At 71.4% G+C, this 202,865-nt stretch carries 194 protein-coding genes and 2 pseudogenes; 67 read left to right on the forward strand and 129 right to left on the reverse strand.

The window, feature by feature from the left end:
* From IFY26_RS09905 to IFY26_RS09915, 3 genes are all read right to left on the reverse strand, one after another.
* Positions 1–383, reverse strand: a 383-nt coding sequence (locus IFY26_RS09905; RefSeq protein ID WP_416046571.1) for a carbohydrate ABC transporter permease, incomplete at its 3' end; no start/stop codon positions are given.
* A gap of 71 nt (positions 384–454) precedes the next feature.
* Entirely contained in the window at positions 455–1,744 is a 1,290-nt protein-coding gene (locus tag IFY26_RS09910) for an ABC transporter substrate-binding protein (protein WP_232548848.1), read from the reverse strand.
* An 18-nt stretch (positions 1,745–1,762) separates the two neighbouring features.
* Positions 1,763–2,953, reverse strand: a complete 1,191-nt coding sequence (locus IFY26_RS09915) for a DUF4185 domain-containing protein (RefSeq protein ID WP_232548849.1) — start codon at positions 2,951–2,953, stop codon at positions 1,763–1,765.
* Between the two features lie 120 nt (positions 2,954–3,073).
* On the opposite strand from IFY26_RS09915, the gene IFY26_RS09920 reads away from it, so the two are divergent.
* From IFY26_RS09920 to IFY26_RS09935, 4 genes are all read left to right on the forward strand, one after another.
* Positions 3,074–4,123 (forward strand): LacI family DNA-binding transcriptional regulator, encoded by a 1,050-nt coding sequence (locus tag IFY26_RS09920; protein ID WP_232548850.1) that lies wholly within the window; start codon positions 3,074–3,076, stop codon positions 4,121–4,123.
* Positions 4,124–4,187: 64 nt separating this feature from the next.
* Entirely contained in the window at positions 4,188–5,987 is a 1,800-nt protein-coding gene (locus tag IFY26_RS09925) for a class I mannose-6-phosphate isomerase (protein ID WP_232548851.1), read from the forward strand.
* On the forward strand, positions 5,987–6,868 hold the full coding sequence (locus tag IFY26_RS09930; protein WP_232548852.1) for an ROK family protein: 882 nt from the start codon (positions 5,987–5,989) through the stop codon (positions 6,866–6,868). Before IFY26_RS09925 ends, IFY26_RS09930 begins: the two co-directional genes overlap by 1 nt.
* A gap of 47 nt (positions 6,869–6,915) precedes the next feature.
* Complete coding sequence (locus tag IFY26_RS09935; protein ID WP_232548853.1) at positions 6,916–7,599, forward strand: class I SAM-dependent methyltransferase; 684 nt, start codon at positions 6,916–6,918, stop codon at positions 7,597–7,599.
* A gap of 19 nt (positions 7,600–7,618) precedes the next feature.
* On the opposite strand, the gene IFY26_RS09940 is transcribed toward IFY26_RS09935, so the two are convergent.
* The 7 genes from IFY26_RS09940 to IFY26_RS09970 form a co-directional block, all read right to left on the reverse strand.
* Positions 7,619–8,014 (reverse strand): cytidine deaminase, encoded by a 396-nt coding sequence (locus IFY26_RS09940; protein WP_269779367.1) that lies wholly within the window; start codon positions 8,012–8,014, stop codon positions 7,619–7,621.
* A gap of 4 nt (positions 8,015–8,018) precedes the next feature.
* Entirely contained in the window at positions 8,019–9,311 is a 1,293-nt protein-coding gene (locus IFY26_RS09945) for an ABC transporter permease (RefSeq protein WP_332836179.1), read from the reverse strand.
* Positions 9,308–10,483, reverse strand: a complete 1,176-nt coding sequence (locus IFY26_RS09950; RefSeq protein WP_232548854.1) for an ABC transporter permease — start codon at positions 10,481–10,483, stop codon at positions 9,308–9,310. The genes IFY26_RS09945 and IFY26_RS09950 overlap by 4 nt, the downstream gene beginning before the upstream one ends.
* Entirely contained in the window at positions 10,476–12,029 is a 1,554-nt protein-coding gene (locus tag IFY26_RS09955; protein WP_232548855.1) for an ABC transporter ATP-binding protein, read from the reverse strand. Before IFY26_RS09955 ends, IFY26_RS09950 begins: the two co-directional genes overlap by 8 nt.
* A gap of 93 nt (positions 12,030–12,122) precedes the next feature.
* Positions 12,123–13,208: a BMP family lipoprotein gene (locus IFY26_RS09960; RefSeq protein ID WP_232548856.1), complete on the reverse strand. Its 1,086-nt coding sequence runs from the start codon at positions 13,206–13,208 to the stop codon at positions 12,123–12,125.
* A 167-nt stretch (positions 13,209–13,375) separates the two neighbouring features.
* The gene (locus IFY26_RS09965; protein WP_232548857.1) at positions 13,376–14,587 is read right to left on the reverse strand and encodes an aminoglycoside phosphotransferase family protein; all 1,212 of its coding nucleotides are present in this window, start codon (positions 14,585–14,587) and stop codon (positions 13,376–13,378) included.
* A gap of 38 nt (positions 14,588–14,625) precedes the next feature.
* The gene (locus IFY26_RS09970; RefSeq protein WP_332836180.1) at positions 14,626–15,957 is read right to left on the reverse strand and encodes a hemolysin family protein; all 1,332 of its coding nucleotides are present in this window, start codon (positions 15,955–15,957) and stop codon (positions 14,626–14,628) included.
* Between the two features lie 51 nt (positions 15,958–16,008).
* Between IFY26_RS09970 and IFY26_RS09975 the strand changes: the two genes are divergently transcribed.
* A complete protein-coding gene (locus IFY26_RS09975; protein WP_232548858.1) occupies positions 16,009–16,968 on the forward strand; it encodes a glycosyltransferase in 960 nt (319 codons plus the stop codon).
* Positions 16,961–17,809, forward strand: coding sequence for a glycosyltransferase (locus tag IFY26_RS09980; protein WP_232548859.1), 849 nt, complete (start codon positions 16,961–16,963; stop codon positions 17,807–17,809). The genes IFY26_RS09975 and IFY26_RS09980 overlap by 8 nt, the downstream gene beginning before the upstream one ends.
* A 58-nt stretch (positions 17,810–17,867) precedes the next feature.
* Here the strand turns inward: IFY26_RS09980 and IFY26_RS09985 are convergent, their stop codons facing one another.
* Genes IFY26_RS09985 through glf form a run of 4 tightly spaced genes read right to left on the reverse strand, consistent with a single transcriptional unit; the run spans position 17,868 to position 22,691 of the window.
* Complete coding sequence (locus IFY26_RS09985) at positions 17,868–18,644, reverse strand: ABC transporter ATP-binding protein (RefSeq protein ID WP_232548860.1); 777 nt, start codon at positions 18,642–18,644, stop codon at positions 17,868–17,870.
* Positions 18,644–19,501 carry an ABC transporter permease gene (locus IFY26_RS09990; protein WP_232548861.1) on the reverse strand — a complete coding sequence of 286 codons (858 nt, stop codon included), beginning with the start codon at positions 19,499–19,501 and terminating at the stop codon, positions 18,644–18,646. The genes IFY26_RS09985 and IFY26_RS09990 overlap by 1 nt, the downstream gene beginning before the upstream one ends.
* Complete coding sequence (locus IFY26_RS09995; protein WP_232548862.1) at positions 19,501–21,507, reverse strand: glycosyltransferase; 2,007 nt, start codon at positions 21,505–21,507, stop codon at positions 19,501–19,503. The genes IFY26_RS09990 and IFY26_RS09995 overlap by 1 nt, the downstream gene beginning before the upstream one ends.
* Positions 21,504–22,691 (reverse strand): UDP-galactopyranose mutase, encoded by a 1,188-nt coding sequence (glf, locus tag IFY26_RS10000; RefSeq protein WP_232548863.1) that lies wholly within the window; start codon positions 22,689–22,691, stop codon positions 21,504–21,506. Before glf ends, IFY26_RS09995 begins: the two co-directional genes overlap by 4 nt.
* A gap of 158 nt (positions 22,692–22,849) precedes the next feature.
* Between glf and IFY26_RS10005 the strand changes: the two genes are divergently transcribed.
* From IFY26_RS10005 to purU, 3 genes are read left to right on the forward strand one after another with little or no spacing between them, the layout of a single operon-like run.
* Positions 22,850–23,830, forward strand: coding sequence for a patatin-like phospholipase family protein (locus IFY26_RS10005; protein ID WP_232548864.1), 981 nt, complete (start codon positions 22,850–22,852; stop codon positions 23,828–23,830).
* 38 nt (positions 23,831–23,868) lie between these two features.
* On the forward strand, positions 23,869–24,822 hold the full coding sequence (locus IFY26_RS10010) for a glycosyltransferase family 2 protein (RefSeq protein WP_232548865.1): 954 nt from the start codon (positions 23,869–23,871) through the stop codon (positions 24,820–24,822).
* Between the two features lie 2 nt (positions 24,823–24,824).
* Positions 24,825–25,676: a formyltetrahydrofolate deformylase gene (purU, locus tag IFY26_RS10015; RefSeq protein WP_232548866.1), complete on the forward strand. Its 852-nt coding sequence runs from the start codon at positions 24,825–24,827 to the stop codon at positions 25,674–25,676.
* Positions 25,677–25,773: 97 nt separating this feature from the next.
* Here purU and IFY26_RS10020 read toward each other — a convergent pair whose 3' ends face one another.
* Positions 25,774–26,454 (reverse strand): histidine phosphatase family protein, encoded by a 681-nt coding sequence (locus IFY26_RS10020; RefSeq protein ID WP_232548867.1) that lies wholly within the window; start codon positions 26,452–26,454, stop codon positions 25,774–25,776.
* Positions 26,455–26,534: 80 nt separating this feature from the next.
* Here IFY26_RS10020 and IFY26_RS10025 point away from each other — a divergent pair, with 80 nt between their 5' ends.
* From IFY26_RS10025 to IFY26_RS10035, 3 genes are all read left to right on the forward strand, one after another.
* The gene (locus IFY26_RS10025) at positions 26,535–27,095 is read left to right on the forward strand and encodes a DUF421 domain-containing protein (protein WP_232548868.1); all 561 of its coding nucleotides are present in this window, start codon (positions 26,535–26,537) and stop codon (positions 27,093–27,095) included.
* Between the two features lie 127 nt (positions 27,096–27,222).
* Entirely contained in the window at positions 27,223–28,212 is a 990-nt protein-coding gene (locus tag IFY26_RS10030) for a malate dehydrogenase (RefSeq protein ID WP_232548869.1), read from the forward strand.
* 265 nt (positions 28,213–28,477) lie between these two features.
* Positions 28,478–29,524: a CE1 family esterase gene (locus tag IFY26_RS10035; protein ID WP_232548870.1), complete on the forward strand. Its 1,047-nt coding sequence runs from the start codon at positions 28,478–28,480 to the stop codon at positions 29,522–29,524.
* Positions 29,525–29,531: 7 nt separating this feature from the next.
* Here IFY26_RS10035 and dhaM read toward each other — a convergent pair whose 3' ends face one another.
* The 3 genes from dhaM to dhaK are packed head-to-tail and all read right to left on the reverse strand — an operon-like array spanning position 29,532 to position 31,874.
* Positions 29,532–30,254 carry a dihydroxyacetone kinase phosphoryl donor subunit DhaM gene (gene dhaM / locus IFY26_RS18200; RefSeq protein ID WP_232548871.1) on the reverse strand — a complete coding sequence of 241 codons (723 nt, stop codon included), beginning with the start codon at positions 30,252–30,254 and terminating at the stop codon, positions 29,532–29,534.
* 7 nt (positions 30,255–30,261) lie between these two features.
* On the reverse strand, positions 30,262–30,879 hold the full coding sequence (gene dhaL / locus IFY26_RS10045) for a dihydroxyacetone kinase subunit DhaL (protein WP_232548872.1): 618 nt from the start codon (positions 30,877–30,879) through the stop codon (positions 30,262–30,264).
* Positions 30,876–31,874 (reverse strand): dihydroxyacetone kinase subunit DhaK, encoded by a 999-nt coding sequence (dhaK, locus tag IFY26_RS10050; protein WP_232548873.1) that lies wholly within the window; start codon positions 31,872–31,874, stop codon positions 30,876–30,878. The genes dhaL and dhaK overlap by 4 nt, the downstream gene beginning before the upstream one ends.
* 97 nt (positions 31,875–31,971) lie before the next feature.
* Between dhaK and IFY26_RS10055 the strand changes: the two genes are divergently transcribed.
* Positions 31,972–33,693, forward strand: coding sequence for an AMP-binding protein (locus tag IFY26_RS10055; RefSeq protein WP_232548874.1), 1,722 nt, complete (start codon positions 31,972–31,974; stop codon positions 33,691–33,693).
* Between the two features lie 16 nt (positions 33,694–33,709).
* Here IFY26_RS10055 and IFY26_RS18205 read toward each other — a convergent pair whose 3' ends face one another.
* The 5 genes from IFY26_RS18205 to IFY26_RS10080 are packed head-to-tail and all read right to left on the reverse strand — an operon-like array spanning position 33,710 to position 38,554.
* Positions 33,710–34,114, reverse strand: a complete 405-nt coding sequence (locus IFY26_RS18205; RefSeq protein ID WP_232548875.1) for a DUF3017 domain-containing protein — start codon at positions 34,112–34,114, stop codon at positions 33,710–33,712.
* Positions 34,111–34,965 (reverse strand): bifunctional methylenetetrahydrofolate dehydrogenase/methenyltetrahydrofolate cyclohydrolase, encoded by an 855-nt coding sequence (locus tag IFY26_RS10065; protein ID WP_232548876.1) that lies wholly within the window; start codon positions 34,963–34,965, stop codon positions 34,111–34,113. Before IFY26_RS10065 ends, IFY26_RS18205 begins: the two co-directional genes overlap by 4 nt.
* A 47-nt stretch (positions 34,966–35,012) precedes the next feature.
* Positions 35,013–36,569 (reverse strand): bifunctional phosphoribosylaminoimidazolecarboxamide formyltransferase/IMP cyclohydrolase, encoded by a 1,557-nt coding sequence (purH, locus tag IFY26_RS10070; protein ID WP_232548877.1) that lies wholly within the window; start codon positions 36,567–36,569, stop codon positions 35,013–35,015.
* Positions 36,566–37,150, reverse strand: a complete 585-nt coding sequence (gene purN / locus IFY26_RS10075) for a phosphoribosylglycinamide formyltransferase (RefSeq protein WP_232548878.1) — start codon at positions 37,148–37,150, stop codon at positions 36,566–36,568. Before purN ends, purH begins: the two co-directional genes overlap by 4 nt.
* 21 nt (positions 37,151–37,171) lie before the next feature.
* On the reverse strand, positions 37,172–38,554 hold the full coding sequence (locus IFY26_RS10080) for a cell division protein PerM (protein ID WP_232548879.1): 1,383 nt from the start codon (positions 38,552–38,554) through the stop codon (positions 37,172–37,174).
* Between the two features lie 93 nt (positions 38,555–38,647).
* Between IFY26_RS10080 and IFY26_RS10085 the strand changes: the two genes are divergently transcribed.
* Positions 38,648–40,426: a hypothetical protein gene (locus IFY26_RS10085; RefSeq protein ID WP_232548880.1), complete on the forward strand. Its 1,779-nt coding sequence runs from the start codon at positions 38,648–38,650 to the stop codon at positions 40,424–40,426.
* A gap of 15 nt (positions 40,427–40,441) precedes the next feature.
* On the opposite strand, the gene sucD is transcribed toward IFY26_RS10085, so the two are convergent.
* Positions 40,442–41,323, reverse strand: coding sequence for a succinate--CoA ligase subunit alpha (sucD, locus tag IFY26_RS10090; RefSeq protein ID WP_232548881.1), 882 nt, complete (start codon positions 41,321–41,323; stop codon positions 40,442–40,444).
* Positions 41,324–41,325: 2 nt separating this feature from the next.
* The gene (gene sucC / locus IFY26_RS10095; protein ID WP_232548882.1) at positions 41,326–42,528 is read right to left on the reverse strand and encodes an ADP-forming succinate--CoA ligase subunit beta; all 1,203 of its coding nucleotides are present in this window, start codon (positions 42,526–42,528) and stop codon (positions 41,326–41,328) included.
* Positions 42,529–42,777: 249 nt separating this feature from the next.
* On the opposite strand from sucC, the gene IFY26_RS18210 reads away from it, so the two are divergent.
* Entirely contained in the window at positions 42,778–43,662 is an 885-nt protein-coding gene (locus IFY26_RS18210; protein WP_232548883.1) for a M23 family metallopeptidase, read from the forward strand.
* Positions 43,663–43,977: 315 nt separating this feature from the next.
* Positions 43,978–44,787, forward strand: a complete 810-nt coding sequence (locus IFY26_RS10105; RefSeq protein WP_232548884.1) for a hypothetical protein — start codon at positions 43,978–43,980, stop codon at positions 44,785–44,787.
* Positions 44,788–44,995: 208 nt separating this feature from the next.
* Here the strand turns inward: IFY26_RS10105 and IFY26_RS10110 are convergent, their stop codons facing one another.
* On the reverse strand, positions 44,996–47,506 hold the full coding sequence (locus IFY26_RS10110; protein ID WP_232548885.1) for a UvrD-helicase domain-containing protein: 2,511 nt from the start codon (positions 47,504–47,506) through the stop codon (positions 44,996–44,998).
* A 99-nt stretch (positions 47,507–47,605) separates the two neighbouring features.
* Here IFY26_RS10110 and IFY26_RS10115 point away from each other — a divergent pair, with 99 nt between their 5' ends.
* Entirely contained in the window at positions 47,606–48,838 is a 1,233-nt protein-coding gene (locus IFY26_RS10115) for a phospholipase D-like domain-containing protein (RefSeq protein WP_232548886.1), read from the forward strand.
* A gap of 143 nt (positions 48,839–48,981) precedes the next feature.
* Positions 48,982–49,248, forward strand: a complete 267-nt coding sequence (locus IFY26_RS10120) for a GlsB/YeaQ/YmgE family stress response membrane protein (RefSeq protein WP_232548887.1) — start codon at positions 48,982–48,984, stop codon at positions 49,246–49,248.
* Between the two features lie 124 nt (positions 49,249–49,372).
* Here IFY26_RS10120 and IFY26_RS10125 read toward each other — a convergent pair whose 3' ends face one another.
* Both IFY26_RS10125 and IFY26_RS10130 read right to left on the reverse strand, forming a co-directional pair.
* The gene (locus IFY26_RS10125) at positions 49,373–50,053 is read right to left on the reverse strand and encodes a LuxR C-terminal-related transcriptional regulator (RefSeq protein ID WP_232548888.1); all 681 of its coding nucleotides are present in this window, start codon (positions 50,051–50,053) and stop codon (positions 49,373–49,375) included.
* Positions 50,050–51,309, reverse strand: coding sequence for an ATP-binding protein (locus IFY26_RS10130; RefSeq protein ID WP_232548889.1), 1,260 nt, complete (start codon positions 51,307–51,309; stop codon positions 50,050–50,052). The genes IFY26_RS10125 and IFY26_RS10130 overlap by 4 nt, the downstream gene beginning before the upstream one ends.
* 106 nt (positions 51,310–51,415) lie before the next feature.
* Between IFY26_RS10130 and IFY26_RS10135 the strand changes: the two genes are divergently transcribed.
* Genes IFY26_RS10135 through IFY26_RS10145 form a run of 3 tightly spaced genes read left to right on the forward strand, consistent with a single transcriptional unit; the run spans position 51,416 to position 53,053 of the window.
* Complete coding sequence (locus IFY26_RS10135) at positions 51,416–52,576, forward strand: PspC domain-containing protein (RefSeq protein ID WP_232548890.1); 1,161 nt, start codon at positions 51,416–51,418, stop codon at positions 52,574–52,576.
* Complete coding sequence (locus IFY26_RS10140; protein WP_232548891.1) at positions 52,573–52,746, forward strand: hypothetical protein; 174 nt, start codon at positions 52,573–52,575, stop codon at positions 52,744–52,746. Before IFY26_RS10135 ends, IFY26_RS10140 begins: the two co-directional genes overlap by 4 nt.
* Positions 52,747–52,801: 55 nt before the next feature.
* Positions 52,802–53,053, forward strand: coding sequence for a PspC domain-containing protein (locus IFY26_RS10145; RefSeq protein WP_232548892.1), 252 nt, complete (start codon positions 52,802–52,804; stop codon positions 53,051–53,053).
* Between the two features lie 67 nt (positions 53,054–53,120).
* On the opposite strand, the gene IFY26_RS10150 is transcribed toward IFY26_RS10145, so the two are convergent.
* Together IFY26_RS10150 and guaA are read right to left on the reverse strand one after the other, a co-directional pair.
* On the reverse strand, positions 53,121–54,026 hold the full coding sequence (locus IFY26_RS10150; RefSeq protein ID WP_232548893.1) for an oxygenase MpaB family protein: 906 nt from the start codon (positions 54,024–54,026) through the stop codon (positions 53,121–53,123).
* Positions 54,023–55,582 (reverse strand): glutamine-hydrolyzing GMP synthase, encoded by a 1,560-nt coding sequence (guaA, locus tag IFY26_RS10155; RefSeq protein WP_232548894.1) that lies wholly within the window; start codon positions 55,580–55,582, stop codon positions 54,023–54,025. Before guaA ends, IFY26_RS10150 begins: the two co-directional genes overlap by 4 nt.
* Before the next feature lie 137 nt (positions 55,583–55,719).
* On the opposite strand from guaA, the gene IFY26_RS10160 reads away from it, so the two are divergent.
* On the forward strand, positions 55,720–56,310 hold the full coding sequence (locus IFY26_RS10160) for a hypothetical protein (RefSeq protein WP_232548895.1): 591 nt from the start codon (positions 55,720–55,722) through the stop codon (positions 56,308–56,310).
* Positions 56,307–56,726 carry a hypothetical protein gene (locus tag IFY26_RS10165; protein WP_232548896.1) on the forward strand — a complete coding sequence of 140 codons (420 nt, stop codon included), beginning with the start codon at positions 56,307–56,309 and terminating at the stop codon, positions 56,724–56,726. The genes IFY26_RS10160 and IFY26_RS10165 overlap by 4 nt, the downstream gene beginning before the upstream one ends.
* A gap of 149 nt (positions 56,727–56,875) precedes the next feature.
* Here IFY26_RS10165 and IFY26_RS10170 read toward each other — a convergent pair whose 3' ends face one another.
* Together IFY26_RS10170 and IFY26_RS18385 are read right to left on the reverse strand one after the other, a co-directional pair.
* Complete coding sequence (locus IFY26_RS10170; protein ID WP_232548897.1) at positions 56,876–57,589, reverse strand: hypothetical protein; 714 nt, start codon at positions 57,587–57,589, stop codon at positions 56,876–56,878.
* An 88-nt stretch (positions 57,590–57,677) separates the two neighbouring features.
* Positions 57,678–57,785, reverse strand: a pseudogene (locus tag IFY26_RS18385) (type IV toxin-antitoxin system AbiEi family antitoxin domain-containing protein); the annotation flags it as partial.
* Between the two features lie 932 nt (positions 57,786–58,717).
* On the opposite strand from IFY26_RS18385, the gene cysK reads away from it, so the two are divergent.
* Genes cysK through IFY26_RS10185 form a run of 3 tightly spaced genes read left to right on the forward strand, consistent with a single transcriptional unit; the run spans position 58,718 to position 61,559 of the window.
* Complete coding sequence (gene cysK / locus IFY26_RS10175; RefSeq protein WP_232548898.1) at positions 58,718–59,647, forward strand: cysteine synthase A; 930 nt, start codon at positions 58,718–58,720, stop codon at positions 59,645–59,647.
* Positions 59,648–59,700: 53 nt separating this feature from the next.
* Entirely contained in the window at positions 59,701–60,834 is a 1,134-nt protein-coding gene (locus IFY26_RS10180; protein WP_232548899.1) for a carboxylate-amine ligase, read from the forward strand.
* Positions 60,831–61,559 (forward strand): glutamine amidotransferase, encoded by a 729-nt coding sequence (locus IFY26_RS10185; RefSeq protein ID WP_232548900.1) that lies wholly within the window; start codon positions 60,831–60,833, stop codon positions 61,557–61,559. Before IFY26_RS10180 ends, IFY26_RS10185 begins: the two co-directional genes overlap by 4 nt.
* A 3-nt stretch (positions 61,560–61,562) precedes the next feature.
* Here the strand turns inward: IFY26_RS10185 and IFY26_RS10190 are convergent, their stop codons facing one another.
* Complete coding sequence (locus IFY26_RS10190; protein WP_232548901.1) at positions 61,563–61,859, reverse strand: chorismate mutase; 297 nt, start codon at positions 61,857–61,859, stop codon at positions 61,563–61,565.
* A gap of 59 nt (positions 61,860–61,918) precedes the next feature.
* On the opposite strand from IFY26_RS10190, the gene IFY26_RS18215 reads away from it, so the two are divergent.
* The 9 genes from IFY26_RS18215 (at position 61,919) to IFY26_RS10235 (ending at position 70,051) form a co-directional block, all read left to right on the forward strand.
* Positions 61,919–62,884, forward strand: coding sequence for a diacylglycerol/lipid kinase family protein (locus IFY26_RS18215; RefSeq protein ID WP_232548902.1), 966 nt, complete (start codon positions 61,919–61,921; stop codon positions 62,882–62,884).
* 34 nt (positions 62,885–62,918) lie between these two features.
* Entirely contained in the window at positions 62,919–63,683 is a 765-nt protein-coding gene (locus tag IFY26_RS10200) for a DUF1345 domain-containing protein (RefSeq protein WP_232548903.1), read from the forward strand.
* Between the two features lie 1,079 nt (positions 63,684–64,762).
* Positions 64,763–65,203 (forward strand): helix-turn-helix domain-containing protein, encoded by a 441-nt coding sequence (locus IFY26_RS10205; RefSeq protein WP_232548904.1) that lies wholly within the window; start codon positions 64,763–64,765, stop codon positions 65,201–65,203.
* The gene (locus tag IFY26_RS10210; protein ID WP_232548905.1) at positions 65,203–65,769 is read left to right on the forward strand and encodes a PIN domain-containing protein; all 567 of its coding nucleotides are present in this window, start codon (positions 65,203–65,205) and stop codon (positions 65,767–65,769) included. Before IFY26_RS10205 ends, IFY26_RS10210 begins: the two co-directional genes overlap by 1 nt.
* 62 nt (positions 65,770–65,831) lie before the next feature.
* Entirely contained in the window at positions 65,832–66,368 is a 537-nt protein-coding gene (locus tag IFY26_RS10215; RefSeq protein WP_232548906.1) for a hypothetical protein, read from the forward strand.
* Complete coding sequence (locus tag IFY26_RS10220; RefSeq protein WP_232548907.1) at positions 66,365–67,282, forward strand: DUF2268 domain-containing putative Zn-dependent protease; 918 nt, start codon at positions 66,365–66,367, stop codon at positions 67,280–67,282. Before IFY26_RS10215 ends, IFY26_RS10220 begins: the two co-directional genes overlap by 4 nt.
* Positions 67,283–67,338: 56 nt before the next feature.
* Entirely contained in the window at positions 67,339–68,097 is a 759-nt protein-coding gene (locus tag IFY26_RS10225; protein ID WP_232548908.1) for a MerR family transcriptional regulator, read from the forward strand.
* A 308-nt stretch (positions 68,098–68,405) separates the two neighbouring features.
* Complete coding sequence (locus IFY26_RS10230) at positions 68,406–68,810, forward strand: hypothetical protein (RefSeq protein WP_232548909.1); 405 nt, start codon at positions 68,406–68,408, stop codon at positions 68,808–68,810.
* An 83-nt stretch (positions 68,811–68,893) separates the two neighbouring features.
* A complete protein-coding gene (locus tag IFY26_RS10235; protein ID WP_232548910.1) occupies positions 68,894–70,051 on the forward strand; it encodes a phosphatase domain-containing protein in 1,158 nt (385 codons plus the stop codon).
* Positions 70,052–70,093: 42 nt separating this feature from the next.
* Here the strand turns inward: IFY26_RS10235 and IFY26_RS10240 are convergent, their stop codons facing one another.
* Genes IFY26_RS10240 through mptB form a run of 4 tightly spaced genes read right to left on the reverse strand, consistent with a single transcriptional unit; the run spans position 70,094 to position 76,169 of the window.
* Positions 70,094–72,046, reverse strand: coding sequence for a penicillin-binding transpeptidase domain-containing protein (locus tag IFY26_RS10240; RefSeq protein WP_232548911.1), 1,953 nt, complete (start codon positions 72,044–72,046; stop codon positions 70,094–70,096).
* Entirely contained in the window at positions 72,046–73,152 is a 1,107-nt protein-coding gene (locus IFY26_RS10245) for a GuaB3 family IMP dehydrogenase-related protein (protein WP_232548912.1), read from the reverse strand. The genes IFY26_RS10240 and IFY26_RS10245 overlap by 1 nt, the downstream gene beginning before the upstream one ends.
* A 30-nt stretch (positions 73,153–73,182) precedes the next feature.
* Entirely contained in the window at positions 73,183–74,703 is a 1,521-nt protein-coding gene (guaB, locus tag IFY26_RS10250) for an IMP dehydrogenase (protein WP_232548913.1), read from the reverse strand.
* Positions 74,704–74,759: 56 nt separating this feature from the next.
* Entirely contained in the window at positions 74,760–76,169 is a 1,410-nt protein-coding gene (gene mptB / locus IFY26_RS10255) for a polyprenol phosphomannose-dependent alpha 1,6 mannosyltransferase MptB (protein WP_232548914.1), read from the reverse strand.
* Between the two features lie 152 nt (positions 76,170–76,321).
* Between mptB and IFY26_RS10260 the strand changes: the two genes are divergently transcribed.
* Entirely contained in the window at positions 76,322–77,728 is a 1,407-nt protein-coding gene (locus IFY26_RS10260) for a DUF418 domain-containing protein (protein ID WP_232548915.1), read from the forward strand.
* On the opposite strand, the gene IFY26_RS10265 is transcribed toward IFY26_RS10260, so the two are convergent.
* From IFY26_RS10265 to IFY26_RS10315, 11 genes are all read right to left on the reverse strand, one after another.
* Complete coding sequence (locus IFY26_RS10265) at positions 77,613–78,149, reverse strand: Lrp/AsnC family transcriptional regulator (RefSeq protein ID WP_232548916.1); 537 nt, start codon at positions 78,147–78,149, stop codon at positions 77,613–77,615. The genes IFY26_RS10260 and IFY26_RS10265 overlap by 116 nt on opposite strands.
* Positions 78,150–78,489: 340 nt before the next feature.
* Positions 78,490–80,088, reverse strand: coding sequence for a chaperonin GroEL (gene groL, locus IFY26_RS10270; protein ID WP_232548917.1), 1,599 nt, complete (start codon positions 80,086–80,088; stop codon positions 78,490–78,492).
* A 41-nt stretch (positions 80,089–80,129) separates the two neighbouring features.
* Positions 80,130–80,426 carry a co-chaperone GroES gene (gene groES, locus IFY26_RS10275; protein ID WP_232548918.1) on the reverse strand — a complete coding sequence of 99 codons (297 nt, stop codon included), beginning with the start codon at positions 80,424–80,426 and terminating at the stop codon, positions 80,130–80,132.
* A 187-nt stretch (positions 80,427–80,613) separates the two neighbouring features.
* Positions 80,614–81,771 carry a class I SAM-dependent methyltransferase gene (locus IFY26_RS10280; RefSeq protein ID WP_232548919.1) on the reverse strand — a complete coding sequence of 386 codons (1,158 nt, stop codon included), beginning with the start codon at positions 81,769–81,771 and terminating at the stop codon, positions 80,614–80,616.
* A 4-nt stretch (positions 81,772–81,775) separates the two neighbouring features.
* Positions 81,776–83,152 carry a right-handed parallel beta-helix repeat-containing protein gene (locus IFY26_RS10285; RefSeq protein ID WP_232548920.1) on the reverse strand — a complete coding sequence of 459 codons (1,377 nt, stop codon included), beginning with the start codon at positions 83,150–83,152 and terminating at the stop codon, positions 81,776–81,778.
* Positions 83,149–84,282 (reverse strand): O-antigen ligase family protein, encoded by a 1,134-nt coding sequence (locus IFY26_RS10290; protein WP_232548921.1) that lies wholly within the window; start codon positions 84,280–84,282, stop codon positions 83,149–83,151. The genes IFY26_RS10285 and IFY26_RS10290 overlap by 4 nt, the downstream gene beginning before the upstream one ends.
* Positions 84,283–84,437: 155 nt before the next feature.
* Positions 84,438–85,628, reverse strand: a complete 1,191-nt coding sequence (locus IFY26_RS10295) for a lipopolysaccharide biosynthesis protein (protein ID WP_232548922.1) — start codon at positions 85,626–85,628, stop codon at positions 84,438–84,440.
* An 80-nt stretch (positions 85,629–85,708) separates the two neighbouring features.
* Positions 85,709–86,599 carry a glycosyltransferase gene (locus IFY26_RS10300; protein WP_232548923.1) on the reverse strand — a complete coding sequence of 297 codons (891 nt, stop codon included), beginning with the start codon at positions 86,597–86,599 and terminating at the stop codon, positions 85,709–85,711.
* The gene (locus IFY26_RS10305) at positions 86,596–87,636 is read right to left on the reverse strand and encodes a glycosyltransferase family protein (protein WP_232548924.1); all 1,041 of its coding nucleotides are present in this window, start codon (positions 87,634–87,636) and stop codon (positions 86,596–86,598) included. The genes IFY26_RS10300 and IFY26_RS10305 overlap by 4 nt, the downstream gene beginning before the upstream one ends.
* Positions 87,633–88,916 (reverse strand): nucleotide sugar dehydrogenase, encoded by a 1,284-nt coding sequence (locus IFY26_RS10310; protein WP_232548925.1) that lies wholly within the window; start codon positions 88,914–88,916, stop codon positions 87,633–87,635. The genes IFY26_RS10305 and IFY26_RS10310 overlap by 4 nt, the downstream gene beginning before the upstream one ends.
* Positions 88,913–89,860, reverse strand: coding sequence for an NAD-dependent epimerase/dehydratase family protein (locus IFY26_RS10315; protein WP_232548926.1), 948 nt, complete (start codon positions 89,858–89,860; stop codon positions 88,913–88,915). The genes IFY26_RS10310 and IFY26_RS10315 overlap by 4 nt, the downstream gene beginning before the upstream one ends.
* A gap of 283 nt (positions 89,861–90,143) precedes the next feature.
* On the opposite strand from IFY26_RS10315, the gene IFY26_RS10320 reads away from it, so the two are divergent.
* The 3 genes from IFY26_RS10320 to IFY26_RS10330 are packed head-to-tail and all read left to right on the forward strand — an operon-like array spanning position 90,144 to position 93,091.
* Positions 90,144–90,953, forward strand: a complete 810-nt coding sequence (locus IFY26_RS10320) for an MraY family glycosyltransferase (protein WP_232548927.1) — start codon at positions 90,144–90,146, stop codon at positions 90,951–90,953.
* A 54-nt stretch (positions 90,954–91,007) separates the two neighbouring features.
* Positions 91,008–92,192 (forward strand): glycosyltransferase family 4 protein, encoded by a 1,185-nt coding sequence (locus IFY26_RS10325; RefSeq protein ID WP_232548928.1) that lies wholly within the window; start codon positions 91,008–91,010, stop codon positions 92,190–92,192.
* Positions 92,189–93,091, forward strand: coding sequence for an NAD-dependent epimerase/dehydratase family protein (locus tag IFY26_RS10330; RefSeq protein ID WP_232548929.1), 903 nt, complete (start codon positions 92,189–92,191; stop codon positions 93,089–93,091). The genes IFY26_RS10325 and IFY26_RS10330 overlap by 4 nt, the downstream gene beginning before the upstream one ends.
* A gap of 31 nt (positions 93,092–93,122) precedes the next feature.
* Here the strand turns inward: IFY26_RS10330 and IFY26_RS10335 are convergent, their stop codons facing one another.
* The 4 genes from IFY26_RS10335 to IFY26_RS10350 all read right to left on the reverse strand — a co-directional run bounded on the left by IFY26_RS10335 (position 93,123) and on the right by IFY26_RS10350 (position 96,594).
* Complete coding sequence (locus tag IFY26_RS10335; protein WP_232548930.1) at positions 93,123–94,883, reverse strand: polysaccharide biosynthesis protein; 1,761 nt, start codon at positions 94,881–94,883, stop codon at positions 93,123–93,125.
* Positions 94,884–95,056: 173 nt separating this feature from the next.
* Positions 95,057–95,446 (reverse strand): PNPOx family protein, encoded by a 390-nt coding sequence (locus IFY26_RS10340; protein WP_232548931.1) that lies wholly within the window; start codon positions 95,444–95,446, stop codon positions 95,057–95,059.
* Positions 95,443–95,832, reverse strand: a complete 390-nt coding sequence (locus tag IFY26_RS10345; protein ID WP_232548932.1) for a hypothetical protein — start codon at positions 95,830–95,832, stop codon at positions 95,443–95,445. Before IFY26_RS10345 ends, IFY26_RS10340 begins: the two co-directional genes overlap by 4 nt.
* 48 nt (positions 95,833–95,880) lie before the next feature.
* Entirely contained in the window at positions 95,881–96,594 is a 714-nt protein-coding gene (locus IFY26_RS10350) for a type 1 glutamine amidotransferase (RefSeq protein ID WP_232548933.1), read from the reverse strand.
* Positions 96,595–96,689: 95 nt separating this feature from the next.
* On the opposite strand from IFY26_RS10350, the gene galE reads away from it, so the two are divergent.
* The gene (gene galE / locus IFY26_RS10355; RefSeq protein WP_232548934.1) at positions 96,690–97,703 is read left to right on the forward strand and encodes a UDP-glucose 4-epimerase GalE; all 1,014 of its coding nucleotides are present in this window, start codon (positions 96,690–96,692) and stop codon (positions 97,701–97,703) included.
* A 4-nt stretch (positions 97,704–97,707) separates the two neighbouring features.
* Here galE and IFY26_RS10360 read toward each other — a convergent pair whose 3' ends face one another.
* Positions 97,708–99,429 (reverse strand): NAD-dependent malic enzyme, encoded by a 1,722-nt coding sequence (locus tag IFY26_RS10360; protein WP_232548935.1) that lies wholly within the window; start codon positions 99,427–99,429, stop codon positions 97,708–97,710.
* Between the two features lie 40 nt (positions 99,430–99,469).
* Between IFY26_RS10360 and IFY26_RS10365 the strand changes: the two genes are divergently transcribed.
* The 3 genes from IFY26_RS10365 to IFY26_RS10375 are packed head-to-tail and all read left to right on the forward strand — an operon-like array spanning position 99,470 to position 101,499.
* Positions 99,470–99,832, forward strand: a complete 363-nt coding sequence (locus IFY26_RS10365; RefSeq protein WP_232548936.1) for a DUF2200 domain-containing protein — start codon at positions 99,470–99,472, stop codon at positions 99,830–99,832.
* 7 nt (positions 99,833–99,839) lie between these two features.
* A complete protein-coding gene (locus IFY26_RS18220) occupies positions 99,840–100,424 on the forward strand; it encodes an acyltransferase (protein ID WP_232548937.1) in 585 nt (194 codons plus the stop codon).
* A 1-nt stretch (position 100,425) separates the two neighbouring features.
* Complete coding sequence (locus tag IFY26_RS10375; protein ID WP_232548938.1) at positions 100,426–101,499, forward strand: polysaccharide pyruvyl transferase family protein; 1,074 nt, start codon at positions 100,426–100,428, stop codon at positions 101,497–101,499.
* A 121-nt stretch (positions 101,500–101,620) separates the two neighbouring features.
* On the opposite strand, the gene IFY26_RS10380 is transcribed toward IFY26_RS10375, so the two are convergent.
* The 6 genes from IFY26_RS10380 to tsaE are packed head-to-tail and all read right to left on the reverse strand — an operon-like array spanning position 101,621 to position 106,254.
* Positions 101,621–102,118, reverse strand: coding sequence for an NUDIX hydrolase (locus IFY26_RS10380; protein WP_232548939.1), 498 nt, complete (start codon positions 102,116–102,118; stop codon positions 101,621–101,623).
* Entirely contained in the window at positions 102,118–103,071 is a 954-nt protein-coding gene (locus IFY26_RS10385) for a DMT family transporter (RefSeq protein WP_232548940.1), read from the reverse strand. The genes IFY26_RS10380 and IFY26_RS10385 overlap by 1 nt, the downstream gene beginning before the upstream one ends.
* Before the next feature lie 46 nt (positions 103,072–103,117).
* The gene (gene tsaD, locus IFY26_RS10390; RefSeq protein WP_232548941.1) at positions 103,118–104,161 is read right to left on the reverse strand and encodes a tRNA (adenosine(37)-N6)-threonylcarbamoyltransferase complex transferase subunit TsaD; all 1,044 of its coding nucleotides are present in this window, start codon (positions 104,159–104,161) and stop codon (positions 103,118–103,120) included.
* Entirely contained in the window at positions 104,154–104,639 is a 486-nt protein-coding gene (locus IFY26_RS10395) for a GNAT family N-acetyltransferase (protein WP_232548942.1), read from the reverse strand. The genes tsaD and IFY26_RS10395 overlap by 8 nt, the downstream gene beginning before the upstream one ends.
* Positions 104,636–105,283, reverse strand: coding sequence for a tRNA (adenosine(37)-N6)-threonylcarbamoyltransferase complex dimerization subunit type 1 TsaB (gene tsaB, locus IFY26_RS10400; protein ID WP_232548943.1), 648 nt, complete (start codon positions 105,281–105,283; stop codon positions 104,636–104,638). The genes IFY26_RS10395 and tsaB overlap by 4 nt, the downstream gene beginning before the upstream one ends.
* The gene (tsaE, locus tag IFY26_RS18225; protein ID WP_332836181.1) at positions 105,280–106,254 is read right to left on the reverse strand and encodes a tRNA (adenosine(37)-N6)-threonylcarbamoyltransferase complex ATPase subunit type 1 TsaE; all 975 of its coding nucleotides are present in this window, start codon (positions 106,252–106,254) and stop codon (positions 105,280–105,282) included. The genes tsaB and tsaE overlap by 4 nt, the downstream gene beginning before the upstream one ends.
* Positions 106,255–106,487: 233 nt before the next feature.
* Between tsaE and IFY26_RS10415 the strand changes: the two genes are divergently transcribed.
* Together IFY26_RS10415 and IFY26_RS10420 are read left to right on the forward strand one after the other, a co-directional pair.
* Positions 106,488–107,762 carry a cytochrome P450 gene (locus tag IFY26_RS10415; protein ID WP_232548944.1) on the forward strand — a complete coding sequence of 425 codons (1,275 nt, stop codon included), beginning with the start codon at positions 106,488–106,490 and terminating at the stop codon, positions 107,760–107,762.
* Positions 107,763–107,868: 106 nt separating this feature from the next.
* On the forward strand, positions 107,869–109,023 hold the full coding sequence (locus IFY26_RS10420) for a glycosyltransferase family 4 protein (protein ID WP_232548945.1): 1,155 nt from the start codon (positions 107,869–107,871) through the stop codon (positions 109,021–109,023).
* A gap of 19 nt (positions 109,024–109,042) precedes the next feature.
* On the opposite strand, the gene IFY26_RS10425 is transcribed toward IFY26_RS10420, so the two are convergent.
* Positions 109,043–109,390, reverse strand: a complete 348-nt coding sequence (locus IFY26_RS10425) for a holo-ACP synthase (RefSeq protein ID WP_232548946.1) — start codon at positions 109,388–109,390, stop codon at positions 109,043–109,045.
* Between the two features lie 10 nt (positions 109,391–109,400).
* Positions 109,401–111,245 carry a glutamine--fructose-6-phosphate transaminase (isomerizing) gene (gene glmS / locus IFY26_RS10430; protein ID WP_232548947.1) on the reverse strand — a complete coding sequence of 615 codons (1,845 nt, stop codon included), beginning with the start codon at positions 111,243–111,245 and terminating at the stop codon, positions 109,401–109,403.
* Positions 111,246–111,282: 37 nt separating this feature from the next.
* Between glmS and coaA the strand changes: the two genes are divergently transcribed.
* The gene (gene coaA, locus IFY26_RS10435) at positions 111,283–112,242 is read left to right on the forward strand and encodes a type I pantothenate kinase (RefSeq protein ID WP_232549031.1); all 960 of its coding nucleotides are present in this window, start codon (positions 111,283–111,285) and stop codon (positions 112,240–112,242) included.
* A gap of 12 nt (positions 112,243–112,254) precedes the next feature.
* On the opposite strand, the gene IFY26_RS10440 is transcribed toward coaA, so the two are convergent.
* The 7 genes from IFY26_RS10440 to rplM all read right to left on the reverse strand — a co-directional run bounded on the left by IFY26_RS10440 (position 112,255) and on the right by rplM (position 120,583).
* Positions 112,255–113,583, reverse strand: coding sequence for an alpha/beta hydrolase (locus tag IFY26_RS10440; RefSeq protein WP_232548948.1), 1,329 nt, complete (start codon positions 113,581–113,583; stop codon positions 112,255–112,257).
* On the reverse strand, positions 113,576–116,020 hold the full coding sequence (locus IFY26_RS10445; protein WP_232548949.1) for a bifunctional lysylphosphatidylglycerol flippase/synthetase MprF: 2,445 nt from the start codon (positions 116,018–116,020) through the stop codon (positions 113,576–113,578). Before IFY26_RS10445 ends, IFY26_RS10440 begins: the two co-directional genes overlap by 8 nt.
* Before the next feature lie 458 nt (positions 116,021–116,478).
* Positions 116,479–117,204 (reverse strand): hypothetical protein, encoded by a 726-nt coding sequence (locus IFY26_RS10450; RefSeq protein WP_232548950.1) that lies wholly within the window; start codon positions 117,202–117,204, stop codon positions 116,479–116,481.
* A 282-nt stretch (positions 117,205–117,486) separates the two neighbouring features.
* Positions 117,487–118,230, reverse strand: a complete 744-nt coding sequence (locus IFY26_RS10455; RefSeq protein ID WP_232548951.1) for a hypothetical protein — start codon at positions 118,228–118,230, stop codon at positions 117,487–117,489.
* A gap of 27 nt (positions 118,231–118,257) precedes the next feature.
* Entirely contained in the window at positions 118,258–119,610 is a 1,353-nt protein-coding gene (glmM, locus tag IFY26_RS10460; protein ID WP_232548952.1) for a phosphoglucosamine mutase, read from the reverse strand.
* Positions 119,611–119,612: 2 nt separating this feature from the next.
* The gene (gene rpsI / locus IFY26_RS10465) at positions 119,613–120,125 is read right to left on the reverse strand and encodes a 30S ribosomal protein S9 (protein ID WP_232548953.1); all 513 of its coding nucleotides are present in this window, start codon (positions 120,123–120,125) and stop codon (positions 119,613–119,615) included.
* 14 nt (positions 120,126–120,139) lie between these two features.
* On the reverse strand, positions 120,140–120,583 hold the full coding sequence (gene rplM, locus IFY26_RS10470) for a 50S ribosomal protein L13 (RefSeq protein WP_232548954.1): 444 nt from the start codon (positions 120,581–120,583) through the stop codon (positions 120,140–120,142).
* A gap of 278 nt (positions 120,584–120,861) precedes the next feature.
* Here rplM and IFY26_RS10475 point away from each other — a divergent pair, with 278 nt between their 5' ends.
* A complete protein-coding gene (locus tag IFY26_RS10475) occupies positions 120,862–122,958 on the forward strand; it encodes an elongation factor G (RefSeq protein ID WP_232548955.1) in 2,097 nt (698 codons plus the stop codon).
* A gap of 86 nt (positions 122,959–123,044) precedes the next feature.
* Here IFY26_RS10475 and IFY26_RS10480 read toward each other — a convergent pair whose 3' ends face one another.
* Together IFY26_RS10480 and IFY26_RS10485 are read right to left on the reverse strand one after the other, a co-directional pair.
* On the reverse strand, positions 123,045–123,602 hold the full coding sequence (locus tag IFY26_RS10480) for a GtrA family protein (protein WP_232548956.1): 558 nt from the start codon (positions 123,600–123,602) through the stop codon (positions 123,045–123,047).
* Between the two features lie 128 nt (positions 123,603–123,730).
* Positions 123,731–124,141 carry a YccF domain-containing protein gene (locus IFY26_RS10485; RefSeq protein ID WP_232548957.1) on the reverse strand — a complete coding sequence of 137 codons (411 nt, stop codon included), beginning with the start codon at positions 124,139–124,141 and terminating at the stop codon, positions 123,731–123,733.
* A gap of 74 nt (positions 124,142–124,215) precedes the next feature.
* Here IFY26_RS10485 and trmB point away from each other — a divergent pair, with 74 nt between their 5' ends.
* From trmB to IFY26_RS17905, 6 genes are all read left to right on the forward strand, one after another.
* A complete protein-coding gene (gene trmB / locus IFY26_RS10490; RefSeq protein ID WP_232548958.1) occupies positions 124,216–125,094 on the forward strand; it encodes a tRNA (guanosine(46)-N7)-methyltransferase TrmB in 879 nt (292 codons plus the stop codon).
* Positions 125,091–125,966 carry a tRNA pseudouridine(38-40) synthase TruA gene (gene truA / locus IFY26_RS10495; protein WP_232548959.1) on the forward strand — a complete coding sequence of 292 codons (876 nt, stop codon included), beginning with the start codon at positions 125,091–125,093 and terminating at the stop codon, positions 125,964–125,966. The genes trmB and truA overlap by 4 nt, the downstream gene beginning before the upstream one ends.
* The gene (locus IFY26_RS10500; protein WP_232548960.1) at positions 125,963–126,571 is read left to right on the forward strand and encodes a class I SAM-dependent methyltransferase; all 609 of its coding nucleotides are present in this window, start codon (positions 125,963–125,965) and stop codon (positions 126,569–126,571) included. The genes truA and IFY26_RS10500 overlap by 4 nt, the downstream gene beginning before the upstream one ends.
* A 46-nt stretch (positions 126,572–126,617) precedes the next feature.
* On the forward strand, positions 126,618–126,833 hold the full coding sequence (locus IFY26_RS10505) for a CsbD family protein (RefSeq protein ID WP_232548961.1): 216 nt from the start codon (positions 126,618–126,620) through the stop codon (positions 126,831–126,833).
* A gap of 178 nt (positions 126,834–127,011) precedes the next feature.
* Positions 127,012–127,623, forward strand: coding sequence for a superoxide dismutase (locus IFY26_RS10510; RefSeq protein ID WP_232548962.1), 612 nt, complete (start codon positions 127,012–127,014; stop codon positions 127,621–127,623).
* Between the two features lie 187 nt (positions 127,624–127,810).
* On the forward strand, positions 127,811–128,761 hold the full coding sequence (locus IFY26_RS17905; protein WP_332836182.1) for a resuscitation-promoting factor: 951 nt from the start codon (positions 127,811–127,813) through the stop codon (positions 128,759–128,761).
* A gap of 788 nt (positions 128,762–129,549) precedes the next feature.
* Here IFY26_RS17905 and rplQ read toward each other — a convergent pair.
* From rplQ to IFY26_RS10720, 39 genes and pseudogenes are all read right to left on the reverse strand, one after another.
* On the reverse strand, positions 129,550–130,218 hold the full coding sequence (gene rplQ, locus IFY26_RS10530) for a 50S ribosomal protein L17 (RefSeq protein WP_232548963.1): 669 nt from the start codon (positions 130,216–130,218) through the stop codon (positions 129,550–129,552).
* 23 nt (positions 130,219–130,241) lie between these two features.
* Positions 130,242–131,258 carry a DNA-directed RNA polymerase subunit alpha gene (locus IFY26_RS10535; protein WP_232548964.1) on the reverse strand — a complete coding sequence of 339 codons (1,017 nt, stop codon included), beginning with the start codon at positions 131,256–131,258 and terminating at the stop codon, positions 130,242–130,244.
* A gap of 136 nt (positions 131,259–131,394) precedes the next feature.
* Entirely contained in the window at positions 131,395–132,000 is a 606-nt protein-coding gene (gene rpsD / locus IFY26_RS10540; RefSeq protein ID WP_232548965.1) for a 30S ribosomal protein S4, read from the reverse strand.
* 24 nt (positions 132,001–132,024) lie between these two features.
* The gene (gene rpsK, locus IFY26_RS10545; RefSeq protein ID WP_232548966.1) at positions 132,025–132,447 is read right to left on the reverse strand and encodes a 30S ribosomal protein S11; all 423 of its coding nucleotides are present in this window, start codon (positions 132,445–132,447) and stop codon (positions 132,025–132,027) included.
* Positions 132,448–132,479: 32 nt separating this feature from the next.
* The gene (gene rpsM / locus IFY26_RS10550; protein ID WP_232548967.1) at positions 132,480–132,854 is read right to left on the reverse strand and encodes a 30S ribosomal protein S13; all 375 of its coding nucleotides are present in this window, start codon (positions 132,852–132,854) and stop codon (positions 132,480–132,482) included.
* A 236-nt stretch (positions 132,855–133,090) separates the two neighbouring features.
* Positions 133,091–133,204, reverse strand: coding sequence for a 50S ribosomal protein L36 (gene rpmJ, locus IFY26_RS10555; RefSeq protein ID WP_002514836.1), 114 nt, complete (start codon positions 133,202–133,204; stop codon positions 133,091–133,093).
* 84 nt (positions 133,205–133,288) lie between these two features.
* Entirely contained in the window at positions 133,289–133,510 is a 222-nt protein-coding gene (infA, locus tag IFY26_RS10560; RefSeq protein WP_232548968.1) for a translation initiation factor IF-1, read from the reverse strand.
* A 188-nt stretch (positions 133,511–133,698) separates the two neighbouring features.
* A complete protein-coding gene (locus tag IFY26_RS10565) occupies positions 133,699–134,070 on the reverse strand; it encodes a DUF1707 SHOCT-like domain-containing protein (RefSeq protein ID WP_232548969.1) in 372 nt (123 codons plus the stop codon).
* Positions 134,071–134,108: 38 nt separating this feature from the next.
* Complete coding sequence (locus IFY26_RS10570; protein WP_232548970.1) at positions 134,109–135,794, reverse strand: formate--tetrahydrofolate ligase; 1,686 nt, start codon at positions 135,792–135,794, stop codon at positions 134,109–134,111.
* Positions 135,795–135,880: 86 nt separating this feature from the next.
* The gene (gene map, locus IFY26_RS10575; protein WP_232548971.1) at positions 135,881–136,723 is read right to left on the reverse strand and encodes a type I methionyl aminopeptidase; all 843 of its coding nucleotides are present in this window, start codon (positions 136,721–136,723) and stop codon (positions 135,881–135,883) included.
* Complete coding sequence (locus IFY26_RS10580; RefSeq protein ID WP_232548972.1) at positions 136,720–137,295, reverse strand: adenylate kinase; 576 nt, start codon at positions 137,293–137,295, stop codon at positions 136,720–136,722. Before IFY26_RS10580 ends, map begins: the two co-directional genes overlap by 4 nt.
* Positions 137,292–138,632 carry a preprotein translocase subunit SecY gene (gene secY, locus IFY26_RS10585; RefSeq protein WP_232549032.1) on the reverse strand — a complete coding sequence of 447 codons (1,341 nt, stop codon included), beginning with the start codon at positions 138,630–138,632 and terminating at the stop codon, positions 137,292–137,294. The genes IFY26_RS10580 and secY overlap by 4 nt, the downstream gene beginning before the upstream one ends.
* A 122-nt stretch (positions 138,633–138,754) precedes the next feature.
* Positions 138,755–139,471 (reverse strand): SOS response-associated peptidase, encoded by a 717-nt coding sequence (locus IFY26_RS10590; protein WP_232548973.1) that lies wholly within the window; start codon positions 139,469–139,471, stop codon positions 138,755–138,757.
* 20 nt (positions 139,472–139,491) lie between these two features.
* Positions 139,492–140,358, reverse strand: coding sequence for an ATP-binding cassette domain-containing protein (locus tag IFY26_RS10595; protein ID WP_232548974.1), 867 nt, complete (start codon positions 140,356–140,358; stop codon positions 139,492–139,494).
* The gene (locus IFY26_RS10600; protein ID WP_232548975.1) at positions 140,355–142,154 is read right to left on the reverse strand and encodes a dipeptide/oligopeptide/nickel ABC transporter permease/ATP-binding protein; all 1,800 of its coding nucleotides are present in this window, start codon (positions 142,152–142,154) and stop codon (positions 140,355–140,357) included. Before IFY26_RS10600 ends, IFY26_RS10595 begins: the two co-directional genes overlap by 4 nt.
* Positions 142,151–143,092, reverse strand: coding sequence for an ABC transporter permease (locus IFY26_RS10605; RefSeq protein WP_232548976.1), 942 nt, complete (start codon positions 143,090–143,092; stop codon positions 142,151–142,153). Before IFY26_RS10605 ends, IFY26_RS10600 begins: the two co-directional genes overlap by 4 nt.
* Positions 143,093–143,111: 19 nt before the next feature.
* Positions 143,112–144,665 carry an ABC transporter substrate-binding protein gene (locus tag IFY26_RS10610; RefSeq protein ID WP_232548977.1) on the reverse strand — a complete coding sequence of 518 codons (1,554 nt, stop codon included), beginning with the start codon at positions 144,663–144,665 and terminating at the stop codon, positions 143,112–143,114.
* Positions 144,666–144,999: 334 nt separating this feature from the next.
* Positions 145,000–145,440: a 50S ribosomal protein L15 gene (rplO, locus tag IFY26_RS10615; RefSeq protein ID WP_232548978.1), complete on the reverse strand. Its 441-nt coding sequence runs from the start codon at positions 145,438–145,440 to the stop codon at positions 145,000–145,002.
* Between the two features lies 1 nt (position 145,441).
* Positions 145,442–145,624 (reverse strand): 50S ribosomal protein L30, encoded by a 183-nt coding sequence (rpmD, locus tag IFY26_RS10620; RefSeq protein ID WP_232548979.1) that lies wholly within the window; start codon positions 145,622–145,624, stop codon positions 145,442–145,444.
* The gene (gene rpsE, locus IFY26_RS10625) at positions 145,624–146,247 is read right to left on the reverse strand and encodes a 30S ribosomal protein S5 (RefSeq protein WP_232548980.1); all 624 of its coding nucleotides are present in this window, start codon (positions 146,245–146,247) and stop codon (positions 145,624–145,626) included. Before rpsE ends, rpmD begins: the two co-directional genes overlap by 1 nt.
* 20 nt (positions 146,248–146,267) lie before the next feature.
* Positions 146,268–146,651 carry a 50S ribosomal protein L18 gene (gene rplR / locus IFY26_RS10630; protein ID WP_232548981.1) on the reverse strand — a complete coding sequence of 128 codons (384 nt, stop codon included), beginning with the start codon at positions 146,649–146,651 and terminating at the stop codon, positions 146,268–146,270.
* Between the two features lie 2 nt (positions 146,652–146,653).
* Positions 146,654–147,196, reverse strand: a complete 543-nt coding sequence (rplF, locus tag IFY26_RS10635) for a 50S ribosomal protein L6 (protein WP_232548982.1) — start codon at positions 147,194–147,196, stop codon at positions 146,654–146,656.
* An 18-nt stretch (positions 147,197–147,214) separates the two neighbouring features.
* Entirely contained in the window at positions 147,215–147,622 is a 408-nt protein-coding gene (rpsH, locus tag IFY26_RS10640; protein WP_232548983.1) for a 30S ribosomal protein S8, read from the reverse strand.
* Positions 147,623–147,821: 199 nt separating this feature from the next.
* Positions 147,822–148,007 (reverse strand): type Z 30S ribosomal protein S14, encoded by a 186-nt coding sequence (locus IFY26_RS10645; protein ID WP_232548984.1) that lies wholly within the window; start codon positions 148,005–148,007, stop codon positions 147,822–147,824.
* An 8-nt stretch (positions 148,008–148,015) separates the two neighbouring features.
* The gene (rplE, locus tag IFY26_RS10650; RefSeq protein WP_232548985.1) at positions 148,016–148,678 is read right to left on the reverse strand and encodes a 50S ribosomal protein L5; all 663 of its coding nucleotides are present in this window, start codon (positions 148,676–148,678) and stop codon (positions 148,016–148,018) included.
* 1 nt (position 148,679) lies between these two features.
* Positions 148,680–149,048, reverse strand: coding sequence for a 50S ribosomal protein L24 (gene rplX / locus IFY26_RS10655; RefSeq protein WP_232548986.1), 369 nt, complete (start codon positions 149,046–149,048; stop codon positions 148,680–148,682).
* 1 nt (position 149,049) lies between these two features.
* Complete coding sequence (gene rplN, locus IFY26_RS10660) at positions 149,050–149,418, reverse strand: 50S ribosomal protein L14 (RefSeq protein ID WP_232548987.1); 369 nt, start codon at positions 149,416–149,418, stop codon at positions 149,050–149,052.
* A 218-nt stretch (positions 149,419–149,636) separates the two neighbouring features.
* Positions 149,637–149,906: a 30S ribosomal protein S17 gene (gene rpsQ, locus IFY26_RS10665; protein ID WP_232548988.1), complete on the reverse strand. Its 270-nt coding sequence runs from the start codon at positions 149,904–149,906 to the stop codon at positions 149,637–149,639.
* A gap of 14 nt (positions 149,907–149,920) precedes the next feature.
* Entirely contained in the window at positions 149,921–150,148 is a 228-nt protein-coding gene (rpmC, locus tag IFY26_RS10670) for a 50S ribosomal protein L29 (RefSeq protein WP_232548989.1), read from the reverse strand.
* Positions 150,148–150,567 carry a 50S ribosomal protein L16 gene (gene rplP / locus IFY26_RS10675; RefSeq protein WP_232548990.1) on the reverse strand — a complete coding sequence of 140 codons (420 nt, stop codon included), beginning with the start codon at positions 150,565–150,567 and terminating at the stop codon, positions 150,148–150,150. The genes rpmC and rplP overlap by 1 nt, the downstream gene beginning before the upstream one ends.
* A 2-nt stretch (positions 150,568–150,569) precedes the next feature.
* Positions 150,570–151,388 carry a 30S ribosomal protein S3 gene (rpsC, locus tag IFY26_RS10680; RefSeq protein ID WP_232548991.1) on the reverse strand — a complete coding sequence of 273 codons (819 nt, stop codon included), beginning with the start codon at positions 151,386–151,388 and terminating at the stop codon, positions 150,570–150,572.
* Between the two features lie 2 nt (positions 151,389–151,390).
* Positions 151,391–151,792 carry a 50S ribosomal protein L22 gene (rplV, locus tag IFY26_RS10685; protein WP_232548992.1) on the reverse strand — a complete coding sequence of 134 codons (402 nt, stop codon included), beginning with the start codon at positions 151,790–151,792 and terminating at the stop codon, positions 151,391–151,393.
* A 25-nt stretch (positions 151,793–151,817) separates the two neighbouring features.
* A complete protein-coding gene (rpsS, locus tag IFY26_RS10690; protein WP_232548993.1) occupies positions 151,818–152,099 on the reverse strand; it encodes a 30S ribosomal protein S19 in 282 nt (93 codons plus the stop codon).
* A gap of 17 nt (positions 152,100–152,116) precedes the next feature.
* Complete coding sequence (gene rplB / locus IFY26_RS10695) at positions 152,117–152,953, reverse strand: 50S ribosomal protein L2 (protein WP_232548994.1); 837 nt, start codon at positions 152,951–152,953, stop codon at positions 152,117–152,119.
* A gap of 28 nt (positions 152,954–152,981) precedes the next feature.
* The gene (rplW, locus tag IFY26_RS10700; protein ID WP_232548995.1) at positions 152,982–153,287 is read right to left on the reverse strand and encodes a 50S ribosomal protein L23; all 306 of its coding nucleotides are present in this window, start codon (positions 153,285–153,287) and stop codon (positions 152,982–152,984) included.
* 8 nt (positions 153,288–153,295) lie between these two features.
* Positions 153,296–153,958 (reverse strand): annotated as a pseudogene (gene rplD, locus IFY26_RS10705) (50S ribosomal protein L4); the annotation flags it as partial.
* Positions 153,955–154,608 (reverse strand): 50S ribosomal protein L3, encoded by a 654-nt coding sequence (gene rplC, locus IFY26_RS10710; protein WP_232548997.1) that lies wholly within the window; start codon positions 154,606–154,608, stop codon positions 153,955–153,957. The gene rplC and the pseudogene rplD, both read right to left, overlap by 4 nt.
* A gap of 11 nt (positions 154,609–154,619) precedes the next feature.
* Positions 154,620–154,931: a 30S ribosomal protein S10 gene (rpsJ, locus tag IFY26_RS10715; protein ID WP_232548998.1), complete on the reverse strand. Its 312-nt coding sequence runs from the start codon at positions 154,929–154,931 to the stop codon at positions 154,620–154,622.
* Between the two features lie 344 nt (positions 154,932–155,275).
* Positions 155,276–156,673, reverse strand: coding sequence for a hypothetical protein (locus IFY26_RS10720; RefSeq protein WP_232548999.1), 1,398 nt, complete (start codon positions 156,671–156,673; stop codon positions 155,276–155,278).
* 357 nt (positions 156,674–157,030) lie between these two features.
* On the opposite strand from IFY26_RS10720, the gene IFY26_RS10725 reads away from it, so the two are divergent.
* From IFY26_RS10725 to serC, 8 genes are all read left to right on the forward strand, one after another.
* The gene (locus IFY26_RS10725) at positions 157,031–157,960 is read left to right on the forward strand and encodes a GumC domain-containing protein (protein ID WP_232549000.1); all 930 of its coding nucleotides are present in this window, start codon (positions 157,031–157,033) and stop codon (positions 157,958–157,960) included.
* Positions 157,953–159,281: an O-antigen ligase family protein gene (locus tag IFY26_RS18230; RefSeq protein ID WP_232549001.1), complete on the forward strand. Its 1,329-nt coding sequence runs from the start codon at positions 157,953–157,955 to the stop codon at positions 159,279–159,281. Before IFY26_RS10725 ends, IFY26_RS18230 begins: the two co-directional genes overlap by 8 nt.
* A gap of 27 nt (positions 159,282–159,308) precedes the next feature.
* Complete coding sequence (locus IFY26_RS10735; protein WP_232549002.1) at positions 159,309–159,926, forward strand: acyltransferase; 618 nt, start codon at positions 159,309–159,311, stop codon at positions 159,924–159,926.
* Between the two features lie 66 nt (positions 159,927–159,992).
* Positions 159,993–161,921, forward strand: coding sequence for a glycosyltransferase family 2 protein (locus IFY26_RS10740; RefSeq protein WP_232549003.1), 1,929 nt, complete (start codon positions 159,993–159,995; stop codon positions 161,919–161,921).
* Positions 161,918–163,570, forward strand: coding sequence for a WecB/TagA/CpsF family glycosyltransferase (locus tag IFY26_RS10745; protein ID WP_232549004.1), 1,653 nt, complete (start codon positions 161,918–161,920; stop codon positions 163,568–163,570). Before IFY26_RS10740 ends, IFY26_RS10745 begins: the two co-directional genes overlap by 4 nt.
* The gene (locus IFY26_RS10750; RefSeq protein WP_232549005.1) at positions 163,567–164,829 is read left to right on the forward strand and encodes a glycosyltransferase; all 1,263 of its coding nucleotides are present in this window, start codon (positions 163,567–163,569) and stop codon (positions 164,827–164,829) included. The genes IFY26_RS10745 and IFY26_RS10750 overlap by 4 nt, the downstream gene beginning before the upstream one ends.
* Entirely contained in the window at positions 164,826–166,412 is a 1,587-nt protein-coding gene (locus tag IFY26_RS10755) for a lipopolysaccharide biosynthesis protein (protein WP_232549006.1), read from the forward strand. The genes IFY26_RS10750 and IFY26_RS10755 overlap by 4 nt, the downstream gene beginning before the upstream one ends.
* Positions 166,413–166,479: 67 nt before the next feature.
* Positions 166,480–167,559, forward strand: a complete 1,080-nt coding sequence (gene serC / locus IFY26_RS10760) for a 3-phosphoserine/phosphohydroxythreonine transaminase (RefSeq protein ID WP_232549007.1) — start codon at positions 166,480–166,482, stop codon at positions 167,557–167,559.
* Between the two features lie 10 nt (positions 167,560–167,569).
* On the opposite strand, the gene IFY26_RS10765 is transcribed toward serC, so the two are convergent.
* A complete protein-coding gene (locus tag IFY26_RS10765) occupies positions 167,570–168,331 on the reverse strand; it encodes an HAD-IIB family hydrolase (RefSeq protein ID WP_232549033.1) in 762 nt (253 codons plus the stop codon).
* 212 nt (positions 168,332–168,543) lie between these two features.
* Here IFY26_RS10765 and mutA point away from each other — a divergent pair, with 212 nt between their 5' ends.
* From mutA to meaB, 3 genes are read left to right on the forward strand one after another with little or no spacing between them, the layout of a single operon-like run.
* Positions 168,544–170,421, forward strand: coding sequence for a methylmalonyl-CoA mutase small subunit (mutA, locus tag IFY26_RS10770; protein WP_232549008.1), 1,878 nt, complete (start codon positions 168,544–168,546; stop codon positions 170,419–170,421).
* The gene (gene scpA, locus IFY26_RS10775) at positions 170,418–172,610 is read left to right on the forward strand and encodes a methylmalonyl-CoA mutase (protein ID WP_232549009.1); all 2,193 of its coding nucleotides are present in this window, start codon (positions 170,418–170,420) and stop codon (positions 172,608–172,610) included. The genes mutA and scpA overlap by 4 nt, the downstream gene beginning before the upstream one ends.
* On the forward strand, positions 172,607–173,599 hold the full coding sequence (gene meaB, locus IFY26_RS10780) for a methylmalonyl Co-A mutase-associated GTPase MeaB (RefSeq protein ID WP_232549010.1): 993 nt from the start codon (positions 172,607–172,609) through the stop codon (positions 173,597–173,599). The genes scpA and meaB overlap by 4 nt, the downstream gene beginning before the upstream one ends.
* Positions 173,600–173,628: 29 nt before the next feature.
* On the opposite strand, the gene IFY26_RS10785 is transcribed toward meaB, so the two are convergent.
* The 4 genes from IFY26_RS10785 to gltX form a co-directional block, all read right to left on the reverse strand.
* On the reverse strand, positions 173,629–174,900 hold the full coding sequence (locus IFY26_RS10785) for an AI-2E family transporter (RefSeq protein WP_232549011.1): 1,272 nt from the start codon (positions 174,898–174,900) through the stop codon (positions 173,629–173,631).
* A gap of 86 nt (positions 174,901–174,986) precedes the next feature.
* Positions 174,987–175,895, reverse strand: a complete 909-nt coding sequence (locus tag IFY26_RS10790) for a sucrase ferredoxin (RefSeq protein WP_232549012.1) — start codon at positions 175,893–175,895, stop codon at positions 174,987–174,989.
* Positions 175,892–176,632, reverse strand: coding sequence for an SDR family NAD(P)-dependent oxidoreductase (locus tag IFY26_RS10795; RefSeq protein ID WP_232549013.1), 741 nt, complete (start codon positions 176,630–176,632; stop codon positions 175,892–175,894). The genes IFY26_RS10790 and IFY26_RS10795 overlap by 4 nt, the downstream gene beginning before the upstream one ends.
* On the reverse strand, positions 176,629–178,101 hold the full coding sequence (gene gltX / locus IFY26_RS10800) for a glutamate--tRNA ligase (RefSeq protein ID WP_269779371.1): 1,473 nt from the start codon (positions 178,099–178,101) through the stop codon (positions 176,629–176,631). Before gltX ends, IFY26_RS10795 begins: the two co-directional genes overlap by 4 nt.
* Before the next feature lie 63 nt (positions 178,102–178,164).
* On the opposite strand from gltX, the gene IFY26_RS17915 reads away from it, so the two are divergent.
* Entirely contained in the window at positions 178,165–179,505 is a 1,341-nt protein-coding gene (locus IFY26_RS17915; RefSeq protein ID WP_332836183.1) for an enolase C-terminal domain-like protein, read from the forward strand.
* 48 nt (positions 179,506–179,553) lie between these two features.
* On the opposite strand, the gene IFY26_RS10810 is transcribed toward IFY26_RS17915, so the two are convergent.
* The 13 genes from IFY26_RS10810 to IFY26_RS10870 all read right to left on the reverse strand — a co-directional run bounded on the left by IFY26_RS10810 (position 179,554) and on the right by IFY26_RS10870 (position 198,105).
* The gene (locus IFY26_RS10810; protein ID WP_232549014.1) at positions 179,554–180,327 is read right to left on the reverse strand and encodes an NAD-dependent epimerase/dehydratase family protein; all 774 of its coding nucleotides are present in this window, start codon (positions 180,325–180,327) and stop codon (positions 179,554–179,556) included.
* 12 nt (positions 180,328–180,339) lie between these two features.
* Positions 180,340–181,620 carry an ABC transporter substrate-binding protein gene (locus IFY26_RS10815; protein ID WP_232549015.1) on the reverse strand — a complete coding sequence of 427 codons (1,281 nt, stop codon included), beginning with the start codon at positions 181,618–181,620 and terminating at the stop codon, positions 180,340–180,342.
* A gap of 168 nt (positions 181,621–181,788) precedes the next feature.
* Complete coding sequence (locus tag IFY26_RS10820) at positions 181,789–182,334, reverse strand: flavin reductase (protein WP_232549016.1); 546 nt, start codon at positions 182,332–182,334, stop codon at positions 181,789–181,791.
* 128 nt (positions 182,335–182,462) lie between these two features.
* Positions 182,463–182,999 carry a hypothetical protein gene (locus IFY26_RS10825; RefSeq protein ID WP_232549017.1) on the reverse strand — a complete coding sequence of 179 codons (537 nt, stop codon included), beginning with the start codon at positions 182,997–182,999 and terminating at the stop codon, positions 182,463–182,465.
* A gap of 603 nt (positions 183,000–183,602) precedes the next feature.
* On the reverse strand, positions 183,603–184,796 hold the full coding sequence (gene tuf, locus IFY26_RS10830; RefSeq protein WP_232549018.1) for an elongation factor Tu: 1,194 nt from the start codon (positions 184,794–184,796) through the stop codon (positions 183,603–183,605).
* A 197-nt stretch (positions 184,797–184,993) separates the two neighbouring features.
* The gene (gene fusA, locus IFY26_RS10835; RefSeq protein ID WP_332836184.1) at positions 184,994–187,111 is read right to left on the reverse strand and encodes an elongation factor G; all 2,118 of its coding nucleotides are present in this window, start codon (positions 187,109–187,111) and stop codon (positions 184,994–184,996) included.
* Positions 187,112–187,230: 119 nt separating this feature from the next.
* Positions 187,231–187,701, reverse strand: a complete 471-nt coding sequence (gene rpsG, locus IFY26_RS10840; RefSeq protein WP_232549019.1) for a 30S ribosomal protein S7 — start codon at positions 187,699–187,701, stop codon at positions 187,231–187,233.
* Complete coding sequence (gene rpsL, locus IFY26_RS10845; protein ID WP_040157907.1) at positions 187,701–188,072, reverse strand: 30S ribosomal protein S12; 372 nt, start codon at positions 188,070–188,072, stop codon at positions 187,701–187,703. Before rpsL ends, rpsG begins: the two co-directional genes overlap by 1 nt.
* Positions 188,073–188,399: 327 nt before the next feature.
* Positions 188,400–188,657 carry a hypothetical protein gene (locus IFY26_RS10850; protein ID WP_232549020.1) on the reverse strand — a complete coding sequence of 86 codons (258 nt, stop codon included), beginning with the start codon at positions 188,655–188,657 and terminating at the stop codon, positions 188,400–188,402.
* Between the two features lie 180 nt (positions 188,658–188,837).
* Positions 188,838–192,713, reverse strand: coding sequence for a DNA-directed RNA polymerase subunit beta' (locus IFY26_RS10855; RefSeq protein ID WP_232549021.1), 3,876 nt, complete (start codon positions 192,711–192,713; stop codon positions 188,838–188,840).
* Positions 192,714–192,973: 260 nt separating this feature from the next.
* On the reverse strand, positions 192,974–196,447 hold the full coding sequence (rpoB, locus tag IFY26_RS10860) for a DNA-directed RNA polymerase subunit beta (RefSeq protein ID WP_232549022.1): 3,474 nt from the start codon (positions 196,445–196,447) through the stop codon (positions 192,974–192,976).
* Between the two features lie 249 nt (positions 196,448–196,696).
* On the reverse strand, positions 196,697–197,506 hold the full coding sequence (locus tag IFY26_RS10865) for a polyphosphate polymerase domain-containing protein (RefSeq protein ID WP_232549023.1): 810 nt from the start codon (positions 197,504–197,506) through the stop codon (positions 196,697–196,699).
* The gene (locus IFY26_RS10870) at positions 197,503–198,105 is read right to left on the reverse strand and encodes a DUF4956 domain-containing protein (protein WP_232549024.1); all 603 of its coding nucleotides are present in this window, start codon (positions 198,103–198,105) and stop codon (positions 197,503–197,505) included. Before IFY26_RS10870 ends, IFY26_RS10865 begins: the two co-directional genes overlap by 4 nt.
* Before the next feature lie 192 nt (positions 198,106–198,297).
* Between IFY26_RS10870 and IFY26_RS10875 the strand changes: the two genes are divergently transcribed.
* Positions 198,298–199,281 carry a phosphodiester glycosidase family protein gene (locus tag IFY26_RS10875; protein ID WP_232549025.1) on the forward strand — a complete coding sequence of 328 codons (984 nt, stop codon included), beginning with the start codon at positions 198,298–198,300 and terminating at the stop codon, positions 199,279–199,281.
* A gap of 3 nt (positions 199,282–199,284) precedes the next feature.
* Positions 199,285–200,346, forward strand: a complete 1,062-nt coding sequence (locus IFY26_RS18235) for a GtrA family protein (RefSeq protein WP_232549026.1) — start codon at positions 199,285–199,287, stop codon at positions 200,344–200,346.
* A 116-nt stretch (positions 200,347–200,462) separates the two neighbouring features.
* On the opposite strand, the gene rplL is transcribed toward IFY26_RS18235, so the two are convergent.
* Complete coding sequence (gene rplL, locus IFY26_RS10885) at positions 200,463–200,864, reverse strand: 50S ribosomal protein L7/L12 (protein WP_232549027.1); 402 nt, start codon at positions 200,862–200,864, stop codon at positions 200,463–200,465.
* Positions 200,865–200,880: 16 nt separating this feature from the next.
* Complete coding sequence (gene rplJ / locus IFY26_RS10890; protein WP_232549028.1) at positions 200,881–201,534, reverse strand: 50S ribosomal protein L10; 654 nt, start codon at positions 201,532–201,534, stop codon at positions 200,881–200,883.
* Positions 201,535–202,865 lie beyond the last annotated feature (1,331 nt).

The following is a 202,865-nucleotide window of genomic DNA, read 5'->3' on the forward strand; positions in this document are numbered from 1 at the left end:
TTCAGACCCCAGCTACACCGTGGATTGTGATGAGCCGCCAACACCGCGATCAGCAATCCCAGGCCCACGGGCAGCACCAGCGTGCCCACCACCCAGATCACGGTGTTGAGCATCGACTGCACAATGTTGGGATCATCGAACAGCTCCGCGTATTTCGCGACCCCGACGAGCTCCGGATCCCCCAGGCCGTTGAACTCTGTGAGGGACAGGTACGCCGTGTAGAGGAACGGTGCGTACAGCAGCACGCCACACAGGATCAGCGCCGGGGCGAGGAAGCCCGCGGCGGTCACCTGTTCCTGTCGCGCTCGGGCACCGGGCCCGCCCTTTCTGGCGGGCGCCGGGCCCGCAGTCGTCGCCTCGGGTGTGTCGGTGGCGGTACTCATGGCGCCTCCCTTCGCTTCCGTGGGGCAGAGAGCGGTGCGGCCGGCCGGTCGACCGGCCGCACCGCCCATCCTCAGCCCTGCTCCGCCCAGTAGGTCTCGGCCTCGGCCTGCAGGGCCTCCTGCATGCCCCGCGGATCATCGGCGTTGGTGACGAAGGCCCCGAACAGCTCGGTCGAGAGCTGGTAGACCGGCTGCGGGCTGCCCTCGAGATACCGGGGCAGGATCAGCGTGTCCGCCGCGTTGTCGCCGGTGACGGAGGCGACGAGCGCCTTGAGTTCGGGGTCGGCGAGTTCGACGTTGGGGTTGAAGCTCACGTCACCGCGGCTCTGCGACCACGCGGTCTGGGCCTCGGTGGTGAGCCACCACGCCGAGTACGCGAGGGCGGCGTCCTCGTTCTCGGAACCGGCGCCCACACACAGGGGCCCGGTCTCCAGGACCATGGGTTGGACGTCGGTGGCCGGGTTGAGGTTCGGGAACAGGAAGATTCCGTAATCCTCACCAGAGACCGCGTCGATGGCGTCGAGCTGGCCGGTGAAGAAGGTGCCGAAGTAGGCCATGGCCACCTCCCCGTTCATCAGCATCGCCTGGGGGTCACCCGTGACACCGGGATCGATGAAGTCACCGCGCTGGATCATCTCCTGCCACTTGTCGACGGCGACGTTCACGTCCTCGTCGGTGTAGCTGGCCGAGCCGTCGAGCAGGCCCTGGTAGGTCTCCGGGTTCTGGCCGGCAAGCAGCGCCTGGAAGTAGACGAACTCGAAGATGATGTTCATCTGGTGCAACGGTGCGACGCCGGCGTCGCGCAGCGTCTGCATGACGGTCTCCATCTCGGCCCACGTGGTCGGGGGCTGCAGGCCGTGCTCGGCGAAGACGGCCTTGTTGTAGTACACCGCCCAGTAGGCGACGTTCAGCGGCACGCAGTACTGCTTGCCGTCAAAGGTGTACTGGTCCTTCAGCCCCTCGGGCACCAGGCCGTCGGCCTCGGCCTCCGCCCAGATGTCGGAGGTCTCGGCCACCAGGCCCTGTTCCACCAGCTCACCGAGACTGCCGCCGGTGTGCCAGGTGAACAGGTCGGGCCGGTCGTTGGTGCGGAACGCCTGGCGGATGTAGGTGTCGTAGGCCACCGGATCGGAGTAGCCCGTGAACTCCAACTGGATGTCCCCGCTCGCGGCGTTCATCTCGTCGAACGACGGCTCCCAGGCCGCCTTGTCGGTGAAGAAGTTGACCGTGCCCGACGCCGCCGGGGCGTCCGCCCCGCCGTCGGTGGGATCGGTGGAGGGCTGGCTGCCCCCACCCCCACACGCGGCCAGGATCAGGGCGCTCGAGAGCGCGAGTGCGGTGAGTGCCTTCTTGATTGACATCGTTGTTCCTCTCCAGGGTCAGCCGTTGCGGCGGCCGTCAGGGTCGTCCACCGTGACGGTCCAGAATCGGGGGCGGTAGATCGTGACGTCGTCGAAGATGTGGTTGTTGTCGAACGTGTTGACGTTGTAGCTGATCAGCAACCTGCCGTCGTCGCTGAACTGCGGATGCACGTGGGAGTTGTAGGTCCAGATGTTCGGATCCCCGTAGGAGCCCCACGGCCCGGTCTCGGGGGTCTGGAGCAGGGGGGTCCTGTTCACGAACGGCCCGGTGGGGCTGCACGCGGTGTACGCCACCACCTGGTTGGAGAACACCACCTCGGTGTCGTGCGTGACGAGGAGGTAACCGTCCCGGAACGGGGTCACCGAGTACTCGTTGGCGACGTGGTCGAGGATCGGCGCGGACTGGGAGGAGTCCTTGGTCCACGTCGATCCGTTCCAGAACTCCCACCTGTCGACCCTCGAGAGGTCCTGGCCGCGCACCCGGGCGACATGCGCCTGTTTGAGCGCCCCTTGGTCGTCGACTCCGTAGAGATAGGTGACGCCGTGGTCGCGTTGGTACCAGGACGTCCACTGCACGTCGTTGTCGACGTCGAGGTCGGTCACCTTCTCGACCTGCCAGGTGCGGGTGTTGAGCGTTCCGATCGCCGAGTGGTCCCACGCCCAGTCCCACAGACCCGGGCCGGAGCGGTTGTAGCGGTTGAGACCGATGTACAGGTTCCTGCCGCTGGGCTCGACGTAGCCGGCACCCAGCCAGAACCACGAGTCGGCAGCGGGCGGCCCGAAGATCGCCTCACGCTCCTGCTCCGTCCCGCCGGTGACGGTGTCGTGGAGCTGGCCCCCCTTCTCCAGGACGATGGAGTTGTTGATGATGCCCATCGTGGCCATGTCGACCGTGCCGTCGACCACGGTGCCGAGCACCGTGTCGGAGAAGAGCCACGCGGTGGTGCCTCTCTTCAACTCGACCGAGTAGGTGGAGTCGGCACCGATCCATGCGCCCGAGGTGTCGCCGTACGCGGCGAACTGCTCGGTGCGGGCGTCCGGCTGCGCCCCCGTGACGATGAGCGGCTGCGTGGCGAGCGAGCACGTGCCCGCCCCCGCTCCCGGCTGTGCGGCCGCCGGGGTCGCAACGGTCAGCGAGCCCACGCCGACCAGGGCCAACACGCCGAGGCCGGCCGCTGCCCTGACAGTGGGTGTTCGTCGGTTCTTCATGGTTGCATCACCTCAGTGTGATCACGGGCCACCGCGGCACCGGCTTGGTAACGATACCATGTACGACGGCCGCCGGGCCGAGCGAGTCCGAATTGTTATCCAAGCCGTAGGATGTGCGCCATGGAGCAGGGGGCGGACATCGCCCGGGCCAGGAAGCCCACCCTCAAAGACGTCGCCAACATGGCCGGGGTCTCGCCGATGACCGCCTCGCGGGTGATCGGCGACAAGGGGGGCGTCTCCGCCGAGATGACCCGCAAGGTGCACGCAGCAGCCAAGAAGTTGGGCTATGCGCGCAACGAGGCCGCCCGGTTGATGCGGCCGGGCCAGCGCTCCGGCCTGCTCGGGGTGATCGTGACCAACATCGACAATCCCTACTACGCCCAAGTGCTCCTCGGGGTCGAGGCGGCGGCGAAGGATGCCGGTCGGCAGATCATCACCGGCTTTTCCCACAACGACCCCCGCCTCGAGGCGGAGCTGGTGCGCGACCTCTCGGCCCGCCAGATCGAGGGGCTGATCGTCGTCCCCGCCAGGGCAGACGCCCCACACCTGGCTGCGGCAGCCAAGGCGGGGATGCCCATCGCGCTCGCCTCGCGGTCGATCAACCATGGACGCGTCGACACAGTCCTGGTTGACGACATCGGCGCGGTGCGCACCGAGGTGGGCAAGCTGCTTGACGAAGGCAGGCACCCCATCGCATTCCTCGGCGGCGAGCCCACGATCACCACCGCGGCCCGGCGTTACGCCGGTTTCGTCCAGGCCCACACCGACGCAGGGGTCGAGGTCGACCAGCGCTACGTCAGGCAGATGCCGAGCGAGCCCGCCGCGGTGGTCCGGGTCACCCGGGAGCTGCTGGCGATGGACGAGCCCCCCGCGGCCTTCTTCACGGCCAACAATCGCTTCAGCATCAACGTCCTGCGCGTGCTCCTCGACCCGCACGCGCGGTGGACGCCGCACAGCACCGCCCCCCGACTGGTGGGCTTCGACACGTTCGAGTTGGCCGATCTCGTGCCTTACCCGCTGACGCTCATCGAGCACGATGCCCAGGCGCTCGGCCGCCTCGCCGCCGAATTGACGCTCCGCCGGATCAACAGCGCCGAGCGCACTCCACCCATCACGATGACGATGCCGTCCGTGGGCGTGGTGCACGGCCTGCAACCCAATTCATCCTGACCCTCGCCACGTAGCGCTGAAGTTGGTATCGTTACCAGACGCAGGAGCAACAAAGGAGTTCCCGGTGCGCAGCGATCAGCCCAACTACGACGTCGATCCCACGATTCTCCAACCCCCCGGCACCCCCGTGTGGGTGGCCGACGAGGCGTGGCGGGAGCTGGCCCGCGCCGCAGCTCGGCTGGATCGCGCCGTCGTCGTCGTGGACTGTTACCCCGGCGTCGACGAGCAGGCGGTGAAGGCCAGCCTCGAGCGCGACTTCGACGTCGTGGTGAGTGTGCCCGACGAGGCGGCCAGGCCGACCGAGGAGATCGATGCCCTGGTGGCCGCCAACCTTGGCGACGACCGCGTCTTCGGCTACATCACCCAGTTCAATGTCGCCGATCTCTACGACGAGGCGCGCCTGGCCGAGCTGCGCCGCCGGGTGCACGAGCGCACGGGCCCGATCGTCCTCATGGGCTGGGGGGCTCGCCTGGCCGCACCGGACGCCGACGTGCTCGTGCTCGCCGACATGCCCCGCTGGGAGCACCAGCTCCGGATGCGCGCCGGCATGCCGAATTGGCGATGCAAGAACGGCGACGAGGACATCCTGCGCAAGTACAAGCGCTCCTTCTTCGTCGAATGGCGCATGGCGGACCGTCACAAGCAACCCCTCCTCGATGCGCTCGACTATCTGCTCGACACCACCATCTCCGCCGACGAGGCCCGGCTGATCACCGGGGACACCTTTCGCTCCGCGCTGGACGCCGCCATCACCCGGCCCTTCCGCGTCGTCCCCTACTTCGACCCCGGAGTCTGGGGCGGCCACTGGATGCAGGAGGTGCTGGGGCTGCCGGGCGATGTGCCCAACTACGCGTGGGGATTCGACTGCGTGCCGGAGGAGAACTCACTCGCGCTCGACATCGACGGCGTCCGGGTCGAGATGCCGTCACAGAACCTGGTGCTGCGCAAACCCATCGAGCTCATGGGCCCCGGGACGTTCGCCCGGTTCGGGGCCGACTTCCCCATCCGCTTCGACTTCCTCGACACGTTCGGGGGTGGCAACCTGTCGCTCCAGGTGCACCCGCTCACCGGGTACATCCAGGAGAAGTTCGGCATGAAGTACACCCAGGACGAGAGCTACTACCTGCTCGACGTGGGTGACGACGGCGGGGTGTACCTCGGGCGGAAACCCGGCGCCGATTTCGACGAGATGTTCGACGAACTCGAGAAGGCGCAGCGCGGCGAGGGCTCCTTCCCCGACGAGCGCTTCATCAACCGGTTCAACGCACGCAAGCACGACCACGTGCTCATCCCCGCCGGCACGGTCCACTGCTCCACCCGCAACACCATGGTGCTGGAGATCTCGGCCACCAGCTACATCTTCACCTTCAAGATGTGGGACTGGGACCGCGTCGGTCTCGACGGCAAGCCTCGGCCCGTTCACCTCGACCACGCCCGCGCCAACGTGCAATGGGATCGGGACACCGACTGGGTGACCAGCAACCTCATCAACCGGATCGATGTGCTGGAGCAGGGCGACGGTTACCGCATCGAGCGCACCGGCCTGCACGAACTGGAGTACATCGAGACGGTGCGGCACTGGTTCTCCGTGCCCACCCTGCGCGACACGCAGTCGACGGTTCACGTTCTCAACCTCGTCGAGGGCCGGGCCGCCGTCGTCGAGAGCCCCACCGGGGCGTTCGAACCGTACGAGGTGCACTACGCCGAGACGTTCATCGTGCCCGCCCACGTGGGCGAGTACACCATCCGTCCGGCCGACGGCGCCGGGGAGTGCGCGACGCTGACCGCCCACGTCCGGGGCACGGAGTTCCCACGATCGGTGAGCGGTGAGGACCTGCGGTTCTCGGGGCGGAGCGCCTCCTGATGCAGCGCGTCCTGGAGGTGGGCGGCACGCACGTGACCTCAGCGTTGGTCGACCCCGAACGAAGCCGGGTGGTGCGCTCGCAGCGGTCCGACCTGGACAGCTCGGCCGACCGCGCGACGCTGCTGACCGGCCTGGTCGCCGCGGCGCGTGGGTTGGGCGGGGACGCGGACGGACTGCCGCTCACCGTCGCCATCCCCGGGCCGTTCGACTACGCGCGTGGTGTCGGCAACTTCGAGGGCGTCGAGAAATTCGGGGCGCTGAAGGATGTGGCGGTGGGCGACCACCTGTCGGCCGAGCTCGGGGTGCCGGTGACGTTCCTGAACGACGTCACCGCCTACGCGATCGGCGAGAACGAGCTGCACGGCCGACCACGGCGGTTCGTGGCGCTGACCCTGGGCACCGGCGTCGGCTCATGCTTCCTCGACAACGGCGAGCCGGTGGACAGCGGCGCCGACGTGCCGCCGCACGGGTGGGTGTACCTGTTGGGGTGGGAGGGTCGGCCGCTGGAGGACACCTTCTCCCGCCGCGCCATCGCTCGCGCCCACGCGGCCGCCACGGGCGAGCACCACGACGTCCGCGCGATCGCCGAGCTCGCCCGTGACGGTGATGACCTGGCCACCGGGGTGCTGACCAGGGCGTACGGGGCCCTGGCCGAGACCATCTCCCCCTGGCTCGTGCGCTTCGGGGCCGACGTGGTGGTGGTGGGCGGTTCGATCGCACAGTCGTGGGACCTGACCACGCGGTGGCTCACCCCGCGGGTCGAGGAGATCGTCCGAGAGGCCGGCGCCGAACCCCCTTACATCGAGCCCGGCTCCGACGGCGAGACCGCCGCCCTCATCGGCGCCGCGCAGTACGGCGAGGGCCACGGCGCGGCCGGGTAGTCCGCGGTGCTCGACGCGCAGCGGCACGACCGTGTCAGCATGGGGGCATGGACGTGCGTGGTGGCCAACACTTGCCGGTCGTGCGGACTGCGCTGGCCGGGCTGGCCCGCCTGAACGCGCGGCACCCGTGGAGCCACAACGATCACTTCCACCCTTGGCTGCTGCGGCGGCTGCCCGAGCCCTGCCGGCTCGCCGTCGATGTCGGCTGCGGCCAGGGTCTGCTCGTCGCGCGACTCGCCGCCCGGGCGGAACGGGTGGTGGGGATCGACGTCGACCCCCACATGCGCGAGGAAGCCTCGCTGCGCTCTCGCGACCTGACCAACGTGACGATCACCGACGCGTGTCTTCCGAACGTGGCCGCCGAGCACGGGGCGGTGGACGCGGTCACGATGGTGGCCGTCCTGCACCATCTCGAGGCCGCGGAGGCGCTCACCCAGGTGCGGGAGGCTTTGGCTCCGGGCGGCAGGTTCCTCGCCGTTGGGTTGGCACCCCCGGTCACGGCGCGCGACGCGGTATGGGAACTCGCCTCAGCGGTGACCAACCCGCTGATCGGGATGGTCAAGCACCCCCGCCCGTCACGCGCGGCTCCCGCGCCGGACGCGTTTCCGGTGGCGGACCCGACCAGGTCCTTCGGCGAGATCAGAACCCCGCTCGACGCGGTGATGCCCGGCGCCAGACTGCAGCACCGGCTCGGCTTCCGGCACACGATCGCGTGGACGAAACCGCGCTGACCCGTCGGGCCGGGGGCGCTCAGCGCTGCCCGAGGTCGTCCGCCCCGAAGGCCTGCGGCAGCACCTCGGCCATGCCCACCATGCCGCGCGGTGTCTCCACGACCAGGTCGGCTCCCCCGTGCTCCCACAACAACTGTCGACACCGGCCGCACGGCATGATGACCTCACCGGCGCCGTTGCAGCACGTGAACGCCATGAGGCGTCCGCCGCCGCCGTTCACCAGGTCCGACACCAGCCCGCACTCGGCGCACAGCGTGACGCCGTAGCCGGCGTTCTCCACGTTGCAGCCCGAGACGATCCGCCCGTCGGACGCCAGCGCCGCGGCCCCCACCCGGTACCCCGAGTAGGGCGCATAGGCCCGCGCGGCGGCCGACCGCGCGGCCGCGCGGAGGACGTCCCAGTCGATGCCGCTCAACCCATCATCCCGTGTAGGGCACGCCGTCGGCCTTCGGCGCCCGCGAGCGCCCGATGAGGCCGGCCACGGCGATGATCGTCGCGAGGTAGGGCAGCATCAGCAGGAACTGGCTGGGCATGGGCGTCTGCAGCGTCTGGAGCTGGGAGGCCAGCTGGGTGACGAAACCGAAGAACACCGCCATGAGCGCCGCCCGCACGGGGTGCCAACGGCCCATGATCAGCGCGGCGAGCGCGATGAAGCCGTTGCCGACCGTGATGTCCTTGATGAAGCTGACGCTCGACCCGATGGTGAAGAACGAGCCACCGAGCCCGGCGAAGACACCCCCCGCGAGCACCGCCTGCCAGCGCACGGCCCGCACGTTGATGCCGACGGTGTCGGCGGCCTCGGGGTGCTCGCCGACCGAGCGCACCCGCAGGCCCCAGCGGGTCCGGTAGAGCAGGAACCAGACCACCGGCACGCTCACGAACGCGAGGTACACCAGGATCGTCTGGTTGAACAGCACCGGCCCGATGAGCGGGATGTCGCTCAGCAGCGGGATCTCCAGCCGCGAGATGGGCGGCACCCGGTTCAGCTCGGTGGAGTTGGGCTGCACGAGCTGGTCGAACACGAAGCCGGTGAGGCCGGACGCGAAGAGGTTCAGCACGACGCCGAGCACCACCTGGTCCACCAAGTACTTGATCGAGAACAGCGCCAGCATCGCCCCCATGAGCACGCCGGCGATGACGCCGGCCACCAGCGCGGCGGTGATCGAGCGGGTCACCGACCCCACCGTCGCCGCCGTGAACGCGGCGGTGAGGAACTGGCCCTCGATCGCCACGTTGACCACGCCGGCGTTCTCGCACAGCACGCCGCACAGGGCGCCGAGGACGAGCGGTGTCGCCAGCGCGATGGTGCCGGCGAGCTGGTTCTGCACCGGGAACGAGAACGGACGCCCCGCGGCGGCCCAGGTGACGAAGCCGAGCACGATCGCCGCGGCGGCGATGGTGGCGGCGGACGCCTTCGCCCGCCCCCACAACCGGCCTGAGACGAAGCCCGCCCCGGCCAGCAGGGTCAGGAGGGCGCAGACGAGCACCACGGGCAGCCCGGGCAGCGCCACGGTGGGGAGCTGCACGGCGGCGAAGGCGTCCGACAGGGCGTAGCTCGCATCGCCGCTTGTGCCGAAGCCGAGCCAGGCCATGAGCGCGCCGAGCACGAGCATGAGCGCCCCGGTCGAGAGCCGGGCACGCCGCGCTGCGGCGGACTCGGTGCGGTCGAGCTCGAGGGGGACGTCGAGCGTTGTGGGATGCGTGGTGGTCATGCCTCACCTCCGACGAGGGCGGGGCGCCGGGGGGCACGCACCTTCGGGATCAGGGCGCTCACGATGGCCGGCGCCGCCACGAACAACACGATCAGCGCCTGGAGCACGGTGGACAGGGTGAGCGGGGTCTGCGCGAGGCTCTGCATGGCGAGGCCACCGGAGTGGAGGCCGCCGAACAGCAGCCCGGCCAGGACGGTGCCCACCGGTCGGCTGCGCCCCAGCAGGGCGACGGTGAGGGCGTCGAATCCGACCGACCCCACCAGCCCGAGGGAGAGGGGGGTGGCCACCGCGTTCGCCCCCGGCCCCAGCGCGTACATGACGCCGGCCAGCCCGGCCAGGGCCCCCGAGATGGCCATGGTGACCATCGTCGTGCCGGCCACGTTCATGCCCGCGGTGGCGGCGGCGCTCGCGTTCGAGCCCACCGCACGGATGGCGAAGCCGATCGTCGAGCGCTCCATGAGCCACCACACGATCGCCGCAGCGACCAGCGCCACGAGGAAGCCGACGTGGAGCTGGCCGTAGATGACCGGGAACGCCGCGCTCGGCTGGATCGGCGGGGCCAGCGGGTCGATGCGGCCGGGCCGCAGGAACGCCGGGGTGAGCAGCAGCCAGGCCAGCGAGCTGGCGGCGATGAAGTTCATCATGATGGTGACGATGACCTCGTGGGCGCCCGTCTTGGCCTTGATCAGGCCGACGATGCCGCCCCACACCGCGCCGAAGAGCACACCGGCGACCACGGCCACCAGCAGGTGCACCACCGGCGGCAGCGACCACGCGAAGCCGACGTAGGCCGCCGCGATCGAGCCCCAGATCGCCTGGCCCTGCGCACCGATGTTGAACAGGCCGGCGCGGAACGCGATGCCGACGCCCAGGCCGGCCGCGATCAGCGGGGCCGCCTGCCAGGCCGTGGCGGCGAGCGCCGCGGGCGACCCGACGGCCCCCGCGAGCAGCGCGGAGTAGGCCCCGGCGACCTTCGTCCAGGACGCCCCGAGCGCGAGCTGCGGAGCGGTGAACAGGTAGGCGTACTGGCTGATCACGTCCGGGTCGGACACGATCATCAGCACCGCCCCCACGAGCAGCGCCAGCAGGATCGAGCCGGCCGTGGTCGCCCACCGCCGGCCACGGTCGCGCAGGGCGGCGCGGCGGGCGTCGTCAGCTGGCTCCTCAGCCATGGTTCTCCTCCTTGCCCGGGCGGGGCGCGCCCTGGGCGTCCTCGAGCGGCACGCCCGCCATCATCAGGCCCAGCACCTCGCGGGGCGTGTCGGGGCTCACGATGCCCACGACGCGCCCGCGGTACATGACGAGCACCCGGTCGGCCAGCGCCTCCACCTCGTCGAGCTCGGTGGAGACCAGCAGGACCGCCGTACCCTTGTCCCGCTCGGAGACGATGCGGCGGTGCAGGAACTCGATGGCGCCGACGTCCACGCCCCGCGTCGGCTGGCTCGCGATGAGGACGCTCAGCGGCCGGCTCAGCTCTCGGGCCAGCACCACCTTCTGCTTGTTGCCGCCCGAGAGCGAGCTGATCGGGTCGTGCACCGACTGGGCGCGGATGTCGAACTCCTCCCGCAGCGCCACGGCGTTGCGGTCGATCTCCGCGAGGTCGAGCGCCAGACCGTGCGCGAACGGCGCCTGGTTGGACCGATTGAGCACGAGGTTCTCCGCGATGGTGAAGGGGGCGACGAACCCGTCCGCCTCCCGATCCTCCGGCACGAAGCCCATGCCGGCGTCGATCGTCTGTCGGGGTGTGGCGCGCGTGATGTCGGTGCCGTCGAGCGTGACCGTGCCCTCCAGCGGCGTCACGTTGCCGAGCAGGGCGTCCACGAGTTCGGACTGGCCGTTGCCCTGGACGCCGGCGATGCAGAGGGTCTCACCGGCACGCACGTCGAAGTCGACCCCGTCGACGACGATGCCACCGGCCGTGTTCGCCACCTTGAGGCCGGTCACGACCAGCCGCGGCTCGCCGGGGGCGGCGGCCTCCTTCGCCACCCGCAGGTCGATCGCGCGGCCGACCATCATCTCGGCCAGCTCCGCCTCGGACGCCGTCGGCGCGGCTTGGCCCACGATGCGGCCGCGTCGCATCACGGTGATCCGGTCCGCGACGGCGCGGACCTCGCGGAGCTTGTGGGTGATGAACACGATCGCGCGGCCCTCCGACCGCAGCCGGTCCATCACCGCCATGAGGTCGTCGATCTCCTGCGGTGTCAGCACGGCCGTCGGCTCGTCAAACACGAGGTACTGGGCGTCATTGGCCAACGCCTTGAGGATCTCGACGCGCTGCTGGACGCCGACCGGCAGATCCTCGATGACGGCGTCGGGGTCGACCGGCATCGTGTACCGCTCCCCCAGTTCGCGGACGCGCTGGCGGGCGGCGTCCTTGGCGAGGACGAAGCCGCCCTCGCGCCCCAGCATGAGGTTCTCGGCCACGGTGAACGGGTCGACCAGCATGAAGTGCTGGTGCACCATGCCGATGCCGGCCGCCATGGCCTGGCGCGGGTTGGTGAAGTTCTGGGGCGAGCCGTCGATGACGATCTGGCCCTCGTCGGGTTTGAGCAGCCCGTAGAGGACGTTCATGAGCGTGGACTTGCCCGCCCCGTTCTCACCCAACAGGCAGTGGATCTCCCCTGGGCGCACCTCCAGGTCGACGGAGTCGACGGCGGTGAACGACCCAAAGCGTTTCGTGATGCCGGCCAACTGCAGGCCGCCGGACGTGTGGTTCACACGCGGATCCTTCCATGAACCCACCCGCCGGGGCGAGACACGCGCGGGGAGGCGGCCGTGTCGGCCCGCCTCCCCGCGGTGGAACGCCTCCGATCAGGAGTTGACGGTGATCGTGCCGTCGATGATGTCCTGCTTCAGCTGCTCGATCTCGGCCTTGGTCTCGTCGGAGATCTGATCCTCGAAATCGTGGTACGGCGCCAGGTAGACGCCCTCGTTGTCGAGCGTGCCGACGAACACCTCGTTGTCGAACGAGTCCTCGAACGAGGCGCGGATCGCGTCGGTCACGGCCACGTCCATCGCCTTGCCGACCGACGTCGGGATCACCGAGGCGTACTGCTCCATGGAGAGGTAGCCGTCGGAGTCCACCCACATCGACACGACGTTGCCGCCGGACTCCTGCGCCACCTGGAGACCACCCTCGGACGCCGGCCCGGCCACGGGCAGGATCACGTCGGCACCCTGGGAGACCAGGTTCGTCGCGAGCTGCTTGGCGCCGGCCACGTCGGAGAAGTTGTTGCCGGGGATGAACGCCCCGTCCTGGGTGTCGGAGTTCCAGCCGACCACCTGCACGTCGGTGCCCTTGACCTCGTTGTAGTGCGCGACGCCCTGGGCGTAGCCGTCCATGAAGATCGTGACGGTCGGGTACGGCGCTCCGCCGTAGGTGCCGACCGTGCCGGTCTTGCTCATCGAGGCCGCGAGGTAGCCGGCCAGGAAGGCCGGCTCGGCGGTGTTGAAGGTCAGTCCCTTGACGTTGTCCAGCGGCGCGTCGTAGGCGAAGTCGACGATCGCGTAGTCGATGTCGGGGTTGGCCTCGGCGGATGCCTGGGTCGCGTCACCCAGCGCGAAACCGACGGTGACGATGACGTCGCAGTCGGCGTCCACCATCGACTGCACGTTGCCGGCGTAGCTGGCCGTCGTGTCGGACTGGATCTCGCGGGTCTGGATGCCCAGCTCGGACTTCGCGTCCATCATGCCCTTGTAGGAGGTCTCGTTGAACGACTTGTCGTCGAAGCCGCCCTCGTCGGAGACCATGCAGGCCAAGAAGTCGGACGCCCCGGCGGCCGCGGTGCCGGTGCTCGTCCCGGCCGTCGTGTCGGGCGTGGCGGTGGGCGGCGGGCTGGCGCAGCCGCCCAGCACGAGCGCGGCGGCGAGGCCGGTGCCAATCAGGGTCTTCTTCACAGGTGCCTCCTCGGCAGAACAGGTGGTCGTACACGTGCGTGCGCGGCGGTCACGCGCGTCGTGCGGCGATCGTAGCCCCGGACGCCGGCGCGCCACGCGGCGGGGCGGCCACGCCGCCGCACTTGATACACCTTTGTGACCTGAGCCCGGTCCAGGTCACGACGGGGTCACAGCACCTGCCGCACCAGGGCCTCCGCGGCGTCCACCATGGCGGTGGTCTCCCGCTGCCAGTCCGGCTCCTGGCCGCGGTACGGCCCCGTGGCCAGCGAGATGATGACGGCGGCCGCGCGCAGCCGCAGCTCGACGGGGTCGACCCGGGCGTCGAACACCGGAACCCAGGCCTGCAGGAGTGTGCGGACGCGGGCGGCCTGGGCGGAGCTCATGCGCTGGATGGTCGACAGGTGCGCGATGAGGCAGGCCAGGTCGTCGGCGCGGCGTCCGGGCCCGATGGTGTCGACGTCCAGGATGCCGGCCACCCGCCCCCGGTCCACGTGGATCTGCCCTTCGTGGAAATCCCCGTGGGTGGGTTCGTCCCCCGGCGGCAACGGCGCCAGGCCGGTGCGGATGGCGTCGGCCAGGGCATGCAGCCGGTCGTGCTGCGCGGGCAGCGCCGCGGCCACCATGGCCGTGTAATGATCGACCGCATCCGACCACGGCGGACGCCGCCCGAGCCCCGCCACGGTCGGCGGCATCGCGTCCAGCACCCCGATGAGGTCTTCGGCGGTGCACGGCGCGGCCTCGTCGAACACGGCGCGCGCCAACGGCGTGCCGGGCAGGGCACCGAGCACCAGCAGATGGTCCGGGGTCGTCGCGACGACCGGTGGGGCCGGGACGCCGGCGTCCGCCAGCAGCGCGTGACGCTCCGAGACGTCGGCGAACAACCGCTCGCGCAGCACCTTGACGTAGAACGTGGGGCCGTCGGCCACCCGCGCGCGCAATACGGCGCGTCGGCGCGGACGATAGGCGATCATCTCCAGCTCGAGGGACTCGGGCGGGAGCGGCCCCGCGACCGCGCCGGACCCGGATAGCACCGCCGCCAGCGAGGAGGGGTAGGCGGCGCGCGCCAGACCGGGCAGGTCGGGGTCGTTCGGATAGAGCCAGACGGCCACCTCGCGTTCGCCGTCGGCGAAGATCTCCGCGCGGCTGTCGGCGGCCGTCGGCCCCTGGGCGCGGGCGCTGACGCCCAGCAGCTCGCTGCGCCGGCCCCAGGGCCACGCCACAACGGCCGAGTAGGTGGCGGTTGTCGACTGCCGGGGGTTGGCGTCGATGTGGTCCAGCGCCCAGCTCTCCAAGGTGCCGCCGGCGTGCTCCACCGCGGCGCCCAGCAGCCCGGCCACGGCGTCGGAGGACAACAGCTCGGCGCCGTCGTCGTCAGCCATGCGCCCTCCCCCCGCCCCGGCCGGTTGCCCCCGCGAGGCTACTCCTGGGCGAGCCCCAGGGCCGGCACGCCGTGCCGCGTGAGGCGAAGGCGGGAGGCGCGGCGTCCGTCCAGCTCCGTGACGGTCAGCTCGACGTCCTGCGGCACCGACTCCTCGGTGCCGACGGAGCTGACGACGCCGCGGACGGAGTCACCCGCCTCGGGCAGGCGCCCCAGCGTGGCCATCAGGTACCCCGCCACCGTGTCGTACGGACCGTCGGGCAGCGTCAGCCCATAACGCTCCGCGAACTGCTCCAAGGTGGTGAGGCCATCCAGCTCGTCGGGCACCTCGGCGTCGTCGGGCACCTCCAGGTCGAACTCGTCGGTGATGTCGCCGATGAGTTCCTCCACCAGGTCCTCGATCGTGACGATGCCGGCGGTGCCGCCGTACTCGTCGCGGACGACGACGAGATGGTCGTTGGCCGCCTGCATGATCGAGAGGGCGCGGAGAATCCGCACCGTCTGCGGCAGCGCCGCCACGGGGCGCACCAGCTGGCTGATCGGGGCATTGCGGGCGCTCGGGTCGAGATCGAACAGGTCGCGCACGTGGAGGAAGCCGAGCACGTCGTCGACGTCGCGGCCGATCACCGGGTAGCGGCTGTGGGAGCCGTCGGCCACCTGGCGGGCGGCCTTGTGGGCCGGCATGTCGCCGTCCAGGAAGTCGACCTCCGTCCGCGGCACCATGGCCTCCCGCAAGCTCACCTGACCGGCCGCGAACACCTCGTCCACGATCTGGCGCTCCTCGTCGCCCAACGTGACCGAGCTGCTGACCATCGCGCGCAGCTCCTCGTCCGTGACCTCCTCGCGGGACGCCTTCGGGTCACCACCCAGCAGCCGCACCACGACGTTCGTCGACACGCCGAGGAACCAGATGACCGGTCGGGTGATCGTCGCGATCACGTTCACCAACGGCGCCAGCGCCATGGCGAACGCCTCGGCACGCTGCATCGCCAACCGCTTGGCGCTGAGCTCGCCCACGACGATCGAGACGTACGAGATCGCGATGGTGATGAGCACCAGGGCCACGGCGGACGCGGCAGCCTCGGGCACGCCCCATCCGACGAGGACGGGGGCGAGCTCGCCCGCCAGGGTCGCGCCACCGAACGCGGCCGACAGGAAGCCCGACAGGGTCACGCCGATCTGCACGGCCGAGAGGAAGAGGTTGGGGTCGCCGGCCAGGCTGCCCACCGTCTTGCCGCGCTTGCCGCGCGTGCTCAGGGCACGGACCTGGCTCTCCCGCAAGGACACCAGGGCCATCTCCGCGGCCGCGAACACCCCGCCGATGAGGATGAAGAGCAGGATCAGCACGATGTTGGAGACCGTCGGGTTCACCCCGCCAGCGTATCGGGCTCCTCCGACGCTCCCCACGCTAGGGTGACCCCCATGGTTCCCCCTGCCGCGGTGCGCGTCGTCGCGGTGGTCGTGGCCTGGAACCGGCGCGACCTGTTGGCCCGGACGTTGGACGGCCTCGCGGCCCAGGAGCGCCCCGTCGACGCGGTCGTCGTGATCGACAACGCCTCCACCGACGACTCCGCGGCGCTCGCATCGTCACACCCGGTGGTGAGCGAGGTGCTCACGCTGCCGCGCAACACCGGTGGCGCCGGCGGATTCGCCGCCGGGGTCGCCGTGGCCCTGCAGCGGCACGCCGCCGACCGGGTGTGGCTCATGGACGACGACACCGTGCCGTTGCCCGGCGCGCTCGCGGCGTTGCTGGACGCCTGGGCCGCCCACCCCGGCCCCGTGACGCTCGCCGCCTCGCGCGCCGACTGGCACGACGGCCGGGAGCACCCGATGAACACCCCGCGGGAGCGCTTCGGCCTGACCCGGTCGGCGCGCGCGGCCGCCACGGCGGTGGGCGCGCGGGCCGTGCGGTCGGCGTCGTTCGTGAGCGTGCTGGTGGACGCCGCCGCCGTGCGCACCCACGGTCTGCCCGAGGCGGCCTACTTCCTGTGGAACGACGACTTCGAGTTCACCGCCCGGCTGTTGCGCCGCGGCGTGGGGCTGTACGTGCCGGCGAGCCGCGTCCAGCACCTGACGAAGGTGTTCGGCATGTCGGACGCCGACCCCGGCCCCCGGTTCCGCAACGAAGTGCGCAACAAGGTGTGGCTGTTCACCCGCTCCCCCGCCCTCGGGGTGCGGGACCGGCTGCTCTACGCCGGGTCGACCCTGCGGCGCTGGGCACGCATGCTGGCGCGCTCGGCCGACCGAATCGCCCTCGTGCGCCACGGCTGGGCCGGGCTGCGCGAGGGGGTCGGACGCCCCCCGTCGACGACGGCGGTGCTCGCCGACACGCCGGTGGCCGCCGACGTCGCCGCGATCGAGCGGGGGGCCGGCCGTGCCTGAACCGCCCCTGCCCCCGTTCAGCGTCCTGCTGCCGGTCTACGCCGGCGACGTCGCCGCGCACGTGAACCGGGCCATCGCGTCGGTGTCGGCCGAGCAGACGCTCCGGCCCGCCGAGGTCGTCCTCGTGCGGGACGGCCCGGTGGCCGCCGACATCGCCGCCGTGCTCGCGCGGGCGGCGTCCGGCGAGCTGACCGGCGGGGTGGGCGTCCGCCTGGTCGAACTGCCGACCAACGTGGGCCTGGCCCGCGCCCTGGAGGCGGGCCTGGCGGCCTGCGCCCACGCGATCGTGGCCCGCGCGGACGCCGACGACATCTCGCTGCCGGAACGGTTCGCCACGCAGGTGCCGCTCGTGGCCGGCGGGCTCGACCTCGTCTCGGCGGCGATCGTGGAGTTCACGACCGACGAGCACGAGCGCGGGCTGGTGCGGGCCTGGCCCACCGACCCCGCCGCCATCGCGGCGCTCGCCCGCTTCCAGGACCCGTTCAACCACCCGGCCGTGGTGTACCGACGCGCGGCCGTGGCCGCCGCGGGAGGGTATGAGCACCTCGACAAGCTGGAGGACTACTGGTTGTTCGCGCGCATGATCGCGGCCGGCGCCCGGGTCGGCAACGTCGCCGAGCCGCTGGTGCTCTACCGGATCGGCGCCGGCGCCTACGCCCGCCGCGGCGGCTGGACGCTGCTGCGCTCCGAGCTGGGGTTGCAGGCCCGGATGCTGCGCACCGGGTTCACCACACCGTTCCAGTGCGCGCGCAACGTGGTGGTGCGGGGCGTGTGGCGCTTCGTCCCCACGCAGGTGCGGCGCCCCATCTACGCCGTCGTCACCCGGCTCCGGGGGCGCTGAGCCGCGCCCAGGAGCCTGCCGCTGCGCCTGCCCCTGCGCGGGCGTCCGGGCCGGGGCCTCAGCGGTTGCGCTCGCGCAGGAACGTCACGGCCTCGCGACACGGACCGTCGAAGACGACCCGGCCGGATTCCATGACGATGCCACGCTCGCAGATCTGCTGCACCAGATCGAGGTCGTGGCTCACCACCACCAACGTCTTGCCGCGCGCCACGAGCTCCTTGATGCGGCCGATGCACTTGCGCTGGAACGGCTCGTCGCCGACGGCGAGGATCTCGTCCACCAGGAACACGTCGGGATCGGTGTGCACGGCCACGGCGAAGGCCAGCCGCAGGTACATGCCGGAGGAGTAGAACTTCACCTCGGTGTCGATGAACTCCCCGATCTCGCTGAACGCGAGGATGTCATCGAACCGCGCGTCGATCTCCTCGTGCGTCATGCCGAGGATCGCCCCGTTGAGGTACACGTTGTCGCGCCCCGGCAGGTCGGGGTGGAACCCGGCCCCCACCTCGATCAGGCCGGCGATGCGGCCGCGGACGCCGACGCTGCCCCGGTCCGGTCGCATGACACCCGAGATCAGCTTCAGCGTCGTCGACTTGCCTGAGCCGTTGAGCCCCATGAGGGCGACGGTCTCGCCGTGGTGAATGTCGAAGGTCACGTCGTCGAGCGCGTGGAAGTGGTTCGCCAGGTCGCCCTTGCGCCCCCGCACCAGCCAGACGAGCGCCTCCTTGAGGCTACGGGTGTGCCGCAGGACGAAGTCCTTGCCCACCCCGGACACCCGGACGACCACCTCGCCCGCCGTGCCCTGCGCCCCCCGCGGAGCGTGTTCGTGCACCATCACAGCTCCTGGGCGAAGTTGCCCTCGAAGCGGCGGAACACCACGTCGCCGAGCACGAGGAAGGCGACCGAGATCACCAGCGCCGCCGGCGTCCACACCGAGAACAGGTGCGGCGGGATCTCCCACGTGCCGCCGGAGGTCACGGTCGGGTGCCAGAACCCGTAGTGGAACAGCTCGACGGCCACGGTGAGGGGGTTGAGGAAGTACAGGTTGACGAGCCACGGCGCGGCCTCCCGCACCATCGTCCAGACGTACAGCACCGGGGACGCCCAGGTCGCGACCATGACGAGCAGGTCGACGATGTTCTCCGCGTCGCGGAAGAAGACGTTCGCGGTCGCGAACACCACGCCCAGCCCGAGGGCGAAGATGCCGATGATGAGGAAGCCCGCGAGCACCGCTCCGAGCTCCCACAGGTTCGGCACCCACCCGGTGAAGACGCACGCGACCAGCAGGACGATCACCTGGGGCACGAAGTGGATGAACGCCACCCACAGCGACGATGCCGGGAACAGCTCGCGCGGCAGGTAGATCTTCTTGATCAGGTTGCCGTTGCCCACGATGGAGCGCGCCGCGTTGCCGAACGCCTCGTTGAAGAAGTTCATCGCGATGATGCCGCTGAACAGGTACACCGCGTAGTTCTCCATGCCCTTGTTGAGCCCGAGGAACACGCCCATCGCGACGTAGAACACGCCGAACTGCACGGCCGGCTTGATGTAGCTCCACAGGATGCCGAGCACCGAGCCGCGGTAGCGGACCTGCACCTCCTTGCGCACGATGAGCCGCAGCAGGTACCGGTTCGCGAGAACGTCGAGCAGCCCCCGGCCCTGCCCGGGGGCCGTCAGTTCGGTCGCGGCCACTAGCGGGGGGACGCCGGGGCCGGGTTGCGCGCGAACGTCTCCGCCCAGCTCTCCGGCGACGTGATGCGCGGCAGGGCGTCGCGGTACTCCTTGGCCAGGGCCTCCCACCGGCGCGCGAGCTCGGCGTGCAGCCGCACGCTCTCCCAGGTGAGCGCCCGCACCTGGGCGGGGTCCCGCTGGTGCAGCGAGGCGCCCGTGCCGTCGGCGTTCGTGACGAGTGCGGAGTCGAAGCGCGGCATCCAGTACCACTTACTGTCGGCGTGCCGGATCGCGGCCTCGGGGTAGGTGCGCGACAGCTCCCGGGGCGGCAGGGCGACCTGCCGCACGATGGTGGAGAGCGTCCACGGGATCAGCGCGGGCGTCGACGGCGGTTTTGCCTCCTGCCGCTTGCGCGGTTTGGCTGTGCGGACGGCGGGCAGCGCGCCGATGTCCTGCGACACCTGGGCCTCGACGTACTCCTTCTTCAGGCCGCGCGCCCGGGCCGCGGCCGTCGCGATCTGGTCGTGGAGCCGGTCGGGCCCGGCGAGCACGTCCCGGAGCCCGTCGAGCACGAGGCGTCCGGCGTAGTACTGCATCGAGATCGTGTGCTTGGTCTCCACCATGAGCGACTCGCGCAGCATGCGGCCACCCTTGAGGAAGCCGGAGTGCAGCAGGGCCGCGATCAGCCGGTTGCGCTCATGGAAGTAGGCCTGCCAGTCGACGGCGTCGTCCTTGTCGAACCACGACACGTGCCACACCGCCGAGCCGGGCAGCGTCACCGTCGGGTAGCCGTGCTCGCGGGCCCGCAGGGAGTACTCGGAGTCGTCCCACTTGATGAAGACGGGAAGGGCCAGACCGACCTCCTCCAGCACGACGCGCGGGATCAGGCACATCCACCACCCGTTGTAGTCGGCGTCCCAACGGCGGTGCAGCAGCCGGCGCGAGCGCAGGCCACGCTCGGAGAGATCGAGCTGGCCGAGCCCGTCCGGCGGGCCCCAGCGGAAGGCGTAGGGGTCGATGACCTCGGCGAACGCGTTGAGCAGCGTCCGGTTGTGCAGGTCGAACATGTGGGAGCCCACGATCGACGGCACGCGGCAGAAGTCGGCGAACGTGACCGCGCGCAGGATCGACTCGGGCTCCACCTTGATGTCGTCGTCCAGGGTCATGAAGTAGTCGGCCTTCACGCCGTCCGCGTCGGCCTGGAGCGTCTCGTACATGCCGCGGGCATAGCCGCCCGACCCGCCCATGTTGCCTTGGCGGATCACGCGCAACCGGCCTGCCATCTCCTCCACGGCCGCGGCATAGTCGTCCTCGTCCTCGACGAGTTCGGTGCCCTGGTCGACCACCAGCATCTCGTGCACCACGGACGCCAGCTCCTGCGACGCCGCGATGGCGCGGACGTTGGCCACCGCGTAGTCGGGCCGGTTGAACGTGGTCATGCCGAGGTTGACGGTGCCGACCTTGACGTCGCCGGCCTCCACCAGCCAGGACGCCTCCTCCAGCACGAGGCCGTCCTCGCCGCCCACCAGGTCGAACCAGTACCAGCCGCCGTCGTTGAAGGGCACCAGCGTGAGCTCGAACAGGTGCTCCGCCCCCTTCTCGGCGACCTGCCGGCTGTCGACGCGCTGCACCTGCCCCCGGGCGTTGCTGCGGTACACGATCACCGTGCCGTCGCCGGAGGTGACGACGCGCAGTACCACGGCGGTCACGTCGGTCCACCACCGCCAGTACGACGCGGGGAACGCGTTGAAGTACGAGCCCAGCGATACGTGGCGCCCGCGGCGCACACGCAGCGAGCGGCTCGACAGGTAGTCGTCGGGCCGCGGCTCCTCCTCCGTCGCCGCGGTGGCCGCCCCCGCCGGTGCTCCCCCGACCTCCTGCTCGGGCAGGCGCGGCGGGTCCACGTACAGCGCGGCGGCGTCCACGTCGCCACGCCCGGGGAACACCACCCGCGCGACCTCGCGGAGGGAACGGGCGCCCTCCACCTCGGTGTTCAGGGGGGTGATGTAGGCGACGGACTCGCTCACGCGTCCACCCCTCCGCTCTCGAGCCGGGCCCCTTCGGTGAAGTGGGGCCGCAGCTTGTTGTCCACCATGCTCAGCGCGGAGCCGATGGCCATGTGCATGTCCAGGTACTTGTACGTGCCGAGGCGGCCGCCGAACAGCACGTTCGACTCCGCGCGGGCGAGGTCGCGGTAGGCGAGCAGGCCCGCGCGGTCGGCGTCCGTGTTGATCGGGTAGTACGGCTCGTCGCCCTTGTCGGCGAAGCGGCTGTACTCGCGCATGATGACCGTCGCGTCCTTGGTGTAGGAGCGCTCGGGGTGGAAGTGGCGGAATTCGTGGATGCGCGTGTAGGGCACGTCGGCGTCCGGGTAGTTCATGACGGAGGTGCCCTGGAAGTCCTCGATGGGCAGCACCTCCTCCTCCAGGTCGATGGTGCGCCAGCCGAGCTCGCCGGCCTCGAAGTCGAAGTAGCGGTCGACCGGGCCGGTGTAGACGACCGGAACCTGCCCGGCCGCCGCGCCCTTGCTGTACGGCTGGGCGTCGTCGAAGAAATCGGTGTCGAGCTTCACCTCGATGCGGGGGTGGTCGACCATCCGCTCGAACCAGGCGGTGTAGCCGTCGACCGGCAGCCCCTCCCACGTGTCGTTGAAGTAGCGGTTGTCGTAGTTGTAGCGCACCGGGAGGCGGCTGATGATGGACGCCGGCAGCTGCTCCGGATCCGTCTGCCACTGCTTCGCCGTGTAGTGCATGATGAACGCCTCGTACAGCGGGCGGCCGATCAGCGAGATGCCCTTCTCGACGAAGTTCTCCGGCTCCTTGCCCTCCAACTCGGCGGCCTGCTCGGCGATGAGCTGCCGCGCCTCGGATGGCGAGTACGCCGCGTTGAAGAACTGGTTGATCGTGTGCAGGTTCACCGGCATCGGGTACACGATGCCGTGGTGGTTCGTGTACACCTTGTGCACGTAGTTGGTGAACCCGGTGAACTGGTTCACGTAGTTCCACACCCGCTCGTTGCTCGTGTGGAACAGGTGGGCGCCGTAGCGGTGCACCTCGATCCCCGTCTGCGCCTCCGGCTCGGAGTAGGCGTTGCCGCCGATGTGGTGGCGCCGGTCGATCACGACGACGTTGAGGCCGAGATCGTTCGCGGCCCGCTCGGCGACGGTCAGGCCGAACAGGCCCGACCCGACGACCAGGAGGTCTGCATTCACTTGGGGGATCTCCCATCCATGTCGGCTCCCCGGCGGTGCCACCGAGGCGTCGCGCCCCCTCGGCGCTCCGTCCAGCGTATCGGAGCGGCTACCCGACCGCCGGGGACGCGTGCGGCACGTCGCCGACCGTTGCCCCGGTGCCGATCTATCCTGCCGGCATGCGCATCGCACTCGCCCTCGGCTCCGGCGGCGCCCGGGGGTACGTCCACATCGGCGTCCTGGCAGAGCTCAAGGAGCGCGGACACGCCGTCGCGGCCATCGCCGGGACGTCCATGGGCGCGGTCGTCGGCGGCCTCGAGGCGGTGGGCCGGCTCGACGACTACCGCGCCTGGGTCGAGACCCTGACCGCCCGCGACGTGTGGCTGCTGCTCGACCCGGCGTTCTCCGGCCCGGGCGTGTTCTGGGGCCGCCGTGTGATGGACCGGGTGGCCGACCTGCTCGACGACGCGCTGATCGAGGACCTGCCCATTCCGTTCACGGCCGTGGCCACCGACCTGACCGCCTCCCGCGAGGTGTGGTTCCAGCGCGGCTCGCTCGCCCTGGCCATGCGGGCGTCCATCGGCATCCCCAGCGTGTTCACGCCCGTGATGATGCAGGGCCGGCTGCTGGCCGACGGCGGCATCCTCAACCCCGTGCCCGTGGATCCCCTGCTCGGCACCCCCGCCGACCTGACCGTGGCCGTGTCCCTCTCCGGAGCCCGCGACACCCGCACCAGCCAGCAGCCGGTGAGCGAGTCGGCGGACTCCGAGGGGGTGTTCGGCGAGCTGGCCGGACGCCTGCGGCGCGGCGTCCTGGAGTCCGACCAGGTGCGCGGCGTCCTGGACTGGTGGCAGGGTCGCTTCGCCGGGAGCCACCAGCCGGAGGGGGCGGGCCCCCCGGAGGTCGCGCAGGCGTCGGACGCCGCGCCGTCGGACTTCGACGCGCTGCCGAAGGGGCTGCGCACCACCGACGTGGTGAGCCGGTCATTGGAGACCAGCCAGGCGATGATCACGCGGTTCCGGATGGCGGCCAGCCCGCCCGACGTCCTCGTCGAGTTCGGCATGGACATCGCGAGCCCCTTCGACTTCCATCGGGCCGGGGAGCTCATCGCCCTGGGACGCGAGCGCGCGGCCCGCGCGTTCGACGAGGCAGGCCTGTGACGGGCGTACCCGGGGCCGTTCACGCTAGTTTGGAGCCCATGTCGGTTCCGGGGCGCGTCAGCATCATCCTGCGCACCAAGAACCGACCGCGCTTGCTGGCACGCGCCCTCGACGACGTGCTGGCCCAGACGTTCACCGACTGGCACCTGGTGATCGTCAACGACGTCGGCGATCCTGCGCCGGTGGACGCACTGGTGGCCGAGCGTGACGCGCGGTTCAGCGGGCGCGTCAGCGTGGTGCACCGCACGGCGTCCGCGGGCATGGAGGACGCCACGAACACCGGCCTGGCACAGACCGAGGGCGCCTACGTGTGCGTCCACGACGACGACGACACGTGGGATCCGGAGTTTCTCGCCACGACGGTGGGGCACCTCGACGCACACCCGGGCCAGGCGGCCGTCGTCACGCGCACGATCATCGTGCTGGAGGAACTGGACGGCGACCGCGTCGTCGAGGTGGGCCGCCACCCCTTCTGGGCCGATCTCACCGACGTCACCCTGTCGGACCTCCTGCGCATCAACCGGTTCGTGCCGATCGGGTTGCTGTACCGTCGCGCCGTCCACGCCACCATCGGGACGTACCGGGAGGAGCTGGCCGTGGCCGGCGACTGGGACTTCCACCTCCGGCTGCTCAGCGCCTACGCGGTGGGCTTCGTGGACCGCCCCCTGGCCTTCTGGCACCAGCGACCCGGTGCCGCCGGGGCCGCGTGCAACAGCATCACGCAGGACGCCGACCATGCGCGGTTCGATCTGCTCGTGCGTGATCTGCACCTGCGCGACTACGTGGAACGCAACGGCGCGGGCGGATTGCTGTACCTGACCCGGCTGCTCACCGACGAGTTCGAGGCGCTGCACCGCCGGCTGGACACCCTGCAGGAGCGAGTGGACGCCGCCGAGGCAGCCAGCCGCGAGGTGGGCCTCATCGCGCTGGCCCGCCGCAAATACCACCTCGCCCGACACCACTGGGCGACCCGGAAGCAATCGCGAGGATGACCGTGACCGACCCCTCCCACTGGGTCCTGACCCTGGCGTGCCCCGACCGCCCCGGCATCGTCCACGCGGTGACCGGGGCCATCGCGTCCAGCCAGGGCAACATCACCGAGCTGCAGCAGTTCAGCTCGGTCGACACCGGCCGCTTCTTCATGCGGGTGCAGGTGCAGTCGGGCTTCGAGCGGGCCTCGTTCGAGGAGTCCGTGCGCCCGCTGGCTGCGTACCTGAATGCCGCGTGGCACCTGGACGAGGTCGGACGCCGGCGCCGCACCCTGGTGCTGGCGTCCAGGGCGGGGCACTGCCTGAACGACCTGCTGTTCCGGCAGCGCGCCGGGCAGATCCCCATCGAGATCACGGGCGTGATGGCCAACCACCCCGACCTGGGCGAGTTGGCGCGCTTCCACGGCGTGCCGTTCACGCACCGTGCGGTGACGGCCGAGACGAAGGCGGCCTTCGAGGCCGAGGTGCTGGACGCGGTGGCCTCCGACGGCGTGGAGCTCGTGGTGCTGGCCCGCTACATGCAGATCCTCTCCCCCGAGCTGTGCGCCGCCCTGGCCGGGCGGGCCATCAACATCCACCACTCGTTCCTGCCCGGGTTCAAGGGGGCCAACCCCTACCGGCAGGCCCACACGCGCGGGGTGAAGCTCATCGGGGCCACGGCCCACTTCGTCACCGAGAACCTCGACGAGGGGCCGATCATCGAGCAGAACGTGACCCGCGTCGACCACACCAAGTCCGTCGCCGAGCTGCAGTCCATCGGGCAGGACCAGGAGTCCCGCACCCTCGCCGCCGCGGTGGCGCTGTTCGCCGAACACCGGGTGTTCCTGGACGACAACCGCACGGTGATCTTCCACTGACGCGTCCCTCGAGGCGGCGACACGCTCACTTCGGGCTCAAACTCCGGCTTCGGAGCCGGAGTTTGAGCCCGAAGTGAGCGTGTCGGCGCGGGCCGGGTCAGCGCTCGGCGTCCGCCAGGTCGGGGCCCTCGGGGACCTCCTCGACCGGCTCGTCGGGCCCGGCGTCCTCGGCCGGCGCCCCGATCTCGGGGGCGCCCTCGTCCCAGTCCAGCAGCCGCCAGTCACCGGCGGCGTCCCGCTCGCAGAGCAGCACCGCCGTGTTGCCCATCCGACGCGCCACCGCCCATTCCACGTCGAGGTCCACCGCGCGCGCCAGCACCCAGGCCCGCAGGGCGGCGCCGTGACTCACCACGACCGGCAGGTCGTGCCCGGCCTCCTCGACCGCGGCGATGCCGGCATCGAACCGCTCCAGGAACGTCTCCGCGTCCTCACCACCGGGCAGGGACGCCTCCGGGTCCCCCTCGCCCCAGGCCTTCAGGACGGCGATGTAGCGCGACGAGTCAGGGCTCATCTCGTCCTCGCCCGCCTGGATCTCGCGGAACCCGCCGATCGTCCGCGGCTCGAGCCCGCGGGCGGCCGCCAACGGGGCCACCGTCTGCTGCGTGCGCACCAGGTCCGAGGTGTAGACGGCATCGATCGGGTGGTGGGCCAAGCGCTCGACCAGCAGCTCGGCCTGGCTGCGTCCCACCGCGTCGAGGTCGGCACCGGGCACGGCGGTGTCGAGCAACCGGTGGACGTTCGAGGCGGTCTGGCCGTGACGGACGAGCAGGAGGCGCATGGTGCCCAGCCTAATCGGCGTCCCGCCCGGCCCGACCGCGCCTAGGGTGGGTGCTCAGTCCGACGACAAGGGGTGGAGCGATGTTCTTCGACGGTTGGGGCGACCTCCTGCGCGTCCTGGTGGCGGCCACCGTGGCCTACGTCACCCTCCTGCTGCTCCTGCGCATCTCGGGCAAACGGACGCTGGGCCAGCTCAACGCCTTCGACTTCGTCGTCACCGTCGCGCTCGGCTCCATGCTGTCCGCCATCATCCTGCCCAACGAGGTGTCTCTCGCCGGCGGCGCTCTGGGGCTCGGGTTGCTCATCCTGTTCCAGGCCCTGATCGCCACGCTCACCTCCCGCCGGCCCGGCGTCCGCTCCGCCGTGACGGCGTCGCCCGCCCTCCTGCTGGAGGACGGCCGGGTGCTGAAGGACGCCCTCCGGGCCCACCGCATGGCCGAGAGCGAGCTGCGGCAAGCGGTGCGCCAGAGTGGTCACGGTGACGTCCACCAGATCGCGGCGGTGGTGTTGGAGACCGACGGCACCCTGAGCGTCATCCCCCACAGCCAGCTGGGGGACGCCTCCGCCCTGGCCGACCTGTCCGGCCACGGCGCCCCGGACGCGAACACGGCCGCCGGCCGGGACGCCCCGGGCCAGGCCTGAGCGGCGCCCCGGCTCCGCCGGGAAGGCCGGGCGCCGGGCCGGGACGCGCACGCGCGGCGTCCGGCGGTGCTAGGTTCGAAGCTGAGCCACCCCCTGATCGAGAACGTCCGTCACCGTGGAGGAAATCATGACCACCGCACCCGTCAAGGTCGCCGTCACCGGCGCCGCCGGCCAGATCTGCTACAGCCTGTTGTTCCGCATCGCCAGCGGCGAACTGCTGGGCAAGGACACCCCCGTCGAGCTGCGCCTGCTCGAGATCACCCCCGCGTTGAAGGCGCTCGAGGGCGTCGTCATGGAGTTGGACGACTGCGCCTTCCCGCTGCTCGCCGGCGTCGAGATCGGCGACGACGCCACCCAGGTGTTCGACGGCGTGAACCTCGCCATGCTCGTCGGCGCCCGCCCGCGCACCGCGGGCATGGAGCGCGGCGACCTGCTGAGCGCCAACGGCGCCATCTTCACCGCGCAGGGCTCGGCGCTGAACGCCGTGGCCGCCGACGACATCAAGGTGCTCGTCACCGGCAACCCGGCCAACACCAACGCGCTCATCGCGATGAAGAACGCCCCCGACATCCCCGCCGAGCGGTTCAACGCCCTCACCCGCCTCGACCACAACCGGGCAATCAGCCAGCTCGCGGCCAAGCTCGGCGTGGCCGTGACCGACATCACCAAGATGACGATCTGGGGCAACCACTCCGCCACCCAGTACCCCGACCTGTTCCACGCCGAGGTCAGCGGCAAGAACGCGGCCGAGGCCGTCAACGACCAGGAGTGGCTGGAGAACGACTTCATCCCCACCGTCGCCAAGCGCGGCGCGGCCATCATCGCTGCGCGTGGGTCGAGCTCGGCGGCGTCCGCCGCGAACGCGACCATCGAGCACATGCGCGACTGGGTGCTCGGCACCCCGGACGGTGACTGGGTGTCGATGGCCGTGCCGTCCGACGGCAGCTACGGGGTGCCCGAGGGCATCATCTCGTCGTTCCCGTGCACGGTGAGCGACGGCGCGTACGAGATCGTCCAGGGTCTGGAGATCGACGACTTCTCGCGTGCCAAGATCGACGCCTCGGTCGCCGAGCTGGTCGAGGAGAAGAGCGCGGTGCAGGAGCTCGGCCTCATCTGACGCCCCCCGCCGTGACGGCGCCCGCCCCCCCGGGGTGGGCGCCGTCCCTGTTGTTCGCGGGGATATTCCCGGTCGATGATGCGTCCGGGGCACGACCCGACGGTTTCCCGGCAGTGAGTGCGCACTCATTCATCGGCTCACGCTCAGCGCCCGACCTCTGCCGTGATCGAGTGCTGGAAAACCGTCGCCGTCACCTTGTGCCCGCGGGCACCCACCCGGGACACTGGGCCCGTTCCACCCCTCATCGTCGAGAGGATCCCCCACCATGACTCCCACTCCCACCCTCGGCCTGCGTCGTCTCGCCGTCACGCTCGGATCGGTCGCGGCCCTTCTCGCCAGCAGCCTCGGCACCGCCGCTCCCCCCGCACACGCCGCACCCTCTGACCAGGCCCGGGCCGCTGCCTGCGCGCGCAGCCTGCCGGCCGGCACCTCACTCGTCGAGGTCCCCTTCGCGGGCGTCACGACGCGCGTGCGCGTGAACGTGCCCGATGCACCCTCGCGCAAAGCCCTCCCGCTCGTCCTCGACCTGCACGGCAGCAGCGCCAACGGCACCGTCCAGGCGGGCATCAGCGGCTTGGGCGCGATCGCCGACCGGGAGCAGTTCATCGTGGCCCAGCCGACGGCGGCGATCCCCTTGCCCACCACCGACCCGTTGCCCGACGGCAACTGGGCGTGGAATGTGCCGGGCGTGCCGACGACGGCGGGCGCCTTCCCCCCGGCCGGTGCCCGGGACGACGTCGCCTACCTCAGCGCCGTGGTCGACCAGCTCGACGCCCGTGCTTGCGTGGACGAGCGCCGCATCTACGCCACCGGTTTTTCTGGCGGTGGCCGCATGGCGTCGGCCCTGGCCTGCGCGCGCCCGGATCTCATCGCCGCGATCGCTCCGGTGGCCGGGCTCCGGGCGGGGCGCCCGGACCCCACCGACACCACCACCGTCGATGCCGCCTCGTGCCCACCGGACGCCCCCGTGGCCGTCCTCACCTTCCACGGTGACGCGGACTTCGTGAACCCGTTCGCCGGCAGCGCCGACCTCCGGTGGGGATACTCGGTCAACCTCGCCCTGGCCACCTGGGCCGACCTGGACGACTGCCGCGCCCGCCCCTCCACCATGCAGGTGAGCGAGCACGTCACCCGCATCAGCTACGCCGGGTGCGCCCGGCGCGCCGCGGTGGTGGGCTACATCGTCGAGGGCGGCGGTCACACGTGGCCGGGCACGGCGGTGGACCTCAGCCCCCTGGGCGTCACCACGCAGGAGATCGATGCGTCCGAGCTGATGTGGGAGTTCTTCGCCGCCCACCAGCGTCGCGGCTGAGGCTGACTCAGGACTCGCCGAAGCCCGCGTCGGCCAGGGTCTGCAGCGCCGCGGCCGCGGCGTCGGCGTCCGGGCCGTCGACGGTGGCCTCCACCACGTCGCCCTGGCGGACGCCCAGGGCCAGGATGCCCATCGGGCTGTCGGCCTCGGTGGAGTCGCCACCGCGCGTCACGTTTTGCAGCGTCACCTGCGCGTCGAATGGCGCCAGGGCACTCGCGATCGCCGCCGCCGGCCGCGCGTGCAAGCCGTGCGGCAGGTCGATCCTGAGCTCGAGCACGCGCGCACCCGAGCTGGGCGCCTGACCCGCATCGACCTCCGCCGACCCCGCGCCCAGATGTTCGCCCTTGGCCTCGCACCCCCGCCGGGCCTCGGCGTCGCACGTGGCGAGGTCGCCGCCGATCGCGGCGGCCACGGTGGCCGCCACGAGGCCCTCCACCAGCGGCGCGGGCGAGATGCGGACGCGCGCGGCGGCGTCCGGATCGATGAACTCGCACGCCATCTCCGCCGACAGCACCGCGCTGCCCAGGTCCACCAGCACGAGGACGCCGTCCCCGGAGTCCGCCTCGCCCAGCGCCGCGGCGATGGCGGCGGCATCCGTCCCCAGACCGCCGTCCACGCCACCCGCCGCCAGCACGATCGGGCGGGAGCTGGGGGGCGCCACTTCCAGCGCGAGGGAGACCGCGGCCTCGGCCAACGATGCGCTGTGCGAGACGACGACGATGCCGATCACGGCGGCGTCAGCCGAGGTTCCGCGCGGCGGACTCGAGCAGCAGCGTGGCGCTCGTGGCCCCCGGATCCTGGTGACCCGCGCTGCGCTCCCCCAGGTAGGAGGCGCGCCCCTTGCGCGCCACCAGCGGCACGGTCGCGTCGCGGCCGGTCGCGGCGGCCGCGGCGGCGGCCTCCAACGCCGGCCGGACACCCTCCCCGACCGCCTCGTCGTAGGCACGCAACGCCGGGGCGAGGGCGTCCAGCATCGTCTTGTCGCCCTCTTCGGCGCGGCCGCGCGCCGCGACCCCCTCCACGCCCGCGCGCAGCGCCGCGCCGAGACCTGCGGCGTCCGCCGCCGCAGGCAGGGCGCCGGCGAACCGCAGGAAGAACGTGCCGTACAGCGGCCCCGAGGCGCCCCCGACGGTGCTCACCAACGTCATGCCGACCTTCTTGAGGTAGGCGGCGGTGTCCGCGAAGTCGTCGGCGTTCAGGGCGGCCACGGCGGTCAGACCCCGATCCATGTTCGAACCGTGGTCGGCGTCGCCGATCTGGCGGTCGAGGTCGGTCAGCAGCGCTGCGTTCTCGTGGATGGCGGCGGCGAAGTCAGCCAGCCACGCCTGGGTCTGGGCAAGGTCAACGGTCGTCACAGACCCCACCGTAGGGCAGGGGTGTCCACCGGGGCATCCCAGAGCCGCAGCATGTCGTCGTCCGCGCCGAGCACCGTCAGCGAGCAGCCCGCCATGTCGAGGCTCGTGATGTAGTTGCCGACGAGGTTGCGGGCGATCTCCACCCCGGCCTCGCGCAGCAGCGTCGCCACCTCGCCGTACATCAGGTACAGCTCCAGCAGCGGCGTCGCGCCCATGCCGTTGAGCATCACGATGGCGGGTGCGCCGGTGAAATCGCGGTCGGCGAGCACCGGCTCCACCAGCATGGCCGCGACCTCGCGGGCGCTCGCCATCGGCCGCCGCTCGCGCCCGGGTTCGCCGTGGATGCCGATGCCGATCTCCAGCTCGTCCTCCCCCAGGTCGAACGTCGGACGCCCCACGTGCGGGACGGTGCACGACGTCAGCGCCACGCCCATCGAGCGCCCCGACGCGTTCACCCGCCGGGCCAGCGACGCCAGGCCCGCCAGGTCGAGACCCTCCTCCGCGGCCGCGCCGACGATCTTCTCCATCAGCACGGTGAGGCCGACGCCGCGGCGCCCGGCCGTGTAGAGCGAGTCGGTCACGGCGACGTCGTCGTCGATCACCACCGCCTCCACCTGGACGCCCTCGGCAGCGGCCAGTTCGGCGGCCATCTCGAAGTTCATGACGTCGCCGGTGTAGTTCTTGACGAGGTGCAGGACGCCGGCGCCGGCGTCCACCGCCGTCGTGGCGGCCATCACCTGGTCGGGCACCGGCGAGGTGAACACCTGACCGCAGCAGGCCGCGTCCAGCATGCCGCGCCCGACGAACCCGCCGTGCAGTGGTTCGTGGCCCGAGCCACCGCCCGAGACGATGCCGACCTTGCCGGCCCGGGGCGCGTCGGCGCGCAGGATCACTTGGTGGTCGTGGTCGATGCGGAGCCGGTCGGCATGCGCGGCCTCGATACCACGCAGGGCGTCGGCAACGACATCGCTGGCGTCGTTGATCAGCTTTTTCACGAGGCCCATCCAACCACTCCGCCGGCCCCCGCGGGAGGGGCCGGCCGGGATTCGCGCGGTGCCCGCCGGCCGCGGGGCCGCGTCCTAAGCTGCCCCCATGGCCTACCCCGGACGCCCCGCCACCGACGCCACCGACGCCGTGCGCGCGGCCCGCGACGTCCTGCTCGACCACCCGCACGACCATGACGCCGTGTGTGCCGATTTTCGGTGGCCCGAGCTGGACGCCTTCAACTTCGCCCTGGAGTGGTTCGACGTCGTCGCCGGCGAGCACCCCGACCGGCCGGCCCTCACCATCGTCGAGGACGACCTGACCGCGACCACGCACACCTACGGCGAATTGGCCGCCCGCTCCGACCAGGTGGCGGCCTGGCTCACCGACCTCGGCCTGCGCCGCGGCGACGCGATGATCGTCATGCTGAACAACACCGTGGAGTTGTGGGAGGTGCTGCTGGGCCTGCTGAAGGTCGGCGGCGTCGCCATCCCGACCTCCACGCTGCTCAGCGACGCCGACCTCGCCTGGCGGGTCGATACCGCGCACGCCCTCTTCGCGATCGCCCCCGCCGCCCTCACCGAGCGGTTCGGTCTCGTGCGCCCCAGCACCCGGTTGATCGGCGTCGGCGACGACCTGCCCGCGACCTGGGTCGACTATGCGGGCAGCCACGAGGCGGCGGTCACGTACACCCCGGACGGCCCGACGCCGGGGTCCGACACCTCGCTGCTGTACTTCACCTCGGGCACCACCGCCCATCCGAAGCTCGTGCGGCACACCCAGGTGAGCTACCCCGTCGGCCACCTCTCGACGCTGTACTGGCTGGGCCTGCGCCCCGGGGACGTGCACCTGAACATCAGCTCGCCCGGCTGGGGCAAGCACGCCTGGAGCAACTTCTTCGCGCCGTTCCTCGCCCAGGCGACGGTGTTCATCGTCAACTACGCGCGCTTCCACGCCGAGACCCTGCTCGCGGTGATGGACGCCCACCGCGTCTCCACCTTCTGCGCGCCGCCCACGGTGTGGCGCATGCTGATCCAGGCCGACCTGAGCCGGCTCAGCCACCCGCCGCGCGAGCTGGTCGGGGCCGGCGAGGCCCTCAATGCCGAGGTCATCAACGCCGTGCGTGCGGCCTGGAACAACACCATCCGCGACGGCTACGGCCAGACGGAGATGACCTGCGCCGTGGGCAACTCCCCCGGCCAGCCCCTGCGGCCGGGGGCGATGGGGCGCCCCATGCCCGGCTACGCGGTGGAGTTGGTCGACCCGGCAACCGGTGAACCGGTGACGGGGCCGGGCGAGGGGGAGATCTGCCTCGACCTGGCGGTGCACCACCTCGGCCTCATGGGCGGCTACTTCGAGGCCGATGACCTGACCGCCGAGGCCACCCGGGGCGGGTACTACCACACCGGCGACATCGCCAGCCGGGACGCCGACGGGCACCTCACCTACGTCGGACGCGCCGACGACGTCTTCAAGGCGTCCGACTACAAGATCAGCCCGTTCGAGCTCGAGAGCGCCCTGATGATCCACCCCGCCGTGGTGGAGTGTGCCGTCGTGCCGAGCCCCGACCCGGTGCGCGGCGCCGTGCCGAAGGCGTACGTGTGCCCGGGCGCCGGCCGCGAGCCCGGCCCAGACCTCGCCCGCGACCTGTTCGCCCACTGCCGCACCCACCTCAACGGCTACCAGCTCGTACGCATTGTTGAATTCGTGGACGCGCTGCCCAAGACCGTCAGCAGCAAGATCCGCCGCGTCGAGCTGCGGGCTGCCGAGGCCGAGCGGGTGGCGTCCGGCTCGCGAGAAAACCAGTTCTTCGACCGCGACTTCCGCTGACCCGCCCCGCCGTCGCCTACGGCGCAGGCGGGACGATGAGGGACAGCAGCAGGATGCCGCCCCCCAGCACCGCGAGGCAGACGGCGTCGACGGCCCGTCCGCGGACGCCCAGCAGTCCGATCCAGCGCTCCGGGAGCACGGTGCGCAACACCAGGGCGACGACAAAGGTGGCGCCGATGAGGAACGAACCGCGCTTCCAGTGCCCCAGCGCCACCCAGCCCACCCCGGCACCGACCCCGAGCAACGTCACCGCGAGCGGCCACTGGCCCCAGATCAGCGCATACCACGGCCGCGGCGCCCGTGGCCCGGTGGGCCGGGTGGAGCGGGCGGCGGTGGGCTCATCTGCGGTGTCGGACGGGTGGGGCGGTCGGAAGTGGTGGGTGGGGAAATCCTTCGCCTCGTCCGGGAGGCGGTGGGTCACGGCCCCGCCAACGCCTCGGCGCGGTCGACGACGTTGCTGAGCAGCATCGCGCGCGTCATGGGCCCCACCCCGCCGGGGTTGGGTGTGACCAGGGACGCCTTCTCCCACACATCGGGGGCGAGGTCGCCCGTCGTGACGCCGGCCACGCGGCTGACGCCCACGTCGACGCACACCGCGCCCTCGCGGATCATGGCCGCGGTCACCATGTGGGGCACGCCGGCGGCGGCGACGACGACGTCGGCGCGCGCGAGGTGGGCGGCCAAGTCGCGGGTGCCGGTGTGGCAGAGCGTGACGGTGGCGTTCTCGCTGCGCCGGGTCAGGATCAGCCCGAGCGGACGCCCCACGGTGATCCCGCGTCCCACCACCACGACCTCCGCCCCGTTGAGCTCCACGCCGTGGCGCACCAGCAGCTCCACGATGCCGCGCGGGGTGCAGGGCAGCGTGGCGGGTTCGTTGAGCACGAGGCGTCCGAGGTTCACCGGGTGGAGGCCGTCGGCGTCCTTGTCCGGATCCACCATCTCGAGAATGGCGTTCTCGGGCAGGTGGCGCGGCAGCGGCAGCTGGACGATGTAGCCGGTGCAGGCCGGATCCGCGTTGAGTTGCTCGATCGTCTCCCGCACCCGCTGGGCGCTGGCGTCCGCCGGCAGCTCGACCTGCAGGGACGCGATGCCCACCTGCTCGCAGTCGCGGTGCTTCATGCGGACGTAGTTGTGGCTGGCCACGTCGTCGCCGACCAGCACGGTGCCCAGGCCGGGCACCACCCCCCGCTCGGCCAGCACCGTGACGCGCGCGGCCAGTTCGGTCTTGAGGGCGGCGGCGGTGGCCTTGCCGTCGAGGGGGCGGGCGGTCATGGGTGGGTCCTCTTTCGGGCTGCGGTGGATGGGTGGGGGCCGTCGGCTCAGTGGAAGAAGTGCCGCGTGCCGGTGAAGTACAGCGCCACACCGGCAGCCCGGCAGGCCTCGATCGTCTCGTCGTCGCGGACGGACCCGCCCGGCTCGACGATCGCCCGCACCCCGGCGTCGATGAGGATCTGCGGCCCATCGGCGAAGGGGAAGAACGCGTCGGACGCCGCGACGGCCCCGGCCGCCCGCTCCCCCGCGCGCTCCACGGCCAGCTTGCAGGAGTCGACGCGATTGACCTGCCCCATGCCGACGCCGACGGACGCGCCGTCGGCGGCCAGCAGGATGGCGTTGGACTTCACGGCCCGGCACGCCCGCCACGCGAAGGCCAGGTCGGCCAGCGTGGCGTCATCGACCGCCCCGCCCGTCTTCAGCTCCCAGTGCGCGGGGTCGTCGCCGGGGGCGTCCAGCCGATCGGGCGCCTGCAGCAGCGCGCCACCCGAGATCGGGTGCAGGCTGCGCTCCCGGTGGGTGTAGGGCGGCGCGACGAGCAGCCGCACGTTCTTCTTGCGCGCCAGCACCTCGACGGCGCCGTCGTCGTAGCCGGGGGCGATGACGACCTCGGTGAAGATGTCGGCCACGGTGGTGGCCATCTCGACGCTGACCGGGCGGTTGGTGGCGATGACGCCGCCGAACGCGCTCAGCGGGTCACAGGCGTGCGCCTTCGCGTGCGCCTCGGCCACCGTGGCGCCGACCGCGATGCCGCACGGGTTGGCGTGCTTGATGATGGCGACGCAGGGCTCGTCGAAGTCGTGGGCGGCCCGGTAGGCGGCGTCGCCGTCGGTGTAGTTGTTGTAGCTCATCTCCTTGCCGTGCAGCTGCTCGGCCTGGGCGATCCCGGCCGGCCCGGCCGGGTAGGAGTAGAGCGCGGCCGGCTGGTGGCTGTTCTCCCCGTAGCGCAACGTGGCCTCCTTGACCCACGTGCCGCCGATCCAGTCGGGGAAGGCGCCGTCCTCCGCGGCCACCAGGTGGCTGCCCATCCACGACGCCACCGCGACGTCGTACGCGGCGGTGTGCCGGAAGGCCGCGGCCGCGAGGGCCGCGCGCTCGGCCAGGGTGAAGCCGCCCTCGGTCAGCGCGCGGGTGACGTCGGCGTACTGGGCCGGATCGGTGATGATCGCGACGCTCGGGTGGTTCTTCGCCGCCGCGCGCACCATCGAGGGGCCGCCGATGTCGATCTGCTCGACGCACTCATCGACGCTCGCACCCGACGCGACCGTCTCGGAGAACGGGTACAGGTTGCTCACGACGAGGTCGAACGGGGCGATGCCGAGCTCGTCGAGCTGGTCGCGGTGGCTCGGCAGGCGACGATCGGCCAGGATGCCGGCGTGGACGCGCGGGTGCAGCGTCTTGACCCGGCCGTCGAGGCACTCGGGGAAGCCGGTCAGCTCGGCCACCTCCGTCACGGGGATGCCCGCCTCGCAGAGCAGACGGTAGGACCCGCCCGTCGAGACGATCTCGACACCGGCGTCCGCCAGCGCGCGGCCGAGCTCGGCGAGGCCGGCCTTGTCGTAGACGGAGACGAGGGCACGGCGGAGAGGGAGCCGATCGGTCATGGGTGTCCTTCCTGGGCACGGGCGAGGGCGGTGACGGTCGTGACGAGCAGGGCGCGCTCGGCGGTCTTGATCCGTTCGTGGAGGGTGGCTTCGGTGTCGTCATCGGCGACCCGGACGGCCACCTGGTCGATGATCCGGCCGGTGTCGACGCCGGCGTCCACCTCGAAGATCGTGCACCCGGTCACCTTGACGCCGTGGGCGAGTGCATCGCGGACGCCGTGCGCACCGGGGAAGCTCGGCAGCAACGCGGGGTGGGTGTTGAGGAAGCGGCCGCCGAAGCGGCCCAGGAAGTCGGCGCCGACGAGCTTCATGAAGCCGGCGCTGATCACCAGGTCGGGCTCGTGGACGGCGCACGCGGCGGTCAGTGCGGCGTCCCAGGCGCGCCGGTCGGGGTGATCGCGCAGGGCGACGGTGAAGGTCGGCAGGCCGGCGCGTTCGGCGCGGGCGAGTGCTTCGATGCCGCCGCGGTCGGCGCCGACGGCCACGACCTCCCAGGGGGCATCGGCGGGCGGGGTCGCGTCCAGCAGGGCCTGCAGCAGGGTCCCGGACCCCGACACGAGGACCACGAGGCGCAGGGACATGGGGTCAGCCTATCGGCCGCGTCACGACGCGGCGGACGCGCCCACCCCGACGGGCTCGGACTCCTCCTGGGGTGGCGTGGGCGGCCCGGAGCGCCGGCCGTGTGCGCGCAGGGCGACGATGCCGCCCACCACGAGAGCACCGGCGGTGATGGAGCCGGCGGCCCACCAGAGCAGATCGGGGAACACGGGGCCCATGCCGACCAATCGCTCCGTGCCCAGGTCGCCGCGGGTGAGCCACGAGAACCCGACCCAGACGGCGGCGGTCGCCAGACCCGCCAGCGCGGCCCAGACGATCGTGACCGCCGCGAGCGGCATGTGGACCCGAGGAAATGGCGCCATGGCGCCATTTCCTCGGGTCCAAATGCCGCCCCCGGGGGTGGCTGCGTGGGTGTCGGGATCAGTGACGGGGCGGCGGAGCATCCACCAGGCGGCCGCCGCCCCGGCGAGCGGACCCACCGCCAGGAAACCCCACGACCACAGCGACGGCACCACCGGCAGCGCGCCGAACACCGGCACCGCGGGGAGCGCGCCGACCTGGGTGGTGCCGGGCGTCACGAGCGTCCCCGGGCCGAAGGTGACCCCGGCGCCGAGCACGTAGGAGCCGGCCCAGCCGACGATGTTCGGGCCGTAGGAGAGGTGCAGCAGCACGAGCAGGGCGGAGCCCACGGCGTCCGGCCCCAGGGCCTCGACCGCGGCCGACACCTGCTCGTGGTGGGCGACCAGCCCGACGGCCAACGCGAGGAGCGCGCCGGCCGCCAGCACGGTCACGCCGACGCCGATCGCCCCTGGCAGCCGTCGGGCACGGCCGGGCAGGAAGGAGCCCGGGTCGAGCTCGGCCCCGCGCAGGCCGCCGAGCGCCGCGCCGGTGGCCGCCAGGGCGAACGCCGGCGCGAGCACCGCCCCGGCCTGCTCGGGCGTGGCGATGACGGAGGAGATCAGGCCGCAGGCCGCCGCGTAGGCGACCCCGCAGGCGGCGACCAGACCGGCCCACGCCAGCCAGCGGGACCGCGGCGTCGCGACGCCGTCCGGGTCGATCTGCCCGGCGACGTGGTGCGCCACGACGGCACACACGGCCCCGAGGGTGAAGGTCACCGTCAGGGGGGCGAGGTGCCACGTGAGAGGGTGCACCTCGGCGGCGACCCCGTGGACGCTCAACCACACCTGCCCGACGGTCTGGACGACGGCGGACGGCGCCGTGCGCAGGGCGGTGAGCCACCCGACGATCACCAGCACCGCCACCGTGGCCAGGCCCATCACCGCCACCGCGGCCGACCACACGAGTGCGGCGGCGAGCCACGGCACGTGTGGCATCCCCAGCGGCGCCGTCTCGGACGCCTCGGGCTCGCCCGGCGAGGAGACGGTCAGCGGCAAGCGCGCGGGGCGCGTGGAGTGGGAGGTCGGCATGGTGGTTCCATCGTCGTGCACACGCCCGGATGAACCCCGCCGGACACGCGTGCGTTGGTAAAGTCCCCCCGCAGGAGCCGAGGCGGGAGGACCATGACGGATCACGACGAGGAACGGCCGCGCAGGGCGTTCCCCTCCGACGACGCCACGCACTGGGAGCACCAGCCCGCCGAGGGCAGCAGCCCCGGCTCCCCCGCCACCGCCGACGAGCCGGGCGGCACGCCGATCCCGCCGCCCGCCGTGCTGCCCGGGGCCGGCGAGACCGCCGGCGCCCGGCGCTCCTCCGCCGACGACCTGCCGGGCGACACCGACGAGGCGTCGCTGCCCCGCCCCCGACGCTCGGCCCTCAGCCCCAGCGACTGGGACGAGGACGAGGACGACGACCCGGTCGAGCCGGAGGAACCCGACGGGCGCGTCCCGGCCGGGGGGGCGTCCGGCGCGACGGTCGCGGACAACCCGACCCGACCCCTCCTGCCGCGACAGGGCCGCCGCACGGCCCCGTGGCTGATCGGCGGCGCCGTCGCGGTCGTGGGCGCGATCGTGGCCGGCTCGCTGCTGCTGGGCGAGGCGGGCCTCGTCCCGACACCGACCCCCACGCCGACCGTCGATCCGGTCGACCTCAGGCTCCTGCACGCAGACGACCTGGCCGGGCTGCGGGCCGACACGACCTGGAACGTCGCGAGCACGGACACCCAGCTGTCGGCCGGCACCCCCCAGCCGACCTGCCTGGCCGCCCCCGCCAGCACCGAGCCGGAGGCGTCGGAGACCTTCGTGCGCACCTTCGCCCCCACCTCCGCGGACGCCCCCGGTGGCCTGCTGCAGCAGGTCGACGGCTACCCGTCCGAGGCCGAGGCGAGCGCCGCGTTCGCCGAGCGCGTCACCGAGCTGGGCGCGTGCGCACGGAACACCGCGCTCCTCATCAGCGGCTGGTCGGTGACCGGCCTGGCCGACGCGTCCACGGCCGCGACCTTCGTCTTCCAGGACACCGAGGACGAGTACCACACCTTCGTCCTGGCCCAGACGGGTGCGCTCGTCAACATCGTGGACGCCACGCAGCCCGACGAGGCACCCGACGTGCTCGCCGTCGCGTCCGTGCTCGGCAACGCGCTCGCCCGGCAGTGCACCCAGGGGGGCGTCTGCCCGACCGAGGTGGCCGTCGCGGACGCCGCCCCGCCGCCCACCGAACCGTTCGGCTGGCTGGCCGGGGTCGACCTGCCCCGCCTCACCCCCGGGGCCGGCTCGTGGCGGGGCACCGAGATGCCCGCCCTGCGCATCGTCGGCACGCGCTGCGAGAACGTCGACCTGACGGCGGTGCCCAACGCCACCGAGGCCCAGCAGCGCACGTACCTGCTGGCCGACGACCCCGGCATCCCGGCCGGATTCGGCGTCGACGAGGTGATCTACCGGTTCGCGTCCGCCGAGGAGGCGTCCGCGTTCTCGGCCGGCGTGGCGTCCGCCATCGACGGCTGCCCGGACCGGGCGGCCACCGCCCAGGTGACCCGCGTCACCGACCTCACCGGGGCCGGCACCGGGGCCGCGTGGACCGTCACGCAGCAGACCGACGAGACGACGACCGCGACCTTCCGCGTCAGCGTCCAGGCGGTGGGCGACCGCGTCGTCTACCTCATGGCCAATCCCACCGACGGGGTCGACTTCTCCGACGCCGGCTGGGGCCAGGTCTCCGTCCGCGCCGCCCAGCGGGTGACGCAGCTGCCCGAGCCCGAGCCGACGCCCGACCCCACCGCGACGGCCGAGGGCACGGCGTCTCCGGAGAGCACGGTGTCGCCGGGGAGCGCGGTGTCGCCGGGGAGCGCGGGGACGAGCGAGGGCGCCGCCGCGCCGTCGGATCCGACGGCTGCGACGACGCCCTAGCGGGGTCGAGCGGGGTCAGCGGTTCTCGTACGCCTCCCGCGCGAGCGCTGCGGTCTCGCTCGGGGTCTTGCCGACGCGGACGCCGGCCGCCTCGAGGGCTTCCTTCTTGGCCTGCGCCGTGCCGGACGAGCCGGAGACGATCGCGCCGGCGTGGCCCATCGTCTTGCCCTCGGGGGCCGTGAAGCCCGCGACGTAGCCGATGACCGGCTTGGTCACGTGCTCGCGGATGTAGTCGGCCGCCCGCTCCTCGGCGTCGCCGCCGATCTCACCGATCATGACGATGACGTCGGTGTCCGGGTCGTCCTGGAACGCCTGGAGGCAGTCGATGTGCGTGGTGCCGATGATCGGATCGCCGCCGATGCCGACGCACGTGGTGAAGCCGATGTCACCCAGCTCGAACATCATCTGATAGGTCAGCGTGCCCGACTTCGAGACCAGCCCGATGCGCCCGGGCCCTGCGATGTTCGGCGGGATGATGCCGACGTTGGACTGCCCCGGGGAGATGATGCCCGGGCAGTTGGGGCCGATGACGCGGACGCCGGCCTCCTGGGCGGCCGCGCGGAACTCGGCGGTGTCGGCCACGGGGATGCCCTCGGTGATGACCACCACGAGGTCGAGGCCGGCGGACACGGCGTCCAGCACCGCGGCCTTGGCGAACTTCGGCGGCACGAAGACGACCGACACCGTGGCGCCGGTGGCCTCCTTCGCCTCGGCGACGGAGTCGAAGACGGGGATCGGGTCTTCTTCGAAGGAGACCGACTGCCCGCCCTTGCCGGGGGTCACGCCGGCGACGATGCGCGTGCCGAAGCCGAGCATACGGGCGGTGTGCTTGCGTCCCTCGGTGCCGGTCATGCCCTGCACCAGCACCTTGCTGGACCTGTCGAGCCAGATCGCCATGGTCAGTTCCTCCCGGAGGTAGAGCTGGAGCTGAGGGCCTCGCTGGCCCGTTCGGCCGCCGTGCGGGCGGCCTCGTCCATCGTTTCGACGACGGTCACGAGCGGGTGGTTGTACTCGGTGAGGATCTCGCGTCCGACCTCGACCGCATTGCCGTCCAGACGCACGACGATCGGCTTGGACGCCTTGTCGCCCAGCTGCTCGAGCGCACCCCGGATGCCCTTGGCCACCTCGGAGCACGCCGTGATGCCGCCGAACACGTTCACGAAGACCGCCTCGACCTTCGGGTCGGACAAGATGATGTCCAGCCCATCGGCCATGACCTGCGCGGAGGCGCCGCCGCCGATGTCGAGGAAGTTGGCGGGCGTGGGCGTCCCCGGCAGATCCTCGCCGGCGTAGGCCACGACGTCGAGGGTGCTCATCACGAGCCCCGCACCGTTGCCGATGATGCCGACCTCGCCGTCGAGCTTCACGTAGTTGAGGTGCTTCTCGGCCGCACGCAGCTCGAGGGGGTCGATGGCCGCCTCGTCGACGAGCTCGGCCCGATCCGGGTGGCGGAAGTCGGCGTTGTCGTCGAGGGTCACCTTGCCGTCGAGGGCGATGATGCGGCCGTCGCCGGTCTTCACCAGCGGGTTGACCTCGACCAGGGTGGCGTCCGCCTCGCGGTACACGTCGCCCAGCGTGACGAGCACGTTCACGAACTGATCGCGCAGCTCGACCGGGAAGTCGGCTTCCTCGGCGATGCGGCGCGCCACGGACTCGTCCAGGCCCGTGCGCGGGTCCACGGCGGCGCGAATGAGCGCCTCGGGGCGCTCCTCGGCCAGCGTCTCGATCTCGACGCCGCCCTCGAGGCTGAACATCGCCAGGTAGGTGCGGTTCGCGCGGTCGAGCAGCAGGGAGAAGTAGTACTCGTCGGCGATGTCGGCCCCCTCGGCGATCATCACCGTGTTGACCGTGTGGCCCTTGATGTCCATGCCGAGGATGGCCCGGGCGTGCTGCTCGGCCTCCTCGGGGCTGCGGGCGAGCTTCACGCCGCCCGCCTTGCCGCGGCCGCCCACCTTCACCTGCGCCTTGACGACCACCACGTTCGTCCCGAGCTCCTCGGCGGCCCGGCGGGCCTCCTCGGGCGTCGTGGCCACGATGCCCCGCAGTACGGGTACGCCGTGGCGCTCGAACAGGTCGCGCGCCTGGTACTCGAAAAGATCCATGATCTCCGTCCTCGTCACGCCGGACGCCGCGCCGGCGCGGGCGTCCTCACGCCGCCGAGCCTAGTGGGCCGACCCGCGCGCTGCGAAACCCGCGCCCGTGCACCCGACCCCGGGGGGTGCCGCGGCAACCGCGCGGCAACCTTGCCGTGAATTCTGAGAAACCTTAACGAATCGCTAAGTTTGTCTCAGCGCGGTGGCCCCCCAGGCCACGAACGCCTCTGAAAACTCTCAGCTTTGGAAGGACCGACGGTGCCTGTTCCCCCTCCCGGCTCCCCCCGGCCGCGTCAGATCGACGACGTGGACGCACCCGCGAGCGTGGCCGGTGACCGTCGCTCGGCCACGGTCAGCCGGGTTGTCCGGATCGGCATCGCCGTGGCGGCGGCGTCCGCCGTGGGCGCGTTGGCCCTCGTGAGCCCCGGGTTGGACGCCCAGGCGTCCAACGCCGCCCCGACGGCGACCACGCCGTCGCCGGCCGCGGCCGTGGCGGGCAGCACCGACGCCTTCACCGGGCGCGAGACCTCCACGTCGCGCGACCAGATCCGCGAGGAGCTCGCGGCCGGGGACGTCGCGGCCGCCGCGTCCGACCGCGCGGCGGTGCTGGACGAGGTGGGCGAGCAGGTCGCCGACGCGCAGACGTCCGCCGCGGCGGCCGCCCGCTCGGAGGCCCTGGCCTCGACCGTGACGGCCATCGACTCCGAGGCCCAACGGATCGCCGAGGCGGACACGTTCTTCTGGCCCACCGAGGGCGGCATCAGCTCGGCGTGGGGCATGCGGCTGCACCCGATCCTGCACTACACGCGTCTGCACGGCGGGGCGGACATCGGCGGCGCCGTGGGCGCGCCGATCTACGCGGTGCTCGACGGTGTCGTGACCAAGGCGGCCTCGGGCTACAACAGCGGGTCCGGCAACAACGTGCGCATCGACCACGGCACGGTGGACGGCGAGGCACTGGAGACCGCCTACCTCCACATGGACAGCTTCATCGTGGCCGAGGGGGAGACCGTCAAGCGCGGCCAGCTGATCGGCTACGTCGGCAACACCGGGCTCTCCACCGCCCCCCACCTGCACTTCTCGGTGTACGTCAACGGCGTCAACTCCGACCCGGCCCCCTACCTGGCCCGCGGCCAGGCCTGACCGCCCCCGGCCCGCCGAGGGCCGGCCCCGGCCCGCCGAGGGCCGGCGACACGCACACTTGGGTCTCAAACTCCACGATTGGTCGCGGAGTTTGAGACCCAAAGCGGCGTTTGGGCATCCGCCCCGGCGATGCCCGCCCTGTGGACAACGCCGCCCCCGCTCCACAGGCGGCACTGGACGATGACGGATTCCGCCCTCCTTGGCCAAATGTGGGGGCGTGCAGCACATCATCGATCTGGCCCAGCGCCAGGGCTACGTGACCGCCGCCCAGGTGTCCGATCTGGGACGCGCCAGCCACACACGCTCGGACGCCTCGTGGCGGACGGCCGTCTCGTCCGGGCCTCCCGCGGCATTTATCTGCCGCCCGCAAGCCGGTTCCGGCCCCAGACCCATGCGCTGCTCGTGCGCGCGACGCTGGACGATGACCCGTTCGCCGTCGCGAGCCACCACTCCGCGTTGGCCCTGCACGGGATCGCCCTGTTCGACGTCGACTGGGGCCAGGTGCACCTGTTGGACGCCCGCACGAGCAGCCGCATCCGCGACCACCGGCACTGGCACGTGTTGCGCGCGGCCGACCAGGTGGTCGAGGTCGACGGCTACCGAGTCGCCGGCGTGCCGTTGGCGCTGGCCCAAGTCGCAGCTCAATTCGGCATTACGGCCGGACTGGTCGCGATCGACGACGCGCTGCACCGGGGCTGCTGCACCCGTGATGATGTGGCCTCCGTGCTCGCGTCCGGACGCCTGCGCCGCGGTGTGGTTGCCGCGCGGCGGGCCGTTGAGCTGGCCGATGAGCGCACTGAGTCACCAGGGGAATCGCGTCTGCGCTGGATTCTGTCCAACAGCCCGTGGCACTTCGAGATCCAGGCCAACGTCGGCGGACCCGGTGCGGGTTACCGCGTCGACCACCTCGTGGAGGGACGGCTCGTCGTGGAATTCGACGGTGCGGTGAAGTACGACGGGCCTGCAGGGCGCTCCGCCCTGCTGGCCGAGAAGGCGCGGGAGGACTGGATCCGCGAGCGAGGCTTCGGCTTCCTTCGCGTCGTGTGGTCCGAGCTCGATCATCCGGCCCAGGTGCAGCGGCGCATCAGCCGCACCCTCCTCCAGACGCCGCTGCGACTGCCCTAGGGTCGCCCTTTCGGCCGGCCGAGTGGGGCCGGCGCCGGTCAGCGCGGCGCGGTCCGAGCGTGGACGTCCGGCGGTGGCGTCCTGGTGTTTTTCGCGCCGGCTGCGCGGTGCCTGCCGCACTCAAACTCCACTTCTGGTCTCAAACTCCGCCACCGGAACCGGAGTTTGAGACCGGAGTGAGCGTGTCGCCGCCACCCCGGGGCCGGCCTCAGAGCTTTTCCATCGGGGCGTGCTTGACGGAGAGCTTCTTGAGACCAGCGGAGCCGAAGTCCACGACCACCTTGAGGGTGTCTCCTGCACCGGCCGTCTCCGTCACCGTGCCCATCCCGAAGGTGGTGTGCAGCACGCGGTCCCCCACCGAGAGCGCCGCGGGCGCCTTGGGCTTGGGGGCCGCCTGGCCGTAGCCGACCGTCGAGCGCCACGACTCCTCCCGGCGCCGGGACGCCCCCGACGCCCACGTGCCGGCCGCGGCACCCACGCGGCGCCAGTCGATCAGCCGGTCGGGAATCTCGTCGATGAACCGGCTCGGCGGGTTGTACTGCGGCTGGCCCCACATCACCCGCACCGCCGCCCGTGACAGGTAGAGCCGCTCCCGCGCCCGGGTGATGCCGACGTAGGCGAGTCGCCGCTCCTCCTCGAGCTCCTTCGGGTCGGTCAGCGCCCGCAGGTGCGGGAAGATCCCGTCCTCGAAGCCCGTCAGGAACACCACCGGAAACTCCAGGCCCTTCGCCGTGTGCAGCGTCATCAGCGTCACGACCCCGCCGCCACCGTCGGCGTCCGGGATCTGGTCGGAATCGGCCACCAGCGCGATCCGCTCCAGGAACGCCGGCAACGAGTCGTCCGGCTCCGGCGAACCGGCGGCCAGCTCGGTGCCGTCGGCCTCGTCCTCACCCTCCTCGGCGCCCCCCTCCGTCACGTCGGCGTCGTCCGACCCCGCCCCCGACACCCCGTCCAGCAGCCCCGACGACCCCGGCGTCACGTCGATGGTGTGCGCCGCGGCGACGAACTCCCCGGCCACGCTCACCAGCTCGATCAAATTCTCCAGACGGGTGGCGTCCTGCGGATCACTGGACGCCTCCAGCTCGGCGAGATACCCCGAATCGCCCAGGATGCTCGCCAGGATCCGATCGGCGCTGATGCCCTCGGCCACCATCGCGCGGTGCTTGGCCATCATCTCCGCGAAACCACGCAGCTGCTTGGCCGAGCGCGGCGCCAGACCCACCACCTCGTCCACCCGGTCGAGCGCCCGGCCGAACGAGATCTGCTCCCCCGTCGCGAACGCCTCGACCATCGCCTCGGCCCGGTCGCCGATGCCCCGTTTCGGTACGTTCAGGATCCGCCGCACGCTCACGTCGTCGTCGATGTTCGCCGTCGCCCGCAGGTAGGCGATCGCGTCGCGCACCTCCCGCCGCTCGTAGAACCGGACGCCGCCCACCACCTTGTACGGCAGCCCGACGCGGATGAACACCTCCTCGAAGGCCCGCGACTGGGCGTTGGTGCGGTAGAACACCGCCACGTCGGAGTGCTGGACGCCGGCGTCGGTCAGCCGGTCGACCTCGTTCGCGATGAACTGGGCCTCCTCGTGCTCGGTGTCGGCCACGTACCCCGTGATGAGTTCACCGTCGCCGGCGTCCGACCACAGGTTCTTCGCCGGCCGGTGCGGGTTCTTCGTGATGACGGCGTTCGCCGCGGTCAGGATCGTCTGGGTCGAGCGGTAGTTCTGCTCCAGCAGGATCGTCCGGGCGCCGGGGAAGTCGGCCTCGAAGTCCAAGATGTTGCGGATCGTCGCCCCGCGGAACGCGTAGATCGACTGGTCGGAGTCGCCCACCACGAGCAACTCCGGGGCCTCCACCGCGCCCTCCAGATCCGCCACGTCGCCACACAGCTCGCGCACCAGCGCGTACTGGGCGTGGTTGGTGTCCTGGTACTCGTCCACCAGCACGTGCCGGAAGCGCCGCCGGTAGGTCTCCCGCAGATCGGGGAACGCCTGCAGCAGGTGCACCGTCGTCATGATGAGGTCGTCGAAATCGAGCGCGTTCGCCGCGATGAGCCGCCGCTGATACTCCCCATACGCCTCGGCGTACACCTCCTCGGCCTGGGTCTGGGCCGCAGAAGACGCCGACTCGTGGTCGACCAACTCGTTCTTCCAGTTCGACACCGCGTTCATCACCACGCGCACGGGGTACCGCTTCGGGTCCAGCCCCAGCTCCTTGGTCACCAAGGTCATCAACCGCTTGGAGTCGGTGTCGTCATAGATCGAGAACGTCCGGCTCATGCCGAACCGGTCGATGTCGGAGCGCAGGATCCGCACGCACGCCGAGTGGAACGTCGACACCCACATCAGCCGCGCCCGGTTGCCCACCAGCTCCTCCACGCGGTGGCGCATCTCGGCGGCGGCCTTGTTGGTGAACGTGATCGCGAGCACCGAACCGGGGTGGACGCCGCGTTGCCCGATCAACCACGCGATGCGCCGCGTCAGCACCCGCGTCTTGCCCGAGCCCGCGCCCGCGACGACCAGCACGGGCGAGCCGGCGTGCACCACGGCCTCGCGCTGCGGTGGGTTCAGCCCGGCCAACAACTCCTCGGGGTCCGGACGCCGCCGCCGCGAGTCCGCCGGGCGCTCCGTGCGGCCCTCGGGCCTTGACGCCGGTGCCGACCGGTCCCCCGCCCCGTCCGGGGGCGCGGCGAAGGTGAACAGGTCTGGCAGCGGGTTCGTCATGGCCCTGCCAGCCTACCGGCCGCCTCCGACGAAACCCCGGCGGCCACCAGCCGCCCAACCGAGCCGGCCGCGCAACACGGCGCAGGTACAGTGACGACCATGGTGGCCCGGCGAGTGCGCACGGCGATCCGGGTTGCCGTCGGCACCGGCTTCGCCGCCCAGGCGGCGACGATCGCCGGCCTCGCGGTGGTCGACCGGCGGCGCAAGCGTGACCGCCGCGACGTCGGATTCCCCAGCGCACCGCCCGTCGACGTCGCCCTGCCCGACATCGCGGAGATGGCCGTGTTCACCCGCGGCAGCGACTTGTTCGACGCCATGGTCGAGGCCATCGACGGCGCCACCGAACGCATCCTGTTCGAGACCTACATCTGGAAGGCCGACGCGGAGGGGCAGCGGTTCAAGGACGCCCTCACCCGCGCAGCCCGCCGCGGCGTCGAGGTCCACGTCGTCTACGACTGGTTCGCCAACCTGGTCGTGCCGCAACACTTCTTCTCCTTCGACCGCCGCGTGACGGTCATGCCCCACCAGCCCTGGACCGGCCTGCGCGGCCGTGTCGTCCGCAGCCCGGGCCTGAACCACCGCAAGATCCTCGTCGTGGACGGCCGTGACGCCTTCGTGGGCGGCTACAACATCGGCTCGCTCTACGCCACGGCGTGGCGCGACACCCACCTGCGGGTGCGTGGCCCGGCCGCGGCCGAGCTCGAGAACGCGTTCGTCGACTACTGGAACGGGGCACGCGGACGCCGCCACGCCGCCCTGCCCCAGCCGCCGGCCCGCCTGTGGCACTCGACCTTCTCGGTGGTGCGCAACGTGCCCAGCGTCGGGGTGTACCCCATCCGGTACATGTACCTCGAGGCGATCGACCGCGCCCGCGACCACATCTGGCTCACCCACGCCTACCTCATCCCCGACGACGACCTCGTGATCGCGCTCACGGACGCCGCCGCCCGGGGCGTCGACGTCCGCGTGATCGTCCCGGCGGCGTCCAACCACATCGTTGCCGACTGGCTGAGCCGCGGCTTCTACCGCACCCTGCTGCGCGGCGGCGTCCGGCTGTTCCTCTACCGCGGCACGATGGTCCACGCGAAGACGGCCACGATCGACGGCATCTGGTCGACCATCGGCACGGCCAACCTCGACTCGCTCAGCCTCATCGGCAACTACGAGGTCAACGCCCAGGTGATCGACGAGGCCCTGGCCGCCGAGATGGAGCAGCTGTTCCACATGGACGCCGCCCAGTGCCGCGAGCTGACCCTCGACCGCTGGAGCGAACGCTCCCTGATCGCGAAGGTGTCCGAGGCCATCCTGGCGCCGCTGCGCCCGCTGCTGTGACGCCCGCCGGCCTGTGACCTGGGTCCGATCCCAGGTCCACCCCGGGCACCCCCGACCCTCCTCCTGGGGGTCTGTCCTGATTGAACCCTGAACGGCCCAATCTGAGTAGCGGCGATGCCCGAAACCGCACTAGCGTTTCAGCCATGGGTTTTATCGGATGGATCGTTCTGGGCCTCCTCGCTGGGGCCATCGCTAAGGCAATCATGCCCGGCAACCAGGGTGGCGGCTGGCTCGCCACGCTGCTCCTGGGTGTCGTCGGCGCCGTGGTGGGCGGCTGGATCGGCAGCGCCATCTTCAACATCGGCCTCGAGAACTTCTGGAGCCTCCAGACGTGGCTCGTCGCCATTCTCGGTGCGCTGCTCGTGCTGGCCATCTGGGGCTTCGTGACCCGGAACCGCGCGCGCGCCTGACCACCACACACCGCAACCACACACAACCGGCGCGTCCCCTCGGGGGCGCGCCGGTTCTTCACGTCCTGGCCCGGACCGCTTCCCCGCGGGCGCGCCCCATCTGCCGGGACGCGTCCCGGGGCGGCTAGACGAGCCGCCGGTCGGTCGCCCAGCGGGTCAGCTGGTGGCGGTTGGAGAGCTGCAGCTTGCGCAACACGCTGCTCACGTGGGTCTCCACCGTCTTGATGGAGATGAACAGCTCCTTCGCCACCTCCTTGTACGCGTAGCCGCGCGCGATCAGCCGCAGCACCTCGCGCTCGCGCTGGCTCAGCCGGTCGAGATCCTCGTCGATGGACGCCACGTCGATGGCCCCGCTGAAGGCGTCCAGCACGAAACCGGCCAGCCGCGGGCTGAACACCGCGTCCCCGTCAGCCACCCGGCCGATCGCCTCCACCAGCTCGGGCGCCGAGATCGACTTCGTCACGTACCCCCGGGCGCCGGCGCGGATGACGCCGATGACGTCCTCGGCCGCGTCGGAGACGCTCACGGCCAGGAACGTGACGTCCGGCGTCACGGCCAGCACCTGCTTGATCACCTCGACGCCCCCGCCACCGGGCAGGTGCACGTCCAGCAGCACCACCTCCGGCAGCGTCCGCGTGATCGTCTCGACCGCGCTGGGCACGTCCTCACCCTCGCCCACGATCGTGACGTAGGGCCCGATGTCGTGCTTCACGCCGCTGCGGAACATCGCGTGGTCGTCCACCAGGACGACGCGGCGCTGCCCCGCCACCTTCGGTTCCTCGAGCTCGGGACCGTTGCTGCTCATAACCTCATCTCCAGACTCACCTCGGTGCCACGTTCGGCATCGGACCGGATGCGCGCCACGCCGTGGTGGCGCGCCATGCGTTCGAGGATGCTGCCCCGGACGCCCATGCGATCCTCCGCCACGAGGTCCACATCGAAACCACGCCCGCGGTCGCGGACGAACACCTCGACGGAATCCTCGTCGACCTCAGCGTAGACGTCCACCACCGGGGCACCCGAGTGCTTTGCCGCGTTCACGATGGCCTCCCGGGCGGCCCGCACGAGTTGCTCGAGCCGGGCCGTCAAGGCGACGTCCCCCACCGTGACGCACTCGACCGTCACGTCGAAGTCGTCCTCGATCGCCTGGGCGGCCTCGTGCAGGGCGTCGCGCAGCGTCTGGGCCGACGACGACGCACCGTAGAGCCACTGGCGCAGCTGCCGCTCCTGCCGGCGGGCCAGCCGGACGACCTCGCGCGGGTGATGTGCCTGCCGTTGGATGAGGGCAAGGGTCTGCAGCACGGAGTCGTGCAGGTGGGCCGCCATGTCGGCACGGGCGTCGCTGAGCAGCTTGGCCTCGCGGGCGCGGACGAAGGCGCGCCGCGTCCGCACCGCCCAGGGCGCGGCCGCGGCCACCACCGCCACCACCGCCGCTCCGACGGCCAGCGCCGTCCCCCAGAACGCCCCCAGGTCCGGCACCGCCCACCAGGTGAGCAGCACCGCGACGCCCAGCAGCCCCAACCCCACCCCGAGGCAGACCACCGTCGTCCAGTGGGCCACCAGCGGGCCGAGCAGGCCCCGCCAGTCCGGCGACGCGTCGCTGCGCCCCGGCCCGGCATGGTCGGCCTGCCACCACACCAGCGTGAGCCCGACGGCGGCGGCCACCGCGGCCGCCCACCAGTCCCACGCCAAGCCCCACCCCAGCCACTGGATCAGCCACACGAGCCCGACCCCGATCACGCCGAGCGCCACGGCCTGGCCCACGTCCGTGGTGCGGGGGCGGCGCGCAGCCACCGTGCGCAGGTTCTGGCGGGTGGCCGCGTCCACACCGGGGGCGTTCGCATCCGGCTCGGCCGGCGGCAGCGCCAGCCACAGCCCGAGGTAGACGCCGACGCCGACGAGCCGCCACGCACCCACGACGACGAACAGGATCCGGACGGCGAGGACGGGCAACCCGGTCTGGTCGGCGAGACCGGCGGCGACGCCGCCCAGCCAGGCACGGTCCAGCGGCCGGTCGAGCCGTCGGGGCTCTCCGGGCGCCACGAATTCGGGCCGGGTCACGGCTCACAGCCTAGGGGCGGGGGGAGCCCACGGGCTGACACCAACCCCGGGGTGCCCTCGGGGATTCCCTGATCAGCCGGCCGGGGGGATCGGACAGACTGGAACGGTGAATGACGTTCCTGCGCTGCGCCGCGACCCCCACGCCGCGCAGATCGCGGGCGTCTGCGTCGCGCTGGCCCGGGAGTGGCGGATCGACCCCCTCCTCGTGCGCCTCGGCTTCGTCGCCGCGGCCCTGATCACCAACGGCGTCGCCATCGGTGCCTACCTCGTCGGCTGGGCGCTGATCCCGCGCACGGGTGGCGCGGGCGAACCCATCCGTCACCTCCTGCCCTTCACCCGCGGCTGGTCGCGGGGCACGCTGGTGCTCGCCGTGGTGACGGCCACCCTGGGTGGTCTGGTGGTCACCGGCGCGGGCCCCGGGGCGCTGGCGATCATGGGCATCGTCTGGCTCGTGCTGCGGCTCGGACGCGGCCGACAGTCGGCCCCCGCGCCCGCCCCCAGCCACCCGGCCACACCCCGCACGGAGTTCGAGCGCCTCGCACTGGCCTGGCAGAGCCGCCTCGACAACGTGGACGCCGGTCGTCCGGCCGGTTGGGAGCCGCCGCTGAGCGCCGCCACCGCGCTCGCGCCGGACGGCACCCGCGCACCGGCCGGCACACGCCGCCGGCGCGGCTGGCGCACCTGGTGCGGCGTCGTCGTGGCGCTCGGGGGCGCCTGGAGCGCGCTCGGCGTGCTCGTGGCCCGGGGCACCGACGTGCCCGGGCTGGCCTGGGTGGCATCCACCCTCGCGGTGCTCTCCCTGGCGCTCATCGTCGTCGCGAGCCCCGGCCGTGCCGTCCACGGCCGACCTGGCGGGCTCGTGCCCGCCACCGTGGTGGCCGCGGCAGCGACCGTGACGATGCTGCTGATCCCGGCACCGTCGGCCCTGGTCGCACCCGAGATGCACCGCGCCGTGGGCCCCGTCGCGGTGCCGTCCGAAACCGAGCTGCCCTCCGGTGACCAGACGATCAACCTGCGCGACGCCGTGGTGGTGCAGACGGAGACGGTCACCTACCGACAGGACATGGGACGCCTCACCGTGCTGCTCCCCGCCTCCGGCAACGTGCGGGTGGAGGCCAGCGTGGACGTCGGCTCCCTGGTCGCGCCCGACGCGTCCGCCCACGGCGTCGAGCAGACCCTCACGTGGGAACGCATCGACGACCCCAGCGCTCCGGTGCTCACCGTGCGCGCCGCGCTCGACGTCGGCCGGGTCGAGGTGCAGCCGTGAAGACGGACGTGACAGCGCTCGTGCTCGGGCTCGTCGGCCTGCTGGTCGCCGGGCTCGGCCTGTGGGACGCCTTCGGCACCGTGCACTGGCCCTGGGTGTGGGTCGGTGCGCCGGTCGCCCTCGTGATCTTCGGCCTGCTCGGACTGTTCGCCTCCCGCACCCCACCCTGATCCGTCGGACGCTGCGTCCGACGTCCCCTCGACCACCAACGAAAGGAAACCAACCATGGCCTCCACCTCACTCGTCCGGAGCCGCTCCGACAAGGTGATCGCCGGTGTCTGCGGCGGGCTGTCCCGCACGCTCGGCATCGACGCGACGATCGTCCGGATCCTGTTCCTGCTCGCCGCCATCTTCATCCAGCCCCTCGGCTGGATGGCGTACGTCGCCCTGTGGCTGTTCCTGCCCTACGAGGACGGCGACGAGACCGGCTTCAACCAGCTCAAGCGTCAGTTCGGCTCGGGTCCCTCGCGCTCCTGACCTCACACCGACGGCCCGGACGCCCCCCGTGGCGTCCGGGCCGCCGTGCGTCCAGGGCCCGGGGGTCTCAGTCGGGTGGGGGTGCGGAACGGCGTCCGGAGTCGATGCCTGCCAGGCCCCAGCGGACGGTGGCCGTGCCGGCCCGGCCCAGGGCGCGACCGACGGGGACGGGAAGGCGGGTGCCGACCAGCGCGCGGGCCCACGGCGGCAGGACGGCGATGCCGCCCGCCGCGAGCATCCAGTAACCCGGGCGGGCCGCGCCGGGCAGCGGGGGCGTCCGCAGGAGGAAGTCGATGGTCTCGGCGGCCGCGGGGGTCAGCTCCAGCTCGGGCCGGTAGGCCGCGAGGACGGCGTCCAACGCCGCCACCGAGGTGGGTGGGTCGAGCACGCCCAGCCGCGCCGCGGGCACCGCGGTCTGGGCCACGTAGGTGTCGGCGTCGGCGGCGCTGAGCGGGTGCGCGCCGTAGACCCGGTGGGCGGCGAGGAAGCTGGCGATCTCGGCGGCGTGGATCCAGGCGAGCAGGTGCGGGTCGCTGGCGCGGTATGGACGGCCGCGGTCGTCCTTGCCGCGGACGCGCTCGTGGACGGCGGCGACGTGGTCGATGGTCTGGGTCGCGTGCGGAATCGTGCCGTAGGTGGTGATGGCGATGTAGTGGCTCGTGCGCTGCAGGCGTCCCCACGGATCGCCCTTGTAGCCCGAGTGGCCGGCGACGCCCGCCATGGCCAGCGGGTGCAGCGACTGCAGGAGCAGGGCGGCGACGCCGCCGGGGAACATCGAGGCGTCCTCGTGCACGCGCCAGATCGGGTCGGTGGGGCTGAACCACCGCTCCCCCGGCTGGCCCCAGATCTGGTGGCCGCGGTCGGCGGCGTCGGAGCCGGCGACGCGGGCACGCAGCGTCTCACCGAGGAGACGCTGGGCGGGGCGCAGCGCTCTGGCGGCCGTTCGACCGACCGCCCCCACGCGCTGGCTCACTCCCATTCGATGGTGCCCGGCGGCTTGGAGGTCACGTCGACCACGACGCGGTTGATCTCGCGGACCTCGTTGGTGATGCGGGTGGAGATCTTCTCCATCAGCTCGTAGGGCAGCCGCGCCCAGTCGGCCGTCATGGCGTCCTCGCTCGTGACGGGGCGCAGGACGACGGGGTGGCCGTAGGTGCGGCCGTCCCCCTGGACGCCGACGCTGCGGACGTCGGCCAGCAGCACGACGGGGAACTGCCAGACCTCGCGGTCGAGGCCGGCGCGGGTGAGCTCCTCGCGGGCGATGGCGTCCGCCTCGCGGAGGATGTCGAGGCGCTCGCGCGTCACCTCGCCGATGATCCGGATGCCCAGGCCGGGGCCCGGGAAGGGCTGGCGCCACACCATCTCGTCGGGCAGGCCGAGCTCGGCACCGACGGCGCGCACCTCGTCCTTGAACAGGGTGCGCAACGGCTCGATGAGGGTGAACTGGAGGTCGTCCGGCAGCCCGCCCACGTTGTGGTGGCTCTTGATGTTGGCCGCGCCCTCCCCGCCGCCGGACTCGACCACGTCGGGGTAGAGGGTGCCCTGGACGAGGAACTCGATGTCGGTGGCCGCGTCGATCTGGCGCACGGTGTGCTCGAAGACGCGGATGAACTCCCGGCCGATGATCTTGCGCTTGGTCTCGGGCTCGGAGACGCCGGCGAGGGCGGAGAGGAACTGCTCCTCCGCCTCGGCGACGACGAGGTTGATGCCGGTGATGCGGACGAAGTCCTCCCGCACCTGCTCGCGCTCGCCCTTGCGGAGCAACCCGTGGTCGACGAACGCGCAGGTGAGCTGGTCACCCACGGCCTTGTGGACGAGCGCCGCGGCGACCGCGGAGTCGACACCGCCGGAGAGGGCGCAGAGCACCTGGGCGTCCCCCACCTGCTCGCGGATGAGCGCCACCTGCTCGTCGACGATGTTGGCCGGCGTCCACGTCGGCTCGATGCCGGCGACCTGGCTGAGGAACTGGGCGAGCACCTGCTGGCCGTGTTCGGTGTGCATGACCTCGGGGTGCCACTGGACGCCCGCGAGCCGGCGGGCGGCGTCCTCGAAGGCGGCGACGGGGGCACCCGCGGTGTGGGCCAAGGCGGCGAACCCCTCGGGCGCGCGCTGGACGGAGTCGCCGTGACTCATCCAGGTCGAGAAGGTGTCCGGGAGGTTCTGCAACAGGACGCCGCGGGCGTCCAGCCGCGTCGGCGTCCGGCCGAATTCCGACAACCCGGTGCGGGCGACCTCGCCGCCCAGCGCCGCGGCCATGGCCTGGAAGCCGTAGCAGATGCCGAGCGCGGGGACGCCCTGGGTGAACAGGGCCGGGTCGACCTGGGGAGCGCCGGGGGTGTACACCGACTGGGGCCCGCCGGAGAGGATGATCGCGAGCGGATCCTTCGCCATGATCGCCTCCACCGATGCGGTGTGCGGCATGATCTCGGAGAACACCTTCGCCTCACGGACGCGGCGCGCGATGAGTTGGGCGTACTGCGCCCCGAAGTCGATGACGATGACGGGGCGGTGGGACTCAACCGAGGTCATGGGGAAACCCTACCGTCGCCCCGGGGAAGGACCGTAGGGAGGGCGTCCGCCGGGGACCGACGCCCGGCACGGCCGCCAGTGCTCATCGGCAAGCGTTGAAGATTGACTTCGCTGTCTAAAGTGGTCAGGATTGATGGATGTTCGCCTTGACCATCGACCAGCGCCGCTCGCGCCGCGGTGACGACCTGGTGCCGGAGTTGCTCGGGCTGCTCGGCGGCGTCCGCACGGTGTTGCCGTTCGAGCGCACCGTGGGCGACGAGGTGCAGGGGTTGCCCGCCGACGGCCGGGCCGCCCTCGACGCCCTGCTCCTCGTCCTGCGCGACGGACGCTGGTCGGCCGGCCTGGGCATCGGCGCGGTGGAGCATCCGCTGCCGGCCTCGGTGCGCGCTGCGCGTGGCCCGGCGTTGCTGGACGCCCGCGACGCGGTCGAGCGCGCCAAGGGCGCTGGTCCCGTCCGCGTGTCCGTGGCCTCGTCGTCCGCCCCCGACCTCGCCGCCGAGGTGGAGGCGCTGATCGGGCTCATCGGCACGATGGTGCTCCGACGCACGTCGACGCAGTGGGCGGTCGTGGACGCCGTCGACGCGTCCGCCACCCAGCGCGCGGCGGCCGAGACGCTCGGCGTCACCCCGCAGAACGTGTCGCAGACGCTCACCGCGTCCGCCATCGGCGTGGAGCGGGCGGGCTACCCTGTGCTCGTCCGACTGCTGGAGGAGGCTGACGCGTCATGAATCCGTGGCTGGTGGCGGGGATCATCGTGGGCGCGCTCATGGCGTCCGTGCTGGTCGGCTGGGCCGTCTCCGTGGGGGTGTTGCGGCTGGCGCGGGTGCCCGAGGTGATCCTTCCGACCATGGAGCGCGACAGCACCGGACGCCTCGTGCCCCTGTTGGCCCCGCGCTCCGCCGAGCCGCGACCGTTGCTGCGTGGGGGTTTGTGGGTGGGCATCCTGGAGCGCATCGCCATCACCGGCGCCATCATGGCCCAGCACCCCGAACTGATCGCGATCGTCGTCGCGATCAAGGGGCTCGGCCGGTACCCCGAGTTGCAACAGGCGGGCGGGGCGTCCGAACGGTTCATCGTGGGCACCCTGGCATCCTTCGGCGTGGCCGTCGCGGTCGGGCTGGGCGCGTTGGCGCTGCTGCCCTGACGGGCCGGCCCTGACCCGGCGCCGGTCGGATGGACGTGACGCACCTCGAATACACGTGGTCGTGATCCGCACTGCGTTGGTGCCCCGGGTGGGCGGCGAACCGGCTTCCCCCACGGGGGTGCGGCCACTCTCCTGCCTCCGGCTGGAGGTCAGGCAGCCATGTCTCGCCCGGACGCGAGCGCCGCCCGGATGCGACGCACCAGCATGTCGGGATGGTCGAGGTCGGGCCAGATCCACCGCACGACCAGCCAGTTCTCCCGGCCCAGCGCGTCCTCGCGAATCTTCTCGCGGACGACAGCGTCCTCGGCCGTCTCGTCGCGCAACCGGGAGCGGCCATACTTCACCCTCCCGTCGAACTCCCCGAGCACCCGCTGGTCGATCCACCCGAAGTCGCTGCGCCCGATCAGCACGCCATCGCACCACACCTCATGCTGCAGCGTCGGCTCAGCGATGAGGCTGCGCGCGAAGATCACCAGGCTCCGTGACTCACCGACGGACTCGGCGCGGCCGTCGGCAAAGGTCACCACTGCGCGCGCCCGCCGATTGCCCGGACGCCGGCGCGCCCGCTCCACCTCGTCCAGCAGCTCGGGACGCGTGGCGCCCAGGCGCAGGGCGGCGTCCGCCACCCCGACTGCCCACTCGAAAGGCAACTCTCTGGCGAGGTCGGAGACCGTGCGGGCGAGCGAAGTCAACGGCACCCCGTCGATCTCGGTGATCTCGTCGGCCTCCAACGGGCAACCCCGGACATGGACCGATCCCGAGACGTGCCCCCGTCCGCGGACCGACTGGGTGAACGACACCCTCTGGATCGCCGAGCCGGGCACCGGCAGACCATGGAGCACCGCCGCGCTGCCGTGACTCACGACCCCCCCGCGGCAACACCAGCCTCGCCGCGGCAATCTGGAGCCGATGGGCGTCGGTGGGGTCGAGCTGCCCGCCGGGCCGGTAGACGCCGCGTCGCAGCCGGATCAGCTTGCCGGTTGCCAGCTCACGCGCCACCTCCCGGGGGCCGACGCCGACTCCGGCCAATTGTTTCGCGGTGAAGATCTCAAGCTCCATGGCGACAGCTCACCACTCCTCGCGCGTCCGGCGCCCCTCGGGAACCCGATCCGGGCCACATCTGTGGAGAACTCCGCGATCACGCTCCCCACACCTGGCGCCTCGCCCCACTTGGCGCACGTGGCCACCACGTGGCGCACTTGGCCGCCACCTGGCGCACCGCGCATCCCAGCGCGGACCCCACGTGGCGCACCTCATCTCCACGTGGCGCAGCGCCGCTCACGTGGAGGGCCGTGCAAGGGCCGCCACGTGGGCTCCACTGCGCCACGACGTGGGGCACCCCGCCACGTGAGCCCCAGGTGCGCCGCGTGGCCCATCCACACGGACCCCACGGACCCCACGGACCCCGCGGAGAACGCCGTGGCTCGACGGCCCCCGTGTTCGCCTGGGCACTCTCGCGGGGGCCGGCGTCCCGGCTCAGAACCGAACCACTCACCGTTGGAGCCGCTTGGCGCCCCCGCCGGGTCGTGACGCACCTGACGCAGTGCCACGTGGCGCAGCTCAGACGACCTGACGCAGCATGGACGCCTCCGCTTGCCCCACGTGGCGCACCTCATCTGCACGTGGCGCAGCTCCGCTCACGTGGAGGGCCGTGCAAGGGCCGCCACGTGGGCTCCACTGCGCCACGACGTGGGAACCCCCGCCACGTGGGCCCGAGGGTGCGCCCCGTCAGGAGAGCGCCAGGTGACCTCGACGGGTCGTGGGAATTCGGGCAAGGGACGGCGCCGGGGCACGAAACCATGCTGAACGCCCAGCCCGCCCCAGCGCCGACCGGGGTGGGAGGCCCGACCGGGTGGGAGGCGCCGACCTGGGGTGGGGGGCGTCCGCCCCGGAACCATGGAGGAATCGTCGCAAGACCACCCCGGTATCCGGGCGCCGACCAATGAGATGCGGTCGGGAATACGGGGCGTCGCCCGGTAGGTTGAGGAGGCATGAACGTGTTCGAGAACGTCACTGAACTCATCGGCCGCACGCCGCTGGTGAAGATCAACAATCTGTTCCCCGATGCCAAGGCGACGGTGCTGGCCAAGCTGGAGTTCTACAACCCGGCCAACTCGGTGAAGGACCGCATCGGCGTCGCGATCGTGGACGCCGCGGAGGCGTCCGGTGAGCTCAAGCCCGGGGGCACCATCGTCGAGGGCACATCGGGCAACACCGGCATCGCGCTCGCCATGGTCGGTGCCGCGCGCGGCTACAAGGTGGTGCTGACGATGCCGGAGACCATGTCGAAGGAGCGGCGCGCCCTGCTGCGCGCGTTCGGCGCCGAGCTGGTGCTCACGCCGGGCCCGGAGGGCATGCGCGGCGCGGTCAACAAGGCCAACGAGATCGCCGAGGAGCGGGGCGGCGTCCTGGCCCGCCAGTTCGAGAACCAGGCGAACGTCGAGATCCACCGCAAGACGACCGCGGAGGAGATCTGGAACGACACCGACGGCTCGGTCGACATCGTGGTGAGTGGCGTCGGCACGGGCGGCACCATCACCGGTGTGGGCCAGGTGCTCAAGGAGCGCAAGGCTGACGTGCGCATGGTCGCCGTGGAGCCCGCCGAGTCGCAGGTGCTCGCCGGCAATGCGCCCGCGCCCCACAAGATCCAGGGCATCGGTGCGAACTTCGTCCCCGCGATCCTCGACCGCGACGTCATCGACGAGATCATCCCGGTCGCCTCCGAGGACGCCGTCTCGTGGGCCCGCAAGGCCGCCACCGACGAGGGTCTGCTGGTGGGCATCAGCTCCGGCGCCGCCCTCAAGGCCGCCGGTGAGGTGGCCTCCCGCGCCGAGAACGAGGGCAAGACGATCGTCGTCATCATCCCGAGCTTCGGTGAGCGCTACCTCAGCTCGGTGCTCTACGCCGACCTGCTGGACTGACCCTGAACGGCACCTCCGGGGCCACGGACGCCGCCCGCACGCCGGGCGTGGCCGTGGCCCCGATCCCGTTCGGTTCCTCCACCCGGGGCTCGCTGGGCCTGGAGTGGGAACTCTTCGTCGTGGACGCTGCGACCGGTGCCCTCGCGCCGCGCGCCCCGGAGTTGCTGGACGCCCTGGGCGCGACCGAGGACGGTCCCATCGTCGGTGAGTACCTCACCACGATGATCGAGCTCGTCTCGGGCGTGCACGCCACCGTGCCCGACGCCCTCGCCGAAATGCGCGCCCTGCTCGGCCGGGTCACTGACGCCGCCGCGCCCCTGGGCCTGGCCGTCCTCGCCGCCGGCACCCACCCGGGCGCCCGTCCGGACGACGCCACCGTGAGCCCCGGTGAGCAGTACGCCACCGTCGCCGAACGCAACGCCTGGTGGGGCCGCCGGATGCTGATCTGCGGCACCCACGTGCACGTCGGCGTCCCCGACGTCGGCCTTGCCCTGCCCCTCACCCACTTCCTCGCCGAGACGGCGCCGGTGCTGCTGGCGCTGACGGCGTCCAGCCCCTTCTTCACCGGCGAGGACACCGGGTTCGCGTCGCAGCGCACCATGCTGTTCCAACAGCTCGCCACCAACGGCCTGCCGCCCGACCAGGTGCGGGACTGGCCCGCCTTCGAGGCCTACGTGGCCGACCTGCAGCGCGCGGGCATGGCCACCAAGGCCACCGAGATCCGCTGGGACGTCCGGCCTGCCCCCAAGTTCGGCACCGTCGAGCACCGGGTCGCCGACTGCTCCCCCACCCTGGCCGAGCTGGGTGCCGTCGCCGCCTGGAGCCAGTGCCTCACGGAGTGGTTCTGGCGCCACCACGATGCCGATGACGCCCCGCCCCGCCGACCGGCGTGGTTCGTCCGGGAGAACAAGTGGCGCGCCGCCCGCCACGGCCTCGACGCCCAGCTCATCGACGCCGCGGGCACCCCCGTGCCCCTGCGCGACGAGATCGACCGCTGGCTCGCCGAGCTCACACCGATCGCGTCCGACCTCGGCTGTTCGGACGCCCTCGCCGTCACCACCCGCCTGCTGACCCACGGCACGTCCGCGGAGCGACAACGCGCGCTCGCCACCGACGGCGCGGACCCCGCCACCATCACGAAGGCCCTGATGGCCGAGACGAGCGCCTCGCTCGAGGAGGATCTGTGAAGCCGTTCCTGCACCTGTCCATCCGCGACCACGACGAGGCCGCGGCGGCCGAGTACGACGCCTTGTGCACGTTCACCGGGCTGGAGCCGGACGCCCTCGTCTCGCTGCGCGCCGAGCACGCCCCGTTGCCCGACGTCGACGTGGCCGACTACGCCGGCATCATCGTGGGCGGCGGGCAGTACAACGCCTCCGACGCCACCAAGTCGGTGGTTCAGCAGCGCGTGGAGGACGACCTCGGCCGCGTCCTGGACGCCGCGCTCGACCATGACGTCCCGTTCCTCGGCCTGTGCTACGGCGTCGGCCTCATCACCCAGCGGCTCGGCGGCGTGGTCGACAAGTCCTACGGGGAGCGGCCCGGTGCGGTCGCGGTGTCGCTGACCGACGCGGCGGCGTCCGACCCGGTGTTTGCCGGGCTGCCGGCCACCTTCGACGCCTTCGTGGGCCACAAGGAGGCGTGCGCGGCGCTCCCGCCCGACGCGGTGCTGCTCGCGACCGGCGACGCCTGCCCCGTCCAGGCCTTTCGCGTCGGACGCCGCGCCTACGCCACCCAGTTCCACCCCGAGCTCGACGTGGAACGCCTGGTGGAACGGCTGCGGATCTACGCGCACGCCGGCTACTTCCACCCCGACGAGCTGCCCCAGCTCATTGAGGAGACCCGGGCGTCCGGGGTGCGCGAGGTGCCGTCGCTCATCCTGCGCAACTTCGTCAGCGCGTTCGCGGGCTGAACCTCACTCCTCAGCGTCGCGGGCGATCAGCTCGTGGTGGCGCACGACTTCGCGCACGATGAAGGTGAGGAACTTCTCGGCGAACTCCGGGTCGAGGCCCGCCTCGTCGGCCAGCCCCCGCAGCCGCTCGATCTGGCGCCGCTCCCGCTCCGGGTCGGACGCCGGCATCCCCCGGTCGGCCTTGAGGTGGCCCACGGCCTGGGTGATGCGGAAACGCTCGGCGAGCAGGCACACGAGTGCCCGGTCGAGGTTGTCGATGCTCGCGCGCAGGGCGGCCAGGTCGGCGGGGACATCGCTCATGGGCTCACCCTAACGCCGCGGCGTCCGCGGATCGGGCCGCCTGGGGTCACAATGGACGGGTGCCCGCGCACGACGAACCCTTCTCCGGCCCGGAGCCCACGTCCCCGGTCTGGGTGATCCTCAACCCCAAGGCCGGCCAGTACGCGCGCGCCCGCCGCGAGATCGGCCCGATGTGCGCGGCGGCCGGCCTCGGCGATCCGCACATCGTCACGACCACCCGCGAGGACGCCGGCGGCCCCCAGGCGCGCGCCGCCCTCGCGCGCGGCGCCCGCCAGGTCGTGGTCGGCGGCGGGGACGGCACGGTCCGGGAGGTCGCCGAGGCGCTGGCCGGCTCGGGGGTCGAACTCGGCATCCTGCCGCTCGGAACGGCCAACCTCTTCGCCCACAACCTCGGGCTGCGCACCCGGCACCTGCGCGCGGCAATTCGGCGGGCGCTGCGGCCGGGAGCGACACCGGTCGACGTGGGCTGGGCGAGCTGGCGTCCGGTGTCGGCGGACGGGGTGGTCGGGACGCCGACGCGCGAGCGGGCGTTCCTGGTGATGGCGGGCGTGGGTCACGACGCAGCGACGGTGCACGACACCCGTCCCGAGCACAAGGATCGCCTGGGTTGGCTGGCCTACGTCGCCGCCGGCCTCAGGCGGCTGCGGGCCCACCCCCTTGACATGCGCGTGTCGCTCGACATGACGCCGGCGCGACGCATCCGGACGTGGACGCTCATCGTCGCCAACTGCGGTGCCATCCCGGCCGGGGTGCGGGTGGTGGGCACGGCGTCCCCCTTCGACGGGGTGCTGGACACGCTGGAGGTACCGATCCGCTCACCGCTGCAGTGGGGTGAGGTGGCCGCCAAGGGCATCCTGCACCACGCGCGGGAGGTGACGGCGCTGCGGTACGACCAGGCCCGGACGGTGTGGGCCGTCCCCGACCACCCCACGCCCCTGCACCTGGACGGCGACGTCGTCGGGACGGTCGCCGACCTGCGGGTGCGCGTCCAGGCCGGCGCGTTGCTCGTACGCCGTGGTCGCTGAGTTGTCACCCGGGTCTGGCACACTCACCGGCGTGATGGCTGCGCGGCGTCGGTTCGATCCCTGGTGGTGGGTGCTCAGCACGGAGCTCCGCCGCTCCACGCTGGCCGCCCCCGTGGCCGTGGCGGTGGTGACGTCGGTGTTCGGCCCCAACCCGGTGGCGGCCGAGCCCCACCAGGTCGTGTCGCGCTGGGGTCTCGGGTGGCTGGCCCTGTGCCTCGCCGGCTATGTGGCGCTCACCGCGGCGCTGTACCTGCAGCCGTGGCCCCGCCTGGTGCGCTGGGCCGAGGCCTCGCGGGAGCCGACCTGGGTACGCCGGTACGTGCTGCTCCTGGAGCCCGGCTCAGGGCTGGCTGTCATGGTCTCGTACCTGTCGCTGGTGTTCGCGGTGCTGCTCGTCGTGGACCGCTCCCTGGGGGTGGTCGACCTGCTCCTCACGGTGATGCTCCTCATCGCGAGCTGGCTGACGATGCTGCTGTCCTTCGGCCTGGATTACCTGCGCACCGACGGCCGGCACGGCTGGACGCAGCTGCGCTTCCCCGACGATCCGGAGGCGGACGCCGGGGCGCAGCCCTGGGACGACGCGCCCGGCCCCCCGCTAGGCGCACGGGCCGCCGCGCGCCGCCCGGTGGACTACCTCTACTTCGCCGTGGCGGTGTCGACCACGTTCGGCACCACCGACGTGGAGGTCGCCAGCCGCCGGATGCGGCGCAAGGTATCGCTGCACGGCGTCCTGGCGTTTGTCTTCAACACCGTGGTGCTGGCCGTCGCCGTCGGCGCCATCAGCACCGTCGGGTCCTGACCCCGCGGGGCAGGCCGGCTCCTGGAACCAGGTTCCAGGGTGGGCCGACTCACTTGTTCGGGCCGCCGCTGCGCACGATCACCAACGCCCTGGGCTTTCTGCCACATGGCAACGGGGGTTCGTTACGAAGTCGAACGGGGCCGTCGCCTGTGGGTCCACGCCCCTTCCCCATGGGACGCAGGGCCGGGGGGCATCCTCGACCCGAGGCACTGGTTTGGGCACCGCCGTTGTCGCTTGGGCGCACCACGACGGAAAGGACGCACAGGGCGACGCTGGCTCAGCTGACCTGCGACAAGCAGCACGTCGACTCCCACTGCCACCACGAACGACTCGGTCACGCAGCCACCCACCAGGGGTACAGGTCTTCCCTGCAGGCGCCCCGGATCTGCCGCGATCAACGTGCGTGGAGCCTCTCGGATCGGCACGTCAGTGAGTCAGGCAGGCGGATGCGCTCTTCTTCCGCGGGGGTGCCGCTGCTGCACGGCGGATTCGCCAAGCCCAGTTAGGGTGACGGCGTGGAGAAGGCACGTACGAACAAGGCGGTGTGCTTATTCGGCGGCCCGGCCATTGGCCCCTGCGGTCACCGTCCTTCACTTACGACGCGCTGTATCCCGACGGGTCGATCATCCTCAACGTAGAGGTCGACAAGGTCCTACGTGGTTGTGAGCTGCCGACGGATGCGTGGGTCACGCGTCACGCCGCGGAACGAGCTGCGACGAGGAAGGCCCCGGGGCCTGGGTGGAGCGCGCCACCGGCCGATGGCTGGAGTAGCGACCGTGCGGACGCACTGAATTGCCGCTGTCGGGGCGTAGCGTCCGACCATGCCCCAGCCAGAGACGCGGACAGCAGGAAAACATGACCCAAGAGCGCCCTCGATTGGTGATCCTCCGGGGCAACTCCGCCTCGGGGAATACCACATGTCGCGTTTGACGCTACTGTGCACGCTCTCGACTGCCGGCGTCTGTGTCCTGGATGGCGCTCTCGACCACTGGTGGTGACGACCCATCCGCATTACGCTTATTGCGACTGCTGCGACTGCTGCGACTGCTGCGAGTGTTTCGATTGGAAGGGGTGGGGCGATGAGTGACATCGCGACGCTGGTGCCCGAGCCGACAGACGCGGAGCTGGCGGCCTCGGCGCTACGCGGCCTTGACGCTGCACTGGATGCAGATACTCCGGTGCGGTTGAGCCTGGGCGGGTCGGGCGGGGAGGTGGAGGTGCCGCGTTCGGCGCTGGCCGCGCTCGCCCGCGTGCTGGACAGCTTCGCCCACGGTGAGGGCGTGACCCTCGTGCCTGCGCACGCGGAGCTGACCACGCAGCAGGCAGCAGATGCCCTGAGCGTGTCTCGGCCGTTTCTGATCGGGCTGCTCGATGCCGGGCAGATCGCCTACCGCACGGTCGGCACGCACCGCCGGATCAAGGCCGCCTCCCTGATCGGGTACATGCGGGAGGACGACGCGCGCCGGGCGGCGGCAGCGGACGAGCTGGCGGCGGAGGCTCACGCGCTCGGGCTGAGCTGATGGCGCGGGTCGTCGTCTATGACGCGAACGTGCTCTACCCGTCCACGCTCAGAGACGTGCTGATCCGGGTCGGGTTGGCACGGCTGGCGTCGCCGAAGTGGACGGAGCAGATTCTCGATGAGGTGTTCGGCAACCTCCGGAAGAACCGGCCAGACCTCGATCCGGCCAGGTTGGAGCGCACCCGGCGGTTGATGAACGATGCGATCCGCGACGTGACGGTCACCGGCTACGAACACCTGGTCGACCAGCTCAAACTCCCCGACCCCGGCGACAGACACGTCCTGGCTGCTGCGATCCATGCCGGGGGACAGGTGATCGTCACCCGGAATCTGCGCGACTTCCCTGCCCACGCCCTCAGCCCGTGGGGTATCGAGGCTCAGCACCCGGATGCCTTCCTCACCGGGCTTCGCGCAGCGCACCCGGACGTGCTGGACGGGATCGTGACCGCGATCGCTCGCGCCTGGGGCGGCGATGCCACGGCGGTAGACGTGCTGGATCGCCTCGCCGTCGATGCGCCTCGCACCGCAGGGCTGGTGCGCCAAGCGCTCGGAAACCCCACTGCGTAGGCGGGGAACGTCTACAGGCTGCGTGCTGGCCCCTCGCGGTGCGGGTCACTGCGGTACGGGTCGTGAAGTCCCCGCGCCCGCTCTGCCCCTCGCTGACGTGCCGGGTCTTGCTCGACGCGGCTGGTTTCGATGCGTCGGGCGGCTTCGCCTGCTGGCAGGGCGCGGAGTTCATCGGCCTCGGCCTGCCGCGCGGCGGCCTGGGGTGCCCAGGCGGGCAGAGCCTTGGCGGTACGGGGCGGCTCGCCCCAGGCGTCGCGTATCTGCGCTCGCACGGTGGCGGCTTGCTGGGTCGCGGCCTGCTGCTCGTTCTTGGCTTTGCGCCTGCCGAACCTCCCAACGGTGGCGAGTCGGACGTGGGCTGCGGGCTCTTGCTCGACGGCTTCGAAGTAGGCGGCACCGTCGTGCGTGCCCCGCTCACCGTGCGAGCCGAGCACGACGGTCCGACGTTCGTCGTCTACCTCGACGTCCCCCTCGACGAGACGCTCAAGAGACACGCAGGGCGGCCAGGTCAGTCTTGTCCTGCCGCCGTGCAACCCGACGGGAGGCCCATTCTCTTCTTGACGTTGTCGTCGCGACAAGGTCTAGCGTCACCGCCATGACCATCTCAGTGATCGACAGTGCCGCGGGAATGAGCCGGGTTCTGGCCGCAACGCCGGCCGAGCGTGCCGCTCGGGTACGGGAGTTGTGGGACCCGATGGCCGGCATGTACTTCTTCATCCCGGGTGGGATGGACATGGTGAGCGCCCACCACCAGAACTTCGGCTTCCCACTCGCCGGCCCGGACTCACTCGACGACCAGATCCGGCAAGGTCTGGATGAGCTGAGAGCGGCTGATGCCTGGCGTCGCACCCGTGCCGCTGTCAACGAGGGACTGGCGGCACTCACCTCGGTGATGCCCGGCCTGGAGCTTCCCGACCTGCGTGTCCTGCTGCTCCTTGGTGATCCGTCCAACCGGCACTTCATCGAGGAGGCTGGCGGCATTTCCGGATTCGGCGGAATCAGCGGCTACATCGTCATCACCGTGTGGCCGTCACCAGCCGTGATCGATCGCCTCGAGGCAATTGTGGTGCACGAGTTGCACCACAACGTGCGCTACTCCCCGGGCGGGGTGGTGTGGGATCCCGCCACCGTGACGGTGGGCGAGCACGTGATCTCTGAAGGCCTGGCCGACATGTTCGCGGTAGAGCTGTATGGGCAGCGCGGCTACACCCACTTTGTCAGCGACGCCACCCGCAAGGACGACGCTGTTCTCGCCAAGGTCGTCTCCGGGCTCGGCGTGACCGGTATGTCCGACTTCGCGTCTTGGGTGCTCGGCGACGCCACAGCCGAGTTCTTCGGGGCCGCGCCCGTGGGGCTGCCGACAGGTGCCGGGTACGCGGCTGGCGCCCGACTCGTGGGGGCCTACCTCGACGTGACCGGAACTACTGCAGCGACGAGTACTCGGACGCCCGCGGCCGATATCCTCGATGTAGCGCTGCCACGGTTCGGCTTGGAGCCGGGCGCGGAACACTAGCCCCCGACCCAGGACGACACGACTCACGCAGATTGGGGCCAGCAGTGGAGTGGACCGTGCACGAGCTCGCCGAACGCGCGGGGATCAGCGGCCGCACCCTGCGCCACTACCACCGCATCGGCCTACTCGCTCCTGACCGGGTCGGTTCCGACGGCTACCGGTACTACGGGCCCCGCGCCGTCGCACGGTTGCAGCGGGTTCTGCTGCTGCGCGGCACTGGCATGCCGCTGGCTCAAATCGCAGCAGCCCTCAGCGCTTCGACATCGACCGCGACTGAGGTCGAAGCCTTGGTCACTCAGCTTGAGGCGCTCCATTCCGAACAGCTCGCCCTCGAACGTCGAATCCACGCGGTGGAACACACCCTGCAGATGCGCCAAGAAGGACGCGAACCGCAAATGGACCTCATGCTTCAAGGCTTCAATGACGCCTACGAGGACGATGTGGTCCGCCGCTGGGGGCGAGAAGCCTTCGAGGCCTCGAATCGGTGGTGGCACGAAATGACGGTCAACCAGCAGCGTGACTGGAAGACCAGGAACGAGGCCCTCGTTGAGCAGTGGGACCAACTTGCGAAAGATGGCGAGACCCCTGGGTCCTTCGCAGCGCAGCAGCATGCCGCAACCCATATCGCCTGGTTCGCCCAAATCCCCGGCACCCCGACCCACGCAGGCGACGAGGCCGGTGCCGCCGCCATGATCTGCGGAATGGCCGACATGTACGAGACCAACCCCGACTTCCACCACACCTTTGGCGGTCCCGACGTCGCCCGCCTCGCCGCCGACGCTCTCCGAATCCACGTGGGAGCCTCAACGGGCTGAAACCAGTCGGCCACGGGCGCTCCAGGGGCCACGACTCAAGGCCCATCAGGGATGTTGACCAAACGGATGCTTGGTGAAGGAGAAAGGGTCTCCCGGGTCCAGGCGCACTGCCAGCTCGTCGCCGTTGTCAGCGACGACCGTGACCGGACTCTCTAACCATGTCAGGCCGTGCAGTGTCCACCAGGGGGCACGGCAGCTGTGTCGACGGATCGGTGAGCGCACCGTCATCCCCCTGCGCGAGCCAGAGCCACCGTCAGGCTGCTGCCCACAGGGTGGTCAGGTGCCTGGCCGCGGCTTACCCTGAAATCATGAAGCGCGTCGGATTGCTGGCCATGGTCGCCGGCACGGCTGGGGTGGTCGCCCTGGCCTTGTCGGGCTCAGACCTTCTCGCCGTGCCCTTGGGGGTCGTTGTGGTGGCCGGGCTGTCCCTGTGCCTGGGGCTACCGGGCCGCGCTTGGAGTCGCTTCCTCGCGGAGGTCGTCGTAGGCCTTGCTGTCGCCCTTGGCCTGACCGTGCTGGTGATGCTCGCCCTGTTCAGGTTCGGCCCGTGGGCTGACCCGCCGGGTATGGATGCACTCCATGCTGTCCTCTCGGCTGTCGCGATCGCCGCTGCGTCGTGGCGTGCATGGCGACGGTCCCCCGCCTCCGGTGGTCACCCGGGTGTCGGCGCTGGTGAGTTCTTCTCGCCTGCGGGGGGCTTCGAGAAGGGGTGATTGGCCGGGTCCTGACCCCGCGGGGCTGGCCGGCTCCTGGAACCCGCGCGGCGCGGCCGCGTCCGCTGGCTAGGGTGGAGATCATGTCGTCGCCCACCCTGCTCGCCTCGCTCCTGGCCGGTCGCACCTCGCGGACGGAGGAGCAGCAGGTGCTGGCGCTGCTGCGGATGGCGTCGGCGTCCGCGTTGGATCGGATCCTGCTCGAGACCGATGCCGCCGACCTGATCGGCAGCCTGGACGACCGCCGCTTCGGCCCGGCCAACCGGACGGCCGTGCGTGACCTGCTCGTGGCGCGGATCGGCGACCTCAGCATCCAGGCGCGCGCCAACCTCGCCTACGGGCTGCAGGCCGGCCCCACCTCCCGGGCCGACGCCGAGGCGATCCGCGCGGTGTTCCTCTCCTGCTGCGGTGAGGGCCTCACTCGCCTGAAGAACGCGATGAACATGCGCACCGACTCCCACGACCTGGAAGGTCTGGTCTATTCCGACGTCCGGAGCCCCACCATCCGCGCGGAGATCCTCAACCACATCGCCCGCGAGGCCGCCGGCGTCGAACCGGGCGAGGCGAAGGTGCTGTGCGACATCGACGACACCGTCGTCTGCGCGCTGCACGACCGGCGCTACCCGCGCGGCACGATCTACCCCGGCATCCTGGCCCTGTTGGACGCCCTCGACCGCGGCCCCGACGACCAGCCGTTCTCCATGGGCGACCTGACGTTCGTCACGGCCCGCCCCGGTGACGCGTTCGGACTCATCGAGAACCACACGCGCGCGTCGCTGCGCCGCGCCGGCATCGCCCACCACTCGGTGATGACCGGCACCGTCCAGGCCCTGTTCACCCGCGACCTCATGGCCGGCCGCAAGATCGCCAACATCGAGCACTACCACGCACTGTTCCCCGAGTACCGGCTGCTGTTCATCGGCGACTCCGGCCAGGCCGACATCCGCGTCGGCGACACCTTGTGGCAGCGGCTGGAGCACGCGCTCGACATCGTGTTCATCCACGACGTCGTGCACACCTCGGACGCCGAGCGTGCGCGCCTGCGCGGCGAACGCATCCACCTCGTCGACACCTATGTCGGGGCGGCCCGCATCGCCCACGAGCGTGGCCTCATCGCCCGCGCCGGCCTCGACCGGGTGGTGCAGGAGTCGCTGTCCGCGCTGGCCGAGATCCGCTGGAGCAGCGTGGAGCAGGAGCGGGCCACCCGGGCCCTGTTCGAGCGGGACGCCGCCCTCGGCTGAGCCGCCGCCCCCAGCGCCCAGCCGGGCCTGTGGCCCGCTGGGTCACGCCAGGAAGGCGCGGGCGATGGCCAGGGCGTCGGACGAGCCATCGGGGGCGTCCTCGCAGAACACGGCGACCGCGAGGTCGCCGGCGACGACCACGACCCAGCCGTGGTGGCGCACCGGTGAGCCCCAACTCGCCGTGCCGGTCTTCGCCAGCACGCGCACGCCCGGGTGGGCGGCGGCGATCCCCCCGAGCTCGGCGGCGGTGCCGTCCGTGACCGCCGCGCCCATGAGCGAGGCCAGGGCGTCCGCCTCGGCCTGGGTCAGTGGGGTGGCGGCGGACGTCCGCCCTGGCTCCTCGACGAGCACCGGGTCGACGGTGTGACCGGCCGCCACCGAGGCGGCCACCGTCGCCATCCCGAGCGGCGAGGCCAGCACCCGGCCCTGCCCGATGAGCGCAGCGGCCCGCTCGACGTCGGTGCCCTCGGCCGGCACGGCGCCCGAGAACGAGCCGACCACCAGGTTCTTCTCCCCCGTCAGCCCCAGGGACGCCGCGGCGTCCGCCACCTGCTCCGGCGTGAGCGTGGCCGCCTGGGCCAGGAAGGCGCTGTTGCACGACCACGCGAACGCGGTGCGCAGCGGCACGTCACCCAGGGCGGCGGCCGGGTAGCCCGCCCAGTTGTCGAACCGGTACCCGTCCACCGTCAGGCCGTCGGTGCACGGCACGAGCGCATCGGGCGTGGCACCGGCGCGGAGCATGGCCAAGGCGGTCACGATCTTGAACGTCGAACCGGGCGCGAACTGGCCCAGCGTCGCGGTCGAGTGGCCCGCCGAGCCCGGGCCGGACGCGGCGGCGAGCACCGCGCCATCGGAGGGTCGAATCGCCACGAGCGCGCTGGCGCCCGTCGGCCCGCCCGGGGTGGCGGCGGCGTCCGCCAGCACAGCCTCGGCGGCCTCCTGCACGCCGACATCGATCGTCGTGCGCACCGCCGCGCCGTCGAGGGCGTCGACCCTGAACAGCTCCCGAGCCGGCGGCGGCACGCCCTCACCGACGGCCTCGACGACGAAGCCGGTCGTGCCGCCGAGCACGTGATTGCGCGCCTCCTGCAGGCCGCCGCGGCCCACCAGGTCACCGCCGCGGATGGTGCCGCCGGAGGCGTCCACCTGCTCGGCCGTCGCCTCCCCCACCGCGCCCAGCAGCGGCCGAGCGAACGTCGCCGTCCGCCCCAGCGGGCGGGTGGTCTCCAAGGCGCGCACGCCGATCCACCGCTGCGCCGCCCGGGCCAGCTCCGCCTCGGCCGGCACCAGGGCCCGCAGCACCCGCGCCTCCACGAAAGCCCGCGGGCCGGCGCCGCGCACCTGCGCGACGAACCGCTCGGCGTCCAAACCCAGCAAGCCGGCGATCTGCGCGGCGGACGCCTCGGCCGTCGCGGCATCGGTGAGCGTCTTGTCGATACCGACCCGCAGCGCCGGCTGGTTCCAGGCCAGGGGCTCGTCGCGCTGCCCCAGGATGGGCCCGCGCACCGGCGCCAGCCGCGTCGCCCGCAGGTGCTCCCCCGGCTGCAGGCCGGGGGCCACGGCCTCGGGGGCGTAGACGGCGCGCCAGTCACCGAAGGCCGCCGGCGCCACCGCCTGCCCCGGCTCCCCGCGCCGCAGGTCGATGGCCGTCGCGTACTCCCAGGCCGGCTTGCCCTCGTGGATCACCCATGACCAGGCGAGATGGGCCCGCAGCGTCCCGTCGGGCCTGCTCTCGAGCTCCTGCACGGCCACCGTGGGCCGCAGGTCACCCATGCCGGCGTAGATCTCGGTCAGCGCGCCGGCGTCCGGCGCGGTGAACAGCGCGTCGTCGAGGACTCCGGAGGCGAAACCGGCGGCCACGTCGTGCGCCACCTGCGCGGCCCGTTGGCCGGGCCGCACCGCGAACCACCACACCCCCGCCGCGATGAGCAGGACGAGCGCCACCGCCGCGGCCACGAGCCCGCGGGTCGTCGGCGCCTCCTGCGGGGCGCGCATCAGGCGTGGACGACGATCTCGACCTTCTGGAACTCCTTGACCTCGGTGTACCCCGTGGTGCCCATCGCCTTGCGCAGCGCCCCGACGAGGTTCATCGTGCCGTCCGGGGTGTGCGAAGGCCCGAGCACGATCTCCTCCAGCGTGCCCGCGCGGCCCATGCGGACGCGCTCACCGCGCGGCAGGCGGGCGTGCCACGCCTCCGGCCCCCAGTGCCAGCCCCGGCCGGGCGCCTCCGCGGCGCGGGCCAGCGGCGTCCCGACCATGCAGGCATCCGCCCCGCAGGCGATCGCCTTGGCGAGGTCGCCCGAGCGGCCCAGGGCCCCGTCGGCGATGACCTGCACGTAACGGCCACCGGACTCGTCCATGTAGTCGCGCCGCGCCGCCGCCACGTCCGCGATCGCGGACGCCATCGGCACCTCGACGCCCAGCACGTGCCGCGTCCGGCCCGTCGCGCCGCCGCCGAAGCCCACCAGGACGCCGGCCGCACCCGTCCGCATGAGGTGCAGCGCCGCCTGGTAGGTGGCGCACCCGCCGACGATGACGGGCACGTCGAGCTTGCGGATGAACTCCTTGAGGTTCAGCGGCTGGGCGTCGTGGCTGACGTGCTCGGCCGAGACCGTCGTGCCGCGGATGACGAAGAAGTCGACCCCCGCCTTCTCCACGGCGGACGCGAACTCCTGCGTCTGCTGGGGGCTGAGCGCGCCGGCCACCGGGACGCCCGCGTCCCGGATCTGCTGCATGCGCGCCCCGATGAGTTCGGCCTTGATCGGCTCCTCGTAGAGCTCCTGCATCCGGCGGGTCGCGGCGCCGGCGTCGGAAATGCCGCCGAGTTCCTCGAGCAGGGGCTCGGGGTCGTCATAGCGCGTCCACAGCCCCTCGAGGTTGAGGACGCCGAGGCCGCCCAGGCGTCCGAAGGCGATGGCCGTCTCGGGCGACATCACCGAGTCCATCGGCGCCGCCATGAGCGGGAAGTCGAAGGTCAGCGCGTCGATCGTCCACGCCAGCCGGACGTCCTCGGGCGAGCGGGTGCGCCGGGTGGGCACGATGGCGATGTCGTCGAAGCCGTAGACCTGGGTGGCGCGCTTGGCGCGTCCGATCTCGATCACGAAAGTCTCCTCGGTCGTGGGAAAGGTGGGTCAGCGGGACGAGTAGTTCGGTGCCTCGACGGTCATCTGGATGTCGTGGGGGTGGGACTCGCGCAGGCCGGCCGACGTAATCCGTACGAACCGGCCCTTGGCCTGCAGCTCCGGGACCGTGCGGGCCCCCGAGTAGAACATCGACTGGCGCAGGCCGCCGATGAGCTGGTGGGCGACCGCGGCCAGCGGCCCCCGGTAGGCCACCTGCCCCTCGATGCCCTCGGGCACGAACTTCTCATCCGTGGTCGAGGAGGCCTGGAAGTAACGGTCGGAGGCATAGCTGCCGCCCGTGCCGCGGGCCTTCATCGCACCGAGACTGCCCATGCCGCGGTAGCTCTTGTACTGCTTGCCGTTGATGAACACCAGGTCACCCGGGCTCTCGTCGCAACCGGCCAGCAGGGAGCCGAGCATCACCGTGTTCGCGCCGGCGACGAGCGCCTTCGCGATGTCGCCGGAGTACTGCAGCCCGCCGTCGCCGATCACCGGGACGCCGGCCGGCCGGGCCGCGCGCGCCGCCTCGTGGATGGCCGTCACCTGGGGGACGCCGACGCCCGCGACCACGCGGGTCGTGCAGATCGACCCCGGGCCGATGCCGACCTTGACCCCGTCCGCCCCCGCCTCGATGAGCGCCTTGGCCCCCTCGAACGTGCCGATGTTGCCGCCGACGATGTCGACGCCGGCCGCGCGGGGCTCTGCCTTGAGGCGCCGGATGAGGTCCATCTCGGAGCGGCTGTGACCGTGGGCGGTGTCCGTGACGATCATGTCGACGCCGGCCTCGACGAGACCCATGGCCCGCTCCCACGCGTCGCCGAACGTGCCGACCGCTGCGCCGACGCGCAGGCGGCCGTGGTCGTCCTTCGTCGCGAGGGGGTACTTGTCGGACTTCACGTAGTCCTTCAGCGTGATGAGCCCGGTGAGCCTCCCGTCGGCGTCCACCAGGGGGAGCTTCTCGATCTTGTGCTGCGCCAGCAGGCGCAGGGCGTCCTCGGGCGCGATGCCCGGGTGCCCGGTGACCAGCGGCATGCGCGTCATCACGTCGCCGACGCGGCGGGCGGGGTCGTCCTCGAAGCGCATGTCGCGGTTGGTGATGATGCCGACGAGACGGTTCGCGTCGTCCACGACGGGCAACCCCGAGATGCGGTACCGGCCGCACATCTCGTCGACCTCACCGATCGTGGCGTCGACGCTGGTGGTGATCGGCTGGTCGACCATGCCGGCCTCGGAGCGCTTCACCCGGTCGACCCGGCCCGCCTGGTCGGCCGCACTCATGTTGCGGTGCAGGATGCCGAGGCCGCCCTGGCGGGCCATGGCGATGGCCATGCGCGCCTCGGTGACGGTGTCCATCGCCGCGCTGATCAGGGGCACGCGCAGCGTGATCGAGCGGGAGACCTGCGTCGTGGTGTCCACCTCGGCCGGCACGACGTCGCTCTCGTTCGGCTGGAGCAGCACGTCGTCGAAGGTCAGCCCGAGGGGGAGGAAGGGGCCGGGAACACCGGCGGGGGTCAGGTCGTCGAACGACATTGCGATGCGGCACCTCTCCGTGGACGTGGGCGGCCAGTCTATCCCCGGCTCGGGGCTCAGATCTCCAGCTGCTCCCCGTGCCAGACGACGGTCTGGACGGCGTTCCACACCACGAACGCGACGACGAGCACGGCCAGCGCGCGCCACTGCCGCCGGCTCAGGGGCACCAGGCCGAGCACGGCGAGGCTCCACGGCAGGTACCAGGGGTGCAGCGCCTGGCCCAGCAGCGCCACGGCCAGGGAACCCCAGCCGACGGCCGCGAGAGGGCGGTCGCTGAACCGGACGACACACCACGCGAGCACGGCGACGAGCAGGGCGTTGGAGACCCCGCCGACGACGGCGCGGAACAGCGCCACGTCCAGCCCCCAGCTCCCGACGGCCCACCCACCCCACTGCGACAGCAGCGCGAAGGGCGCGACCGTGCCGGCCTCGCCCATCAGGGCCAGCCACGCGACCCAGCCGAAACCCTTCCCGCTCGCCAGGCTGATCGCGGCGAACACCGCGAGCGTGACGGCTGTGACGCCCACCGTCCGGACGCCGAGCCGCACCAACCGCGGTCCGAGCGGCAACCGGGCCAGCTCGGCGAGCACGGGCAGGCCGGCGACAGCCAGCACCATCAGGCCCGCCTGTTGTTTGAACGCCATCGCGACGCCCACCAGAGCGGGCGCGGCCAGCCACAGCAGCCACGGCGTCACCCGGGACGCGGGGCGCTCCAGGGCCACCACCGTCACCCAGACCGCCGCGAGCGCCACGCCCACCATGGGGGCGTCATTGTGCGCACCGCCCAGGAAATGCACCACGAGGAGCGGATTCAGCAGCCCCCACCACTGGGCGCGACCGGCCGCGTCCGGATCGGTTGGGCGGATGAAGCGCGCGATGCGGGGCAGCACGAGCGCCAGCAGCACCACCCCCACGACCACGGGCCACCGCATCGCGACCACCGACCAGTACGGGTGGTTACCGGTGAGGCCCACCACGACCTGGTTCACGACCAGCGACAGGGCGGGGTACGCGACCCCACTGCCAACCCACAGCGGGTCGACGCCGGACGCGAACGGCCCCCCGGCGCTGGCCAGGCCATCGCGGTACACCGAGCCGCCGGCGTTCTCGATCCACCCCGCATCGGCGTAGAGCACGGCGTCGTTGCTGAGCACGGGCGGCAGCGCCAGCAGCGGCAGCGACCACAGCGCGAGCAGCCACCCGGGCCGCTCGACGGGGCGGACGCCGTCACGCACCCGCAACGCCCACCACACCCCGCACAGGGCCACCACCCCCAGCACGACGGCCACCCTGTTGAGCGGGATCGGGAGGGCCGCCCCCACCGCGTTCACCCACCCGGCCGGCCAGCCGGCGGTGTCGAACGCGAACTCCGGGTGGGCGGACCCCCACGCCACGAGCGCGGTCGCCAGCGTGCCCCCGGCCGCGGCCACCCCCCAGGGGAGGCCGGGCCTCGCGGATTCGCGCACGCCACGGGCCCCTTGCCGCTCGCTCACCCGGCCCTCCTGTCGTTTGCGACGTGGTCGATGCGGCACCAGCCTAGGACGTGTCGGCCTCCACCCACGCCGCAGCCGACGGCCCGGCGTGCCCACGAACCCCGCGTCACCCTAGGGTGGGTGGCATGCCGACCACGCCGCCACCGCCGCACGCCCTGCCGGCTCCGCGCCCGCTGCCGCCGCCCCCGCCGCCGCCGTGGTACCTGCCGCCGGCGGGGTCGGGACGCAGCCAGGCCCCCGACCTGGCACGCGGCGTGATGCTGCTGCTCATCGCCTGGGCCAACTCCACCTGGTACCTGTGGGGGCGGGAGTCGGACGCGGCGTCCTGGACGTCGGCGCACCCCGCCGACGGCGGGCCGCTCGACCGGGCGTTGCGGGCTGTCATGGCCGTCGCGGTCGACGGCCACGTCTACCCGATGTTCGCCTTCCTGTTCGGGTACGGCATGGTGCAGCTGGCTCGCAGCCGCGCGGCCCGCGGGTGGAGCCCGCCGGTCATCGTGCGGCACCTGCAGCGTCGCCACGCCTTCTTGCTGCTCTTCGGCTTCGTGCACGCACTGCTGTTGTTCGCCGGCGATGTGCTGGGGGCCTACGGGTTGGCCGGGCTCGTGCTCGTCGCGCTGCTGTTCGGGGCGCGCGATCGCACCTTGGTGGTGTGGACCGTCGTGTTCGCCTGCCTGTTCTGCTCCCCCGCCCTGCTCACGGTGGTGGCGGCGCCGTTGCTGTGGTGGTTCACCCGGGACGCCCCCGAGCTGGATGCGGCCGATCTCGGGGCGGCGGGCCTGGACGCGGCGCCCTTCGGCTCCCTCGCCGATCTCTTCGCCGGTCAGACGAACTATGTGGTGGCAGCGCTCGTGCGTGCCGTGCTGTGGCTGGTCTCCACCCCCAGCGTGGTGTTGGGCTTCACCGTGCCCGCAATGATCCTGCTCGGCTGGCTGGCGGCCCGCCGCGGCATCCTGGAACGCCCGGCCGAGCACCGCCGCCTGCTCACCCGGATCGCCGTCGGCGGCCTGGGGCTGGGCTGGCTGGGCGGGGTGCCGCTGGCGCTGGAGCATCTGGGCGTGCTGGTGTTGCCCGTGACGGTCAGCTGGGCCCCCATGACCCTCAGCTATGCCCTCGGCCCGTTCGCCGGTGTCGGCTACGTGGCGCTGTTCGGCCTGCTGGCCGCCCGCGATCGCACCCCGGGGCCCGTCGGCCGCGCCGTCGCCGCGCTCGGCCAGCGGTCGCTCTCGGGCTACCTGTGGCAGTCGATCGTCATGGCGCCACTGCTCGCCGCGTGGGGATTCGGCCTGGGCGCCCACGTCACCACGGCGGGCGTCCTCGCGATCGCCTCGGGAGTGTGGCTCGCATCGGTCCTGATCGCCGCACGGCTCGGAGCACGCAACCGCCCGGGCCCGTTCGAGGCACTGCTGCGGCGCCTCATCGGACCTCCGGACGCCGCCCAGGTGCGGGGGAACCCGGCACCGGAGATCCGGACGCCGCCGCACGGCCCGGGAGCCCCTCCCGCAGCAACGGACGCACCCGGTAGCCGATGACCTCGCGCAGGTAGACGCTCGTCGAGGTGCGGACGATGCCGGGGCAGAGCCGGATGTCCTCAGCGACCCGATAGAGGTCGTCGGGGTCGCGGGCCACCACCCGGATCACGAGGTCCGTCTCCCCCGCCGGCGCCAGGCACTCCAGCACCTCAGGGATGCGGCGCAACGCGGCGATCGCGTCCTCCAGGAAGTGCTGGTCGAGCTCGGCGCTGACCGTGGCGGCCAACCGGTGGCCCAGCGCGGCCGGGGGCACCATCGTGGACGCGAGCCGCAACAACCCCTCCGTCCGGTAGCGCTCCAGGCGGGCCAGCACCGTGCCGCGGGCCAGCCCGGTGCGCTGCGCCAGCATGAGCACCGTCATGCGCGGGTCAGCGTCCAACTCCAACAACAGGCGGCGGTCGGTGGCGTCCAACTGGTACACGGCGGTGCTCCTCCGGGGGCGGGCTGAGTGGCTCGGGCGGGCGTCCTGATCAATCCTGACCGTGCACGCGGACGCGCAGTGATCAGATTGCCCACCAGTATGGCACTCGCTTGTGCAGCAGTGCCGCTGTGGGGTGAAGTGGTGCACACAACAGGGCCGGTACTCCCACAAGGAGCCACCGCCCGAGGACCTCAGAGGGCGGCGGCCGCGATCCGGACGCCGGCCGGGCCCGCACCGCACACCCACGGTCGGCCGCGTCCACCGGCACCACCACGCGAACGGGCCCCGCACAAAGATGTGCGGGGCCCGTCGGCGTACCCGGGAGGGGTGCGGCGCCAGCTCAGTGCTGGTGGCCGTCCTCGTCCTCGTCGGGCTTGTCGACCACGAGGGTCTCGGTGGTGAGCAGCAGCGCGGCGATGGACGCGGCGTTGGCCAGCGCGGAGCGCGTGACCTTCACCGGGTCGATCACACCAGCGGCGACGAGGTCGCCGTACTCACCGGTGGCGGCGTTGTAGCCGCTGCCCGGCTGGAGCTCGGCCACCTTGGCCACGATGACGTAGCCCGGCTCGCCACCGTTCTCGGCGATCCAGCGCAGCGGCTCGACCAGCGCCTTCTCGACGATCTTGACGCCGGCCTTCTCGTCACCGCTCTTGCCGAGGCCGTCGGAGAGCACCTTGCCGGCGTGGACGAGGGCCGAGCCGCCACCGGCGACGATGCCCTCCTCGATCGCCGCGCGGGTCGCGCTGACGGCGTCCTCGATGCGGTGCTTCTTCTCCTTCATCTCGACCTCGGTCGCGGCACCGACCTTGATGACGCACACGCCACCGGCGAGCTTCGCGACGCGCTCGGAGAGCTTCTCGCGATCCCACTCCGAATCGGTGCGGCCAATCTCGGCGCGGAGCTGCTCGACGCGCCCCTCGACTGCGGACGCCTCGCCGGCGCCGTCGACGATGGTCGTGTCGTCCTTGGTGACGACGACGCGGCGGGCGCGGCCCAGCACGTCGAGGCCCACCTGGTCGAGCTTGAGGCCGACCTCGGCGGCGACGACCTGGCCACCGGTGAGGATCGCGATGTCCTCCAGCATGGCCTTGCGGCGGTCACCGAACGCGGGCGCCTTGACGGCCACGGAGGTGAAGGTGCCGCGGATCTTGTTGACGACCAGCGTGCTGAGCGCCTCGCCGTCCACGTCCTCCGCCACGATGAACAGGGTGCCGGAGGCGCCGATGACCTTCTCCAGCAGCGGGAGCAGGTCGTTCATCGAGCTGATCTTGCCCGAGTGGATGAGGATGTACGGGTTGTCCAGCACAGCCTCCATGCGCTCGGGGTCGGTCACCATGTACGGCGACAGGTAGCCCTTGTCGAACTGCATGCCCTCGGTGAACTCGAGCTCGGTGCCGAAGGTGTTGGACTCGTCGACGGTGATGACGCCGTCCTTGCCCACCTTGTCGAACGCCTCGGCGATGAGCTCGCCGATCTCGGCGTCACGGCTGCTGATGGTCGCCACGTTCGCCATGTCGGCGGTCGTCTCGACCTGCTTGGCCGCGCCGCGCAGCTCGTCGCCGACGGCCTCGACGGCCGCCTCGATGCCCCGCTTGAGGCCGACGGGGTTGGAGCCGGCCGCGACGGCGCGCAGGCCCTCGTGGACGAGCGCCTGGGCGAGCACGGTTGCGGTGGTGGTGCCGTCACCGGCGACGTCGTTCGTCTTGGTGGCGACCTCCTTGGCGAGCTGGGCGCCGAGGTTCTCGTACGGATCGGTGAGCTCGACCTCCTTGGCGACGGTCACGCCGTCGTTGGTGATCGTCGGGGCGCCCCACTTCTTGTCGAGCACCACGTACCGGCCCATAGGGCCGAGGGTCACCTTCACCGTGTTGGCGAGGGCATCCACGCCACGCTCGAGCGAGCGGCGGGCCTCCTCGTCGAACTGAAGGATCTTTGCCATGGGTGGTTACTTCCCTATCGCTTGGTTGGTGTGGACCGGGCTCACTTGGAGACGACGGCGAGGATGTCGCGCGCGTTGAGCAGCAGGTAATCCGTGCCGTCGTACTTCACCTCGGTGCCGCCGTACTTGCTGAAGATGACGACGTCGCCCTCGGCCACGTCGAGCGGGACGCGGTTGCCCTTGTCGTCGATGCGGCCGGGGCCGGTCGCCACGACCTTGCCCTCCTGCGGCTTCTCCTTGGCGGTGTCGGGAATGACCAGACCCGAGGCGGTGGTGGTCTCGGCCTCGAGGGGCTGGATGAGGATGCGGTCCTCGAGCGGCTTGATCGTGACGGCCACGATGGGTGCCCTTTCCTTGGTTCGTCCCCCCGCCGGTCGGCGGGTGGGTGGTTCATTGGTGTTGCGCCGTCCCCTGCGTCGTCGCGGTGCCGCCGGGGCTGGCACACTCGGGTGTCGAGTGCCAGAAGCGACGCTACACCCGAGTTAGCACTCGTTCAACCTGAGTGCTAAGCCGCGTCGTGCGGTGCTAGGACGCGGTGCGTTCGGCGACCAGGGCCACCGCCCCGCGCTCGGTGGGGGTGAGGATCAGCGTGGCGGACGCCCGCCCCGTCGGCTTCAGCCGCTTGCGCAACGCCGCCGGATCGACGTCCAGGCCACGCTTCTTGATCTCCAGGGTGCCGATGCCGCGCTCGCGCACCCAGGCCCGCAGCACCTTCTCGTCGAACGGCAGCACGTCCAGCACGCGGAAGCACGTCGCGAACGGGGTGGGCAGCGCGGCGTCCGCCGTGAGGTAGGCGATGCCGGACGCCACCCGGTGCGCCCGCAGCAGCCCGGCCAGCTCGTCCACCAGGCCCGCGCGGACGACCGCGCCGTCCGGCTCGTAGACGAACGCGGCCACGGGCCCCACGTCGGCGGGTGGTCGGCCCGACCCGGGCAGCTCGACCCCGTCGACGACGGCGGTGCGCGCCCCGCCGGCCAAGCCCGGCCCGGCCCACACCGCGCACTCGACCACGGTGCCCGCGTCCGAGACCCACTCCGCGTCGGCACCCGGGGGCAGCACAGCATGCGGTACGCCGGGGCCGAGTTTCACGCACGCCGGACGCGTCCCGTCCAGCAGCGACGCCACGAACGGCCAGGGCGGGCTGAGGTCCTCCACCCGCCACGAGCGGCCGGACGCCGTGCGCCGGGCCGGGTCGGCGAAAACGGCCGTGTCGGACGCCGACAGCTCCGGCCAGCGCTCCTCGGCGTCGCCGGTCACGACCTCGCGGCCCAGGTTGGCGGCGGCGAAGACGGCGGTCGCCTCGTCGCGCTCCACGGCGACCACGTCGAGCCCCCCGTCCAGCACCGCGAGGGCGTCTGCCCCGATGCCGCAACCGAGATCGACCACCCGCCTCGCCCCCAGGGCGGCGAACCGCCGGGCGCGCCGCACCGCCACCTCAGCCCGGGTGGCCTGCTCCAACCCGTCGGGGGTGAGGAACAGCCTCTCGGCGCGGTCACCGAACTTCGCCCGGGCGCGACGCCGCAGCGCCACCTGGGCCAGCGCCGCGGCGGCCAAGTCGGGTGCGACCAGGGCGCGCAGCCGCGTCCCGGCGGCCAGCGACGCCGGGTCGGCCTCCGCGGCGGCGGCGGCCAACACCGGCCGGGCGGCGTCCGAGACCAGCCAGCGGGCGACGTCAGGATCCATGCCCCTATTCTGCGATGTCGACCGCCACGCCGCTCGGATGGTCGACCGCGCCGCCGTCTCGTCCCCGCAACGTGCAGCCCACCAGCTCCACCGAGCGAACGCCGGCGGAGACGGCCATCACGGTCTGGTTCGGGTCGGCGGAGAACACGCTGTCGTGGGCGACGAGCGTGCCGGATCCGACGAAGGTCGCCGCGCCGGAGTAGGACGACTCGCGGATGTTGGAGGCGAACGTCATCCGGTTCAGGGTGACTGTGGTGTTCTCCCCCATCACGTAGAGCCCCTCGTGCCGATTGTTGTTGAAGCGGCAGTCGTTGAACACGGCCTCGCCACCACCCCCACCCTCCACGATGAGGCCCACGTAGCTGTCGACGCCGCTGCAGCGGCTGACGGTGATGGAGTGGGGACGCCGCACGTAGAAGGCGGCATAGGTGGCGATGCCTTGCGGCCGGCCGTTGCGGGCAAAGGTGCAGTCCTCCACCAGCACCGTGGTGGAGGCCGAATCGGGGGCGACGTCGACGTAGAGGAATCCCCGCCCCGCGTTGTCGTTCGCCGTGCACCGCCGGAACACGATGTCGTCGAAGGCCCACGTCGGGCCGTGGGACTCGACGTCGATGCCGGCCCTCGGTTCGAGGTCACCGTGGCCGTTGGCGTGGAAGGTGGAGTCTTCACACAGCAGCCTGGCGCACGAGGTGATCGAGATGCCGTTCCGGTCATTGTCGTGGCACGCCACCCGGGCCAAGGTGACGTCCTGGCTCGGGCGCCGGTCGGCGCCGACGTAGATCCCGTCGCCCAGGGCACGGCACGCCTCGAGGTCGGTCAGGGTCACCGACCGGGCGTTGTTGACCTGGATCGCGTGACGCCACTCCGTTCTGTCCCCCCGGTAGTCGGCGCGGTTCGCGTCCCAGACCCCGCCGACGACCGTGACGTCGCGCCGGCCGGTCAGGTCGAGCAGCACGCCGTGCGTGCCGGGCACGCGGCACACGAAGGTCGACCCCAGCGTGACCAGGCGGACGCCGTCGGGCGGGGTGACCGGCTCGGTGCGCTCGTAGGTTCCGGGCCGTACGACGATGTCGCGCATCGTGCCCCGGTAGGAACGCAGGGACGCGAACGCCTCGTCGAGGCGCTCGCCGTCGATCGCTGCCTCCCAGTCCACGGGCGGGTCGAGCGGGATGTCGGTCGGCTCGGGGGTCGGGGTGGGGGTGGGCGTCGGCGTTGGCGTCGGCGTCGGCGTTGGCGTGGGGGTGGGCGTCGCAGTCGGCGTGGGGGTGGGCGTCGGCGTGGGGGTCGACGTCGGCGTGGCCTGCCCCCCGGGTGTCCGGGCGCAGCCGACCAGACCGGCGGCACCTCCCCACAGCAGCAGGCGTCGGGACAGTGGGCTCATCGGGTCTCCTCCTGCACGCGGCGGGGCCGGCGGTACGGCTCATCGGCCGAGCGGGTTCGTTGGTAGAGGGCGAAGAGCAGACCCCAGCCGAGCCAGATGATGCTGCGCAGCAGGTTGCCCTCGTAGCTGGACTGGATGGCGAAGGAGGCCACCTGACCGACGAGGCTGACGCCGATGGCGACGGCGAGCCAGCGGACGTCGGGGGCCACCCTGGGCAAGAGCCACACCACGGCGGACCAGGCAATGAGCACTCCCAGGAGCAGCCCCAGCGGGATGCCGAACCACACGATCTGCTGCAGGAACGTGTTGTGCACGTGGACGCCCACGCCGGCCCCCGTGCCCAGCCAGGGCTCAACCGCGACCAGGGCGAAGCCCTCGTCCAGCAGGTCGCCACGGGCGAACACGTTGCGGAGCCCGAACCGCGACCCCACGAACGTGCGCGCCGTGGGCAGAACGGCCACGAACAACAATGCGACGAGCAACACCGCCGCGGCCACCTTCCACAGGCGGCGCACCAGCATTCGGCCCGAAGGCTCGAGCAGGACGTACAGGACGATCGACAGGCCGAACGTCACCAGGCTGCCCCGGCTCATGGTGAGCACGAGCATCCCGAAGGCCACCACCCCGCCGATTCCCGCGACCCGGTCGCGGCGGTGCAGCGCGAAGGCAAGCAGCGGGAGGATGAGCGGTGTCACCAGCGCCGCAGGGTTGTTGGAGCGGCCTATGAACGGGTGGCTGAGGCGGGCGAAGTAGGAGATGTAGTCCCCCGAGGCCGGGTCGAGCGTGCTCGGAGGGAGGAAGCCCGGGACGCGCAGTTGGAGGAGCACACAGGGCAGCAGCAGCAGGAACACCCACGCCGTGATCACGCGAGCGACCTGCTCCCCGGTCAGACCCCGGGTGAACACCACGATGAGGCCGAAGACGAGCAGCGACTCGGTGGCTCCCATCAGGTAGTAATTGGTCTGCCAGTCGTTCTGCGTCCAGGCCAGGGACAGCCAGGTCCACACAATCGTGACGCCCCCCACAGCGAGGTAGACCAAGGGTGGACGCCCGAGGCCGGTACTGACCAGGACGAGGGCCGCGATGGGAAGGACGACCACGACGGCCAGCTCGAACACGGTGCTGGGCAAGATGATTCCGACCGAGTGAAGCGTCGTCGGTGCTGCGGAGCACAGCAGCAGAAACCCGAGGGCCAGCCATCTCAAACCGGACAGCCACCGGGGCAGCGGCCTAAGAGGGCGAGACGCACCTAGCCAGGCCAGGGGGTGGTTGGTGACGACTCGTCTCACGGCGTGGCTCCCTCGCGCGGTTCATCCGCCGCCGGGGCGGGGTGTCGGGCCATGGTCCGGCGCATGAGGAGGCGCGCGACGACGGCCATGGTGACATAGGTCAGGACGTTGCCGACGGCGCACCCGACCATGCCGAACCGTGGAATGAGGACGAGGTAGGCGATCAGGCCCACCGGGATCCCTGCCAGGGCCGTCACCGCGCTGGCGCGCAGGTCGCCGAACCCGTTGTTGACGGAGTTGTCGACGAGTTGGCTGGCCATCGCCATGCCACCCAGCAGCAGCAGCACGAGGATCGGGGTGCTGCCCGCGAACTCGCCGCCGAGCCACACTTCGAGCAACAAGGACCCGAAGACGCCGATCAGGACGCTGATGCCGGCCGAGCCGAGCATCACGCGCGTCCACCAGTAGCGGTGCATGGCGGGCTGCCAGCCGCGCGCCACGCTGCGCACGACCATGGGGGCCACCGCCGCCGGAAGCGTCCCGGCGAGCACCGACAGGGTCGCGGCGGACGCGTACACCCCGACGGGGGCCGGCCCGGCGAAGGCGCCGAGCAGCACCCGGTCCATCTGGCCGGCCACGCCCATCCCAGCCGCGACGGCCAGGCCCGGGGTGCTGAACCGCACCAGGCGCCCCAGCAGCCCCCGCTCCTGCGCGGTGCCGGGCGGTTCGGCCGCCATCTGGCGCCGCACGGAGATCGTCTGGACCAACTGGTGCACCAGCGGGCGGGCGACGACGCTCAGCATCCCGGTGTGGAGCGTCAGCGTCCCGGACGCCCACAGCGCCCCCAGCAGGCCCAGCGCCGCGGCGGCCCCGACGAACTCGCCGGTGACGGCCGTCCGGTGCCACCCCACCCCGTGCAACCCCTCGCGCAGGAGGCCGGAACGCAGGTGGGCGGTGCCCATGATCACGAGGGCCGCTGCGAGCACCGGGTCGGACACCCGACTGAGCAGGGGGAACACCGTCAGGGCCGCCACCGCGGTCACCACGAGGTCGAGCCCCACGAGCGGCCGGGTGGCGCGCACGTACTGGCGCAGGGAGAGCCCCCACCGGGGGCTGGACAACACGATCCGGGCCGAGGAGAGCAGCCCCAGTGACGCCGCGAGCACGATCAGATTCACGATGGTCTGCCCGAGGGCCAGCACTCCCCGATCCGATGCCCCCAGCCACTTGGCGATCAGGAGAGCCATCAGACCCTGGGCGCCCGCAGTCATCCCGCTCAATACGGTCAGCTGCACCGGCACCGGCAGCCCACGGGGAGCCCGGCCGCTCATCGCCCACCGGCTGGGGTGAGGACGACCACGTGACCGGGACGCCACCACTCGGCCACCTGGGCTCGCAGCGCCTGGCGCCGCACCGCGCCCCCCTCGCCGCGGCGCGTGACCCCGCGGACGACGAACTCGAGCAGACCGATGCCGAGGCCCAGCAGACCGCCGCGCACCAGGCCGTGCCCCACACGCAGGTAGCGCAGGCGGCTCACCCGCAACGCGATGAAGGCGCGTCCCCCGCTGACCGCGAACGACGCACCACCGGCGTGCTCGCCCCACACCTGCGGCACCAGCCAGCAGCCTCCCGGGGCCCGGCGGCACAGGTCGACGTCCTCGTAGTACAGCTCGAAGCGCTCATCGAACCCGCCCAGCTCGCGCCACGTCACCACGGAGGTCACCAGCAGTGCGCCGTCGAGCTGTTCGACACGCACCGGGGCGTCTCCGGTGGGGCGCTCCATCCGATAGGCACGGCTCCCGATCACTGCCTTGGCCACCTCGCGCGACACGGTGACCAGCGGCCGCGCGTTCAGGCCCGGACCCTGCCCCAGCACACCGGCCACCACTGCCCCCGGGATCGCCTCCACCACGGTGAGCAGCTCCGAGAGGGGGCGGACGAGTCGGACGTCCGGATTGACGATGGCCACGTGGGTGGCCTCGGGCTCGCACCGAACCCCTCGGTTGGCGGCTCGGCCGTACCCGAGGTTGGCCCCGGGCGCGAGGTACGTCGCCCGCTCCCCCGCCGCCGCGACGGCGGCGCGACAGGCAGCCTCATCGGCGTTGTCGACCACCACCACGCGCACGTGGGGGTCGGCGAGCAGACCGGCCAGGCATCCGGGCAGGTCCTCGGCCGAACGGTAGGCGACGACGACCGCGACGATCACCGGTGCGCTCACGCTCCCACCACCAGCGTGCGCCAGGCATCGGCCCAGGCGGCGTAGGAATAGTGTCGCTGCACCGCCTGACGGGCGGTCTGGGCCGCGCTGAGCCGCTCGGCCGCCGGCAGCGCGAGCACCCCGTCCAGGGCGTCGACCCAGGCGGCCTCGGTCGTCGCCGTCCGGGCGCCGATCCGTTCGGCGGCCAGCCGGTTCGCCCCCACGGGGCTGACGACAGCCGGCAGGCCCGCGGCACCGTACTGCAGGAGCTTGTAGGCACACTTGCCGCGCTCGTAGCGGCCGTCGGGCAGCGGCATGAGCCCGACGTCGGCGGCCGGCAGGTCACGCCAGATGTCCGGGTGCCACGCGCGGCGGTCGCACATCGCCTCCAGCGGCCCCAAGTCGCCCCCGGCGCCGGAGACGACGGTGAGGCGCAGGCCGCGGCGTCGGTGCAGCGCCAGCAGCGGGCCGCTGATGCTGGCCAGGTGCGCCTCGGTGGTGGGTGACCCCACCCACAGCGCCCGTGGCGGTCCGTCGGTCGTGGCGGCGAGGGCCGGGTAGGCGTCCGGCTCCACGCAGCTGGGGATGACGTGGATCCGGTCGGCCGGCGCGACAGCCCGCGCCAGGCCGGCGAGGTGGTCGCTGCCCACGATCACCACGTCGGCCGCGGCGAGCGCCGCGTGCCACACCCGGGCCCGGGAGACGGGACGCAGCCCGGTGGGTTCGGTGCCCAGCGCGTCGTCCACGTCGTAGACGCCTCGCCCGGCCGCGCGCAGCAGCCGCGCCTCGAGGCGTCCGTTCGAGAACGGGCTGGCCTGCTTGGACAGCAGCAGCCGCCCCCCGGCGAGGGTGCGGGGCAGGCGCCGCAGGCCCGTCTCGGCGCCCAAAACGGCGGCCGGGCGCCGCAGCAGCGCGCGCGGGGCGTTGCGGGCGCCGCCGAGGTAGGTGTGGCTGTCGGCGTCCAGGCCCAGGTGGTCCAGCCAGCCGAACACCCGGACGCGCGAGGACGCCCCCCGGCGTCCGTAGGGGGTGACGGTCGTGAGCCGCGGGGCGCTCACAGCCGCAGGTCCACACAGGCGCGGGGCAGGGCGTACTTGAGGTCGTAGATGACCGCGCCGGGGGCGCCGAGCGCCCGGAGGCCGGCCTCGTCCAGCTCCGTGAACTGCCGGTGCGCGACGGCGAGGACGATCGCGGCGTAGGCCCCGGGCTCGGGCCGCTCGACGAGTTGCAGGCCGTACTCGGCGGCCGCCTCGTCCGGGTCGGCCCATGGGTCGTGCACCTCGGGCGCCATGCCGTACTCGCGCAGTTCGGCCACCACCTCGGCCACCTTCGAGTTGCGCAGGTCGGGCGTGTTCTCCTTGAAGGTCAACCCGAGAACGAGCACGCGGGCCCCGCTCACAGCCAGGCCGCGCCGCGTCATCAGCTTCACCAGCTCGGACGCGATGTGCTCGGGCATCGCGTCGTTCAGCCGCCGCCCGGCGAGGATGATCTCGGGGTGGTGGCCGACCGCCTGGGCCTTGTGGGTCAGGTAGTAGGGGTCCACGCCGATGCAATGGCCGCCCACCAGGCCGGGCCGGAAGGGAAGAAAGTTCCACTTGGTGCCAGCCGCGGCCAGCACGTCCTCGGTGTCGATGCCGAGGCGTCCGAACAGCACGCTGAGCTCGTTGACCAGGGCGATGTTCACGTCGCGTTGGGTGTTCTCGATCACCTTGGCCGCCTCGGCGACCCGAATTGTCGGGGCCCGGTGGGTGCCGGCGGTCACCACGCGGCGGTAGAGCGTGTCGACCTCCTCGGCGATCTCGGGCGTGGAGCCGGACGTGACCTTCACGATGCCGGGCAGGCGGTGTTGCTTGTCGCCGGGGTTGATGCGTTCGGGGCTGTAACCGACGAAGAAGTCCTCGTTGAATCGCAGGCCGGACACCTCCTCGAGCAACGGGACGCACTCCTCCTCCGTCGCGCCCGGGTAGACCGTCGACTCGTAGATCACCAGCGCACCGGGCGGCATGTGGGTCGCGATCGCCCGGGTGGCGGCCAGGACGGGCCCGAGATCGGGTCGTTTGTGGCGGTCGATGGGCGTCGGCGTGGTCACGATGAAGGTGTTGGCCTGCGCCAGGCTGGCCGGATCGGCGCTGAAGCGCAGCCCCGGTGCGGCGGCGAGCTCGGCGGCGTCGACCTCGAGGGTGTGGTCCTGACCGGCGGCCAGCTCGGCCACGCGCGCGGCGTTGATGTCGTGGCCGAGCACGTCCAGGGTGCGGCCGAACTCGACCGCCAGCGGCAGGCCCACGTATCCGAGGCCGACGACCGCCAGCCGGGTCTCGGCCGGGCGGCGCGCGCTCACCGCTGACCCGCCGCACCGCCGTTGCGGAACCAGTCCACGGTGGCCGCCAACCCTTCGGGCAACTCAACGGGGGTGACGCCGCCGAACAGCGCGCGCACCCGCTCGCCGTCCGCCTGGGAGGCGCGGACGTCGCCGCGGCGACTGTCCACGTGGGTGCGTTCCACCGGGTGCCCGAGCGCGTCCTCCAGCAGGGCCAGCAGGTCGAGCAGCGTGGTGGGGGTGCCGTAGGCCAGGTTGACCGGATCGGGGCTGCCGATCTGCTCGGCCAGCGCGGTCTCGATCACTTCGCAGACGGTGTCCACGTAGGTGAAGTCGCGCGACTGGCGTCCGTCGCCGTGGATCTCCACCGGTCGCCCGGCCAGCGCCGCCTCCAGGAACTTCGGGATCACCGCGGCGTAGGCGTGCCCCGCCGCCTGCCCAGGCCCGTACACGTTGAAGAAGCGGAAGGCCAACGTCGTCATGTCGTAGGAGTGGCCGTAGGCGATCGCGTAGCCCTCCGTGGCCAGCTTGCTGACGGCGTACGGGCTGAGCGGCCGCGTCCAGTCGAACTCGTCCTTCGGCAGGCGCGGATTGGCTCCGTAGACCGAGCTGGAGGAGGCCACGATCACCTGGCCGACGCCGGCGGCGCGAGCCGCTTCGAGCACCCGGAGCGTGCCGGTCGCGTTGGCCTCGTGGGAGGCCAGGGGTTGAGCGATGGAGCGTGGCACGCTGGGGATCGCGGCGAGGTGGACGACGGCGTCCACACCCCTGACGGCGTCCTCGAGCGCGTCGGCGTCCAGGATGCTCCCCTCGCGGAGCAGGTCCTCGTGACCGGCCAGGTTGGAGCGATACCCGGTGCTCAGGTCGTCGAGTGCCCGCACCTCGGCGATCCCGGGGGACGCGGCGAGCCGCTTCACGAGCGTCGACCCGATGAACCCGGCCCCGCCTGTCACGAGAGCACGCACGTTCCACTCCATCCTCTGGCTGTCAGTGACCGCCCCCCGGCGTGAGGATATCGACTTCCGCGCCATCGTGCCGCACACGCGCCACGCCGGGGGTCAGCGGCGTTCCTCGCGGTCGGGGCCCCCGTGTGCCGATAGTCTCTGCTCCATGCGCAGGGCGAAGAATTCGGTGAGCGTTTCGCCGTCCCCCCGTGCGACGCCGCTGCCTGCCACTGTGGCCGCCGTGGCGGGCGTCACGGCCACGCTGGTGGCTCCGGCCCTCCGGCGTTGGTTGACGCACAGGGGCATGATGGACACCCCGACGACGCGGAGCTCCCACACCGAGCCGGTTCCCCGCGGCGGGGGTTGGGCATGCCTGGCGGGGACCGCGACGGGGTGCCTGGCTGCGCGCGCGGCGGGCCTTCGGATTTCACTCCCGGTCGCCCTGGGAACCCTGGCCCTCACCAGCCTCGGTTGGGCGGACGACCACGTCGGCGTCCCGGCCGCCCCCCGTCTGGCCGCCCAGGTGGGTGTCGGTCTGACGGCCGGGGCGGCTGCCGGCCACCCCGTCCTGGGCACGGGCCTCGCTCCCGTTATCGTCAACATGGTCAACTTCATGGACGGCATCAACGGCATGACGGCCCTCACCACCGCCGTGTGGGGGGCCAGCGCCACGGTGGTCGGCACCCGGTCCGAGAATGTGGCGGTGACGGTGCTGGGGGCCGCCCTCGGCGGCAGTGCGCTGGGCTTCCTCCCCCACAACCTGCGCTCCCGGCGCATGTTTCTCGGCGACGTGGGCAGCTACTTCATCGGCACCTCCATGGCACTGACGACGCTGCTGCCGGGTCTGCCGGGGCCGGCCCGCCTGCGCCTGCTCGCCCCCCTGCTTCCGTATGCACTGGACACCGGCGCCACCTTGATCATCCGAGCACTCCGAGGAGAGAACGTGATGGAGGCCCATCGGCAACACCTGTACCAACGCCTGGCCAACGAGGCCGGCTGGGGACACGCCACGGTGGCGCTCGCCTATGCCGGGGCTGCCGCCGCATGCGCCACCGCCGCACACCGCGCCGTCGCGCTGGACCGGGCACGCCCGATGGCCGCACGGATCGGCTGAGCGGTGGGTTCGCGGCACGGTCGACCTGCCCTGGTCTACGGCGTCGGCGTCGGCGTGAGCGCCTTCGCCCTCATGCGGGGCCAGCTCGCGTGGTTCCGAGAGCGCGGCTGGGACGTGACCCTCGCTTGCTCGCCCGATCGCCAGGCGGCCCTTGCCGTCGAGCGCGAGGGCATCGCGTTCCACGCCATCCCGACCCAGCGCGCGATCTCACTGCTGGCCGACCTGCGCACCTTGCGGCTCTGGGTGTCGTTCCTGCGCAGCGAGGGCCCGGATGCCGTCAACGTCGGCACGCCCAAGGCGGGCCTCTTGGGCGGTCTGGCCGCCTGGGCGCTCCGCGTGCCGAAGCGCCTCTACGTCTGCCGCGGCCTGCGGCTGGAAGGCTCGAGCGGCCCGCTGGCCCTGGTGCTGTGGGTGATGGAGCGTCTGTCCACCGCCGTTGCCACGGATGTGGTGGTGGTCAGCCGGTCGCTCGCCGACGAGCTCCTGGCGCGCCACCTGGTGAATGCGCGCAAGGCGTGGCTGATCGGGGAGGGCAGCAGCAACGGCGTCGACGCCGCCACCATCGCGGCACGCGCCGCCGCGATCGACAGCGCAGACCTACGGGCCGAGCACGGAATTCCGGCCGCCGCCGTGACCGTCGGCTTCGTCGGCCGGCTGGCGCCGGACAAGGGGGTTGACACGCTGCTCGCGGCCCTGCGGCAGATCGAGGTCGCGTGCGACGTTCACCTGGTGGTCATCGGCGCGGTGGAGGACCCCGGTGTCGAGGCGAGGCTGGCGACACTGGGAGACCGCGTGCATGTGCTGGGCTGGACGAGTGACCTGTGGGCGAAGTGGCCGATCCTGGACGTCCTGTGTCTGCCCACCCGCCGCGAGGGCTTTCCCAACGTCGTTCTCGAGGCCGCCGCCGCGGGCATCCCCACGGTGACGACCCGTGCCACGGGCGCCGTGGACTCCGTCGTCGACGGGGTCACCGGCTTCCTGGTGAACATCGACGACTCCAGCTCCCTGGCCCGGGCGCTCACCCGACTCGCCACCGACCACGACCTGCGCCAGCAGATGGGTACGCGTGCCCGGGAGCGCGCCTTCGACTCGTTCTCCCCCCAGCGCATCTGGGGCGGGCTCGAAGCCCTGCTGGACGGGACCTACGCGAGCCCGGACCTCCAGCGTCTGGATCGCCTGCCGGCACGGGACGCCAGACGCGGCACCCGCGCCGCATCGAACCGGGACGGTGACGCATGATCGTGGTGACGGGATCAACCGGCAACAGTGGCACCCACTTCATCCGGGAGCTCGAGGCCCACGGGTTCGACCAGCCCGTGCGGTGCCTCGTGAGGACATCCACCGCGGTCGACGGCCTGGTGGCGTCACCGCTGGACATCGAGGTGCTCACCGGAGAGCTGGACGACCCCACGTTCCTGGACGCGGCACTGAGCGGAGCCGACACCGTTGTCCACATCGCGTCGCTCCGCTTCTCGCCGGCCATCGTCGCGGCAGCGCTGCGTCAGGGCGTGCGGCGCGTCCTGCTGGTCCACACGGCGGCCGTCTTCTCACGGCACAAGTCTGCCTCCCTGGAGTATCGCGCCCTCGAGGCGCAGGTGGCAGCCCTGCTGGCGGCCACGGAGCACCAGATCGAGGTCACGATCCTGCGGCCCACCATGATCTTCGGCCAGCCCCGCGACCACAACGTGAGCGTGTTCATCCGGCTGGTCGACCGTCTCCGGGTCGTTCCGCTCATCAATGGCGGCGCGAGCACCCTGCAACCGGTGCACGCCAGCGACCTGGGGCGCGCTTACCACCAGGCACTCACCCGGGGCACGCTGCCGCGCGCGGAGTACGTCCTTTCCGGCGAGCGCCCCGTACGCCTGCGCGAGCTGCTTCAGCAGATCTCCTCGGGTCTGGGGAAGCGCACACTCTTCGTGGCGGTGCCCCTCCTCCTGGCGGGGCCGGCCGCACGCGCGGTGCGCGCGCTCACGGCGAACAGGGTCGACGTGGTGGAGAAGGTGCTTCGCATGGGCGAGGACCGGTCCTTCCCCCATGACCGTGCCGCACAGGATTTCGGCTACGCGCCGCGACCGGTGGCGGACACTCTGGCCGAGGAGGTGGCCTGGTACGTGGCCCGGCACGCGACCCTCAGCTGAATGGCGTGCGCCTCCCGCACGCCCCGCGGGCTCACGCCGAACGTGGGACGAGTTGAACCACGCGCTCGCCGGTGACGGCCGCGGGCGCCACCGGGTTGACCGGCACGCGCGAGACCAGCGGGTGGCTGGTCGGCCGAACGCCGTCCCCCGCGCTGAACAACACCTCGTGCAACTTCTCACCGGGTCGCAGACCGGTGTAGACGATCTCGACGTCGCGGCCCGATTTGCGGATGAGCTGACGCGCCATGTCGACGATGCGCACGGGCTCCCCCATGTCGAGCACCATCGCCTCGCCGCCCACCCCCAGCGCACCGGCCTGGATGACGAGCTGGCACGCCTCCGGGATCGTCATGAAGTAGCGCGTCACCTCCGGGTCGACGATGGTGACCGGGCCACCCGCCTCGATCTGGGCGGTGAACGTGTGCAGCACCGAGCCGCGCGACCCGAGCACGTTGCCGAACCGCACCGACACCCACCGGCGCTGACCGGTCTGCGCGAACCAGGCGGTGAGCTCCTCGGCAGTCCGCTTGGTCCGCCCCAGCACCGACGTGGGGTCGGCCGCCTTGTCGGTGGAGATGTTGACGACGCGTTCGACGCCGTACGCGTCGGCGCACTCCAGCACGTTGAGCGTGCCGAGCACGTTGGTCTTCCAGCCCTCGTCGGGGTACTGCTCCAGCAGCGGGAGGTGCTTCAGCGCCGCGGCGTGGAACACCACCTCCGGGCGGTGGTCGGCGAACACGCGCGCGAGCGCGTCGGCGTCCCGGATGTCACACAGCACCATGTCGCGGGAGTCCAGCAGGGCCTGGCCGTAGATCGAGAGCTGGGTGCCGTGCAGGCCCGACTCGTCCCGATCGAGGAGGACGAGTTCTTTGGGGCGGAAACGATGGATCTGGCGGGCGAGCTCGGATCCGATGGAGCCGCCGGCCCCCGTGACCAGCACGACCTTGCCGGTCAGGTAGCCGGCGATGGCCCCGACGTCGGTGGTGACCTGGGTGCGCCCGAGGAGGTCCGCCGGGTCGAACTCGTGGAGGTGGGACAGCGTCATGCGGCCCTGGCGGATGACGTGAAACGGCGGCAGCACGAGCAGGCGCAGGCCTTGGCTCTCGAGCTCGTCACCGAGCGCCCGGATGAAGGCGGCGTCCGCCCGGGCGATGGCCAGGATGACCGTGGTCACCCGGTGGCGGCGCGCGAGCTCCGCAAGATCCTCACGGCGGCCGATGACGCGGCCCGAGCCGAGGTTGAGGTGGCGCTTGAAGGGGTCGTCATCGATGAATCCGCGAACACTGTAGGGCGAGTCGAGGTCGCTGAGGACGAGGCGCCCAATCTGGCGGCCCGCGTTGCCTGCACCGTAGATCAGCACGGGCTCACCGGCGAGGTGCTTGCGGCGGCGCAGGCCCACTGCGGTGAGAGCGCGGGCGACGAAACGACCGCCCGCCATGCAGACGCCGGCGGCAACGGGGGCCAGCACCGCGACTCCGAGGGGGACGCCGGCCGGCCACCACTGCGCTGCGACGCCCACCGCAACGCCGACCACCAGGACGACCAGAGCCAAGACCCCGACCTCGATGAAGCTCGCAATCCGCGCCACCCCGCGGTAGAGGAAGGTGAAGAGGCCGAGCAAGACCTGGAGACCGGCCGCAGCGGCGGCGTAGATCAGCACACCTTCCCACTGCGCCGCTGCGAGACCGAAGTCGTACCGCGCACCGACCACGGCGACGGCACCGACGAACCAAGAGGTTGCATCGAGGGCGATGAGCATCAGCCGCTGGGAGCGGACGGTTGCTGCAGCCATGGGCCTGTGCCTTTCCCGGGGGGATCGTCGGGCAGAGGCACATCCACGGACGCCTCTGGCGGAAGCATAGACCGAAATGATTCAATGATGAATCTGATTCGCCGCCGAAGAGCACGCTTTTAATTCACTGTTCACACAGCGACGGCTGAGCCGATCGCGTGCGATCCCTGTTGTCAGCCCACCACGTGGATGACGATCGCACCCTCGGGAGTCCGGGTGGAGCCCCATTCCCAGGCACGATCGACGATGTCGGCGAGCTGGGCTCCGAAACCGTACTTCGCGTGCGTGAGCTGCCGGACGGCGGCCAGCTGGTCGCCCTCGGTGACGAGCTGGGCACGTCCCTCCAGCACCGGCTCCTCGCGCAGGCCCTGACCGCTGCCGCTCGCGGCCTGGACGGTGACGACGTCGGTCAGCTCGAGGCGCGCCAGCCAAGGAGTGATGTGGGGCGTCCAGAAACCCACGACGTCGCGATCCACCTCGACCACCCACTCCGACGACGCCGTGGGGGTGCCCGCGGCGTCGAAGGTGGTGATGACGACGCGCGCCGCGTCGGAGAGCTTCATCGAGCCCGCGGGGCCGGCGGGGGCACCTCACCCGGCGGCAGCTCGCTTGGGCCCTGCTCCGAGACGGGGACGGAGGTGTGGGACGCCGCCCGGTTGCCGATCTCGGTGGTGCGACGCGTGTTGACCTCGTCCAGCGTCGCACGACGGATCTGACCGGAGGTGCGGTTGGGCAACCCGATGGCGAGGCCGAGGGCCAGGCCGGTGGCGGCCCCGATGCCGGTGAGCATCGCCGTCGTCATGAAGGGGTCGGGGATCACGTTGCCCGTGTAGCGCTGGGCCGCCCCGATGAGCTCGCGGCTGTCGAGGGCGAAGCGCGCCAGCAGCACACCCGCGGCGACAAGGCCCGCGACGCCGAGCACCGCGAGCAGGACCTTCAGGATCTTCATGCGCGCACTCTACTGCCCCCGGGGGCGTCCGCGGCGCCACCGGGCGGGTCAGTGCGGCGCCGGGGTGCAGACGCGGACGAAGCCCTCGGCGACGGCCCGCCCCACGGCGCTGACCTCGGCGTCCACCGCCGCCAGGGCGACGACGACGGGCGTCGGGTCATGCCCCGAGAGTTCCTCCCACCGACCCACGAGGGCGGGGCCCGCCTCGGGGTGGAACTGCACGCCGAGCGCCGATCCGACGCGGAAGGCCTGGTGGGGGTACGCCGCCGACGAGGCCAGGGCGATCGCCCCCGCGGGGAGGTGGGAGACCACGTCGTGGTGCGACTCCGCCACCCGCTGACCCGCGGCGACCGCGCCGGCGAGCACGGGGTCGGACGCCGCGGCCTCGGCCCAGCGCAACGCGACCGGCCCCACCTCTCCCCCACCCGGGTCGGCGACGCGCACCTGACCACCGAGCGCCTCGGCGAGAATCTGGTGGCCCAGGCAGATGCCCAGCACGGGGAGATCGACCTCGACGCAGTCGGCGAGCAGGGCGGCCAGCGCGGTGAGCCACGGGTGCGCCTCGGTGTCGTGGGCGCTCATCCGCCCACCGAGGACGACGAGGCCGTCGCCGAGGGCGTCCACCCCGGGCACCCCGCGCCCCGCGCGATGGGACCCGGGCACGTCGACCACCGTGACGCGCGCGCCGGCGTCGCGCAGCCAGGGGCCGAAGCGGTCGAGGGGCACGGCGTCGTCGAGCTGCAGCACGGTGAGGCGGGTCACCCGGTCACCGTAACGCGCCGGTGTGACGGTGCGGTCACAGCGATCCGGGGGGCACCACTACAGTGGGCACGACCCGTCGAAAGGACCCCTTCGCCATGCGCGTTCTCGTGACCGGCGGCGCCGGCTACATCGGCTCCCACACCACGCTCGCCCTGCTGGAGGCCGGCCACGACGTCCTCGTCGTCGACGACCTGTCGAACAGTTCGCCCACCTCGCTGGAGCGGGTCGCCGACCTGACCGGGCGCGAGCCCGGGTTCGTGGAGGCCAACGTGCGCGACGCCGAGGCGCTCGACGCCGCCTTCACCGACTTCGGCCCGGAGGCCGTGATCCACTTCGCGGGGTGGAAGGCGGTGGGCGAGTCGACGCAGATTCCGCTGACCTACTACCGCGAGAACCTCGGCTCGACGTTCACGCTGCTGGAGGTCATGGCCACCCACGGCTGCCGCACGATCGTGTTCAGCTCGTCCGCGACGGTCTACGGTGACCTGTCGCAGCCGCCCTTCACCGAGGACTCCCCCACGGGCGCGACCAACCCCTATGGCCGCACGAAGCACATGATCGAACAGATCCTCGCGGACGCCGCAGCGGCCGACGCCTCCCTCCGCGTGGGGGTGCTGCGCTACTTCAACCCCATCGGCGCCCACAGCAGCGGCCGGATCGGCGAGGATCCGAAGGGGATCCCCAACAACCTGCTGCCGTTCGTGGCGCAGGTGGCGTCGGGGCGCCGCGAGAAGCTCATGGTGTTCGGCGACGACTACCCCACGCCGGACGGGACGGGCCAGCGCGACTACATCCACGTCGTGGATCTCGCCGCGGGGCACCTCGCGGCGCTGGAGTACCTCACCGGCCACGACGGGTACCACGTGTGGAACCTCGGCACCGGGAACCCCACGTCGGTGCTCGACATCCGTGCGGCGTACGCGAAGGCGTCCGGCGTCGAGATCCCCTACGAGGTGGCCCCGCGGCGTCCCGGCGACGTGGCGGCGTCCTACGCGAACGTCGAGCTGGCCGCGGCAGAGCTCGGCTGGCACGCCGAGCGGAGCATCGCGCAGGCGTGCGCCGACACGGTGCGCTGGCAGACCGCGAACCCCGACGGGTACGCCGACTGACGGCTCAGCCCTCGTCCAGCACCATCTCCGGGTAGACCGGCTGCCACATGGTGTCGAACACCTGCTGGATCGGGTCGGTCAGCGGACGCTCCGCCACACCGTCGGCCTCGGCCGCGCGCGCGACGGCGATGGCGACGGTGGCCGACACCCGCCGCAGGTCGCGGACGCTCGGCAGCAGCGACTGACCGGGCCGCGTGATGCGCACCAGCGAGGCGACGGCCTGGGCCGCGGCGGCGATCATGGGGTCCGTCACCCGGGTGGCCCGGCAGACGCCGACCCCCAACCCGATGCCGGGGAACACGAAGGCGTTGTTCGCCTGCGCGACGGTGTAGGTCGTCTCGTCCAGCGACACCGGCGCGAACGGCGACCCGGTGGCGACGAGGGCGCGCCCCTCCGTCCAGGTCAGCAGCTCCGTGGGCGTCGCCTCGGCGAGGATCGTCGGGTTGCTGAGCGGCATGATGATCGGCTGGTCGACGTGGTGGGCCATCTCGCGGATGACGCTCTCGCGGAACGAGCCGGGCTGACCCGAGGTGCCGATGAGAACGGTCGGGTGCACGTTGCGCACCACGTCGGCGAGGTAGTACAGCCCGGGGGCGTCCGTCTGCCAGCCCGCCAGCTCCGCGGCTGGCCGGGCGTAGGGACGCTGGAAGTCACGGAAGCGCTTGGTGGGCTCGTCGGTGATGAGCCCGCGGCTGGACGTGGCCCAGAACCGCATCCGGGCCTCGTCGGGGGTGAGGCCCTCCTGCACCATGAGGTCGACCAGCAGGTCCGCCACACCGATGCCGGCCGTGCCGGCGCCGTGGATGACGACGCGCTGGTCCGACAGGCGCTCTCCCTTCGCGCGCACGCCGGCGATGAACGCCGCAGCGACCACCGCCGCCGTCCCCTGCACGTCGTCGTTGAACGTGCAGATCTCGTCGCGGTAGGTGGTGAGGATGCGGTGGGCGTTGTCGGCCCCGAAGTCCTCCCAGTGGATCATGGCGTGGGGGTAAACCCGTTGCGCGGCCTCGACGAAGGAGCGGATGAAGGCGTCGTAGCGCTCCCCCCGCACGCGCGCGTGGCGCAGGCCGAGGTAGAGGTCGTCGTTGAGGAGTTGCAGGTTGTCGGTGCCGACATCGAGCACGACGGGGATCATCCGGTCGGGGTCGACGCCGCCGGCGGCGGTGTAGAGGCTCTTCTTGCCCAGGCAGATCTGGATGCCGCCGACGCCCTGGTCGCCGATGCCCAGGATGCCCTCGGAGTCGGTGACGATGAGCATGTCGACCTGCTCGGGGTCACGACCGAAGGCGCGCAGGGCGTCCTCGATGCGGTCGGGCGCGTCGATGGAGCAGAACACGCCGCTGATCTGCTGGTACCAGAGGCTGAACTCCTGGATCGCATCGCCGATCGTCGGGGTGTAGACGATCGGCATCATCTCGTCGAGGTGTTCGCTGAGCAGGCGGTAGAACAACACGGTGTTCCGGTCCCGCAGCCCCTGGAGGTAGGAGAACTTCTCCAGGGGGTGGTGCGCCCGCACGAAGCGCGTGTAGGCGCGGTGGAGCTGCCCCTCCAGCGGCGTGACCCGCTCCGGCAGCAGCCCCTTGAGGCCCAGTTGCTCGCGCTCCTCGTGCGTGAACGCCGTGCCGCGGTTGAGCCGGGGGACGCGGAGGACCGCGCTGCCGCGCGCGTTCACGCGGATCCGCGAACCGTGATTGCCGGGCAGGATCTCATAGGGGCGTTGGGGCATGGCGGCACTGTAGCGGTCGGACGCTTGGTAGCGTGGCGCGATGCCCCGCCACCGCATCCTCGACACCCCCTTCGCGGCCATCCACCCGCACTACGTGACCAAGGCCGAGAAGAAGGGCCGCAGCCGCGCGGAGGTGGACGAGGTGATCGGTTGGCTCACCGGTTACGACGAGGCCGGCCTGCAGCGGGCCATCGACGCCGGGGTGAGCCTGGAGTCGTTCTTCGCGTCGGCGCCCGCGATGAACCCGAACGCGTCGCTCATCACCGGGGTGATCTGTGGGCACCGCGTGGAGGAGATCGAGGACCCGCTGATGCAGCAGATCCGGTGGATGGACAAGTTGGTCGACGAGGTCGCACGCGGCAAGAAGATGGCCTCGATCCGCCGCGGGGACGCCTCGCTATAGTGACCCGGTGCCGTCACCCTCGATCAGTTCCAGGCTCACCTCGCTGAAACGCTTTGCGCGCAAGCGGTGGTCGGATGCCGAGTTCACCGTCCTGGAACTCGGCGGCACGATCCGCTCCCACCACGTCCGGCGAGCCCTGCTGCGCAGCTACGGGGCGACCGTCGACCCCACCGCGGCCGTGTACCACGGTGCGCAGGTGCGTCGGGCCGAGGCGCTGGCGATCGGCGCCCACTCCTCCATCGGGGAGGACGCGATCCTGGACGCCCGCGGGGGCATCACCATCGGCGACCGGGTGAACCTGTCCTCCCAGGTGCACCTCTGGACGGCCCAGCACGAATGGCGCTCCCCCAGCTTTGACTATGTGACCGCTCCGATTCGCATCGATGACTACGTGTGGGTCGGCCCGCGCGTCACCATCCTGCCGGGGGCCCACCTGGGCGAGGGGTGCGTGGTCGCCGCCCATGCGGTGGTGCGGGGCGAGGTGGCGCCCTACACCCTGGTCGGTGGGGTCCCCGCGACGAAGCTCGGCGAACGGCCGCGGGGGTTGGATTACACGCCGGCCGGGCCCGGCGCGATGACGTGGTGGTGGTGACATGCGCGTGCTGACGCTGTGGGCCCAGGATGCGTCGTCGAACCTCGGCGTCCGCGTGTTGGGCGAGGGGACGTCGGCGCTGGTCCGGTTGGCTCACCCGGGCAGCGAGGTCGTCTGCCAGTCCTACCGCCAGGGGCCGGCACCGGTCAACATCGGCGTGCCCCGGACGCTGCTGCGCGAACGCGTCACCGACCGAGCCGGGCTGCGCTCCTGGGTGCGCTCGTTCGACTACGTGGTGGACATGCGCGCCGGCGACTCCTTCGCCGACATCTACGGCCTGCAGCGCCTGTTCGCCATGAGCAGCATGGCCGAGTTCGTCCGCTCCTGCGGCGTCCCGCTGGTGATGGGCCCGCAGACGGTCGGCCCCTTCGACACCCCGCGCGGCCGGGCCATCGGGCGCTGGTCGCTCCACCGCGCCACCAAGGTCATGGCCCGCGATCCGCTCTCGGCGGACGCCGCCCGCGCGCTGGGGCGTCCGGTCGACGTGCTCACCACCGATGTCGTCTTCGCCCTGGACGTGCCCGAGCCGGGCCCGGAGCGCGACGTGTTGCTCAACGTGTCCGGGTTGTTGTGGACCAGTGACAGCCACGGGCCCGCCTCGCGGTACCAGGAACTGGTGCGCGGCGTGATCGCCGACCTGCAGGAGCGGGGACGCACCGTGACACTGCTCTCGCACGTGCTCGAGGCCGATGACGCCGCCGACAGCGACGTGGCCGTGGTGCGCGCGTTGGGCGACGAACTCGGGCTCGACCAGGTGGTGCCCAGCGACCTGACCGACGTGCGCCGGGCCATGCGCGGGGCCCGCCTGGTGCTCGGCTCGCGCATGCACGCCTGCCTCAACGCCCTGTCGGTCGGCACGCCCGCGATCCCGCTGGCCTACTCGCGCAAGTTCGCGCCGCTGCTGTCGGCGGTCGGGTGGCCCCACGTGGTCTCGTTGGCGGACGCCGACCCCCGCGACGCCGTCCGCGGCCTCCTGGACCGCTCCGACGACCTCACCGCGGCCGCCGCGGACGTCCGGCCCACCGCGCAGCCGATGCTGGACGCGGCCCGCGACTGCCTGCGCGCACTGGTCTGATGCCCGCGGCGTCCACAGGCGCACAGCCCGATCCGGAGGGGGCCCCACCCAGCCACTTCGCTCCCCGCCCCTGGCGGCGCTCTTCGTGCACCACGGGCACCGCTACGGCAGAGGAGCTCAGTCAACCGGTTCCCGCCGGTTGGATGCTCACCGACCAGCCCGTGGGGTGGCCGTCGCGGTAGGGCAGGACGCCGTGGAACTGCCCGACCGTTGGGTCGAAGACGTGCGGCAGCCAGAAGAGGTCGCCCTCCCACATCGGCAGCTCGCCCAAGCGGTCGCGAGGCACCCAGTGCAGGGGGCCCTCCTCGTTCGACGGCGGCGGCTCGCCGGCGAAGCCGTCGACCACGAACACCATCGCCAGCTCACTCTCCTCACCCGCGCCCAGGCCCGGGAAACTGACCGTCCCCCGCAACACCCACGACGTGACCTCGAGGCCCGCTTCCTCGCGCAACTCCCGCCGCAGGCCCGCCACGACGTCCTCGTCGGGCTCCACCTTGCCGCCGAGGCCGTTGAACTTGCCGTGCGCGGCGTCGTCCTCCCGGAACGTCCGGTGCACCAGCAGCACTTCCTCACCCCGCACGACGTAGGCCAGCGTGGTCAGCACGGGTGCGTAGGGCATCAGACGTCCTCCCTCAGCGCCGTGGCCGGCGGGACGGGGACGGGCACCGCAGCGACCTCGGCGTCCTGCTCGCGCTCGGCACGGCTCGGCACCTGAGCGAGCAGGATGCCGGCCATCATGAGCGCCGCCCCGACGTAACCGGCGGGCGTGAACCGCTCGCCCAGAAACAGCGCGCCACCCACGGCCCCCCACAGGGCCTCCAACGCCATGATCATCGCGGCGATCGACGCCTTCACGTGCCGCTGACCGACCACCTGCAGCGTGAACGCCACCCCCGTCGAGAGGATGCCGGCGAACAGCACGGCCCCCAGCGCCGGCACCAGCCCGGCGAACGGGGCCGGCTCCGCGACCCACGCGATCACGGCGGACACCGCCGCCATCACCGCGAACTGCACCGCCGACAGCCGGATCGGGTCGACGTGCCGGGCGACGCGTCCGACGCCGAGGATCTGGAACGTCCAGAACAGGGTGCCGACCAACACGAGTAGGTCGCCCGGGCCGATGCCGCCCCCCGTCCACGTCAGCAGGAACAGCCCCGGCACGGCCAGGGCCACGCCGGCCCAGGTGAACCCGCTCGTCCGCTGCCCGAACAGCACCCCGGCCAGGGGCACGAGCACCATGTAGAGCCCGGTGACGAACGAGGCGTTGCCGGCCGTGGTCTGCTCGATGCCGAGTTGTTGCAGCGTCTGCCCACCGGTCAGCATCAGCCCGATGAACACCCCGGGCGCGACGACGCCGCGCCACGCCAGGCTTCGCTCGCGGGGGCTGAGCCGGGCGCGGGCGTCCAGCACCGCCACCAGCGGCAGCAGAGCCAGGGTGCCGAGGACGCCGCGCGCGGCGTTGAACGCGTACGCGCCCAGGTGTTCGGCACCCAGCCGCTGCGCGACGAACGTGAACCCCCAGATCAGCGAGCAGGCCACCAGGAACAGCGTGGAGCGGGCGGTGCGGCTCACCGGATCGCGCGCCGAGCGAGGACGCCGACGGCCGAGGTGGCTCCGCTCACACCAGCACCGTGCCCACGGGCAGGCCCGGGGTGGCCCCGATCTCCAGGCTGCTGGGCCGGTGGCCGCGCCGGATCACCTCGGCGCCGAGCGCGGCCATCATGGCCCCGTTGTCCGTGCACAGGCCCGGACGCGGGCGGCGCACGGTGACGCCCGCGGCGTCCGCCCGCTCGGCCAGCAACCCGCGCAGGCGTGAGTTCGCGGCCACGCCCCCGCCGAGCACCAGGGTGTCGAGGCCGTGGTGGGCGCACATGTCCATGGCCTTGGCGGTGAGCACGTCGGCGACGGCCTCCTGGAACGAGGCCGCCACGTCGGCGACCGGCACGTCGCCCCCCTCCAGCCGCCGGGTCTCGACCCAGCGGGACACGGCGGTCTTCAACCCGGAGAACGAGAAGTCGAAGCGATGCCGCTCCAGGTCGCGCGCGCTGGTGAGCCCGCGGGGGAACGCGATGGCCCGCGGATCTCCGCCGGCGGCGGCCGCATCGATCACCGGACCCCCCGGGTAACCCATGCCCAGCAGGCGGGCCACCTTGTCGTACGCCTCTCCCGCGGCGTCGTCGATGGTGGCGCCGACCTCGGTGAGCGCGCTCGTGATGTCGTCCACGACGAGCAGCGACGTGTGACCGCCCGACACCAGCAGGGCGCCGAAGCGCTCGGGCAGGGCCCCGTGGTCCAGCAGGTCGACCGCGACGTGGCCAACCAGGTGGTTCAGCCCGTACAGCGGCTTGTCCAGCGCCATGGCAATGGCCTTGGCGGCCGACAGGCCCACCACGAGCGCGCCCATCAGCCCGGGCCCGGCCGTCACGCACACCCCGTCGATCTGGGCGAGATCGACGTCGGCGGACGCGCACGCCCGCTGCAGGGTCGGCACCATGGCCTGCAGGTGCGCCCGGGAGGCGACCTCGGGCACCACCCCGCCGAAGCGGACGTGCTGCTCCACCGAACTCGCCACCTCGTGCGCCAGCAGCTCCCGGCCGCGCACCAGCGCCACCCCGGTCTCGTCGCAGCTCGACTCGAGGCCGAGCACCAGCGGTTCACTCATCTCCACCCCCGTGGGTCGTGGCGATGGAGGTCTCCAACACCAGCGCCGTCTGCCCCGGCCCGTAGTAGTGCGCCCGCTCGGCCACGCGGTTGAAGCCGCAGGCGTCGTACAGGGCGATGGCGGGGGCGTTGATCGCGGCCACCTCCAGCAGGACGCGTTCGGCGCCGACCTCCCGGGCCCACGCCAGGCCGGCGCCGACGAGACGCCGGCCGAGCCCCCCGCGTCGATGGTCGGGCCGGACGATCACGCGATCGAGATCGGCCACATCCTCGACGTGGCGCAGGGCGACCACCCCCACCACGTCCCCCGCGGCCCGCGCCACGAGCACCCCCGTGCGGGGCGAATCCAGCTCCTCGGCCCACGACTCCCGGCTCCAGGCCCCGCCCAACGCCTCGGCCTCCAGCGCCGTGATGGCACCCAGGTCGGACCGACCGGCGGGCAGGATGGTCGGCGCGCCCACGCCACCCCGCGGGTTCACGGCCGCATCCCGAACGCCACCCGCGGCTGCGGCAGGGCCGACTTCGGCGCTCCCGGCACCTCGGCATCGGGACGCCGGAGATACAGGGGCTCACGGCCCGCGTCCGGCAGCGTGGGGCCGCGGGCGGCGAGGACGCCGCCGTCCAGCACCGTCGGCCCGGACGCCTCACCCACCAGGGTGGCCCCGGGGCCGGCCAACGGCAGTGGCGGCACCCGGTCGGGCGCGCTCACGTGCGGGCCGGACACGCGCATTCCGCGCGCGTAGTGGGCCCAGTACACCTCGCGCCGACGGGCATCGGAGGCCACGACGAACTCGTCCGGGGCACCACTCGCGGCCCACTGGGCGGCCACCACGTCGAGCGAACACACGCCGTGGACGGCCACCCCCAGCACCTCGCCGAGCGTCAGGGCCGTCACGACGCCCACCCGCAGCCCGGTGAAGGGCCCCGGCCCGACGCCGACGACGATGCCGGTCAGATCCGTTGGAGCGAGGCCCGCCCCACCCAGCAGCTCCCGCACCAGGGGCATCAGCTGCTCGGCGTGGGCGCGGGTGTCGTCGACGACGGCGACGCGCGGCGCGGCGTCGCCCACGGCCAGGCCCGCGACGACGGACGTGGAGGTGTCGAGGCCGAGGATGACGGTCATGGGTTCTCCTTCGCGGCGGCGGCCAGCGCCGCACGGTCGAAGCGGGTGCCGAACGGGGTGAGGAACACCCACCGGGTCTCGTCCGTCGGGTCCAGGCCGCGGCGGATGTCGATGTGCAGGCGGTCGGACGCCAACTGCTCGGCCACCCCGGCGCCCCACTCGACGAGGGTCACCGAGGCCGGCAGCGAGGCGTCCAGGTCGAGGTCGTCCAACTCGGCGAAGGAGCCCAGCCGATAGGCGTCCACGTGCACGAGGTCGGGCCCGCCGGTCACCGAGCGGTGGACGCGGGCGAGCACGAATGTCGGCGAGATCACCGGACCCTCGACGCCGAGCCCGGCGCCGATGCCCTGGGTCAGCGTCGTCTTGCCGGCGCCGAGATCACCCGTGGCGATGACGAGGTCACCGGGCGCAAACAGGCCGGCCAGGCGTTGCCCGAGCGCGCGCATGGCGTCGGCGTCCGGCACCGCCACGCTCACCGGCAGCGGCCGGCGCATCACGTGGCAGTCGCCCTCGTCACCGTCGACGGTGAAGCCGTGCTGCTCCCACCAGCGGCGCAGGTGCGGGTACTCGCGGCGGGCCAGCAGGTGCACCTCGGCCTCGCCGCGCGAGGCCAGCAGGTCGAGGATGACGGTGATGAGGAAGGTGGCGACGCCCTGTTCGCGGTGTTCGGCCAGGACGCCCACGCGCCCGATGCGCACCGAGCCGTCGTCGCGATGGGTCACCAGGGTGACGCCCACGGGTTCGCCGTCCAGCGTCGCGGCGAAGGCGCCACCGGACGCGGCCACCCGGCGGAAGCCGTCCGCATCATCGGAGAACGCCTGGGCGCGCGCGCCGATCCGGGGGCGCGCGGCGAAGGCACGCTGGACGATCTCGAGCGCCCGGGGTGCCTCGTCCGGCGTCAGGGTGCGCACGGCGAGCCGCCGCCCGTCGGCCAGGGTGGCGACGGCCAGTTCGGGGGCAGCACCGTGCATCGGGTCGTCCTTCGGTGGGAAGCTGCCTTCGGTGGGAGGCTGCGCGAGTGGGTCCATCGTAGCGCCGCGACCCGGCGCGAGCCGTGCCGGCCCCCCCACGCAGCCGCCGAGCGGAGCCGGGCCGCCACCCTCATGCCGCCGCCGGGCGGAGCCGGGCCGCCACCCTCATGGAGTGCCGTGCGTCGGGGCCGAACGACTAGCATCGAGCCCATCGACGCCCGAGAGGACTCACCATGACGAGCCGAGCCTGCCCGTTCCCCCACGACGACATCGTTCCGTTCCTGCGGGAGGGGTACCTGTTCACCGGCAAGCGGCGTCGCGAGGTCACGCACGCCGACGACGACCGGCCGCTGTGGTTGCGCGTCATGGGCAAGCCCGCCCTGCTGCTGCGCGGCGCCGACGGCGTCCGCCTGTTCTACGACGCATCGAAGGTCAAGCGGTCGGGGGCGATGCCCGCCCCCATCCAGGGCTCGCTGTTCGGCAACGGCTCGGTGCACTCCCTCGACGACGAGGCGCACCTGCACCGCAAGAAGACGTTCGTGGCGGTCTGCTACGACGACGCGCAGGTGGAGCGCATCAAGCCCATGATCGAGGCCGAGGTGCGCGAGGCCATGCAGCGCTGGGCCAAGCACCCCGAGAGCGTCTACGACTCGATGGTGATCGCCTACGGCCGCGCCTCGCTGCGCTGGGCGGGCATCGAGGGCCGCGACGCCGACCTCGATGTGCAGGCGACCCGTCTGGGGGAGATCGTGGAGGGCTTCGCGCACCCGAACCTCGACCACGCGAAGGCGTGGGTGAACCGGCGCCTGACGAACCGGTGGTGCGCGCAGGTGATCGGCGAGCAGCGCTCCGGCAAGCGCAACGCGGAGCCGGGCACGTCGCTGCACGCGTGGGCCACCTTCCGCGAGCTCGACGGCACCCTGCTGGACGAGAAGACGGCGGGGTTGGAGATGCAGAACACCTTCCGGCCGCACATCGCCGTGGCACGTTTCGCCGCGTTCGCGACGAAGGCGCTGTTCGAGCGGCCCGAGTGGCGGGAGCGCATCCAGGCCGAGACCGCCGAGCGCGGCACCCTGGTCGACGGCCCGCTCGCCACTGCGTTCGCCCAGGAGGTGCGTCGCTACTACCCGTTCGTGCCGGTGCTGCCGGCCTTCGCGCGGACCGACTTCGAGTTCGAGGGCGAGAAGGTGTCCGAGGGCGACCGGCTGCTCATCGACATCCTCAACACCAACACCGGGCCCTCGTGGGAGCGCGCCGACGAGTTCGACCCCGAACGCTTCTTGGGGGTCGACTTCGAGCAGATCGTGACCTTCATCCCCCAGGGCGGCAGCGACGTGGAGACCACCCACCGCTGCCCGGGCGAGAAGATCGCCGTCAGTTCGCTGGCGACCACGATCGCGGCCCTGTGCGAGCCCGGCGTCGAGATCCTGCCCGACGGCCTCGACTTCTCCTGGCGCGAGATGCCCACCCGGCCGACGAGCGGTGGACTCGTCACGCTCCACCGCTGACGCGAGCGCGGGGGGCGTCGACGGGGCGGCGATCGTTCACCGGGTTGTCGTTGACGCGTCACGCAACCCCCGCCGCGACGCCACCCTGCCTTGCTGCCATGGAGGCATGCGCGTGGCGATCCTCACCGAGTCCTTCCTCCCCGAGGTCAACGGCGTCGTCAACTCCGTGCTCCGTGTGCTCGACCATCTGGTCGACCACGGCCACCAGGTGCTGCTCCTGGCGCCGGACGCCCCCGGCGCGCCGAAGGACTACCGGGGCGTCCCGGTCGTCGGCATGACGTCGGTGCCCCTGCCCGGCTATCAGCAGGTGCGGCTGTGTGCCACGCCCCAGTTCGTCCTGGAGCAGACGCTGGCCGAGTTCGCCCCCGACGTCGTCCACCTGGCCTCCCCCATCAACGTCGGCCTGCGCGGCGCCCTGGCCGCGGACGCTCTCGGCGTCGCGTCCGTGGCGGTCTACCAGACCGACGTGCCGGGCTACGCCGCGCGCTACGGCGTCCCCGCGCTGGAGGCCCTGCTGTGGCAGCGGGTGCGTACCACGCACACCACCGCCACCCTCACCCTGGCACCCAGCGCGGCCAGCATCGCGCAGCTGCGGGGCCTCGGTGTCACGCACCTGGCCCGGTGGGGTCGGGGGGTTGACGCCGACCTCTTCCACCCCGGACGCCGCGACGACGCTCTGCGGGCCTCGCTGGCCCCGGCCGGACGCCGCATCGTCGGGTTCGTCGGACGCCTGGCGCCGGAGAAGCAGGTGGCCGACCTGGCGGCGCTGGCCGACCTGCCCGACACGACGAGTGTGGTGGTCGGCGACGGCCCCGAGCGGGCCGCCCTGGAGGCCGCCCTCCCCCACGCCGTGTTCACCGGGCAGCTGCGGGGCGAGGAGCTGGCCCGCACGGTCGCGTCCTTCGACGTGTTCGTGACCCCCGGCGAACTGGAGACGTTCGGCCAGACCATCCAGGAGGCCATGGCCAGCGGCGTCCCCGCCGTGGCGCCGGCGTCCGGCGGCCCGGTGGACCTGATCGACCCCAGCCGCACCGGCTGGCTGTACGCGCCGGGTGACCTGGCCGGCCTCCGGGCCCACGTGGCCGACCTGCTCGGCGACGACGCCAAACGTCGCGCGATGGGTGAGGCCGCCCGGGTCGCCATGGAGCCCCGCACGTGGCGCGGCGTGTGCCACCAGCTGGTCGGGCACTACCGGACGGCGCTCGACCTGGCGCGCGAGCGCGCCGTCCGGCCGCTCGTGGCCGCGGGGCGTCGCGTCTGAGACGCCCGCCGCGCCGGGCCTAGCCCTCGCAGACGACCATGGCCACCGCGACGCCGGCGTCGTGACTGATGGAGACGTGCAGCCGATTGACCCCGAGCTCGTCGGCCCGATCGGCGACCGTGCCGGTGACGACCAGTGACGGGCGACCGGTCTCGTCGGAGAGCACCTCACAGTCCGACCACCGCAGCCCCAGCGGCGCGCCCAGCGCCTTCGCCAGGGCCTCCTTCGCGGCGAACCGGCCGGCGAGGGTCTGCTCGCTGCCGCGCTGCTCGGCGAGGGTGAACACACGGTCGACGAACCCGGGCCGCGCGCAGGCGTCCCGGATCCGGTCGATCGCGCAGACGTCAACCCCGATGCCCAGGATCACGTGGGCACGCTCACTCGACCGTGACGGACTTTGCGAGGTTGCGGGGCTGGTCCACGTCGTGGCCGAGCAGGGTCGCCACCTCGCAGGCGAACAGCTGCAACGGCACGATCGCCAGCAGGGGCTGCAGCAGCGTGGACGTCTGCGGGAGCCGCAGGGTGACGTCGGCATACGGATTCACCTCGTCGTCGCCCTCCTCGACCAGCACGATGGTGCGCGCCCCGCGGGCCCGCACCTCCTGGATGTTCGAGATGACCTTGTCGTGCAGCTGGTCGCGGCCCCGGGGCGGCACGATCACGAACACCGGCATCCCGGGCTCCACCAGGGCGATCGGGCCGTGCTTCAACTCGCCGGCCGGGAAGCCTTCGGCGTGCAGGTAGGCGATCTCCTTGAGCTTCAAGGCCCCCTCCAGCGCCACGGGGTAGCCCACGTGGCGGCCGAGGAAGAGCACCGAACGCACCGAGTGCAGCTCCTCGGCCAGGTCGAGCACCTGCTGGGAGGCGTCCAGCACCTGCTGGATCTTGGCGGGCATCGACTCCAGCTCGGTCATCACCGTGGCGATCTCGTCGCCGAACTTGGTGCCGCGCACCTGGGCGAGGAACAGCCCGAGGAGGTAGCACGCCGCCACCTGCGTCAGGAAGCCCTTGGTCGACGCCACGCCGATCTCGGGGCCGGCGTGGGTGTAGAGCACGGCGTCCGACTCCCGCGGAATCGTCGAGCCGTTCGTGTTGCAGATCGCGACCACCTTGGCGCCCTGCACGCGGGCGTGCCGCACGGCCATCAGCGTGTCGGCGGTCTCGCCGGACTGCGAGATGGTGACCACCAGGGTGCGGGGGTCGATGATCGGGTCGCGGTAGCGGAACTCGGAGGCAATCTCTACATCGCAGGGCACCCGCGTCCAGTGCTCGATGGCGTACTTAGCGACCAGGCCGGCGTAGTAGGCGGTGCCGCACGCGACGATCACGACCTTGTCGATGCTCTTCAGTTCCGTCTCGCTGATGCGCACCTCGTCGAGGGTGAGGCGGTGGTTCTCGTCGAAGCGGCCGAGCAGCGTGTCGGCCACTGCCTTCGGCTGCTCGAAGATCTCCTTGCGCATGAACCAGTCGAAGCCGCCCTTCTCAGCGGCCGACAGGTCCCAGTCGATGACGAACGGCTTGCTGGGGGCGTCGTGCCCGTCGAAGTCGGTGACGGTGTAGCCGTCCCGGGTCACGTCGACCATCTGGTCTTGCCCCAGCTCGACGGCCTCGCGGGTGTGCTCGATGAACGCGGCGACGTCGGAGGCCACGAACATCTCACCGTCGCCGACGCCCACCACGAGCGGGCTGTTGCGCCGTGACGCCACGATTCGGTCGGGCTGCTCTGCATCCAGCGCCACCAACGTGAAGGCCCCCTCGAGCCGGCGGCTGACCGTTCGCAACGCGTCGGCGAGGTCGGCACCGGCGTCCACCTCGCGGCCGACGAGCTGGGCGGCCACCTCGCTGTCGGTCTCGGAGGTGAATTCCACCCCGGCCGCCTCCAGCTCGGCCTTCAGGCTGGCGAAGTTCTCGATGATGCCGTTGTGCACCAGGGCCACCCGGCCGGACGCCGACCGGTGCGGGTGCGCGTTGGCGTCGGTGGGGGCGCCGTGCGTGGCCCAGCGGGTGTGTCCGATGCCGAAGCTGGCGGCGGGCAGAGGTGAGGCGGCGACCTCGGCCTCGAGGTTGGCGAGCTTGCCCGCCTTCTTCGCGATCCCGACCTCACCGTCGGCCACCACGGCGACTCCCGCCGAGTCGTAGCCGCGGTATTCCATGCGCCGGAGCCCGTCAATCACGACCTTCTGCGCCTCGCGAGGCCCCACATACCCGATAATGCCGCACATGGTCGCCAGCCTAGCGTCGGAGCACACCGAGCCGGACATGCCCCGCCCAGCAGCTCCGTTGGACGAGTTCGGTCCCTACGTCCGTGCCGATCGGCAGGTGTGGGCAGAACTGTCCAGCTCCCTGCCGGTGGAGCTCTCCGAGGAGACGCTGCGCCGCGTGCGTTCCCGCCTCGACACCATCGACCTGCAGACCGTGAGCGAGGTGTACCTGCCCCTGACCGAACTCATCAACCACTACGTCGAGAACACCGGACGCCTCTACGCCAGCACCCACGACTTCCTGCGCCTCGGCGTCGGCCGCACCCCCTTCGTCATCGGCGTGGCGGGCTCGGTCGCCGTCGGCAAGTCGACCACGAGCCGCCTGCTGCGCGAGCTGCTCACCCAGCTGCCGGGACGCCCCCGCGTCGAGATGGTGACCACCGACGGATTCCTCCACCCCAACGCCGAGCTCGAGCGACGCCAGATCATGGACCGGAAGGGATTCCCGGAGAGCTACGACCGCAACGCGCTCCTCCGCTTCGTCATGGACGTGAAGTCGGGCGTGCCCGAGGCGTCCGTCCCGGTGTACAGCCACCTGCGCTACGACATCGACCCCGCCCGCTCCACGGTGGTGCGCCAACCCGACATCCTGATCGTCGAGGGCCTGAACGTGCTCCAGCCGGCGCGGCGGCGTCCGGACGGTTCGATGGCGCTCGCCGTGAGCGACTTCTTCGACTTCACCGTCTACGTGGACGCGGCCGCCGACGACCTGCGCGCCTGGTACCTGCAGCGGTTCATGCGGCTGCGCGAAACGGCGTTCCGCGACCCGCGATCGTACTTCACCCGCTACGCCGCGCTGGACGAACCGGAGGCGCGCGCCTACGCCGAGCGGATCTGGGACACGATCAACGGCCCCAACCTGGAGCAGAACATCCTGCCCACGCGCGGCCGGGCCACGGTCATCCTGCGCAAGGACGCCGACCACGACATCGACTGGATTCGGATCCGCAAGGTCTGACGCCGGGGCGGGTCAGCTGGTGAGGCCCAGGCGGACGCCGAGCCAGTCGAGCTGGTCGGCGAACGCCGTGGCCCACTCGCTCCACATGTGCCCGCCCGGGTAGGTCCGCAGCTCCGTCGTCATGCCGGCCGCCTTCGCCGCCGCCTCCAGTTGCTGCACCGCCGGCAGGTACGTCTCGTCGTCGACGCCGGCGGAGAACAGCACGGCGGTGCCGGAGTACAACCTTCGCCCCAGCAGGGTCAGGGGATCGTTGTCGGCGTAGGCGTCCGCATCCCCGCCGAAGGCCACCGCGATGGTCTCCTCGGGCGTGCCGAGGGTGGGGTGGAGCTCGCCGGAGAGCACCAGCGCGCTGTGGTAGGCCTGCGGGTCGCGCGTGATCACCTGCAGGGCGCAGGTGCCGCCGTTGGACAGACCGCCGATGGCCCACCGGCTGCGATCCGTGTCCACCTGGAGGTTCTGCTCGATCCAGGCCGGCACGTCTCGTTGGAGGTAGGTGGCGACGTTGCCGAGGTGCGCGTCGCTGCACACGGGGTTGGCGGTGTTGGACCCCAGGGGGTCGGGGACGACGACCACCGGGGCCAGCCCGTGGTGCCGTTGCGCCCAGGCGTCCAGACTCGCCTGCGCGTTGCCCGCGGTGAACCAGTCTCGGGGCTCCCCCGGCTGGCCCGCCAGCAGCACCAGCACCGGCAGGAGCGGCCGGTCGGCCGTGAGGTAGGCCGGCGGCAGGTAGACCAGGGCGGGTCGGGGCGCGAAGCGTGGGTCGCTGGCCGGGATCGCCTGCTCGACCACCTGGCCGGTCGCCGGCAGGTCGGCCGGCGGCGTCCAGCTCGCCAACAGCGGCCCGGGGGGCCGGCTGCTGGCGCTCTCGGGCGCGGATTGCGGCAGGTCGGCCAACGTGCCCGGCTCCACCGTCAGGCCCAGGGCGGCCCCGAGCGTGGGGTAGGCACCGAAGTGTGCGTTGACGGCGAGCAGCGCGGCCACCAACACGGCCGCGACCGCCGCCAGGGATCCCAGGGCGCCATCGAGCCGGCGGCGTCGCCGCCCCGCCCGGGAGCGGCGCGGCACCACGACGGCCTGGAGGACGACCAAGGCGACGATGCCGACCCAGAGCCAGACGAACCACCCCAGACCGTCGGCGACGGGGCGCCACACGACGTCGACCGCCACCCAGGACGCCAGCCCGACCACCGGACCGCCGCCGAGGACGGCGGCGCGACCCGCGGCGCCGAGGTGGCGCGTGCGCGTCCAGCCCAGCAGGGTGACGACGAGGACGGTCAGCGCCCAGGCGGTCGGTGCCGCCCACCCCGTCAGCAGCGGGATGCCGTTCAGCAGCTCAGTCACGGTTCACCAGCCGTTGGGCGAAGCGGGCCGCGTCCGCGGCGCCGAGGTCGGGGAGGTAGGCCCGCGCGATGGCAAGCCCCACGGTGGGGGCGTCCAGCAGGTCGGGCACGGCAAGGTACAGGGGCACGAAGCGGGGGCCGAACTTGGCCTTGAACGCGAGCAGGGAGCGGAAGCCGTACACCGGTTCCAGCAGGGTGCCGAGCACCTCGAGGACGCCCTCCAGCCGCGTCGCCGACGCGGCAGGGCCCTCCCCCGGGGCGGAACCACCGCTGCGGGCCAGGGGCGAGCCGGAGAGGGAGACGAACGCGAACCCCTGCTCCTGCGCCGTCAGCACCGCGCGCGCGATGAGGAACTCCATGGTCGAGCGGAACCCGCCCTCGCGACGGCGCATCACGTCGAGCGTCCACCCCACCACGGCACCGCCCCGGTGGGCGGGGAGCCACGACGTGACCCCGTGGACGGCGCCCTCGGCGTCCACGGCCAGCCCGAGGCGCGTCTCGGCGTCCAGCTCGGCGACCCCGCCCAGCGTGAACCCCATCTCGGGCAGCGCCTTGTCGGCCAACCAGGCGTCGCAGATGGCCCGCACCTGGTCGCGTTGCCCGGGGGTGCAGCCGTCCCACGTCGTCCACAGGTCGGTGATCCCCTCCTTCGTGGCCCGGTTGAGCGCCGTCCGGACGTCCTGGAAGGCCTTGCCGGAGAAGGTGACGCCGCCCAGGTCGATCACGGCCTCCTCCGCCACCTGGACGGTTGCCCAGCCGAGGGCCCGTGCCTGGTCCGCCGTGGGCGCGTGCACCGAGTAGAGAGCCGGCACCAACGACTGGGCCGTGCAGGCGGTGGCGAAGTCGACCAGACCGTCCCTCAGGTCGTCGGGCGCGGTCGCCGGGTCGGTGACGGTGAGGGCCACGCCGCTGCCCACGCGGTACGCGAAGCCGGAGCGCCCGTCAGGGCTGAGCCAGACGTCGTTGCCGGGCCACGTCAGCATCCACCCGAGCGAACCGGCGCCCTCGCGCCGCACCAGGGCGGCCAGATCCTCTCGTTGCCCGGGCCGAATCGCGGGGGCCGAACCCTGGGCGCGGAACCATGCCACCGTCACCACCACCCAGACGGCCACGGGCACCCACTCCGCCACGGCGACGGCCACGGCCGAGTCCGGTTCGAGCGTGGGGGTGACCAGGGCCAGGGCCCCCGTCGGCAGCAGGCGCACCGCGTAGTCGGCGAACAGGAGCGGCGCGGTGGCCGTCGGCAGGAACTGGTCGGCCACCGCGAGGCCCGCGCCCCACACGATCGCGAGGCCGGCGGCGACGGCGATGCCGACCCACCCCCAGAAGCGTCGGAAGGTGCCGGGCCGGGTCTTCATGCCGAAACTGCGCAGGTGCAGCGCGACCTGGATCGCCAGCAGGAGCGGCACCACGAGGGGGACGATGAGGCGGGCCGACGGCGTCCCGTCGTCGGCCAGGCCGAGCAGCGGTGCGGTGTCGGTGCCGGTCTGTTCGAACATCCACCGCATGACGGCGAGGTGAGCGGCGGCGAGGATGACCATGCCGCACTGCAGCACGATGGTGCCGAGCGCGGCGGCCCGCCGGCCGAGGCGCAGCCCGCCGGCCATCACGAGCTGCAGCACAAGTGGCAGGGCGGCCAGGGCGGCGGCGCTCGGGCCGTGGGTCCGGGCGGCGTAGGTGGCACCGGCGCACTCCACGAGGCGGTCCGGCTCCAGACAGGTGGTGGTGACGGTCACCGGGTCGGCGAGCGGCGAGTCGACGGCGAACCGCGCCGCCGCGAGTGGCCCCACCGGGAGTGGCGACCACGCCGACAACAGCGTCCCGGCCGTCACGGCCACCACCACCAGGGCGAGGATCGTCCGGGCATCGTGGCGCGTGCCCACGAGGGAGCGCTCCGGCGCGCTGCCGCGCCAGGCGAGCAGGCCCAGGCCCACCCCCGCCAGGGCGGCGCCCCATTGCGCGATGTCGTCGGCACCCCCGCCGAAGGCCACCAGGGCGCTGAGCCAGACGAACAAGACCGTGTGGATGCGCCGCCGGGCCAACGCGTCCATGCGGATGCTCGCGGCCGCCAGCGCCCCGACCACGACGCCGAGCGGCCCACCCGCCGGGGCCCCGGCCAGGTGTTCGGCCCACGGCCGGTCGAGCAGGGCGATCAGGGGGTGGACGGCATGGAGCACGCCCACACCAAGGACGGACGCGGCCAGGCCCACGGTCAGGAAGCGGGTGCGGCCGAGGAAGCGCTCGACCGGCGCCCCGACGGCGACCACGAGCAACCCGTCAACCAGGCTGGAGGGCAACGAGGGGGTCCAGACGGTGCTCGTGAGCCAGGCCGCCCACCGGGCCGGCTCGGCGGCGTGCACGGCCAGCGCCGCGAAGGCCTCCCCACCCACGGCCCGGCCGAGCGTCCCGACGAGGACGACGACAACGGCCAGTGCCACGCTGACCGGCGCCGGGCGGAGCCAATCGGAGAGCAGCCGGGCCGACCTGCCCCAGCCGGGGCCCGGCCACCAGCGCCGCCGGCGTGCCACGACGGCCGCCAAGGGGCCGTCCGAGGTGGGTGGTTGCGTCCCCGCACCGCCACTGGCCCCCGCACCGCCACGGGCCCCCGCACCGCCAAGGGTCATCGCACCGTCCTGTCCTGGTGGCCGCCCTCGCGCGGCCCAGGGCCATGCTAGGACGGCCCGACGCGGCACCGGGCCGGCGCGCGACCGGTTCGTCCCCGCGCATGAGCAGGGCCCGTCCAGGGGTGGAGCGGGCCCGCGCCCCCCGTCGCTGCGCTGCGCGTCCGGTGGTTCCCGGGGCCGGCGTGAACGAACGGGCACGCAGACGGGGGCGCCACCGGTCGGTGGCGCCCCCGCGGGAACGTGCCTCCCACCCGCGCGGGGTGGGTGCCGCGTCAGCGGCGGTCGGCGGTGGTGAGCTCGGTCTCGCGGTTGATGACGCTGCGCGAGCCGGCGGCACCGGCAGCTGCGGCGCCGACGGCACCGAGCAGTGCGCCACCGAAGGTCCACCACGCGGCGGTGGAGGCCTGCTCGGCCGTCTGCGCGGCCTGCTGCTCCACCTGCTGCTGGTCGACCTGCTGGTCGGCCTGCGTGGCGGCGTCCTCCACCTGCTGCGCGGTCACGTCGACCTGCGAGGAGACGACCCCGGCCAGGTTGCCGACGGCGCCGAGCAGCGCGCCACCCAGCCACCCCGCGAGCACGAGAACGGCGAGGATGGAGGTGGCCCAGGTGAGGAAGCCGTGGAGCAGACCACCGCGGACGGCCAGCGCACCGGCGACGTAACCCGCGACGGCGAGCGCGAGGGCCAGGGCGATGAGCGACCAGATGCCGGTGGCGACGCCCGAGACGCCGTCGAGACCCATGGCAGCACTGGCGATGTTCAGCACAACCGTGAGCCCGAGGAACGTCACGACGCCGGCGAAGATGGAGCCCCACGAGATGTTCGGGGTGCGGCGCGAACGGTCGGTGCCGATCAGCGCCTCCTGCACGGCGTGGTCGTCACGCGCGGGACGCCGCTCGACGCGCGAGGCGCCATCGGTGTCCACGGTGCGGGTGGAGGCGGCGGTTGCGGCCTCCGGGGCGCGGTTGGCGCCGTCGTGAGGGCGGGGGGATGTGGTCATGACTGTCTCCTGACACGAGGTTGGGTTGGGGCGCACACCCCGCGAGAGGGTGGGTCGAGAGGCGATGGGCGCGCGCCACGCGCCGATCTGTGGACCGGCACAATGAACACCATAGCCACCACACCCGCCCACGCAAGCGATGGCCGTGGCTTGCGGCGAAAAATCCTTCTTTTCACCCTTTCGGGGGGCCACTGTGATGGATGTGAATGCCGGCGAATGGCGCGCCTCCCGGCGCGCGGCGGGGAGCACTCCCCCCTGTCACTGCCTGATCGGACGGGGGTGTCAGCCGTGACGGCGTACCTCGGATCTGTTGCAGAGAATGAGAGGGACACCCGCGGCCACGACCACGGTGAAAACGAACCAAGAATCGTCGAAGAATGTCGTGAGCCCGCGCAGGATCGCGCTGACCCAGATCACCAGCGACCCCCAGGTGAGGGCCATCCAGTGGCGCATGCGCCACGTCCGCGAGGCGCGCGCCATGCCGTGGGTCATCATGGCGGCGATGCCCAGCGCCACGGCCAGGAGCACCGAGAGGATGGCGCCGGCCACCGCGGGCCCCGCGACGGCATAGGCCAACAGCATGAGGGCGACACCGGTCAGGAAGGTGCCGCGGAGGCTGGCATCGTCGGCGTCACGCACCGGCGTCACCGTGAGGCTCGGGTCCGAACGCAACGCCACGACGCCGAAGGGGGCCGCCGCGCAGACGGCCGCGACCAGCGCCGTCCACCAGGGCAGTTCCAGCCCGGGCACGACGGCCACGCTCATCATCAGCGCGGCGTACGGCACGAGCGACGCATATCCCCAGGCGGCACGCCACCGGGGCAGGAGCGTCCGACCCAGGTTGGCGAGGTGCCCCACCCCCGCGGCCGCCCCCCAGGCGAAGAACGGCAGCAACGCCGGCAGTTGCCCCTCGAAGCGAAAGGCGTGCTGGGTGGCGATGAGTCCGCTGGTCAGCACGAAAGCGCCGACGAGCGTCGCGGCGAGCGCACCGACGACCGTGGGCAACAGGGTCCGCTCACGCGGCATGGGCACCTCCGGGGGGGACGAGGGCGGTCAGAGGGAGAGGCGGTCGCGGACGACGCCCGCCAACCGCTCGGCCACCTCGGTCGCCCGCTCCTCGGTGGTTGCCTCGACCATAACGCGCACCAACGGCTCCGTGCCCGAAGGACGCAGCAGGACACGGCCGGTGTCGCCCAGTTCCCTGCCCGCCTGGGTCACCGCGGCCGTCACCTCGGGATCGATGCCGGCCCGTGCCTTGTTCACCCCGGGAACGTTGACCATCACCTGGGGCAACCGCGTCATGACGCCGGCCAGATCCGCCAGCGTCGCACCGCTGGACACGACCTGCGCCGCCACGTGCAACGCGGTGAGCACGCCGTCGCCGGTCGTGGCGTACTGGCTCATGATCACGTGCCCGGACTGCTCTCCGCCCAAAGTGAACCCGTTGGCGTTCATCGACTCCAGGACGTAGCGATCGCCCACCTTCGTCTGGTCGACGCGCACGCCGCGGGCACGCATGGCCTGGAGGAAACCCAGGTTGCTCATCACGGTCGCGACCACCGTGTCGGAGTGGAGCGCGCCGGAGTCCTTCATGGCGAGGGCCAAGATGGCGAGGATCTGGTCGCCGTCCACCATCTCCCCCGTCGCGTCGACGGCCAGACACCGGTCCGCGTCCCCGTCGAAGGCGAAACCGAGGTCGGCGCCGTGGTGGAGCACCGCGACCTGCAGGCCCTCCGGGTGCGTGGAGCCGGACTGCTCGTTGATGTTCAGGCCGGTGGGCGAGGCGTGGATCGTGATGACCTCGGCACCCTGGGCCTCGAAGGCGGCCGGACCCGTCATGTGGGCCGCTCCGTTGGCACAGTCGAGCACCACCTTCAACCCGTGCAGGCTGCCGGCGTCGCCCAACGAGGAGACGAGGTGGGCGACGTAGGCCTCCACCGCCTCGTGACGCGTCGTGACGCGTCCGACGGCCGCACCGGTCGGCCTGACCCACGTCTGGTGCATGCGCGCCTCGATCATGTCCTCGAGGTCGTCGTCCAGCTTGACCCCGCCACGGCTCACGAACTTGATGCCGTTGTCGGGCATCGGGTTGTGGCTGGCGCTCAGCATGACCCCGAGGTCGGCGTCCAGTTCGTTGACCAGAAACGCGAGCCCGGGCGTGGGGACGACCCCGAGACGGACGACGTCCACCCCTGCGGACGCCAGCCCTGCGACCACCGCCGCCTCGAGGAACTCTCCGGAAGCGCGCGGGTCATGCGCAACGAGAGCCACCGGACGGTGACCCTCGAAAACCCCGGCCTCGCCGAGGACGTGCGCGGCCGCCACCGAGAGCTCGAGAGCGAGCTCTGCGGTGAGGTCGACGTTCGCCTTGCCCCGGACCCCATCGGTTCCGAAGAGACGCGCCACGGTCAGCGCTTGCTGTACTGCGGCGCCTTGCGCGCCTTCTTGAGGCCGGCCTTCTTGCGCTCCTTCACCCGCGCGTCACGGGTGAGCAGCCCGGCCTTCTTCAGCGCGGGGCGGCTGGCCTCGGCGTCCACGGCGTTGAGCGCGCGGGCGATGGCCAGGCGCAGCGCGCCGGCCTGGCCGGTGACGCCACCGCCGACGATCTTGGCGATGACGTCGTAGGCGCCCTCGACCCCGGCCGTCACGAACGGCTCGTTGATCGTCTGCTGGTGCAGCTTGTTGGGGAAGTACTCCTCGAGCGTGTGCCCGTTGATGCGGAACTCCCCGGAGCCCGGCACGAGCTGGGCGCGGGCAATGGCCTCCTTGCGGCGGCCGGTGGCCGCCCCGGGGGCGATCAGCGCCGGGCGCTCGCCGGGGGCGGCGGACGTGGGCGTCGCCTCCGAGCGGTAGGAGATCTCGCGGTCACCCTCGGTGAACGGGGTGGCCTCGACGGCTTCTTCGGTAACGGTGTCGGTCACGGTGGTTCCTCGCGTCACTGGGCGATCTGGGTGATCTGGTACGGCTGCGGCTGCTGCGCCGCGTGCGGGTGCTCGGGGCCGGAGTAGACCTTGAGCTTCTTCAGGACCTGGCGGCTGAGACGGTTCTTGGGGAGCATGCCCCAGACGGCCTTCTCGATCGCCTTGCGCGGGTCCTTCGCGATGAGCTCGCCCATCGGAACGGCCTTGAGGCCGCCCGGACGGCCGCTGTGGCGGTACGCGAGCTTGTCGGTGGCCTTGTTGCCGGTGAGGGCGACCTTGGAGCCATTGACGACGATGACGAAGTCGCCGCCGTCGACGTGCGGGGCGAAGGTGGCCTTGTGCTTGCCGCGGAGCAGCGTCGCGACGGTCACCGCCAGTCGACCGAGCGTGACGTCGGTGGCATCGATGACATGCCAGTTCCTGGTGATCTCACCAGGCTTGGGGCTGTACGTAGACACGGACACAGACCATCTTCCGTTAAAGAGTTGACAATTCGGATCGTGCGCGGCGCACCCCGGGCAGGGCGCACGCATGCGCAACAGCGAGCAAGTCTATCCGCGCCGGGCGAGCGGGTCAAAACCGCGCGGTGCCCCGCGTCGCCGTGCGCGTCAGAGGCTCCCGGAGTGGGAGGCGCCCGTGAGGCGTCCGGCCCACGACGACCCGCCCGCACTACAAATCGTAGGAGACACGCTCGCCGTGGCCCCGCGGGGGCGTGAATGGTGGCATTGTGTCGGCCATGAGTTCGAGGGTGAACAACACAGAGATCCAGGTGAACGATCCCGACGACGTGCGCAACGTGGTGCTGGTCGGGACGGCGGGATCGGGCAAGACGTCGCTGTTCGAGAACCTGCTGCGCGCCCGCGTCGCCGGCTACCGCGGGGAGAAGAGCGACGCCGAGCGCCTCTCCCAGCTCTACCTCGCCTCGCTCGTCACGGGCGACGTCGTGGTGAACCTGCTGGACGCCCCGGGCAACCCGGACTTCGTCGGCGAGCTGCGCGCCGGCATCCGGGCGGCGGACGCCGCGATCTTCGTCGTCAGCGCCGCCGACGGGGTCGATGGTGCCGCGCGGGTGCTGTGGGAAGAGTGCGCCGCCGCCCACCTGCCCCGCATCATCGCGCTGAGCAAGATGGACGCCGCGCGCGGCAGCTTCGACGATGTGGTCGAGGAGTTGAAGGACGCCCTCGGGGCGGGCGCCCTGCCCACCCACGTGCCGGTCCGCAGCGGCGGCGCAGGCCCCGGGGCGCAGGCCGTGACGGGAACGGTGGGCGTCTTGTCGCACCGGTTCCGCGACTACGCGGGGGGCGGCGACCCGGTGTTGGTCGAGGGCGACGAGCGTCACGCGGAGCTGGTGGAGACCCACCGCGGGCCCCTCATGGAAGGCCTCATCCAGGAGGCGGAGGACGATGAGCTCATGGACCGGTACCTCGAGGGTGACGACCCGGGCCGGGAGTACCTGCTCGGTGACCTGATGAGGGCCACCGCGGGCGCCAATCTCTTCCCCGTGGTGCCCGTCGTGGCGTCGAGCGGCGTCGGGACCGAGGAGCTGCTGAGCCTCATCGAGCTCGGCTTCCCGACGCCGAGCCTGCACCCCAACCCCACCACCGTGCAGCTCACCGGCGAGGAGGCCGGCCCGCCCCCCACCGATCCGGAGGCGCCGCTGGTCGCCCAGGTGATCCGGACCACGACGGATCCCTTCGCCGGGCGGCTGTCGATGGTGCGCATCTTCGCCGGCACCCTGCGTGCGGACGCCTCCGTCCACGTCTCGGGGCACCGATCGTTCTTCGCCGGCGCGGAGGATGCCACCCATCCCGACCACGACAGCGCCGAGCGGATCGGTCAGATCCAGCACGCCGTCGGCAGCCGACTCGTGGCAAAGGACCACGCGATCGCCGGCGAGATCGTCATGGTGCCGAAGCTGGCCCACGCCGGGACGGGTGACACCCTGTCCGACCCCGACCATGTGGTGGTCGTCCCGAACTGGCGCACGCCGGAGGCGTTGCTGCCGCTGGCGATCCGCGCGGCGTCCCGCAACGACGAGGGCAAGCTGGCCACCGCGCTGCAGCGCCTCGCGGTGGAGGACACCGACGTGCGGCTCGCGCGGGGGGCGTCCGACCAACTCGTGCTGTGGACGACGGGGCCCGCGCACGCCGACCTGCTCCTGGCGCGCCTCAAGGACCGCTACGGCGTCAACGTCGTGCAGGAGGACGTGAAGATCGCGTTGCGGGAGACGTTCGTGGCCAAGGCGTCCGCGCAGGGCCGGCACGTCAAGCAGTCCGGCGGGCACGGCCAGTACGCGGTGGTCACCATCGCGGTGGAGCCGCTGGAGCGCGGGGCGGGTTTCGAGTTCGTCGACAAGGTGGTCGGTGGCGCCGTGCCGCGCCAGTTCATCCCCAGCGTGGAGAAGGGCGCCCGGGCGCAGTTGGAGCGGGGGGTGGTCGCGGGGTATCCGATGGTCGACGTCCGCGTCACGCTCGTGGACGGCAAGTCGCACGCGGTGGACAGCTCCGACATGGCCTTCCAGATGGCCGCCGGCGCGGCGCTGAAGGAGGCGGCGTCCGACCCGACGGTCACGGCCGTGCTCGAGCCGGTCGACCTCGTGGAGGTCACGGTCGGCGAGGAGTACATGGGTGCGATCATGACCGATCTGTCCGCACGCCGCGGGCAGCTCCAGGGCCAGGACGCCGACGGCCGCACCGTGGTCGTCCGCGCGCTGGTACCCCAGCTGGAGCTCGCCCGCTACGCCATCGACCTGCGCGGCCTGGCCCACGGCTCGGGCACGTTCCACCGGACCTTCCACGGCTACGAGCTGATGCCCCCACACCTCCTCCCCTGAGGGCGCCGACACGCACGCTCCTGCCTCAAACTCCGGTTCCGGTGACGGAGTTTGAGGCAGAAAGTGGAGTGTGAGCCAACGACCGGTCAGCGCGGCCCGGCCCCGCGCGGGGGGCCGGGGGCGTCGGACGCCTCGGAGTCCGCCTCCTCGGGTGCCACGAAGCCCTCGTCGACCCGGCCGCGCGGAAACACCCAGAGCCGCAGCATCAGGTAGATGTAGATGCCCTCGCAGCAGGCCGTCAGCACGCGGGCGACCATGATGTGCAGCCCGGCGAGGTCCAGCAGGGAGGCGAAGCCGACGATCCAGATCACATAGTTGCTGACGATGACGAGGACGTACTTGCCGGTCTGCTTACCCAGGTCGCCGTGCTCACGGAAGTTCAGCCAGCGGTTCAGGATGAACGCGTACACCGAGGCCAGCGCGTACCCGACCGAGAACAGGATCCCGTACGGCAGCGTCAGGAACTGGCTGATGAGCGCCAGGAAGGCCATGTCGAGCAGGAAGGCACTGCCGTTGATCAACGCGTAGCCGATGAAGGTCTTGGGCACGACGCGGCGCACCGGGCCCGGCAGAGCTGCGTGGATCCGCCGCATCAACGACGCGAACCGCAGGGCGGCCGGGCCGTCGGCGGCATCGTCGTTCATGGACGCGAGAATACGCGCTTCGGCCTCCGCGCGCCTCGCGCAGCAGCCCGCGACCGAGACGGCCCCGCCGTCACCGACCCGACGCCGCTGCCACCCAGGGTGGGAGCCCACCCCCCGGGCAGCCCGTCTCAGATCGAGAACTGCGCTTCGTAGCCCACCGGAATGGCGTCGGAATCGACGATCATCTTCCCGAACGGGAAGCACGTCACCGGGATCATCTTGATGTTCGCGATCGCCAGCGGGATGCCGATGATCGTCACCGCCTGCGCGGCCGCGGTCGTCACGTGCCCCACGGCGAGCCAGACACCCCCGACGATGAACCAGAGCACGTTGAGCAGTGCGGCGCCGGTGCCCGAGCCCGGCTTCGACACGACGGTCTTGCCGAACGGCCACAGGGCGTACGCCGCCATGCGGAAGGAGGCCACGCCTGCAGGAATCGTCACGATCAGCAGACAGGCCAGCACGCCGAAGAAGAAATAGCCGATCGCCAGCCACAACCCTCCGAAAACAAGCCAGACAAGATTCAGGACGGCCCTCATGATCGCTCCCTCCCCGACGCGGGCACCCGCCCGGCGACGTGCCCCCAGCGTAGCCCGCGGGTAGGCTCACGGCCGTGCCGCGCTCCGAACACCGCGTCCACCGCGAGGTGGTCTCCTACGTGCGTCGCAGTGCCCGCATGAACCCCTCCCAGGAGAAGGCGTGGGACTCCCACGCCGGACGCCTCGTCGTCGACATCCCCCCGCGCGTGACCTCCACGTCGGTCCACCCGGAGGCCCACGTCGACTGGGACGCCGTCTTCGGACGCCGCGCCCCCCTCGCCGTCGAGATCGGCTCCGGACGCGGTGAGGCGCTGGTTGCCCTCGCCGAGGCCCACCCCGACTGGAACATCGTGGCCTTCGAGGTGTTCCAGCCGGCCGTGGCGTCCACGCTCGGCCGCATCGCCCGCCAGGGCGTCGAGAACGTCCGCATCGTGCTCGCCAACGGCGTCGAGGGCCTCACCGTGCTGGTGCCTCCGGCGTCCCTCACCGAGCTGTGGACCTTCTTCCCCGACCCCTGGCACAAACCCCGCCACCACAAGCGACGCCTCGTCAGCCCGGACTTCGCCGCTCTCGTGGCCGCACGACTCACCCCGTCCGGATCCTGGCGCCTGGCGACCGACTGGGCCGACTACGCCGAGGCCATGCGCGCGGTGCTGGACGCGGCCCCCGGCCTGGTCAACGCGCACGCCTCCGACGGTGGCTGGGCGCCCCGGTTCGCCGAACGTCCGCTCACCAAGTACGAGGCCCGCGGCCTGGCCGCCGGCCGCACGGTGTACGACCTCACCTACGTCCGCGCGGACGCGGCACACCTCCCTGCCGCTCCGGCCGAACCCGCGGCGTCCCCCCCCTGCGTCCCCCCGCCCCCCGGGCCGGACGCCCCACCCGTGGTCGGCGACCTGGTTCACCGCGTCCGGCGGCCCGACGCCGACGCGACGGGCGGCGTCCCCCTGTGACCCGCCTCCGCCTGGACCTCGCCTACGACGGTGCCGCCTTCCACGGCTGGGCCGCCCAGACCGGGCTGCGCACGGTGCAGGGCGAACTCGAGAGCTGGATCACCCGCATCCTGCGGCTGGAGACCCCTGCCACCCTGACGGTGGCCGGACGCACCGACGCCGGCGTCCACGCCCGCGGCCAGGTCGCCCACCTCGATCTGCCCGATCCCACCGCGCTCCCCCAGCCCACCGCGCTCCCCGACCCCATTGCGCCCGGCGAGGCCGCGCTCGCCGCCCAGCTCGGCCACCGACTGGGCCGGGTGCTGCCCGCGGACCTCGTCGTGCGCCGCGTCACCGTGGCCCCCGACGGGTTCGACGCGCGCTTCTCCGCGCTCTGGCGGCGCTACGTGTTCCGCCTGGCCGACGCAGGTGTGGACCCGTTGCACCGCGGCATGGTGGTGCGCGTCGACCGCCCGCTGGACGCCGACGCCATGGCCCGGGCGGCGGCCGCCCTGGTCGGGCTGCACGACTTCGCGGCCTTCTGCAAGCGCCGCGAGGGGGCCACGACGATCCGCGACGTCCACACCTGCGCGGTGCGCCGCGAAAGTACGGGCGAGTTCGCGGGCACCGTGAGGGTGGAGTTGCGGGCCGACGCCTTCTGCCACTCGATGGTGCGTTCGGTGGTCGGGGCGCTGGTCGCGGTTGGCACCGGGCGCCGCGACGCGGCATGGTTGGCCGCGCTCGTGGACGCCCCCCACCGGGCCGGGGACGTGACGGTCCTGCCCCCCCACGGCCTCGTGCTCGAGGAGGTCGGGTACCCCCCGGACGACCAGCTCGCCGCCCGTCAGCTCGCGGCCCGGGCGCGACGCGACCGACCCGAGGAGAACCCATGACCCACTACTTCCTGCCCCCCGAGGGGCCCGAGCTCCGGCGCACGGTCACCGCCCGCTTCTGGGACACCTCGTGGGACTTCACCACCGCCAACGGCGTCTTCAGCGCCGACGGCCTCGATCTGGGCACGGGGGTGCTGCTGCGCACCCACACCCCGTCCGCGTCCGCGCGGCGGTTGCTGGACCTGGGGTGCGGCTACGGCGTGGTGGCCGTGGCGCTGGCGTCCGCGAGCCGGCACGCGCAGGTGGACGCCGTGGACGTCAACCCGCGCGCGCTGCGGCTCACCGCTCTCAACGCCACCGCGCACGGGGTGGGTGACCGGGTGCGCGCCCTGCAGCCCGACGAGGCGGACGCCGACGCCCGCTATGACGAGATCTGGTCGAACCCCCCGATCCGCATCGGCAAGGAGGCCCTGCACGATCTGCTGCTGCAGTGGCTCCCGCGGCTCGCCGACGGGGGCGTCGCCCGCCTGGTGGTCGGCCGCAACCTGGGGGCGGACTCGCTGCAGCGCTGGCTGGTCGACCAGGGCTGGGCGTGCGCGCGCACGGCGTCCGCCAAGGGGTTCCGCGTGTTCGCCGTGACGCGACCCTTGGCAAGCGGGGAGTGAATGGCTAGCGTGGGTCCACCATCCACCGACGGAAAGGATCCCCATCATGGGCTTGGGTGACGAGATCAAGAACAAGACCCAGCAGGCGGTTGGCAAGGTCAAGGAGGGCATCGGCGACGCCTCGAACAACGAGCAGCTCGAGGCCGAGGGCAAGAAGGACCAGCTGGCCGGCCAGGCCAAGGACGCCGTCAACGACGCCAAGGAAGGTGTGGCCGGCGCGTTCAACGACACCGTGGACGGCGCGCGGGACGACCGGCGCTGAGCCCACCACCGTGGCCCGAGGGGGTCGGCCCGTCCGGGCCGGCCCCCTCGTGCTCACCCAAGACCGGTGACTTGGCGGGGGGCCTTGCTCTGGGGTGTTGCGCACGGGGCGGCACGGCATAGGCTCGGGACAGGAGCTGTTGTCCCCGACAACGCCACCCATCGAGAGGACGAAACCCATGGTGTATACCCTTCCTGACCTCGACTACGACTACGGTGCGCTGGAGCCGCACATCTCGGCCCAGATCATGGAGCTGCATCACAGCAAGCACCACCAGACCTACGTGACCGGCGCGAACACCGCCCTCGAGAAGCTCGCCGAGGCCCGTGAGAGCGGCGAGTTCGGCCCGATCAACAAGCTCGAGAAGGACCTCGCGTTCCACCTCGGTGGCCACGTGAACCACTCGGTGTTCTGGAAGAACATGTCCCCCGACGGCGGCGGCGAGCCCACCGGCGAGGTCGCCTCCGCGATCGACGAGTTCTTCGGCTCGTTCGAGGGCTTCCAGAAGCAGTTCAACGAGGTCGCCAATGGCATCCAGGGCTCCGGCTGGTCGATGCTGGTGTGGGACACGCTGGGTCAGCGCCTCAACATCAACCAGCTCTTCGACCAGCAGGGCAACCTGCCGGTCGGGCAGCTGCCGATTCTGCAGCTCGACATGTGGGAGCACGCGTTCTACCTGCAGTACAAGAACGTGAAGGGCGACTACGTCAAGGCGTGGTGGAACGTCGTGAACTGGGCCAACGTGGCCGAGCGCCTCGAGGCCGCGCGCGCGGCCAAGGTCTCCTTCTGAACGACGCGGCATGTCCCGGCGGGGCCGGCACTCCATCGTGGGTGCCGGCCCCGCCGCACGTTCGGCGTCCTGACCGCGTCTCCCCGGCGGACGGCAACCTGATGGAAACCTGAGAATCCAGTGGCTTTCATTAAGAAACCGCGGCACGATGGACACGTCGATTTTCCTCACCTCAGGAGTCTGTGTCGTGCCTGTCTCGAAGAAGCTGGTGGCCGCTGCCGCGAGCGCTGTCGTCCTCGTCGGTGGAGGGACCGCCGTGGCCGTCTCAACGCCAGGTGCGTCCGCCCCCACGAGCGTGGTGGCCACGCCGGCGCCGGCGCCGGTGAGCCCCGTCACGGTCTCCGCGCACGGTCTCTCGTCCACCGTCGAGGTGGAGCGCCTTTCCGTGGCCGCCGCGCTCGTCGCCGCGGGGGTGGAGCTGCAGGCCAGTGACCGCGTCACGCCGGAGCTCGGCTCGCCCCTCGCGGCCGGGGACACGGTCACGGTCTCGCAGGTGAGCAGCATCGACTGGACCAAGAAGGTGACGCTAGCCTTCGAGACCACCAACGTCAACGACCCGACGCTGGAGAAGGGCACGACGAAGGTCCGTACCGAGGGCGTCGAGGGCGAGAAGGTCGAGACCTACCGCACCACCACCGTCGCCGGCGAGGTCGAGGGCATCGCGCTCGTCGGCGAGCAGGTGACCAAGGAGCCCGTGACGAAGGTCGTGCTCGTCGGCACGAAGGCGCCGGCCCCCGTGGCGACTGCCGCGCCCCGCACCAGCGAGGTGACCTCCCGTTCCAGCGAGCGGACGGCCGCGGCCTCGTCCTCGTCCTCCAGCGCAAGCACCACGGCCGCCCCGGCTCCGGCCGCTGAGGAGGCTGCTCCGGCTCCCAGCTCCGGCGCCGGCATCGACCTCTCCCGCGCGGCGATGTGGGATCGCATCGCGCAGTGCGAGTCCACCGGACGTTGGAACATCAACACCGGCAACGGCTACTACGGCGGTCTGCAGTTCAACCTCGGCACCTGGCGTTCGGTGAACGGCACCGACTTCGCGGCCTACCCCCACCAGGCATCCCGCGAGGAGCAGATCACGGTGGCGAACCGCCTCTACGCCCAGCGCGGGCTACAGCCCTGGGGCTGCCGTCACGCCGCCTGACCCACCCCGCCCCCGCCCCCGCCCCGCCCACCCCGCGGGCGGCGACACGCACACTCAGGGCTCAAACTCCACGATCGGTGGTGGAGTTTGAGCCCTGAACCGTCGTTTGAGCATCTCGCGTACCTTGGCCGGATGTGACCCCGGGTCACCGCCTGGTCTGGTTGATCGGACGCCGCCAGCCGCCCCGGTTTGGTGGCGCCACCGTCCTCGCCTCGACCTCGGCCCGCCCGATGCATGCCACCAGACCGGACCTGACCCTGACTGCGCCCGCGCGAAGCCGGCGTCGCTCCTCCCATGATGGACGCCTCCTGAGGCGCGCTCCGCCCCCCGGGCGCCAGCGCGGTCAGAACCCACGTGGCGCGCTCTCACCCCACGTGGCGCACTGCCGCTCACGTGGCGGCCCGTCCAAGGCCCTCCACGTGAGTTTCACTGCGCCACGTGCGCTCCACTGCGCCACGTGCGCCCCACTGCGCCACGTGAGCTCCACTGCGCCACGTGCGCCCATTGCGGCACGTACGGCCCCAGTGCGCCACGTACGTCCGGGAGGGTGCCACGCCCGTCCCCCCGCACCGCGAAAGCCCTCCCCAGCCCCAGCCGTCCCCAACCCCAGCCCTCCCCAGCCCCAGCCGTCCCCAACCCCAGCCCTCCCCAGCCCCAGCCGTCCCCAACCCCAGCCCGCGCCAACCCAGCCCGCGCCAACCCAGCCCGCCCCGACCCGGCACGTGCACAACGCCGGACGCCCGGCCCCCCACAGGGAGAACCGGGCGTCCGACGCGCGTGCTGAGCCGTCAGGCCTTGTCGGCCTCAGGCTCGACGTCCGCAACCTCAGCGTCTGCAGCGGTGGCGCCGGTGTCGGCCACGGCCGTGTCCGTCTCGGGGGCCTCGGCCTCCTGGACAGCCGCGGTCTCCACCGCAACGTCCTCGGTGGCCTCCGTCTGCGGGGCGTCGACGGCCACGGTCTCCTCGGCCGTGGCCTCCTCCGCCGGAGCCGCAGCGGCCGACGCCGCGGCCGCCCGCGTACGCGCGGGCTTGGCGTCCGTACGGGTGGCAGCCGGACGCGACCCGGACGCCTTCGCCTTGTTCTTGCGCGACTCCTCGAGGGATTCCTCGACGATCTCGATGACGGCCATCGGGGCGTTGTCGCCCTGACGGTTGCCGATCTTGGTGATGCGCGTGTAACCGCCGGGGCGATCCGCGACCTTCGGCGCGATCTCGGTGAACAGGACGTGCACGACGCCCTTGTCCGTGATCGTGCGCAGCACGATGCGACGGCTGTGCAGGTCGCCGCGCTTCGCCTTGGTGATCAGCTTCTCGGCGAGCGGACGGACGCGCTTGGCCTTGGCCTCGGTCGTCGTGATGCGGCCGTGCTCGAAGAGCTGGCTGGCGAGGTTGGCCAGGATGATCCGCTCGTGGGACGGGCTACCGCCCAGACGGGGACCCTTCGTGGGCTTGGGCATGGTGGTTCAATCTCCTCGCGGTATCAGTACTGGTCGTCGGTGTCGTCGTCGGCGTACTCGACCTCGTCGTAGCTGCCGAGCGCGGCGAGCGGATCGAAGCCGGGAGCGCTGTCCTTCAGGGAGAGGCCCATCTCGTGGAGACGGAGCTTGACCTCCTCGATGGACTTGCTGCCAAAGTTGCGGATGTCGAGCAGATCCTGCTCCGAGCGCGACACCAGCTCGGAGACGGTGTGGATACCCTCGCGCTTGAGGCAGTTGTAGCTGCGCATCGTGAGCTTGAGCTCCTCGACGGGCAGCGCCAGATCGGCGGCCAACTGCTCGTCGACGGGCGACGGGCCGATCTCGATGCCCTCGGCGTCGACGTTCAGCTCGCGGGCCAGGCCGAAGAGCTCCACGAGGGTACGCCCGGCGGACGCCACGGCGTCGCGCGGCGTGATGGCCTGCTTGGTCTCCACGTCGATGATCAGGCGGTCGAAGTCGGTGCGCTGCTCGACGCGGGTGGCCTCGACCTTGTAGGTGACCTTCAGCACGGGGCTGTAGATCGAGTCGACGGGGATGCGGCCGATCTCGGAGTCCACACCCTTGTTCTGGACGGCGGAGACGTAGCCGCGGCCGCGCTCGACGACCAGCTCCATGTCCACCTTGCCGCCCTCACCGAGCGTGGCGAGGTGCAGATCGGGGTTGTGGATCTCGACCCCGGCCGGCGGCGCGATGTCGGCCGCCGTCACGGCGCCGGCACCGGCCTTGCGCAGGTACATGACCACCGGCTCGTCCTCCTCGGAGGACAGCACGAGCTGCTTGATGTTCAAGATGATCTCGGTCACGTCCTCGACAACCCCGGGCAGGGTGGAGAACTCGTGGGCGTTGCCCTCGATCTTGATGCTCGTCACGGCCGCGCCCGGGATGGACGACAGCAGCGTGCGGCGCATGGAGTTGCCGAGGGTGTAGCCGAAGCCCGGCTCCAGCGGCTCGATGACGAACCGGGAGCGGTAGTCGTCGGCGACCTCCTCGGTCAGGGTGGGGCGCTGTGCAATCAGCATGTGGTGGTTCCTCTCCGCCGCCCGCTATTTGACGGCGTCCAGTGGGCTCGGCACCCTGCCGGGCCCGGAAGTCGGGGTTGGTGCGCCACGGACGCCCGGGGTGACCGGACGAACCGGCCACCCCGGGCGCGTGGGGTCACTTCGAGTAGAGCTCGACGATCAGCTGCTCGGAGACGTCGATCGTGATCTGGTCACGCGTCGGCAGCTGGTGGACGAGGATCCGCATGCGGTTCGGCCGCACGGTGAGCCACGCCGGCACGCTGCGCTCGTGGTGCAGCTCGCGCGCGATGACGAACACGTCGGAGTTCAGCGACTTCGGCTTGACGTCGATGATGTCGTAGGGCGACACCCGGTAGGACGGGATGTTGACCTTCTTGCCGTTCACCAGGAAGTGGCCGTGGACCACGAGCTGGCGGGCCTGACGCCGCGTCGAGGCGAACCCGGCGCGGTACACGACGTTGTCGAGACGGCTCTCGAGGATCTGCAGCAGCACCTCACCGGTCTTGCCCTGCTTGCGCACGGCCTCTTCGTAGTAGCGGCGGAACTGCTTCTCGAGAACGCCGTAGGCGAAGCGCGCCTTCTGCTTCTCGCGCATCTGGAGCAGGTACTCCGACTCCTTGATGCGGCCGCGGCCGTGCTGCCCCGGGGGGTAGGCGCGGCGCTCGAACGCCTTGTCGTTGCCCACCAGGTCGGTGCCGAGCCGGCGGGACTTCTTGGTGATGGGTCCGGTGTAACGGGCCATGGTGTGTCCTTCTCTTTCTCGGGCTCAGACGCGACGGCGCTTGGGCGGGCGGCAACCGTTGTGCGGCACGGGGGTCACGTCGGAGATCGGGCCGATCTCCAGACCCAGCGCGCCGAGGCTGCGGATCGCGGTCTCACGGCCGGAGCCGGGGCCCTTGACGAAGACGTCCACGCGCTTCATGCCGTGCTCCATGGCGCGGCGCCCGGCGGCCTCGGCCGCCATCTGGGCGGCGAACGGCGTCGACTTGCGGGAGCCCTTGAAGCCGACGGTGCCGGCGGACGCCCAGCTGATCACGGCGCCGTTGGCGTCGGTGATCGAGATGATCGTGTTGTTGAACGTGCTCTTGATGTGCGCCTGTCCGGCGGTGACGTTCTTCTTCTCCTTGCGGCGAACCTTGCTCTTCGCCGAAGCGGCGCTCTGCGCCTTGGTACGGCCTGCGGTAGCCATGTGTCAGATCTCCTTCTGCCTCAGGCGCCGCGTCAGCGGGCCTTCTTCTTTCCGGCGACGGCCTTCTTGCGGCCCTTGCGGGTGCGCGCATTGGTGCGGGTGCGCTGCCCGCGGACCGGGAGGCCCATCCGGTGACGGCGGCCCTGGTAGCTGCCGATCTCGATCTTGCGGCGGATGTCGGCGGCGACGGTACGACGGAGGTCACCCTCGGTCTCGTAGTTCGCCTCGATGAAGTCACGCATCGCGACGAGCTGGTCGTCGGTCAGGTCCTTCACGCGGACATCGCCGCTGACGCCGGTGGCGGCGAGGATTTCCTTGGCCCGGGTGCGTCCGATGCCGAAGAGGTAGGTGAGGCCGATCTCGGTGCGCTTCTCGCGCGGCAGATCGACTCCGATGAGACGTGCCATCAGGCGTGTCCTTTCGTTGTACGGCCCGGTGTGGGCCGCGAAGGTGTGTGGCGTGACGCGTCCCGCGCGCCTGAGCGCGGGCCTCGGCCTTCGCACCGAGGGTGGAACCAGCCGGCGTGGCGTGCGGGGTCACTCCCCCGCCCCGGCTGGGTCTGCAGTCACGTTCTTCAGTTGTGTCGACGCACCCGGGTGGGTGGACGACGTGCGGCCCTACGTGCCCGGCCGCACCAGGGGCGTCAGCCCTGGCGCTGCTTGTGGCGCGGGTTGTCGCAGATGACCATCACGCGACCGTGCCGGCGGATCACCTTGCACTTGTCGCAGATCTTCTTGACGCTCGGCTGAACCTTCATCGAGCTACTTTCTCTGCTGTGTCCGGGCATGGCCGAGGGCCGTGCTCGAACGGGGACGGACGTGCGCTACGGGTGTAGCGCGGATCACTTGTGCCGGTAGACGATGCGACCGCGCGTGAGATCGTAGGGGGACAGCTCGACGACCACACGGTCATTGGGAATGATGCGGATGTAGTGCTGCCGCATCTTGCCGCTGATCGTCGTCAGCACCTTGTGCCCATTGCCGAGTTCCACCCGGAACATCGCGTTGGGCAGAGCCTCGACGACGGTGCCCTCCATCTCGAGGGCGCCTTCTTTCTTGGCCATGATCTCCTTGGAATCGACGGGACGCATCGCCACCTGGACGCAGGTGACCGACAGTCCATACTACTCCGGACCCCAGGGCGGCTCAAATCGGCAGGGACGCCTCCCCCGCGGACACCCCCCCGCGGACGCCGCCGCCGCGCCCATCCGCCCCGGCAGGGCGACGCATCACCGCGCAGCCGACGCCGTCCTCACAACAGGATCAGCAGCACCAGGACGACCAGCACCATGAGCGCGACACCGCCAGCTGCGGCCAGCAGCACCGTGGTCATCGGCCTGGGCGCGGACGCCGGCGCGACCTCCCCGGGCGGAGTCGTCCCGACCTCGACGAGCGCCGGGGTCTCGTGCGTGGCCACCGAGGGCAGATCCTGCACGACCGGAACCACCTCCCCCAGCGTCGAGGCGGAGAACAGGCGGTCGAGGTGGGCGTGGTAGGCATCACTGCCCACGGCCCCGTCGGCGTAGGCCTCGTTCAACCGCGCGACCAGCCGGTTGCGCTCGGCGTCGTCCAGCGCGGCGTGCGGCATGGACACGTACTTGGACGAGCGCGGGAGTTCGGGCACGCCGCCATGGTAGCCGGTCGGCCCTTCCCCCCGGCCGATCAGAACAGACCGGTGACGCGGCCGTCCGGGCCGAGATCCATGCGCGTCGCCGCCGGCGTCGACCCCAGCCCCGGCATCGTCTGCATGTCCCCCGCGAGTGCGTAGACGTAACCCGCCCCCGCGGCCAGCCGCACCTCTCGGATCGGCAGCTCCCAGCCGGTGGGGGCGCCACGGTCCTGCGGCCGCGCCGTCGTGGAGAGGTGCGTCTTGGCCACCAGCACCGGCAGCGCGCCGTACCCCAGCTCCTCCAACCGGGCCACCTGGCGGGACGCCTCGGGTGCCAACGCCACCGAACCCGCCCCGTACACGTCGCGCGCGAGGGCGCCCAGCTTCGCCTCCACGCCCGCGTCCACCGGGTAGTGGAACCGCAGCTCGGACGCCTCGGCGGACGCCTCCCACACCGCCTCGGCGAGGTCGACCGCTCCCGCACCCCCGTCCGCCACCGCGGTCGACACCGCGCACCGGACGCCCCGCTCGGCCGCCCGGGAGGCGATCACCGCGTGCTCGCTGGGGTGGTCGCCGGGGAAGGCGTTGATCGCCACCACCGCGGGAACGCCGGTGGACGCCACGATGTCGAGGTGGTGGTCGAGATTCGCCAGACCGGCGGCGACCTCGTCGGGCCGCTCGGCCAGCAGCTCCGCGGGGAGCGGGCGTCCCGCCACCACCCGGTGCGCGCCGGAGTGCACCTTGAGCGCACGCACCGTTGTCACCACCACGGCGGCGTCCGGCCGGAACCCCGACGTCCGGCACTTGACGTTGACGAACCGCTCATAGCCGAGGTCCGCGCCGAACCCTGCCTCGGTCACCACCACGTCGGAGCGACCGAGCCCGACGTGGTCGGCCACGATCGAGCTGTTGCCGGTGGCGATGTTGCCGAACGGCCCGGTGTGGACGAGGGCCGCCTGACCCTCGAGCGTCTGCACCAGGTTGGGGCGGACGGCGTCCGCCAGCAGCACCGCCATGGCGCCCGCCGCCTTGAGGGCCTCAGCGGTCACGGGCCGGCCGTCGCCGTCGAAGCCCACCACGATGCGGCCCAGCCGTGCCCTCAGGTCGTCCAGGGAGGTCGCCAGGCCGAGCAGCGTCATGACCTCCGATGCTGCCGTGATGTCGAAGCGGGTCTCCCGGGGCACCCCGTCCAACCGCCCGCCCAGCCCCACCACGATGTGGCGCAGGGCGCGGTCGTTCATGTCGAGCACCCGGCCCCACGTGATCGAGTGCGGCACGAGGCCCAGGGCGTTGTCGTGGTGCAGGTGGTTGTCCACCATGGCCGCGAGCAGGTTGTGCGCGGCCGTCACCGCATGGAAGTCACCGGTGAGGTGCAGGTTCATCGTCTCCATCGGGATGACCTGGCTGTGGCCCGCGCCGGCGGCCCCACCCTTGATGCCGAACACCGGCCCCAGCGAGGGCTGCCGCAGGGCGACGGACGCCTCGAGCCCCAGCCGGCCCAACCCCTGCGTCAGCCCCACCGCCGTCGCCGTCTTGCCCTCCCCGAGCGGCGTCGGCGTCACCGCCGTGACGACCACGTAGCGCCCCCGGGGGCGCCGAGCCCCGACGGCGGCGAGCTCCACCTTGGCGGCGTGACGTCCGTAGGGCTCGAGGTCGTCCTCGGTGAGGCCGAGGCGTCCACCGATCTCGGTCAGCGGACGCGGGCGAGCGGACTGGGCGATCTCCAGGTCGGTCAGCACACCCCATGTCTAACACGGGTCTGCCCGCCGCGCGGCAAAATCTTTGCCGCCCCGCGTCCACGACGCCGCAGTCTGCGGCGAATCGGTCAGTCAGCCAACGGGGCGAACGGCAGGCCCCGAGCGGTGAGCTCGGCCTCCCCACCGTCGGCCGCGGTGAGCACCCACAGACCGTCCCGCGTCGCGGTCACGGTGTGCTCCCAGTGCGCGGCGCGGGAGCCGTCCGGTGTCACCACGGTCCAGTCGTCGTCCAGGGTGACGCCCTCGGTCGCCCCCAGCGTCACCATGGGCTCGATCGCCAGCGCCATGCCGGCGACGATCTTGGGGCCGCGGCCGGGGCGTCCGGTGTTGGGCACGTCAGGCGGCTGGTGCATCGCCGAGCCGATCCCGTGGCCCGTGTAGTCCTCCAGGATTCCGTACTGCGGACCACCCGCCTCGACGCTGGCCGCGACGGCGGCGCCGATGTCGCCGATCCGGCGGCCCAGCAGCGCCTCGGCGATGCCGGCCCACAGGGCCTCGCGCGTGACGTCCGACAGGGCGGCGTCCGCCTCCGCCAACTCGCCCACCCCGAAGGTGAGCGCGGCGTCGGCGTGCCACCCCTCGATGGCGGCCCCGAAGTCCACGGACACCAGGTCACCCTCGGCGAGCGCGCGCTCGCCCGGGATGCCGTGCACGATCTCCTCGTTCACCGAGATGCAGGTGACCCCTGGGTAGGGCGGGTGGCCCCAAGCCGCGCCGTAGTTGAGGAAGGAGGACTCCGCGCCGTGGGCGGCGATGATCTCGCGGGCGAGGGCGTCCAACTCGCCGGTGGTGACCCCGGGGGCCGCTGCGGCGGACAGACGCGCGTGCACCTCCGCCACCACGATCCCGGCCCGCCGCATGAGGCGAAGCTGGTCGGGCGTCTTCGTCTCGATCCCGCGCCGCCCGATCACGGCATCAGGTGCGCGTCGAGGCTGTCGGAGATGCGGTCACGGACCTCCTCGATCGTCCCCACGGCGTCCACCTCCACGAGCAGCCCGCGCTCGCGGTAGACGCCGATCACGTCGGCCGTCTCCGCCCGGTAGACCTCGATGCGGTGACGGATGGCGTCCGCGTTGTCGTCCGGACGCCCCTCCACCTGGGCCCGGTGCATCATGCGCGCGACGAGGGCGTCCGGATCGGCCTCGAGGGCGATCACGGCGTCCAGCTTCGTCTTCGTCTCCTCCAGCACGATGTCGAGCGCCTCGACCTGGCCGAGCGTGCGGGGGTAGCCGTCGAGCAGCCAACCCCGCCAGCAGTCGGGCTCGCACAGACGCTGCATGACGAGCGAGGAGGTGATCACGTCGGGCACGAAGTCACCGCGCTCGATGATCTCCACCACGCGCTCCCCCAGCGGGGTGCGGCGCTTGATGTTGTCGCGGAAGATGTCGCCACTCGAGACGGCGGGGATCTGGTGGCGGACGGCGATGCTCGCTGCCTGCGTGCCCTTGCCCGCCCCCGGCGGCCCCGTGATCAACAGCCTCATCGCAGGAACCCTTCATAGTTGCGTTGCTGGAGCTGGCTCTGGATCTGCTGCACCGTGTTGAGACCCACGCCCACGACGATCAGGATCGACGTGCCGCCGAACGGGAACTGGCCCGCCGTGCCGAGCAGGATGAAGGCGATCGCCGGAATCATGGCGATGACCGCGAGGTACAGCGCCCCGGGGGCGGTGAGGCGGCTGAGCACGTGCGCCAGGTAGCGCTCCGTGGGCTTGCCGGCCCGGATGCCGGGGATGAACCCGCCGTACTTCTTCATGTTGTCCGCCACCTCCTCGGGGTTGAAGGTGATCGAGACGTAGAAGTAGGCGAACGCGATGATGAGCACGAACTCGAGCAGGTTGTACCACAGGCTCTGACCGGGCATGAGGTTGGACCCCACCCATTGCGAGACGGGGTTGTCGGGGAAGAACTGGCTCATCATCATCGGCAGGTACAGCATCGATGAGGCGAAGATGACCGGGATGACGCCCGCCTGGTTCACCTTGAGCGGGATGTAGGTGGTGCTGCCCCCGACGAGGCGGCGTCCGACCATGCGCTTGGCGTACTGGACGGGGATGCGCCGCTGCGCCTGCTCCACGAACAACACACCGAGCATCACCACGAAGCCCACCGCGAGCACGACCAGGAACGCCATCCAGCCCGCGGAGTTGGGCAGCGTCACGCCCATGAACTCGGTGGTGCCGCGGCTGAGCGCGATGCCCCAGGTCTGCGCCGGGAAGGCGGCGGCGATCTGGGTGAAGATCATGATCGACATGCCGTTGCCGACGCCGCGCTCGGTGATGAGCTCGCCCAGCCACATGACGATGCCGGTGCCGGCCGTCATGGTGAGGATCATCACGATGATGGGGAACAGCGTCGCGTCGTAGACCACCGGCAGCGCGCAGCCCTGGAAGAGCTGGCCCGTGACGGCCATCGTCACGAAGGCCGTCGACTGCATGACAGCGAGCACGATGGTCAGGTACCGGGTGTACTGCGTGATCTTCTGCTGGCCGGCGCCGCCCTCCTTCTTGAGGGCCTCCAGCCGCGGGATCACCACCGTCAACAGCTGCAGAATGATGGACGCCGTGATGTACGGCATGATGCCGAGCGCAAAGATCGCCAACTGGAGCAGCGCGCCGCCGGAGAAGAGGTTGATCATCGAGTAGATGCCGGCCGCATCGCCGGTGGTGGCCTGGATGCGGCAGGTGTCGATGTTCTGGAGGTTCACGTTCGGCGCCGGGATGACCGATCCGACGCGGAAGACCGTGAGAATACCGATCGTGAACAGGATCTTCCGACGCAGGTCGGGAGTCCTGAACGCGTTGGTGAAGGCGGAGAGCATCCGGTTCCTCTTCGTGAGCACCTCATTGGGCACCTCGCCCAACCTCGCAGACTCTACCAATCATCGGTGACGCGCCCCACATCGGCTCCGTCAGCGGAGCCAGCCCCTCTCCGCACGCCGGCTCAGGTGGCCGGGTGGAGGAGCTCCGGGCCGTCGGCGCGCACCTGGTTGACCGCCGTCCCCACGCGGACGACGCTCACGTCGGCACCCTCGTCGACGGCGAGGAGGCCGAGCGCTGCGGCGGGGTCGTCCTGCCGCGGGTCGAGCCACGCGTCCCAGTCGTCGGGCCGCACGACCATCGGCATCCGGTCGTGCAGGGTGCCGAGTGCGTCGGTCGCCTGCGTGGTGATGATGGAGCACGTCGTGAGCCAAGGGGCGTCCGCACCGAGCGTGCGGTCGCGCCAGAAGGCGTAGATGCCAGCCATCACCATCGGGCCGCCGTCGGCCGGCCGGACGAACCAGGGCAGCTTGGCCGGGCGGCCGCGTCCGGACGCCGGCGGCACCGTCTCCCACTCATAGAAGCCGTCGGCGGGGATCAGGCAGCGGCGCTGGGCGAACGACGGCGCGAACGCGGGCTTCGTCGCCACCGTCTCGCTGCGCGCGTTGATCATGCGGGCACCGCCGCGGGCATCCTTCGCCCACGACGGCACGAGGCCCCACCGCGGCGTCACGAGCTTGCGCAGCACCGCGCCGTCGGCGTCCAGGCGCTCCACCACGGCGGGCACCGGGTCGGTGGGCGCGGCGTTCCAGGTGGGTGCGACGAGGTCGACCACCTCGTCGATCGCGAAGGTGGCCACGATGTCCTCCGTGCTCGCCGACGCCGCGAACCGTCCGCACATGTCTGCCTCCCGGGCGCAGCCTACTGCGCGGCCGTGGCTCCCCCACCCGGCGCACCCGAGGCCTGGGCGGCGAGCAGCTCCCGCCGGGCCTCGCGGCGCTGCTGCTGCCGGTCGGGGTCGGGTACGGGCGCTGCCATGAAGAGCCGCTGGGTGTAGGGGTGCTCCGGGTGCAGCGTCACCTGCGCACCCGGGCCCGACTCCACGATCTCGCCGCGGTACAACACGGCCACGCGGTGGCTGACGTGGCGCACGACCGCCAGGTCGTGGGTCACGAACAGGTAGGCGACGCCGGTGGCCTCCTGGATCTCGATGAAGAGGTCGAGCACCCGCGCCTGCGTGGAGAGGTCAAGCGCCGAGACGGCCTCGTCGCACACGATGAGCTTCGGGTCGAGCGCCAGCGCCCGCGCGATCGCGATCCGCTGCCGCTGGCCACCGGAGAATTCCTTCGGCAGGCGGTTCGCGGCGTCGGCCGGCAGGTGCACCCGGTCCAGCAACCCACGGACGCGGTCGCGTGCCGCCTTGCCCTCCACGCCGTTGGCGGTGAGCGGCTCGGCGAGGATCTGCTCGATGGTCATGGACGGGTTCAGCGAGCTGTACGGATCCTGGAACACCACCTGCAGGTCGCGCGCCAGCGGACGCCGCGCGCGCCGGCTCAGGTGCGAGATGTCTCGTCCGTCGAACGCGATGCTGCCCGCACTCACCGGGGCGAGGCCGAGCACGGCCCGTCCGAGGGTGGTCTTGCCGGAGCCCGACTCCCCCACCAGGCCCACCGTCTCACCGGGCAGGATGTCGAGCGACACCTTCTTGAGGGCGTGGAACGGCTTGGCGCCGCCCCGGGCCGGGTAGATGACGTCCAGGTCGCGGACGTCCAACAGCGGCGTGGTCACGAGCGCGCTCCTTGTGTCAGTGGCGGACGCGGGGCGGAGTCCTCGAGCATGGCGTCCAGCAGCGACTGGGTGTAGGCGTGCTGGGGGTCGGCGAAGATGCCGCGGACGGGGCCGGTCTCGATGATCTTGCCCTCGCGCATCACCGACACGCGGTCGCACAGGTCGGCGACGACGCCGAAGTTGTGCGTGACCAACAACACGGCCATGTCGTAGTCCTGCTGCAGGTCCCGGATCAGGTCGAGCACCTCGGCCTGGATCGTGACGTCGAGCGCGGTCGTCGGCTCGTCGGCGATGAGCAGGTCGGGGTCGGACGACACCGCCCCGGCGATCAGGACGCGCTGGGCCATGCCGCCGGAGATCTGGTGGGGATAGGCGTCGAACGTCCGCTGGGGGTCGGGGATGCCGACGCGTGCGAGCAACGCGAGCGCCTTCTTTGTCGCGGCCTTCTTGTCCATGCCCTGCGTCTTGCGCAACGGTTCGGTGAGCTGGCTGCCGATCGTGAACATCGGGTCGAGGTTCGACATCGGTTCCTGGGGGATGTAGGCCATCCGCGTGCCGCGCACCGTGGCGTAGGCGTCGGCGTCCGCGTTCGCCAGTTGCACCCCTTCGAAGACGACCGACCCGTCGACCACCCGGCCGCCGCTCGGCAACAGCCCGAGGATGGCGAACGACGTCTGCGACTTGCCCGAACCGGACTCACCGATCAGCCCGTGGACCTCGCCGCGCCGGATCGTGAGATCGACGCCGCGCACCACCTCGACGAGGCTGCCGTCGGGCTGGTCGTAGCCGACGTGGAGGTTGCTGACGTCCAGCAACACCTCACCGGTGCGCCGTGCCGAGTGGGCGTCCTCGCCGTGCACGAGCACCGGATCGCCCTGGCGCGACCGCTTCTCGGCCGCCTGCGCGCCCTTCTTGCGGCGGCGCAGGATCCCGCCGCTGCGCTCCAGCTCGTCGCGGAGCACGTTGGCGAACAGCGTGAGCGCGATGGAGGTGAGACCGATCGCCAGCGACGGCCAGAGCATCAGGATCGGCGCGCGGTACATCGCGGCGAAGCCGTCGGAGAGCATGCCGCCCCACGTGGGGACGCGGGTGTCGCCCAGGCCGAGGAACTCCAGCCCCGACTGGATGGCCACCGCGATGCCGAGGATCATGGCGGACTGGATGATGATGGGCGCCCGGACGACACCGAGGATGTGGCGGCTGATGATGCGCCCGTCGGAGAGCCCGGAGACGCGCGCGGCGTCCACGTAGAGCTCCTCGCGCACCGCGCTGACCGACGCGTAGACGAGTCGGTAGAACGACGGCGACATCAGGACGCCGAACACCAGCATGGCCAGCCACACCGACGGGCCGATGATGGTACGTGCGGCCAGCAGGATGATGATGCCCGGCATGGAGATGGTGAGCGCGGTGATCCAACCGAAGACCCCGTCGATCCAGCCCTTGTAGTAACCGGCCACCAGGCCGGCCAGGACGCCGATGACGAGCGCGACGACCAGGGCCAGCGTCGCGGCGAACAGCGAGATCTGCGTCGCCACCAGCAGGCGGCTGAGGACGTCGCGTCCCGACGGGTCGGTGCCCAGCGGGTGGTCCGCGGACGCGGGTGCGAGGATCAGCCGCGCGTCGGAGAGGTTCGGATCGTGCGGGGCGAGCAGCCCGCCGAAGAGCGCGAGGCCGAAGATCAGCAGGATGAACCCCAGGGACACGAGGCCGACGGGATTCTTCATCACGCGCCGCAACAGTCCCTGCGAACGCTTGGTCACCGGGATCGGCATCGTGGGTTTGGTGTCGCTCATGCCAGCCTCACCTTCGGGTTGAGGAACGCCTGCGCCAGGTCGATCGCGAGGTTGACGACCACCACGATGGCGGCCGTGGCGAGCACGAGGCCCATGACGATCGGGATGTCACCCTGGAGGGTGGCCGCGACCGACAACTGCCCCAGGCCCGGGAGCGCGAAGACCTGCTCGACGATCACGGCGCCGCCGAGCATGCCGACGAACTGCACGTTGAGGATCGCCAGGGCGGGGCCGATCGAGTTGCGCAGCACGTGCTTGAACACGACGCTGCGCGTGTCGAGACCGCGGCTGCGCAGGGTGCGGACGTAGTCGCGCTGGAGGGCGTCGATCACCGAGCCGCGGATCTGCTGCGTCGCGGCGGAGACCCCGCCGACGGCCAGCGCGGCGATCGGCAGCGTGACCGAACGCACCCATCCGCCGGGATCCTGGGCGAACGGCGTGAACCCCGTGGCCCGGAACCAGCCGAGTTGGAGGGCGAACACCAACACGAGCCCGACGGCGACGAGGAAGCCCGGAACCGCCATGCCCAGCACGGTGAGGAACTGGATCACCCGGTCGACCACCCCGCGCGCCAGCGCAGCCCACACACCGAGCGCCACCGCCAGGAGCGCCGAGATGATCGTCGCGCCGATCACGAGCGACAGCGTGACGGCCATGCGGCTCGCCACCCCGTCCAGCACGAGCTGCCCGGAGAACCAGGAGCGCCCGAGATTGCCGGTGACCGCGTTGCCGAGCCAGCTGACGTACTGCTCCAGAACCGGGCGGTCCAGCCCGAGCTCGGCGGCGCGCGCCGCCACCTGCTCGGCGGTCGCCGTCTGCCCGACGATGCGCCGGGCGATGTCGCCGCTGCCGGCGTACAACAGGATGAACGCCAACGTGGTGATCGCGAACAGCAACACCACCCGGGAGAGCACCCGTCTCACGATGAAACGCGCCATGGTGACCGCTCTCCCCCGGTCAGGCCGGGCGGATGTCGTACATGTTGGGCAAGGTGTTCGTCGGCAGCATCGTGACCTGCGTGTTGGGGTCGGACGCCACCACCCCGGGGATCCGGAAGAACGGCGCGAACCAGGCCTGGTCGACCAGGTAGGCGTTCAGCTCGCCCATGATCGCGTCGCGGCGAGCCTCGTCGGCCTGCAGGTACTCCTCCAGCCAGGCGTTGACCTGGTCGTCGGCGTAGTGGAACGGGTTGAACACCGCGTCCTCGCTCACCATGAACTGCGTGAGCTGCCAGTCGGGGTTCTGTTCCAGCGACATGTACGATGCCGCGAAGCGCGGTGCGAGCAGGTCGGCGATGAAGTTCTGGCCCGGGTCGACATAGGTGACCGTGATCCCGATGTCGCCGAGCGCTTGCTGGAGCAGGTTGAACGTCGTGGTGCCCAGCAGGGCCGAGCTCGGCATCTCGAGGCTGAAGCCGTTGGGGTAGCCGGCCTCGGCGAGCAGCGCACGGGCACCCTCCGGGTCGTACCCGTAGGTGGAGTCCAGCGCCTCGTCGTAGGCCGCGGAGGTGGGCGGGAAGACCTGCTCGGTGAGCGTGCCGTACCCCAACACGACCGCCTGGAGGAAGGCCTCGCGATCGACGGCCATGTTGATGGCCTTGCGCACCCGGACGTCACCCAGCGGCGGCGCCATGGTGCCGGCTCGGTCGAGCAGCAGCAGGCCGGAGAAGTCGAGTTCGTTCTCGTTCAGCGTCCACCCCGCCTGCTGGGCCTGGCCGAACATCTCCGCGGTCTGCAGCTTGGCGGCGTTGAGTTCGCCGGCCCGCAGGGCGTTCAGGGTGGCCGTCGGGTCGTTGAAGACGCGCAGGGTGATGGTGTCGTAGTGCTGCGCGTCGGGGTTCCAGTACCCCTCGCGCCGGTTGAAGACGTACGACGTGCCCGAGACCGAGGCGCCGGCGTCGAGGGTGTAGGGGCCCGAGCCGACGGGGTTGGTGTCAAGGTCCGCGTTCTCTGCCGCGTTGGGGCTCAGCACCAGACCCGCCGTGCGGGTCAGGTAGTTGAGGAAGGCGGGGTCGGGCTGGGTCAGGTGCACGACCACCGTCGTCGCGTCCGGCGCCTCGACGGAGTCGACGTAGCGCATGTAGCCCTGGTCGGGGCCTCCACCGGTGCGGAACCGCTCCATGCTGGCCTGGACGGCCGCGGCGTCCAGCGTGGCGCCGTCGGAGAAGGTGACATCGTCGCGCAACGTGAGCGTGAGCGCGGTCTCGGTGTCGTCGTAGCTCCACTCGGTGGCCAGCCAGGGGTCGATCCCTCCCTCGGGCGTCGCGCACAGCAGGGTGTCGTAGGGCAACTGGTAGTACGGCAGCCGGTTGCCCCACTCGCCACTGGAGGGGTCGAACGTCATCGGGGCGCTCATGAGGCCGTAGGTCAGGGACGGCGCCGTCCCCTCACCCCCACTGCCCGTCGCGCCGCCGTTGCTGGTCTGGCCGCCGCCACAGCCGGCGACGCTGGCGCCGACGGCACCCACGGCGGCCGAACCCGCCACTAGCTTCAGGAAATCCCTGCGGATCATCTTCGGTCCCTTCCTCGCCCGCGCCCCCTCGGTGGGGCCTCCCGGTCGCTGACAATCTGGACCACTTCGCTCACGATGGCGGCCATTTCGAGTGACAAGTCAGTAACGAATATTTATCTGTTGGAGTGCGGGGACCTCCCCGAGCCGCCTGCGGCGTCCAGATCACCGGGTGTCCTCGTGGTCACACTCCACTTCAGGCATCGAACTCCGCCACCGGTACCGGAGTTCGAGACGCAAGCGAGCATGTCGCGCCCCCTCGGCGGGGCCGAAACGCAGACACGGCGGGCATCCGGAGTGGATGCCCGCCGTGTGCGGTGTCGTTGCGACCCTGGGATCAGACCTCGGTGGCGGTGCCGCCGGCGGCCTCGATCTTGGACTTGGCCGAACCCGTGAAGGCGTGGGCCTGGACCTGCACGGCGACCTTGAGGTCGCCGGAGCCCAGCACCTTGACCAGGTGGCCCTTGCGCACCGCGCCGATCTCGACGAGATCAGCCACGGTCACGGAGCCGCCGTCGGGGAACAGCTCGCCGAGCTTGCCCACGTTGACGACCTGGTACTCGACCCGGAACGGGTTCTGGAAGCCGCGGAGCTTCGGCAACCGCATGTGCAGCGGCATCTGCCCGCCCTCGAACGCCGGGGAGACGTTCTTGCGCGCGCCGGTGCCCTTGGTGCCACGGCCGGCGGTCTTGCCCTTGGACGCCTCGCCACGACCCACGCGGGTCTTGGCGGTCTTGGCCCCGGGGGCCGGACGCAGGTGGTGAACCTTCAGCGCCATGTCACTCAACCTCCTCGACGGAGACGAGGTGGATGACAGTGTTGACCATGCCGCGGTACTGCGGAAGGTCCTCCTTCTCCACGACGTCGCCGATCTTCTTCAGCCCGAGCGTGCGCAACGTCTCGGCCTGGTTCTTCTTCGCGCTGTTGGCGCTCTTGATCTGGGTCACCTTGAGCGTGGCCATCAGGCAGCACCCTCCTTGCGAGCCTTGAGCAGAGCGGCCGGGGCCACGTCCTCGACCGGGAGGCCACGACGACGCGCGACCTGCTCCGGCTCCTCGAGCTGCTGGAGCGCGCTCACCGTGGCGTGCACCACGTTGATCGCGTTCGCGCTGCCCAGGGACTTCGCGAGCACGTCGTGGATGCCGGCGCACTCGAGCACCGCGCGGGCCGAGCCGCCGGCGATCACGCCGGTACCCGGGGACGCCGGACGCAGCAGCACCACGCCGGCCGCCTTCTCCCCCTGGACGGGGTGTGGGATCGTGCCCAGGATGCGGGGGACGCGGAAGAAGTTCTTCTTCGCCTCCTCGACGCCCTTGGCGATCGCCGCGGGCACCTCCTTGGCCTTGCCGTAGCCGACGCCCACGGTGCCCTCACCGTCACCCACCACGACGAGCGCGGTGAAGCTGAAGCGACGGCCACCCTGCACGACCTTGGCCACGCGGTTGATCGCAACCACGCGCTCCAGGTACTGGCTCTTCTCCTCGCGGGCTGCGTTGTCGCGCCCACCCCGGCGATCGTCGCGGCCGCGACGCTCGCCACCGCCAGCGCGGCCACCGCGCTGGTTCGAGGCGTTCTCGTTCGCCATTTTGTTCCTTTCCGCTTCGATCAGAATCCGAGGCCGGCTTCGCGTGCGCCGTCAGCCAGCGCCGCAATCCGCCCGTGGTACTGGTTGCCGGCGCGGTCGAACACCACGTTCGCCACGCCCGCCTGCTTCGCCCGCTCGGCCACGAGCGCGCCGACCTGCTTGGCCTTGTCGCTCTTGTCGCCGGTGCTGGAACGAAGGTCGGCCTCCATCGTGGACGCCGACGCCAGGGTGACGCCCTGGGTGTCGTCGATCACCTGCGCCACGATGTGGCGCGCGCTGCGCGTCACCACGAGGCGCGGACGGTCGCCGCTGCCGAAGATCTTCTTCCGACCGCGGGCCTGACGGCGCAGCCGCGCCTTGGTCCGGGCGGCCATGCCCTTGTTCTGGGACAGGGAGATGCCCATGGTCACTTACCAGCCTTTCCGACCTTGCGACGGACGCGTTCGCCCGCGTACCGCACACCCTTGCCCTTGTACGGCTCGGGCTTGCGGATCTTGCGGATGTTGGCCGCGACCTCGCCGACGACCTGCTTGTCGATGCCCTGCACCGAGAACGCCGTCGGGCGCTCCACGGTGAAGGTGACACCCTCCGGCGCGTCAATGACGACCGGGTGGCTGAACCCCAGGTTGAACTCGAGTTGCTTGGGGCCCTTGGAGATCACGCGGTAACCGACGCCGACGATCTCGAGCTTCTTCTCATAGCCCTCGGTCACGCCGATGACCATGTTGTTGACCAGCGTGCGGGTCAGGCCGTGCAGGGCACGGTTCTCGCGCTCGTCGTTCGGGCGGGTCACCTCGATCTCACCGGCGTCGTTCTTGCCGACGCTGATGGGCTCGGCCACCGTCAGGCTCAGGGAGCCCTTGGGGCCCTTCACCGCGACGTCCTGGCCCTGGAGGGTCACCTCGACACCGCTGGGGATGGCGATGGGGAGCTTGCCGATTCGGGACATGTTCTCAGCTCCTCTCGCTCACCAGACGTAGGCGAGGACTTCCCCGCCCACGCTCTTGGAGTTGGCTTCCTTGTCGGTCAGCAGGCCCTGGCTCGTCGAGATGATCGCGATGCCGAGGCCACCGAGGACCTTGGGCAGCGCGTTGCTCTTGGCGTACACCCGGAGGCCGGGCTTGCTGATGCGGCGCAGGCCCGCGATGGAACGCTCGCGGTTCTGGCCGTACTTGAGGGTGACGCGAAGGGTCTTCGCGACCTCACCCTCGGCCGGCTCGAGCACCTCGAAGCCGGTGATGTAGCCCTGCTGCTGCAGGATCTCGGCGATACCCACCTTGATCTTGCTGTGCGGCATGGACGTGGAGTCGTGGTACGCCTGATTGGCGTTCCGCAGACGCGTCAGCATGTCTGCGATCGGATCGGTCATGGTCATGGGCGGTTGCCCTTTCTCGAGCGGTTTCCCGCCGGGTACACCCGGCCGGGACCTTCCCGTTGGTTGTGAGTGCGCCGCGAGCGGCGCACCCCGGGCCGCCAGGCCCGGGGTCCGGCGCGTCAGCGCCGGGGCTTTCAGTTGAGTCGCACGAGCGGAGCGAGTTCCTCCCCGCGGTAACGAGCGGAGCGAGTCGCGGTGATTACCAGGACGACTTCACGATGCCCGGCAGTTCGCCGCGGTGGGCGAGTTCGCGCAGGCAGATGCGGCACAGCCCGAACTTGCGGTAGACCGACTTCGGACGCCCGCAGCGGTTGCACCGGGTGTACGCGCGGACCGCGAACTTGGGCTTGCGGCTCTGCTTGACCTTGAGTCCAGTTTTCGCCATGGGTCAGTTCACCTCCTGTTGAGCTGCTTCTTGATCTGGCTCTTCGAGCCCGTGTAGGCGCGCCGGCGGGCGACGTTCCTGCGCGGGTCGTTCTCGGCAGCCTTGAACGGGAATCCGAGGGCGCGCAGCAGGGCCAGGCCCTCAGCGTCCGTCTCGGCCGACGTCACGAACGTGATGTCCATGCCGCGCACGCGATCGATCCGGTCCTGGTCGATCTCGTGGAACATGACCTGCTCGGTGAGGCCGAAGGTGTAGTTGCCCTTGCCGTCGAACTGGTGCGTCGACAGGCCGCGGAAGTCGCGGATGCGCGGCAGCGCCAGGCTGAGCAGACGGTCGGTGAACTCCCACATGCGGTCACCGCGCAGGGTGACGTGGCAGCCGATCGGCATGCCCTCGCGCAGCTTGAACTGCGCGATGGACTTGCGGGCCTTGGTGACCTGCGGCTTCTGGCCGGTGATGGCCGTGAGGTCGCGGATCGCGCCGTCGATGACCTTGGAGTCACGCGCGGCCTCGCCGACGCCCATGTTCACCACGACCTTGACCAGGCCGGGGATCTGCATGACGTTGGCGTAGTCGAACTCGGAGTTCAGGGCCTCGCGGATCTCCTCGCGGTACTTCTTCTTGAGGCGCGGGAGCTCCTTGACCGGGGCCTGGGTGGCGGTGTCGGTCATCTCAGATCTCCTTCCCGGTCTTGCGGGCGACGCGAACGCTCCGCTGGGTGGTGTACTCGGTGCCGTCGGGCCGGCGCTTCGTCACCTCGACGCGGTCGTAACCGACGCGCGTCGTCTTGGCGTTGCGGCCAGTGCCCTCGTACACGAGCTGGACGTTGCTGGCGTGGATGGGCGCCTCGGTCTCGACGATGCCCCCGCCCTGACGGGTGTTGGGGTTCGCCGCGGTGTGGCGCTTGATGATGTTCACGCCCTCGACGATGACCTTGTTCTCCTGCGGGAAGACCTTGATGATCTCCCCCACGGCGCCCTTCTGGTCACCGGCGATCACCTTGACGGTGTCACCCTTCTTCACGTGCAGCGAGTTCGTCATGTCAGATCACCTCCGGGGCGAGCGAGATGATGCGCATGAAGCGCTTGTCACGCAGCTCACGGCCGACCGGGCCGAAGATGCGCGTGCCGCGGGGCTCGCCGTCGTTCCGCAGAATGACCGCGGCGTTCTCGTCGAACTTGATGTAGGAGCCATCGGGACGACGGGTCTCCTTGGTGGTGCGGACGATGACGGCCTTGACGACCTCGCCCTTCTTCACGTTGCCGCCGGGGATGGCGTCCTTCACCGTGGCGACGATGCGGTCGCCCAGGCCGGCGTAGCGGCGCTTGGAGCCACCGAGCACGCGGATGCAGAGCAGTTCCTTCGCACCCGTGTTGTCGGCGACCCTCAGTCGCGATTCCTGCTGGATCATTTCACACCTCGCCGATGGGGCTGGTACGAGCTTCGCTCGTGCTGAACCATTTCTTCTTCTCCTCTGTTTCGCCGGTTCCCTCGCGGGCCTGGCGGAACGGGGCACCTGCCGCCCGTGGGCGGCGTGTTCCTGGTCGTTGCTGGTCGGGTTTCCAAGCCGGGGTCAGCTCGTCAGGAACGGTGCCGGTGCGAGACGCCGGGGGCCAGTGCCCCCGGGCGTCACTTGGCCTTCTCGACGATCTCGATCAGGCGCCACCGCTTGGTGGCCGACAGCGGCCGGGTCTCCATGATGCGCACGCGGTCGCCCGTCCCCGCCGAGTTCTCCTCGTCGTGGGCCTTCAGCTTCAGGGTGCGCGTCATGACCTTGCCGTACAGCGCGTGCTTGACGCGCTGCTCGATGGCCACCGTGATGGTCTTGTCCATCTTGTCGCTCACGACGAGGCCCTCACGGACCTTCCGCCGCGTGCTCCGCTCGACAGTTTCACTCATGTCTGTTCAGTTCCTCAGTTCGCGTCGGGATCGGGGACGATGCCGAGGTTGCGCTCCTGGATCACCGTGTAGACACGGGCGATGTCCTTGCGGACCTCGCGGAGGCGACCGTGGGACTCGAGCTGCCCGGTGGCGGACTGGAAGCGGAGCGTGAACAGCTCCTCCTTCAGCTCGCGCACCTTGGCGTCGAGGTCGGCGCGGCTCAGGCCACGCAGATCGGCGGCAGTGACAGCCTCGGCCATCAGATTTCACCTGCTTCCCGCTTGATGAAGCGCGCCTTGAACGGCAGCTTGTGGATGGCCAGACGCATGGCCTCGCGGGCCACGTCCTCCGAGACGCCGGAGAGCTCGAAGAGCACGCGGCCCGGCTTGATGTTGGCGACCCACCACTCGGGCGAGCCCTTGCCGGAGCCCATGCGGGACTCGGCGGGGTGCTTCGTCATGGGGCGGTCGGGGTAGACGTTGATCCACACCTTGCCGCCACGCTTGATGTGACGGGTCATGGCGATACGGGCGCTCTCGATCTGGCGGTTGGTGAGGTAGGACCCCTCCAGCGCCTGGATCCCGAACTCGCCGAAGGCCAGCTTGGTGCCGCCCTTCGCCATCCCGTCACGCTTCGGGTGGTGCTGCTTGCGGTGCTTGACGCGACGCGGAATCAGCATGGTCACGCTCCTTCGGTCTGCGCCGCCTCGGCCACGGGGGCCTCGGCAGCGGCTTCGGCGCGGCGGCGTCCGCCACGCTCGGGACGATCGCCGCGGGGGCCACGGTCGTCACGACGCGGGCCACCACGGCCCGGACGACGCTGGCCACCGCCGGCGTTGGCACGGGCGGCCTTCTGGGCGGCGCGCTCGGCGCGCGACCCGGAGACGTCGCCCTTGTAGATCCACACCTTGACGCCGATGCGACCGAACGTCGTGCGGGCCTCGAAGAAGCCGTAGTCGATGTCGGCGCGCAGCGTGTGCAGCGGCACGCGGCCCTCGCGGTAGAACTCCGAGCGGCTCATCTCGGCGCCGCCGAGACGACCGGAGCACTGGATCTTGATGCCCAGCGCGCCCGACCGCATCGCCGTCTGCTGCGCCTTGCGCATCGCACGGCGGAACGCCACACGGGCACCCAGCTGCTCGGCAATGCCCTGGGCGACGAGCTGCGCGTCGATCTCCGGGTTCTTGACCTCGAGGATGTTGAGCTGCACCTGCTTGTTGGTCAGCTTCTCCAGCGAGCCACGGATGCGCTCCGCCTCGGCGCCGTTGCGGCCGATGACGATGCCCGGACGCGCGGCGTGCAGGAAGATCGTGACGCGCTCGGAGCGACGCTCGATCTCGATGGAGCTGATACCGGCGCGCTCGAGGTTCTTGGTGAGGAAGTCACGGATCTTGACGTCCTCGTTCACGAGCTCGGCGTAGTTCTTGTCCGCGTACCAACGGGTGGTGTGATCGGTGGTGACGCCCAGGCGGAAGCCATGGGGGTTGATCTTCTGACCCATGCTCAGGCTCCCTTCTGGCCCTTGGGCTCGACAACGACAGTGATGTGGGACCCACGCTTCAGGATCCGGCTCGCGGAGCCCTTGGCCCGCGGGCGGATGCGGCGCAGCGTGACGCCCTCGTCCACGAACGCCGTGGAGATGAACAGGTCATCGACCCGCAGCCCCTCGGTGTTCTCGGCGTTGGCGGCCGCGGACGCGACCACCTTGGCGACCGGCTCGGCGGCGGCCTGCGGCTGGAACTGCAGGACGGCGAGAGCGTCGGTGACGCCCATGCCGCGGACGACGTCCACGACACGGCGCACCTTCGTCGGGGACATCCGCACGTGACGCGCGATGGCGTACGAGCCGGCACGGTCCCCGAGCAGCGCAGCGCGGCGGCTCGGCCGCGTGGTGTTGTTGCTCATTGAATCCATTCCTTCTCTACGGCGCTCAGCGGCGTCGCGACTTCTTGTCGTCCTTGACGTGACCGCGGTAGGTGCGCGTCGGGGCGAACTCGCCCAGCTTGTGCCCCACCATGGCCTCGGAGACGAACACCGGCACGTGCTTGCGACCGTCGTGCACCGCGATGGTGTGACCGATCATGTCGGGGCTGATCATCGAACGGCGCGACCAGGTCTTGATGACGTTCTTCTTGCCCGCATCGTTTTGCACATCGACCTTCTTGGCCAGGTGCTCGTCGATGAAGGGGCCCTTCTTCAGGCTGCGTGGCATCTCTTCCTACTCCCCGGTCAGCGCTTCTTGCCGGTCTTGCGACGGCGGACGATGAGCTTGTTGCTCGCCTTGTTCTTGTTGCGGGTGCGCCCCTCGGGCTTGCCCCACGGGCTCACCGGGTGACGGCCACCGGACGTGCGACCCTCGCCACCACCGTGCGGGTGGTCGATCGGGTTCATGACCACACCACGGACGGTCGGGCGGACGCCCTTCCAGCGGTTGCGGCCGGCCTTGCCCCAGTTGATGTTGCTCTGCTCGGCGTTGCCGACCTCGCCGACGGTCGCGCGGCAGCGAACGTCCACCATGCGCATCTCACCCGAGGGCAGCCGCAGCGTGGCGAAGCGGCCCTCGCGGGCCACCAGCTGGATGCCCGCACCCGCGGAGCGACCCATCTTGGCGCCGCCGCCGGGGCGGAGCTCGACGGCGTGCACCGTGGTGCCCACCGGGATGTTGCGCAGCGGCAGGTTGTTGCCCGGCTTGATGTCGGCACCCTCACCGGCCTCCACCGACGCACCCTGGCCGAGGCCGTGGGGGGCGATGATGTAGCGCTTCTCGCCGTCGGCGTAGTGCAGCAGGGCGATGCGCGCCGTGCGGTTCGGGTCGTACTCGATGTGAGCGACCTTGGCCGGGACGCCGTCCTTGTCGTAGCGCTTGAAGTCGATGATGCGGTAGGCCTGCTTGTGGCCGCCGCCGATGTGGCGGGTGGTGATACGACCCTGGTTGTTGCGACCGCCGGTCTTCTTGACCGGGACGGTCAGCGACTTCTCGGGGGTCGACCGCGTGATCTCTGCGAAATCCGACACCGACGAGCCACGACGGCCCGGGGTGGTCGGCTTGTACTTGCGGATAGCCATGCTCAATCGTCCTTGTCGTCGGGCCGGCTCACGCCTGGCCGAAGATGTCGATGCGGTCGCCCTCGGCCACCGTCACGATGGCGCGCTTGGTGTCGGGACGCCGCCCCGTGCCGTAGCGCGTCCGGCGGGTCTTGCCCTTCCGGTTGATCGTGTTGACGTTCGTGACCTTGACCCCGAACACCTTCTCGACGGCGATCTTGATCTCGGTCTTGTTGGCTCCGGGGTCGACGAGGAACGTGTACTTGTTCTCGTCGAGAAGCCCGTAGCTCTTCTCGCTCACGACCGGCGCGAGCAGGACGTCGCGGTGGTCCTTGATCTTCAGCGGGGTGCTCACTTCTCGGCCTCCTCGGCGTCCGTCTCGGTGGCAGCGGCCTCGGTGAGGCCGGCGCCGCGGGCCGCCACAAGGGCGTCCAGCGCCTGCACGCTGAAGACCACGTCGTCGGCCACTACCACGTCGTAGGCGTTCAGCTGGTCCCAGGTGAGCAGGTGGATGGTTGCCACGTTGCGCAGGCTGAGCCACGCCACGTCCTCGTCCCGGTGCAGCACGACCAGCAGGCGGCGGCCGGTCACGGCCTGAAGTGCCTGGAGCGCGGTGCGGGTCGAGGGCGTCTGCGTGCCGAAGCTGTCGACGACGTGGACGTGACCCTCACGGGCGCGGTCGGACAGGGCGCCACGCAGTGCGGCGGCCACCATCTTCTTGGGGGTGCGCTGCGCGTAGGAGCGCGGCTGCGGCCCGTGGACGATGCCGCCACCGGTCCACTGCGGGGCGCGGCGCGAACCCTGACGGGCGCGGCCGGTGCCCTTCTGGCGCCACGGCTTGGCGCCACCACCGCGGACGTCGCCGCGGGTCTTGGTGGCGTGCGTGCCCTGACGGGCGGCGGCCTGCTGGGCCACCACGACCTGGTGGATCAGCGGCACGTTGGTCTGCACGTCGAAGATCTCGGCGGGCAGGTCGGCACTCTTGCTGGTGCCGAGGACCTTCACGGTCTGGGCGCTCATGCTCATGCTCCCTTCTTGGACGCGGTGCGGACGACCACGAGGGCGCCCTTGGGTCCGGGGATCGAGCCCTTGACCAGCAGGAGGCCGCGCTCGGCGTCCACCGCGTGGATGGTGAGGTTCTGGACGGTCACCTTGTCGACGCCCATGCGGCCGGCCATGCGCATGCCCGGGAAGACGCGGGACGGCGTGGAGGACTGGCCGATGGAGCCCGGCGAACGGTGCTTGCGGTGCACACCGTGGCTGGCGCGCAGGCCGTGGAAGCCGTGACGCTTCATGACACCCGCGGTGCCCTTGCCCTTGCTGACGCCGGTGACGTCGACGACCTCGCCGGCGGCGAAGGCGTCCGCCCCGACCTCCTGGCCGAGGGTGTACTCGGACGCGTCGGCGGTGCGGAGCTCGACGAGGTGGCGGCGCGGGGTGACCCCGGCGGCCTCGAAGTGGCCGGTCTGCGGCCGATTCACGTTCTTCGGCTTGACGGCCCCGAAAGCGAGCTGGACGGCGTTGTAGCCGTCGGCCTCCGGCGTGCGGACCTGCGTGACCACGCAGGGGCCCGCCTGGATGACGGTGACGGGGACGAGCTTGTTGTCGGCGTCCCAGAGCTGGGTCATGCCGAGCTTGGAGCCCAGGATGCCCTTGACGGTGCGTTCGTTGTTCATGGCAGCGGACCTCACGGAAGCTTGATCTCGATGTCCACACCGGCCGGAAGGTCGAGTCGCATGAGCGAGTCGACCGTCTTCGGCGTGGGGTCGAGGATGTCGATGAGCCGCTTGTGGGTGCGCATCTCGAAATGCTCGCGGCTGTCCTTGTACTTGTGCGGCGACCGGATCACGCAGTACACGTTCTTCTCGGTCGGCAGGGGCACCGGGCCGGCGACCTGGGCGCCGGTACGGGTGACCGTGTCGACGATCTTCCTCGCCGACGTGTCGATGACCTCGTGGTCATAGGCCCGGAGTCGAATCCGGATCTTCTGTCCCGCCATGGAAATCCTTCGTGTTGTCGTGGCCGGGGTGCATCCGCCCCGCCCTCGGTGGGCCTCTCGGTTGAGAAACCCCTTGTCACTGCGACCCCCGCGGTCGGGCGTGTCGCGCCTCTTGGGCCGCGCAAACCTCACGTTCGATCGGTTTGGTAGGGCCCGGCGACAACCGCCCGGCTTGCTCGGGGTGGCTTCTTCTGCGGGTCCCGCCGCGGGCGCACCCACGACGGCCTTGCCGCAACCTGCGTCAAAGCAACCCGAACAGTTTGTCACGGACGCCCGGACCGGGCAAATCCGGCCGGTCCGGGTTGCACGCCCCCGGCGACGTGCGCCGGGGGCGTCCAGAGCGCTCAACAGGAACGCTGGAACGAGACCGGTTCGGACTGCTGCCCCTGGGCGTCGGTGACCGTGACGCGCACCGAACCCAAGTCGGGCTTCGAGCCGGACCACCAGGTGCGCCCTCCCCCGATGCGCGTCCAGTTCGAACCCCAGGCGATCGTGACCCGGGCGTCCGTGGCGAGCGCGGAGGCGTCCACCAGCACCGCGTCGCACGCGGTCCATCGCACCCCGACGGCGCCCGCGAACGGCGTGGGAGTCGGCGTCGGGGTCGGCGTGGGGGTCGGGGTCGGCGTGGGCGTCGGCGTGGGGGTCGGGGTCGGCGTGGGCGTCGGCGTGGGAGTCGGCGTCGGGGTCGGCGTGGGCGTGGGCGTGGGAACCGGCACGGGGGCCACGGCCTGGGGCGCCGGCGTCGTCTTGCCGTGGTCCTTCGCGATGACCTGCGTGCGCTCCCAGGGGAAGTTCCGCATGACGAAGTACGTGGGCGTCGTTCCGAGCTGCTTCGACCAGGGGTCCGACCCCGTCCAGGGCCCGGCGTACTCCGCGTAGACCGACACGGCACCGGACTGGTCGGCCACCACGAACCCGTAGGTCTGGGCCGCCTCCGCGATCATGCGCCCGATGGGCGTGAGGTCGAGGGAGTCGAGGTCGACGCTCGGGTCGAGGCGGATGCGCTGCCCTTCACGGATGATGCCCCAGCCGCTGCCGTCGCTGCGATTCGCGGGCCAGGACACATCGGTCCAGTGCGCGACCTCCGGCAGGCCGATCGTCATGACGTGGTTGATGTGTCCGCGTCGCAGGTCGTCGAAGGTGATGACGCCGGACATCAGCGGCAGCCCGGTGGCCGAGGCCCCGAAACCGGCGGGGAAGACGCCGTCGTCGGACGAGGCGTCGTCGATGCGCCCGCCCCAACAGGCGGAGAAGCCCGTGGCCGTCCGCTCGAACACCCAGAACTCCCAGACCTTGTCGGCCTCGGGGTCGTAGATCGTCACGTGCTTGTCGGTGCCCGCGGAGGCGACGGCGTCCGCAGGCACGGGCACGTCGGCGAAATGGGCGGGGCCCTCGTAGAGCTCCCGGGGTGTCCAGCCCTTGCGCTGGCAGTCGTCGAAGGCGATGTCGTAGCGGGGCGTGTTCGCGTCCGCGAGGGACAGCGACGTGGAGTACTGGTGGGCGTTGAACGCCGCCACGCCGTCGTAGCGGCTGGTCACCTGGTGCGCCAGGTTCTGGGCCATCTCGGCCGAGCGGGGGTCCAGCGGCGCATCGGCCACGCTGGACGTCCAGAAGGACGTCGGCGACCAACGGATCGCCGTGTCCGCCGGGGCGGCCGCGGCCGGGGTGGGCACGACCAGGGCGAAGGAGGCGACCAGGCCGAGCAGCGCCGCGCAGGCGGGCAGGGGGGAACGTGTCGTCATGGGGGATCTTTCGGTGCGGTCCGAAGCTGAGAGAGCTCTCAGCGTGCTCTCAGCGTACGGGCCCTCCCATCGCAGGGCCAAGTAATTCCCCGTGACGTCCGGCAACGGGTGGGGGCGACGACGCGCCCCCGCCGCCCCACCACCGGACATCGCTGCGCCCGGTCTCGCCCGATGCCATCAGTCGGCGGGAAATGACGGGTGCGCCAGTGCTGCACGGCGGTCGACCGCGGCAACCGCGAGTGCGCGGTGGCCGCCCTCGGTCGCCCTTGTGGGGGACACTTTTCAGGCCGAATCCGCACCTGGCCTGTGGCAGACTCGAAAGGCAACACTTTCACCGTCCTGGGGATATTTATGAGCATGATCGAGCATGAAGAAGAGCGGTGGACGAACCGCACCGGTGCGTCTTTCGGATCCACCTCCAAAGCATCCGGGCCATCCGCTGCGCTGCGCCGCCACTGGCTGCCGGCGCTCGCCGCGACCGTTGCAGGCGCCCTCGTGGGCGCGCTGGTCGGGTGGGCGCTGCCCGTCACGTACACGGCCGAGTCCCGCGTCGGCGTGGGCATGGGTGACCTCAGCTCCGGTGCGATCGCGGGGTTCCCGCTGGCCGCCGAGGAGCTGGCGTCCAACTACGCCCGCTACGTCAACGACACGGGGGTGACCACCGGTTCCGTGCCCGAGGGGGTGGAGCTGGCGGCGTCCAACATTCCCGAGTCGAACGTGCTGCGGATCGAGGCCGAGTCGACCGACGAGCAGCTGGCCCTCAGCGTGGCCCGCGACACCGCCGACACCCTCATCACCACGGTGAACGACAGCGACGGGCAGCGCTCCGCCGAGGCCACCTACGAGCAGTACCGGCAGGCGCAGGACGACCTGCGGACCACGACGGCCGTCTTCAACACCTATGACGCCGAGGTGGCACGCCTGGAGGCCCTCGCCACACCCCGCGAACAACTCGAGGGTGTGCGCGCCGAGCTCAACTCGGCGATCACCAACCGCGAGATGGCCCAGGTGCGCGTCGATGGGCTGCGGGCGCTCTACGTGCGCCAGGTCTCGGAGGACTCCGAGGCGGCCGATCTCGTGCTGGTGCGCGCGGCCTCGGTCGTCAACTCCAGCCGAGCGGGCTCCGTCCAGCGGGGCGCCCTGGTGGGCCTCGTCCTGGGCGCTCTCGTCGGGCTCGGGCTGGCCACCGCTGCGGCCCGCCGCCGGTCCGCAGCGCCTGCGGTGACGTCCGACCCGATCGCCACCACCACGGACGACCCCGTGACACTTGAGAAGGACCGTGGCTGAGGCGGCGGTGGGCCGCGCACACTCCCCGGAACGCATCCCGCTGCACGTCTGGGTGATCCTGGCCGGACTCATCGCGTCGGTCTTCTCCGGCTACGGGAGCGAGATGGGGCTCCCCGTCAGCCCCGACCGGCCGCTGCTCCTGGTGGGTCTGCTGCTGCTCGCCCTCCATCGCGGGCGCGACCGGTTGCGTTGGAGTCCGGTCTATGCGGCGATGGCGTTCGTCGTCGTGGCGACGCTGTTCTCGTGGCTGGGCACCGGGTCGCTGGGCGACGACTACCAGTTGTTCGGCTTCATCGACCGCATCGTCATGCCGTTCGCGATGTTCGTGGCGGGCTGCCTCACGTTCACCACGCCTCTGCGCCGGCTCTTGGTGAGCCGGGTGGGGAGCGTCCTCGGGGTCTACCTCGTGGTGATGGGCCTGCAACAGTTGGTGGGGACGACCGCGTTGCTGTTCCCGCGCTACCTCGCCCGGTATGCGGACGCCGGCGAGCGCGTCGTCGGCCCGTTCGGCAACTCCGAGGCCTTCGGCATGGCGTGCGCCCTGACCCTCGCCCTGGGAATCCTCGGAGCGTTGCGCGACCGGGGCTGGTGGCGCGCGATGGCCTGGCTGGGCATCGTCGCCTCCAGCGTGGGCGTGGTCGTCTCCATGACCCGCTCGGTCTGGCTGGCCGCCCTGTTGGGACTCATCGTGTGGGCCGTGGTGGAGCCGCGCGTCCGCCGGCTCGCCCCGTGGGCGGTCGCCCTGGGGGTCGGCGCCCTGGCCCTGGTCACCTCCGTGCTCCCGGATTTGTTGGCGGCGTTGGTCGACCGGCTCACCACCACCCGGTCGCTCTACGACCGCGACTACGTCAACGAGGCGGCGCTGCGCGTCATCGCGGAGCACCCCTGGGGTGGCATCGGCTGGCTGCGGTTCGTCGAGGAGAACGTCCTGTGGGTCCGCCAGGCCGACGACTACCCCATCACCACGGTGACGATCGAGGTTCACAACGTCTTCTTGTCCCGCGCCGCCGAGACCGGCATTCCTGCGGCGATCGCGTGGGGGCTTGCGATGCTGCTGGGTCCGATGCGCTCCGCCCTCGCGATCCCCGCCACCGCGGAGTCGCGCGCCTGGAAGGCCGTCGCTTGGTCGGCCCTGCTCGTGTGGATCTTCCCCACGATGCTCAGCCCCAATCCGTATGTATTCCCCAATTTGTTGATCTGGATGATCGGCGGTATCGCCGGACGCGGCATCCTGCTGGCGCGCGAGGTGCCCCGTGCACGCGAGATCGCCTCCGCGGGGTCCACCGAACGGGTGACAGGTTTGTCCCCAGCACGCTGTTAATCTTTTTCAATGGGGGGAGGAAATGTGGTGAATGTCGTTTGGTTGACCTCAGTGGCCAAAGGCGTCGCGCGCGATGTGCGTGACGGCGCGCTCGCCCTGGCGCACCTGCACCGGGCCCGCGGAGACCATCCCGGCGCCCTGATCGCGCGGGACGTTCGCGTCCGAGGCCGGCTCGACCGGCTGCGGCTCGGCACCGGCGTGGCGGTCTTCGGGCCGTCCACCCTGTCCGTCGAGGACGGGGGCGGCCTGACCGGTTCCGCGCTGCAGATCGGCGAGGGCACCTACGTCGGGGAGTTCGCGAACATCAGGACGGCCGGCGCGCCGATCCGCATCGGCCGTGGCTGTCTGCTCGCCCAGGGGGTGACGATCGTCGGCAGCAACCATGGGACAGGAGCCGACCGCCCCATCGTCGAGCAGGAGTGGCACGGCGACGGCGTCGAGATCGGCGACGACGTGTGGCTGGGGGCCGGCGTCACCGTCCTGCCCGGCGCCCGCATCGGCGACGGCTGTGTCGTGGCCGCCCACGCGGTGGTCCGCGGACGGATCGAGCCCCTGACGATCGTCGGCGGCGTCCCCGCGCGCCCCCTGGGCAGGCGTTCCCGTGACGCCGACGAGGCGTCCGCGTCCGCCCCCGTGCACCCCTGACCCACCCCCCGGCACCGACCGTTCCACCGCCATCCGGCCGCCCACGGCCGGGGAAGGACATCCGCCATGGAACCCCTGGTGAGCGTCATCATGCCCGCCTACAACGCCGAGCGAACGATCGCGGGCGCGCTCAGCAGCGCGCTCAACCAGACGCACCGCAACCTCGAGGTCATCGTCGTGGACGACGAGTCGACCGACGCGACCGCGGCCATCGCGTCCGCCTTCGGTGACCGCGTCCGCGTCATCAGCCAGCCGAACGCCGGCTGCGGCTCCGCGCGCAACACCGCGATCCGCGCCGCGCGGGGCGACCACCTGGCGTGGCTCGACTCCGATGACCTGTGGCTCCCCCGGCACGTCGAGCTGGCGCTGGCCATGCTCCGGCCCGGCGACAAGGCCATGGTCACGTCTGATGCATACACGATCGGCCCCGACGGCATCGGCTGGCAGCGGGTGCTGCCCGAGGGTGCAGTCGCGCCCGAACGGTTGCGCAGCATGATCCTGCGCCGCAACCCCGTCTCGATCTTCGGCCTGTACCCGCGGGCGATGCTGGAGGATCTCGGCGAGATCGACGGCACGCTGCGCCGGTGTGAGGACTGGCAGTACTGGGCGCGCGCGGTCTTCCGTGGCTGGGAGATCCGTTTCCAGACCACCCCGACGGCCCTGTACCGGCTCCTGCCCACGAGCCTCAGCGCCGACACCGCGAAGATGCTCGACGCGGAGGACCAGATGATGGAGCGCCTCGAGCACTACGTGGGCGATGCCCTGACCCCCGCCGAGCGTGCGCACCTGGCCGAGCGCCGGGCGCTCGGATCCTGGCAGCGCCACGTCGTCGCCGCGCGCGAAGCCCTGGCGGCCGGGGACGCCGCCACCTCGGCGGAGCACTTCGGCCTCGCCGCCCGGCTGGATCCGGACGACGCCCGCTCCCGCCGCAACGCCCGCATCCTGGGCCTGCCCGGTGTCGGCCGTGCGCTGGCGGCCCGGCGCAGGCACGCCGCGGCCCCGGCCCGGACGCCCGTCGCGGACGACCGCCGCGTGAGCGTGGTCATGCCGGCCCACAACGCAGCCGCCACCGTGGGGGCGGCGCTCACCGGTGCCCTCACCCAGACCCACCCCAACGTCGAGATCGTCGTCGTTGACGACGGCTCGGACGACGCGACGGCCACCATCGCCGCCGCCCACGGCGAGCGGGTCGTGCTCGTCCGGCAGGACCGGGCCGGGGTGTCGGCCGCGCGCAACGCCGGCCTGGCCGCCGCCACCGGCAGTCACGTCGTCCTCTGTGACGCCGACGACGTCCTGCTCCCCCACCACGTCGCGCGGGCGCTCGCCACGCTGGACGCGGCGCCGCCTCGCTCGTGGGTGGCCTCGCAGGCGCTGGTGCTGGACGAGCAGGGCATCCGGCGCGACCGCGTCCTCGGGTTCTCCCCCCTGCCGCGTGACGCCCAGCGGCGAGCCGTGCTGGAGCGCAACATCATCCCCATCCACACGCTCGTTCCCCGCCCGATGGTGGCCGAGATCGGCCCGATGGACGAGGAGCTGGAGCGCTGCGAGGACTGGCAGTACTGGATCCGCGCGATCATCGCGGGCTGGCGTGTGGCCTTCCAGATGGAGCCCACCGCGTTGCACCGCTCCACCCCCGGCAGCCTGTCGAGCAGCCAGAAGGGGATGTGGGCCGACGAGGAGCGCATGGTCGCGGCGCTGCCCGGTCTGCTGGGTGCCGGGCTGACCGCCGACGAGCACGCCTATCTCGCCGCGCGCATCGCGGCGGGTTCGCCTGACCGGCTGCACACCCGCGGCGACGCCGCCCTGGCCGCCGGGGATCTGCGCACCGGCCGGCGCCTGCTCGGCACCGCCGGCCGCCTCGACCGCAGCGACCTGCGCGCCCGCACCAAGGCGCGTCTCACCCGAGTTCCCCTCGCCGCACGGCTCCTCGTCGCATTCCGGCGGCGCCGCCCCGCGGCGCGACCCGTTCCGCACAGCCACCAGGAGGGTGCATGAACCGCGCACTGAGCGTCGTCATTCCGGCGCACAACGAAGCCGTCTCGATCGACCGGTGCCTCGCGGCCCTGGGCGGCACGGCGATCGGGCGCGAGGCCGAGATCGTCGTCGTCGCCAACGGGTGTGAGGACGGGACCGCCGCGGCGGCCCGCGCCCACGCCGAGAGCCTGCCCGGCCTCATCGTGGTGGAGACCGACGTCGCCTCGAAGGTCCACGCCCTGAACCTCGGCGACGAGCACGCCACCGCCTTCCCGCGCGTGTACCTCGATGCCGACATCGAACTCAGCCCCGATGCCCTGCCGGCCCTGCGCGACGCCCTGGCCGGCCCTGCGCCGCGGGTCGCCGCACCCCGCATCGTCTTCGACACCGCCGGTTCGAGCTGGGCCGTGCGCGCGTTCTACGACATCTTCGCCCGGCTGCCGTACGCCACCCAGGGGCTCGTGGGCCTCGGCGTCTACGCCCTCTCGGAGTCCGGCCGCCGACGCTTCGGAGCCTTCCCGGAGCTCACCAGCGACGACCTCTTCGTCCAGCGCCTGTTCGCCCCCCACGAGCGCGTCTCCACCCCCGGCACGTTCACGGTCGCGACGCCGCGTCGCTGGCGCGACCTGGTCAAGGTGCGGGCCCGCATCGCGCGCGGCAACGCCGAGTTCGGCGAGGCCGAGCTGCCGGGGGTGGACACCCGTTCCTCCACCGGTGGCACCGCCCGAGCCCTGCTCGGCCTGCTGGTCCGCGACCCGCGGCGCATCGTGGGTGCGGTCGTGTACGTGGTGACCCGTCTCGCCGCCCAGCGGCGGGCCCGCTCCGGCGCCCGATGGGAGCGCGATGACTCCAGCCGCACGCCCCGCACCGATCGCGTCCTCATCGACGGGCTGCCGTTCGACAAGCTGACCGAGGACGCGGTCGTCCGACGCGTGGCGGCCGAGCTCGACGCAGGTCGCGGCGGCCTCATCGTCACCCCGAACGTCGACATCATGGCCCGGGTGCACGCCGACGGTCTGGCCGACCTCATCACGTCCGCCGATGTCGTGATCGCCGACGGCATGCCCCTGGTCTGGAGCTCCCGGATCGCCGGTGACCCCGTGCCCGAGCGCGTGGCCGGCTCCGACCTGCTGTGGAGCCTCTCCCACATGGCCGCCCGCGAACAGAAGTCGGTCTTCCTCCTCGGTGCCGCCGAGGGTGTGGGCGCCGAGGCGGCCCGCCGCCTCGTCCGGCACCACCCGGGCCTGAAGGTGGCGGGCGTGCTCAGCCCCCCGCTGGGGTTCGAGCAGGAGGAGGCGTCCCTCATCCCCGTGGTGGCCGAGGTGGTCGCCGCGCGGCCCGACATCGTGTTCGTGGGACTCGGCTTCCCCAAGCAGGAGCGGGTCGCGCAGGTGCTGCGCCGCGCGCTGCCCGACGCCTGGTTCCTCGGGTGCGGGGGTGCGATCGACATGGCGGCCGGCTCCGTCTCGCGCGCCCACCCGCTGCTGCAGAAGGTGGGTGCCGAATGGGTCCACCGGCTCGTACAGGAGCCGCGACGCCTGTTCCACCGCTACGTGGTGGTGGACACGCCCTTCGCGCTCGGGTTGCTGGCGCGCGCCCTGACGCGCCGTCGCTCCGGCGCCGGCCGGCCCCTCCGCGCCCAGCCCGCGACGCGGGGAGCCGCCGCATGACCGCGCCGACCTCCGGCGACCTGGCCGTCGCCTACCTCGTCAGCCAGTACCCCGCCCTGTCGCACACGTTCATCGAACGCGAGATCGTCGGCCTGCGCGCCCAGGGTGTACGCGTGCTGACCGTGAGCGTGCGCCGCCCCGATCCTGCCCAGCTGCGCACGCAGCTGATGCGCGAGGAGGCCGACGCCACGGTCGTCCTCCAGGCCGACGTGCCGGCGGCCCTGCGCTCGAACGCCGCTGCGGTGCGTCGTGCGCCACGGGCGTTCGCTGCGGCGTCCGCCCGCGCGCTGCGGAGCGGGGAGGCGCGCCCCGCCTCGCGGTGTCGGCAGCTCGCCTACCTCGCGGAGGCCAGCGTGCTGCTCGACCAGCTCCGTGCGCACCGCATCCGCCACGTCCACGCCCACTTCGCCAACAACGGCGCCGACATCGCCCGCCTCGCGGTCGCGCTCGGCAACGCCGAGGAGGGCGAGGGCGTGTACACGTGGAGTTTCACCATGCACGGGCCGACCGAGTTCGAGGCCGTGGAGCGGTTCGACCTCGCGGGCAAGGTGCGCGACGCCGCACGGGTGGCCTGCATCAGCGACTTCACGCGCAGCCAGCTCATGCGGCTGGTCGGCACGCAGGACTGGGACAAGCTCGACATCGTCCGGATGACGGTCGAGACCGATCGGTTCGTGCCGCCCACAGGGGCGAGCCGCGCCGCCGAGGGTCCGTTCCGCATCCTCAGCGTCGGCCGACTCGTGCCCGAGAAGGGCGCCCCGGTGCTCATCGATGCCATCGCCCGGCTTGTCGAGCGCGGCGTGGACGCCCACGCCCGCCTCGTCGGCGGCGGAGAGCTGGAGCCCGTGCTGCGCGCCGAGATCGGGCGTCGCGGCCTCACCGACCGCGTCACCCTCGTGGGCCCCGTCGGCCAGGACGACATCCTCGCCGAGTACCACGGCGCGGACGTGTTCTGCCTGCCGAGCTTCCAGGAGGGGCTGCCGGTCGTGCTCATGGAGGCCATGGCAACCGGCCTGCCCGTGGTCACGACGACCATCGCGGGCATCGGCGACCTCGTGACCGACCGCGTCACCGGCCGCCTCGTGGCGCCCGGCCGGGCCGACCTGCTGGCCGACGCCCTCGCCGAGCTGGCCGCCGACCCCGCGCGGCGCGCCGCCTGGGGTGCAGCCGGGCGCGACGCCGTGGTGACGGAGTTCGGCGTCGAGACGAACGCGGTGCGGATGCGCGACTTCCTGGCCCGCGCGGGGGCCGCGCGGTGACGCTGCCTCCCGAGACCCCCGGCCCCCGCGACACGCGGGCCGCCGAGGCCCCCGATCCCGGCCCGACCCCCGCGGCCCGGCCCAGCTCGCGGCGCACCCTCATCGCCGGCACGCTGTGGCAGGCCCTGCCCCAGATGGCGCCGCTGGTGTTCAACCTGGCGCTGACGCCTTATGTGATCCACGGCGTGAGCGAGGGCATCTACGGCATCTACCTGCTCGTGATGGCCCTCCAGTTCATGCTCGCGAGCCTGGACGGCGGCATCGGGCCGAGCGCCAACCGGCACTTCGGCATCCACGCCGGCCGCGGGGACGCGGCAGCCACGACCCGGCTGTTGACGACGCTGCAGGTCGTGGTCCTCACCGTGTTCGTGCCGATCACGCTGCTGGTGTTCTGGTTCACCCCGCAGATCGTCCGCTTCTTCCCGGCGACCGACCCCGACCCCGAGGGCGCGACGCTGCTGCTCCGGGTGATGATGGTCATCGTCGCGGTGGCCCAGGTGCGCGGCCTCTTCACCCAGGTGTTGCACACCCGCAACCGGTTCGCCGTCCAGTCGGTCGCCGACCTCGCCGGCTACGTCGCCTACGCCATCGGCATGGTCGTCACGGTGGAGACGGGGGCCGGGCTGGCCGGCATCGCCTGGGCCTTCATCGCCCAGCAGGCGCTCACGACCCTGATCGTCATTCCCGGTGCCCTGCCCCTGCTGGACGCCCGGGGCATCGGCTTCATCCCCCGCCGCGAGCTGGTCGACTTCTTCCGCTACGCCTGGAAGATTCAGGTGTCCGGCATCGTCACCTCGTTCTCCGCGCAGGGGGACGCCTTCTTCGTGGGGCGCTTCGCGCCCGCGGACATGACTCCGTTCGGCGTCGGTCAGAACTTCGCCACGACGCTGCGCAACATTCCGCAGAACGCCATGTCGCCCATCCGCACCATGATGGGGAACGGCATCGGTTCCCTGGGCGAGGTGGCGGCCGCCGAGCAGGCCGCCCGCCTGCAGCGCATCTGGGTGCAGGCGGTCACCGGCTGGATCGTCGTCGGCGCCCCGGCCGCGCTGTTCGGCGTCACCGCGTGGCTCCATCTCGGCACCCCGTTGCCGGGGTGGGTGGCCGCCACCGTGCTCGTCGCGCACGGCGCCCTCCTGCTGGTGATGGTGCAGCGGCTGTGGGCCAATGTGGCCGGTGAGTCGGCGGCGACCATGCGGGTGGACGTGGAGAACCTGGTGGTCAAGATCGCCCTCACCCTGGCCCTCATCACCCTCTGGGGCGCGATGGGGGCCGTGCTGGCCACCCTGGTGGCCAACGTGTTCGCCGCCGTCCGGCTGGTCGCGCTGCTCCGCCGGCTGCCTCACCCCGTCGAGGGGCCGTGGCGGCACGTCCCCTGGGGGCTGGCGGTGCTGTGCGCCGCCCTGTCCGGTGCGTGCAGTTGGGCGATCGCCACCTTCGTGGTGGGCACGTGGGTGCCGTTCGGGCCGCTCGCGCTCTTCACGGTCGGCCTCGGCGCCGCACCGGCAATGGCCCTTTACTACCTGCGGACCTTCGGCTGGCACCAGGTCCGGCGCTTCGTCGTCACCCGCGGCAAGGGCTGACGTCCGGGGTCTTCCGCAGGGCGAACCTGCCGGGGCCGCCGCCCACCATCGGTGGAACAATCGGCCCATGCGCGCCCACAACTTCTCGGCCGGCCCCGCCATGCTGCCGCTCGCGGTGCTCGAGCGGGCCCGCGACGAACTGCTCGACTGGGGCGGCTCGGGCATGTCGGTGATGGAGGTCTCCCACCGCGGCAAGGCCTTCGTGGCGGCGGCCGAGGCCACCCAGGCGGCCCTGCGGGCGCTGATGGGCATCCCTGAGGAGTACGCCGTGCTGTTCCTCCAGGGCGGGGCCATGGGCGAGTTCGCGGCGATCCCGATGAACCTGACCGCCCCCGGCGACAGCATCGATTTCCTCCTCACCGGAGACTGGGGCGTCAAGGCAGCCGCGGAGGCCGAGAAGTACGCCGGCGTCCGCGTGGTGGCCGACGAGTCGGCCGACCACTTCGTCCGCGCGCCGCGCGAGGGTTCGTTCACCGTGTCCCCCGACGCGGCCTACCTGCACTACACCCCCAACGAGACCATCCGCGGCGTGGAGTTCGGCTACGTGCCGGACGCCGGGCCGGTGCCGCTGGTGGCCGACATGAGCTCGACGATCCTGTCGCGGCCGGTCGACGTGTCGCGGTTCGGTGTGATCTATGCGGGCGCGCAGAAGAACATGGGGCCCTCCGGGCTGGTCGTCGTCGTCGTCCGACGCGACCTGCTGGGCCGCGCCCGGCCGCAGACGCCGACCGTGTGGGACTTCACCGTCCAGGCCGGGGCGGACTCGATGGTCAACACTCCGCCGACGTTCGGGATCTACCTGTTGGGCCTGGTGCTCGACTGGATCACCGATCAGGGTGGCCTGCTCGGCATGGCCGAACGCAACCGCGCCAAGGCGGACGCCCTGTACGGCTTCATCGACGCCTCGGGCTTCTACTCCAACCCGGTCGACCGCGATGCGCGGTCGTGGATGAACGTGCCGTTCCTCCTGGCCGACCCCTCGCTCGACGCCACCTTCGTGGCCCGGGCCGCGGACGCCGGCCTGACCAACCTGGCCGGCCACCGCTCGGTCGGGGGGATGCGCGCGAGCATCTACAACGCCATGCCGCTGGAGGGCGTGCGCGCCCTCGTCGACTTCATGGCGGAGTTCGAGCGCACGCACGGCTGATGCAGCGGCGTCAGCCCCCCAGGAGGTCGTCGATGAGATCCTCCGCGCGCGCCACCTCGCGCTCGCACACGGCCTTGACCTCGTCCGGGGAGTAGCTGAAACACACCGGGTGGTCGGCCACCGTGTGCATGGCGATGTCGTTCCAGGAGTCACCGAGGGTCCAGACCTCCACCGGCTCACCGGCGAACCGCCGCCCGAGCAGACGGCGCAGGCCACTGCCCTTGTCCGAGCCGGGCGGCACGATGTCGAGGAAGTCCTGGTTGCGGTGCAGCGCGATCCGGTCACCCCAGGTCGCCACCAGGTGGGCGGCAACCTGGTCGCGCGCCGTGTCGTCGGTGACGAGCAGGGGGATCCCGACGAACTCGTGCCGGGCGAGGTCCTCCTCCGCGAGCGGGGTGTACCGCGCGAGGATCGAGTCGACACGGCCGGCGTTGTCGGCGAGGAGGTGGTCGTCCGCCAGGGTGGTGGCGAAGGTCGCGACGTGAGGTGCGTCACGGAGGTCGGCGTACACGGCGTGGACGAGGTCCGGGGGCAGGAAGCGGGCGTCCTCCACCCGGTACCCGGCATCGGTGATGACCGCCCCGGTGAAGCAGACGCAGTGGTCGAACGTGACCCCCGAGGGCCCCAACACGTCGTCGGTCGCGAAGATCGACTTCCCGGTGGCGACCACCAGCACGTGGCCGGCGGCGCGCCAGCGGTCGAGGGCCGCCCTGGTCGCGGGCGGCACGGCGCGGTCGAACACGATGGTTCCGTCCAGGTCCGTGACCAGCATCCGTCTCACCGGGGTTGCTCCTTCGTGCCGCGGCCGGGGCTGGGCGGCCTGGTCCCACGATGCCGTCGCACGGGGTGGCCCGTCCACCCGTCCGACCAATCCGGCGGAACCGTCGGGGCGGGCCCGCGCCGGAGCCAACCGGTCTAGGGTGGGTGGAGACCGGGCCCTCCCTGGGTCCGATGACCGATCAGACGACGAACAGGGAGTGACCCATGTCGGTTGACCCCGAGCAGCTCACGCTGGCGGGCGCGTTCGATGCCGCCACCGAGGACCGGTGGGAGGCGGAGGTCCTCAAGGTCCTCAACCGCGGCCGCCCGGAGGGCAAGGAGCTCTCCACCGAGCAGGGCCTGAAGAGACTCACGACGACGACCTTGGACGGCATCGCCATCGCGCCGCTGTACACCCGCGACGACTGGGCCGGCGAGCTGGGGTACCCCGGTGTCATGCCGTTCACCCGCGGTGCGGTCGCCCGGACGGGCGAGGCCGTCGCGTGGGGCGTCCGGCAGTTGCACGAGGATCCCGACGTGGCCGTGACGCGCCAGGCGATCCTGGACGACCTCGAGCGGGGCGCCACCAGCGTGTGGCTGCGCGTCGACCCCGACGCGGTGCCCGCGGACGCCCTCGGCCGCGTCCTCGCCGACGTGCAGCTCGACCTGGCCGCGGTGCGGGTCACCAGCCTGCACGACCAGGCGGCCGCCGCCGACGCCCTGTTGTCCGTGCTCAAGGGCTCGGGTTGCGACCTCGCCGTCGTCAAGGGCAACCTCGGCATCGACGGCCTCAAGCACGCCGCCCTGCACGGCACGGCGCCCGACCTCAGCGCCCACCGCACCTACGTGGCCGAGGCCACCGCCAACCTGCCCGGCGTCATCGCGCTGACCGTCGACGTGCTGCCCTACGACGGTGCCGGCGCGTCGGACGCCCAGGAGCTGGCGTTCGCGATCGCCACCGGCATCGCGTACCTGCGCGACCTCGACGAGGCCGGGATCGACGCGGAGGTGGCGGCGTCCCAGATCGAGTTCCGCGTGGCCGCCACCGCCGACCAGTTCGCGACCATCGCCAAGCTGCGCGCCCTGCGCCGGCTGTGGGCGCGCGTGACGCAGGAGTGCGGCGTCCCCGAGCCGGCGCGCGGCGCGACGATCCACGCCGTGACCAGCCCGCGCATGTTCAGCAAGGTCGACCCGCACGTGAACATGCTGCGCACCACCATCGCGACCTTCGGTGCCGCGGCGGGCGGGGCGGACGCGATCACCGTGCTGCCGTTCGACCACGCCAACGGCCTGCCGACGCCGTTCAGCCGCCGCATCGCGCGCAACGTGCAGGTGATCGCGGCGGAGGAGAGCCACCTCGGCCGCGTCGCCGATCCGGCCGGCGGCTCGTGGTTCGTCGAGTCGCTGACCGACGAGCTCGCCCGGGCCGCCTGGACGGTGGTGCAGGAGATCGAAGCCGCGGGGGGCATGCCCGAGGCGCTGGCCTCCGGTGACGTCGCCCGGCGCATCGGCGCCACCAACGAGGCCCGGTCCCGCGGTCTCGCCACCCGCGCGATCGAGCTGACCGGCGTGAGCATGTTCCCGCTCGCCGGGGAGAAGCCCTACGCCGCCAAGGAGCGCCCCGAGGCCCCCGCGCTCAACGGCCTGGAGCAGATCCGCGACGCCGAGGTGTTCGAGGCGTTGCGCGAGGCCGCCTGGGCGCACGAGGAGAAGACCGGGGCGCCGCCCCAGGTGTTCCTCGCCTGCCTGGGAGCCCAACGCGACTTCGGCGCCCGGCAAGGCTTCGCGTCCAACGTGGTGCTGGTCGGCGGGCTCGGGTTCGCCGAGAGCCACGGCGGCACGCCCGAGGAGATCGCTGCGCAGGCGTCCGACGCCGGCGCGAAGCTGGTCATCCTGTGCAGCTCGCCGAAGGTCTACGCCGACCAGGCGGTGCCCGTCGCGCAGGCGTTGAAGGACGCCGGCGTCGAGCGGGTGTACCTCGCCGGTCAGCTCAAGGAGGCCGGTGAGGTGCCCGAGGGCCTCATCGACGGCACGATCGCCCTCGGGATGGACGTCGTCGAGTTCCTCGACTCCACCTTCGACCTGCTGGGAGTGTCCCGATGATTCCTCGTTTCGATTCCGTCGACCTCGGTGACGGCGCGCCCGGCACGGACGCGGCGTCGCTGTACGCGGACGCCGTCGCCAACCTGGGCGCGGCGGGCGCGGAGTGGGAGACGCCCGAGCTGATCACCGTGCCGCCGCTGTTCGGCGACGCCGATCTCGCCGGCCTTGACTTCCTCGACACCCGGCCCGGCATCCCGCCGTTCCTGCGCGGCCCGTACGCGACGATGTACGTGAACCGGCCGTGGACCATCCGTCAGTACGCCGGTTTCTCGACCGCGGAGGAGTCCAACGCGTTCTATCGCCGCAACCTGGCCGCCGGCCAGAAGGGCCTGTCGATCGCGTTCGACCTGGCGACCCACCGCGGCTACGACTCCGACCACCCCCGCGTGGCCGGCGACGTCGGCATGGCGGGCGTGGCCGTGGACTCCATCCTCGACATGCGCCAGCTGTTCTCCGGCATCCCGCTGGACCAGATGAGCGTGTCGATGACCATGAACGGCGCCGTGCTGCCCGTCCTCGCGCTCTACGTCGTGGCGGCCGAGGAGCAGGGCGTCGAGCCCGCCCAGCTGGCCGGGACCATCCAGAACGACATCCTCAAGGAGTTCATGGTCCGCAACACCTACATCTACCCGCCGCTGCCCTCGATGCGGATCATCTCCGACATCTTCGCGTTCACCAGCGCGAACATGCCGCGGTTCAACTCAATCTCGATCTCCGGCTACCACATGCAGGAGGCGGGCGCGACGGCCGACATCGAGATGGCGTACACGCTGGCCGACGGCATCGAGTACATCCGGGCGGGCCAGAGCGTGGGGCTGGACGTGGACAAGTTCGCGCCGCGGTTGAGCTTCTTCTGGGCGATCGGCATGAACTTCTTCATGGAGGTCGCCAAGATGCGCGCCGCGCGCATGCTGTGGGCGCGCCTGGTGAAGGACGCCGGCGCGAAGAACCCCAAGTCGATGTCGCTGCGCACCCACAGCCAGACGTCGGGGTGGTCGCTCACGGCCCAGGACGTGTTCAACAACGTCACCCGCACCTGCTTGGAGGCCATGGCCGCCACGCAGGGCCACACCCAGTCGCTGCACACCAACGCGCTCGACGAGGCCATCGCCCTGCCGACCGACTTCTCCGCTCGCATCGCCCGCAACACCCAGCTGTTCATCCAGCAGGAGTCGGGCACGACGCGTCCGATCGACCCGTGGGGTGGCTCGGCCTACGTCGAGCGGCTGACCGCGGAGCTGGCGGCCAAGGCGTGGGCGCTCATCGAGGAGGTCGAGCAGGCCGGCGGCATGGCGAAGGCCATCGAGGCCGGCATCCCGAAGATGCGCATCGAGGAGGCGGCGGCCCGCACGCAGGCCCGCATCGACTCCGGGCGTCAGCCCGTGATCGGCGTCAACAAGTACCTCGTCGACGACGAGGACACCTTCGACGTGCTGAAGATCGACAACGCGCAGGTGCGCGCCCAGCAGATCGCGAAGCTGGAGCGGCTCCGCGCCGAGCGGGACGAGGAGGCGACGCAGGAGGCCCTGCGCACGCTCACCTGGGCGGCCGCCAACCCCGATCCGACCGATGCCGAGCGCAACCTGCTCAAGCTGGCCATCGACGCGGCCCGCGCGAAGGCGTCCGTGGGTGAGATCAGCGACGCTCTGGAGCAGGAGTTCGGGCGCTACACCGCGCAGATCCGTACGATCAGTGGTGTGTACAGCCGTGAATCCGGAACCAGCGCGTCGGTCGAGGAGACCCGTGAGCTGGTCGAGAAGTTCGAGGAGATCGAGGGACGCCGGCCCCGCATCCTGGTCGCCAAGATGGGCCAGGACGGTCACGACCGCGGCCAGAAGGTCATCGCGACCGCCTACGCCGACCTCGGCTTCGACGTCGACGTCGGCCCGCTGTTCCAGACGCCCGAGGAGGTCGCCCGCCAGGCGATCGAGGCGGACGTCCACGTGGTGGGCGTGAGCTCGCTCGCCGCGGGGCACCTGACGCTGGTGCCGGCGCTCCGCGAGGAGCTGGACAAGCTGGGCCGCGAGGACCTGATGATCGTCGTCGGCGGCGTCATTCCGAGCCAGGACTTCGCCGAGCTGCGCGAGCACGGCGCGGACGCGATCTACCCGCCGGGAACCAAGATCCCGGAGTCGGCGCACGAGTTGCTGGAGATCCTCATGGAGCGGCTGGAGGGCGCCGAGGCATGAGGCAGCGCCTCGACCCGGCGACCCTGGCCGAGCAGGTGGTCGCCGGGTCCCGCGCCCACGTGGCGCGGGCCCTGACGCTCGTCGAGAGCTCCCGGCCCGACCACCGCGACGCCGCCCGCGAGCTGCTCACCCTGCTGCGCCCCCACACGGGCAACGCGGTGCGGGTGGGCATCTCGGGGGTGCCCGGGGCCGGCAAGTCGACGTTCATCAACGCGATGGGGGTGCGGCTCATCGAGCGCGGGCACCGCATCGCGGTGCTGGCCGTCGACCCGTCCTCGTCGCGCTCCGGCGGCTCGGTGCTGGGCGACCGGACGCGCATGGCGGACCTGGCCGAGACCGACGCCGCCTTCATCCGCCCCTCCCCGTCGGGCAACCATCTCGGGGGCGTGGCCCGCGCCACGCGCGAGGGCATGCTGATCATGGAGGCCGCCGGGTTCGACACCATCTGGGTCGAAACCGTCGGCGTGGGGCAGTCGGAGGTGGCCGTCGCCGGCATGGTCGACACGTTCCTGCTGCTCATGCTCGCCCGCAGCGGCGATCAGCTGCAGGGCATCAAACGCGGCATCCTCGAGCTCGCGGACGTCATCGCGGTCAACAAGGCCGACGGCGACAACGCCGGGGAGGCCCGGGTGTCGGCCCGCGAGCTGAAGATCGCGATGCGGCTGATCCGTTCCGACCCGAACGAGCGCCGCACCCCGGTGCTGACCTCGTCGTCACTCACCGGCGAGGGCATGGACGAGGTGTGGCAGGCGGTGCTCGACCACCGCGCCGAGCTGGAGAGCTCCGGGACGCTGAACCAGCGGCGCGCCGATCAGCAGCGGGCCTGGATGTGGTCGCTCGTGATCGACGACCTCACCACGTCGCTGCGCCGCTCCCCCGCCGTGAAGGCGATCGCCAAGGACCTCGAGCGCGCCGTCGAGGGCGGCGAGCTGTCCGCCGTCGAGGCGTCCACCGAGATCCTCGCGGCCTTCCGCGCCGACGTGGCCTGACCTCCTGCGCCCGGCCGCCCGCGGCGGCGTCAGTCCTCGTCGTCGTCCGGATCCGGGTGGCGCATCGCGTCGCGGCGGGCCTTCGTCATCCACATGGGCGTCGCCTCCCCGACCCGGGAGGGCGTGTCGATGTCGTCCACATCCCCGGCCAGGGTGCGCACCGAGTCGGTCAGCGCCGAGCCGCCCTCGTCGAGGACCGGGAACGCGTCCCGCCCGGCCAGATAGTTCGCCATGACGTTGACCGTGGCCATGAACGGCACGGCGAACAGCGCGCCGACGAGGCCGATGACGTAGCTGCCCGCCGAGACACCCAGCAGGACGGCGATGGGGTGCACCTTGACCGCCTTGCCCATGAGCACCGGGCTGAGCACGTCGCTCTCGAGCTGCTGCACCGCGATGACGATGACGAGCATGATCAGCGCCGTGACGAACCCCTGCGTGGCGAGCGCGATGAGCACCACGAGGGCGCCCGACACGAGGGCGCCGAGCACGGGGATGAAGCACAGCAGGAACGTCAGGGCGATGATGGGGATGACGAACGGCACCCCGAGGATCCAGGCGCCCACACCGATGCCGAGGGCGTCCACGGCCGCGATCACGATCTGCATCTTCGTGTAGGTGCCCAGGGTCACCCAGCCGCGCCGCCCGCTCTCGTAGGCGGGACGCCGCCAGCGCTCGGGCAGCAGCAGGATCAGCCATGCGGCGATCCGGTCGCCCTGGGCGAGGAAGAAGAAGGTGCTGAAGAGGGTCAGGAACGTGCTGAACAGGCCGCTGGCCAGGCCCATCCCCGTGTCGACGGCGCCCTCGGCCAGAGTCGACCGGTTGTCGCCCACCCAGGCCACGGCCTGGTCGAGGAGGTCGCCGATCTGGTCGGCATCGATGGGCAGCGGCGAGTCGGTGACCCACTGCTCGATCGCGTCCAGCTCCAGCGAAGCGGTCGAGACGATGCCGGCGATGCCCTCGACCAGCTGGGCCCCGGCGAAGTAGATGATGGCCCCGACGGTGCCCAACGCCGCCACCAGGGTCACGATGGCGGCCAGGTAGCGGTGCAGCTTGAGCCTGTGGTTCAACAGCACCTGCACCGGCATGAGCAGCCCGGCGAGCAGAACGGCGATGGCGGCGGGGATCAGCACGGGGGAGGCGACCGACGCCGCCCGGGCCACGTACTCGATGCCGAACAACGTGATGATCAGGGCCGCGCCGAGAATCACCACCGTGCGCACCCGCGGGTGGTCGGGCAGGAACGTGATCGCGCGGCGCGGGGACGCCTCGGGCTGCGGCGAGGACGTGGAAGGGCTCATGGCTAGGCCTAACGGTGAGGGTAGGGCCTCCAGTATCACAGATCGCTCGCCCGTACCGTGCAGCGGCCCGGCCGGCGTCCCGCAGCTCAGCCGCGCGGTTCCACGGCGAACCAGGCGCTCGGCTTGGGTGCCTTGCCGCAGGAGTCGGGCAGCGGGCCGCCCTCGCGCGGCCTGACGCGCACCGCCCAGCCCCGGCCGTCGACGTGCCGCACCACCACGGTGTGCTCCTCGGGGTCCGGCTCGCACCACAGCGCCGCCGGATCGGTGATGCCCGCCTCGGCGCGCACCCACGACTCGGCCGCCTGCCACGCCGGCGGCAGGTGGGAGCGTCCCCGGTCGTGGGCGGGCGTCAGCGCCGCCGCGGCCAACTGGCCGGACGCGGCGGCGTCCAGCACCTGCGCGGCCAGGCCGGGCGTGAGCCGGGCCAGCAGCTGGCCCAGGGGCAGCACCACCCCGGTGGGCGCAAACCTGTGGCCGCCGGTGTGCGAGCACTCCCACACCTGGCCGGGGTACCGGGCGGTGACGTCCTGCACCACGGGGCGGCCCCGGAGGGCGCAGCAGACGTCGCGCTTGGAGTTCGTGCACACCAGCAGGACGGGGTGGCGCGCCGGACGCAACCAGGGGCAGGCCGCGAGCACGGCGTCGCGGTCACCGACGGCCAGGTCGTCCCAGGGCAGCCGGAGCACGGCGTCCGGGGCCAGCGCCACCCCCTCGAGCAGCCAGGGATCACCGGCCAGCCCGCCGGCGACGAACACGCGCCGCGACGCGAATCCCTCCTCCACGGCGTGGTGGCCCGGGGCACGCATCAGCAGCACACGGCCGCCAGCAGCGGCGGCCTCGTCGCCGACGGCCCGGCCGAGGGCTGGGTCGAGGTGCGACTCGGTCAGCGCCTCGCGACCCCACGGGCCGGGTTGTTCGAGGGCGACCCAGAACTGTGCCACCGTGGCGGTGCCGAAGGCGGGCAGACCCTCCCAGGCGATCGAACAGGCGGTCATCGCGGCATCCTGCGCCACAGCGTGCGCGGCACGTGGGCGGCGACGGCGAACAGCACCCACAGCTGCCAGGGGATCCACACGACCACGGGCCCGCCGTCACGCACCCGGCGGGCCACGGCGTCGGCGACCTGCGCCGGGGTGGAGGAGAAGATCGCCGGCCGCATCCCGGCCGTCATGCGTCCGATGACGAAGCCGGGGCGGGCGATGACGAGGTCGACCCCCGAGCCGTGCATGGCGTCGGCGAGGCCGGACGCGAAGCCGTCCAGCCCGGCCTTGGCCGAGCCGTAGACGTAGTTGGCCCGACGCACCCGCGCGCCCGCGACCGAGGAGAAGGCCACGATCGTGCCCGTGCCCCGGGGGCGGAGCACCGCGGCCAGCACGGTCAACAGGGACGCCTGCGCGGTGAAGTCGGTGGTCAGGATGCGGGCCACCTCGGCCTCGTCGTGCTCGGCGCGGCGTTGGTCGCCGAGGATTCCGAAGGCCAGGACGGCCGTCGCGATCGGCCCGAACCGGCGCTCGATCGCCGCGACGACCTCGCGGTGGGCGGCCACGTCGTCGGCGTCGAAGTCGACGACCTCCACCCGGAACGCCCCCGCCGCGCGCACCTGCGCCGCGGCCGCGCCGGCGTCCGAGCCGGGCCGGACGGCGAGGACGACCACGTCGGCGGTGTCGGCGAGCCGGCAGGCGACCTCCACGCCGATCTCGCTGCGCCCGCCGAAGACGGCGAGCACGCTCACAGCCGGGACCGAAGGGCTCGCAGGCGAGCCAGGCTGGACTCCCGACCCAGGATGGCCAGGGACTCGAACAGCGGCGGGGAGACGTTCGAGCCGGTCACCGCCACGCGCACCGGGCCGAACGCGACCTTGGGTTTGATGCCGAGCTCCTCCACCAGCCGGGCGCGCAGCGCGGCCTGGATGCCGACCTCGTCCCACGCGTCGAGCCCCTCGAGAGCGTCGAGGGCGGCGTCCAGCACGTCGGCCGCGTTGGCCGGCAGCTTGGCCATCGCGGCCGGGTCCACGGCCAGCTCGGCGTCGGCGGTGAACAGGAACTGCAGCTTGCCGAGGGCCTCCGAGAGCAGCGTGAGGCGCTCCTGGATGAGCGGGGTGGCGGCGCGCAGCATGGCGACCTGCGCGTCGTCGGGGTCGCTCCACTCCCCCGTCCAGACGAGGTGCTCCACGATCCGGTCGGCCAGTTCTTCGGGCGACAACGCCCGGATGTAGTGGCCGTTCAGCCAGCTCAGCTTGTCGAGGTCGAAGACGGGCCCGACGGTGTTCACCTTGTCCCAGGCGAAGCCCGCCACGAACTCGGAGAAGCTCGCGACCTCGGCGTCGTCCTCGGCCGGGGGGTAGCCGAGCAGCTGCAGGAAGTTGCGCAGCGCCTCGGGCAGGAAGCCCTGCTCGCGGAACCACAGCAGCCGCGCGGCGGGGTTCTTGCGCTTGGAGATCTTGGACTTGTCGGTGTTGCGCAGCAGCGGCATGTGCGCGAACGCGGGCACGTCCCAACCGAGCCAGCGGTAGAGCTGGACGTGCTTGGGCGTCGAGCTGATCCACTCCTCGCCGCGCACCACGTGCGTGATGCCCATGAGGTGGTCGTCCACCACCACGGCCAGGTGGTAGGTGGGGAACCCGTCGGCCTTGAGGATCACCTGGTCGTCCGGCGTCGGGGCGCTCACCTCGCCGCGGATCAGGTCGGTGAACGTCGTCGCCACGCCGTCGGGGATGCGCATCCGCACGACGGGGGTGTCGGTGAAACCGGGCAGCGCCGCGCGCTCCTCGCGCGTCTTGCCCAGGCACAGGCGGTCATAGCCCGTCGTGGCCTGCTTGGACGCCGCCTGCTCGGCCCGCATGTCCGCCAGGCGCTCCGCGGAGCACCAGCAGTGATAGGCGTGGCCGTCGGCGAGCAGCTGCTCCACGAAGGGCCGGTAGGTGTCGAGCCGCTCGGACTGCCGGTAGGGCTCGTAGGGGCCGCCGACGTCGGGGCCCTCGTCCCACGGCAGGCCCAGCCAGCGCAGCGTCGCGTAGATCTGCTCCTCGGAATCGGCAACGTAGCGGGCGCGGTCGGTGTCCTCGATGCGGAGCACGAAGCGGCCACCGGTGGCGCGGGCGTAGGCGAGGTTGAACAGCGCCATGTAGGCCGTCCCGACGTGCGGATCACCGGTCGGGGAGGGGGCGATGCGCAGCCGCGGCGTCGTGGGAGTCTCGGTCATGAGGAACCAGCTTACTGGGGCGTGTGCTTGGATGGGTCACAGCCGGACGCCCAGGGAGGCACCGTGGACCGCGGCACGATCGATGCCATCCGCATCACCCCGTTGGCCTTCGCCGACCCGCCCCTGCTGAACGCCGCGGGCGTCCACGAGCCCCACGTGCTGCGCGCGCTGGTCGAGATCGACGTGGCCGACGGCCGCGGCGGCACCGTGACGGGGCTCGGGGAGTGCGCCGGGCACGCCTGGCAGCTCGACTGGCTCACGTTGATCGCGCCGCGCCTGCTGGGCACGAGCGTCTTCGACGTCCACCGGCTGGCCGATCGGGTGGACGCGTGCCTCACCGGTGCGGACGTCGACACCGCCCCGGACGCCGCCTGGCGCCGCTGGTCGGACCGCAGCCCGGAGGCGTCCCTCGGCATCGCCCCGATCCCGGCGCCGGCGTTCGACCGGCGCCGCGTCCACGCCCCGCTGGAGGTCGCCTGCCACGACGCGGCCGGCCGGCTGCTGGGCGTCCGGGTGGTCGACCTGCTCGGCGGCGCACGACGGGAGTCCGTGGAGTACGCCGGCTATCTTTTCTACAAACTCGCCGGGCACCCGGACGCCGATGGTGCGGTCACCCCCGATGCGTGGGGGGAGGCCCTGGACGCCGAGGGCATCGTCGCCCAGGCCGAGGCGCTGGTGGCGGCCCACGGTTTCGCGTCGCTGAAGCTGAAGGGCGGCGTCTTCGCCCCGGAGGTCGAGGTGGCCACGATCCACGCCCTGCGGCGCCGCTTCCCGGCCATGCCGCTGCGGCTCGACCCGAACGCCGCCTGGTCGGTGCCCACGGCCGTCGCGGCCGCCGCCCAGCTGCTGGGTGTCGTGGAGTACCTGGAGGATCCGGTGGCCGGGCTGGAGCCGATGGCCGAGGTCGCCCGCGCCACCGGCATCCCGCTCGCCACCAACATGTGCGTGGTGCTGACCGAGCACCTGGCGCCCGCCCTGCGCCTCGGTTCGGTCTCGATCGTGCTGGGTGACCACCACTACTGGGGCGGCCTGCGGGGCACGCTCGCGCTGGACGCCGCCTGCCACGCCCTCGGCTTCGGGTTGTCCATGCACTCCAACTCCCACCTCGGCGTGAGCCTCGCGGCGATGACGCACGTCTGCGCCGCCAGCCACGTCGACCACGCCGCCGACACCCACTACCCCTGGAACGCCGCGGACGACATCGTCGCGCCCGGCACGCTGGCCCTGGTCGACGGGGCCGTCCGCCTGCCCGACGGCCCTGGGCTCGGGGTCGAGCTCGATCGGGCCGTCGTCGAGCGCCTGCACCGGGCCTACCTCGACCTCGGTCGCGAACACCGGCAGGACGAACGCTACGCCGAGGCGCTCGGCGTCACGAGCGTGACGGGCCCCCTCCCCCGCTGGTGAGCCCTCCCCCGCTGGTGAGCCTGCCCCGGGCGGCGGAGCCCGCTCCCGTCAGCGTCCACCCCGGATGCCGAGCGGCCGAACGCAGAACCCCGCGCCGAGCCGGTCGAGGGGCTCCTCGCCCGCCGGGGCCACGGTGTGCGCGTGGGCCTCCGCGTCATCCAGCGGGTGATAGCCGATCGCCCGCCCCGGCTCCGGGTCGAGCGGGCTGCGCGTGTTGGCCGAGACGCCCCACACCACGGCGTGCCCGGGGCCGTCCCACGTCAGCGCCGCAGCCACCAGCCGTGCCGCATCGCCGGGTGAGAGCCACATCGCCAACGCCCGGACGTTCGCCGGCTGCGGCCCGTAGCTGGCGATGCGCGCCGACACCGCGCTGAGCCCGAATCGGTCGGCGTACACCGAGACCATCGCCTCCGCGGCGAGCTTGCCCACCCCGTAGAAACTGTCGGATGGCGCCGCGAGGGTGGGGGCGTCCGCCGGCTCGAAGCCGGAGGCGTGCACCGAGCTGGCGTGGAACAACCGGTGGACGCCGGCGTCCACCATCGCCTCCAGGACGGCGCGGGTGCCGAGCACGTTGACGTCGTGGATCACGTCCCAGGACCGCTCGCTGGGCACGCCGCCGAGATGGACGACGCCGTCCACGCCGGCGAAGGCCCGGCGCAGGGCCGAGCCGTCCCGCACGTCGGCGGCGACGAACCGCTCACCGGAGGCGAGCTCAGCCGGAGCGTCCACGTCGAGCAGCACGAGCTCCCAACCGCGGGCCAGCAGCAGCGGACGGATCCCGCTGGCCACCCGGCCGGCGGCACCGGTCAGCGCGACGTGCACCCGCGTCTCGCCTCAGCCGTTGCCGACCGACCGGGCCAGATCGACGAGCTGCTGGGCCGCGGTCTGGCGATCCACCTGGTCGTACATGTAGGTCTGCATGATGCGGGTGTACTCCGAGGAGTAGTTGCCGACGCCGGCCGGGGTCACCTGCGGCGGGGTGATGACCTCCTCCTGCATGGCCCGGGCGAACTGCAGTGAGGTCTGCCCGTTGGCGTCGAGCAGGGGCTCCACCTCGTCCTGGATGGCGGGGATCGCCGAGACGCCCCGTTCCACGAGCAGGACGCGTGCAGCGTCGGTGTCGGTGAGCAGGAAGTCGACGAGGGTGGCGGCCTCCTCCGGGTGGTCGGACCGCGCCGCGATGGACCAGTACATGGAGGCCTTGTTCGCCATGTGCGGCTCACCGGCCTCCAGCGCCGGCAGGCGCAGCAGTTGCATCTCGGTGCCGGCCGCGTTGGCGAACGCCTGCATCTGGGTGTGGAACAGCAGGTGGAACGCGGCCTGGCCGGTGCCGAACATGCTGCTGTCCAGCGGGATCGCGAAGTCCTCGTTCTGCACCGTGGCGCTGGGCACGGCCCCGTCGGCCTCCAACCGGTCGACGTGATCGAGGTAGAGCAGGGCGGTCTCGACCGAGACGGGGGTCTCGCCCTCCCGGGGGAACACCTCCTCGCCGCGCTGCCGTGCGAAGTAGCCGAGCTCGACCGCGGCCAGGCCCAGCCGGTCGAACCCGTAGGTGCCCTCCGGGGAGTTCTGCGTGACCTGGGCGCTGATCTCGCGCAGGTCGTCCCACGTCCACGTGGTGTCGTCAGGCATCTCGACACCTGCCGCCGCGAGCACGTCGGGGTTGACGGCCACGGAATAGATGCCGACGCCGACCGGCGCACCGGCCAGCACGCCGTCGACCATGCCGGTCTCGAGCACGTTGGCGTCCATCGCGGAGAGGTCGAGGTTGGCTGACTGGCTCGCCAGGTCGAGCAGCACGCCCCGGTTGCCGTAGGTCGCGATCTGGGACTCGTCCATGGCGATGACGTCGGGGAGGTCACCGCCGGCGGCCTGGGTGGCCAGACGATCCCAGTAGCCGCTCCACTCGCCGGGCTCCAGCTCGACGCGGATGTCGGGGTGCTGCTCGTGGAACAGCGCGATGACCTCCTCGGTCATCCGGTTGCGCAGATCGTTGCCCCACCAGGCCATGCGCAGGGTGACCGGGCCGCCCTCGGCGTCCGCACCCCCGGGTCCGGCGCAAGCGCCCAGGGCGAGACAGGCGGTGATGACGGCTGCGGCGAAACGACGGTGCATGGCGGGCCTCTCGACGGTGGGGGGATCGTGCCACGGTGCAGCATCCAGCCTAGACCTGCCGCGACGCGGACTCACAGGGGCGGCGGCCACGGTGACCAAGTCGTGACCCGCTCGACCCAGTCAAGGCGCGTGACCTGCGCGACCTGACGACTTCGCGACCTGCGAGACCTAGGCCAAGCGACGGTACCGGGCGCGTAGGTGCGCGACGGGATCCTCCGCGCTGCCGGCGTCCGCACTCCCCGCCTCGCCGGCACCGCTGTCGGCGATGTCGACGTGGTTGATCTCGGCCACGATCTCCTCGGCCCAGCCGAGCGGGCGCCGCTGCCTGACCGTTGCGCCCAGCCACGAACGGGACGCCGCCGGCCTCGGCCCCCACGCCGTGTCCCTGAACTCGGCGAGGCGGAAGGGCCCTCCCGGCGCGGGCGCCACGGCACCGAAGGCGTCCGCCAGCGCTCGATCCGCCGGGGTGAGGATCGTCACGGTGAAATGATCCCCCAGCGCCAGCGCGAACTCCGAGGCCGGGTCGACGAACCCCACCACGAGGGCGGGTTCACCCAGCACCACCACCACGGAGCTGACGGTCAGCCCCGCGCGGAGCGCCCCGGCACCGGTGAGGAACAGCGTCACCGGCGACACCAGCCGGCCGCGGAAGCGGCGTGCCGCATCGCGCTGCTCCGGGGGCGGGGCGAAGGGATGTTCGGCGTGGATGCTCACGCCCCGGAGCCTAGCGGTGCTCCTGTCGAGCCCGTTCGCCCCCGTGCGGGAACGGCGAACGGCACCGGCCCGAAGAGGGCCGGTGCCGCTGGGTCAGCACGCGGACGACCGGTGGCGCGGCCGCAAGGTCAGGCGCGGGTCGCCCCGCCGGTGTCGCCGGTGCGGGTGGCGGTGGTCCCGCCGGTGAGCGCGGTGGCCCCGGACGCCAGGCTCTTGGCCAAGGACATCAGCGCCCAGCCCAGCACCAGCAGCGTCAGGCCGACACCGATGGCGAACAGGCAGACGCCGTAGGACAGCACGGAGGTGAACAGCGACGCCCGCAGGAACGACGCGTTCATCACCGAGGTGCGCTGGGCGGTCAGCTCGTCGGCCAGCTCGGTGTCACCGGCGGCACGCGCCTCACGCGCCAGGGTGCCCAGCTCGGCGTAGGTGCGGCCCTCGGAGCCCTCCATGGCGTGGTGGTTGATGATGTCGGCCTGCGCCAGCGCCGACAGCGGGTCGGCCACGGTCGCCCCCTGCATGAAGGCGGCGTCGTCGGGCACCGTGATGCGCTCGGCGGCCAGCTGGGAGGTGACAACGCCCCAGACGACAGCGCCGGTGAGCGCGAACAAGATGCCCATGATGGTCGACACGATGCCCGCGGTCTTCAACGGCTTGAGATTCATGGGTTCTTCCCTTCGTAGTGGCTCCCCACGGAGCCTCCGGACATTTCAAGATTCTTCTACTACGCGGCGTAGGGGGCAACAATCTCCGGTTACCCCGCCGGGTGACAGCCAAGGCCGCCACCTGGCGGGAGCACCACACCCCGAGGTTGCCGGTGACCGACGAAAAGACCGCACTCGATTCTCGTCCGGCACCACCGTGAGCGTGAAGCCCGGAATGAGTGCGCACTCACTGTCGCCTTTTCGTCGCGCCCGACTCGCCCCGGCGCGAAGACCCAGAGCCCCACGTGGCGCAGCGTGGCCCCACCCGGCGCAGCGGAGCTCACCTGGAGGCCCGTGCAAGCCCCGCCACGTGACGGACACTGCGCCAGGTGTCGGGCACTGCGCCACGTGACGGGCACTGCGCCACGTGTGACCTGTCGGTGCGCCGCCTGCCCTTTCGGTGCGATCAGAGGCCCGCGTCGCCTGCGCGAACTGGGTGCAGAACGCGGAGGGCGTCCGGCACCGGCACGCCAACGGGCCCGCACCCCTGAAGGGAGTGCGGGCCCGTGGTGGCCTGGTGTCACCAGATCCGTGGACGTCGCGCCGGCGAACCGACGCGTCGGATCACTTGAGGATCTTGGTCACGTTGCCGGCGCCGACCGTGCGGCCACCCTCGCGGATGGCGAACTTCAGCGCCTCTTCCATGGCGATCGGCTTGTTGAGGTGAACCGTCATGCCGGTGTTGTCACCGGGCATGACCATCTCGGTGCCCTCGGGCAGCTGCACCACGCCGGTCACGTCCGTCGTGCGGAAGTAGAACTGCGGGGAGTAGTTGCTGAAGAACGGCTTGTGACGGCCGCCCTCCTCCTTGGTGAGGACGTAGACGTTGGCCTCGAAGTCGGTGTGCGGCGTGACCGAACCCGGCTTGCAGATGACCATGCCGCGCTCGACGTCGTCCTTCTTCGTGCCGCGGAGCAGCAGACCGACGTTCTCGCCCGCACGACCCTCGTCGAGGATCTTGCGGAACATCTCGACACCGGTGATGGTGCTCTGCTGCTTGGCCTCACGGATGCCGATGATGTCGACCGTCTCGCCGGTGCGGACGATGCCGCGCTCGATACGGCCGGTGACGACCGTGCCACGACCGGTGATGGTGAAGACGTCCTCGACAGGCATGAGGAAGGGCTTCTCGGTGTCGCGCTCCGGCTGCGGGATGTACTCGTCCACCGCGTTCATGAGCTCGAGGATCGAGTCGGCCCACTTCTCGTCGCCGTTCATCGCGGGGAAGGCAGCGACGCGGACGATCGGCAGGTTGTCGCCGTCGAACTCCTGGGCGCTGAGCAGCTCGCGCATCTCCATCTCGACGAGCTCGATGAGCTCCTCGTCGTCGACCATGTCGCACTTGTTGAGCGCGACGACGATCGCGGGGACGCCGACCTGGCGGGCCAGCAGGATGTGCTCGCGCGTCTGCGCCATGGGGCCGTCGGTGGCGGCGACCACGAGGATCGCACCGTCCATCTGCGCGGCACCGGTGATCATGTTCTTGACGTAGTCAGCGTGACCCGGGCAGTCGACGTGCGCGTAGTGGCGCTCTTCCGTCTGGTACTCGACGTGCGCGATCGAGATCGTGATGCCGCGCTGACGCTCCTCGGGGGCCTTGTCGATCTGGTCGAAGGCCGAGACGGCGTTCAGCTCGGGGTACTTGTCGTGGAGCACCTTCGTAATCGCCGCCGTGAGCGTGGTCTTGCCGTGGTCGACGTGCCCGATGGTGCCGATGTTGCAGTGCGGCTTGGTCCGCTCAAACTTGGCCTTTGCCACTGGGGCTCCTCTTTCCTGTGCCGCCACACGCGGTTCGTGCGGCGCCTAGTTCTTGGTCTTGCTGGGATGGTTCCCGTTGCTCGGGTCGGTCCGCCACAAGGCGGACCCTCCCAAGTTTCGTGCAGCGCTGCGGGAGAGTCAAACTCGCCTCGGCGAGCCCCCTCCCCCGCGGCGCGGGTGGCCGGGTCGGCAGCGATTCAGTCGCTGCTGCCGCCGCGGCCCTTCTCGATGATCTCCTCGGCGACCGACTTCGGGCACTCGCCGTAGGCGTGGAACTCCATGGAGTAGGACGCCTGCCCCGACGTCTTGGAACGCAGGTCGCCGACGTAGCCGAACATCTCCGACAGCGGGACGTGCGCGCGCACGACCTGGTTGCCGTGCACCTCCTCCATGCCCTGGACGGAGCCACGGCGGGAGTTGATGTCGCCGATCACGGTGCCGAGGTAGTCCTCCGGCGTCGTGACCTCGACGGCCATGAGCGGCTCGAGGAGGGCCGGATCGGCCTTGCGGGCGGCCTCCTTGAACACCATGGAACCGGCGATCTTGAACGCGAGCTCGCTGGAGTCGACGTCGTGGTAGGCGCCGTCGAGCAGCGTCACCTTGATGTCCTCCACCGGGTAGCCGGCCAGCGGGCCGAAGGCCATGGCCTCCTGGATGCCCTGGTCGACCGCCGGAATGTACTCGCGCGGGATGCGACCACCGGTCACCCCGTTGACGAACTCGTAGCCCGCGCCGGCCTCCTGCGGCTCCAGCGCGATGATGACCTTGCCGTACTGGCCGGAACCACCCGACTGCTTCTTGTGGGTGTACTCGACCTTGTCCACGGCCCGTCGCAGGGTCTCGCGGTAGGCGACCTGCGGCTTGCCGATGTTCGCCTCGACCTTGAACTCGCGCTTCATGCGGTCGATCAGCACCTCAAGGTGCAGCTCGCCCATGCCGGCGATGATCGTCTGGCCGGTCTCCTCGTCGGTGTGGACGCGGAAGGTCGGGTCCTCCTCGGCGAGCCGCTGGATGGCGGTCGACAGCTTCTCCTGGTCCGACTTCGTCTTCGGCTCGATGGCCTGCTCGATGACGGGGTTCGGGAAGTCCATCGACTCCAGGATGATCGGGTGCTGCGGATCGCACAGCGTCTCACCGGTCGTCGTGTCCTTCAGGCCCATGACGGCGCAGATCATGCCAGCGCCGATCTCGTCGATCTCCTCACGCTTGTTGGCGTGCATCTGGTAGATCTTGCCGATCCGCTCCTTCTTGCCCTTGGTGGCGTTCATGACCTGCTGGCCCGCCTTGAGGACGCCGGAGTAGATGCGGACGTACGTGAGTCGGCCCAGGTGGGGGTCGGCCGCGATCTTGAACGCCAGGATGCTCAGCGGCTCGTCGTTGCTCGGCTTGCGGTGCAGCTCGACGGACTCGTCGCCGGGCTTGAACCCGTCGATGGCCGGCACGTCCAGCGGGGACGGCAGGTAGTCAATGACGGCGTCGAGCATCGGCTGGACGCCCTTGTTCTTGAACGACGTGCCGCACACGACGGCGGTCACGGCGTTGCTGAGCACGCACCGACGGATGGCGGCCTTGATCGACTCGACGGTCAGCTCGTCGCCGGAGTCCTCCGCGAGCAGCCACTCCTCGGCGAACTCGTCGTCGTTGTCGGCGAGCACCTGGATGAGTTCCTCGCGGGCCTCGGCGGCGGCGTCCACCAGGTCGGCCGGGATCTCCTCGACGGTGTAGTCCTCACCGATCGCGGTCTCGCCACGCCACATCAGGGCGCGCTGGCCGACGAGGTCGACGACGCCCTGGAAGTTGGCCTCGGCGCCCACGGGGAGCTGCAGGACGGCGACGGTGGCATTGAGGCGCTCCTTGATCGTCTTGACGACGTAGTCGAAGGACGCGCCCGTGCGGTCGAGCTTGTTCACGTAGCAGATGCGCGGCACGCCGTAGCGGGTGGCCTGGCGCCACACCGTCTGGCTCTGCGGCTCCACACCCGCCACGCCGTCGAACACCGCGACGGCGCCGTCGAGGACGCGGAGCGAGCGCTCCACCTCGACGGTGAAGTCGACGTGCCCGGGGGTGTCGATGATGTTGATCTGGTGGTCATGCCAAAAGCACGTCGTCGCGGCGGACGTGATCGTGATGCCGCGCTCCTGCTCCTGCTCCATCCAGTCCATCGTGGCGCCACCCTCGTGGACCTCACCGATCTTGTAGTTGATGCCGGTGTAGAACAGGATGCGCTCGGTCGTGGTGGTCTTGCCCGCGTCGATGTGGGCCATGATGCCGATGTTGCGGACCTTGGCGAGGTTGGTCGTGATGTCGATGGCCACGGATGTGGTTCCCCTCTTGTTTCGAAAAGCTGGTCGGCCGACAGGTGAAACGCCGGTCGTTCGACTCGGGCAGCAGCGTTGCTCCCCCTCGCCGGGGCGAGGGAGAGCAACGGGTCAGATCACCAGCGGTAGTGGGCGAAGGCGCGGTTGGCCTCGGCCATCTTGTGGGTGTCCTCGCGCTTCTTGACGCTCGCGCCGAGGCCGTTGCTGGCGTCGAGGAGCTCGTTCATGAGGCGCTCGGTCATGGTCTTCTCACGACGCTGCCGGGAGAAGCCGACCAGCCAGCGCATGGCAAGCGTGGTGGCACGGCCGGGCTTGACCTCGACGGGCACCTGGTAGGTGGCGCCACCGACGCGACGGCTCTTGACCTCCACCGCGGGGCGGATGTTGTCGAGCGCCTTCTTGAGCGTCTGGACGGGGTCGACGCCGGACTTCGTGCGGGTGCCCTCGAGGGCGCCGTACACGATGTTCTGGGCGGTGGTCTTCTTGCCGTCGAGCAGGATCTTGCTCACGAGCTGGGAGACCAGCGGCGAGCCGTAGACCGGGTCGACGACGATCGGCCGCTTGGGGGCCGGACCCTTGCGAGGCATTACTTCTCCTTCTTCGCGCCGTAGCGGCTGCGAGCCTGCTTGCGGTTCTTCACACCCTGGGTGTCGAGCGAGCCGCGGATGATCTTGTAGCGCACGCCCGGCAGGTCCTTCACACGGCCGCCGCGCACGAGCACCATCGAGTGCTCCTGCAGGTTGTGGCCGACACCGGGGATGTACGCGGTGACCTCGATGCCCGAGCTGAGACGGACGCGCGCCACCTTGCGGAGCGCCGAGTTCGGCTTCTTGGGCGTGGTGGTGTACACACGCGTGCACACGCCACGGCGCTGCGGGGAGCCCTTCAGGGCAGGCGTCTTGTTCTTGCTGACCTTGTCAGTGCGGCCCTTGCGGACCAACTGCTGGATGGTGGGCACCGGCTGGTAATCCTTTTCGTTCGCGTTCCTGGGCACTGGCGTGTGCCCGGGGTGACATCTGCTTCCCCGGCGGCGACCCGCTCGGGAGTCGAGCGCGCCGGATCGCTGTGGATCGTGCGGCGTGCGCAGCGACCCACGGGGGGTGGCACGCACAGCCTGGGTGGTCCGGACAACCGAACACAACGAATCCAGACTAGTGGTTAGCCCCATCCGAACCCAAATCGGACGGCGGGGCATGACTAGCCGAGGACATCACCATCCTAGCCGATACCTTCACCTGCCGGCCGCGTCCGCCCACCTCCGCATCCTCCTGCGGTGCGGACACCCTCACCGCGGTGTGCGCGGCGCGAGCAGGAACGTGGAGAAGAACCAGACGAGGAAACCGAGTCCCATCATCGACAGCCCCACCCCCCGGTAGACCGCCTCGATGCCCCCCGGGCACGCGGCCGGAGCTTCGTCATCGACGCAGGTGCGCCACGGCTGGAAGAAGAAGACCACCAGGACGACAGCGCCCACCGCGACGAGCACAGCAGCGAGCATCCACGCGGCGTTGCGCGCACCCCGCCCCCTCACCGTGCGTTCCATGTCTCGAGCCACCTTTCAGGTTCCTCTGGTCCACCGGCAACCGCCCGTGGAAGCTGCACGCGCACCGTGGCACCCGCGAGGGCAGCGTGTCAATCACTGTGCTCGACCTCGGGGCACTCGTGGACGCCGGGGACGACAACGGGGCCCCGCACGTTCGTGCGGGGCCCCGTGGTGGACGGATCAGCCGAGATCGAGATCGAAGTCGTCCAAAGATCCCGAACCGCTGCTCGCCATGTCGTAGTCGTACGGGTCGTAGCTCAGGTCGTACGCCGCGGCGCGCGCCTCCGCCGTGGGCTCCACCCGGATGTTGCGGTACCGATCGAGACCGGTACCGGCCGGGATGAGCTTGCCCAGGATGACGTTCTCCTTGAGACCCACCAAGCTGTCCGACCGCGCGTGGATCGCCGCGTCCGTGAGCACCTTCGTCGTCTCCTGGAAGGACGCCGCCGAGAGCCAGCTCTCGGTGGCGAGCGACGCCTTGGTGATGCCCATGAGCACCGGACGACCCTGGGCGGGCTGGCGGCCCTCGGTGACGGCCTGACGGTTCGCGGCCTCGAAGAAGCTGCGATCGACCAGGTCGCCGGGCAGGATCGTCGTCTCCCCCGACTCGATGACCGTCACGCGGCGGAGCATCTGCCGGATGATGATCTCGATGTGCTTGTCGTGGATCGGCGCGCCCTGCGTGCGGTACACCGCCTGCACCTCGTCCACCAGGTACTCCTGCACCCGGCGCAGGCCGTTGACGCGCAGGATGTCCTGGGGATCCCTGATGCCCGCGGTGAGCTGCTGGCCGGCCTCCACGTGCACGCCGTCGGCGATCACGTGACGCTCCCCCGCTGCGTCCTCCCACTCGAGGCGGACGCGGCGCGGCAGCGGGTACTCCAGGTCCGGCTCGCCATCGTCGCGGACGACGACCAGCTTGCGGGAGCGGTCCGCTTCCTCGATCTGGACGCGGCCCGCCGCCTCGGCGATGGGGGCCTTGCCCTTGGGCGTCCGGGCCTCGAAGAGCTCCTGCACACGGGGCAGACCCTGCGTGATGTCGTCACCGGCCACACCACCGGTGTGGAAGGTGCGCATCGTCAGCTGGGTGCCGGGCTCGCCGATGGACTGCGCCGCGACGATGCCCACGGCCTCGCCGACGTCGACGATCTTGCCGGTGGCCAGCGAGCGTCCGTAGCACTGGGCGCAGGTGCCGAGCGCCGACTCGCAGGTCAGCACCGAGCGCACCTTGACCTCGGTCACGCCGGCCTCGACGAGCCGGGCGATCTCGACGTCGCCGAGATCGACGCCGGCGGCCACGAGCACCTCACCGTCGGGGCCGACGATGTCGGACGCCAGCGTGCGGGCGTAGACGGCGGTCTCGACGTCCCCGGCGGTGACCGGGCGGCCGTCGCGACCCTCCTCGACGATGGCCTTGGTCAGGCCACGCTCGGTGCCGCAGTCCTCCTCGCGGATGATGACGTCCTGGCTGACGTCGACCAGGCGACGCGTCAGGTACCCGGAGTCAGCGGTGCGCAGCGCCGTGTCGGCCTGGCCCTTGCGGCCACCGTGGGTGGAGATGAAGTACTCCAGCACGGACAGACCCTCGCGGAAGTTCGACTTGATCGGTCGCGCGATGATCTCGCCCTTCGGGTTGGCCACCAGGCCTCGCATGGCGGCGATCTGACGCATCTGCGTCATGTTCCCTCGGGCGCCCGACTCGACCATCATGAAGATGGGGTTGTCGGTCGTGAAGTTCGCCTCCATGGCCGCGGTCAGCTCGTTGGTGGCGTCGGTCCACAGCTGGACGAGCTCCTGCTGGCGCTCCTCCTCCGTGACCTTGCCGCGCTCGAACTGGCGGGTGATCTTCGTGGCCTTCGCGTCGTAGGTCGCGAGGATCTCGGGCTTGCTCGGCGGCGTCTGCACGTCGGCGATCGAGACGGTGACACCCGAGCGGGTGGCCCACTTGAAGCCGATGTCCTTCAGCCGGTCGAGGGTGCGACCGACGTCGACCTTCTGGTAGCGCTCGGCCAGGTCGTTCACGATGTGACCGAGCTGCTTCTTGCCCACCGACCCGTTGACGTAGGGGTAGTCGGCCGGCAGGGCCTCGTTGAACAGGGCGCGGCCCAGCGTGGTCTCGAGCAGGAAGGAGCCATCGGCGCGAGCCTCGACCCCCTCCGGCGGCACGGCGTCCCGCACGCGCAGGGTGATGCGCGCGTTGATCGCCAGGTCACCGGCGTCGAACGCCATGTGCGCCTCGTCCTTGCTGATGAAGGAACGCCCCTCGCCCTGCTGGCCCTCACGCAGGGTCGTGAGGAAGTAGTGACCGATGATCATGTCCTGCGTGGGCAGGGTCACGGGCCGGCCGTCGGCGGGCTTGAGGATGTTGTTCGTGCTCAGCATCAGCACGCGGGCCTCGGCCTGCGCCTCCGCGCTCAGCGGCAGGTGCACGGCCATCTGGTCGCCGTCGAAGTCGGCGTTGAAGGCGGTGCAGACGAGCGGGTGCAGCTGGATCGCCTTGCCCTCGATGAGCTGCGGCTCGAACGCCTGGATGCCCAAGCGGTGCAGCGTGGGCGCGCGGTTGAGCAGCACGGGGTGCTCGGAGATGACCTCTTCGAGGACGTCCCACACCACCGGACGCTGGCGCTCGACCATACGCTTCGCGCTCTTGATGTTCTGCGCCAGGTTGAGGTCGTCGAGCCGCTTCATCACGAAGGGCTTGAACAGCTCCAGGGCCATGTTCTTGGGCAGCCCGCACTGGTGCAGCTTGAGCTGCGGGCCGACCACGATGACCGAACGGCCCGAGTAGTCGACGCGCTTGCCGAGCAGGTTCTGCCGGAACCGGCCCTGCTTGCCCTTCAGCATGTCGGAGATCGACTTCAGCGGCCGGTTGCCCGGGCCGGTGACCGGACGCCCACGGCGTCCGTTGTCGAACAGCGAGTCCACGGCCTCCTGGAGCATCCGCTTCTCGTTGTTGACGATGATCTCGGGTGCGCCGAGGTCGAGCAGCCGCTTGAGGCGGTTGTTGCGGTTGATGACGCGGCGGTACAGGTCGTTCAGGTCGGAGGTCGCGAAGCGGCCACCGTCGAGCTGCACCATGGGGCGCAGGTCCGGCGGGATGACGGGGACGGCGTCCAGCACCATGCCGATGGGGCTGTTGGTGGTGCTGAGGAACGCCGAGACGACCTTGAGGCGCTTGAGCGCGCGGGTCTTGCGCTGGCCCTTGCCGGTCTGGATGATCGTGCGCAGGTTCTCGGACTCGGCCTCGAGGTCGAAGTCGGCGAGGCGACGCTTGATCGCCTCGGCACCCATGAAGCCCTCGAAGTACTTGCCGAAGCGGCTCTTCATCTCGCGGTAGAGGATCTCGTCACCCTCGAGGTCCTGGACCTTCAGGGTGCGGAACCGCTGCCAGACGGCATCGAGCCGGTCGAGATCGCGCTGGGCGCGGTCGCGGATCGCCTTGACGTCGCGCTCGCCACCGTCGCGGACGCGCTTCTTGGCGTCCGCCTTGGCGCCTTCGGCCTCCAGGGCCGCGAGGTCCTCCTCGATCTTCTGCATGCGCGTCTCGATGTCGGCGTCACGCCGGGACGCGAGCTGCTTGCGCTCGACCTCGACCTTGGCCTCAAGGCTGGACAGGTCGCGGTGGCGGGCGTCCTCGTCCACCGAGGTGATCATGTAGGCGGCGAAGTAGATGACCTTCTCGAGGTCCTTCGGCGCGATGTCGAGGAGGTAGCCCAGCCGGCTGGGCACACCCTTGAAGTACCAGATGTGCGTGACGGGGGCGGCCAGCTCGATGTGCCCCATGCGCTCGCGGCGCACGTTGCTGCGGGTCACCTCGACGCCGCAGCGCTCGCAGATGATGCCCTTGAAGCGGACGCGCTTGTACTTGCCGCAGTAGCACTCCCAGTCCCGGGTCGGGCCGAAGATCTTCTCGCAGAACAGGCCGTCACGCTCGGGCTTGAGCGTGCGGTAGTTGATCGTCTCGGGCTTCTTGACTTCGCCGTGGCTCCACTCGCGGATCTGGTCCGCGGTGGCGAGCCCGATGCGCAATTCGTCGTAGAAGTTGACGTCCAGCACGTTTCTTCTCTTTCTTCCCTGTCAGGGGAACTGTTCAGGCCAGTGGCCGCTGGCCCGGACGGTGCAGGAGCGAAGCTCCTGCAGGAGGTGAGAGCCCGAAGGGCTTCCACCGGGGGTGCGGGGGCGAAGCCCCTGCGGGGGGTTCCCGGGGGGCGAAGCCCCTGCGGGGGTGCGGGGGCGAAGCCCCTGCGGGGGGTCCCCGGGGGGCGAAGCCCCCCGGGTGAGGGGGTGCCCCGGGGGGCGGAGCCCCCCGGGTGTGGTCAGACCTCTTCGATGTCGGCGAAGGAGTCGGATCCGGGGCGACGCGACAGGTCGATCCCGAACTCCTCGGCGCGGTGGAAGTCGTCCTCGGAGTCCCGCAGCTCGACGACGGTGCCGTCGGAGGACAGCACCTCGACGTTCAGGCAGAGCGACTTCATCTCCTTGACGAGCACCTTGAACGACTCGGGGATGCCGGGCTCGGGGATGTTCTCGCCCTTCACGATCGCCTCGTAGACCTTCACGCGGCCGGGGACGTCGTCGGACTTGATGGTCAGCAACTCCTGCAGGGCCCAGGCGGCGCCGTACGCCTCCATGGCCCACACCTCCATCTCGCCGAACCGCTGGCCGCCGAACTGGGCCTTGCCGCCCAGGGGCTGCTGCGTGATCATCGAGTAGGGGCCGGTGGAGCGCGCGTGGATCTTGTCGTCCACCAGGTGGTGCAGCTTCAGCATGTAGATGTAGCCGACGCCGACGCGCTCGGGGTAGGGCTCGCCGGAGCGACCGTCGAACAGCTGCGCCTTGCCCCCACCGTCGACGAGGCGGAGGCCGTCACGCTGCGGCAGACCGTGCTCGAGGAGGCCACCGATCTCGGACTCGTTCGCGCCGTCGAACACCGGGGTCGCGAGGCGGGCGTTGCCCTCCACGTGCTCGAGCCCGACGTCCTTCAGGCGCTCGGCCCAGGGGGCGTCCACGTCGGCGATGTCCCAGCCGCTGTGAGCGATCCAGCCGAGGTGCGTCTCGAGCACCTGGCCGACGTTCATGCGGCTCGGCACGCCCAGCGGGTTGAGGACGATGTCGACCGGTGTCCCGTCCTCGAGGAACGGCATGTCCTCGACGGGCAGGATCTTGGAGATGACGCCCTTGTTGCCGTGGCGTCCGGCCAGCTTGTCGCCGTCGGAGATCTTGCGCTTCTGCGCCACGTAGACGCGCACCAGCTGGTTCACGCCGGGGGGCAGCTCGTCGCCCTCCTCGCGGTCGAAGACGCGCACGCCGATGACCGTGCCGGTCTCACCGTGCGGCACCTTCATCGAGGTGTCGCGCACCTCGCGCGCCTTCTCGCCGAAGATCGCGCGCAGCAGGCGCTCCTCCGGGGTGAGCTCGGTCTCGCCCTTGGGCGTGACCTTGCCGACCAGGATGTCGCCGGTGCCGACCTCGGCGCCGATGCGGACGATGCCGCGATCGTCGAGATCAGCGAGCATGTCGTCGCCGACGTTCGGGATGTCGCGCGTGATCTCCTCGGGGCCCAGCTTCGTGTCCCGGGCATCGATCTCGTGCTCCTCGATGTGGATCGAGGTGAGCACGTCGTCCTGCACGAGCCGCTGGCTGAGGATGATCGCGTCCTCGTAGTTGTGACCCTCCCACGGCATGAACGCGACCAGCAGGTTGCGGCCGAGCGCCATCTCACCGTTGTCGGTGCACGCACCGTCGGCCAGGGGCTGGCCGACCTCGACGCGCTGACCGTCGGCCACCAGCGGGCGCTGGTTGATGCACGTCGTGGCGTTGGAGCGAACGAACTTCGCGAGCCGGTAGGTCGTCTGCGTCCCGTCGTCGTTCATCACGTCGATGAGATCGCCGGACACCGACGTCACGACGCCCGCCTTGGCGGCGACCGTCACCTCGCCGGCGTCGATCGCCCCGCGGTACTCCATGCCGGTGCCCACGAAGGGGGCCTCGTTGCGGATCAGCGGGACGGCCTGGCGCTGCATGTTGGCGCCCATCAGGGCGCGCGAGGCGTCGTCATGCTCGAGGAACGGGATCAGGGCGGTCGCGACCGACACCATCTGGCGCGGCGACACGTCCATGTACTGCACCTCGTCATGCGTCACCTCGTCGGCGTCGCCGTGGCGCAGCCGGACGAGCACGCGATCCTCGGCGAAGCTGCCGTCGTCGTTCAGGCGGGCGTTCGCCTGGGCCACGACGTAGCGGTCCTCCTCGTCGGCGGTCAGGTAGTCGATCTGGTCGGTGACGACCCCGTCGACCACCTTGCGGTACGGCGTCTCGATGAAGCCGAACGCGTTGACGCGCGCGAAGGACGCCAGTGAACCGATGAGGCCGATGTTCGGGCCCTCGGGGGTCTCGATCGGGCACATGCGGCCGTAGTGGCTGGGGTGGACGTCGCGCACCTCCATGCCGGCGCGGTCACGGGACAGACCACCCGGGCCCAGCGCGGAGAGACGCCGCTTGTGCGTCAGACCGGCCAGGGGGTTGTTCTGGTCCATGAACTGCGACAGCTGCGAGGTGCCGAAGAACTCCTTCAGCGCCGCGACGACCGGGCGGATGTTGATCAGGGTCTGCGGCGTGATCGCCTCGATGTCCTGCGTCGTCATCCGGTCACGGACGGTGCGCTCGAGACGCCCCAGGCCGATGCGGAGCTGGTTTTGGATCAGCTCGCCCACGGTGCGCAGGCGGCGGTTGCCGAAGTGGTCGATGTCGTCGGTCTCGATCGGCACGTCGGCCAGCTCGGTGCGGCCCTCGTGGAGCGCGACGACGTAGCGGATCGCCGAGACGACGTCCTCCATCGTCAGCACCTGGGTGTCGAACGGCTGCTCCAGCCCGAGCTTCTTGTTGATCTTGTAGCGACCCACCTTGGCGAGGTCGTACCGCTTCGGGTTGAAGTAGTAGTTCTGCAGCATCGCGGACGCCGCCTCGCGCGTCGGCGGTTCGCCCGGGCGCAGCTTGCGGTAGATGTCGAGCAGGGCCTCGTCGGTCGTCGTCGTGGTGTCCTTCTCGAGCGTGAGCCGCATCGACTCGTACTCGCCGAACTCCTCCAGGATCTGCTCGTTGGTCCAGCCCAGGGCCTTGAGCAGCACCGTGACGTTCTGCTTGCGCTTGCGGTCGAGGCGGACGCCGACCATGTCGCGCTTGTCCACCTCGAGCTCGAGCCAGGCGCCGCGGCTGGGGATGATCTTGCAGGTGAAGACATCCTTGTCCGACGTCTTGTCGGGGGTCTGCTCGAAGTAGACGCCCGGGCTGCGCACGAGCTGACTGACGACGACGCGCTCGGTGCCGTTGATGACGAACGTGCCCTTGTCGGTCATGAGCGGGAAGTCGCCCATGAACACGGTCTGGCTCTTGATCTCGCCCGTGTCGTTGTTCATGAACTCGGCGGTGACGAAGAGCGGGGCGGCGTAGGTGACGTCGCGGTCCTTGCACTCCTCGACGGTGTACTTGGGATCCTCGAACCGGTGGTCGCGGAAGCTCAGCGACATCGTCTCGGACAGGTCCTCGATCGGCGAGATTTCCTCGAAGATCTCCTCCAGGCCCGACTTGGTGTTGATGTCGGTACGGCCCTCCGCGAGCGCCGCATCGACGTTCGCCCGCCAGGCCTGGCTACCGATCAGCCACTCGAAGGACTCGAGCTGCAGGTCGAGGAGGTTCGGGACCTCCAGCGGCTCGTGGATCTTCGCGAACGAGATTCGCCCGCTGGGGGAAATGACATTGGTGTTCTTCGACGCAGTGCGCGACGCGGCCAAGATAGGTCCTTCCACAGAGTCCCGGCAAGCCGGTTCCTTGCATGCGAAACGGCCCGCGTCAAGTTGCCACGGGTCGTCAAATGGGGCAAAACACCATGGTAGCCGTAGCTGATGCGCCACGCAAACCCGGACGCGCCTACGCTGCCGGCCGGAAGAACGCTGTCGACGCGCACGATGCTAGCGCCTCTGCGGCGTTCCGCAACACGCCCCGCGGCGCGTCCACCCGACCACCCGGGTGGACGCCGCCCCTCACCCGGCGGGGGCCAGCGTGGTGAGCAGGCGGTGCCAGCGGTTGGCCGGCAAATCGGGCCGCAGGAGAGCGAGGCCGACGGCGTACTTGGAGATGCGCGCCGGGCGGTGCCCGAGGCGCCACAGAGCGTGGTCGAGGGTCGACGGGGTGCTGCCCGACTTGGTCTCCACGATGACGCGTCCGGCGAAGTGGCGTCGGGCCTCCCCGCCGGGGAGCTCCCAGACGAGGCCCGAGTCGAGCGTCACGCGGGAACCGCTGCCCGGCAGATGGATCGTCGTCCGCTCGTAGGTGGTGACCAGGGTGGGGTGCAGCGCGGCCGCGTCCACCGCGATGCCGGCGCCGGCGAGGCGGCTCTGCACGAAGGGTGTCCCCTCCCCCGCGAGCGGGTCGACCGTGGGCAGCGCGATGCGCTCCTTGACGGTCGAGGCGGCCCGGCGGGTCTTCACCTCGAGGAAGGACTCCCCCGTGGCGTAGGACCGTGTCCGCACCTTCCAGCGTCGCCGCCGGGCGTGGGCGGACGCGCGGTAGGCGTCCAGGCCGGCGGTGTCGAGGTAGGTGGACCGGTACGCGAAGGCGCGGGCGTGGTCGATCTCCAGCACGCGGGCGTCCGGCGGGAGGGACGCCCACAGGGCCGGAAGGTCGGCCTCGGCGAGCACATACTTGCGGTCCACGCGGGTGAGGAGGGCGGCCGAGGCGTTGAGTTCGGCGAGACCGATGGCGGGCAGGTCGTCGGCGCTGCGGCGTCCGCCCCCGGCCCAGCCCCGACGTTCGCCGCCGACAGGCACGGTGGTCGGCCAGACGGCGGTCATCGGGTCGCCTCCTCGAGGCCCTCGGCCCGACCGGCCTCGATGCCCACCGCGGGAGCGGCGGCGCGGAAGCGGACGTCCACGGTCGTGGTGTCGTTCACGAAGTCGAGGCGGATGGTCTGGGCGCTGAGCACCCGTGCCCCCAAGCGCTGCTCCAGGGCGGCGACGAGGCCCGTCCTGTCCGCAATCGCGCGGTCGAGCACCAGCACCTGGCGCGACCATCCGCGGAGGACGGCCGGGTGGTCGGTGAGGAACAACGTCGCCACGATGAGCGCCATCAGGACGGCCGAGATGACCAGGTCGGTGCCCAGGCCTCCGATGAGGCCGAGGGCGAGGGCTGCGAAGTAGTACGCGATCTCGTGTTGGGCCAGCTCGTCGGAGCGCAGGCGGATGATGGACAGGACGCCGAACAGTCCGAGCCCCACGCCCGCACCGACCGACGTCGTCAGCAGGATCGAGCTGACCGCGAGCACTCCCAGGTTGACACCGATGTAGGAGACCAGCAGGTCCCGGCGGTGGTGGCGTGGAAAGTAGACACCGACCGCGAGCACGAGGATCGCGATGATGTCGAGGGCGAGGTGGAGGGCGATGGCGGTGGTCACGAGGGGCTCCTGACGAGTCATGTTCGGTTGATGTCTTCCATTACGGACCCCGTTCCTGTGCCCTCTCTGTGAGCGGCGGTTGTCGGGTCTGTGAGCCCCGTCCACACCAGACGGCCGCCCTCTCGACCCCTCACCGAGCACCCTCATGACCCGCACAGGGACCCCACAGATCCGGGCGCTGCACTGGTGTCCATGAGCGACATCGACACCCGGACGCCAGCGTCCGCGACCAGCACCGCCACGCCGGGCCCGTCCGGCCGCCTCTCCCGCCGATCGCTGTTCGGGCTCGGTGGCCTGTTCACGCTCGGCGCGGGCGCCACGTGGGCGCTGGACCGTTTCGTGATCGAGCACGCGGAGGTGACGTCGGCGTCCACCGCGTGGAGCAGCAACGACACGTCCGCCGCCGTCACCGACGAGACGGGCACGGTGAGTGGGCTGAGCTACGCCGGGGGCAACGCCACCGTCAGCATCACCCAGCACAGTTCCGGGAGTGGCAGCGACACGATCACCTGGTTCGTCGCGGACATCCTGCTCTCCGACGCGACGGCACTGCGCACCGCCTTCGCGGAAGACACGTACGGCGAGAACATCATCGAGAATCCGTCCGTCATCGCGGCCGACAACGGTGCCGTGTTCGCCGTGAACGGCGACTACTACGGGTTCCGGGACACGGGCATCGTGATCCGCAACGGCGTGGCCTTCCGGGACGCTGGCGCCCGCACGGGGCTGGCGCTGTACGGCGACGGCACGCTCGTCCCCTACGACGAGACGGCGACGAACGCCGACGCGCTGGTCGCCGACGGCGTCTGGCAGACGTGGTCGTTCGGCCCGTCCCTGCTCGACCAGGGTGTCGTGATCGACGGCATCGACGAGGTCGAGGTCGACACCAACTTCGGCAACCACTCCATCCAGGGCAACCAGCCCCGCACGGGCATCGGCATGGTCGAGGCGAACCACCTCGTCGCCGTCGTCGTCGACGGCCGCTCGTCGGGATACAGCCGCGGGATGACCATGACCGAGTTCGCGGCCCTCTTCGCCGACCTGGGGGCGACGGTGGCCTACAACCTCGACGGCGGCGGCAGCTCCACGATGGTGTTCGACGACGCTGTGGTCAACAACCCCCTCGGCAAGGGCCAGGAGCGGGGCACGTCCGACATCATCTACGTGGCGGGCTGAGCGGTGATCGTGCTCATCCCGGCCTACGAGCCCGATCTGCGGCTGGTGCACCTCGTCCGCGACCTGCGTTCCGCGCTCCCTCACGCCCGCGTCCTGGTCATGGACGACGGTTCCGGCCCCGGTTACGACGGGGTGTTCCAGGTGGCGGCGGACGCCGGCGCGCACGTCGAGCGCGCGGCGACGAACAGGGGCAAGGGGGTGACCCTCAAGCGCGGCTTCGCCTGGGCGGCGGAACATGCCCCCGGCGAGACGGTCGTCTGCGCGGACTGCGACGGTCAGCACACCCCGTCCGACATCGCGGCGGTGGCGTCCCTCGTGCGGCCCGGTACCCGGTCCATGGTGCTGGGTGAACGCTCATTCACCGCCGCGTCCGGCCCGCCGGTTCCCCTGAGGAGCCGGCTCGGCAACACCGTCACGCGCTGGCTGTTCCGCGCCGTGACCGGCACGCGGGTGAACGACACCCAGACCGGGCTGCGCGCCTACCCCGCCGATGTGCTCGGGTGGCTCCAGTCGGTGCCGGGCGATCGGTTCGAGTACGAGTTCACCCTGCTCCTGCGCGCCCGTGGGGCCGGGGTGGAGATCCACCAGACCTCCATCCAGACGATCTACCTGGACGCCAACGAGTCGTCCCACTTCCGCCCGGTCGTCGATTCGCTGCGAATCTACGCCCCCCTGCTTCGCTTCGCGGCGTCGTCCCTGGCCGGGTACGCCCTTGATGTGGTCGCCCTGCTCCTCCTGAGCCGGCTGGGTGCGCCACTGGTGGCGGCCATCCTCGGCGCCCGGGTCGTCAGCGCCGCGGCCAACTTCGCGATCAACCGCGATCTGGTGTTCGGTCACGCGGGCCCGGCCACGCGGGCGGCCGGCCGCTACGTCGTGCTCGCCGCAGCGCTGCTGGGTGCCAACGCCTGCCTGATGACGCTGCTCGTCACGGGGTGGGGCGTCTCGCTGCTGGTGGCCAAGGTCGTCGTCGAAGCGCTGTTGTTCACCGTGAGCTACGCCGCGCAGCAGCGCCTGGTGTTCACCGGCCCGGCCTCCGCGTCCTTGCCCGTCCGCGTGGACGCCTGACCCCGGCCCCCACCGGGGGGCGCGTCACCGGGGGGCGCGTCCGGGAACAAGCGACGAGGGCCCGCGGGACATTCCCGCGGGCCCTCGCTGGTGTCGATCGAGGATCGACGCCGGTGTCACTTGATGGTGACGGAGGCGCCGGCAGCCTCGAGCTGCTCCTTGGCCTTGGCGGCCGCGTCGCGCGCGACCTTCTCCAGAACCGGCTTGGGGGCGGCCTCGACCAGGTCCTTGGCCTCCTTGAGGCCCAGGGACGTGAGCGCGCGCACCTCCTTGATGACCTGGATCTTCTTGTCGCCAGCGGACTCCAGGATGACGTCGACCTCGGAGGAGACCTCCTCCTCGGCACCCGCATCCCCACCGGCGCCACCGGCGGCCGGAGCGGCGGCATCGGCCACGGCGACCGGGGCGGCGGCGGTGACGCCGAAGGCGTCCTCGAACAGCTTGACGAACTCGGAGAGCTCGATCAGGGTCATCTCCTTGAAGGCGTCAAGGAGCTCGTCGTTGGTGAGCTTCGCCATGTTGGGCGTTCCTTTCTTACTCCGCGACCGGGGCCGCGTCGTCCTGTGCCTCGGCAGCGGGCGCTGCGTCGGGTGCCGAGGCGTCCTCGGCGGTGTCGGGCACCTGGTCGGCATCGGGGGTGGCAGCCTCGCCGGCACCACCGATGAGGGAGGGGTTCTCCCCCGCCGCCTGCTCGAGCGCACCCAGGACGCGAGCGGCCTGGGAGAGCGGAGCAGCGATGAGGTAGACAGCCTTGCTGAGGTTCGCCTGCATGGCCCCCGCGAGCTTCGCGAGCAGAACCTCGCGCGACTCCAGGTTGGCCAGCTTCTTGACCTCATCGGCGCCGAGGACACGACCGTCCATGACGCCACCCTTGATGACCAGATGCGGGTTGTCCTTCGCGAAATCGCGCAGACCCTTCGCCACCGTGGCAACGTCACCGGTGATGAAAGCGATCGCCGTGGGGCCGGTGAGGTACTCCTCGAGGCCCTCGATGCCCGCGTCACGGGCGGCGATCTGGGTCAGAGTGTTCTTCGCGATGGCGTAGGTGGCATCGTTCGCAAACGAGCGCCGCAGTTCCTGCAGGCCCGCGACGGTGATGCCACGGTATTCGGTCAGAACGGCCGCGTTCGCCGAGGTGAAGGACTCCTTCAACTCCTCGACGGCTGCTGCCTTGTCCGGCCTCGCCATGGGTCTCCTTCCCACTACTTCTGGTGTTGAGCCTCCGACATGAAAAAACCCGTGGTGCGCGAGGCAACCACGGGACGTGCTGGCATCCAGCTGACGTGTCGTGCTCACCTGCGCGGGATTTGCATCGAGCCCTCACGGACGCGACCACCAGCGGTCTTCGGCTTCAATGACCAGCTTAGGCCACAGCCGGCCCGCGGCTCAAATCACCCCGGCATCAGGACACCGTTCCGCGTCACGGAGCCGTTCGGCATCTCAGACGCCGTTGCGCACCATCGGCGGCACCTCGACACCCATGAACTCTGTCCTCACCCCAGCACCCCCGACGCCCAACTGACCTATTGGATCTCACCTGGCGCACCCCCGGCGCCGGCGCTCCACGCGGCGCACCTCGGCTCACGTGGCGCAGCCCAACCCCAGGTGGCGCGCCTCGGAGGCTCGACATGGCGCACGGGGGCTCAACGTGGCGCACCTCGGCTCACGTGGCGCAGCCCAACCCCACGTGGCGCACCGCAGCTCACGTGGCGGGGCGTGGAAGGGCCGCCGCGTGAGTTGCGGAGCGCCAGGTGGCGAGAAGGTGCGCCAAGTGACCCCACGGTCCGCCGAGTAGTAAGGGAGCACCCACGCCGCTGCTCCGGGGTGTCCTGGGCGCGTCGCCAGAGACGGGCCGAACGGGACATCTTCGTCCGCAGCCTCGCCACCACCGTTGTCCTCCCCCCCAGGCAGACGCGATCGGCCAGCCAGAAGGCAACCCGTTGTCAAACACGCTTGAGAACGAGGCCATAGCGACGATCGAAAGTGCGCCCAGCACGGCCAGTACAGGCCTGCCGGTTGGGCTGCGGCCTGGACTCCCATGCGGGCCAATCGGCATGACCAGCACACCGCACCTCCCCGGAGGAGCACGCGCCATCCAAGCGCCCCCGCGTAGGGCACGCGTAGCTCCAGGGCTGCATCAGCGTTTGGCTCCCCCGCCGGTTACCTGCTCGCGCGGATTCCCAAGCGCACCGTCGATGGCGCGCAGTATCCCCCCGCCGCCCCGGCCCCTGGCACAAGATGTCGCGGGGACGCCGGCACCCATCCCCGACACCAACAAATGCCCCAAAGCCTCCCGTGACTTACCTTCGATGCAGCCGTGCGGTCAGACCCCCGGGCCGCGCGCTCCCCCCGGCAGGTTTGACGCTGGAGCGCAAGCTGGCCGTCCTAACTCCGACGGGTGTGTGAGCGCAAAAAAGAAGGGAGGGGAACGGGCAAACTGTCACCTGTGGTGACCGTTCCCTCGTTCCCCCCCCTGTAAAGAGGTTGTTCGGCGGTGTCCTACTCTCCCACACCCTCAC

Source organism: Propioniciclava soli (assembly GCF_014858005.1).
GTDB lineage: Bacteria > Actinomycetota > Actinomycetes > Propionibacteriales > Propionibacteriaceae > Propioniciclava > Propioniciclava soli.

Bases quoted from the DNA above. Each gene is read 5' to 3' on its own strand.
- IFY26_RS10745 (WP_232549004.1), top strand. From the start codon at position 161,918: ATGAACCGCGCACTGAGCGTCGTCATTCCGGCGCACAACGAAGCCGTC.
- IFY26_RS10580 (WP_232548972.1), bottom strand. From the start codon at position 137,295: ATGAGGCTGTTGATCACGGGGCCGCCGGGGGCGGGCAAGGGCACGCAG.
- rpsS (WP_232548993.1), bottom strand. From the start codon at position 152,099: ATGCCACGCAGCCTGAAGAAGGGCCCCTTCATCGACGAGCACCTGGCC.
- serC (WP_232549007.1), top strand. From the start codon at position 166,480: ATGCGCGCCCACAACTTCTCGGCCGGCCCCGCCATGCTGCCGCTCGCG.
- IFY26_RS10220 (WP_232548907.1), top strand. From the start codon at position 66,365: ATGACCATCTCAGTGATCGACAGTGCCGCGGGAATGAGCCGGGTTCTG.
- IFY26_RS09975 (WP_232548858.1), top strand. From the start codon at position 16,009: ATGGTTCCCCCTGCCGCGGTGCGCGTCGTCGCGGTGGTCGTGGCCTGG.
- rplC (WP_232548997.1), bottom strand. From the start codon at position 154,608: ATGAACAACGAACGCACCGTCAAGGGCATCCTGGGCTCCAAGCTCGGC.
- rpsH (WP_232548983.1), bottom strand. From the start codon at position 147,622: ATGACCATGACCGATCCGATCGCAGACATGCTGACGCGTCTGCGGAAC.
- rplE (WP_232548985.1), bottom strand. From the start codon at position 148,678: ATGACCGACACCGCCACCCAGGCCCCGGTCAAGGAGCTCCCGCGCCTC.
- IFY26_RS10210 (WP_232548905.1), top strand. From the start codon at position 65,203: ATGGCGCGGGTCGTCGTCTATGACGCGAACGTGCTCTACCCGTCCACG.
- scpA (WP_232549009.1), top strand. From the start codon at position 170,418: ATGATTCCTCGTTTCGATTCCGTCGACCTCGGTGACGGCGCGCCCGGC.
- IFY26_RS10375 (WP_232548938.1), top strand. From the start codon at position 100,426: ATGCGCGTGCTGACGCTGTGGGCCCAGGATGCGTCGTCGAACCTCGGC.
- IFY26_RS10535 (WP_232548964.1), bottom strand. From the start codon at position 131,258: ATGCTGATTGCACAGCGCCCCACCCTGACCGAGGAGGTCGCCGACGAC.
- tsaD (WP_232548941.1), bottom strand. From the start codon at position 104,161: ATGAGTGAACCGCTGGTGCTCGGCCTCGAGTCGAGCTGCGACGAGACC.
- rplV (WP_232548992.1), bottom strand. From the start codon at position 151,792: ATGAGCAACAACACCACGCGGCCGAGCCGCCGCGCTGCGCTGCTCGGG.
- IFY26_RS10605 (WP_232548976.1), bottom strand. From the start codon at position 143,092: ATGGCGCGTTTCATCGTGAGACGGGTGCTCTCCCGGGTGGTGTTGCTG.
- rplJ (WP_232549028.1), bottom strand. From the start codon at position 201,534: ATGGCGAGGCCGGACAAGGCAGCAGCCGTCGAGGAGTTGAAGGAGTCC.
- IFY26_RS10865 (WP_232549023.1), bottom strand. From the start codon at position 197,506: ATGACCGCCGTCTGGCCGACCACCGTGCCTGTCGGCGGCGAACGTCGG.
- IFY26_RS10035 (WP_232548870.1), top strand. From the start codon at position 28,478: ATGACTCCCACTCCCACCCTCGGCCTGCGTCGTCTCGCCGTCACGCTC.
- IFY26_RS10010 (WP_232548865.1), top strand. From the start codon at position 23,869: ATGTCGGTTCCGGGGCGCGTCAGCATCATCCTGCGCACCAAGAACCGA.
- IFY26_RS10285 (WP_232548920.1), bottom strand. From the start codon at position 83,152: ATGAGCCCACTGTCCCGACGCCTGCTGCTGTGGGGAGGTGCCGCCGGT.
- guaA (WP_232548894.1), bottom strand. From the start codon at position 55,582: ATGACCTCGGTTGAGTCCCACCGCCCCGTCATCGTCATCGACTTCGGG.
- IFY26_RS10785 (WP_232549011.1), bottom strand. From the start codon at position 174,900: ATGAGCCCTTCCACGTCCTCGCCGCAGCCCGAGGCGTCCCCGCGCCGC.
- IFY26_RS09915 (WP_232548849.1), bottom strand. From the start codon at position 2,953: ATGAAGAACCGACGAACACCCACTGTCAGGGCAGCGGCCGGCCTCGGC.
- IFY26_RS10030 (WP_232548869.1), top strand. From the start codon at position 27,223: ATGACCACCGCACCCGTCAAGGTCGCCGTCACCGGCGCCGCCGGCCAG.
- IFY26_RS10720 (WP_232548999.1), bottom strand. From the start codon at position 156,673: ATGACGACACGTTCCCCCCTGCCCGCCTGCGCGGCGCTGCTCGGCCTG.
- IFY26_RS10320 (WP_232548927.1), top strand. From the start codon at position 90,144: ATGATGGACACCCCGACGACGCGGAGCTCCCACACCGAGCCGGTTCCC.
- IFY26_RS10025 (WP_232548868.1), top strand. From the start codon at position 26,535: ATGTTCTTCGACGGTTGGGGCGACCTCCTGCGCGTCCTGGTGGCGGCC.
- rplL (WP_232549027.1), bottom strand. From the start codon at position 200,864: ATGGCGAAGCTCACCAACGACGAGCTCCTTGACGCCTTCAAGGAGATG.
- rpmC (WP_232548989.1), bottom strand. From the start codon at position 150,148: ATGGCCGAGGCTGTCACTGCCGCCGATCTGCGTGGCCTGAGCCGCGCC.
- IFY26_RS09930 (WP_232548852.1), top strand. From the start codon at position 5,987: ATGCAGCGCGTCCTGGAGGTGGGCGGCACGCACGTGACCTCAGCGTTG.
- IFY26_RS10190 (WP_232548901.1), bottom strand. From the start codon at position 61,859: ATGAGCGATGTCCCCGCCGACCTGGCCGCCCTGCGCGCGAGCATCGAC.
- rplX (WP_232548986.1), bottom strand. From the start codon at position 149,048: ATGACGAACTCGCTGCACGTGAAGAAGGGTGACACCGTCAAGGTGATC.
- IFY26_RS10055 (WP_232548874.1), top strand. From the start codon at position 31,972: ATGGCCTACCCCGGACGCCCCGCCACCGACGCCACCGACGCCGTGCGC.
- glmS (WP_232548947.1), bottom strand. From the start codon at position 111,245: ATGTGCGGCATTATCGGGTATGTGGGGCCTCGCGAGGCGCAGAAGGTC.
- IFY26_RS09935 (WP_232548853.1), top strand. From the start codon at position 6,916: ATGGACGTGCGTGGTGGCCAACACTTGCCGGTCGTGCGGACTGCGCTG.
- IFY26_RS10165 (WP_232548896.1), top strand. From the start codon at position 56,307: ATGAATCCGTGGCTGGTGGCGGGGATCATCGTGGGCGCGCTCATGGCG.
- IFY26_RS10815 (WP_232549015.1), bottom strand. From the start codon at position 181,620: ATGCACCGTCGTTTCGCCGCAGCCGTCATCACCGCCTGTCTCGCCCTG.
- IFY26_RS10505 (WP_232548961.1), top strand. From the start codon at position 126,618: ATGGGCTTGGGTGACGAGATCAAGAACAAGACCCAGCAGGCGGTTGGC.
- IFY26_RS10875 (WP_232549025.1), top strand. From the start codon at position 198,298: ATGAGCGACATCGACACCCGGACGCCAGCGTCCGCGACCAGCACCGCC.
- galE (WP_232548934.1), top strand. From the start codon at position 96,690: ATGCGCGTTCTCGTGACCGGCGGCGCCGGCTACATCGGCTCCCACACC.
- IFY26_RS10110 (WP_232548885.1), bottom strand. From the start codon at position 47,506: ATGACGAACCCGCTGCCAGACCTGTTCACCTTCGCCGCGCCCCCGGAC.
- meaB (WP_232549010.1), top strand. From the start codon at position 172,607: ATGAGGCAGCGCCTCGACCCGGCGACCCTGGCCGAGCAGGTGGTCGCC.
- IFY26_RS10510 (WP_232548962.1), top strand. From the start codon at position 127,012: ATGGTGTATACCCTTCCTGACCTCGACTACGACTACGGTGCGCTGGAG.
- IFY26_RS10740 (WP_232549003.1), top strand. From the start codon at position 159,993: ATGGAACCCCTGGTGAGCGTCATCATGCCCGCCTACAACGCCGAGCGA.
- IFY26_RS09965 (WP_232548857.1), bottom strand. From the start codon at position 14,587: ATGGCTGACGACGACGGCGCCGAGCTGTTGTCCTCCGACGCCGTGGCC.
- sucD (WP_232548881.1), bottom strand. From the start codon at position 41,323: ATGGCGATCTGGCTCGACAGGTCCAGCAAGGTGCTGGTGCAGGGCATG.
- guaB (WP_232548913.1), bottom strand. From the start codon at position 74,703: ATGTCGTTCGACGACCTGACCCCCGCCGGTGTTCCCGGCCCCTTCCTC.
- IFY26_RS10475 (WP_232548955.1), top strand. From the start codon at position 120,862: ATGAGTTCGAGGGTGAACAACACAGAGATCCAGGTGAACGATCCCGAC.
- groL (WP_232548917.1), bottom strand. From the start codon at position 80,088: ATGGCAAAGATCCTTCAGTTCGACGAGGAGGCCCGCCGCTCGCTCGAG.
- IFY26_RS10335 (WP_232548930.1), bottom strand. From the start codon at position 94,883: ATGGCTGCAGCAACCGTCCGCTCCCAGCGGCTGATGCTCATCGCCCTC.
- IFY26_RS10485 (WP_232548957.1), bottom strand. From the start codon at position 124,141: ATGAGGGCCGTCCTGAATCTTGTCTGGCTTGTTTTCGGAGGGTTGTGG.
- secY (WP_232549032.1), bottom strand. From the start codon at position 138,632: ATGCTCTCCGCCTTCACCAACGCGTTCAGGACTCCCGACCTGCGTCGG.
- IFY26_RS10125 (WP_232548888.1), bottom strand. From the start codon at position 50,053: ATGAGCAGCAACGGTCCCGAGCTCGAGGAACCGAAGGTGGCGGGGCAG.
- IFY26_RS10120 (WP_232548887.1), top strand. From the start codon at position 48,982: ATGGGTTTTATCGGATGGATCGTTCTGGGCCTCCTCGCTGGGGCCATC.
- infA (WP_232548968.1), bottom strand. From the start codon at position 133,510: ATGGCCAAGAAAGAAGGCGCCCTCGAGATGGAGGGCACCGTCGTCGAG.
- IFY26_RS10230 (WP_232548909.1), top strand. From the start codon at position 68,406: ATGAAGCGCGTCGGATTGCTGGCCATGGTCGCCGGCACGGCTGGGGTG.
- IFY26_RS09945 (WP_332836179.1), bottom strand. From the start codon at position 9,311: ATGACCACCACGCATCCCACAACGCTCGACGTCCCCCTCGAGCTCGAC.
- IFY26_RS10235 (WP_232548910.1), top strand. From the start codon at position 68,894: ATGTCGTCGCCCACCCTGCTCGCCTCGCTCCTGGCCGGTCGCACCTCG.
- cysK (WP_232548898.1), top strand. From the start codon at position 58,718: ATGAACGTGTTCGAGAACGTCACTGAACTCATCGGCCGCACGCCGCTG.
- gltX (WP_269779371.1), bottom strand. From the start codon at position 178,101: ATGACCGAGACTCCCACGACGCCGCGGCTGCGCATCGCCCCCTCCCCG.
- rpsQ (WP_232548988.1), bottom strand. From the start codon at position 149,906: ATGAGTGAAACTGTCGAGCGGAGCACGCGGCGGAAGGTCCGTGAGGGC.
- IFY26_RS10790 (WP_232549012.1), bottom strand. From the start codon at position 175,895: ATGACCGCCTGTTCGATCGCCTGGGAGGGTCTGCCCGCCTTCGGCACC.
- purH (WP_232548877.1), bottom strand. From the start codon at position 36,569: ATGACCGATCGGCTCCCTCTCCGCCGTGCCCTCGTCTCCGTCTACGAC.
- rpmD (WP_232548979.1), bottom strand. From the start codon at position 145,624: ATGGCCACGCTCAAGGTGACCCAGATCAAGAGCGCCAACAGCGCGAAG.
- rpsK (WP_232548966.1), bottom strand. From the start codon at position 132,447: ATGGCTACCGCAGGCCGTACCAAGGCGCAGAGCGCCGCTTCGGCGAAG.
- IFY26_RS10600 (WP_232548975.1), bottom strand. From the start codon at position 142,154: ATGAGCGACACCAAACCCACGATGCCGATCCCGGTGACCAAGCGTTCG.
- IFY26_RS10330 (WP_232548929.1), top strand. From the start codon at position 92,189: ATGATCGTGGTGACGGGATCAACCGGCAACAGTGGCACCCACTTCATC.
- IFY26_RS10450 (WP_232548950.1), bottom strand. From the start codon at position 117,204: ATGACCACATCCCCCCGCCCTCACGACGGCGCCAACCGCGCCCCGGAG.
- IFY26_RS09985 (WP_232548860.1), bottom strand. From the start codon at position 18,644: ATGGTGCACGAACACGCTCCGCGGGGGGCGCAGGGCACGGCGGGCGAG.
- purN (WP_232548878.1), bottom strand. From the start codon at position 37,150: ATGTCCCTGCGCCTCGTGGTCCTCGTGTCGGGGTCCGGGACCCTGCTG.
- IFY26_RS10765 (WP_232549033.1), bottom strand. From the start codon at position 168,331: ATGCTGGTCACGGACCTGGACGGAACCATCGTGTTCGACCGCGCCGTG.
- rplF (WP_232548982.1), bottom strand. From the start codon at position 147,196: ATGTCCCGAATCGGCAAGCTCCCCATCGCCATCCCCAGCGGTGTCGAG.
- IFY26_RS10160 (WP_232548895.1), top strand. From the start codon at position 55,720: ATGTTCGCCTTGACCATCGACCAGCGCCGCTCGCGCCGCGGTGACGAC.
- IFY26_RS10340 (WP_232548931.1), bottom strand. From the start codon at position 95,446: ATGAAGCTCTCCGACGCGGCGCGCGTCGTCATCACCACCTTCGACGCC.
- IFY26_RS10085 (WP_232548880.1), top strand. From the start codon at position 38,648: ATGACGGATCACGACGAGGAACGGCCGCGCAGGGCGTTCCCCTCCGAC.
- rplQ (WP_232548963.1), bottom strand. From the start codon at position 130,218: ATGCCCAAGCCCACGAAGGGTCCCCGTCTGGGCGGTAGCCCGTCCCAC.
- IFY26_RS10205 (WP_232548904.1), top strand. From the start codon at position 64,763: ATGAGTGACATCGCGACGCTGGTGCCCGAGCCGACAGACGCGGAGCTG.
- IFY26_RS09950 (WP_232548854.1), bottom strand. From the start codon at position 10,483: ATGGCTGAGGAGCCAGCTGACGACGCCCGCCGCGCCGCCCTGCGCGAC.
- IFY26_RS10455 (WP_232548951.1), bottom strand. From the start codon at position 118,230: ATGCCGCGTGAGCGGACCCTGTTGCCCACGGTCGTCGGTGCGCTCGCC.
- rplR (WP_232548981.1), bottom strand. From the start codon at position 146,651: ATGGGCATCTCCCTGTCCCAGAACAAGGGCATGGCCGCCCGGACCAAG.
- rplP (WP_232548990.1), bottom strand. From the start codon at position 150,567: ATGCTGATTCCGCGTCGCGTCAAGCACCGCAAGCAGCACCACCCGAAG.
- rplN (WP_232548987.1), bottom strand. From the start codon at position 149,418: ATGATCCAGCAGGAATCGCGACTGAGGGTCGCCGACAACACGGGTGCG.
- IFY26_RS10825 (WP_232549017.1), bottom strand. From the start codon at position 182,999: ATGAATCTCAAGCCGTTGAAGACCGCGGGCATCGTGTCGACCATCATG.
- sucC (WP_232548882.1), bottom strand. From the start codon at position 42,528: ATGGATCTTTTCGAGTACCAGGCGCGCGACCTGTTCGAGCGCCACGGC.
- IFY26_RS10420 (WP_232548945.1), top strand. From the start codon at position 107,869: ATGCGCGTGGCGATCCTCACCGAGTCCTTCCTCCCCGAGGTCAACGGC.
- rplO (WP_232548978.1), bottom strand. From the start codon at position 145,440: ATGGCGCTGAAGGTTCACCACCTGCGTCCGGCCCCCGGGGCCAAGACC.
- IFY26_RS10500 (WP_232548960.1), top strand. From the start codon at position 125,963: ATGACCCACTACTTCCTGCCCCCCGAGGGGCCCGAGCTCCGGCGCACG.
- IFY26_RS10380 (WP_232548939.1), bottom strand. From the start codon at position 102,118: ATGCCCTACGCACCCGTGCTGACCACGCTGGCCTACGTCGTGCGGGGT.
- IFY26_RS10415 (WP_232548944.1), top strand. From the start codon at position 106,488: ATGACGAGCCGAGCCTGCCCGTTCCCCCACGACGACATCGTTCCGTTC.
- IFY26_RS10260 (WP_232548915.1), top strand. From the start codon at position 76,322: ATGCCGACCACGCCGCCACCGCCGCACGCCCTGCCGGCTCCGCGCCCG.
- IFY26_RS10360 (WP_232548935.1), bottom strand. From the start codon at position 99,429: ATGCCCCAACGCCCCTATGAGATCCTGCCCGGCAATCACGGTTCGCGG.
- IFY26_RS10240 (WP_232548911.1), bottom strand. From the start codon at position 72,046: ATGCGCGCCCCGCAGGAGGCGCCGACGACCCGCGGGCTCGTGGCCGCG.
- IFY26_RS10850 (WP_232549020.1), bottom strand. From the start codon at position 188,657: ATGGAACGCACGGTGAGGGGGCGGGGTGCGCGCAACGCCGCGTGGATG.
- IFY26_RS10480 (WP_232548956.1), bottom strand. From the start codon at position 123,602: ATGAACGACGATGCCGCCGACGGCCCGGCCGCCCTGCGGTTCGCGTCG.
- coaA (WP_232549031.1), top strand. From the start codon at position 111,283: ATGCCCCGCCCAGCAGCTCCGTTGGACGAGTTCGGTCCCTACGTCCGT.
- IFY26_RS10345 (WP_232548932.1), bottom strand. From the start codon at position 95,832: ATGAAGATCCTGAAGGTCCTGCTCGCGGTGCTCGGCGTCGCGGGCCTT.
- mutA (WP_232549008.1), top strand. From the start codon at position 168,544: ATGTCGGTTGACCCCGAGCAGCTCACGCTGGCGGGCGCGTTCGATGCC.
- IFY26_RS10610 (WP_232548977.1), bottom strand. From the start codon at position 144,665: ATGATCCGCAGGGATTTCCTGAAGCTAGTGGCGGGTTCGGCCGCCGTG.
- rpmJ (WP_002514836.1), bottom strand. From the start codon at position 133,204: ATGAAGGTTCAGCCGAGCGTCAAGAAGATCTGCGACAAGTGCAAGGTG.
- IFY26_RS10365 (WP_232548936.1), top strand. From the start codon at position 99,470: ATGCCCCGCCACCGCATCCTCGACACCCCCTTCGCGGCCATCCACCCG.
- IFY26_RS10590 (WP_232548973.1), bottom strand. From the start codon at position 139,471: ATGTGCGGACGGTTCGCGGCGTCGGCGAGCACGGAGGACATCGTGGCC.
- IFY26_RS10065 (WP_232548876.1), bottom strand. From the start codon at position 34,965: ATGACCGCCCGCCCCCTCGACGGCAAGGCCACCGCCGCCGCCCTCAAG.
- IFY26_RS10750 (WP_232549005.1), top strand. From the start codon at position 163,567: ATGACCGCGCCGACCTCCGGCGACCTGGCCGTCGCCTACCTCGTCAGC.
- rpsC (WP_232548991.1), bottom strand. From the start codon at position 151,388: ATGGGTCAGAAGATCAACCCCCATGGCTTCCGCCTGGGCGTCACCACC.
- IFY26_RS09920 (WP_232548850.1), top strand. From the start codon at position 3,074: ATGGAGCAGGGGGCGGACATCGCCCGGGCCAGGAAGCCCACCCTCAAA.
- IFY26_RS10080 (WP_232548879.1), bottom strand. From the start codon at position 38,554: ATGCCGACCTCCCACTCCACGCGCCCCGCGCGCTTGCCGCTGACCGTC.
- IFY26_RS09910 (WP_232548848.1), bottom strand. From the start codon at position 1,744: ATGTCAATCAAGAAGGCACTCACCGCACTCGCGCTCTCGAGCGCCCTG.
- rpsE (WP_232548980.1), bottom strand. From the start codon at position 146,247: ATGGCGAACGAGAACGCCTCGAACCAGCGCGGTGGCCGCGCTGGCGGT.
- tsaB (WP_232548943.1), bottom strand. From the start codon at position 105,283: ATGACCGTCATCCTCGGCCTCGACACCTCCACGTCCGTCGTCGCGGGC.
- rplB (WP_232548994.1), bottom strand. From the start codon at position 152,953: ATGGCTATCCGCAAGTACAAGCCGACCACCCCGGGCCGTCGTGGCTCG.
- IFY26_RS10145 (WP_232548892.1), top strand. From the start codon at position 52,802: ATGGCCTCCACCTCACTCGTCCGGAGCCGCTCCGACAAGGTGATCGCC.
- rpsD (WP_232548965.1), bottom strand. From the start codon at position 132,000: ATGGCCCGTTACACCGGACCCATCACCAAGAAGTCCCGCCGGCTCGGC.
- IFY26_RS10200 (WP_232548903.1), top strand. From the start codon at position 62,919: ATGGCTGCGCGGCGTCGGTTCGATCCCTGGTGGTGGGTGCTCAGCACG.
- IFY26_RS10280 (WP_232548919.1), bottom strand. From the start codon at position 81,771: ATGGATCCTGACGTCGCCCGCTGGCTGGTCTCGGACGCCGCCCGGCCG.
- IFY26_RS10645 (WP_232548984.1), bottom strand. From the start codon at position 148,007: ATGGCGAAAACTGGACTCAAGGTCAAGCAGAGCCGCAAGCCCAAGTTC.
- rpsM (WP_232548967.1), bottom strand. From the start codon at position 132,854: ATGGCACGTCTCATCGGAGTCGATCTGCCGCGCGAGAAGCGCACCGAG.
- IFY26_RS10295 (WP_232548922.1), bottom strand. From the start codon at position 85,628: ATGGCTCTCCTGATCGCCAAGTGGCTGGGGGCATCGGATCGGGGAGTG.
- IFY26_RS10115 (WP_232548886.1), top strand. From the start codon at position 47,606: ATGGTGGCCCGGCGAGTGCGCACGGCGATCCGGGTTGCCGTCGGCACC.
- IFY26_RS10725 (WP_232549000.1), top strand. From the start codon at position 157,031: ATGATCGAGCATGAAGAAGAGCGGTGGACGAACCGCACCGGTGCGTCT.
- IFY26_RS10020 (WP_232548867.1), bottom strand. From the start codon at position 26,454: ATGCGCCTCCTGCTCGTCCGTCACGGCCAGACCGCCTCGAACGTCCAC.
- rpsG (WP_232549019.1), bottom strand. From the start codon at position 187,701: ATGCCTCGCAAGGGTCCGGCCCCCAAGCGGCCGATCGTCGTCGACCCG.
- IFY26_RS10005 (WP_232548864.1), top strand. From the start codon at position 22,850: ATGCGCATCGCACTCGCCCTCGGCTCCGGCGGCGCCCGGGGGTACGTC.
- tsaE (WP_332836181.1), bottom strand. From the start codon at position 106,254: ATGCACGGTGCTGCCCCCGAACTGGCCGTCGCCACCCTGGCCGACGGG.
- rpsJ (WP_232548998.1), bottom strand. From the start codon at position 154,931: ATGGCGGGACAGAAGATCCGGATTCGACTCCGGGCCTATGACCACGAG.